We start from the raw sequence: 227,107 nt of genomic DNA, 5'->3' as shown, positions 1-227,107 counted from the left end.
TGACACTCACCGGCCAGCTTGACGATACGCTCCTCGCGATGACGCGGCAGCAGGCTCTGGATCTTCGCCATCATCACGTCCCAGTCCCGCAGCAGGTAGAAGCACACCACCGGGATCAGCACCAGATTGGTCAGCCAGCCGATCAGCGCCAGGCTCGAGGCCGTGGCCTGGGACAGGATCACACTGACGATATCGCCGGTCTGGCCCATGTGTTCGGAGATGGCAGCCTTGATCTTGTCGAATTTCCAGAAACCGTCCGCCAGACCCAGCTTGGCCTGAGTCCAGGGCAATGCCGTGTGTTGCAGCCAGTCGAGGATCTGCGGTGCCAGTTCATAGAGGCGATACAACTGTTTGGCCAGCATCGGCACCAGTACCAGCAGCAGGGCCATGAGGATCAGGGTAAACAGCGCGAAGACCGCGACCACGCTCAGGGTTCGTGAGAGCCCCAGCTTTTCCAGGCGATCAGCCAGCGGATCGCCCATATAGGCGAGCAACAGCGCGATCAGAAACGGCGAGAGGATCGGATGCAACATATAGATGAACAGACATAGCAGCAGCACACCGCCAATCCAGAACCAACGCCGTGTATCAGTCATCAACACCTCTCTAGCAAACAAAACATAACCAACTGAATAAACGCGGTCTTCTGTGGGACCGGCTTTAGCCGGGAAGACAATGTGAGAGCTGACAGAATGTGTTGATTCTGCCTACGCCTTCCCGGCTAAAGCCGGTCCCACATACCCCCCATTACCAACGAAAATGCAATTGCGTCGCCGATGGCGAAACGGGCGCCGGAGCCGCGACACCCGCCCCCGCATCCACAGGAGCCCCGGGTGCAGCCGCCGCAGGAATCTCACCTGCCGGCACTTCCTGCAACTTGGCCAGGCTCAGTTGCGAACGCAACTGATCGACGCTGCCGGTCACTTCATAGCCGACACGGCTGCCGTCCACCGTCTGCAAACGCCCGCCGAACGGTTCAAGCAAGCGATTCAATTGCGCATAACGCTCGAACGTCATGCCCTGTACATCCAGGGTCAGAGCGGTAGAGGCACCGGGCTTGGCCACGTAACGCGGCGCCAGGCGCTGACTGACCGCCAGCATCACCGCATCGGCCAGGGCTTCCTGACTGGCGCCGGTGGCCGTGCCCTGCTCGCGCTGGTCGCCCAGCCACAGGCGCCACTGGGCCTGCCACTGGCCATTTTCTTCATGACCGTGCACCGCCAGCAGTGCATCGGCACCGTAGCGCTCGGACGCTTCCTTCAAGGGTGCAGGGTCAGTACCTTCAAGGTTTTTCGCAGTGCCGACGCCCTGCTCACTCAGGTCCGCCAGAGGCAGGCGCAATGGCAGGCCACGGTGCTGAGCGGCCCGGCGCAACGCTTCAGCGGCCGATTGACCGTCACCGATCAGGTTCGAGCCATCGGTGGCGTCCATCAGCCACCAACCAAGAATGCTCGGCCGATTGCTGCCCCACAGCGACAGCCCGGCCTGACGCAGGGCGCGATCGGTGCTGACCGGATCGAAATCCACCAGCAGCATCTGCGTTGCGCCCGCCTCATAGCCGGTCTGGTTGATGATCTGCTGCGGATTCTTGCGCAACTCGGCCAGGGCCGGGCCTTGCGGTGCCTTGGCATCGCCGGTCAGACGCAAGACCAGAGTTTCCAGCGCCGCCTGGGTGGCGCGGGTGCGCTCATCCGGCGACTGCGCCGTCACAGGCTCGCGCACCTGGTACAAATTGTTCACGGTTTCGGCCAGGCTCGGCAGACTGACCAGGGACAGGCAGCCGACGAATAGAATTTTAGAAAGACGCATGGAAGGTTCCCAAACGGAAAATGCGGAGTGAAAAGACCGCGTAACGAAGCCTAGGACCTCTAATGAGGGCCAATCATTCAACTATCAAAGAAAGGTACACCTTAATTGACCCGCGACGAACGGTGCAGACCGTTGATTCGGCGGTTTATTTTGCAACACATCACCTGCCCGTCGGCCCAAGGATGGCCCGTAGCCCCCAAGCCTGATAAAATCGCGCGCCTTCGCAGACTGGCGATGGTGGTGGCTTACAGACAAGGTCTTGTTCAGACGTGTCCTGCTGGCCCCGCCGCAGCGGTCGATACCCCCCGAATCCCCCCTAAAGGCCTGGATTATGAGCAAGCAACCCTCCCTGAGCTACAAAGACGCCGGTGTAGACATCGACGCCGGTGAAGCATTGGTCGAACGCATCAAGAGCGTCGCCAAGCGCACCAAGCGTCCGGAAGTCATGGGCGGCCTGGGTGGCTTCGGCGCCCTTTGCGAAATCCCGGCCGGTTACAAACAGCCCGTTCTGGTCTCCGGCACCGACGGCGTCGGCACCAAGCTGCGCCTGGCGCTGAACCTGAACAAGCACGACAGCATCGGCATCGACCTGGTCGCCATGTGCGTCAACGACCTGGTGGTCTGTGGCGCCGAGCCGCTGTTCTTCCTCGACTACTACGCCACCGGCAAGCTCAACGTCGATACTGCGGCCCAGGTCGTCACTGGCATCGGCGCCGGCTGCGAACTGGCTGGCTGCTCTCTGGTTGGCGGTGAAACCGCAGAAATGCCGGGCATGTACGAAGGCGAAGACTACGACCTGGCCGGTTTCTGCGTCGGCGTCGTCGAGAAAGCCGACATCATCGACGGCTCGAAAGTCGCCACCGGTGACGCCCTGCTGGCCCTGCCATCGTCCGGCCCGCACTCCAACGGCTACTCGCTGATCCGCAAGATCATCGAAGTGTCCGGTGCCGATATCGAAACCATCCAGCTCGACGGCAAGCCATTGACCGACCTGCTGATGGCGCCGACCCGCATCTACGTCAAGCAACTGCTCAAGCTGATCAAGGAAACCGGCGCGGTCAAGGCCATGGCCCACATCACGGGTGGCGGCCTGCTGGACAACATCCCGCGCGTACTGCCAGCCGGTGCCCAGGCTGTTGTCGACGTCGCCAGCTGGCAGCGTCCGGCGGTGTTCGACTGGTTGCAGGAAAAAGGCAACGTCGACGAGCACGAGATGCATCGCGTCCTCAACTGCGGCGTCGGCATGGTCATCTGTGTCGCTCAGGAACACGTTGAAAGCGCCCTGAAAGTGCTGCGTGACGCAGGCGAGCAGCCTTGGGTCATCGGCCAGATCGGCGTTGCTGCCGAAGGCGCTGCGCAAGTCGAGCTGAAAAACCTCAAGGCGCACTGATGCCTCAGCCGATGTCGACCACCTGCGATGTGGTTGTGCTGCTGTCCGGCAGTGGTGGCAACCTGCAAGCCATGATCGACAGCTTCAAGGGCGATGAGCAGCCTGTTCGTATCTGCGCGGTGATCTCCAACCGCGCCGATGCCTTCGGCCTGCAACGCGCCAGGGACGCCGGGATCCCTACCCACGTCCTGGATCACAAGCAATTCGAGGGCCGCGAGGCCTTCGATGCGGCCCTGATCGAACTGATCGACGGCTTTGCACCGCAGCTGGTGGTGCTGGCCGGCTTCATGCGCATCCTCAGCGGCGACTTCGTGCGCCACTACCAGGGTCGCCTGCTCAATATCCATCCTTCCCTGCTACCGCGTTACAAAGGCTTGCACACTCACCAGCGCGCGCTGGAGGCCGGTGACAGCGAGCACGGCTGCAGCGTGCACTTCGTCACCGAGGAACTCGATGGCGGACCACTGGTCGTACAGGCTGTTATAACGGTAGAGTTGCAAGATACGCCCGATACCCTGGCGCAGCGGGTGCATGTTCAGGAACACCGGATTTACCCGCTGGCAATGCGCTGGTTCGCCGAGGGCCGTTTGAGCCTCGGTGCAGACGGCGCATTATTGGACGGTCAGTTACTCGCGGCCAGTGGCCACTTGATTCGAACCTAGGAGATATTATGCGTCGCGCTTTGCTCTTCGCTTTCGCTCTGTTTGCCTTGCCTGTAGTCAATGCAGCAGACCTTCAGCCCTTCTCCGCCAGCTACACCGCCGACTGGAAACAGCTGCCCATGAGTGGCGGCACTGCCGAGCGCAGCCTGCAAGCCGGCGCCAACGGCATCTGGACCCTGAGCTTCAAGGCGTCGATGATGATCGCCAGCCTGACCGAAGTCAGCACCCTCAAGGACAACAACGGCACTCTGCTGCCCCAGACCTACAACTTCGAACGAGGCGGCCTGGGCAAGACCAAGAAGGTCGACCTGGTATTCGACTGGAGCACCAAGTTCATCACCGGCACCGACCGCAACGATGCGATCAAGGTGCCGCTCAATACCGGCATCCTCGATAAATCCACCTATCAACTGGCCTTGCAGCACGACGTAGCGGCCGGCAAGAAAAGCATGAGCTACCAGGTGATCGACGGCGACGAGATCGACACCTACGACTTCCGCGTCCTTGGCGCCGAGAAAGTCGCGACCAAGGTCGGCTCGGTGGATGCCATCAAGGTTGAGCGCGTGCGCGACCCGACGCAAAACAAACGCATCACCGTGATGTGGTTCGCCAAGGACTGGGACTACCTGCTGGTGCGTCTGCAACAGGTCGAGACCGATGGCAAGGAATACAACATCATGCTTCAGGACGGCACCGTGAACGGCAAGACTGTCAAAGGCAGCTGATTCACCCTGGCGTCAGCGAAACCCGTCCTTGTGACGGGTTTTTTATTGGGATCGCGCTTTCGCGCTGCGAATACGATCCTGTCGGAAATCGCTCTCCAACCTAGATCATCGCAACATGAAAAAACCTTCATCTACCCCTATTCCAGCGCTCTAGCCCAACAAAAACAGGCCCTCCAGCCCTGTCACTCGCCTAGCTGACAGAAACATGAAAAAAACAGCTATTTACGTAGGAGCCTAACTAATTCTATAAAAGAGGCCTGCGACGTCTTGCCGCACCTTCAAAAGCTCTGGAGTTTTCAAGATGACCGTAAAAGTGACTGAACGCGACACTGCACACCTTTCCCACGAAGCCATCGCCAATGGCATTCAGATCTGGGACGTGCATCAGCAGGACATGCTGGTAGGAATGTTCCACGACGAGTCGGAAGCTCAACGCTACAAGATGGAACTCGAAGCGCTGGAAAGCCAACGCAATCAGTAAGACGCAATTTCAGAATTGCATAAAGACAAAACCCGCATTTGGCGGGTTTTGTTTTATCTACGGTTTACCACATCAGATCGTCAGGGATCTTGTAGGCCGCGTACGGATCGTCGCCTTCGACTTTCTCTTCCGTCGCCTCGCTGAGCAGCACGATACGCCGTGGGTCGCGCTCCTGGATCTTCAGGGCGGCTTCACGGGGGATGACTTCGTAGCCGCCGCCGTGATGAACGATCGCCAGCGAGCCATTACTCAATTTGCTGCGCATCAGGCTATTGACCGAGAGGCGCTTGACCTTTTTGTCGTCGACGAAGTTGTAGTAGTCCTCGGTGGTCAGCTTGGGCAGGCGCGACGCTTCGATCAATTGCTTGATCTGTGCGGCCCGGGCCTTCTCTTCGGCCTTTTCCTGCTGCTGGCGATTGAGCTCTTGGTCGCGCTTGGCCTTTTCGGCCATGGCTTGCTGGGCGGCACGCTTTTGCGAGTCGTCGATCTCGATCTGGCCCTTGTGCGCCAGACGCTGTTCTTTCTGTTTGTCTTTGCTGACCTGTTTGGCCTGCTTCTGATTGACCAGACCTGCCTTGAGCAACTGGTCGCGAAGGGAAATGCTCATTGTCATACTCACTTATGCAGGGGCAGCGTCTCAGCCACAGCTGGGCGCATCAAGTTCCTGACGTTTGGCTTCGCCCCACAGGGCATCCATTTCTTCGAGGGTGCAATCTTCAATGGGACGACCGGTGTCGCGCAATGCCTGTTCGATAAATCGAAAGCGCCGCTCGAACTTGCGACTGGCCGCGCGCAGGGCATTTTCCGGGTCGACCTTCAGGTGCCGGGCCAGATTGACCGCCGAAAACAGCAGATCGCCGACTTCTTCGGCAATGGCCTGGGCGTCGTTACTGGCCATGGCTTCCAATACTTCATCCAGCTCTTCACGCACGTTATCCACCACCGGCAATGCCGAGGGCCAGTCAAAACCGACCTGTGCCGCACGCTTTTGCAACTTGGCCGCCCGGGACAGGGCTGGCAATACCGCCGGGACATCATCAAGCAACGACAACTGCTGTGGCACACTGGCCTTCGCCGCACGCTCCTCGGCCTTGATCTGCTCCCAGCGCTGCTTGACCTGCTCTTCACTCAATCGCGGCGTCTCCAGGGGCGCATACAGATCGCCGGTGGGGAATACGTGGGGATGGCGACGGATCAGCTTGCGGGTAATACCATCGACCACGCCGTCGAACTCGAAGCGCCCTTCTTCCCGGGCCAGCTGGCTGTAATACACCACCTGGAATAACAGATCGCCCAACTCGCCCTTCAGATCATCGAAATCACCGCGTTCGATGGCATCGGCGACTTCGTAGGCTTCTTCCAGAGTGTGGGGCACGATGGTCGCGTAATTCTGCTGCACGTCCCACGGGCAACCGTACTGCGGGTCGCGCAGCCGGGCCATGAGGTGCAGGAGGTCGTCGAGTTTATACATGGGGTTCCCGTTGGTCACAGCGGTCAGCGGCAAGCCACAAGCGTCAAGTTGTCCGCGTACAGCGTGCGGCTTGTCGCTTGAAGCTTGCAGCTACGCCTCAAGGCGTTCTATTACGCCGCGTCTCAATGATATTCGGCAACTGCGATATCCGCCCCAGCAAGCGCCCCAGAGCGTCCAGCCCCGGAATCTCGATGGTCAGGGACATCAGCGCGGTGTTGTCTTCCTTGTTCGAACGGGTATTCACCGCCAGCACGTTGATCCGCTCGTTGAGCAGGACCTGAGAGACGTCACGCAGCAGGCCGGAACGGTCGTAGGCGCGGATGATGATATCCACCGGATAAGTGAGCACCGGCACCGGCCCCCAACTGACCTGGATGATCCGCTCAGGCTCACGACCGCCCAGCTGCAGCACCGAGGCGCAGTCCTGGCGGTGGATGCTGACGCCGCGGCCCTGGGTGATATAGCCGACGATGGCATCCCCCGGCAGCGGCTGGCAGCAACCGGCCATCTGGGTCATCAGGTTGCCCACGCCCTGGATCTGGATGTCGCCGCGTTTGCCGGGTTTGTAGCCGGTGGCCTTGCGCGGGATCAGTTCCAGCTGTTCGTTGCCGCGTTCCGGCTCGACCAGTTGCTGGGCCAGGTTGACCAATTGCGCCAGACGCAGGTCGCCGGCACCGAGGGCGGCGAACATGTCCTCGGCGGTCTTCATATTGGCTTTTTCGGCCAGGCGTTCGAAGTCCACCTGCGGCAGAGCCAGGCGTGCCAGTTCGCGTTCGAGCAGGGTACGACCGGCCGCGACGTTCTGGTCGCGGGCCTGCAGCTTGAACCAGTGGACAATCTTGGCCCGGGCCCGGGACGTGGTGATATAGCCCAGGTTCGAGTTCAGCCAGTCACGGCTCGGCGTGCCTTGCTTGCTGGTGATGATCTCGACCTGCTCACCGGTCTGCAGGCTGTAGTTGAGCGGCACGATGCGCCCGTTGATCTTGGCGCCCCGGCAGTTGTGGCCGATCTCGGTGTGCACGCGATAAGCAAAATCCAGAGGCGTCGCGCCCTTGGGCAGGTCGATGGCGTGACCGTCCGGGGTGAAGACATAGACCCGGTCCGGCTCGATATCGACCCGCAGCTGTTCGGCCAGGCCGCCGATATCGCCCAGTTCTTCGTGCCATTCCAGCACCTGGCGCAACCAGGAGATTTTCTCCTCGTAGTGATTGGAGCTAGGTTTGACGTCAGTGCCTTTATAACGCCAGTGGGCGCAGACGCCCAACTCGGCCTCTTCGTGCATGGCGTGGGTGCGAATCTGCACTTCCAGCACCTTGCCCTCAGGACCAATCACCGCAGTGTGCAGGGAGCGATAGCCGTTTTCCTTGGGGTTGGCGATGTAGTCGTCGAACTCCTTGGGAATGTGCCGCCACAGGGTATGCACGATGCCCAGCGCGGTGTAGCAGTCGCGCATTTCCGGGACCAGCACACGCACCGCACGCACGTCGTAGATTTGGCTGAATTCCAGACCCTTGCGCTGCATCTTGCGCCAGATCGAATAGATATGTTTGGCCCGGCCGCTGATATCGGCCTTGACGCCCGTGGCCAGCAGTTCGTTTTCCAGCTGGCCCATGACCTCGCTGATAAACCGCTCACGGTCCAGGCGCCGCTCATGCAGCAACTTGGCGATCTGCTTGTATTGCTCGGGTTCCAGGTAGCGGAAGGACAGGTCTTCCAGCTCCCACTTGATATGGCCGATGCCCAGGCGGTGGGCCAACGGTGCGTAAATATCGAAGACTTCCCGGGCAACGCGGTTGCGCTTTTCGTCGGCAAGGTTTTTCACCGCACGGATCGCGCAGGTGCGCTCGGCCAGCTTGATCAGCGCCACGCGCACATCGTCGACCATGGCCACCAGCATCTTGCGCAGGTTTTCCACCTGGGCCTGGCTGCCCAGTACCAGGGACTGTCGCGGGCTGAGACTGGCACTGATCGCAGCCATGCGCAGCACGCCGTCGATCAGTTTGGTCACGGTCGGACCGAAACGCTGGGCGACGTCGGGCAGCAGAATCTTGCCCTCACGCACGCCGCGGTAGATGACGGCGGCTACCAGGGAATCCTGATCCAGCTTGAGATCAGCGAGGATTTCGGCAATTTCCAGACCGGTCTGGAAACTGGAGGTACCTTCGGCCCATAGATTGTTCGAGGCGTTGTCCTGCTGCTCGGCTTGCCGGGCAAACTCGCAGGCTTCCTTCAAAGCCTCGCGGTCCAACGCGGTGTCGATGCTGACTATGTGATCGAGCCATGCATCGAGGTTGATACTGCCGTCTGTGTTTATCGGCTGGTGCGCTCTCACCTGTACCATGTCACTTACCTTCCCTACGGCGTGATGAATTACGCCATCAGTCGCTGGTCTTTAAGCGCGAATACCTCTTGCCGGCCCAGCAAGTTCTGGTATTGGCGACCAGTCGGATTAAACGAGACTCCCTGTGCTGGCCAGCTCGACTCCTGGAGCTGGCAATCACTGACTCGCTTCAAATAAAGCCATCGCCTCGACATGGGCCGTCTGAGGAAACATATCGAGTATTCCGGCACGTTTTAATCGGTAGCCCTGCTGGATCAATTCGACCGTGTCGCGAGCCAAAGTTGCAGGGTTGCACGACACATACAGCAACCGCTGCGCTCCCAGCGCCTTGAGCTTGCGAACCACTTCAAAAGCGCCGTCTCGCGGCGGATCCAAGAGTACCGCAGAAAAGCCCTGCGCAGCCCAGCTCGCATCACTCAACGGCTGGGATAGATCGGCCTGGTAAAACGCGACATTGCCCAGACCGTTGTCGGACGCATTGCTCGCCGCCCGTTCCACCATGGTCGCCACACCTTCCACCGCCACCACTTCACGGGCGGTTTTCGCCAGGGGCAAGGCAAAGTTGCCCAGCCCGCAGAATAAATCCAGTACCCGCTCGTCCGCCTTTGGCGCCAGCCATTGCAGGGCCTGTTCGATCATCGCGCTGTTGACCGCCGCGTTGACCTGAATGAAATCGCCGGGGCGATATGCCAGATGCAAATCCCAGGGCTCCAGGCGGTAACCCAGAGTCTGAGCCGGCTCTACCGGTTGCGGCCCGTCTTCTCCGTGCAACCACAGTTGCGCGTCATGCTTCTGACAGAAAGTCTTGAGAATCGTCAGATCGCCGTCGTTCAAAGGAGCCGTGTGACGCACCAATACCGCAATGGCTGAACCACTGAACAGCTCGACATGCCCTAAAACCTGGGGTTTGGCGAAACTGCTGAGCACGTCCGGCAATTGCGTCATCAAGGGTTGCAAGGCCTGTACCAGCACCGGGCAATGCTCGATGGCAACGATGTCTTGACTGGATGCGGCGCGAAAGCCCACGTCCAGGCGCTTGGCCTTGGCATCCCAGCGTACCGCGATGCGCGCACGGCGGCGGTAGGCCAGTTCCGCACCACTCAGGGGCTCGGCCCACTCTTCGGGTTCGACGCTGGCCACCCGCTGCAATTGCTCGGCGAGCATGCGCTGTTTCAGGGCAAGCTGCTCGGCGTGGGGCACATGCTGCACGCTGCAACCGCCGCAGCGACCGAAGTGCGCGCAGGCCGCCGGGCGACGCAGGGTACTGGGTTGCAGGACTCGCTCGGTGCGCGCTTCGACAACTTTGCCATGGGCGCCCAGCACCCGCGCTTCAACTTCCTCACCGGCCAGACTGCCAGCGACAAACCAGGTCTTGCCATCATGGAAGGCGATACCGCGGCCGTCGTTGGCCAGTCGCTCGATGGTCAGCTTCTGCTTTTTACCGGTCGGAACCTGGGGGGCACGGGTGCCGCCAGCAGGTTGGAAGCGCAGGCCTCGCTCATGCTTGGCCATCAGTTGGGCGCATCGTAGACGCCGGTCGACAGATAACGGTCGCCCCGGTCACAAATGATGGCGACCATGACCGCGTTCTCGACTTCCCGGGACAGGCGCAACATGCCCGCCACCGAACCGCCGGAGGACACACCACAGAAAATGCCTTCTTCCCGGGCCAGACGACGCATGACGTCCTCGGCCTCGGCCTGAGCCATGTCGAGGATGCGGTCAACGCGGTCGGCCTGATAGATCTTCGGCAGGTATTCATGGGGCCAGCGGCGGATGCCGGGGATGGCCGAGCCTTCCATCGGTTGCAGACCGACGATCTGGATGGCCGGGTTCTGCTCCTTGAGGTAGCGCGAGGTGCCCATGATGGTCCCCGTGGTGCCCATGGAGCTGATGAAATGGGTGATGGTCCCGTCAGTCTGGCGCCAGATTTCCGGGCCGGTGCCGGTGTAGTGAGCTTCGGGATTGTCGCCGTTGGCGAACTGGTCGAGGACCTTGCCCCGACCTTCGATCTGCATGCGCTCGGCCAGGTCACGAGCACCTTCCATGCCTTCTTCCTTGGACACCAGGATCAGCTCGGCACCATAGGCCGTCATCGCTGCCTTGCGCTCGGCGCTGGAGTTATCCGGCATGATCAGGATCATGCGGTAGCCCTTGATCGCCGCCGCCATGGCCAGGGCGATGCCGGTGTTGCCGGACGTGGCTTCGATCAGGGTGTCGCCGGGATGAATCTGCCCGCGCAACTCGGCACGGGTGATCATCGACAGCGCCGGGCGGTCCTTGACCGAACCGGCAGGGTTATTGCCCTCAAGCTTTACTAGCAAGGTATTGCTGGTATTACCGCCAAGGCGTTGCAGACGCACCAGCGGAGTGTTGCCGATGCAATCGGCGATGGTTGGATACTGCAAAGTCATGGCGTATTCGCGATTCAGACTGCGGGGATTGCCTATCATACCGGCAAACCTCAGCGGCCCATATCACGCAAAGTGCGGGTCTTATCGCGAAAAGCTATAAGCATGCCTGACGAGACCGTTGGAGCGAGGCTTGTCGGACCGCCGCACCGCCGCGAAGGGGCCGGTACATCCGACTCAATTGCTTGATCCGAAAAATGTCTTCGCGGGCAAGCCTCGCTCCAACGCAAGGGGTTTTGGTTCAACCCTGCCGTGCACTCAGGCGCATATTGACCCGCAACCCCTGGCCATTATTCTCGGCCCACATATCCCCGCCCTGGGCCAGCAACGAATGCCGGGCAATGCTCAGGCCCAGACCGAAGCCGCCGTCACCGGGGCGAGAACCATCGAGACGGGTGAAAGGAGCAAAGATTCGCTGCAGATCCTGCTCAGCAACACCACCGCCCTGATCGTCGAGCCAGAAAAACCATTGGTCACCCTCTTGCCGTCCGCCCAGATGCACACCCCCATCAACCGGGGAATGACGGATGGCGTTGCGCAGCAGGTTTTCCAGGGCCTGAGCCAGGGTGTTGAGGTGGCCGCGAACCCAGCAGTCGGCATCCAGATCGCTGCTCAGCCGTGATGGCAACCAGCCGCTTTCGAAGCAGGCGTTCTCGGCGAGGATTTCCCACAGGGCGACGACCTGAATGTCTTCCAGCGGCAAGCGCTCGCGTTCGGTGTCCAGCCACGCCAGTTGCAGGGTGTCGTCCACCAGTCGTTGCATGCCATCCACCTCCCGGCTCAAGCGCTGACGCAACTGGACCAGCTCCTGCTCGGTCTCGCAGGCCACCCGCAGACGGCTCAAGGGTGTGCGCAGCTCGTGGGACAGGTCACGCAACAACTGCTGCTGCACCGCCACGGTACTTTGCAGACGCCGGGTCATATGGTCGAAGGCCCGGCCCAGCTCGCCCAGTTCGTCCTGACGGCGGGTGAGTTGCAGTGGCAGGTGATTGCTCAACTCATCGGCACGGAGGGCGTTGGCCTGTTCGCGCAACTGATTGAGCGGCACGATCAGCAGGCGATACAGCCCGACGCAGAACAACAGGGTCAGCAGGGCCGGGATCAAGCCATTGGTCAGCAGTTGCCAGAGCCAGAGATATTCTCCCGGGGTGAACCGCTCGGGCAGCTCGATCACCAGGCTGCCCTGGCTGGCATCCCTGGGAAACGGCACTTTCAGCCAGGGCACCAGCACCGAGCGCTGACTGGTCGGCCAGTCCAGGCCGCGCAGGAAAGTCAGGCGGTGATTCTGTTCGTCCGTCAGAGGCTGCGTGGCCAGGGACTGCAAATCCGCGCCGATCACCCCGACCCAGCCCGCCTCCCGCTGACGCATTGTCTCAAGCCAGGCATCGACGCCCGCGTTGTGCCCGCTTTCCCAGGCCTGTTCGGCCTCGGCGGCGTAGCCCGTGATCACCTCCCGTGCCTCCTGAGACAGATAGGCATTCTGCAATTGCACATGACGCCCCCACGACCAGCTCAGCCAGATCATCAGCAGGCAAAAGCCCACCAGCAGAAAAGCCAGTTTCCAGAACAACGAGGATTTGCCCGGCAGGCGCAGGCGCGACTCAGACATCGCTATCGGCAGCCGTCAGCACATAGCCCTTGCCCCAGACCGTGCGCAGCTCGCGCTCGACATAGCCAATGGCCTTGAGCTTGCGGCGAATCTGGCTGACGTGCATGTCCAGGCTGCGGTCGTGCTGGGAATAGCCGCGTTGCAGCACCTGTTGATAAAGGAAGGGTTTGCTCAGAACTTCCTCGGCATTGCGCCAGAGAATCTCCAGCAGGCGATATTCGCTGCGGGTCAGCTCGGCAGTTCGCCCGGCGAACATCACATCACAGGCCCGCTCATCGAACGCCAACTCACCCGAGACCACCTCGGCAGACGGTTCGACCGGCAAATGGCGACGCTCCAGCGCCACCCGACGCAACACCGCTTCGATACGCACCTGCAACTCGGCGACGCTGAACGGCTTGGGCAAGTAATCATCGGCACCATTGCGAAAACCACTGATGCGGTCAGCCTCGGCCCCCAGCGCCGACATCATGATCACCGGGATGCTTTGGTCCCGGCGCAATTGCAGCAGCACATCCAGCCCGTTCATGCCGGGCAGCAAGATATCCATCAGCACCAGATCGAACGCCTGCTGCCGGGCCAGTGCCAGGCCATCAAGGCCGTTCTGGCACCAGGTCACCTGGAAGCCACAGCGGTCAAGTTGCTCATGCACGTAGGCACCGAGGACGGGATCGTCTTCGATGGCCAGAATATTGGGCTGAATGCGGCGCTGCGCGATGACTTCGGGATTCATTAGCCTTGGCAACTGATTCTCAGTCCGCGATTATCAGAGAATGCACCTACGCGAGCAAGCAGCATGACCGCACATCCCCGATAACGGCTGCCGGGCATAATCGGCCGCCATCCCCGCCGCGCAAATGGCTACACTGCGCAGACGCGAAAATCAGCGAACATCCCCGGCCGTTGGAGAAAAAGCGTGCTGAACAAGCTCGGAATCAAAGGTCGTGTCCTGCTGCTGACCATACTGCCTGCCAGCCTCATGGCGGCCGTGCTCGGCGGTTACTTCACCTGGATGCAGCTGTCGGACCTCCAGGCGCAGTTGCTGCAACGTGGCGAGATGATTGCCGAAGACCTCGGCCCGCTCTCGGCATCGGCCCTGGACCGCGCCGACAAGGCCATGCTCGCGCGCATTGCCGGGCAGGCTCTGGAGCAAGCCGATGTACGCTCCGTCTCCTTCCTCGATGCCGACCGCACCATGCTCGCCCATGCCGGGCCGAGCATGATCAACCAGGCCCCCATCGGCAACAGCACCCACCTGCTGCAACGCACCGGCAACGACGCGACCCGCTACCTGCTGCCGGTGTTCGGCCGTCAGCGCCATCTGACCGGCGATGTAGTGCCGCAAGAGGCCGACCGCCTGCTCGGCTGGGTCGAACTGGAGCTGTCCCATAACGGCACCCTGCTGCGCGGTTATCGCAGTCTGTTCGCCAGCCTGCTGCTGATCGCCACCGGCCTGGGCCTGACCGCGATCCTTGCCCTGCGCATGAGCCGTACCATCAATACACCGCTGATGCGGATCAAGCAGGCCGTGGCCCAGCTCAAGGACGGCAACCTGGAAACCCGCCTGCCGCCCCTTGGCAGTATCGAGCTGGACGAACTGGCGTCAGGCATCAACCGCATGGCCGCGTCCCTGCAGAACGCTCAGGAAGAACTGCAACACAGCATTGATCAGGCCACCGAAGACGTGCGGCAGAATCTGGAGACCATCGAAATCCAGAACATCGAGCTGGACCTGGCCCGCAAAGAGGCCCTGGAAGCCAGCCGGATCAAGTCCGAATTCCTCGCCAACATGAGCCACGAAATCCGCACACCGCTCAACGGCATCCTCGGTTTCACCCATTTACTGCAAAAAAGCGACCTGACCCCACGCCAGCTCGACTATCTGGGCACCATCGAAAAATCCGCCGACAGCCTGCTGAGCATCATCAACGAGATCCTCGATTTCTCGAAGATCGAAGCCGGCAAACTGGTATTGGACAGCGTGCCCTTCAACCTGCGCGACCTGCTCCAGGACACCCTGACCATCCTCGCCCCGGCGGCCCACGCCAAGCAGCTGGAACTGGTCAGCCTGGTCTATCGCGACACGCCCCTGGCCCTGCTCGGCGATCCACTACGACTCAAGCAGATCCTGACCAACCTGGTCAGCAACGCCATCAAGTTCACCCGCGAAGGCACCATCGTTGCCCGGGCCATGCTTGAGGACGAAACCGAAGAAAACGTACAACTGCGCATCAGCGTGCAGGACACCGGTATCGGCTTGTCCAGCCAGGACGTGCGAGCGCTGTTTCAAGCCTTCAGCCAGGCCGATAACTCGCTGTCACGGCAACCGGGCGGCACGGGTCTGGGCCTGGTGATCTCCAAGCGGCTGATCGAACAGATGGGCGGCGAAATCGGCGTCGACAGCACCCCCGGCAAAGGCTCGGAGTTCTGGATCAGCCTGAATCTGCCCAAGGCCCGGGAAGATGTCGAAGACCTGCCGGCCATCGCCCTGGTCGGTCGCCGGGTCGCCCTGCTGGAAAGTCACCCCCTGACCCGCCAGGCCCTGGAGCACCAACTGGAAGACTGCGGCCTCGAGGTGCTGCAGTTCAACAATATGGAAAACCTGCTCAACGGCGTCACCGCTGCCCACCAGACACCCCAGGTCATCGACCTGGCGGTACTGGGCATCACCGTCCACGAACTGCCTCCGGAGCGTTTGCGCCAGCATGTCTGGGACCTGGAAAACCTCGGCTGCAAGGTCTTGGTGCTGTGCCCGACCACCGAACAGTCGCTGTTCCAGCTGTCGGTGCCGAACATGTACAGCCAGTTGCAGGCCAAGCCCGCCTGCACCCGCAAGATGCGCAGCAGCCTGAGCGACCTGATCAGCCCGCGACCCTTGCGCACCGACGTGATCGAGCCCCTGTCCAGCCGCGCGCCACGCCTGCTGTGCGTGGACGACAACCCGGCCAACCTGTTGCTGGTACAGACCCTGCTGGAAGACATGGGCGCCGAAGTGGTCGCCGTCGACAGCGGTTACGCCGCCCTGCAAGCAGTACAGAGCGAAACCTTCGACCTGGTGCTGATGGACGTGCAGATGCCCGGCATGGACGGACGCCAGGCCACCGAGGCGATTCGCGCCTGGGAGCAGGAACGGCAGAGCACGCCCCTGCCCATCGTTGCCCTCACCGCCCACGCCATGGCCAACGAAAAGCGCGCCCTGCTGCAAAGCGGCATGGACGACTATCTGACCAAGCCCATCAGCGAGCGGCAACTGGCCCAGGTGGTGCTGAAATGGACCGGCCTGGCCCTGCGCACCGTTTCCGTCGAACGCCATGTGGAAAACACCAGCCACAGAGCCAACCTGCATGTACTCGACCATGAAGAAGGCCTGCGCCTGGCTGCAGGCAAGAGCGATCTGGCGGCCGACATGCTGGCCATGCTCCTGGCTTCCCTGGACAGCGACCGCGACGCCATCCGCCATGCCCGGGAAGCCGGCGACATCGCCGCCCTGATCGAGCGCGTCCATCGCCTGCACGGCGCCACCCGCTACTGTGGCGTCCCGCAACTGCGCGCCGCCTGCCAACGCAGCGAAACCCTGCTCAAACAAAACGCCCCGGAAACCCAGGCGGCTCTGGACGAACTGGACAAGGCCATCACCCGACTGGAACAGGAAGCCAGGGTCAGCGCTTGATGGGGGTCACGATATAGACCATCAAGGAAGGTTAGGCTCGGGCTATGTGGGAGCGCGGCTTGTCGGACCGCCGCACCGCCGCGAAGAGGCCGGTACATCCGACACACCTATACCGCCTGAAATACCGCCTTCGCGGGCAAGCCTCGCTCCCACAAGGCCAGCCGCTACAGCATTCGTTCCCAAAGGACCCCGTCATGCGCACCCTCCTCTTCAGCAGCCAGCACTACGACCGTGACAGCTTCCTCGCCGCCCGGGTCCCCAGCGAGCTGGACCTGCATTTCCAGCCGGCGCGCCTGACCCTGGACACCGTAGCCCTGGCCGATGGCTGCCCGGTGGTCTGTGCCTTTATCAACGACGACCTCAGCGCTCCTGTCCTGGAAAAACTGGCCGCCGGTGGCACGCAACTGATTGCCCTGCGCTCGGCCGGTTTCAACCATGTCGATCTGCCTGCCGCCAAACGCCTGGGCCTCAACGTGGTTCGCGTTCCGGCCTACTCGCCCAATGCCGTGGCCGAACACGCGGTGGCGCTGATCATGTCCCTCAACCGCCACTTGCACCGCGCCTACAACCGCACCCGCGACGGCGATTTCACCCTGCATGGTCTGACCGGCTTCGACCTGGTCGGCAAGACGGTCGGCGTAATCGGCACCGGACAGATTGGCGCGGCCTTTGCGCGGATCATGGCCGGTTTCGGCTGCAAGCTGCTGGCCTATGACCCCTACCCCAATCCGACGGTCGAGGCCCTGGGCGCCCGCTACCTGAGCCTGGCGCAGGTGCTGGAACAGGCGCAAATCATCAGCCTGCACTGCCCGCTGACCGAACAGAGCAAGCACCTGATCAATGCTGATTCCCTGGCGCACATGCAGCGTGGCGCCATGCTGATCAATACCGGCCGCGGCTCCCTGGTCGACACGCCGGCGCTGATCGAGTCGTTGAAAAGCGGCCAGCTCGGCTACCTGGGCCTGGATGTCTACGAGGAAGAAGCCCAGCTGTTCTTCGAAGACCGTTCCGACCTGCCCTTGCAGGATGACGTACTGGCGCGGCTGCTGACCTTCCCCAACGTCATCATCACCGCGCACCAGGCCTTCCTCACTCAGGAGGCCCTGGCGGCGATCGCCCAGACTACTCTGGACAACATCCGCGCCTGGCGCCAGGGCACGCCGCAGAACCGGGTCGACGGCTGACAGGCGTCGGTTAATGGCGGGCATGCTAGGATGCGCGCCATTTTGCAGGCTCCTGTCTTTCTGGAAGAACCATGGTCGAACACGATTTCCGCTACAGCATGCTCAACCCCCAGCACACCCTGACGGAGTGCCGGACCCTCGGGCCCGGCCGCTATCAGGTCACCGGCAATGGCGGTTCGATCCATAACGACGACACCCTGCTGGTGACGATCAAGGGCGCCAAGACACTCTTCATGCGCTTGCAGGTCGAGAAAGTCCGTCACCTGATCAACCCGCCGGGGCAATGGGTCGCGGTGGCACGGGGGCCGGTGTTCGACGAACTGGCGATCCATCAGTGGAAGGTCAACTGCGACAGCTGCGGCGCCGAGCTGGACTTCGAGTTCATGGTCGAGAGCAAACTGGGCACCAAGGCGCAGAAACCTGCCGCCATCGCCCGTATAGCCGAGCTGGGCTGGAAAACCCTCGGCGACAAACACCAGTGCAAAAAATGCCAAGGGACTGCCGCATGAAACGCTTTGCCGCATTAGGGATGATGGGTGCTGCACTCTTGGGTGCAGGCTGCGCGACCGAGCCGACGCCAAGCCGTGACCATGGCTACCTGCTGGAGTGGATCGGCGAACGACCGCTGATTGACAGCAGCCACCTGACCATGACCCTCGGCGCCGATGGCCGTGCCTATGGCACCGCTGGCTGCAATCACTGGTTCGCGCCGTACGAGCTCAAGGATCACAGCATCAGCCTGGGCCCCATCGGCAGCACCCGCAAACTCTGCGGCCCGGCGCTGATGGAGCAGGAGCAGCGTTACCTGCAAGCCCTGGGCAAGGTGCAACGCTGGGATATCTCGCCGATCAACCAGCTGCGCCTGTGGCCTGCCGAAGGCAAGCCGTTGCGCTTCTGGCTGGAAGAATGATTAACCTTCGCCGCGCAGAGCCTTGAGCTTCTGCGTAACCCCGGCGGCGGTCTGCTCGCCCAGCAACTGCTCACGCACCTTGCCCTTGTCGTCGATGATATAGGTCACCGGCAAGGCCTCGGACGTAGGCAGGTTGTAGCGCTCGGCCGGGTCCTGGGCGAGCACGGTGAACTGGATGCCCAGGGCCTTGCTGGCGTTCTTCAGGTCATCGCCCTGAACGTTATCGAAGTTCACGCCCAAGACCGTGACCTGCTGATCCTTGAGCTGCTCGGAGAGCTTGTTCAACTCAGGGATTTCCGTACGGCAGGGACCGCACCATTCCGCCCAGTAATTGACCACCAGCCAGTGTTTATCGATACGCTCGCTGGCGACCTTCTGGCCGTTCTGATCGGTGCCCAGATCTGCTCCGCAGCCGCTTAGCAGCAACACGCCCAGCAGCGTAGCCATTGCGGCCAATCGCTTTCCCATATATCCCCCAAAATTCGCTCTGTGGGAGCGAGGCTTGCCCGCGAAGGCAATATTTCCGGCTAAGAAGACTCATCGGATGTACCGACCTCTTCGCGGCGGTGCGGCGGTCCGACAAGCTTCGCTCCAACGGCTTTTACATGTCTGCATCTGCGACCGATCACCGCGACGGGTTCTGGCGCAGACTTGCGGCAGGTAGAATACCCGCCACCTCACGCAAGATGCGACCGCAAATGACCGATCTGACGCTTTATCACAACCCGCGCTGCTCCAAATCACGTGGCGCGCTGGAACTGCTGGAAGCTCGTGGCCTGACCCCGACCATCGTCCGTTATCTGGAAACCCCGCTCGACGCCGCGCAATTGCGTGACCTGCTCGGCAAGCTGGGCATCAGCGCCCGACAACTGTTGCGCACCGGCGAAGAGGAATACAAGACCCTGAACCTGGCCGACGCCAGCACAAGTGAGGAGCAACTGATCGCCGCCATGGCCGCTCATCCGAAGCTGATCGAACGGCCGATTCTGGTCGCAGGGGACAGGGCCGTGATCGGCCGCCCGCCGGAAAATATCCTGGAGTTGTTGCCGTGAGCACACCCTACATTCTGGTCCTGTTCTACAGCCGCAACGGTTCCACCAGCGAAATGGCCCGGCAAATCGCCCGGGGCATCGAGCTGGGCGGTATGGAAGCGCGCCTGCGTACAGTCCCGGCGATTTCCAGCGAATGCGAAGCGGTGGCGCCGAGCATTCCGGAAAGCGGCGCGCTGTATGCCACCCTCGACGACCTGAAGAACTGCTCGGGCCTGGCCCTGGGCAGCCCGACGCGCTTCGGCAACATGGCCGCGCCGCTCAAGTATTTCCTCGATGGCACCAGCAACCTGTGGCTGACCGGCGCTCTGGTCGGCAAACCCGCCAGCGTGTTCACCTCCACCGCCAGCCTGCACGGCGGCCAGGAAACCACCCTGATGTCCATGCTCCTGCCGTTGCTGCACCACGGCATGCTGGTCACCGGCCTGCCCTACAGTGAGTCGGCGCTGATCGAGACCGCTGGCGGCGGCACGCCGTATGGCGCCAGCCACCATGCCGGTGCCGACGGCAAGCGCCCGCTGGATCGCCACGAAGCGCAACTGTGCCGCGCCCTCGGCCAGCGCCTGGCCAAGACTGCGCTGCTGCTGGAGACGCCTCGTGGCTAAGAAGGCCAAGGTCCTGCCGCCCCTGGAATGGCTGGAGCCGCGGGTGCGCATCAGCCGCGTACTGGCCTTGGCCTGCTTTGTCGGCCTGATCGCTCTGCTGTCGGTGTATTACCTGCTGATCGCCGATCTGCATGGCGCACGGCCCTGGGTCATCCTGCTGATCGAACTGGTACCGCTGCTGGTCTTGGCGCCGGGCATGTTCAGCGGCAGCCCGCGCGGGCACTCCTGGACCTGTTTCGTGGTCAATCTGTACTTCATCAAGGGCGCATTGGCCGCCTATGATCCGGGCCGCTCGTTGTTTGGCATCCTGGAAATGCTCGCCAGCCTTGCCGTATTCATCAGCGCATTGCTGTATGTTCGCTGGCGTTTCCAATACAGCCGCAAACAGGCCGGCGAAGGCCAGCAACCGATTCTGGAGCAGTAATGCACGACTACAAATGGCTGAACGAGTATTGCCTGAACCGCTTCGGTTCGGCCAAAGCCCTTGAAGCCCACTTGCCGGACGCCCGCACCCCGCAGCAACTGCGCGCTATCAGCGACGACCGCTATCTGTCGACCATGGCCCTGCGGGTATTCCGCGCCGGCCTCAAGCACAGTCTGGTGGACGCCAAGTGGCCGGCGTTCGAGCAGGTTTTCTTTGGCTTCGATCCGGAAAAGGTCGTGCTCATGGGCGCCGACCACCTGGAGCGGCTGATGCAGGATGCGCGGATCATCCGCCACCTGGGCAAGCTCAAGAGCGTGCCGCGCAATGCCCAGTTCATCCTCGATGTCGCCCACGAACACGGCAGCTTCGGTGCGTTTATCGCCGACTGGCCGATCAGTGACATCACCGGCCTGTGGCAGTATCTGGCCAAGCACGGCAGCCAGATGGGTGGCATGTCGGCGCCGCGCTTCCTGCGTATGGTCGGCAAGGACACCTTTATTGCCAGCAATGACGTGGTCGCCGCCCTCAACGCCCAGAACATCATCGACAAGGTGCCCATCAGCAAGCGCGACCAGGCCATCGTTCAGGACGTGTTCAACCAGTGGCAGGCCGAGAGCGGACGCCCGCTGTGCCAGCTGTCGGCGATGCTGGCCTACACCGTCAACCACTGATTTTTGCAGTGGCCGACACAGATTGACATAAATTCTGACGCACTTCGTATACCATATTCCCCAGTCCCCCTTGCTGAGTCATTCGCGTGCCTTTTCGACTGCCTGACGCCCCCAACCTCGGTGTCGCCCCTTCGGCCTCCGAGGTCATCGCCAAACACCTGCGCGAAGCCATTATTTCCGGGCATTTCGCCGAGGATGAGCCGATTCGCCAGGACGATATCGCCAAAGTCTTCAACGTCAGCAAGATCCCCGTGCGCGAAGCCCTCAAACGCCTGGAGGCCGAGGGCCTGGTGCAGTTCCTGCGTAACAAGGGCGCAGTCGTCACCCGCCTGTCGGAACCGGAACTGGCGCAAATCTTCGAAGTACGCGTGCTGCTGGAGGTCCAGGCGATCCGCCAGGCCGTGCCGAAAATGACGCCCGAGCACATCGCCCGGGCCCGGGCCATCTGTGACGAATTCGTTGGCGACGATAACGTCGGGCGTTGGTCGGAACTGAACTGGGCCTTTCACACCTGCCTCTATGAAGCGGCGCAACGGCCGTTTCAGCTCAACCTGATCCGCTCGATTCACGACAAGGTCGAGCGCTACCTGCGCCTGCAAATGAGCTTCGCCGAAGGCAAACTACGCGCCGATCAGGAACACCGCGAAATCCTTCAGGCCTGTGCCGATCGCGACGTCGACAAAGCCGCCGAACTGATCGAGCACCACATCATCGGTGTTTGTCGGGAGCTTTACGCACACCTGCCCAACGAGTCCATCAGCGAAGCCTGAGGCGCCAACCGGCTGTGCCGATTTCGTCATCGCCCCGAACGAAATCGGTCAAGCCCTGCCCGCGCGGCGGCGTCATTCTGTGAGGGTCTTCAAGCCACGGAGTGACCCCATGCAACGCATCAGCATTCTCGACTCCCATACCGGCGGCGAACCGACTCGCCTGGTCCTCGACGGCTTTCCCGACCTGGGCAAGGGCAGCATGGCCGAGCGCAAGCAGATCCTCGCCGAGCAGTTCGACGACTGGCGCGCCGCTACCGTGCTGGAACCCCGTGGCAGCGATGTGCTGGTCGGCGCCCTGCTCTGCGAACCGGTGGACCCTACCGCCAGCGCCGGGGTGATCTTCTTCAATAACAGCGGCTACCTGGGCATGTGCGGCCACGGCACCATCGGCCTGGTGGTGTCCCTGGCCTACCTGGGCCGCATCGAGACCGGCGTGCATCGCATCGAAACCCCGGTAGGCACGGTGGAAGCGACCCTGCACGAAGACCGCTCGGTGAGTGTGCAGAACGTGCCGTCCTATCGCTATCGCCAGGCCGTGACGCTGAAAGTCCCCGGTATCGGTAGCGTCACCGGCGATATCGCCTGGGGCGGCAACTGGTTCTTCCTGATTGCCGACCATGGCCTGGCGGTGGACAGCAGCAACCTCGACGCCCTCACCGACTACACCTGGGCCGTGCGCCTGGCCCTGGAGGAGCAAGGCATCTTCGGCGAAGACGGCGGTGTGATCGACCATATCGAGTTGTTCGCCGATGACGGCGTGGCCGACAGCCGCAACTTCGTCATGTGCCCCGGCAAAGCCTACGATCGCTCGCCATGCGGCACCGGCACCAGCGCCAAGCTGGCCTGCCTCGCCGCCGACGGCAAGCTCGCGGCCGGCGAGATCTGGCGCCAGGCCAGCGTGATCGGCAGCCAGTTCGAAGGCAGCTACGAATGGCAGGGCGAGCAAGTGATCCCGACCATTCGCGGCCGTGCCCATGTCAGCGCTGAAGCCACCCTGTTGCTCGACGCCGACGATCCGTTCGCCTGGGGCATCCGCCCGTGACTGCGCAGCGGGTCGCCGAGGTCATCGTCATCGGCGGCGGCATCATCGGCGCGGCCTGTGCTGATGAACTGGCTCGCCGGGGTCTCGACGTACTGGTTCTCGATTGTCAGCGCCCGGCTGCCACGGCGGCGGGCATGGGCCACTTGGTGGTGCTGGACGACAACCGTGACGAACTGGCTCTGAGCGAATACTCAGTGCGCACCTGGCGCGAGTGGGCTCCCGAGCTGCCGGACGACTGCGCCATGCGCAATAACGGCACCCTGTGGCTGGCCTGCAATGCCGAAGAAATGGCCGCCGCCGAAGCAAAACACGCAACCCTGCGCGACTACGGCATGGCCTGTGAACTGATCGACGCCCAGGCCCTGGCCGAGGCCGAACCGGCTTTGCGTGCGGGGCTGTATGGCGCCCTCAAGGTCAGTGGCGACGGCATCCTCTACGCACCCAATGCCGCCCGCTGGCTGCTGCAACGCACCGGCAAAGTCCGCCAGCAGCCTGGCCGTGTTGTTGAAGTGCAGGGCAATCGCCTGCGTCTGGACAACGGCCAGTGGCTGCAAGGCGACGCCGTGGTCCTGGCCAATGGCATCTACGCCGCCGAACTGTGCCCGGAACTGCCCTTGCAGGCGAAGAAGGGCCATCTATTGATCACCGACCGCTACCCCGTGCAGATCAGCCACACCCTCGTCGAACTGGGCTACGTCACCAGCGCCCATAACGCCAAGGGGCCATCGGTGGCGTTCAACGTCCAGCAGCGCCCGACTGGCCAGTTATTCGTTGGTTCGTCGCGGCAATTCGACAATCACGACCCCGAAGTCGAAGGCTGGATGCTCGGACGCATGCTGCGCCGCGCCAGTGAGTTTCTCCCGGGACTGGGGCAGATGAACGCCATACGCAGCTGGACCGGTTTGCGCGCTGCCAGCCCCGACGGCCTGCCATTGATCGGTGAGCATCCGCAGCAGCCCGGCCTGTGGCTGGCGGCGGGGCATGAAGGGCTCGGGGTGACGACTGCGCCGGGTACCGCCCGATTACTCGCCGCGCAAATGTTACGCACATCTGCGCCGCTGCCCCTTGAACCCTATGCGCCGCAGCGGTTTATCGAATGATCTTTTTCATGTTGTTGACACGCCGTCCCCCTCCTGTGGGACCGGCTTTAGCCGGGAATACGCCTTCCCGGCTAAAGCCGGTCCCACAGGAGGGAAACCATTCAAGTAGCTGCGCATTGCCAGGTGGAGACCTTCCCCATGCCTGAACTAAGCATCGACGGCCACGCCCTGCGTGTCGCCCAAGGCACTACCCTGGCCGCGGCCCTGGCTCTGGGCGGCACCGGTTGCAGCCGCACTTCGGTCAGCGGCCAGCGCCGTGCGCCGTTGTGTGGCATGGGCATCTGCCAGGAGTGCCGGGTGACGGTAGACGGCCAGCGCCGCCTTGCCTGCCAGACCCTGTGCCGCGACGGCATGCGCGTGGAGACTCAGCCATGAACACCCATGTCGACCTGCTGATCATCGGCGCCGGGCCCGCCGGCATGGCCGCCGCCCTCGCCGCCGCCAATGCCGACGTGAAGATCGCCATCCTCGACGACAACCCGCTGCCCGGCGGACAGATCTGGCGCGACGGCCCCCAGGCCAGCATCCCCGCCAAGGCCCGTGACCTGCGCCAGAACATTCAGGACACGCCGAATATCCAGCTGTACAGCGGCACCAAAGTCATCGCCCGGGCCAAGGCTAAACAGTTATTGGTCGAGGACGCGGAACGCGGCTGGCTGATCAGCTACAGCACATTGATCCTCTGCACGGGCGCTCGCGAACTGCTGCTGCCCTTCCCCGGCTGGACCCTGCCCGGCGTCACCGGCGCGGGCGGTTTGCAGGCGCTGATCAAGGGCGGCCTGCCAGTGCAGGATGAGCGCATTGTCATCTCCGGCAGTGGCCCGCTACTGCTGGCCAGTGCCGCCACGGCCAAAGCCAACGGCGCGCAGATACCGCGCATTGCCGAACAGGCGTCATGGGCTCATGTGATGGGCTTCGCCGCGCGTCTGGGCCAATGGCCGAACAAGGCGCTGCAAGCCTTCGGGCTGTTCGACACGCATTACCGGGCAGGCAGCCATGTTATCGCTGCCCTGGGTCAAGACCGCGTCGAAGGCGTGCGCCTGCAAACGGCAAAAGGCATCGAGGAAGTTGCCTGCGACCGACTGGCCTGTGGCTTCGGTCTGGTGCCGAACGTAGAGCTGGGACGCGCGCTGGGCTACGACGTCCATCAGGGCGCATTGACCGTGGATCAATGGCAGGCCAGCCCTTTGGCCGATCACTATGCCGCAGGCGAATGCACCGGCTTCGGCGGCAGCGAGCTGGCGTTGGTCGAAGGTCGGATCGCTGGTTTTGCTGCCGTCGGCCTGCAATCCCAGGCCCAGGCCTTGTGGCCCGAGCGCAAACGCTGGCAGCGCTTTGCCGATCAGTTACAGAAGTCCTTCGCCCTTGACCCGGCCATCCGCCAACTGGCTAACCCCGACACCCTGGTCTGCCGTTGCGAGGACGTCGCCTTCGCCGCCTTGGCCATGCAGCCAGACTGGAAACAGGCCAAGCTCGCCACCCGCTGCGGCATGGGCGCCTGTCAGGGCAAGATCTGCTCCACCGCCACGCAAACATTGTTCGGCTGGGAACCGCCAATGCCGCGCCCGCCGTTCAGCCCGGCGCGGGTGTCGACCCTGATTAAACTGGAAGAAATCTGATCCCGTGGGACCGGCTTTAGGCGGGAAGAGGCCGGTACATTCAACACATTCCCTGAATGGTCAAAGACGCCTTCCCGGCTAAAGCCGGTCCCACAACGTCGGCGAAGTCTCCTTAAGTACGAAGCGCTCGCCAATTCAAATAATATGGCCCCCATGATCGAACTCCTGAACGCCCCTGCCCCCGACACCCTCGACCAACTGCTCGCGACCCTGACTCAGGTCGCGCCGTTGTTCGATGCCATTCCGGGGCTGGTGTTTTTCATCAAGGACACCCAGGCCCGCTACGCACTGGTCAACCAGGCGCTAGCCCAGCGCTGCGGCTTCAAGCACAAGACGGATATCGTCGGGCATACCGCTGAAGAGGTGTTTCCTGCGCGCTTCGGCCCGTTGTACACCGAGCAGGATCGCCGGGTCCTGGCCGATGGCCGCCAGCTGTCCGATCAGCTGGAGTTGCACCTTTATTACGGCAACCAGCCCGTGTGGTGCCTTACCAACAAACTGGCGCTGCGCAATCAGCAGGGCGCAATCATTGGCCTCGCCGGGATTTCCCGGGATCTGCAAAGTCCACAATCCACCCACCCGGCTTATCAAAAGCTCGGTGCAGTGGATGCCTATATTCGCGAACACTTTGCCCGCCCCATCAGCCTGGCCGAATTGACCGCTATCGCCGGGCTGTCCATCGCCCAACTGGAGCGGCACTGCAAGCGCATCTTTCAGCTCACGCCCCGACAGATGATTCACAAGGCGCGCCTCGGCGAAGCCTCGCGCCTGTTGCTGCATGACCTGTCGATCACCGAGATCGCCCTGCGCTGCGGCTACACGGATCACAGCGCTTTCAGCCGCCAGTTCCGTGCCCTGACCGGGTTCTCGCCGAGCCAGTACCGTGAGTCCCATCGCTGAAACAGCTACCCACCATGGAGCAACCGCCACAACTTTGCTCCCTTTTGTAACATGTCGGTGACGGCCACCCAGGTGTCGCAGCCAACCATCAAACCGCTGCAAGTACCGCCCCAGCAGCCTCTGCGACCAATTAACCCACTGATCAAAAAACAGGCACGGCGGTTGCATAATTAATATCGTATACGAAATTACATATCCGACTTTTCGCTCAGCCCGTTTCATCACTTGCATATCACGAGGCTTCTATGAAAAACCCAGCTGTTGCCGTAGCCCTCTTTGCCGCCATGAGTGCTTCCCTGATCAACACCGCCCAAGCCGACAAGCTCGATGACATCATCGACTCCGGCAAACTGCGCTGCGCGGTTACCCTGGATTTCCCGCCAATGGGTATGCGTGATGAGAAGAATGTCCCGGTCGGGTTCGACGTGGACTACTGCAACGACCTGGCGAAGGTGCTGGGGGTAACGGCCGAAGTGGTGGAAACGCCTTTCCCTGATCGTATCCCGGCGCTGGTTTCAGGCCGTGCCGACGTGATCGTCGCCTCGACCTCCGACACCCTCGAGCGAGCCAAGACCGTGGGCATGACCGTGCCCTACTTCGCTTTCAACATGGTCGTGCTGACCCGCGACGACACCAAGATCAACAGCTACGACGACCTCAAGGGCAAGCCGGTCGGTAACACCAGCGGCACCTTCGAAGCCATCGCCCTGGAAAAAGACGTGAAGAAATGGGGCAACGGCAGCTTCCGCGCCTACCAGACCCAGAACGACACCATCCTCGCCGTCGCCCAGGGCCATATCGACGCCTCGGTCGTGACCAACACCGTCGCCGCCGCTTCGATCAAGTCCGGCAAATACAAAGGCCTGCGTATCGCCGGTAACGCACCCTACGTCATCGACTACGTGGCCCTGGCCGCCAAGCGCAACGAATACGGCCTGATCAACTACCTCAACCTGTTCATCAACCAGCAAGTACGCTCCGGCCGCTACGCTGAGCTGTATGAAAAATGGGTGGGCGCCGGCAAACCTGTCGACCTGACTGTGCCGAACGTTTATCGCTGATAGCGCCTGCGCAGTCTCGTGTGGGACCGGCTTCAGCCGGGAAGAGGCCAGTACAGTCGATAGACCTCTGTCGCCTGTCATATGCCTTCCCGGCTAAAGCCGGTCCCACAGGTAAATGCGGTAGAACAGCAACAGGAACCCAAACATGTCAGATGTTTCGTTAACAGGCCGCTGCCTGGTGGCAGGGTCGGCCCAGGGCGAACTGCTCCATGCCGACGTTGGTCTGAGTTTCTGGGGCGGTGTCGATCCCTTTACCGGGGAAGTCATCGACCGGCATCACCCTCTTAGCGGTTCGATTATCAGCGGGCGGGTGCTGGCCATTCCCAGTGGCCGTGGCTCGTGCACCGGCAGCAGCGTCATGCTGGAACTTATTCTCAACGGCCACGCCCCGGCGGCGCTGGTCCTGGAGCAGATCGACGATATCCTCACCCTCGGCGTATTGATTGCCGAACAGATGTTCGAACACTCGATTCCGGTCATCAGCGTCGGTGTCGAGGGCTTCGCCGCTCTGCGCGGGCTGAGCCATGTACAAGTAGTCGGTGATCAACTGCAGGGTTTCAGCGAACAACCGGTGGCCCTGCCAAGCCGCGCCGAAAAGCGCCTGCCATGGACACCCGACCTGATCCTCAGTAACAACGACCGCGACATGCTCGAAGGTCGCCAGGGCAAGGCCGCGCAAGTGGCCATGGGCATCATCCTGCGCATGGCCGAACTGCAAGGCGCCAAAGAACTGCTGGACATCACTCAGGCGCATATCGACGGCTGCATCTATACCGGCCCGGCCAGCCTGCGTTTCGCCCAGCAACTGGTGGCCTGGGGTGCTCATGTACGAGTGCCCACCACGCTCAATTCGATTTCCGTGGACAAGCGCCGCTGGCGCGAACTGGGTGTCGCCGCCAGCCTCGGCGAGCCCGCCAGCCAACTCGGCGATGCTTATCTGAACATGGGCGCCCAGGTCAGCTTTACCTGCGCGCCGTATCTGCTGGACAGCGCGCCAACGGTGGGCGAACAGATCGTCTGGGCTGAGTCCAACGCCGTGGTCTACGCCAATAGCGTGATCGGCGCCCGTACCTTGAAATACCCCGACTACCTGGATATCTGCATCGCCCTCACCGGCCGCGCGCCCCTGATCGGCTGCCATATCGAGCAGCAGCGCCTGGCACGCCTGCGTATCGAAGTGCCGGCGCTGCAAGACCTGGACGACAGTTTTTACCCGCTGCTCGGCTACCACGTCGGCCTGCTGTGCGGCAGCCAGATCCCAGTGGTCTGCGGCCTGGAACAAGCGGCACCAACACTGGACGATCTCAAGGCGTTCGGCGCCGCCTTCGCCACCACCTCGGCGGCGCCTATGTTTCATATCGCCGGCGTCACCCCGGAAGCGGCCAGCGCCGAGCAGGCATTGGGCGACAAGGCACCTGAGCGCACTTTCCGTATCACCGCCAGCGAGCTGCTGCACAGCTGGCGCGAACTCGACAGCGCGCCAGACCCGCAGGTGGATCTGGTGTCGCTGGGCAATCCGCATTTCTCTTTGAGCGAATGCGCGAGCCTCGCCGCCCTGTGCCAGGGCCAGCGCAAACACCCTGAAGTCGCCGTCGCCGTGACCCTCGGCCGCGCCGTGCTGGAGCAGGCCCGGGCCGCCGGATACGTTGCGACTCTGGAAGACTTCGGCGTGCAGTTCGTCAGCGATACCTGCTGGTGCATGCTCGGCGAGCCGGTGGTGCCGGTCAGCGCGCGCACCCTGATGACCAACTCCGGCAAATACGCCCACTACGCGCCGGGCCTGGTCGGGCGTCAGGTGCATTTCGCCAGCCTTGCCGAGTGCGTCGCCACGGCGTGCAGCGGCCAGGCCAGCGGGCGTCTGCCAGCCTGGCTGAACGCAGAAAGGGAGCCTGCCCATGTTTGATTACAACTTCCACTGGCGCGCCGCTTTCAAGGCCCTGCCGGACATGCTCGATGGCGCCCTGGTCACCTTCGAGACCGCCGCGCTGTCGATGATCCTCGGCGTGCTGATCGCCCTGTGCCTGACCTTCATGCGCATGGGCAAGCAACCGATATTGCGCGGTTTTGCCGCCGCGTGGATTTCCATTGCGCGCAATACGCCGTCGCTGTTTCAGGTCTACATCCTCTATTTCGGCCTTGGCTCATTCGGCCTGCATATCAGTTCATGGGCGGCCTTGCTGGCAGGGATCACCATCAATAACGCCGGTTACCTGGCCGAGAACTTCCGCGGCGGGCTCAAAGCGGTGCCGGACACCCAACTGCGCGCCGCCCGTTCCCTGGGCATGAGTGCACCCAAGGCATACCGGCTGATCGTCATTCCGCAACTGTTGCGGATCGTTTTCTACCCCCTGACCAACCAGATGGTCTGGGCGGTACTGATGACCTCCATGGGCGTGGTGGTCGGTCTGAACAACGACCTCACCGGCGTGACCCAGGACTGGAACGTCAAGACCTTCCGCACCTTTGAATTTTTCGCCATCGCCGCCGTGCTGTATTACCTGATCGCCAAGGCGATCGTGGGACTGGCCCGCCTGCTGTCCTGGCGCCTGTTCCGGTATTGAGGGAGATGACCATGTTCAATACCAGCTTTACCTGGAACGACATGCTGTTCCTGCTCGACGGCACCAAGGTGACGATCCTGCTGACCCTCGTGTCGATGCTGATCGGCACCGTGATCGGTGTTGCCTGCGGCCTGTTCCGCGCCCTGTTGCCGCGCGCCTCGATCCCGCTGGCGTGGCTGCTGGATGTGTTTCGCAGCGTGCCGTTGCTGATCCAGTTCGTACTGTTCAACGCTTTGAAAAGCATTGCCGGGCTGAACTGGAGCGCGTTTAGCGTGGCCTGTGTGGTGCTCGGGTTATACGTCACCGCCTACTGCACAGAGATCGTGCGCAGTGGCGTGTTGTCGGTGCCCATGAGCCTGCGCCGGGCCAGCCGCTCCCTGGGCCTGACCTACTGGCAGGACATTCGCCGCATCGTCATGCCCATGGCCGCCCGCGTCGCATTCCCCGGCTGGGTTAACCTGCTGTTGTCGGTGATGAAAGACACCGCGCTGGTCATGTGGATCGGCATCGTCGAGCTGCTGCGGGCCTCCCAGACCATCGTTACGCGCATTCAAGAACCGTTGCTGGTGTTGTGCATCGCCGGCGCCATTTACTACGTCATGAGCCTGGTGGTTGCCCGTCTCGGCGCCCGGCTGGAAGCAAGGTGGCAGGAAAATGATTGAGATCGACAACGTACACAAATCATTCGGCGAACTGGAAGTGATCAAGGGCGTCAGCCTGTCGGTGAACAAGGGTGAAGTGGTGTCGATCATCGGCGGCTCCGGCTCGGGTAAATCGACCCTGCTGATGTGCATCAACGGCCTGGAATCGATCAAGAGCGGCAGCATCCGCGTCGACGGCACCGAGGTCCATGCACCGGGCACCGATATCAACAAGCTGCGGCAGAAGATCGGCATCGTGTTCCAACAGTGGAACGCCTTTCCGCACCTGACCGTGCTAGAAAACGTGATGCTGGCGCCGCGCACCGTCCTGGGTAAAAGCAAGGCCGAGGCCGAGGCATTGGCGGTCAAGCAACTCACTCATGTCGGCCTGGGCGACAAGCTCAAGGTGTTCCCCGGCAAGCTCTCCGGCGGTCAGCAACAGCGCATGGCCATTGCCCGCGCCCTGGCCATGTCGCCGGATTACATGCTGTTCGACGAAGCCACCTCGGCCCTCGACCCGCAGCTTGTGGGGGAGGTATTGGACACCATGCGCATGCTCGCCGAAGACGGCATGACCATGGTCCTGGTGACCCACGAGATCCGCTTTGCCCGGGACGTGTCCGACCGCGTGGCGTTTTTCCGCAATGGTCTGATTCATGAAATCGGCACGCCGGAACAAGTGATTGGCAATCCGCAGCGGGCGGAGACGGCTGATTTTCTAAAATCCATTAATTGACTGAAACAACAAACACATTCCGATTCAGGTAACAGCGTCATTCAACGGAGAACCATCACTCATGCGTTCATCGAAAGTGATTCACGTGGTCAGTTGCCACGCCGAGGGCGAGGTCGGTGACGTTATCGTCGGCGGCGTCGCGCCACCGCCGGGCGAAACGATCTGGGAGCAGTCGCGCTGGATCGAGAAGGACAACGTGCTGCGCAACTTCATGCTCAATGAACCTCGCGGCGGGGTGTTCCGTCACGTCAATCTGCTGGTGCCGCCGAAGAACCCCAAGGCGCAGATGGGCTGGATCATCATGGAGCCGGCGGACGTGCCGCCCATGTCCGGCTCCAACTCCCTGTGCGTGGCCACGGTGCTGCTCGACAGCGGCATTGTGCCCATGACCGAACCCGAGACACGCCTGATCCTGGAAGCTCCCGGCGGCCTGATCGAAGCCGTGGCCCAGTGTCGCGACGGCAAGGTGCAGAGCGTCGAAGTGCGCAACCATCCGTCCTTCGCCGACAAGCTCAACGCCTGGATCGAAGTGCCGGGCATCGGCTCGATCCAGGTCGATACCGCCTATGGCGGCGACAGCTTCGCCATCGTCGACTCGACCAAACTGGGCTTTGCCCTCACTGCCGATGAAGCCAAGGATCTGGTCGAGACCGGCCTGAAAATCACCCTGGCGGCCAATGAACAACTGGGTTTCAGCCATCCGCTGAACGAAGATTGGAAGCACATTTCCTTCTGCCAGATCGCCGCCCCGCTGCACTACGAAAATGACATCGCCACGGCGGCCAATGCCGTGGTCATCCGCCCCGGCAAGATCGACCGCTCGCCCTGTGGCACTGGCTGCTCGGCGCGCATGGCGGTGCTGCATGCCAAAGGACAACTGGCGGTGGGCGAACGCTTTATCGGCCGCTCGATCATCGGCTCGCAGTTCAACTGCCGGATCGACAGCCTCACCGAAATCGCCGGCCGCCCGGCCATTATCCCGGCACTGTCCGGCCGTGCCTGGATCACCGGTACGCACCAACACATGCTCGACCCAAGCGATCCGTGGCCAGAGGGGTATCAGTTGTCCGATACCTGGCCGGTTGGTTTGCAGCTGGATAAGTGATCTACCCCTTGGAACATGAACACCTGTGGGACCGGCTTTAGCCGGGAAGAGGCCAGTACAGCCGAGGCATCTTCAGGGCCTGTCGGAGCGCCTTCCCGGCTGAAGCCGGTCCCACAGATCCGTACCCGAAACCGGGCATTTATTTGCCCAAACACAAACGTATACGAAATCCCTTATTCGAACTGGAGTAACTCATGAGCAAACACGTTAACTGGAGCGGCGTCTTCCCGGCCGTCACCACCCAATTCAACGCTGACTTCTCCCTCAACCTGGAAGCCACCCACAAGGTCATTTCCAATCTGGTGCGTGATGGCGTGTCGGGCCTGGTGATCTGCGGCACCGTCGGCGAAAACACGTCCCTGAGCGTGGCCGAGAAAATCAGCCTGGTGGAAGTCGCCAAGGACGCCAGCGCCGGTCGCGTGCCCGTGATCTCCGGCATCGCCGAGTTCACCAGCGCCAACGCCAGCGACGTCGCCCGTCAGGTAGCCAAGGCCGGTGCGGACGGCATCATGCTCATGCCTGCCCTGGTCTATTCGGCCAAGCCGTTCGAGACCGCCGCCCACTTCCGCACCGTGGCCGCTGCCACCGACCTGCCGCTGATGGTCTACAACAACCCGCCGATCTACAAAAACGACGTGACCCCGGACATCCTGATTTCCCTGGCCGACTGCGAAAACATCGTCTGCTTCAAGGACTCCTCGGGTAACACCAACCGTTTCGTCGACGTACGCAACGAAGTCGGCGACCGATTCGTGCTGTTCGCCGGCCTCGATGACGTCGTCGTCGAAAGCATCGCCGTGGGCGCGGTGGGCTGGGTGTCGGGCATGTCCAACGCCTTCCCGAAAGAAGGCGAGACCTTGTTCCGCCTGGCCAAGGCTGGTCGCTTCGCCGAAGCCATGGCGATCTACGAATGGTTCATGCCGCTGCTGCACCTGGACGCGCGTCCGGACCTGGTGCAATGCATCAAACTGTGCGAAGCCATCATGGAACGCGGCAGCGCCCTGACCCGCCCACCGCGCCTGGCCCTGCCGGATGCGGATCGTGAATATGTCGAAAAACTGATGCAAAAGGCGCTGGCCAATATGCCGGTATTGCCGGAGGTTGGGTTGTAAGAGATCTGATTGCTCTTGTGGGAGCCGGCTTGCTGGCGATGGGGCAGGCACTGCCCCTGTTGCGAGTGCTTCGCACTCGATCGCCACCAAGGCGGCTCCCACATTCCCATCCACCAAGCCTTTTCCTGCAGAATTACGCCAGTAGCGCCTGCAAATCTTCATACAGCTTCTCGGTGATTTTCACCCCATCCTTGAGGCTCCTTTCCCGCGCGTCATAACGCCGTTGCGACGGCAGCCGCGCGCCCTGGCCCTGAATCCCCTCGAACAAGCTTTCCGCCCGCGCCAGGTGGTGATCCACGGCGTCACCAAGAAAACGCTTGGGATCCAGGGCAATGATCAGCTCACCGTGATACGGCGACGATTTGCTGCCGGCATCGTACTGCTGGGATTCAACACTGGTCAGGTCGCCAATCAACGGCCCGGCAATCAACTCGACCATGGCCGACAACGCGGAGCCCTTGTGCCCGCCAAAGGTCAGCATGGCGCCATTGAGTACGGCGCTGGGGTCGGTGCTCGGCTGGCCGTCGGCGTCGATCCCCCAACCCAGCGGGATTTCCTTGCCCGCGCGTTCATGCAGCTGAATTTCGCCTCGGGCCACGGCACTGGTGGCGAAGTCGAAGATAAAGGGGGATTTGCCCGCACGGGGCCAGCCGAAGGCGATAGGGTTGGTGCCGAACAGCGGCTTGCTGCCGCCTGCCGGAGCGACCCAGGAATGACTCGGCGTAAAAGCCATCGCGACCAATCCGGCTTCGGTGAGTACCTCGATCTCACTCCACAGCGCCGAAAAGTGCACGCAATGATTGATCGCCATGGCGGCGATCCCACTGTTTCGAGCTTTTTGCACCAATACCGGCGTGCCCATCTGGAAAGCACGCTGGGAGAAACCGCCCTTGGCGTCCACCCGGACAATAGCCGGAGCCTGATCAATCAGCTCGGGCTCGGCGTCCGCCACCACTTTACCGTTGCGCAAGGTAGCGATGCAGCCCAGCAGACGCCACAGGCCATGGGACGCACATTCATCGCGCTCCCCCGCCCAGACCACCTCGGCCACCGCCTTTACATGGGGTTCGCTGAAGCCGTTATGGCGCAGAATCGACTCGGCCAGCGTTCTTGTTTCATCCAGTGTCAGAGCAATCACGGCGCAACCCCTTGGCTAAAGGCAAAAGCCAAGGGTGGCCTGTTGTGGCGGGGGTTTCTTGTCGGCAATCGTCTTTTAGGATGACGAATTCGGCATAGCCATGTAGCGCATAGCGAATTGTGGGACCGGCTTTAGCCGGGAAGTGGCCGGTACAGTCGATAGACCTCTATCGCCTGTCATATCGCCTTCCCGGCTAAAGCCGGTCCCACCTGTTTAATCATTCCAACCAGCCGGGAAGACGTTAGATATTCACCACATTGACGAACCGCGACGCCGCGGTCTCGTCGATACGCAGATTGGTGAAGTCGAACAGGTTACGGTCGGCCAGTTGCGACGGTTGCACGTTCTGCAGGGCGCGGAAGATGCTTTCGGTACGGCCCGGAGTCTTGCGCTCCCAGTCCTGAAGCATGTCCTTGACCACCTGGCGTTGCAGGTTTTCCTGGGAGCCGCAGAGGTTGCACGGGATGATCGGGAAGCCCTTCATGTCCGAATAGGCCTGGATGTCTTTCTCATGGCAGTAAGCCAGGGGGCGGATCACCACGTTGCGGCCGTCGTCGGCGCGCAGCTTGGGAGGCATGGCCTTGAGCGAGCCGTTGAAGAACATATTGAGGAAGAAGGTCTCGACGATATCGTCGCGATGATGCCCCAAGGCCATCTTGGTCGCGCCGATTTCATCGGCAAAGGTGTAGAGCGTGCCGCGACGCAGGCGCGAGCACAGCGAGCAGGTGGTCTTGCCTTCCGGGATCAGCTCCTTGACCACCGAGTAAGTGTCCTTCTCGACGATGTGGTACTCGATGCCAAGGGTTTCCAGATAGGCCGGCAGCACATGCTCGGGGAAGCCGGGCTGCTTCTGGTCCATATTCACGGCAACGATGTCGAACTTGACCGGCGCGACCTTCTGCAGGTGCATCAGCACGTCGAGCATGGTGTAGCTGTCCTTGCCGCCGGACAGGCAGACCATGACCTTGTCGCCCTCTTCAATCATGTTGAAATCGCTGACGGCCTCGCCGGCCAGCCGACGCAGGCGTTTTTGCAGTTTGTTCTGATTGACTGAGAGGGTGCCCATGGCGCTGATATCCGCTAGCGGTGACTCGGGAAAAGGCCGGTATTTTACGCATAAACCGTCAGCGAGGATAACCGGGCGTCCAAGGGTATGAACGGTCATTTTATGATCCGCAGGCTATGAGCACGCCCGCTTACATTGCCAAACACTCTAAGCACGCCGGTTTTACGGCGGTCTGACTTCCTATACTCGATAAGGTCGCAACCTTGTCATATAGAACGCAATCGAGGCTGTGGCTGTGCCGTGCAAGGCCAGTGGCTACGCGAGGGCATAGCGCCTAACCGAGATAAAAGGAGTCAACGCCATGATCAATCACGTCTGGGGTCTGTTCACTCACCCCGATCAAGAGTGGCATCAGATCCGCGAAGAGAAGGAAGAAAGCATCGGCCACATGTACCTCACCCACACCCTGATCCTGGCAGCGATTCCGGCGATTTCCGCCTATATCGGCACCACCCAGGTCGGCTGGGTGATCGGTGATCGCGCCCCGGTGATGCTGACCCACGGCAGCGCCATCTGGATGGCGGTCATGTCCTATGTCTCCATGCTTATCGGCGTAGGCGTCATGGGCGGTTTTATCCACTGGATGGCCCGCACTTACGACGCCACCCCCAACATGGCCCGCTGCATTGCCTTCGCCACCTACACCGCCACCCCGCTGTTCATCGGCGGGCTCGCGGCGCTGTATCCGCATATGTGGCTGGGTCTGGTGGTGGGCACGGCGGCCATTTGCTACACGGTCTACCTGCTGTATGTCGGGCTGCCGACCTTCATGAATATCCATGCGGACGAAGGGTTCATGTTTTCCAGTTCCGTACTGGCAGTCGGCCTGGTGGTGCTGGTGGCGATCATGGCCTTTACCGTCGTGCTCTGGGGCATCGGTGTCGGCCCCGAGTACACCAACTAAATACCAGCGGTCGGGCCGCCGCTATCGACGGCGGCCCATTCCGTGTATCGGCTTGAGTTTTCGCAATACGCCCTCACTACGGCATACTTGGCGCCTCTGGAGAGCCAGCAAGCATGCCCGAGCACATCAACGCCCGCGTCGAAAGCTGTTATCAGCAAGCCGAAGCCTTTTTCAAACGCCCCTTCAAACGCCCCGTCGTCAGCCTCAAGCTGCGCGGACAGAAGGCGGGCGTCGCACACCTGCACGAAAACCTGTTGCGCTTCAATCCGCAGCTGTATCGGGAAAACAGCGAAGACTTCCTGCGCCAGACCGTGGCCCACGAAGTCGCGCACCTGGTCGCCCATCAACTGTTCGGCGGCAGCATTCAGCCCCATGGCGAGGAATGGCAACTGATCATGCGCGGCGTCTACGAGCTGCCGCCCAACCGCTGCCATACCTATGAAGTGAAGCGTCGCAGCGTGACCCGCTATATCTACCGCTGCCCCTGCGCCGACAGCGATTTCCCCTTCTCCGCCCAACGTCACCAACTGGTGCGCAAAGGGCGGCGGTATCTGTGCCGACGCTGTCGCGAGACGCTGGTATTCAGCGGGGAAGTGCGGGTGGAATAACCCACGGCCATCTCTGCTTGTTGTGGGACCGGCTTTAGCCGGGAAGGCATTTGACCTGATCACGAAAATGCGCAGGATGTCCCGGCCCTTTCCCGGCTAAAGCCGGTCCCACATGACCTGCGCTCCCCTGAAAACAAAACACCCCGCCAGAGCAGCGCTCTGGCGGGGTGTCGGGTGACGCTTGGGCTAAGGCTTAGGCCTTCTCGGCAACACCCAGGTCGTCTTGAGGACCCAGAGTGGTGATGGGAGTGCCACCAGAGGCCAGCTCGGCAGTCATCTTGTCGCTGTCCAGCTCGCCAACCCACTTTGCCACAACCAGCGTTGCAACCGCGTTACCGACCAGGTTGGTCAAGGCGCGGGCTTCGGACATGAAGCGGTCGATACCCAGGATCAGCGCCAGACCTGCAACCGGCAGGTGGCCGACAGCGGACAGGGTCGCCGCCAGAACGATGAAGCCACTACCGGTCACGCCTGCAGCGCCTTTGGAGGACAGCAGCAGCACCAGCAACAGGGTGATCTGGTGAGTGATGTCCATGTGGGTGTCAGTTGCCTGGGCAATGAACACGGCCGCCATAGTCAGGTAGATCGAAGTACCGTCGAGGTTGAACGAGTAGCCGGTAGGAATGACCAGACCGACAACCGACTTCTTGGCACCCAGACGCTCCATTTTCACCAGCATGCGTGGCAGGGCCGATTCCGACGAGGAAGTACCCAGTACGATCAGCAGCTCTTCACGGATGTAGCGAACCAGACGCAGGACGCTGAAGCCGTGAGCGCGGGCGATGGCACCCAGTACGACCAGCACGAACAGTACGCAGGTGATGTAGAAGCACAGCATCAACTGGCCCAGTTGCACCAGCGAACCGACGCCGTAGGCACCGATGGTGAACGCCATGGCGCCCAGTGCACCCAGTGGCGCGAGCTTCATGATCATGTTGATGATGTTGAACATCACATGGGCGAAGCGATCGATGAAGTCCAGGATCGGCTTGCCATAGGCACCCAGGCGATGCAGGGCAAAACCGAAGATCACCGAGAACATCAGCACTTGCAGGATATCGCCGTTGGCGAAAGCGCCGACGATGGTGTTCGGAATGACGTTCAGGATGAAGCCGATAACGCTTTGATCTTTACCTGCGGTGACGTAGGCAGCGACTTTCGAAGCGTCCAGGGTCGCCACGTCGATGTGCATGCCGTCACCCGGTTGCACGACGTTGACCACAACCAGACCGATCAGCAGGGCCAGGGTGGAAACGATTTCGAAGTAGAGCAGCGCGTAACCGCCGGTCTTGCCCACCGACTTCATGCTCTGCATGCCGGCAATGCCGCTGACGACCGTACAGAAGATGATCGGCGCGATGACCATTTTGATCAGTTTGATGAAGCCGTCACCCAGTGGCTTGAGAGCAACACCGGTCTGCGGATAGAAGTGACCCAGCAGAATGCCGATCACAATGGCAACGATGACCTGGAAATACAAGGATTTGTACAAGGGCTGACGAGTCGTCATGGCAATGATCCTCAAGGGCAGCGTCGTGCATCATCATCTGACGCTCGCGATACCTGTGGCGCTAACCCTCCTGCACTGGAGGGATTTGTTTTGTCGAGCTGCGCTGGGCAGTCCTGGCTCTGTTATCGCAAGGCGCGTGCCAGTTCTCGAAAAAACCCTGTACACCCCTGAATCCGGAGCTGTGCGGCGAAAAAGCCTGAAGAAGCCGCTTGAGCATGTGGCGGTTTTCCGCCTGATCCCGAAAAAAAAGCCCGGACGTTGGCGGGTATCCGCCGCCGCCCGGACCAATGGGGATCATTAAGTGATAGCACAATGAGGGAAAAATGATGGCCCGCAGATCAGGCCGCGAGGAAATGAATGCGAAACGCCGCGCCCCCCAGTTCCGAGTCACCCAGGGTCAGGCGCGCGCCATAGCTTTCGATGATGTCCTTGACCACCGCCAGGCCGATGCCTTGGCCGGGATGCTGGCGATCCAGTCGCTCGCCACGTTCGAGAATGCGTGCCCGCTGGCTCTGGGGTACGCCGGGGCCGTCGTCCTCGATGCAGAGCTCGTCACCCAGGCGCGAAGAACGCTGGGTGACGCGGACTTCGCTGAGGCACAGGCGATAGGCGTTTTCCAGCAAATTGCCGAGCATTTCCAGTAAGGCGCCCTCTTCCATGGCCACCATGCTTTGCTCGGGCAGGTCCAGGCTGACCTTGACCTGCTTGTCGCGGTAGACCTTGTCGAGGGTGTTGCACAGGCTTTCCACCACCGGGCGCAGGGCTACGTGATGACGGACCAGGCCACTCTTGCGCAGGCTGGCACGCTGCAACTGATAACCGATCTGCTGGCTCATGCGCTCGATCTGCGTCTGCAGGACCCGCGCCTGCTCCATATCTTCGGGGCGTTTGGCGATGGTCTCGCTGACACCCTGCAATACCGCCAGGGGCGTCTTCAGGCTGTGGGCCAGGTCGCCCAAGGAATCGCGATAACGTATGCGTTGCTCACGTTCGCTGGACAGCAAGCGGTTCAGCGAGCCGGTCAGGCGCAGCAATTCGCTGGGGTGCTGCTCGCTGAGGCCGTCACGATTGCCCGCCTCCACCTCGTCCAGTTCCTGGCTCAAGCCACGAAGGGCACGCAGGCCCCAGGTCATGCAGAGCCAAAGCAACGCCATCAGCGCCAATAGCGCACCGCCGAAGCCCAGATAGAGTTTGCGGCGCAGATCGGAAATGGTTTCCTGATACTCGCGCACCGGTAGCAGCGAGACGATGCTGAACGCCGCATTGCGCCCACCGAGCAACTGGATCTCGACATCGTTGACGAAAAACTCCTCGCCATTGATATCGCGCAGCTTGCTGAATTCATCGCCCTTGCCGTCATAGCGCGGCACGTAGTTGATATCTTCGGCCTCGGCGGCCCGGGAACGCCAGACCAGGTGTCCCTGGCGATCATAGATGTAGCCGATCAAACGGCTGCCCGGCAGATTGAACTGCTCGCCGGGCAACACCGTCGGCATCAACAGATGATCATCCTCGATGCGCGCCGCCGAAATCAGCGTGGTCACATCCGAGGCCAGGCGTTGTTCAATGGAGCTGCGTAGCGCCAGGCTGAAGGTTCCCTGCAAGGCCGGGAGCAGCATCAGCATGAAGATCACTGCCAGGATCGCGGCAGCCAGCATCAGGCGCAGGCGCAGCGAACGAATCATGTACAGCGCTCGGTAAACAGATAGCCCAGGCCGCGCACCGTATCGATGGGTTTGAAGCCCGACTGGCCTTCGAGCTTGCGTCGCAGCCGCCCGACCAGCACCTCGATCACGTTCGGATCACGCTCGTCATCGTCGGGGTAGAGCTGCTCCATCAGGCGCTCCTTGGGCACCACCTGCTGGTGATGACGCATGAGGTATTCGAGAATCCGGTATTCGTAGGCCGTCAGCGCCAGAGGCTGCTCGTCGAGTGCAGCCTGCTTGCGGTTCAGGTCCAGCAGCAAGGGACCGGCAACGATCGTCGACTGGGTAAACCCGCTGGAACGGCGCAATAGCGCATTGAGCCGCGCTTCCAGTTCTTCGAACTGGAATGGCTTGACCACATAGTCGTCAGCGCCGGCAGCCAGGCCTTCGACCTTGTCCTGCCAATTGCCCCGCGCGGTGAGAATCAGGATGGGGAAGGTCTTGCCATCCGCACGCAGGCGACGAATCAGATCCAGTCCGCCCATGCCCGGCAGGCCCAGATCGATGACTGCCAGATCGTGATTGAATTGCCCGACCTGATACAAGGCTTCATCGGCATTGCCAACGGCCTCGACCACATGGCCGCTTTCCCGCAGTCGGGTTTGTAAGTGATGACGCAATAGCGCCTCATCTTCAACCACCAACAATTTCATGTCGCTCTCCCAGGCAAACAGCGCCCCGCTGCATCAGATTAACAACAAAGCCGGACCTGAGGTTCAGGCCCGGCCACAAGTACTGCAAAAATGATCAGAACAGGAAATTGGCCGCCAGGTAGCTCTGGGCGCTGCTGTTCAAACTCAACGAACCCTGCTTCGGGCCGCCATGGCTGGAAACCTCATGGCCGGCATTGCCCCGCAGATAACGGTAGCCAAGTTCCAGCGAGGTATTTTGCGAAAGGTTATGCATAACACCCGCCTGTGCACCGTAGGCATAGCCCCAGTCAGTGCCACGGCTCATGCCGGAGGATTCATGACTCAACTTGGTCATGCCCAAGGTGCCGCCGCCAAACAACTGAGTGTTACCGCTCCAGCCCACCGGCACGAACATGTCGTAGCTACCCAGCAGGTTTTCGTGGCGCAGCTTGAGGCCGTTGTGGGAGCCGGACACATTGTCGTAAGTGGCGTAGTAACGGTTGGCGTTGGTCTGCTGACCCAGGCGCACGCCCCAGGTGGTGTCCTTGCCGATGATGCCATCGGTGTTGGGGCGATTGAGGTTGTCGTTGAGCGCACGAGAGTGCTGGATCTTGTCGCTGGTATTGCCCAGGGTGACGCTGGCGAAATTGCGAACACTGTCGTTGGCTTGCAACGCGGTGCTGCTACCCAGGAAAGCCAGTGCCAGAAGAGTCTTGTTGAGTGCGTGCATGGTGATGTCCTTATGCGCCAAGCGCGTTGTGAGTACGCAGCAAAGACTATTCGCGCAGCCCTGAACCCACCCTGAACACCCTCTGAACCTGCACTGAACGAATAACCCGGCAAAGCAGTCACATTGACACCATCGCTGAACTACTCTTCGTCATCTACCCCCGATGCAGCATTCGATTTAAGAAGGAGCTGACCATGCGTTTCTGGATCGCAGTAATGATGATGGGCCTGGCAAGTCTGGCCCAGGCCGAAATCAAGACTCAGGTGTTCAACTATCAAAGCGCCGACGGCACGCCACTGGTGGGGTACTACGCCTATGACGACGCCATTATCGGCATCCGCCCTGGCGTCATCGTGGTACACGAATGGTGGGGGCTGAACGACTACGCCAAGAAGCGCGCCCGTGACCTCGCTGCTCTGGGCTACAGCGCTCTGGCCATCGATATGTATGGCGAAGGCAAAAATACCGAGCACCCGGCCGACGCCCTGTCCTTCATGAAAGCCGCCACCGCCAACAGCGCGGCCTCGGCCCAGCGCTTCGAAGCGGGCGTGACCCTGCTCAAGCGCCAGCCGCAAACCAACCCCTATAAAATCGCCGCCATCGGCTACTGCTTCGGCGGCGGCGTGGTCCTGGATGCCGCGCGCCGTGGCGATCCCCTCGCTGGCGTGGTGAGCTTCCATGGCGCGTTGAATCCACGGCCAACCACGATGCCTAACAGCATTAAGGCACCGATCCTGGTCGAGCACGGCAGCAAGGACAGCATGGTCACCCCAGTCGTGGTACAGGCGTTCCGCAGTGAAATGGACAACGCCCAGGCCAGCTACACCATCGACACCTTCGACGGTGCCAAGCACGGTTTCACCAATCCCGACGCCGACCGCCTGAGCCACGGCGAGCATGGCGGCCCGGATATTGGCTATAGCAAGCAGGCTGACGAGATGTCCTGGGCGAATATGAAAACCTTTCTTGCCCAGGTATTTGCCGACCAATAACTGGAGGTCCAGTTATTGGCGAACTCTGTGGGAGCTGATGGGGTGACCACCGTGTGGGAGCGAATTCATTCGCGAAAGCGTAGAGACAGGCGATGAAAATGTATCGGCTGTCCCGGCTCTTTCGCGAATGAATTCGCTCCCACCTTGATTCGTGCTTGCCTGCTATACCTGCCAGGCTTCCCTCCGCCCCCATCCCCCGGCAAAATGCCGTCCATGAACCCATCGACGCCCCTGCCCGCCTGCTGCCCGACCCTCAGCCGCCACTGGCCCCTGCCGCAACCCCTGGCGGATGTGGTGCTGGTCAGCAGCCCGTTCGACCCGCAGCAACTGCAGCCCGGCGACTTCCAGCACTGCGCCATTGCGCCCCCGGCGAGCATTCAGCGCTCGGTGGCCAAGCGCCAGACCGAGTTCCTTGCCGGGCGGCTCTGTGCCCGGGAAGCCATGCGCCAGCTGGATGGCCGCCTGTGCGTGCCGGAACTGGGCGAAGACCGCGCGCCGGTATGGCCAAACGACTTGTGCGGTTCGATCACCCACAGCCAAGGCTGGGCCGCCGCCATCGTCGCCTCGCGCCAGCACTGGCGTGGCCTGGGCCTGGATGCCGAACACCTGCTGAGCCATGAACGCGCCGCGCGTCTGGCCGGGGAGATCCTCACCGCCGATGAGCTAACGCAGATGGCCACTGAGCCTGCCGATCAGCACGCCCTGCGCGTGACCCTGACTTTCTCGATCAAGGAAGCGCTGTTCAAGGCGCTCTACCCGCTGGTGCACAAGCGCTTCTACTTTGAAGATGCACAACTGGTTGAATGGTCCGCCGACGGCCATGCGCGTTTACGCTTGCTGATGGATTTGTCCGGTGAATGGCACCGGGGCAAAGAGTTGGAGGGGCAGTTCAGCGTGCGGGACGGGCAGTTGCTCAGCCTGATCGCCGTAAAATGAGTTCATTTTGTGGGACCGGCTTTAGCCGGGAAGGGGACGGTACACCCGATATACCTTTTGCGTGCGCCCCATCGTTTTCCCGGCTAAAGCCGGTCCCACACAAGCAGATCCCCTCCACCTGATAAAAACCTGACTGATTCACGCCTACCCCTGCCGACTCGGCCACGCCAGACTGAAACACGCCCCGCCCAACGCTTCGCTATCGGCAATCAATGCGCGGCCGCCATGCCAGTTGATAATCCGCCGCACAATCGATAGCCCCAATCCATGCCCGCCCGACGCCCGTGTGCGGCTGTCGTCCAGGCGCATGAACGGCGTGAAAAGCCGCTCCCAGGCGCTTTCGGGAATACCGGGGCCGTCGTCTTCGATATCGATGCGACAACGCTGAGCATCCACCTCAAAGCTGACCAGCACCCGCGATTCAGCATGGCGCATGGCGTTGCTGATCAAATTTTGTAACGCCCGATGCAGATAACGCGGCTCGGCCTCGACCCAGGCGCCGTCACAGTCTTCGGCGACCCGGCATACTCCCCGACTGACCTGCACCGCCGCCCGCAGCGGCGCCAGTTCGGCAATTACCTGATCGATCATCTGCTCCAGATTCACCCGCTGGAAATTCAGGGTCGGCGCGCCCTGCTCCAGGCGCGCATAGATCAGCATCTCGTCGACCAGCTTGTCGAGGTCCTGAATATCGTGATCCATGCCCAACAGATATTTCTGACGCATCTCAGCGGTGGTCGCATCGTTGACCATTTCCAGGCCAAAGCGCAGGCGCGCCACTGGCGTACGCAGTTCATGGGACACCGCCCGCACCAGTTCGCGCTGGATCATCAGCGACCGCTGCAAGTGCTCGGCCATGCCATTGAACGCCGCCGCCAGCCGCCCAACCGAATCGGCACTGGTCTGCGGCACGCGAGTTTGCAAGCTGCCCTGGGCGATCTGGGTCGCGGCGGCCTCCAGTGTCTGCACCCGTCGCTCGAGACGCCGCACCAGCAAATAGACCACCAGACCGATAAAGCACAGGCCGACCAGCGCAATCAGTATCAGCAACTCCGCTGGATACGGGTTGAGCGGATACAGCGGGCCGATTTCCAGCATCCACGGCGTGTTGGCGATGCCGGCGAAGACCCGGATCGAATCGCCGCCCTTGGCCAGGGCCATCACCGTATCGCCCTCGGCAATGCGGCGGCGTTGATCGTCGTCGATATCGGCCTTTTTCAGCGCGACCAGACGTAGATCGAAGCCGAAACCCTTGCTGATGCGCAGCATTTCCAGACGTTGCGGCTGTTCCTGCACGGGAAAGCGCACCAATTCATCAATCAGCAGATAAATAGTCGCCCGGGCCAGTTGCTCGCTGATCTGGCGCACCTCGCCGGTCAGCAGCAATGGCTCCTGCTCGCTGAGCTGGCGATAGACCTTGGCCGCATGAGGGCCAAGCTGCTCAACCACCACCTGGCCGCGGCTGAGGCGGCTGCGGGTGCCACTGCTCAGATGCGCCTGTTCGGGGGCTTGCAGGTCCAGGGGAATGCCCAACAGGCGCTCCCAGATCGCCATGGATCGGCGCCGCTCTATGGCATCCATAGGCCGCAGGTTGTCGGCCATCAGCGTGAACGTGCCGTGGGCAAGCTGTTCGCGGTATTGGTCGCTGCGCACCTGATTGAGCAGATGAAGGGTGAGCACGCCGAGCAGCGCTACGAGTACCAGTACGCCAAGCATGCCGCCATAGATGCGCAAGAAAATCGAATTCATGGCTCAGAGGCTCCGGTTCAGACCGGGCATGTCCTGGGCCGCTTCCGGGACAAACAGATAGCCCTTGCTGCGCACCGTCTTGATCAGGCGTGGATGTTCAGGATCGTCGCCGATCCGGGGGCGAATACGCGAGATTCTGACATCAATGGAGCGATCCTGACCGTCATAGCCGATGCCGCGCAAGGCGGTGAAAATCTCTTCGCGAGAAAGAATCCGCCCGGCATTGCTGACCAATAGCCAGAGCAAATCGAATTCGGCACTGGTCAGTTCGATGCTTTGCTCGCTCAGCCAGGCTTCGCGCAGGGCGTTGTCCACCACCAACGGACCGAACACCAGACGACGTGCCTCGGCAGTCGGCGGTTGCGGGGTTTCGCTGCGGCGCAGCAACGCATGGATGCGTGCCAGCAAGACCCGCGGATGCACCGGTTTACAGACAAAATCGTCGGCGCCAATGTCCAGCCCCTGAATCTGGTCGCTGTCGTCGGTACGCGCGGTGAGCATCAGGATCTGCCCGTCATAGCGCGAACGCACCGAACGACAGATGCTCAAACCGTCTTCGCCCGGCAGCATCAGGTCGAGGATCACCAGATCCGGCTGCTCATCGACAATGCGCTTGGCCGCCAGGGCGCTATTGCCCTCGATGGCCACCTTGAGACCGTTGTTCTCCAGGTAATCGCGGGTCAGCTCGGCCAGACGCTGATCATCCTCGACAATCAGCACCTGCCAGGTTTCGTTTGCCACTAGAGCCATCCTTTAGTTGTTCTTATATGAATGCAGCACACTACAAGCATCGACCCCGTGGGAGCGAGGCTTGCCCGCGAAGAGGCCGGTACATCCGAGACACAATCGAAATTGAGAAATCGTATTCGCGGGCAAGCGCCGCTCCAACAGATCCACTTTCCCCTATCCCGATCCATTTTTTTGTGATCCGCATCCCGCCCCAAAAAGCCCGCCCTGGCCCGACACAAGACTGTAAAAATCCATGACCAACGGTCGACGCCAGTAGTTACGCGGCCTACACGCGAGAGGGACGTTTCACACACAAATTACACACAGTTTTATCCACAGGTCATGCGTTGCAATTGGTGTCCAAAACGCATTATCTTGTAGCCCGCCGCAGAAAAAACCCTACATGTAGGGTTTTGATCAAAAAGCCAAACACATTTCAAATGGAAAACTCAAGGGTTTTTCTTGCGTCTTTGGGGTTGAACCAAACCCCTGTTTTGTGGCCCAACCGCTCGCGCGAACGGCCGACGTTGCTACCCCACACCATCGGGTCGAACGGTACATGTGTTGCAACATAAATATCGCATTCTGTAACAGATTTCCGAGCACCGGGCGCTGACCCGGACTCCTTCGACTTCAAAGCCTTCCTCGAGTCCGTTTTGAAGTCCTTATTGGCCGACGTTTGTCGGCCAAATGCCTCAAGACGGAACGGTGGGCACCCTGACAGTGCCCAAATAAACATAGAGAACGTGGAGACACCCATGCAAACAGACACAACTCGCGAGAATCCGCAGGCCATCGCGCCGCAGACAGGCGACTCCCAGCAGGACCTGTCCGCAACCGCTCCTGGCCAGCTGCGCGTGATCAAGCGTAATGGCACTGTTGTTTCCTACACCGATGACAAGATCACCGTCGCCATTACCAAAGCGTTTCTTGCAGTTGAAGGCGGCACCGCTGCCGCTTCGTCGCGCATCCACGATACCGTTGCCCGCCTGACCGAACAGGTCACCGCGACCTTCAAACGTCGCATGCCGTCGGGCGGCACCATCCATATCGAAGAAATCCAGGATCAGGTAGAACTGGCGCTGATGCGCGCCGGCGAGCAAAAAGTGGCTCGCGACTACGTGATCTACCGTAACGAGCGCTCCAAGGAGCGTGCCGTGCGTGGCTCCGATGCACCGGTCCAGGCACACCCGTCGATCCGCATTACCCGCGCCGACGGCAGCACCGCTCCACTGGACATGGGTCGTCTGAACACCATCGTTACCGAAGCCTGCGAAGGCCTGGCCGAAGTCGATGCCAACCTGATCCAGAACGAAACCCTGAAGAACCTGTACGACGGCGTGGCGATGAAAGACGTCAACACCGCGCTGGTGATGACCGCCCGTACCCTGGTCGAGCGCGAGCCGAACTACTCGTTCGTCACCGCCCGCCTGCTGATGGACACCCTGCGCGCCGAAGGCCTGGGTTTCCTCGGTGTCGCCGAAAGCGCCACCCACCACGAAATGGCCGATCTGTACGCCAAGGCCCTGCCTGCCTACATCGCCAAGGGTATCGAGTTCGAACTGCTGAACCCTGTGCTGGCCTCCTTTGACCTGGAAAAACTGGGCAAGGCGATCAACCATGAGCGCGACCAGCAGTTCACCTACCTGGGTCTGCAGACCCTGTACGACCGCTACTTCATCCACAAGGATGGTATCCGTTTCGAACTGCCGCAGATCTTCTTCATGCGCGTGGCCATGGGCCTGGCGATCGAAGAGAAACAGCGTGAAGACCGCGCCATCGAGTTCTACAACCTGCTGTCGTCCTTCGACTACATGTCGTCGACGCCGACCCTGTTCAACGCCGGCACCCTGCGTCCACAGCTGTCCAGCTGCTACCTGACCACAGTGCCCGATGACCTGTCGGGCATCTACCACGCGATCCACGACAACGCCATGTTGTCCAAATTCGCGGGTGGCCTGGGCAACGACTGGACTCCCGTCCGCGCGCTGGGCTCCTACATCAAGGGTACCAACGGCAAGTCCCAGGGCGTCGTACCTTTCCTGAAAGTGGTCAACGACACCGCCGTAGCCGTCAACCAGGGCGGCAAGCGCAAGGGCGCTGTCTGTGCCTACCTGGAAACCTGGCACATGGACATCGAAGAGTTCATCGAGCTGCGCAAGAACACCGGTGATGACCGTCGTCGTACCCACGACATGAACACCGCCAACTGGATCCCTGACCTGTTCATGAAGCGCGTCTTCGATGACGGCAAGTGGACCCTGTTCTCGCCATCGGAAGTCCCGGACCTGCACGACCTGACCGGCAAGGCCTTCGAAGAGCGCTACGAGTACTACGAAGCGCTGACCGAATACCCAGGCAAGGTCAAACTGTTCAAGACCATCCAGGCCAAAGACCTGTGGCGCAAAATGCTCTCCATGCTCTTTGAAACCGGCCACCCATGGCTGACCTTCAAAGACCCGTGCAACCTGCGCAGCCCGCAACAGCACGTGGGCGTGGTCCACAGCTCGAACCTGTGCACCGAGATCACCCTGAACACCAACAAGGACGAGATCGCGGTCTGCAACCTGGGCTCGATCAACCTGCCGAACCACATCGTCGACGGCAAGCTGGACACCGCCAAGCTCAAGCGCACCGTGGACGTAGCCGTACGCATGCTCGATAACGTTATCGACATCAACTACTACTCCGTGCCGCAGGCGAAGAACTCCAACTTCCGCCACCGTCCGGTCGGCCTGGGTATCATGGGCTTCCAGGATGCGCTGTACCTGCAACACATCCCGTACGGTTCCGACGCAGCCGTCGAGTTCGCCGACAAGTCCATGGAAGCGGTCAGCTACTACGCCATCCAGGCGTCCTGCGACCTGGCCGACGAGCGCGGCGCCTACGAGACGTTCCAGGGTTCGCTGTGGTCCAAAGGCATCCTGCCACTGGACTCGCAACAGATCCTGATCGAACAGCGTGGCCAGAAGTACATCGACGTTGACCTCAACGAATCCCTGGACTGGGCGCCGGTTCGTGCCCGCGTACAGAAAGGCATTCGTAACTCCAACATCATGGCCATCGCACCGACCGCGACCATCGCCAACATCACCGGCGTATCGCAGTCGATCGAACCGACCTACCAGAACCTGTACGTGAAATCGAACCTCTCGGGCGAATTCACCGTGATCAACCCGTACCTGGTCCGCGACCTCAAAGCCCGCGGCCTGTGGGACTCGGTCATGATCAACGACCTCAAGTACTACGACGGTTCGGTACAACAGATCGAGCGCATCCCGCAGGAACTCAAAGAGCTCTACGCGACGGCCTTCGAAGTGGACACCAAGTGGATCGTCGACGCCGCCAGCCGCCGTCAGAAGTGGATCGACCAGGCTCAGTCGCTGAACCTGTACATCGCCGGCGCCTCGGGCAAGAAACTGGACGTGACCTACCGCATGGCCTGGTACCGTGGTCTGAAAACCACTTACTACCTCCGTGCCCTGGCCGCGACCAGCACCGAGAAATCGACCATCAACACCGGCAAGCTCAACGCCGTTTCCAGCGGTGGCCACGGCCCGGACGACTCGGCAATCGCCGCCCCTCGCCCAACCGAAGCCGCCCCGGCCGGTCCGGCGCCAGTGCCTAAAGCCTGCGCCATCGACGAGCCGGACTGCGAAGCCTGCCAATAAGCAACACCCCGGCAACCTCGCTCCCACCGGAGCGAGGCCAGCCCGCGAAAAGGCCCGCAAGGGCCTTCAACCGCAGCCCGATCTGACCTAACCGCTATGCCAACCCCTACCCTCGCAAGCAAAAAAGCCTACTGCGCCAAAACACGCAGATCCAACTACGCAGCCAGCCTGCGCTTTAGCGGCTTTCCCTGCACACCACTGGACGCCGAACGCCCTCTGCCATCGCGCGAACAACTGCTTAACACCTACCGCAACACCCCCGCCTGAGACACCTCCTTCGAGGGAGCCGGCTTGCTGGCGATCGAGTGAGCAACATTTTTGTAGGAGGTTTCGCAGTGCCCCTGACACCGCTCTGTCGCGCAGCAAACACAGAACCGTGGGACCGGCTTTAGCCGGGAAAGCACAGGCAAGATCGATACATCTCTATCGCCTGTCCCACAGTCTTCCCGGCTAAAGCCGGTCCCACGGTCAGTTTTCCGGGCCGCGGCCAGGCTATCAAAGACGAGGCGAAATCGTCTGCCACCCACAACCATTCGTCGCCTGCCAAAACCAATTCCCCCACAAACCCGGTCCAAATAAGACGCCCTTAACCCCACAACCCCCAACCACCGCTGCCCCGACCAAAATTGACCCGAATCAAGCCAATAACCCTTAGCCAAAAACCCTCTCAACAACGATTGCCGCAAAACGCCTGACACTGTATCTTGCGTTTCGAAATGTAAAAAAACACCAGATAAGGGATTTTCGCTCCGTTTTGGCCCATTCACCACGCACCATGAATGACCACCCGAAACACCCGAAAAAAAAGCGAAAATCACACCTCAAACGTCGTCACGGATGAACAAGTGCCGGGCAAAATCTGTATAATCCCGCGCTCGCTCCAGGGTACTCAAATGACCATTGGCACACGCAATGCTGTCTTACCTGAAAGCAACCTCTACTACCCGTTTTGTTCGCCTGTGTGGCCCCGCGCCGCGGCGGCAAATCCGTTGATCGACCTGCAGCCCCACAAGCCAGTCGATCCCGAGTAAATCTCGAAATCCGTTGCCAACGTCAGCGATACGACGCGGGCACTACATCCTTTGAAATTCAGGAGCTTCCACCATGCTGAGCTGGGACGAATTCGATAAAGAAGACGGCGAAGTAGTCGCCAAGGCAACCAACGCCGGTCACGCCAACGAAGCCAACATGGACCGCCTCGACAGCGCCGGTGGCGCCGCGGCCCTGGAAGCTCGCAACATCACCGCCAACGACTCCGCCGCCCTGATCCGCGCGAAAAAAGCCCTGGACGCCCTGGACGTCGCCGAAGGCCTGGCCGAACTCGAAGGCGCCAGCGCCCGTGTCGCGGTCGATGAAAAGCGCATGATCAACTGCCGCGCCGACCTCAACCAGCTCGTACCTTTCAAATACGACTGGGCTTGGCAGAAATACCTCGACGGCTGCGCCAACCACTGGATGCCGCAAGAGGTCAACATGACCGCCGACATCGCCCTGTGGAAAGACCCCGAAGGCCTGACCGACGACGAACGCCGCATCGTCATGCGCAACCTGGGCTTCTTCTCCACCGCCGACTCCCTGGTGGCCAACAACCTGGTCTTGGCCGTGTACCGCCTGATCACCAACCCGGAGTGCCGCCAGTACATCCTGCGCCAGGCCTTCGAAGAAGCGATCCACACCCACGCCTACCAGTACTGCATCGAATCCCTGGCCATGGATGAAGGCGAAATCTTCAACATGTACCACGAGATCCCATCGGTCGCGAAAAAAGCAGCCTGGGGCCTGAAATACACCCGTTCGATCTCCGATCCGAAGTTCGAAACCGGCACCGTCGAAACCGACAAAGAACTGCTGCGCAACCTGATCGCCTACTACTGCGTACTGGAAGGCATCTTCTTCTACTGCGGCTTCACCCAGATCCTCTCCATGGGCCGCCGCAACAAAATGACCGGCGTCGCCGAGCAGTTCCAATACATCCTGCGCGACGAATCCATGCACCTGAACTTCGGCATCGACGTGATCAACCAGATCAAAATCGAAAACCCACACCTGTGGGACGCCGAAATGAAGGAAGAAGCCAGCCAGATGATTCTGCAAGGCACCCAGCTGGAAATCGAATACGCCCGCGACACCATGCCACGCGGCGTACTGGGCATGAACGCCGCGATGATGGAGGACTACCTCAAATTCATCGCCAACCGTCGCCTGTCGCAGATTGGGTTGAAGGAAGAGTATCCAGGCACCACTAACCCGTTCCCATGGATGAGCGAGATCATGGACTTGAAGAAAGAGAAGAATTTCTTTGAGACTCGGGTTATTGAGTATCAGACTGGGGGGGCGTTGAGCTGGGATTGATGATGCCATTAAGCCATGATATAAGAGTCTCTGCATGAAGTAGGGAAGACAAAAAAGCCCTGAGATCAGGGCTTTTTATTATGTGAATAAATTCAGCATTACCAATTACAACGCAAGGGAAGGATCTCCTAGTGTTACCACACAACTTCAAACCACGAGCGCGTCTAATTAGAACGATCGGTGATAAGCTCGTCAGCGGACCGATCGCCGCAATTGTCGAGCTGGTCAAGAATGCACACGACGCGGACTCTGCAACATCGATTATAAAACTAAAATCTAATGGGCAGTCTGAGGCATTGAAGATTGAAGTCCTCGACCAGGGCCACGGAATGACCTATGACACAGTAATTAACTCATGGATGGAGCCCGCGACCGAAAACAAAGTAAAAAAAACCATATCTATCGGCGGCCGGAAGCTTCTTGGCTCTAAAGGCATAGGACGTTTCGCAGCATCAAGACTGGGCGAGTTGATGGTATTATCAACCTCAGCAATTAGTGCGGACGAAACACATGTAGAAGTAACGACAGTCAAAATAGATTGGAAAAAATTTGATCAAGAAAAATATCTTGACCAAATACCTATCAGGGTCCGACGAAGCACTAAAGATCTCGACTACCCCACTGGAACTACTATTCGGATCAGAGAGCTTCGAGATAAATGGGTGGCATCTGAAATCCTAGAACTTTATCGAGAGCTTCGCAGATTAACATCACCATTAGAGACAAAAAAAACAGCTCTTCCATCTCCACTAGGTTTCTCTATATATCTAGATTTATCATCGCTATCTGATAAAAACCTTCCTTTGGCCATCATAGAACCTGCAAAAAAAGGCCAAATAGAAATCGTTCCTGCACCAATTTTAGACAGCGCTGATTATGAAGTGACTGGAAAGTTCGATATAGCGGGGAATTTTTCGGGGGAAATGAGATTTAACGCTCTTGGGGAAAGCTTTTCAGAACCAATAGAGTTGCAGTTTGATATTGAAGATGAATCTGGTTTATCTCCTTGTGGAGAGCTAGATATACGCCTGCTGATATTTGATAGAGAATCATCCTCAATTGAAGCTCTGATATCGCGCGCAAAACTCGAGGGATATGGGAAAAGAGCTGCGCGAAAAATTCTCGATGATATGGCTGGGGTGGGAATTTACCGAGACGATTTCAGAATCAGGCCGTATGGCGATAAAGACCAAGACTGGCTAGGATTGAGCAGCCGCAGAGTCGACAACCCATCAATTAGAATTAGCCCTAATCAGATAGCAGGCTTCATATCAATATCGGATGAAAAAACTAGCAACCTTATAGAACGGAGCAGCCGCGAAGGGCTTGAGACAAATGGCAGCTATAAGCGCTTGCAACAACTAATATTGAATCTGCTAGGATCCACTATAGAACCCATGCGCCGTCGAGTTCGTGAAGGCACAGGAAAGGGTTTACGAAAGCCGCGGCATGATTCGTTTATAGAAGCAGCTGAATTCACCTGGAAAGAAAAAATACTCTCTGAAATCCCAGCAGCCAAACGAGATGCAGCTCGACTAATCATAGAAACTGCGCAAGAAGAACTTAAGAAGAGAGTTATCGAACAGATCGAACACGAGCGTTTTCTAGAAGCAAGAGCCACGCTTGGCAAAATCATCGCAGAAGTCCTACACGAGCTTAGAACTCCTTTAAAATCAATAAGCGGACTACTAAGACACTTAAATTTTGACTGGAAAAAACTTACAACTGTAAAAGCCGAAGAAGAACTCGAATTAAAAGATTCGTACAACTCAAGAATTTACGAAAACACTAAACAATCAAAACGCATGGAAAAGATGCTATCGCATCTTGACCCTCTTGCGACAAAACGGTCAGGCCCAATGACTGTACACGACGTCTTCTCCTCCGTGCTCTCAGCCGTTGAAGTATTGAGATTCAAAGCATTGGAAGATGGCGTGAGCTTACAGATGGAGGGAGAGCCAGGCCATCAATATATGGGTTACGGTGACGAGATCCAAACTGCTCTTATAAACCTGGTTGATAACTCAATTTTCTGGTTAACCAAAAGCAAGCCTCTTAAACCAATGATTAGAGTCACCATACTTAACGACCAGCAGAATATCGTGATCCGTGTCGAGGATAACGGCCCTGGGGTAAAAGACAGCTACAAGGATTCAATTTTTGAACCAGGCTTCACAACAAAAGCTTCAGATGGCCAAGGTTTAGGGCTCGCGATCGCAAGAGAGTCATTAGCTCGAATAGGAGCTACTCTAGAACTTAAAAATATACTACCAGGCTGTACATTTGAAATAACGATCAAGGAAGTCAAAAATGTCTAAACAAGAAATATTTCTACTATTCATAGAAGATGATAGTCAACTACATATAAACTTCAAAAAAGAAACAGAAATGTTTAACGAGAGAGACGCCGATATAACAATCGTACCCACTTGTGTTCTATCGATGGAAGCAGCTATTAGCTCACTCAAAAATTCTCGATATGATATTATCGTAACTGATCTAAAACTGGCTACTGGCACTCCTGATAAAGATGCAGTAACCATTGGCAATGATTTCATAAGACAACTCAAAAACATGTCTCCATGCCCTATTGCTATTTTGACAGGAAAGCCGACCGACGTAGATACAACATCTCTCGATCTAAGTTCCATGGCGAAATTCGTCAAAGATTCAGAAGCAGAGAGTCAAATATTTCAGTGGTTAAAAACAAAGCTTTCACTCGTACGGCTCATGCGTGAGTCATATAAGCTTTTAAATAATGAGCTAGCTCCATTGTTTCACGGTGGGGTAGCGAGCAGAATATCAACTGGTCAAACTTCAATTCCTGCGGACTCAGCCCTCCGCGTGATTTTAGAGAATGTAGCCGACAGCATATTAACTGTTAATAGCACGACAAAGTGTCACCCCCAAGAGAGCTATATCCTACCCGTAACTCGAAACCAAGTTATGACTGGAGACCTTATTAATTACTCCGAACAGGTATGGGTGATTCTCACTCCCGCCTGCGACATTATACGATGCGCTGGAACATATAAAATACTGTTAGCTCGTTGCCGCGGGCACGAAAAATATGGAAAATACTTAGAAAACGCATCAAAAGGTGACTTTTCATCGTTAACATCATTAATAAATCAGTCTAATAATGTAAAGACTCATTTTTTGCCTCCAATCAAGAAAGGATCTGAACCCTATATTGTGGACTTTGAAGATCTTTTGACTGTGGAATACTCCAATCTAACAGCCAAAAACATTATAGCCGCAATCTCTCCAAAATTTCTACCAAACTTAATCCACAGATTTTCCGCTTACTTAGGAAGACCAGGCGCCCCAGACATAGACTCCACACACTGTATGGAGCACTCCCAAGCTTAAACAAAAAGCTCCAATTGGAGCTTTTTTTATGCAGCTGAAGATATATTTTTACTTAAAATAAGTGAGTTAACAATTGACTCCATAACGGGAGAACATACGGCATTCCCCATCAACTTAACTTTCTCTCGCCGTGTTACATCAGGAAAGCGATAATGACTAGGAAACCCCATAGCTTTTCGCAATTCATCAGGTTGAAGCATACGCATCATATGCCCATCCGAAGATGGTCTTACCAAAGCAAAGCGGTCTACAGTGGTGACTGTCCTCAAGGGGGCATCAATGCGTTGCCATCCGCCTCCACCGTCGGTACCATAATAAACGATTAAAAATGGCTTATCTGGCCCTAACTCCGTTATTGCTCTATCGGCACGAGCAAGTGTCTCCTTCGCTCGCTTTGGTGTTCTGAGCGGGGTCATTTTATATACCCCATCTTCAGCCAAAATATCTTGGACAAATTTGGCTTTCGCATTGACTGGCACTATTAACTCTGGGATTTCCTGCAAATCTGCAATCATGAATAATCTACGCCGACGCTGAGCAACCCCAAAGCATGACGCATCAATCACTTGCTCTCGCACATTGTACTTTAGTCGAATCAGCTCATCCATCAGCTCTTTGTATCGTCCCCATGGCTTCATGTGAACAACATTTTCTAAAGTTATCCAGCGAGGCTTCATTACCTCAGCATATCTTATAACTTGAAACGCCGTATCCTTGCTCTCATCCGAACGCGGCTTACTTCCTCTGGCGCAAGTGTGATGTGTGCACTCTGGTGACGAAATCAGCATGTCTATAGGTCCGGTCTTTTTTAGCACTTTTTCCGGCGTCAGTATTCGAAGATCCTCTTGAAATACATGGGCTTCCGGAAAGTTACGGCGAAAAGATTCGACTGCTGGTCCCCAAAGATCTACCCCGCCTACAATTTTGGCCCCTCCCTCACGAGCTCCCAAGCTGCTGCCTCCAGCACCACAGAACATATCAAAAACGCGAATCGGATCCATTTTCAAGCCTTAAATTAATTCTCTAGCCAGGTTACCTGGTTCCGGGCACCATCCCAATATGATGGCACAAGGACACCACGATGACCTCCAATCGGCTTTTCTCTGTTACCGAGCTATCCAGCTCGGATCTCATGATTGATGCGCACTATGCAGGAAGCCGTAATGGAAACTCCAGCGATGATCCTCTCAACAAGCTTCTAAATGTCAGTAATCAGGGTGGATTTCGCATTCGAGGCAAACGGAACGATCCCAACCTGATCGTCCTGCTCTCCAGCATGGAGGACCTTGACTGGCCTGATGAGATAGATCTCTCTACCGGGACCTTCGTCTACTACGGGGACAACAAAAAGCCGGGGCGTAAACTGGACGAAACCAACCGCTACGGCAACAACCTTTTGGAGCTGGTATTCGCTCGACATCACTCAGGTGAACGTAACCTTGTACCTCCGATCCTAATTTTTACGAAAGCGGGGGTCTACAGAGACGTGGTTTTTCGAGGCCTTGCGGTTCCTGGCCAGATAGGCAGCACTCACAACGATGACCTCGTTGCGGTCTGGCATGCCAGCAATGGTCAACGATTTCAGAATTATAAGGCGACCTTTACGATCCTCGACTTGCCCCAAATACCAAGAAAGTGGCTCGCCGACATAATCGAAGGAAAGCCCGCGACTGAGAGCAAGCATGCTCCTTCGGATTGGCTAAAATGGGTCAAATCTGGGCAGTACACCCCTTTAATCGCTAAGCGCTCGCAGCCAATTCGCTCGCGAAAAGAGCAGCTTCCTACGACAAAAGATGACTTAAAAATACTCGCGGCCATCTATGAGTATTTCCAGACAGATCCGTATGGATTCGAAGCATGCGCGGCTCATCTGGTTCGAGTCTGTCTGCCGGACACCGTTGAACTTGACCTGACACGACGTTACCGCGACGGAGGAAGGGATGGAATTGGCAAATTGCGAATAGGTCGAACAGCTTCTGCCGTTTTGGTCGACTTTGCGATTGAAGCTAAATGCTACGCCTTGGCAAACTCTGTAGGGGTTCGCGAGGTATCACGGCTGATATCGCGTCTCAGGCATCGACAATTCGGGGTGCTGATCACGACCTCATGGCTCCACGATCAGGCATACAAAGAAATCGTAGAGGATGGACACCCGGTTATGATTCTCTCAGGAAAAGACATTGTGGATCTTGTCAGACAAACTGGTTTGCAGGATTGCGACGCTGTGGTGAATTGGTTGGTATCGAGCTTTCCCTTGGGCTGACAAACATGTGCGCAGACGTTTTCACTTCCGAGCAACGCTCTGAGGTCATGTCGAAGATCAAGGGCAAAAATACCAAGCCCGAGATGATTGTGCGTTCGTTATGCCACGCCCTAGGCCATCGCTTCCGTCTTCATAGAAAAGACCTTCCTGGAGCACCTGATCTTGTTTTTCCGAAACATCGACTCTGCCTTTTCGTCCATGGATGCTTCTGGCACCAGCACCCCGGATGCAAGTACGCCTACCAGCCAAAATCCAGGCCCGAGTTCTGGCTGCCCAAGCTGCAGAAGAATGCGAGCAGGGATCAAAATGTCATGAGAGATTTACAAAGTCTGGGCTGGAGGGTGTATGTCGTCTGGGAGTGCCGAACCAAAAAGCCCGAACTGCTTGAGGCAGAGATCAAAGCAATGTTCAAAGCTCTTCACCCAGAACCACATTCTCTCGCTTAATCTGCCTGCAGGGTATTTTCAGAAATGTCCTACAAGTCTTCCTCTTGCCCACGCTGCGCTCGGTCCCTACCCTTGCGCCGCGCCTAAGAAACGCTCCCACACAGCGGCCGGACCGCTCCCGATAAAATGCGGCTTTTTTGTACCTGCGGCCTTCGGCTGCGCGTCATAAAATCGTTATGCCGGGAGTGGACTAATACAATACCCGAAAGGGGAATACGTCCGGCCCGTCTCTGTGTGGGGTTTCTTAACTCCCGGCACCTTAGCCCTAAGAACGCTAAATCGCACAGAGGTAACAACGATGTCGAATGTCTCTTCCCCCAGGCCAGCCAGGCCTGAACCCCACACCCCCACCCTCTTCCTCCACCACAACCGCCCCCTACGCACTCTCCTCCTGGAATCGCAAATCTGGTTCTGCGCCCGGGACCTTGGTCGTCTGATGAGTCGCCCCTTGAGTGAGCGCACCACGCGCAAGCTGGACGAGGATCAGCGGCGGACGGTGTTGCTGGCTGATCATGGTGAGGCGGTGGCGGAGTTGATGGTGACGGAGTCGGCGGTGTATGCCTTACTGGCTCAGCACTATCACATTGATAACCGTGGCCTGCGGCGGTGGATCAGTAATGAGGTGGTGGCGTCGATTCGGGATGGTGAGTTGCCGGTGGATTGTGTGCAGCCGAGTTTGAGTTTTCTGCAGTGGCCGGGGTTGTCGGTGAGTCTGTTGCATTGGCAGAGCGAGCCGTGGATTCGGTTGCGGGATATGCCGCGGATGTTGCCCCATGGAGCGGCGCCGACGGAGCAAGGTGTGCGCAAAAGGCGGCTGCCCTGGTGGCGGGCGGCGTGGCAGGTGTTTCGGCTGAGTTGATTGGGCATAGGACAGCATTTGTTGGCGAAGCAATCGGTCGGTGGTGACCGGGCTATTGCTTCGCGAATGAATTCGCTCCCACAGGGTTGTGCTGTGTTCGCCGATTGGCGAAGACATAAAGGCAGGAAGGGTTCATGAGCAGGCGAAGCGATCGGCTATCTGTCGAGGTCAACGGTATGGCTGTGGGAACGCTTGATCGCAGCGAGGAGAAGCAACGCGATTCGGTCTTTTCGTATGGCGCGGTGGTAGCGGCAGAGAACGCCGTTTCCCTGATCATGCCGGTGCGCCCGGAGAGTTACCACTGGGCGTATGGCGTCCATCCGCTGTTCGAGATGCATATCCCCGAGGGCTATCTCAAAGACCATCTGGTGCGGCGTTTCAGCAAGGCGGTGGGTGGCTTTGATGGCTTGGCGTTACTGGACATTGTCGGTCCGCATCAGCTTGGCCGTGTCGGCATTGCCCATTCAGTCGATAGTGAGTCGCCGCCAGGGATCAAGGTCTCGGAATTGCTGGCCTATGACGGTACGCGGGATCTGTTCGATGACCTGATACAGACTTGTGCGCCCTACTCCGGGGTGTCAGGCGTGCAGCCCAAGGTGTTGGTTCGTGACCTTGATAGCGCCGTCCACCTGGGTGCCACGCACCTGGTAAAAGCCTTCAACGAGTCTGACTTTCCTCAACTGGCCGCCAATGAGTTTTTCTGCATGCGGGCAGCCTTGCACTGCGGTCTTGAGGTGCCGGAGTTTCAGCTTGGCCAGCAGGGCAAGTTATTGGTGGTGAAGCGCTTCGATATCGGTGATCGCGCCTACCTCGGGTTTGAGGATATGTGCGTGCTATCCGGCTGGGGCACGGCGAAGAAATACGACGGCAGTTATCAGGGCTGCGCGCGGCTGATCAAGTCTTATGTCACGCCCCACCGTGTCACCCAGGCGCTGGAAGATTTCTTCGTCATGGTGGCGCTCTGTGCCGGTATCCAGAATGGCGACGCTCACCTGAAAAACTTCGGCCTGCTCTATGAGAGCTGTGCCGAAGACGCCGACATTTGGCTCGCCCCCGCTTACGACCTGGTGACGACCACGGTGTACAAGGGCAACGACATTATGGGGCTGTTGCTGGGTGGTTCGAAGGCCTGGCCCAAGCGCCGGATGCTGGTCCAGTTCGGGCGCAGCTCGTGCAACCTGAGTGAGGCTCGCTGCAATGAATTGCTTGGCAGGGTTCATGACGGGATGCGTCGTGGGATGGCTGAGCTTGCGGACTATCGGAGCAGTCATCCGGGGTTTGAGGTGGTGGGGGACAAGATGACTGCGGCTTGGGAAGCGGGGTTGTCGCGCAGTATTGCTGCGGAGTGAGTTGCCTTGGCGGTTGTAGCCCCAAACCTACAGACTTTCGGCCTGAATCCTAATCACTTCGGGACTTTTCCTACTTACTTTCGAAACGGTTTTATCCAGTCTCTGACTGGTTAGGTTGCTCGATTCCTACTCGTTGATCGGTGCAGTCCTTCGTAATCAAAGGGGCGCCTCTTCGCATGGTCGCCTCGTCATCAGAGAGGGCATTCAATGGCTATTGGATATTTCATTGGCTTGGGTGACAAAACCAGTTGTGGAGGAAAGGTTCTCGATGGGCATGACGGCGTTATGTGGAATGACCTGCTGCATGCACGTGAAGGGGACCGAGTTAGCTGTGGCGTGGACGGTAAAACCTATGAGATCCGCGGCGGTGTTTCGTATTACATCAGCCACGGACGGGCCGTGGCCGGTACGCTGGATAGTGTCAGCACTTGCCCCTGTCAGGCCACGCTGATCCCTTCCACGTTTGACTCCAGCTACGTCGGTGAAGAACGCCCCGCGCAATCAACCCGCTGGGCGTCGGCCACATCACCGCTCTACGCCTCGATCACCACGCACTGCGATGAGCGATTTCAGTTGCTTGATCATCGGCGCGTGCCGCTTGGCCAGCTGGATTACGTATTGCTACAAGACGATCAGTGCGTCGCCTTTGGCAAGCTGGACGAGCGAGGCCACAGCGATGCACATGGCAGCGCAATCCCCACCAGCTTGAGTATTGCAATCAGCGCACCGTCGCCCCTGATGGAGTAACCACGATGTCCTTGAACGATTTCCAGCGTACCAACGCCGTCGGCCCGGATACTTTGTTCTCCATGCCGCAGGGCAGTTCGCAGACTTATGCGCCTGCTGATACACCACCCAAGCAGGTCATCGTTGAGCCTCTGGCGCTAACGCGCTTACCTGTGGCAATGCGCACTATGGGATGGGATACGGCGGCGGCCCTGATGCAGAGATGGTTTGAGAGCCCGGCGTGGCAGATGCCGGATGAATGGAAGCAGCCTAAAACTCAACCAGACTCCATGAGTTTGTCGAAAGCACAGTGCGATGAAAGTATCGTAAAAATGGCCTGGGCTATGAAATATGAGCGTTGTCGCAAAGCCGTAGAAGTTGCGGAATCAAGGTTGACTACACCGAATGCAGCGATGCGTTTGAAAAGCCTTTTAAAAAAATCCGGATGGCAAGGACAAAACGCGTTTGAACTAGGATTTTATAACATGTCCGCCCTTCACATGGATGCGTTCTCCCAAGTAAATTTCTCTCAATTCGGGGAGACATGGGATGTGTTGGACGATATGTACGGAGCCCTGGGTAACGCAACATTAAAGATCGGTGTAGCAGGAAAAGCGTACACCGAAGAAAGCTATACAACCAACCCGACCCGCCATTACTTTTATGTTGAACATGTGGGCTTTTACATCCGTGATTATTATGACTTTAATGGACTTCAATATCTGGGCACATGGGCGCAAGACCGCGTACTGACCAAGACCGAAACAGCCGCTGCCTTCAGTCCGGCAGGGCAATTAATTTTACACATGAAGAATGGGCCTTTCGCGGCCGTCACCAACAGCGACTTTCGTGAATATCGTGATAAAACCTCCAAAGGTGGCGACTATATTATTTACTCCGATATCTTATGGAAAAAGGCCGATCACGTTATTGATTTAGGAACATGGGCTTGAAAATCGCCAGTCGAAGAATTTTCTTTGTTGTGGCCTACATCGGTATAGCCGGTAGCCTATGGGCCGCTTCGCAATGGTGGGAGAAGGGTTTGGCTGCAAGGCTGGGGGAAGCTGATATCAGCCCCGGCGGTTGCTATCGGGTCGAAACATTTAAGCCATTTTGGGTATTGCCCAACATCTTTCACCCAAGGGTCCATCCTGATGAATTGGATAAACCAGAATGGTTCCCCTGGTGGGGCTATCCCGGTTTTTTTCGCCTCTATGATCATCGTACAGGCAAGTTAATTTCAGAAACCAGGATCTACGATTTGGAAACAGGTGGTGGAGGTATGACTTGGGGAGCGGGTTCGGGAGAAATATTTGCCGGTATGATCCCCGTCGGCCCTAACGTGGCTGACTGCATAGGTGACAGGCCCTCAAACCGAACGCCAAAGGTATGACATATTTGTCACGTCAAATCGCCTTTGCGGCGACCTACGTTACTATTGCAGGCGGCCTGTGGGTCGCCTCGCAATGGTGGGAAAAATCCTTGGCAACGAACTTAAGCGCTCCAGTTATAAGCCCCGGCGGCTGTTATCGAGTCGAGACGCTAAAACCGTTTTGGGCGTTACCGAGCCTGCTACAACCAGTGCAGGATCCGAACGAAGAGGGATCAACCAAATGGTTTCAGCTGTGGGGTTATCCTGGCTTTTATAAATTATATGATCACCGCAGTGGAAAGTTGATAGGAGTGAGCAGCGTTTACGATTTGCAATATACTAGCGGGCCTCTGTATTGGGGTAGCAAAAGTTTCCCAGAGGTATCAGCAGGCGCTATATATATTGGTCCTAATGTACCTGACTGCATAGGTGACAGACCTATGCCTCGCAACTCAGCAAACTAAACATCGAAGCTATCGAAATCGCTTTTGTTGCCTCCTAAACCCAGATACTTCGCGAGCAAACCTCGCTCCACCGAGTTCAAGTTGCAGGCTAACCCTTCATCCGCGCCCGATACTCTTGCACCATGGCTTTGGTCACATCTTCCTTGAAACACAACGGCGCGGCGCCGCCGGGGCGGTTGTAGGCGCTGCGTTTGCCGCAGCGGCTGCCGTTGCGGGCGGCGTTGTAGGGGCATGGGCAGTTGCCGGAATAGGCGGCGATGGAGTCGTCGATCAGGCGCTGGGCGATGGTGTCGTCGGTGAGGCTGGCTTCCTTGGCGGTGGCCTGGAAGGTGCTGAGCAGTGCCCATAGGGCGATAAAGACGATTCCTGTCTTTTTCATGGCCGTTCCTTAGCGTGATGGATGAATAATCCCACAGGCTTTTTACCATGATATCAGTAGGCCATTAACTACTTTTTTGCCGGGACAGCTGCGCATGCCTGCATGGGCGGCCCGCGAACAAGTTCGCGCCTGCGCGGACGTGGCGGTATGCTTTCGCGCAGTTCATTCAAGGCACTGTTTATGTCGCGCAAAAAGTCGTTACCGCCTTCTTCTCCTGGCACCGCGCCGGTGCATTTTCTTGGCAGTCAGCCGTGGTGGCTCAGTGTGCTGCTGGCCGTTGCTACGGGCTGGTATCTGCATTCGGTGGCCGTAGAGCCGCTGCCCGAGTTTGCCGGAGGGCATTCGGGTGGGCTGGCGGTGAGTGCGATGTTTCAGAAGATGGCGGTGATTGGCCAATACGTGCTGCCACTTATTTTTCTGGCGGGAGCTGCGGGGTCGGTGTTGCGGCGGCGCAAGGCGGTTGTACTGCCGGAGCCTGAGGTTGCGCCGGAGCCTGAGCCCGCTATTGGTGAGGTAGCAGCGCCTGAAGTGGTTGAAGTGCCTGAGGTCGAACCGGTTGTTACGCCGCCGGAGCCTGAAGTGGAGGTCAAGGCGCCGAATTGCCCGCACTGCAAAAAGCCGATGGTGTTGAAGGTTGCCGGTTCCGGGGCCAATGCCGGGGGGAATTTCTGGGGGTGTGCGGATTATCCGAAGTGTCGGGGGATACGGCCGATTTTTGCGCCGATGAAGTAAAGCGAGCGCTTCGCACTTGATCGCCACGGTGCGGCGGTCCGACAAGCCGGCTCCCACAGGATGAGCCACAGAGGCATAATGCCATCTCGTTTTTCCGGGCGTCATTAGAAGAGGAAGTCGGATGCGCAGGTTCAGTCTCAAAACCGCCGTGGTATGCCTGGCGCTGATCGGTGGCCTGTTTGCCGAGGATGCGCTGGCGGCGAGCAAGGCCAAGCATCCGCCGGCCAAGGTCGCGACGCAGCGGGTGTCGATGCTCGGCGGCAAGCTGGTGTTTGCCCTGCCCAAGGCTTACGTGAAAAGCCCGATGCCAGAGATCGACGACAAGGCCAGGGCGGCCGGGGTCACGGGGTCGCTGTACCTGAACAAGCCCGCCCACCGCGTGGTGATCGTCACCGAGACGCCACTGCCCTCCGGCGCCAAGGTCTCGGCCAATGACAAAAAGACCCTGGACACCATCATTGCCGATGCCCTGACGCAGCAAAAAAGCAGCTACCAGAACTTCAAGAAACTCGGCGAGAAGAAGCTCGTGCGCAAAGGCCTGGGCCTGCGGCAGCTGGATATATCCGGGGATGTGGACGGCGGTCGGGTGATCAGCACGACGATTACCGCAGCCTCGGGCACGCGCACGGCGATGGTCAATGTGATTTCCCTGGAGAAGGACGCCAAGGATCATGGCGTGTTGGTGAAGGGGGTTACTGGGGCGAAGTGAGGGGTTGAAGTGAACCCTGTTGCCTGAACTTACGCCATCTCGCGCAACATCCACAGTACTCGAGGGAGCGCGGCTTGTCGGATCGCCGCACCGCCGCGACGGGGCCGATGCATCTACCCCATCATCTGGGCTCGAAGCACAGCATTCGCGGGCAAGCCGGTGGTGCATTGCAGCGGATGGCCTGGCTTGCGTCAATAACCAACCGGGAGAGCGAATAAAAAAGCACCTGCGTGATAGCGTTTTGATACTTAAGTTTACATATCCGCCCTATGTTATTGCCCAATATATATTTTCTCCATAATGGCAAAATGCTTTGCCTGTATGCGAAACTTCGAAATATCAGGCGGCCCACTTGTCTCGGGCTCAACGGCGGGTAACGAGATGAACAAACACGACGGCAAGGGATTGTCATTTGCCAAGCGCATCTATTTACCGCGCAGTATCGGGTTGGGCATTGGTTTTTTCAGTGTCCTGGCTACGCTGTACCCCACGCACCCGTCGGGCTGGGTCTGGGCGCTGATGGTGTTCAACGGTTTTATCTGGCCCCATGTCGCCTATCAATGGGCGCGGCTGTCGCGTCAGCCGTACCAGGCCGAACGCCGCAACCTGATCTACGACTCCCTGGGCGGAGGCTTCTGGGCCGGGGCCATGGGCCTGAGCCCGCTACCGACGGTGACCGTGTTGTCGATGATGGCGATGAATAACATCGCGGCAGGCGGCCAGCGTTTGTTTATGTACGGCAGCCTGGCGCAAGCCTTCGGGGCGTTGGTCGCCATCCTGATCTTTTCGCCGGCCTTCAATCCCGGCAGTACGCCGCTGCAGATCTATGCCTGTCTGCCGATGCTGGTGATTTATCCGATAGCGGTAGGCCTGGTGTCTTATCAAGTGGCGGTGAAATTATCGGCGCACAAACATATCCTCAGCAAACTCAGCCGTACCGACAGCCTCACCGGTTTGCTCAATCACGGTTCATGGAAAGACCTGCTGAATATCGAGTTCGGCAATTGCCAGACGCTGGAACGCAATACCACAATCGCCCTGATCGATATCGATCACTTCAAGAACATTAATGACAGTTACGGTCATATTGTCGGCGATAGCGTTCTCAAATTGATGAGTGATGCGTTGGTCCGCAAGTTACGCGACAGCGATCTGGTTGGCCGTTACGGCGGCGATGAATTTTGCGTGATTCTGCCCAATACCTCGCGCCAACAGGCTTTTGAGATTCTCGAGCGCCTGCGCCTGGCGATGAATGCCCACCATGACGTGCTGCTACCGCAATTGCAGATTGGCCTCAGTGTTGGCGTCGCCAGCTATGGCCCGCACCTGACGGACGCGGCGATGTGGCTGCACGAGGCGGACAAGGCGCTGTACAGCGCCAAAAGCAGCGGCCGGAACCGGGTGGTCGTGGCCACTAGCGAGCCGCAGCAGTTTGCCTGGTCCAATCCGCAGTTGGAGTAATCAGCTCCCCATCACTGAAAGAAATACGGCACGCGGATGACGCGAACGAGCACCCGCGCGTATCGCGGGGGGTTCAGTCGCGCTTGAAGCGGTCGGCAAGAAAGTCGAACAACCCCAGCTGAGTGTTGCGGCCCAAGACTTTGCTGAGGGTGCGCAAGATGTGTTCCATGGTCGGCGTCGAGAAGCTGGCCTTGGCGCCCCACTTACGCGTCGGGTCGCCAGAGAGGTTCGGGTCGACCTTGGGTTTGGTTGCCGGCTGGGCTGCCAGGACCGGTGCCGATCCGTGGTAGTCCTTGAAGCCGGTAAAGCGCGAGAAACGATTACCCAGCGGCGCGGCTTTTTCTCCGTCGGCGGAGAATTTGTTGACCACTGCTTCGAGAAAGTTGAAGTCGGTATGACGGATATGCGCGTACTTGCTGTCGACAGCGTGGCGGATAAAGTCCGGGTCCAGGTGCGAGGTCTTGAACGCCTCGCTGTCCATGATCCGCTTGATGATTGCCTTGTCGGCGTCGGTGTAGTCGTACTTCTTGGTCTGTTCCGGTATCACGGCAATATCGACCATGGACATCTGCTCGCCATTCTTGCTCTTGCGAAACTGACCCAAGACACCGGCCAGTTGGTCGACATAGCCCAGGTCGACATTTTGCTGCTGGGCATACTCATAGACATTGCCCAGCAAATTGCGATCGGTTGTCGTCAGAAACTGCGCGTCCGGGGACTGGCGCGTGGTGTCGTTGAACTCATTGATGACCGTCGGTTCGATCTTGGGATCGAGGCAACGAAACACCCGGCTCAGCAACAGGGTCTTGCCGCTGATGGACGAAGCCTCCCCCAGATAAACGGCGGGTTTGGCCGGGGCATAAGCGCAGGCTGAGGTGGCGGCTTTTTTGGCCTCTGTCGCTGCAGTTGCTGTCGGTTTGTTGGCCTCTGCCTTCTTGGCCGTGTGCTCCTCAGCGAGCTTGAGGGCATTGAACCGGGCCATGGTGTTGATTTGTGATTGTGGGACTCTCATGGTGCCTCCTTGTTTTACCTGAAGCCCTTGTTCCATCCATGGAAGGGCCTTTGCTGAATGCTGGTTGTTCAACCCGCCGCACGGTTGAGGCGCGGCAGATTGGCCAACAGCCATTCGGGCGTGCGCTCCTGCAACAGCAGGCTGATGGGCGCATCCAGTTGCAGGCGGCCATAGAGCGCCTCTTCACGCTGCAGGTGCTCCTGCTGAACCTGGCGATAGTTGTAGGGGTAGATGCTGCGTTCAATTGGCAGGAGGGCATCGAAGTGTTGCAGCAGGCCGTGGAAGACGATGCGCCGCTCCACCGTTTCACGGGTGGTGGCGATCAGTTTGATGAAGTACTCACCGTCGAGCTGACGTAAGGCCTGGCTGGCGGCATAGCGCTCAGCGAGGGTGAAAGGTGCCAGTTCGTCATACACCACCACGCCGAGAAAGGCCCGGCAGCGCTGTTCGAAAGGGTTTTCGGCATAGGACCGACGATGATGGAAACCCAGCACGAAATCCACGGCACGCTCGGCGTGCTCCCTGCGCTCGGGACGCTGCAGTTCCAGCAAATCATTGAGCTGGGGCGCTTGCCGACCCAGCTCAATGATTTGCCGGGCGAACTGTGCAAAAAGGCCCTTGGGGCCCATCAGCCTGGCCTGCTGCTCGCACAAGACCGAGTGCGACAGCGGCGCCTGCCTGGCCGCCAGCTTGCGGAAGTTGCGCACTGCCACGGGATCGACCGCAATGCAGGCCAACGAGGTCGAAGGCTGCGGCAATTGATCCTGTTGAAGTGAAACTGCATTCATCTTGTGACTCCTTTTGGTGAAATACCCAGACACTCCGCATCTGGTAATGAATACGCGGCGGCGCTCAACAGCCAATTGGAAGAGTCGAATATAGCGCCAGCCCGCAATACAGCGTGCTATCGAGAGTATTAGTCTTGCTGCAGCAACATTAAACGGACTACAGCGAGAACACTGCCACACCCTCCATGACAAACAAACCTCCCTTATCTGGAGCGTCGAATATTAGGTGCCATTTATAGTCGAGCGCAATCCGACAGATGTCGGGGATTTTTCAACTTTTCGCAATCGGGCATGACTCACATGCAGCGCCATGAGTTCGGCACGCCTTTTAACTCCGTACTTTTTGAGCAACGCGGAAACATGGTCCCGGGCCGTGTAAATACTCATGTTCAGCTGTTCGGCAATGTCCTTGTTAGGGTAGCCGCGCAGCACCAGGGCCAATACCTGCGCCTGTCGCAAGGGTGCACGCATCTGTTTTCCTCCTGTTCGCGTTGCTCGTTCCTGAGCATGCAGGATGTCTTCCACAGCATTCATCCTGACCACGAAAAGTGCATCGGCCTGAACTTTGTTTTTTTTAGGAAGTTTTGTTCACCGTTACAAATTAAATAACCCTGTGCATCTCCAGGCTCTACAGCAATGCTAAGCGCCGTACAGAAACCTCCTACACACCAAAGAAAAATCCTACACACCAAAGTAATCCTTCCTACTCAATCTTACTTGCACACAGTTAATTTTCCGGCAACTCCAGACGCAAACCATAAGCTCACGCAAACAGCATTACAATCCGCAGTTACAATTAATTACGGCAAGGAATTATTCATGAGTTCAACAGAGAAAAGGACTTCAAGCTTGTAGGAAATAAACTACATAGAGAACGAGCAATAACTCACATGACAGGAGAGAACGGCCAGCTGGATGAATGCGGTTTTTCTGTAGGAGCGGCTTCAGCCGCGAGAGCGTCCTCCCGGCTAAAGCCGGTCCTACAGATGCGGTGCCAGGATGTCACAGCGACGGTTTCTACCGAAAAATCACGCGCTCAACGCGGTGTATGAGCCGCCTCGGCACCCTCAAGTTGCATCCCTCGGCGCAGGCCAAAGAATGCTGCCGTCCCCAGGCCGACCGCGCCCATCACCGCGCAATAGCCAACGCACACCCACGGGCTCCAGGGCATCAGCATGATCAGCAGTAAAGGCGTCGTACTGGCCCACAGCGCATAGGCAATGTTGTAGGTGAAGGAGATCCCGGAGACGCGAATTTTCGCGGGGAACAAGCCGACCATAGCCGACGGCACGACGCCCACAATCCCACAGCCCAAACCTGCGATGGCGTAGGCAATGGTCAAGGGTAGCCACTGGCCGATCAAGCTCGCATAGAGCAGGCCAACGCCCAGGGGCAGCAGCAGGCTGTAGAGGATCACCCCGCGCCAGGCGCCTATGCGGTCGACCAGATGGCCGGCCAGTACGCAGCCGATATTCAGGAAGACAATGCCCACGCTGCTCAGAGCAAAAGTGTTCATCGGGGTCATGCCAAAGCGCTGCTGCATGACCGTCGGCGTGATGACCACCAGTACCACGACGGCCGAGGTCAGCACGCAGGTCAGCAGCGCTGCCGGCAGCAGTGACTGGCGATGCTCACGCAGTACAGCGCGCAGGGGCAGTTCGGCCATGTCCTGACGCTGGGCGTGCAGAGCCATGAATACCGGTGTTTCACTCAGCCAGCGGCGCAGCCAGACACCAATGACGCCGAACACGCCGCCCAACAGGAACGGCAGGCGCCAGGCGTAGTCGAGGATCTCCACCGGGGTGAAGACCTTGGCCAGCCAGGTCGCAGTCAATGCGCCGAGCAGATAACCGAAGGTCAGCCCGGCCTGCAGCACGCCCAGGGCATAGCCGCGATGGCCATCAGGGGCGTGCTCGGCGACAAACACCCAGGCGCTGGGCACTTCGCCGCCCACCGCTGCACCTTGCAGGATGCGCAGGCCCAGCAGAATCAAGGGCGCCCAATAGCCGATCTGCGCATAGGTCGGCATCAGGCCGATCAGCAGGCATGGCAGAGCCATCATCAGGATGCTCAGGCTGAACACCCGTTTGCGCCCCAGGCGGTCAGCAAAGTGCGCCATCAGGATGCCGCCCAGCGGACGCGCCAGGTAGCCGGTGACGAAGATGCCAAAGCTCTGCAGCAGGCGCAGCCACTCGGGCATTTCCGGCGGGAAAAACAGTTGGCTGAGGGTCAGCGCGAAAAACACGAAGATGATGAAATCGTAGATTTCCAGCGCACCACCCAGGGCAGCAAGGCCCAGAGTCTTGTAGTCGGCCCCGGAAAACCGCGGGGGACGTGGGCGAATATCAACCGTCATGACAGCTCCCATACACAATTCAGTTGACGGTAGGGGCCGTGGCCCGGTTACCGGGCGCGAAGAATAGCAAAGCGTGGGAGGATGGTGCGGGTAGCTTACGATTTGCAGGACAAGCGTATATTTGTGGGACCGGCTTTAGCCGGGAAAGGGCCGGTACATTCACCAGATTTTCTGCGTCTGGAGCGCAACCTTCCCGGCTAAAGCCGGTCCCACACATGGCCACTCAAGACCGCATGAAACCATTGGGGCATAGCATGAACAAACTCGAACTGTTCCATCTGGCAGAGCAAGGCACCGTCGACGAACTCAACCTGCTCTCCCTGGAGTCAGGTATCTATCTGCTGGAAATACGCACGGCCAGCCATACTTCGATGCTGCGCAGTGATCAGGACAAGGTGTTGCACCTGCGCTCCGTGGAGCATGCACGGACGTTTCTGGAGGGTTTGCCCCGGACACCGTTTTTCCTGGTCCATGCTTCGCCCTACAACGAAATGTGCGGCCTGGACGATGCGCCGCAGCAACCTCTGCGAATCCCGGTTTCCCTGCAAGCCTGGCGCTGACGTATTCGGCCCGGAGAATATCCGGCGGCCACGGAACTTAACCTGTCAAAAACCGCACTGAGTCTCAATGCCCGCCTCAGCATCGAGACTGACCGTGATGACTCCTTCGCGCCGCAACAGCGTTGCCCTTGATGCCCTGAACTTCTTCCTCGCAGATGTGCGTGACGGCCTGGGGCCGTATCTGGCCATCTATCTGCTGGCCGTTCAGCATTGGGACCCTGCCAGCATCGGTGGCGTGATGACCGTTGCAGGACTGGTCGCGCTGCTGACCCAGACGCCAGCCGGTGCCCTGATCGACCGGACCCGGGCCAAGCGCGCCGTCGTGATCATTGGCGCATTACTGGTGACAGGCAGCTGTGTCATCCTGCCATTTATTCAGGGTTTTACCTGGGTAGCCCTGACCCAGGCGCTCGGCGCGGCGGCAGCGTCAGTATTTGCCCCGGCCATCGCCGCAATCTCCCTGGGCATGACCGGCGCCAAGGCCTTTACCCGCCGCACCGGGCGCAACGAAACCTTCAACCATGCAGGCAACGCCTGCGCCGCCCTCCTGGCCGGCGGGTTCGCTTATCTGTTCGGGCCGATTGCGGTGTTCTACCTGATGGCGGCCATGGCCCTGGCCAGTATCCTTGCGGTCTCGAGCCTGTCGGCCGATGCCATCGACCATGAAGCCGCGCGCGGGCTTGAGAAGCAAGCCCAGGGCGAAGCCGTGCACGTTTCCGGCTGGAAAGCCTTGCTGCATCATCGTGCGTTGCTGATCTTCGGCGCGTGCTGTGCGCTTTTTCACCTGGCCAATGCGGCGATGCTGCCCCTGGTCAGTCAGAAACTGTCGCAGATAGACCTGAGCCTGGCGACGCCCCTGACTTCCGCCTGCATCGTTGCCGCCCAGGTGGTGATGATCCCCGCAGCCCTGCTGGTCGGCGCCCGTGCCGATCTCTGGGGACGCAAACCGCTGCTGCTGGCAGGATTCGCTATTCTGCCGGTGCGCGGCGTGCTCTATACCTTGTCGAGCGACCCTTACTGGCTGGTCGCCGTGCAGATGCTCGATGGCGTCGGCGCCGGGCTGTTTGGCGCGTTGTTCCCCCTGGTGGTCAAAGATCTGACTCAGGGCACCGGGCGTTTCAACGTCAGCCTCGGCGCCCTGACCACTATGTTCGGCGTGGGCGCCGCGCTAAGCAGTAGCCTGGCGGGAATCGTGGTTCAGCAGGCCGGGTACAACGCGGCCTTCCTCACCCTGGCCGCTGTTGCCGCCCTGGCCCTGGCCCTGCTGATGCTGGCCATGCCGGAAACCCTGCGCTCGCCTGCACCAGAACGCGAGTCTCAGAACGTGGTACGCAGCCCCACCTGAACACTGCGACCTTCAGTCATTTGGTTGTGCCTGTTCTGGCCTCTTCGCGGGCAAGCCTCGCTCCAACGGATCTCCTGCGCGATAACGCGATTTTCGTGGGAGCCGCCTTGCTGGCGATCGAGTGCGAAGCGCTCGCAATATATAAGACGCAATCGCCACCAAGGCGGCTCCCACAAAGGAAATACATCCATGGCGATTCCCCGGATAAACCTATGGATGATGGCGCGCAATTCGCTCAGCCCCCACGCTGCCGCCATTCGTCCCTCGGATTGTTCATATGCGTGCTCACCTCAAACTGGCCCTCGTAGTGATCCTTACCGGCATCGGCGCCGGCCTGGGCGGGATGTTGCTGGCCCTGCTGCTGCATCTGATTCAGCACCTGGCCTACGGTTACGGGCAGGATGCGCTGAGCAGTCATGAGAGTTTCCTGCTGGGGGTCAGCAGTGCCTCAGTGCAGCGGCGGGTTGCGGTCATGGCCTTGTGCGGGGTGATCGGCGGGCTCGGCTGGTGGGCGGTATATCGCTGGGGCCAGCCATTGGTCAGCATCAAGCAGGCTGTCGGGGAGAAGGCGCCGCTGATGCCGGTCAAGACCACCCTCGCCCACGCCTTGTTGCAAATCATCACCGTGGCCCTGGGCTCGCCCTTGGGTCGCGAGGTTGCGCCGCGCGAAGTCGGCGCACTGGTGGCCAGTACCTTGTCGCAATGGGCGCACCTGCCCGTTGCAACTCATCGCCTTCTGGTCGCGTGCGGGGCCGGTGCTGGCTTGGCGGCGGTGTACAACGTACCGCTGGGGGGCGCGGTGTTCGTGCTGGAAGTACTGGTCGGCAGTTTCTCCTGGCCCGCCGCCTTGATGGCTTTGACAACTTCAGCCATCGGCGCCGCCATTGGCTGGCTGGGCTTGGGCGCCGAGTCGCAATACGTATTGCCGAAGCTGCCACTGAGCGCCAGCCTGATCGCCTTCGCGCTGATCTGTGGGCCGCTGTTCGGCATCGCCGCCCAAGGCTTTGTGCGCCTGACCGGCCACGCCCGTCAGCATGCTGCCCGTGGCTGGCAGTTGCCGGTACTGGCGCTGCTCAACTTTACGTTGATCGGCTGCGTGGCGATTTACCTGCCGCAGATCCTCGGCAACGGCAAAGGCCCGGCGCAACTGGGTTTCGACAGCGAACTGGGGATCGGTCTGGCAGCGCTGCTGCTGATGGTCAAACTGCTGATCACTTCCAGCACGTTGCGCGCCGGGGCCGAGGGCGGCTTGCTGACGCCGGGCCTGGCGATTGGCGCACTGCTGGCGATTCTGTTGGGTGGCTTGTGGAGTCTGGCCTGGCCAGGTATTCCCTTGGGCGCTTTCGCGTTGATCGGCGCGGCGGCGTTTCTCGCTTCATCCATGAGCATGCCCATCACGGCAATCGTGCTGATCGCCGAATTCACCCGCATCGACCATGACTTACTCGTACCGATCATCCTCGCCGTGGTCGGCTCGGTGTGCGCCAGTCGCCTGTGCGAGAAAATTAAATCCGTGCCACCTCGAATTCCGGCAATACCCTGACATAGACTGCCTGAACCATCACAAGGATCAGGCTCATGACATTCTCGTTGCTGTTGGCTGTACTGATGTCGGGATTTATCTATGGCATCTCGCCAGGGCCTGGGGTCCTCGCGGTGCTGGGTATTGGCGCGGCCAACGGGCGCAAGGCCGGGGCGGCATTTCTCAGCGGCCATTTGCTCGGTGATGTGATCTGGTGCAGCACGGCCCTGGCGGCGATCATCGGTGCCAAGGTGATCGGCAGCACGGCCTTCGATGTACTGGGCGTATTGAGCGGCCTGTTTCTGTTCTGGCTCGGTTTCAAGGCGATCACCGCCAAGCGCAATAGCGACGGCCAGCCCCAGGCCACGGCACGCCAGCCGTTCTGGCACGGTATCATGTTCGGCCTGACCAATCCCAAGGCTTACCCGGTGGCTGTAGCGACCTTTACCGCGCTGATCTCCAGCCGCGCCGAGCTGTTGAACTGGTCGATGCTGCCGCTGCTGATTCTGCTCAGCACCCTGGGCGGGATCATCGCCTATTCGATCATCATCACCCTGGTCGGCACCCGCCACGTACGCACCCTGTATCAGCGTCATGAACTGACCATCACCCGCATCTGCGGCCTGATGTTCATTGGCTTCGCAATCAATGCCCTGATGCATGCGGTGCCGAGCCTGATCCCGCGCAAGCCCTGATCAGTCTACTGACGTGGCCTGCTGCTCAAGCCACGTCAGGAACTCTCTGACCGGCGATTGCCGTTCGCGTCCCGGCACGCAGACGGCAAAGTAACGCGGCCCCGGCAAGCGCACGTCGGGGCGATAGGGTACGAGCACGCCCTTGGCCAGACTGTCGGCCACCAGCACGCTGCTCGCCAGCACCAGGCCCTGCCCGGCAATCGCCGCGTTCAAGGCGAAATGCTCATCCTCGTAATGACGCAATACCGCCCGCGACAGCCAGTCGCCGTGCCCCGCCGCCGCGCACCAGGTCTGCCAGTCCAGAGCAAAGCCGCCGGGAATCTCCCAACGCAGGTCGATCAGTTCAAGGCGCTCGACAGCCGCCGGATCGGCCAGGCCGGGTGCGGCATAGGCGGCGAAATCCTCGCTCATCAGCGGTCTGTGCAGCAGCGCCGGGTCTTCCCGGGAAACAGTGCGGATGGCCAGGTCGATGCTGGAATCACGCAGCAATTCCACCACTTCATTGGCGGTTTCGACCCGCACGTTGAACGCCGGCCACTGCCGGTAGAAATCTCCCAGCCGGGGAATCAGCCAGGACGCCGCCAGTCCCGGCGTGGTGGTAAGAATCAGGGTGTGTGAATCCGCGCGCGGGCGCAGGGCTTCGAGGCTGCGGCTGATATCGAGCAGGGCCGCGTGGGCGTCGTGGTACAGGCGCTCGCCCTCGGCGGTGAGCTGCACGCCCTTGCCGCTGCGGGTGAACAACAGAGTGCCGAGCCAGGCTTCCAGGGCCTTGATTTGATGGGAGACCGCCGCCGGCGTAACCGCCAGCTCGTCGGCGGCGCTCTTGAAGCTGGCCGAACGCGCCGCCGCTTCGAAGGTGCGCAGGGCGGTCAAAGGAAGTTTGCTGAACACGGGCAGCCTCGCCACAAGTGAATTGAATTGAGCGAGGCTGAATTTATCTCATTTTGCGCCCGCAGGATTTGCCATTAACGTGCAAGCCCTGACCAAGGAGACCCGCCATGCAAGGCCCCGCCCGTAAAGTGCTGCAAGCTGTGCTCTATGAGGGCGTCGCGGTAGCGTTCATTACCCCGATCCTCGACCTGCTATATGACCAGGGCATGGTCTATTCAGGGCTGCTGTCGATTTTGATGTCGGCCAGCGCCCTGGCCTGGAACATGATCTTCAACGCCCTGTTCGAACGCTGGGAAGCCCGCCAGCCACAACGCCAGCGCACCCTGAGCCGACGCCTGCTGCACTCCCTTGGCTTCGAGGGCGGCCTGACCCTGATGCTGTTGCCGCTGATTGCCTGGTGGCTGAGCATTTCCTGGTGGGCGGCCCTGGCCACCAACCTGGGGTTGTTCGGGTTTTTCTTTGTGTATTCCCTGGTGTTTCAGTGGGTGTTTGACCGGGTGTTCGATGTGCCGGAATCGGCGATGGAGCAGCGGTGTACATAAACCGTAGGCCACCTTTGTGGGACCGGCTTCTGCCGGGAATACGCCTTCCCGGCTAAAGCCGGTCCCACAATCACAAGCATCACAACGCCGCCCCCAGCGCCTTGCCATGGGCGTCCAGCGCCAGATGTGGTGTTTTTGCAGAATCCGTTATCACAGAGAAACAATGTGGGACCGGCTTTAGCCGGGAAGGCGTCATTGCTGAACAAGCAAATGTGGCGGAAGTACTGGCCCCTTCCCGGCTAAAGCCGGTCCCACAAACCTCACCCATTCAGGCAATCACCACACTACAACCCCACCTTCAACAACTCGCCATTGTCATCATCGGTCAGCACATAAAGAAACCCGTCCGGCCCCTGGCGTACATCGCGGATGCGTTGTTTCAGTTCGCCGAGCAAACGCTCTTCGTGAACGATCCTGTCGCCATCGAATTGCAGCCGGATCAGGGTTTCTGCCGCCAGGGCACCGATAAACAGGTTGTGATCCCAGGCCGGAAAGCGTTGGCTGTCGTAAAAGGTCATGCCGCTGATTGCCGGTGATTTTTCCCACACGTGAAACGGCTTGATCGTCCCCTCAACAAACTGGCCCTTGGCCTCTTTGATCGGCTCGCCGGAATAGTCGATGCCGTGGGTCGCCAATGGCCAGCCGTAGTTGCCGCGACGTTCGATGATATTGACCTCGTCACCACCCTTGGGCCCGTGTTCGTGGGTCCACAGGGTGCCGGTCCAGGGGTTGAGCACCGCGCCCTGTTGGTTGCGATGGCCGAAGCTCCAGATCTCCGGGCGTACGTTTTTCTGATTCACAAAGGGATTGTCCGGCGGCACCTGGCCGTCGGGGTAGATGCGTACGATCTTGCCCTGCAATTTGTCCAGATCCTGAGCGGTGGCCTTGTCGTTGTTCTCACCCAGGGCGATGAACAGGTAGCCGTCGCGGTCGAAGACCATACGCGAGCCAAAGTGATTACCCACCGACAGCTTGGGCTGCTGGCGAAAGATCACGGTGAAGTTTTCCAGATGAGTCATGTCCGCCGACAAACGCCCGCGCCCGGCTGCGGTGCCAGCATGCTCGCCGCTTTCGTCACCTTCGGCGTAGGTCAGGTAAACCAGCCGGTCTTTTGAGAAATCCGGCGACAGCACCACATCAAGCAAGCCGCCCTGCCGCTTGGCCCAGACCTCGGGCACCCCGGAAATCGGCTTGGAAACCTTGCCGTCCTCGCTGATTACCCGTAAGTCGCCGGGGCGTTCAGTGACCAGCATGCCCTGCTTGTTGGGCAGGAACGCCAGCGCCCATGGATGCTTCAGGCCAGTAGCGATGGATTCGACGCTGATGCTGCCCAACTCGCTCGGATAGTGCTGCACTTCGGCAGCCGCAACGCTCAATGGCAGGGACAGACAGGCAACCGCACACAGGGTTGCGGACAGGGTTCGATAGAACATGGACAGTTCCTTATGTCTCAATTGGTGGGCTTGCGTTCGCCGCTAGTGCCCGAATTGCCTGCGGGGGTGTTCTGACGGGCAGGACGCGACGGCACTGAATAGCCATTGCCGACGCCGCCGTTTTGCAGGGTCGGCGGACGCGGACTGGGTGCGGTGCTGGGGCCGCGCACCGGTGGCGTGCTGGATTCGCTGCCTTGGCGGCTGTTGGGGTTCGGGTTATTGCTGGGGTTGTCGTAGGTACTGTTAGGCAGGTTCTGGGCACCAACGCCGCAGCTCAGGCCCAGGGCGAGCACAGAGCCGAGGCCGCAGGCACGCAGTATTCGGGTAAGACGATTCATCACGGTCTCTCCGCAAATAGAAAGGTAGACCTAGCTTGGAGGGCCATTGTGTGACGAGGTTCGCTTTTAACTGACGGTTGTTTTTGTAACAAGAATGATCAGCCTCCCGACGAGCTGCACAAATCTTCCAGACAAATCCTGCGTTGATAGGTAACGTCGTCCGACGAACGTCATTGTTATCGGAGCGGCGGCATGGCCACCCAGAACTGGATCACTCTCAAGCAGGACGCCGAATCCGGCATCGAGACGATCCGCGCGCATTTCGAGGGCCATGCCTACGATCCGCACTGGCATGACAGCTATCTGGTGGGCCTGACCGAACAGGGCGTGCAGCAGTTTCACTGCCGCCACGTCCGCCATCAAAGTACGCCCGGTGGCGTGTTCCTGCTTGAGCCGGGGGAAATCCACGATGGCGACGCGCCCATGTCCGAAGGTTTCACCTATCGCACCCTGTACCTGGAGCCGCATTGGCTGGAACGGGAACTGCGCGCCCTGTTCGAACAAGCCCCCGAGCATTGCGAGCTGAGTTTTGCCGCGACCCTGGCCCGCGACCCGCGCCTGGCCGAGTGCACCGCCCAGGCCTTCAATGCCCTGCACAGCGAAGACCTGCGCATCGTGCGCCAGACCACGCTGGACAACCTGCTCGGCAGCCTGACCCAGCACCTGCGCTGGCGTAAGCGCATCAACCCGGACCCGCGCCTGCCCCTGGTGGCGCAGCGGGCCAGGGATTACCTGCACAGCCATCTGCATCAGGACATCGGCCTGGATGACCTGGCCCTGGCCACGGGCGTTGACCGTTTTCGCCTGACCCGCGCTTTCAAAGCAGCCTTTGGCCTGGCACCCCACGCTTATCTGATCCAGCTGCGTCTGGCCCGGGCGCGGCGCTTGCTCGCCCTCGGCCAAACCCCGGGCGACGTCGCCGCCTCCCTCGGTTTTTCCGATCAGAGCCACCTGGGCCGCTGGTTTCAGCGCGCCTATCGGATGAGCCCGGCGGACTACCGCAAGCGCTGCTCAAATCTTCCAGACTGAAACGCCCGGCAAGGCGATGATCGATCCACGATCCATTGCTGCCGAGCCGTACCATGTCTTCGATCCTGCCGTTCCTGCTGTTCGCCTTCGTCGCCTCCATTACCCCTGGCCCGACCAATATCCTGGTCCTGACCAACAGCTCGCGCCACGGCCTGTGGGCCACCACCCCTATCGTGCTTGGCGCCTGTGCCGGGGCCGCCGCGCTGGTCTTGGTGGTGGGCATGGGCTTGGGCGATGTGTTGATTCGGCATCAGACATTGCAGACGGTGATGTCCTGGGCCGGGATCGCCTGGCTGAGCTGGATGGCCTGGCAGATCTTCCGCACCCCGGCCGAGGCCATCGACCCCAATCAGACCGACAAGAAGGGCCCTGATCTTGGCCTGTTCGGCGCGGCCAGCCTGCAACTGATCAACCCCAAGACCTGGATGATGGCCCTGGCCGTGACCAGCGTGTTCGCCGGGCACGATGCCGACCGCACCTTGCGCGTGCTGTACCTGTCGCTGGCGTTCTTTGCGGTGGCGATTCCGTGCATGACCGCCTGGGCCTTTGCCGGAGTGGGCGCAGCAACCTTCATTCGCTCGGCCAAGAGCATGCAGCGGTTCAACCGGGTGATGGCCCTGCTGTTGCTGGCCTCGACCTGGATGACGTTGTTGGTTTGATCTTTTTCTGTGGGACCGGCTTTAGCCGGGAAGAGGCCAGAACACCTGTCAGAGATACAGGGTCCTGAGCAAGCCTTCCCGGCTGAAGCCGGTCCCACATGGATCCTGTATTTACAGTGACAACTGAATCAAGCCGGCTCCCACAAAATCCCATTCCAATTCTCGGTCCAGATAAAACTCAGGGCCAAGTGACGATAAAGCTCGTCCCCTTTTCGGCAGTCGACACCACCTGCACATCACCCCCATGCGCCTTGGCGATTTCCCGCACGATGAATAGCCCAAGGCCCACGCTGCGCGCCTCGTCGTTGTCGCCGACGCCGCGCACCATTGGCTCGAACAGGCGGTCTTGCAGCGGCTCGGGAATAGCCTCGCCGGTGTTGTGTACCGACAACGTGAAGCCGTTGTCATCGATGGTCGACGTCACCCTTACTACGCCGTCCTTCGCGCCATAGGCGATGGCGTTGCCGACCAGATTGCCCAGTAACTGAAACAGCCGGTCACTGTCGGCAATGCACGGCCCCAGACCGCTGGCGGCGTGGACGATCTGGCGGTCGGCGAAGGTCATGCGCAGTTCGTCCAGGCACTGACTGACCATGGCATGCAGGTCGATGGACTGGAGATTGACCGAAATACCGCTGCCGACCCGGGCCTGGGTGAAGTCCAGCAGATCGGTGATCATGCGATGGGCGCGCTCCGCCGACTTGGTGATATGGCCCAGCAGCTTCTTCTGCTGCGGCCCCAGCTTGTCTTCATCAAGCAGCCCCGTGGCCATGCGGATGGCGGTCAGCGGGTTGCGCAGGTCGTGACTGACGATACCGACCATCTGCTCCGCGAACGATGCCCGCACCTGCGCCTCGGCATGAGCCACGCGCAGACGGGTCTGGGCCATGGACAACTCTTTCTGCGCGACAAGCTGCTCGGCCAGGGCTTCTTCGGCCTGCTTGCGCGCCACCATCAGCTCGCGCTCGTACTTGTCGCGGTCTTCGGCAACGAACAGTGACAGCTCATGGAACACACCACTGACATGCTCACGGCGCAGCACATTGAGGATCATCGCAATGCTATGCCCTTCGCGGTGGCGCAGGTCCAGCTTGACCTCGGCCACCGAGCCCTGGATCAACAGCAGCGGCGCCCAGTGGGTCTGGTGGAAAATCTTGCCGCCCATGGTCAGCAGATCCTGAATGCGCCGCCCGAGCAAGGCCTCGCGCTCCATGCCCAGCCAGGTGCAGAAGGTCTGGTTGACGCGCTTGATCTCGCCGCTGGGCAAGGTCAGCAGCAGACCGCAGGACGCATGCTCGAACAGGCTTTCGCTGTCCGGCAGATCCGCAACTTCAGACATCACGCGGCTCTGCATGGAGAGTGTCGAGAAACCCGCTCATCGCCGCAATGCAGGCTTGCGGCGCACTCATGTGCGGGCAATGGCCGACGTTGTCGATCAGGCGCAGCGTGCTGCCCGCCAGGGTCTGGTGCAGGTAGTCGCCGACCTGCACGGGAGCGATCAGGTCGTCGCTGCTTTGCAGGATCAACGCCTTGCTGTGGAAATGCGCCAGGTCGCCACGGTTGTCGGAGAGGAAGGTAACCCGAGCGAACTGCTTGGCGATCTGCGGATCGGTGCGGCAAAAACTGTTGGTCAGCTCCTCACTCAGCTCCGGCTGCCCAGGTGCGCCCATGATCATCGGGGCCATGGCACTGGACCAGCCCAGATAATTATTCGACAGGGTGTCGAGCAGGGAGTCGATATCGGCGCGGCTGAAGCCACCCTGATAGTCGCCATCATCGAGATAGCACGGCGACGGGCCGACCATTACATGACCGGCAAAACGCCCCGGCATCCGTCGCTCGGCCAGCACGCCGATCATGCTGCTCACCGAATGACCAACGTAGACCACCGGGCCTACGCCTGCGAACTGGTCGACGATCTCCAGCAGGTCAGTGGCGTAGCCATCCAGCGAGTCGTACTTTTGCACGGTATAGGCCGACAAATCAGACAGGCCATTACCGACCAGGTCGAACAGCACCAGCTTGCAGCGCTCGGCAAAATGCGGCGCGATGAACCGCCACATATGCTGGTCACAACCAAAACCGTGGGCAAATACCAGGGTCAGCGGGCCGTTGCCGGAAACCTGAACGTTGTTACGCAGTTGAACCGACATCCGTGCTCCCACACAGGTATCCCGTCCGGCAGCGTGGCGCAGGCGAGAATCAAGACAAACAGCGAGATTAGCATCGTTCAGGCGGCAAAGCCCTCACAGGTCATCGGGGGCTTGCACGTTAACCACTGTTGCCCCTCAAAATACGCATCGCCCTTGGACACTCCGGGACTCCTGGCAATGACTCAGATTTACGACGCACGCGGCAACCTCTACGCAGTCATCACCCCTTCAGCCCTGCGCGAGCTGGGCATCGCTCTGCCTGAAGACCCTGCCCAGGCCGCTGCCAGCCGCAAACAGTGGGCGCAAGCGGCCATCGACGCACTGTGCCTGTGGCCGGATAACCGCCCGCCTGCCGGGGCCAAGGCCCATCGCTCGGACGGTTTGTTGATCGGACCGTTTCAGACTCAGGCGCCGTATGACGTGTTGATCGTCAACACCGACGGCACCCTGGCCGAGCGCAGCGGCAATGGTCTGACGATCTTTTCGCAGTTCCTCAAGGACAGCGGCGTGTTGCAGGAAAAAGCCTTTGCCCTGCGCGTGCATCACAGCAATGCCGAGCTGCCGAACCCGCTGCAGACGCTGGCCGAAAGCGCCCGGGTCGAGGGCATCAACGGTTTCTGGCTGGACCTGGGCACACCGTCGTTCGGCCCACAAGCGGTAGGCGCTCAGAGCGTCGGCAGCGCCATCCTCAATGATCGCCAGGTCAGTCGGGTGACGCCGCTGGTGCAGCTCGACCAGGCCTGGAATCACAGCCTGTTCGTGCGTATCGGCAATCCGCACTGCGTCACCCTGGTAGGCAATGCCGGGGCTCTGCCGTCGTTCGCCGCCCTGCATGACGAACCGCTGCACACTGAACTGACGCGCATCGCCTTTGCCGCCGGAGAGCTGGGTGCAGGTGATCCCTGCCCGGCCGGAGTCAATCTGCAATGGGCCTGCGCCGTGGCTTCGGATCAGATCCTGGCCCGGGTCTTCGAGCGCGGCGAAGGCCCTACGGCGTCCTCGGGCACCAGTGCCAGTGCGGTAGCCAGTGCCTGCTGGCAAGCCGGTTGGGTTCAGGGTGGGCGAATCAAGGTGACCATGCCCGGCGGCACGGCGCCGATACGCTTGATCGAGCAGGATGGCGAGTTGCATCAGGTGTTGCTGTTTGGCGTGGCGGCACTGCAAAAAACCTGACAGTTCAATACGACGCTGCAATTGCACTAATAACGGCGCACATCCGCTGGATCCTTGGAGCCGGGCTTGCCCGCGAATGCCTCGACGCGATGTGCCGGACATTTCGCGTCGCCTGATTCGCGGGCAAGCCTCGCTCCCACAGGGATCAATGCGATCAGATAAATCGGCTACTCACCAATATCCTCATTCCACAACTCAGGCTTGGCGGCGATAAAGCCGCGCATGAGGTCGATGCAGGTCTGGTTGTGCACCACATCAACCTGTACACCACGCCCACGCAGCAGTTCTTCCTCGCCCATGAACGTCTCGTTCTCGCCGACGATCACTTTGCGAATGCCGTAGAGCAGGATCGCGCCGCTGCACATCGCGCAGGGCGACAGGGTGGTGTAGAGGGTGGCTTCGCGGTAGATGCGGGCTGGCTGGCGGCCGGCGTTTTCCAGGGCGTCCATTTCCCCGTGCTTGATGGCGCTGCCTTCCTGCACCCGGCGGTTGTGGCCGCGGCCGATGATTTTGCCGTCGTGGACGATCACCGAGCCAATGGGAATGCCGCCTTCGTCCAGCCCCTTCTGAGCTTCGTCAATCGCTGCCTGCATGAATGGGTCCATGGTGCTGCCTCCTGTCAATCAACGCGTAGCTACCTGAAAGTGTGGGACCGGCTTTAGCCGGGAAAGCAATCTGACAGGCGATAGAGATGTATCGATCCTGTCGACGGCTTCCCGGCTAAAGCCGGTCCCACCCGAGGCGAATATAACCGCGTTTACAGCGCCTTGCTCACCTTGTCAGCGACATCGCCTGGCAGCCATTGCTTCCAGATTTCCGGGTGATTCTTGAGGAAGGCCTGGGCCACGGCCTTGGGTTCTTCACGTTTTTCGCTCATGTCCGCCAGGGTGCTGTTGAGCAGGTCGATGGGGAAATCGACTTTCTGGAAGAAGGTCACCAGTTCAGGATACTGCTTGTGGAACGGCTCCGACACGCCAATGGCCAGCTTCGGCGTCAGGGAGCGGGTACCGCGCGGGTTGGGGTTGCTGGCATCGGCCAGGGTTTTCCAGGCTTCAGCGTCGAACGGCGGCTCTTCCAGCTTGATCAGCTTGAAACGCCCCAGCAACGGGGTCGGTGCCCAATAGTAGAACAGCACCGGCTTGCCACGACGGATCGACGAGCTGATCTCGGCATCCAGCGCCGCACCGGAGCCGGTGCGGAAGTTGACGTAGCTGTCATTCAGGCCATAGGCCTTGAGTTTCTGCGTGTTGACGATTTCCGAAGTCCAGCCGGACGGGCTGTTGAGGAAGCGGCCCTTGTCCGGGGATTCGGCATCCTTGAACACGTCTTTGTACTTGGGCAGGTCGGCCACCGACTTGAGGTCCGGCGCCAACGGCTTAATGCCTTTGGCCGGGTCGCCCTTGATCACGAATTCCGGCACCCACCAGCCTTCGCTGGCGCCCTTGACGATATCACCCAGGCCGAACACCTTGCCCTCGGCCTCGGCCTTGACCCAGGCAGGACTGCGCCCGGCCCATTCTTCACCAATCACCTGAATGTCGTTCTTGGCCAGGGCCGCTTCCAGGCTGACAGTGCTGCCCGGCAGCGTATCGGTGGAGTAGCCGTAGCCTTTCTCGACGATAGTGCGCAGCACTTCGGTGATCAGGCTGCCGCTCTCCCAAGTGATGTCACCGAAGTGGATCGGTGCCGGTTTGTCCGCCGCGTGGGCCGACTGGGCAAGCATGCCCAGGGCCAGCAGCGAGCCGCCCACTAGTTGTTTGATCTTGTTCATGGTCACCTCGGGGTCATCTCAGGGGTTAATCGACGCCAGCCCCAAGGCTTGCGCTTCGCGTTCATAGTCCAGTAACACTTCGTAGTCGGCCTCGCTGGCAGGCAGAATCTGCTCGATGGCCAGTATTGCTGCGACTTCCGGCAACGCCAGAAGTGCCGAATTCATGGCCAGACGAATCGATTCAGGGTCGCGATCCAATGCGGTGATATAGGGCAGGCAGGGGCTCAGGGCGCTCTGGGTCAAGATGCGCAGGCCCGTGACCTCTTCACTGTGATCACGGGTCAGGTAGTCGTAGGTCACGCTGTCGATGGCCGCCAGATCGCCCTGCCGGGCCTTGAGCAGCCTCATGCTGTCACGATGGCCGCCACTGAACGACACTTCGCCAAAGAAGCGCCCGCCCTGCTGCAACGGCGCCAGACGCTGGCGCAGCAGGTTCATGCCGGAATTGGAGTCAGCGCTGTTGAGCAGGCCATGGCTGCCGAAGAACTCGGCCAGAGTCGAGCGCGGGTCGTCCTGATGAACCAGCAGCAGGCTGCAATGGTTGCCCTCGCGGCTGTGGGGCAGGCGATAAATCGGACGACCGACGACCCGCACCTTGCCTTGCAGGCGGGTCATCAGCGGGTAGCCGCAGGTCTGGGCCAGCAGCAGCTGCGGGGACAGCCAGAGTTGAGGCAGATCCAGACCGGCAGCGCTCAAGCGTTCTGCGTCCAGTCGCTCGAGTATCTCCTGCAACCACACCTCCTGGGCCTCGCGCACTCGCGGTGGTGCGACGTACATCAGTAGCTCGGCAAGGCCATGGGTCATGGGTGTTCTCTATGCAAGGCTGACGAATCAGGCATGGGGATGCTGTGGGCTGTCGATGGGTGTGAGGCTGTGGCGCCGAAAGAGTTCACCATAGCCGCGCACCAGAAAACCACCACTGCGCGCCAGCCATTGCTCACGCCGCGCCCGATAGACCCGAGGCAGGAAGTACCAACCCAGCCCCGGCAGGTCGTGATGCACAAGATGCAGGTTGAGATTGAGGAACAGCCAGCTCCACGGCCACGCCGCTTCGTTGAGCACCGAGCGCTGTTCCGGGTGCTCGCTGGGACGGTGTTCGTAATAGGAGCGGACCATGGACACCGCCAACGCGGGCAACGTGATCAGCGCCACGTAATGCCAGATCGGCAGGATGCTGTAGTGGGTGATAAAGGCGAACATCAGCAGGGTGAAAAAGCCATGGGTCAGCCACATCAGCCAGGCCTGGCGCTGGCCGGTACGCAGACGCGGGAGTTCGTCACGGGCCAGGGCGATCAGGGCCAGGGGCGCACCAAGCAGAAGACGCCCCGGCAGGGTCTTGTCGAGCCAGCGCACTATGCGTGTCCAGGGCGTCACGCGCTGCCAGTGCTGCTGGCTGAGATAGCGGCTTTCCGGGTCAATGCCCGGCAGGGTCAGGTCTTCGTCGCGATGGTGCAGCAGGTGGCTGTCGCGATAGAGGGTGTAGGGATACCAGAGGGCAAATGGCGCGTAGCCGAGGATCTTGTTCAGCCAGTTCAACCGCGTCGGATGGCCATGCAGCAGCTCGTGCTGCACCGACAGCCAGAGCACCACCAGGGGGATCATCAACAGCGTTGTCGGCCACAGGCCCAGTTTCGGGCTCAACAGCATCACAGCGAACCAGCCGCCAAACACGCTCAGCCACAGCAGCCAGGTCGGCCATTCGGTAGTGCCGGTAAAGCTATGACGCAGACTCAGTAATTCTTCGCGGTGGGCTTCGTCGAGATAGTTTGGCATCGCATCTTCCATTTCATGGCGAATACCTGGATGTGCAACTTGACCCGAATTTCTTGCAGATCATTTGGCTATATCCTTGGGCGCTATTGTTCTATGCAAGAACGCAGCCCATTTCCCGGCCCTGTATGATGCGGTCCTGCTCCCCTGACATGAGGTCGATGTGCGCAAGGACTATCTGGCGTTTTTCCTCTCTTTGTTTCTCTCCCGGCTGGCTGATCAGATCCTGCTGTTCATCGTGCCGCTGATCGTGTTCCAGACCACCCAGAGCGCCTCGTGGGCCGGATTGGCGTTCTTTGTCGAATCCCTGCCCCGTTTTCTCGCATTTCCGTTCTGCGGCGCCCTGTGCGACCGCTTCTCGCCGACACGCATCCTGCATATCAGCCAGCTGTGCCGGGCCCTGGCCTGCGCATTGGCGTTGGGTTTGGTGCTGCTGTTTGGCGGGATTGTCTGGATCGTGCTGCTATCGGCAATCTGCGGGGTACTGACCACCCAAGGGATCATGGCCCGGGAAGTCCTGCTGCCGCATATCTTCAAGCAGTACAGCTACACCAAGACCCTGTCCTACTCGCAGATCGCAGATCAGACCGGCCTGGTACTGGGGCCGCTGCTGGCGGCGCTGTTTCTGCATGCCATGGCCTGGCAGTGGGTGCTGCTGGCGATTGCCGTGCTGTTTCTGCTCGCGGACCTGGCCATGAGCGTCTGGCAGCGCCATAGCGCCATTGTTCTGCAGAGCTTCGAGCAGCATGGCGATATCTGGCTGCAACCGCTGCGCATTGCCTTCGGCCATATCCGTGCGCTGAGCGAGCTGCGCAAGATCATCAGCCTGGCCGTGGGCGTGAACCTGCTGGTGGGCGTCACCCTCGCCACGTCGGCGGCCATGCTGATCGGCCAGTACACACGCCCCGAAGGCGACTATGCCGCGCTGCAAGCCGCCGGGGCCGTCACCACTATCGTCATCCTGCTGGTGTTGGCGCGAGTGACCCTGCCAGGGCGTTTGCTCGGTGGCCTGGCATACGTCGTCATCTGTCTCGGCGCGCTGATTACTGCGCTGAGCCCGACTGCAGGCGGCTATGTAGCGGGTTTCCTGCTGATCGTCGGCTTCGACAAGATGTTCAATATCTACATTCGCAGCACGCGCCAACGGGTCATTCCGGTGCGGGACTTCGGCAAGACCGTGGGCGTCATCACCTTGTTGAATAACCTGTCGCAACCCCTGGCCGGGTTGTTGGTGGCGCTTCTGGCCGCCCCCTTGGGCACCCAAAGCGTAATCCTGTTGCTGGCCGGGGCCAGTGTGCTCATCGGTGCGCTGACCCTTTGGGCGTTCCGCACAGTAGAGATGAAACCGGCATGAACGAGGCCATCACCTTCGCCATCCTGCCCGGCACCCTGCTGCCCCTGGCTGACAAGTTCTACCGCAGCCATCGCTCACCCATGCGCGCGACCAAGGGCGCGACCCTGTGGGTGGCGAAACAGCAGGAGATCATCGGCGCCCTGAATCTGACTGCGGTGGCCGAGGGGCACTGGCTGACCGGCCTGTTCGTCGCGCCACAATGGCGCGGGCAGGCGGTAGCCGGGCGTTTGCTGGCGCAGGTTTTACAGGCACGAACGGGGCCTGTGTGGCTGTTCTGCCACCCGGAACTGGCGGAGTTTTATCAGCGGGCGGGGTTTGTGGAGTGCGGTGATTTGCCTGGAGTGTTGGCGGACCGATTGCGGCGGTATGGGCGGACAAAGCCTTTGATCGCCATGCGCGCAACCTGAGCAAGAGCATATTTTCAGTGGGACCGGCTTCAGCCGGGAAGACGCCAGTACATTCAATACATATCTGTGACTTCAATATCGCTTTCCCGGCTAAAGCCGGTCCCACGAAAAATGTGCAGGCCGCACTAGCGATCTTTAGTCATCCGCATTCGGATCAAGATCGGGAAACATCACTTCAGTGAAGCCGAACTTGCTGTAGTCGGTGATTCGCGACGGGTACAGCCGACCAATCAAATGATCGCATTCATGCTGCACGACACGGGCATGAAAACCATGGGCGACACGCACGATAGGCTGGCCGTCCGGATCGAGGCCTTCGTAGCGAATGCTCTGATAACGATCCACCGCGCCGCGCAGGCCCGGCACCGACAGGCAACCTTCCCAGCCCTCTTCCATCAACGGGCTCAGGGGTGTGATCAGCGGGTTGAGCAGGATGGTGCGCGGCACGGCTTCGGCGTCGGGATAGCGTTCGCTGTGGGCGAAACCGAAGATCACCAGTTGCAGGTCGATACCGATCTGCGGCGCGGCCAGACCGACGCCGCCAACGCTTTCCATGGTTTCGAACATATCGGCAATCAGTTGCTGCAATTGCGGTGAACCGATCATCTCGGCGGGCACCGGCGGGGCAATACGCAGCAGGCGCGGATCACCCATTTTCAGAATTTCGTAAATCATGGCAAGGCCTTGTGAGTTCGACGCGATGTCCTATCGTGCCACAGCATCCGTCAATGTGGCTGCACCGGAGCGGTCTGGTGACCGAGGCCGGATACATGCTGCTTTTCGTGGGAGTCGTTCTCGCCCGCGACTTTCTCGCCGGGGTCTTTGCCTTCGCTGGACATGTGCTCGATCACCGCATTCATCTCCGCCCCCAGCAGCAGCACCGCCGCCGAAATGTAGAAATACAGCAGCAGCACGATAATCGCGCCGATGCTGCCGTACATGGCGTTGTAGTCGGCGAACGTTTTGACGTAATAACCAAAGCCCAATGACGCAATGATCCACACCACCACCGCCAGTACCGAACCGGGGGTGATAAAACGAAACTCCTGCTTAACGTCGGGCATGACGTAGTAGATCAACGCCACCGCCACCATCATCAGGATGATGATCAGCGGCCAGCGCAGGATGGTCCACAGGGTGACGATGAATTCTTCCATGCCGATCTGCGAAGCCAGCCAGCTCATGACCTGCGGCCCGGTGACCATCAATCCGGCGGCGGCCAGCAGCATAATGGCGATGCCCACGGTATAGATCACTGACAGCGGAATACGCTTCCACACCGGGCGCCCTTCGACCACGTCATAGGCCGCGTTCATCGCGCTCATCATCAGACGCACGCCGGCCGAGGCGGTCCACAGCGCGATGAAGATACCCACAGACAGCAGACCGCCCTTGGACTGTTGCAACTGGTCGATGACCGGGTTGACCTGATCCAGCGCCTGAGGCGGCAGCACCAGAGAAGACTGCATGCGCAGCCAGGAAAAGAAGTCCGGCAGATGCAGGAAACCGATCAGGGCAATCAGGAACAGCAGGAAGGGAAACAACGAAAACAGCATCTGATAGGCCAGCGCCGATGCATAAGTAGACATTTCGTCGTCGAGAAACTCTTTCACGGTACGGACCAGGACCTTGCTCATGGGCAAGCGCTTCATCTGCGGGAAAATCATGGTCTCTCCTTACACGACATCACTCAAACATCCGGTTAACCAGGGGCATGGCGTTCTACAGTAGCTCAGTGGACTTGACGACCGATAAAAGGTTTCAGTCTTTATCCCCATAGAAACAAAAACGGCCATCACTTGATGGCCGCTTTGTCTACACGTCAGACGTTACATCGAGCCGTGTGATCAAGCCCGATCGACGGTTTTTTTCACCGCGTCTTTGGCTTTGCCCACCGCTTGCTGGGCTTCGCCTTTGCGTTCCTGGACTTTGCCTTTGGTTTGCAGTTGTGCGTTATCGGTAGCCTTGCCGACGCCTTGCTTCACTTTGCCGACTGCTTCGTTGGCCATACCTTTTGCTTTATCGCTTGTGCTGCTCATGTGATGTCTCCTGGGTCTAAGGACCGCAATGAAAATCAGATGTCATAACCTCGACATATAGGTTGACCGGGCCTTTTTGCCGAGAGTTTCAATTATTTTCTCAATGGTGGGTGCCGCTCGTCGGGGCATTTCCAGCAGATTGGCACTAACATTTCGTCATTCCCTGCAACTTTGGCTTTGCGTTTACGCGGCCAGCCTTGAGAATGCGCAACGCTGTCGCGCTGAATGAACCGATCCACAGGACTTATATGAAACTCGAAAAAAAGCAGGCCATCGCCCGTCGTAACCAGCAACTGGGCGGCGCCGTGCTCGGGGTCAACAACACCCATTTCGCCGTGCTCAACAAAAACCGCAATATCTGGTGGTTCGACCTGCCCATCACCCGCCTGCAAGTGGGCCAGTACGAGTGGATGCACCTGCTGCTGCACACGCCGGAAAGCGACGAACTGCTGCACCTGAAAATCACCACGGTGTTCATGCGTGATCATCTGGAAGGCGTGGTGGTACGCAATGCTGGCAAGCGCAAGTCTACGGTCAGCCTGGAACTGAGCGCAGACAAGGACTCGTTCCTCAAGGACATGCGCCCCAATGGCGCCAACCTGAGTTTTGCGACCTTCCTGCAGAAATAAACGCGGGCGCGCCGCTACAACACCCTGCGCGCCACCCAATAGCCGACACTGGCCGCCACCGCCGAGGCAAAGCTGCCCCAGAGCATGTCGACGATCGCCATCTGCGCCGGCCAGCCTTGCAGGGTGGCCCAGTTGCTCAGGTCATAGGTGCCATAGGCCACCAGCCCCAGCAACACGCCACGACTGGCCGCATGCCCCAGGCGATGACGGCGCAGCGCAGGCAGCACGACAAACGCCACCAGCCCCCAGGCATACAACAGATAGAAGACCAGCGCCGGGCCCCACACGGGTTTGTCGAGCATCAACGGCCCGAGCCAGGCCCTGTAGGTGGGCGCCATCAGCACACCGAGCCAGACAGCATCCAGAACCAGGAACGCCAGTAGCGTGCTGATATAAGCGGTGAGGGTTTGTTTCATGGGGAGAGCCCTGTGGATGCCAAGTCTCTATGACCTGCAACAGGGGAGAAAGGGTTCAGCCTTTCATCCGAAGACGCAGAATTCATGTAGGACCGGCTTTAGCCGGGAAGAGGCGGGAACATCCGATACATTTCCTTGCTCAGAAATTCCGCCTTCCCGACTGAAGCCGGTCCCACAGATCTACATCATCAGACCAACTCAATCCGATCGGCATGAATGACGATCAAACCCTGCTTGTACAGGCCGCCAATGGCTTTCTTGAAGTTGCCCTTGCTGACGCCAAAGAGGTTACTGATCACTTGCGGATCGCTCTTGTCGCTGACCGGCAGCGAGCCGTTGTTGTCGCGCAGCTTGCCGAGGATCTTGTCGTTAAGACTGTCGGCCGCCTGGGCGCCGACCGGTTGCAGGCTCAGGCTGATATTGCCGTCGGCGCGGACTTCCTTGATGAAACCCTTTTCCTGCTTGCCCGCACGCAAGAACTTGAACACTTCGTTCTTGTGAATCAGCCCCCAGTGCTTGTTGTTGATGATCGCCTTGAAGCCCATATCGGTGGCTTCAGCGACCAGCAGGTCGACCTCTTCACCCACCTTGTAGTTGGCCGGAGTCTTGTCCAGGTAGCGATCAAGCCGCGCCGTGGCGGTGATGCGGCGGGTGTGTTTGTCCAGATAGACATGCACCACACAGTAGTCACCAGCCTGCAGGGTGCGCTTCTCTTCGGAATACGGCAGCAGCAGGTCCTTGGGCAGGCCCCAGTCGAGGAACACGCCAATGCTGTTGACCTCGACCACTTTCAGGCTGGCGAACTCACCGACCTGGACCTTGGGCTTTTCCGTGGTGGCGATCAGTTTGTCGTCGCTGTCCAGATAGATGAAGACGTTGAGCCAGTCTTCGTCCTCGCTGGGAATATCCTTGGGGATATAGCGATTGGGCAGCAGGATTTCGCCGTCCTGGGCGCCGTCCAGATACAACCCGAAGTTAGTGTGCTTGACCACTTGCAAGCTGTTGTAGCGCCCGACTAAAGCCATTTCCAAATACCCTCATAACGAGGGCGGCATTCTACCCGAGTTTGCCCGTGACGGTGGCCGGGCATGTCCAACGAATGACGCCATTCGTCAATCGCCCAGGGTTTGAAGGGATATTTACCAAGCAATTATGGGGTCAATCCTATACACTGGCAGGCCGTATCAATTTTTATAGGTCTATGACTGCCATGCGTATCAAAGCATCCCACTCCAAGCCGAAACCTGCTCCAGCCGTTGAGACGAGCGATTCGATCAACGCCCAGATCGCAGCTTTCCTGAAGTCCGGCGGTGAGATCCAGCAGATCGAAAAAGGCGTCAGCGGCCAGACCTTCGCACCATCGCGCCAGATCACTCTGGGCAAAAAGTAAGCGTCGCCCCGCAACATCGGTCGATCATCCAGCGCTTTGACCTTCAAAGCGCTCGACCTCTCCTGAACCACCCGCCTCCCCCCTTGTCCTACCCCCGCTAGCGCCACACCTGCTAGGCTCGTTGAAGAGCGACATGACCTTGGGCATGATGTGCCCGAAAGCCAGCCCTATCGCGGAATCCACAATGAAGAACTGGATGCTTCTCGGCGCAATGATCTACCTGGGTGGCTGTGCCTCCCACGGTTGCAATGACTCTTTCAATGAAAGCCACCTGAGCGACGGCAAGTGCCGGGCAGACCATCTGCTGTATCAGAACGACATGCTCCAGGCCAAGCTGCTGCTCAGCGAGAACGATCGCAAGCATGACGAGCTGACCATGGCCCTGCTGCAACGGGCGGCGAAACAGGATGCGTCCGGTGAAGCCGAATTCTACGAAGCGGTGTTGTTGATTCGTCAGCACGGCGACCAACAGAAGATTGTTGACCTGCTGCAGGACGCCGCTGATCGCAAACACCCCTTGGCCATCGCCCTGCTCACTCAACAATTGAGCCTGACCGATCAGAAAAAATCGGCCCGTTATCGCGCCGAATATGACCAGCTGGACGTGGCCAAGAGCGGTTATCCGTCCTTCGAACAGGCGGTGGAAGTACTCAACGAGTTGATCGCGCCTGCGTCGTAACGTCACCCGAAGTTCAATCAATGTGCCGCGGATCGACCAACGGTCCGCCATGCAGCGCTAACGCCGTTATGCTTGCGAGGCTCTGATTCGCGGTTTTCAGCCGCAACCCCCGATTTTTTTACGTGATGTCTGCCGATCACACTCCTTTGCTACCCCAGGAGTGAGCCATGCTCAAGACCCTCTTGCCCTTCGGCCTGTTATTGGCCGGTCAGTACGCCTCTGCTCAGACCCTTGAACGGGAACTGGGCGCGTTCGATCTGAAACTCGCCACCACACCCACCCGCAGCATGGCCCAAGGGCTGATCAGCCCCAGCGGTAGCGGGTCGTTCCACGGTGGCCTGGACCTGACTCACGAAAGCGGTTTCTACTTCGGCCAATACGCGCCAAGCATGGGTGCCACCTCCAGCACGGCCCTCGAAGTGGATTCCTATATGGGCTTCAAGAAACCCTTCGACAAGACCCTGGGTTACGAAGTCGGCATGATCCGCTACAGCTACCCCGACACCAGTCAGCTCGATACCCACGAGCTGTACGCCGGTCTGCGCCTGAGCCAGAGCCGCATTGGCGCCGCGTTCAGCAACGATGTCGGCCGTCGCGACAGCACCCTGTTCGTCGACTTCGGCGCCATCGAAGAACTCGGGCTCGGGGTGCGTGTGCAATACGCCAACCACCAGTTCGACCGCCCCCAGGAAGTCACTGACGGCGGCATGATCAGCGCGTTCAACGACTGGTCACTGAAGCTGTCCAGGCCCTGGCTGGGCATCGACATGAACCTGATCTACAGTGGCTCGAGCCTGACCGGCAGCGATTGCAGCGTCTACAGCGGGCATAACCCGCAATGCGAAGGGATGGTCACGCTCAAGGCGGTGCGCTCATTTTTCTAGACCTGCCGACTCAATCATCGGTGGGAGCGAATTTATTCGCGAATCGGTGGGTCAGACGATGGTGAGCTTAATGTGCCGACGCCTTCGCGGATAAATCCGCTCCTACGAATGTGGTGAGGTCCTCAAAGGGACGCTGCTATCCTCCAAGGCCGACGCAAGCCATTCGAGGAGTAGACATGCGTGCCCTGCTAAAAGCCTTCATGGTGTCGTTGCTGGCTTTGTCGTTGCTGTCCTGCACGCGCATGGATCTGGCGTATCGCAATCTGGACCTGATCATCCCCTGGTCGCTCAATGACTACCTGGGCCTCAACTCGGCCCAGAAAGACTGGCTCAACACCCGCCTCAAACAGCACCTGAGCTGGCATTGCAGCACGCAGTTGCCAGGCTACCTCGGTTGGCTCGATCGCCTGCAGCAGATGGTCGAAACCCGTCAGGTGACCCAGGCCGAGCTGCAATTGCGCACCAACGAAGCCAAGGACGCCATCAGCCAGATCTCCAGGCAGATCACCCCGTCCGCCGTGGAACTGCTGGCGCAACTGGATGACAAGCAGGTCCAGGAGATGCAGGACGCTTTCGCCAAGGACATGCGCAAGCATCAGAAGGAATTCCTCGAAGAACCCCTGACTACTCAGATCGACGAACGCGCCGAGCGCATGGAAAAGCGTATTACCCCCTGGCTCGGCAAGCTCAGCCCGGTACAGCTGGCCCGAGTGAAGAGCTGGTCGCAGTCACTGGGCGAGCAGAACCGTGACTGGCTGGATAACCGTGCTCATTGGCAGGCGCTGTTCGTCAAAACCGTGCAAGAGCGCCGCTCGGCGGACTTCGCCGAACGCATCGGCAAGCTGCTGCAAGACCGCCACACCTTCTGGACTCCGCAATACCGCGTCGCCTACGAGCGCACCGAACAGGCGACCATCGCCCTGCTGGTCGACGTCGTCGCCGCCAACACTGAGGAACAGCAGCAACGCCTGCTGAAGAAGATCGCCGATATGCGCGAAGACTTCACCAACCTGCACTGCCTGAAAACCGCCCTGGGCGGCAGCTGAACTGAACTTTTCCCAGTGCCAATAGCCCCACCTTTATATCCACCAGGAAGGTGAGGTTATTATGAAAACGCTACTGGGATTGACCGCTGCCCTGACCCTGTTCTGCAGCCTGCCGGCCTGGGCCGAGTGCAGCGCCGAAGACGCCGTGCAGAAACGCGGCGAGCTGGCGCAGGAAATGAAAAAGGACACGCAGCAAGATCCGGCCAAGGCCAGGGAGATCAACAAGGAGATGAAAGGCATGGACCTGAAGACCGACGCGAAGGACACAGCACCCGATCCTTGCGAACGGGTTGATCAGCGGATCAAGGAAGTGGATAAGGCCACTCAAAAGACCGAGTGAACCATGTGGGACCGGCTTCAGCCGGGAAGAGGCTGATACATCCAGTACATTTCCTGGATCAGAAATAACGCCTTCCCGGCTAAAGCCGGTCCCACAGGGATCAATTCGTAGCGTCGTTACTCAGCCGCCGGCGCCGGGGTCTTGCGCTTCTTCAGCGGTGCCAGGCCGTCCTGGCTTACCAGGGCGTCAGGCTTGGGCCGGTTGGCGCTCTTGCGGCGAGTCGGGGCCTTGGCCACGGCTTTTTTCTTGTCGCTCTTGGCATCGGTTTTCTTTTTCTTCACGCCCACAGCCTTGCCGGACGCCTTGACCTTCTTCGGTCCGCCGTAGGTGCCTTTGACTTCCTTGATCACCCGGCGCTCGAACTTCTGCTTGAGATAGCGCTCGATGCTCGACATCAGATTCCAGTCGCCATGGCAGATCAGCGAGATCGCCAGACCTTCAGCCCCGGCACGACCGGTACGGCCGACGCGGTGCACATAGTCATCGCCACTGCGCGGCATGTCGAAGTTGATGACCATATCCAGGCCATCGACGTCCAGGCCACGGGCCGCCACATCGGTGGCCACCAGGATCTTCACGCCACCCTGCTTGAGGCGGTCGATAGCGGCCTTGCGGTCCTTCTGGTCCTTGTCGCCGTGCAGCACGAACGCCTTGTATTCCTGGGCAACCAGACGGCCGTACAAGCGGTCGGCCATGGCCTTGGTATTGGTGAAGATAATGGCCTTCTGATAGGTCTCGTTGGCCAGCAGCCAGTTGAGCACCTGTTCCTTGTGCACGTTATGGTCGGCGGTGATGATCTGCTGACGCGTGCCCGAGGCCAGCTCGCTGACGCTGTTGAGTTGCAGATGCTGTGGATCCTTGAGCACCTTGGCGATCATGTCGCGCAGGCCGGCACCGCCGGTGGTGGCGGAGAACAGCATGGTTTGCTCGCGGTTCGGGCATTCGCCGACCAGACGTTCGACGTCTTCGGAGAAGCCCATGTCGAGCATGCGGTCGGCTTCGTCCAGCACCAGCACTTCGACCTTTTTCAGATCCAGGTTGCCCGCATTGAGCTGCTCCAGCAGGCGACCCGGCGTGCCGATCAGCACATCCGGCACCTTGCGCAGCATGGCGGCCTGGACCTTGAAGTCTTCGCCGCCAGTAATCAGCCCGGACTTGATGAAGGTGAACTGGGAGAAACGCTCGAATTCCTTGAGGGTCTGCTGCGCCAGCTCGCGAGTCGGCAGCAGGATCACCGCGCGAATGTCGACGCGCACCTGGGCCGGGCCCATCAGTCGGTTGAGGATCGGCAGGACGAATGCAGCGGTCTTGCCGCTACCGGTTTGCGCCGTCACCCGCAGGTCACGCCCTTGCAGGGCCAATGGAATGGCCGCCGCCTGCACAGGCGTAGGCTCGACAAATTTCAGCTCGGCCACAGCTTTAAGCAGACGTTCATGCAGGGCGAATTGGGAAAACACGGGTGCTACCTCGATGAAATACAAAAATACAGTCGTATAGCGTAACGGTTTCCGGCGCCGGGGCCGAATTTCTTTACGTCAATGGGCGAATTTTGCTCAGAAACGAGTCTGATTGTGGGACCGGCTTTAGCCGGGATGGCGCATTCCCGGCTAAAGCCGGTCCCACAAATGTCATCCAGGGACCAGCAGATCAGGCCACCTTCGCCAGCTTGGCGATGGCCTGGTTGATGCCTTTTTCCACGAAGTCGCCACCCATGTTCAGGCCTTCCGCGTGGATAAAGCTGACATCGTGAATCCCGATGAAACCCAGCACCTGGCGCAGGTAGGGTTCCTGATGATCCAGGCTGCTACCGGCGTATATCCCGCCACGGGCGGTCAGGACAAAGGCGCGCTTGCCGACCAGCAGGCCCTGGGGACCGGTTTCGCCATACTTGAAGGTCACGCCGGCACGCAGCACATGGTCGAACCAGGCTTTGAGGGTGCTGGGGATGGCGAAGTTGTACATGGGTGCAGCCAAGACCAAGACATCGGCGGCGACCAGTTCTTCGGTCAGCACATTGGAGCGCTCAAGGGCAGCCTGTTCAGCCGGCGTGCGTTGTTCGTCGGGCTTCATCCAGCCACCGAGCAGGGTCGAATCCAGATGAGGCACCGGCTCGCTGGCCAGGTCGCGCACCGTGATCTGATCGGCAGGATGCGCCGCTTGCCATTGGCTGATGAACTGGCGGGTCAGTTGACGGGAAACCGAATCTTGCTGACGGGCGCTGCTTTCAATGATCAGTACGCGGGACATGGATGTTGCCTCCATCGAAGGGTGTCTTGAGTCGATGGAGTAAAGCTTAAACAGGGATATATCGATTAAAAAGCTGAAAAATCTGCTTCAATAGATCGAATAATTTGTTTTATAAGAGTAGGCGCACTAATCTTGCGGGATCAACTTCCTTGTGGGACCGGCTTCAGCCGGGAAGGCATTCTTCCTGGTCACAGAAATGCTATGGCTGTACCGGCCACTTCCCGGCTGAAGCCGGTCCCACAGAAATTCGCCGGACCATTGTGTTGCGGTTATTTCGGCTCGCAACTCACATCAATGCGCAGTTTGATGATGCTGCGATTGAATTTGGCCGAGACGTCGGTGCTGCTCTTGGCAGCGACTGTCACGTGGCGGTTGCGCGGCGATTCCGGGCCGTTGCGAAACACCAGACTGCATTGCGCGTCGACGCTACCGTAGTTGTTCAGGGTAATGGAACCGGTGTCGTAGAAAGTGTCATGGCTGGTGTAGTCGACCTCGACGCCCTTGACCTGTTTCGTCACATCGATGGGATAGGCCCAGGCACTCAGGGGCAGCAGCGCCAGCAGCACACAACAGATTCTTTTCATTGGGCAGTCTCTTTGTTTTTTTAAGGCTGCCAGAGTAGTCCAAACAGCCACTATGGAGCCATAGATGAAAGCCCCCCGCGTGACCCTCGATCAATGGCGCACCCTGCAGGCCGTGGTCGATCATGGCGGCTTCGCCCAGGCCGCCGAAATCCTCCATCGCTCGCAGTCATCGGTGAGCTACACCGTGGCGCGCATGCAGGATCAGCTCGGCGTGCCGTTACTGCGCATCGATGGGCGCAAGGCCGTGCTCACCGAAGCCGGTGAAGTGCTGCTGCGCCGCTCGCGGCAACTGGTCAAGTCGGCCAGCCAGCTGGAAGACCTGGCTCATCACATGGAGCAAGGCTGGGAGGCTGAAGTGCGCCTGGTGGTGGACGCCGCCTACCCCAACGCCCGTCTGGTCCGCGCGCTGACCGCCTTCATGCCGCAAAGCCGCGGCTGCCGGGTGCGTCTGCGCGAAGAAGTGTTATCCGGGGTCGAGGAAGTGCTGCTCGAAGGCGTTGCGGACCTGGCCATCAGCGGCTTCAGCATTCCCGGCTATCTGGGCACGGAAATGAGTTCGGTGGAATTCGTCGCGGTAGCTCACCCGGAACACCCGCTGCATCAATTGCACCGCGAGCTGAATTTCCAGGATCTGGAAAGCCAGCTGCAAGTGGTGATCCGCGACTCCGGCCGACAGCAGCCGCGAGACGTCGGCTGGCTCGGCGCCGAGCAGCGCTGGACCGTCGGCAGCCTGGCCACCGCCGCCACCTTTATCAGCAGCGGCCTGGGCTTTGGCTGGCTGCCTCGGCACATGATCGAGCGGGAAATCTGCGAAGGCGTGCTCAAGCCCCTGCCGATGGACAAGGGCGGCAGCCGTAATCCGCAGTTCTACCTCTATTCGAGCAAGGACAAACCCCTGGGCCCGGCGACGCAGATTCTTATCGAATTGATCCGCAATTTCGACACCGCGCCGCTGAGTGCACCTTTTGCGGCGCCGCAGCAGGCCTGATCGACCGACGCATACTTACGCCAGACAAGGACGCTGCCATGGCTTTTTTCGAACATGAAGACTGTTCACTGCACTACGAGGAATACGGCCAGGGCGACCCGCTGCTGCTGGTCCATGGCCTGGGCTCCAGCAGCCGTGACTGGGAGCACCAGGTCCCGGCGTTTGCCGCCCACTATCGGGTGATCGTGGTCGATGTGCGTGGCCATGGCCGCTCCGACAAGCCGCGTGAGCGCTACAGCATGGCCGGGTTCGCCCGGGATATCGAAGCCCTGATCGAGCATCTGGGCCTGGGGCCGGTGCATCTGCTGGGGCTGTCCATGGGCGGCATGATCGGCTTCCAGCTGGCGGTGGATAAGCCGCAATTGCTGCGCAGCCTGTGCATCGTCAACAGCGCCCCCGAGGTCAAGGTGCGCTCGCTCAATGATGTCTGGCAATACGGTAAGCGCTGGGTTTTATCCCGGGTGCTGAGCATGGGCACTTTGGGCAAGGCCATCGGCCAGAACCTGTTCCCCCGTCCTGAACAGGCCGACCTGCGCCGCAAGGCCGCCGAACGCTGGGCGCAGAACGACAAACGCGCCTATCTGGCCAGCTTCGACGCCATCATCGGCTGGGGCGTGCAAGAGCGTCTTGGACGCATCAGTTGCCCGACACTGATCATCAGCGCCGACCGCGACTACACCCCGGTCGCGCTGAAACAGGCCTATGTGAAACTCATCCCCGATGCACGCCTGGTGGTCATCGAAAACTCCCGGCACGCCACGCCGCTGGATCAGCCTGAGGTGTTTAATCGCACGGTGCTGGAGTTTATTGAACACGTACATGGCGACTGAATAAATCACCTGTGGGACCGGCTTTAGCCGGGAAGGCGCATTCCCGGCTAAAGCCGGTCCCACGAGTGCAGGAGCTGGCATTCGCTCGAACACTGGGCAAAAAATCCCAAACGTGGTTACCTTGCCCGCGCAAGCGCAACCCGCGCTCCGTGAATGGGTTGCAGTCGAATACATCACTCAGGATCAACCGAACATGTTGAAGAAAATCGCCCTTGCTGCCTGCTCCATGCTGTTCGCCGCCCAGCTGTTGGCGGCCGATGTGAAGCCGACCCACGTCGTGCTGACTACCAGTTTCGGCGAAGTCGAACTGGAGCTGGCCGATGCCAAGGCGCCGATCAGCACCAAGAACTTCCTCGGCTACGTCGACAGCGGCTTCTACAACAACACCATCTTCCACCGCGTCATCCCCGGCTTCATGGCCCAGGGCGGCGGTTTCACGGCGCAGATGATGCAGAAGCAGACTAAGGACCCGATCAAGAACGAAGCCGACAACGGCCTGCATAACGTGCGTGGCACCGTCGCCATGGCCCGCACTTCCGTTGTGGACTCGGCTACCAGCCAGTTCTTCATCAACGTCGCCGACAATGCCATGCTCGACCACGGTACTCGTGACTATGGCTATGCGGTGTTCGGCAAGGTCGTGCGCGGCATGGATGTCGTCGACCAGATCGTCAACGTTCAGGCCGGCAACAAAGGCGGCATGCAGAACGTGCCGCTGGACCCTATTCTGATCAAATCGGCCAAGCGCCTGCCTTAACCGGCCAGGGCCCCATGAAATCGGCTTGAACACAAAGCGCTTTCATGGGGTCACACCCGGTGAGTTTTAATCGTCAGGAGAGCCCCCTAGTCGTGGGCGTCATTACCCATGTTTTATCGCCGTTTTGAAAAGCTGATCGACATCTTCCGTGACGCGCCCACCGCCGCGCCCCCCAAGCAAGTCCTGTCTTTCTATATTTATTATCTGCGTCAGGTCTGGCCCAGTTTCGTCGCGCTATTGATCGTCGGCCTGATCGGCGCGTTGATCGAAGTGGCGCTGTTCAGCTACCTGAGCCGCATCATCGACCTGACCCAGAACACCCCGGCCAAGGATTTTTTCAGCCTGCACGGCAGCGAGCTGATCTGGATGACTGTGGTCGCCCTGCTGCTGCGGCCAATCTTCGTCGGCCTGCACGACCTGCTGGTGCACCAGACCATCAGCCCCGGCATGACCAGCATGATTCGCTGGCAGAACCATAACTACGTGCTCAAACAGAGCCTGAATTTCTTCCAGAACGACTTCGCCGGGCGCATCGCCCAGCGCATCATGCAGACCGGCAACTCCCTGCGCGATTCCGCCGTGGCGGCGGTGGACGCGCTCTGGCATGTGCTGATCTACGCCATCAGCTCCCTGGTGCTGTTCGCCGAAGCCGACTGGCGCCTGATGATCCCGCTGCTGTGCTGGATCGGCGCCTATATCCTGTCGCTGTGCTACTTCGTGCCACGGGTCAAGGAGCGCTCGGTGGTGTCGTCGGATGCCCGCTCCAAGCTCATGGGCCGCATCGTCGACGGCTACACCAATATCACCACCCTCAAGCTGTTCGCTCACACCAACTACGAGCAGCAGTACGCCCGTGAGGCGATCAGCGAGTCCAACGAAAAAACCCAGTTGGCCGGGCGTGTAGTCACGGCCATGGATACCGTGATCACCAGCATGAACGGCCTGCTGATTGTCAGCAGCACGGGCCTGGCCCTTTGGCTGTGGTCGCAGTCGCTGATTTCCGTGGGGGCGATTGCACTGGCGACGGGCCTGGCGATTCGTATCGTCAACATGTCCGGCTGGATCATGTGGGTGGTCAACGGTATTTTCGAGAATATCGGCATGGTCCAGGACGGCCTGGAAACCATCTCCCAGCCGGTCAGCGTCACCGATCGACAGACCGCGCCGCGCCTGTTGGTGGACAAGGGCGGGGTGAAATTCGATAACGTCGAGTTCCATTACCCGAACAAGTCCGGCAAGGGCAGCAGCGTGATCCAGAAGCTCAATCTGGAAATCAAGCCGGGTGAGAAGATCGGCCTGATCGGGCCTTCCGGTGCGGGTAAATCCACCCTGGTCAACCTGCTCCTGCGTATGTACGACGTGCAGGGCGGTAGCATTCTGATCGATAACCAGGATATTTCCCACGTCACTCAGGAAAGCCTGCGCGAACGCATCGGCATGATCACCCAGGACACCTCATTGTTGCACCGCTCGATCCGCGACAACCTGCTGTATGGCCGCCCCGAAGCCACTGACGCACAGCTCTGGGACGCCGTGCACAAGGCCCGTGCCGATGAGTTCATCCCGCTGTTGTCCGACGCCGAAGGCCGTACCGGCTTCGACGCCCAGGTCGGCGAGCGCGGTGTCAAGCTGTCCGGCGGCCAGCGCCAGCGCATCGCCATTGCCCGTGTGCTGCTCAAGGATGCGCCGATCCTGATCATGGACGAAGCCACGTCAGCCCTGGACTCGGAAGTCGAAGCAGCGATTCAGGAAAGCCTGGAAACCCTGATGCAAGGCAAGACCGTCATCGCCATCGCCCACCGCCTGTCGACCATTGCGCGCATGGATCGCCTGGTGGTGCTGGAGAACGGCCAGATCGCCGAGATGGGTACACATACCGAGCTATTGGCCCATGGCGGGCTCTATGCGCGGTTATGGCAGCACCAGACGGGTGGGTTTGTCGGGATTGATTGATCAGTGATTGTGGGACCGGCTTCAGCCGGGAAGGCGTTGGTAAAACAGACAGAGATATGTCGACTGTGCCTACCTCTTCCCGGCTAAAGCCGGTCCCACTGTCCAGAGTTTGCCTGGAGCCTGACGAAGGTCAGATCACTCCTGCCGATACGGCAACGCCGTGCGCGCATCCTCGGCGTAGGCCAACACCCCGACCCGCTCCTGCTCAAGAAACTCGCTGACCGCATTTTTCAGCCCCGGGTGGGACAGGTAATGCCAGGAGTGGGTAATCACCGGCTCAAAGCCGCGAATCAGCTTGTGCTCGCCCTGGGCGCCGGCATCGAAGCGCTTGAGGCCGTGGGCAATGGCGAAGTCCATGCCCTGATAGAAACAGGTCTCGAAGTGCAAACGGTCAAACTCAGCCAGACAGCCCCAATAGCGCCCGTAGAAACTGTCGCCGCCGATCAGGCTGAAGGCCATGGCCACCGGGCGTGAACCCTGGCGGGCGAGGACCACGCGAATGGCGTCGGGCATGCGTTCGGCCACAAGGCTGAAGAATTCCCGGGTCAGGTAAGGCGATTGCCCACGAACCTCGTAGGTATTGGAATAGCAGGCGTAGACAAAATCCCACAACGCCTCGCTGAGTTGATGACCTTCCAACCACTCGAACTCGATTCCCTGCCCCGCCACTTGTTCGCGTTCCTTGCGCATCTGTTTGCGCTTGCGTGAGCTGAGAGCGTCGAGGAAGTCCTGGAAATCCCGATAGTCGCGGTTGCGCCAGTGAAACTGGCAGCCGTAGCGCTGCATCCAGGCAGGTTCTGCGGCCAACAGGCTGTCGGCAAACGCATCGGTGAAATTGACGTGCACGCTCGACAGCTGCTCGCTCTCGGCATACTCCGGCACTATCGCCAACAGCCCCCGCCCGGCCTCGGGCGTCGCCGCGAGAATCCGCGCCCCGCCCACCGGACTGAACGGCACCGCAGACAGCAGTTTCGGGTAATAGGCAATCCCGGCGCGGCGACAAGCGTCGGCCCAGGCATGGTCGAACACATACTCGCCGTAGGAATGCCATTTGCGATAGGCCGGCATGGCCGCGATCAGCCGCTCATCTTCCACCAGCAGCAGATGTTCGGCACGCCAGCCGGAGCGCGGGCCGAGGCTGCCGCTGTCTTCCAGGGCACTGAGAAAGGCGTGGCGCAGGAAAGGCTGGTCATCCGGCAGGAGGGCATCCCATTGCGAAGGCGCGATCCTGCTCAGGCTGTCGGTGGTCTGTACGGGCATGCGGGGCTCCCCAGAAGCTGCGGACGTGCCCGCGAGTATCCCTTATTGCCGGTGATTGTTCACGGTCAGCCAGCGCATCTTCATGGAGTTTGTCTCGGCGATGCTCGTATAGCCCCTCAAACGGCGGTGCCGAGGTGGCCTGTACCTGAATCAGCGACTCGGCATCTGACGAGCCCGTGCCAGACAGTCGCTGGTTGAGCCGCAAGAAAAATTCCGGGCTTTTGTCGTAGCGGATGAAGCGCCGAAAATAGTCCTGATAACACCGATCAAGCAGCTTGGTTGTCAGCCGTTCGGCAAACCGGCCAACGCACGGATATTCCCTGAGCGGATGCTCGGGCTCGGCGGGCATATAGACCAGACAGGGATGATTATCGGCGCACGCGCGGTCCTGCTGCACCAAAAGAACGCCGTGCAACAGGCTGCCGGAAAAGGCGTAGGTGTCGAGCATATGCAACTGCCGGTAGCGCACGCCATAGTCATCCCAGCGCGGCGCCCGCTCAGGTTTGAGCATATCCATCAGCATGGCATGGGCCGCTTCGCCGATATGGCCTTTCATCAGGGCGATATGCGCCAGCGTATCGACGATATCGCGTTCGCAGTTCATCCAGGTCCTGGCGAACGGTTGCCCCGACACGGGCGCTATCGAAGGGTTGAACACCTCCGCCGCCAGCATGCGCAGGGAAAACAGGCTGCACCGATAGCTGTCACGCAGGCGTTTACGCAAAGGCTCGGGGGCGACCAGATACCAGCGTGGCAGCGGGTGCTCCAGCCATTGCGCATCGGGCCCGGCCATGCCGAAGAACTCGGCAGCGGGATTGGCTGACGCGCAGAGGGACGGCAAGACGGTCGCGACCATCTGCGTGGATGTCTCTGACATAGGGGACCTCGAATACTTGATGAGAAGCATTCAAGGTACTGCCTCGACAACTCGCAGGTGATATAGCCGGTTATAGAGCCTTAAGGATTGGATCCATTCAGTCCGTAGGAAGCGCCTTCACTCAGCGCTTGCGCAGGATCACGCTGCCAATGGAATAACCGGCGCCGAACGAGCTGAGCACACCCAGCGAACCTTTTGGCAGGTCATCCTGATAGGTGTGGAAGGCAATCACGGAACCTGCCGAACTGGTGTTGGCATAGGTATCGAGGATCACCGGCGCCTCTTCCACGCTGGCTTCGCGGCCCAGCAGTTTCTTGACGATCAGGTGGTTCATGCTCAGGTTGGCCTGGTGCAGCCAGAAGCGCTGTACGTCGCTGACATTGAGGCCGGTTTCCTCGAGGTGCTTGCCCACCAGTTCGGCAACCATCGGGCAGACCTCGCGAAATACCTTGCGGCCTTCCTGCACGAACAGTTTGTCCGGCGCGCCGACGCCCTCTTCCGCCGCGCGGTTGAGGAAGCCGAAGTTATTGCGGATGCTGTTGGAGAACTGGGTCAGCAGCTTGGTGCCGAGGATGTCGAACTGGTAAGGCGAGGTCGCCAGGTCAGCACGCTCGACGACCACAGCCGTGGCCGCGTCGCCGAAGATGAAGTGGCTGTCGCGGTCACGAAAATTCAGGTGCCCGGTGCAGATTTCCGGGCTGATCACCAACACCGCACGGGCCTGGCCCAACTGCACGCTGTTGCTGGCGGCCTGGATGCCGAAGGTCGCCGAGGAACAGGCCACGTTCATGTCGAAACCGAAACCCTGCACGCCCAGCGCAGCCTGGATTTCGATGGAGATGGCCGGGTAAGCCCGTTGCAGGTTGGAGCAGGCGACGATCACGCCGTCGATATCGGCAGCAGTCTTGCCCGCGCGTTGCAGCGCCTGTTCGGCAGCGGCAGCGCCCATCTGGCAAAGGATCGACCATTCGTCGTTGGCGCGCTCCGGCAGACGCGGCTTCATGCGCTGCGGATCGAGAATACCGTCCTTGTCCATGACGAAACGGCTCTTGATACCCGAGGCCTTTTCGATGAACGCGGCGCTGGATTCAGTCAGCGCCTGAACCTCGCCGCTTTCGATGGCGGCGGCGTTGTCACTGTTGAACTGGGCAACGTAAGTGTTGAAAGACTGCACCAGCTCTTCGTTGGAAATGCTGTTGGCCGGGGTATACAGCCCGGTGCCGCTGATGACGACGTTGTGCACGGTCGTTCCTCTCTTGTTTGATCAATGCAGGTAACGACCTGCCCAGGTACGGCACGCAAAATGGAACATACGTACCAACACAAAATTCAAGACCCGCGAATGCGCGGTATTTAAGCGGCGAAGTGTGCCATAACGGCGGGGGTTTGGCGCTATCGCTCAGTAAACATTGAGCTACTGTGGGACCGGCTTCAGCCGGGAAGTCAATGGAGCAGGCACAGTAGATGTATCGGATGTACCGGCCCCTTCCCGGCTAAAGCCGGTCCCACAGATAACTTGGCGGTGCTTAACCCTCGACCACGCTCCACTGCTTGCTCAAACGCTTGTCGGACACCGGCATTTTCGTCCCCAGTTGCTGGGCGAACAGCGATACGCGGTATTCCTCCAGCCACCACCGATAGGTGATCAGTTCCGGGTCGCGCTTGCCTTCCTGGGCATGTTTGCCGGCGCGTGCCTGGTATTGCGCCCACAGGCCGCTCAGCTCGATGCTCCAGACGCGGTCCTTCTGCACCTGGCCCGGCAATTTTTCCAGGCGCAGTTCGACGGCCTTGAGGTAGCGCGGCAGTTCCTTGAACCACTGCGCCGGGGTCTCGCGCACGAAGCCCGGATAGACCAGATTGCCCAGTTGCGCCTTGATATCGTTGAGGGCCACGGCCTGTTGCAGGTCGATCTTGCCCTTGAAGCGCTTCTGCAGGCCATGCCAGAGCTTGAGGGTTTCCAGGGTAAGACGGGCCAGGCGCTCGGCGTGCTCGGTCCAGTGGCTGCGCTTGCGCTCAGCCAGGGACAGCAGCCCGGCACCGTCGCGCGGCAGGTTGTCTTCGCCTTCAAGAATGCAGCTGTCGAGGCTGGCCAGAAGAATATCTTCGATCAGCGCATCGACCCGGCCCAGCTCGCGATGCAGCAGGGCCAGTTCGGTCTGGCCGGGCAATTTGCCGCGCAGGAACTTGGCAGGCTCGGCCAGCTGCTGCAGTAACAGTCGCTGCAAGGCCCGGCGGTGCTGGTATTCGGCCTCGGCCTGGGTCGAGAAGCGCCCTTCCTTGACCGTACCGCCCTCTTCCACCAGCGCCGGGTACACCGTCATCGACAGCCCGGCGATATTCTGCTGGGTCTTCTCGGCCACGGCGGCGAAGACCTTGGCCTCCACCGGCTGCTGGCTTTTCGCCGTTTGCGGCACCGCCAATGCGGCCTGACTGGCCTCGGCAAAGCGCGCGGTCAATTCGTCAAGATCACGCCCTTCGCCGAGGAACTTACCCTCGCCGTCGACGATTTCCAGGTTCATCTTCAGGTGGCTTTCCACCTGCTGCGCCGCTTCGGCCCAGGCTTCGTCGCTGACCCGCGCACCGGTCATGCGCAGCAATTCCCGGCCTAAGGCCTGGGGCAACGAGCCTTCGCCGAAGGTGATGCGTTGCAGCGCCGCCTTGATAAAGTCCGGCACCGGCACGAAGTTCTTGCGGATCGCCTTGGGCAGGTTGCGCACCAGGGCAATGCACTTGGTTTCCAGCAGGCCCGGCACCAGCCATTCCAGACGCTCGGCAGGCAACGACAGCAACAGAGGCGCCGGCACCCGCAGGGTCACGCCATCGCGAGGATGGTTCGGCTCAAAATGGTAAGTCAGGGCCAGGGCCAGTTCGCCCAGGCGCAGGGTGTCCGGGTAATGGGCGGCGGTGACTTCGTTGGCCTCCCGGGCCAGCACGTCTTCCTCGCGCATGATCAGCAGCTGCGGGTCTTTCTGACTGCCCATCTTGTACCAGCTGTCGAAGGTCGCGGTCTGATGGATCTCGGCAGGAATCCGCGCCTCGTAGAACGCGTACAGGGTGTCTTCGTCGGCGAGGATATCGCGGCGGCGGGCCTTGGCTTCCAGTTCGTCGAGCTGTTCGAGCAGGCGGGTATTGGCCGCCAGACACTTGGCCCGGGACTGGATCTCGCCGCGCACCAGGGCCTCGCGGATAAACAGCTCGCGGGACACCACCGGATCGATCGGGCCGAAATGCACCGGACGCCGCCCGACCACGATCAGGCCGAACAGGGTGATCTGCTCATAGGCCACGACCTGGCCGCGCTTCTTCTCCCAGTGCGGCTCGAAGTGGTTCTTCTTGATCAGGTGCCCGGCCAGCGGCTCGATCCAGTCGGAGTCGATCTTGGCCACCATGCGCGCGTAGAGCTTGGTGGTCTCGACCAGTTCGGCCGCCATCAGCCATTGCGGACGCTTCTTGCCCAGGCCCGAGGACGGGTGGATCCAGAAGCGCCGCTGACGGGCACCCAGGTAGTCACCGTCTTCGGTCTTCTGGCCAATCTGGCTGAGCAGCCCGGACAACACCGCCTTGTGGAACTTGCCGTAGTCGGCCGGTTCCTTGTTCAGGGTCAGTTGCAGGTCACGGCAGATCAGGCTCAGTTGGCGATGGGAATCACGCCACTCGCGCAGGCGCAGATAGTTGAGGAAGTTCTTGCGGCACCAGTTGCGTAGCGGGCTGGCCGTGAGGTTCTGCCGCTGCTCTTCGAAGCCGCGCCACAGATTGACCAACCCGGCGAAGTCGGAGTCGGCGTCCTTCCACTGGGCGTGGGCCTGATCAGCGGCCTGCTGGCGCTCCGGCGGACGCTCGCGCACGTCCTGCACGGACATGGCACTGGCCACGATCAGCACTTCCTGGAGGCTGCCCTGCTTGGCCGCTTCCAACAGCATGCGGCCCATGCGCGGGTCCACCGGCAGGCGCGCCAACTGGCGGCCCAACGGCGTCAGCTGGTTCTCGCGGTTGACCGCCGACAGCTCCTGCAACAGGTTGAAACCGTCGCTGATGGCCTTGCCATCCGGCGGCTCGATAAACGGGAACGCGGTGATCTCGCCCAGGCGCAGGTGCAGCATCTGCAGGATCACCGCCGCCAGGTTGGTCCGCAGGATTTCCGGATCGGTAAAGGCCGGGCGACTGTTGAAGTCTTCTTCGCTGTACAGACGCACGCACAGCCCCGGCTCGACCCGCCCGCAACGGCCCTTGCGCTGGTTGGCGCTGGCCTGGGACACGGCTTCGATGGGCAGGCGCTGGACCTTGGCCCGATAGCTGTAGCGGCTGATACGCGCGGTACCGGTGTCGATCACATAACGAATGCCCGGCACGGTCAGGGAGGTCTCCGCGACGTTGGTCGCCAGCACCACTCGACGCCCCGGATGGGACTGGAAAATCCGCTGCTGTTCGGCCGGCGACAGGCGCGCGTAGAGCGGCAGGATCTCTGTGTGCTTGAGCTGGGCCTTGCGCAGCAGCTCCGCCGCGTCACGGATTTCCCGCTCGCCGGGGAGAAACACCAGCACGTCGCCAGGGCTCTTGCGCTCGCTGCGCTCGAAGGCGGCCAGTTCGTCGAGGGTGGCAAGAATCGCCTGATCGACGGTCAGATCGTCCTCGACGCTGTTGCCCTCCTCGTCCTGTTCGCTGGTCAGGGGCCGATACCAGGTGTCCACCGGGAAGGTGCGCCCGGAGACTTCGATGATCGGCGCCTTGTCGAAATGCTCGGAGAAACGCTCAAGGTCGATGGTCGCCGAGGTGATGATCACTTTCAGGTCCGGACGCCGTGGCAGCAGGGTTTTCAGGTAGCCGAGCAGGAAGTCGATGTTCAGGCTGCGTTCGTGAGCTTCGTCGACGATGATGGTGTCGTAGCGCTCGAGAAAACGGTCGTGCTGGGTTTCCGCCAGCAGGATGCCGTCGGTCATCAGCTTGATCAGGGTATTGCTGTCGCTCTGGTCCTCGAAGCGCACCTGATAGCCGACCAGCGCACCCAAGGGCGTGCCCAGCTCCTCGGCGACCCGGCTGGCAACGCTGCGCGCGGCGATCCGGCGTGGCTGGGTATGGCCGATCAGGCCGTGCTGGCCGCGACCGATTTCCAGGCAGATCTTCGGCAACTGGGTGGTCTTGCCCGAGCCCGTCTCGCCGGCAATGATCAGCACCTGATGCTTGAGCAGCGCGTCCTTGATTTCATCGCGCTTGGCGGCAATCGGCAGATTGTCGTCATAACGAATCACCGGCAGGCTGGCCCGCCGCGCCGCAACCTGGGCACACGACGCCTGCACCCGCTGCGCCCACTGAGCAAGGCGAGCCTCGTCGGGCTTCTTGCGCAGATCATGCAACTGGCGGCGCAGACGATGCCGCTCGCTGATCATCGCGTGGTCGAGGTTCTTCAGGAGTTGGTCGATAGAGGGCGATTCGTCGGTCATCTGGCGCGCAGGGTCTTCTTGGAATGCAAAGGCGGGGATTGTCGCAGATTGGGGCGGGTCGTGGCATCGCGAAATAGATTCGTGGGAGCGAGGCTTGCCCGCGAAGACGGTATTTCTGGCTGTGGAGATGCGTGGGAAGTACCGGCCTCATCGCGGGCAAGCCTCGCTCCCACAGTTCTGCGCGCGACAAAAAAGCCCCGCACAAGGCGGGGCTTTGGCTTACTTCTTCAAACCCAGCTTCTTCAGCTCTTCATCGCGCAACTCGCGTCGCAGGATCTTGCCGACGTTGGTGGTCGGCAGAGAATCGCGGAACTCGATGCTGCGCGGCACTTTGTAGGCGGTGAGGTTGGCGCGCATATGGTCCTTGACCTGATCCTTGGTCAGGGTCAGGCCCGGCTTGACCACCACGAACACCTTGATCGCTTCGCCCGACTTCTCGTCCGGTACGCCGATGGCCGCGCATTGCAGCACGCCCGGCAAGGTGGCGAGGACGTCTTCGAGTTCGTTGGGGTACACGTTAAAGCCGGAGATCAGGATCATGTCCTTCTTGCGGTCAACGATGCGCATGAAGCCATCGGGCTGGATCAGGGCGATGTCACCGGTCTTGAGCCAGCCGTCGGCATCAAGGATTTCGTCCGTGGCTTCTGGACGCTGCCAGTAGCCTTTCATGACTTGCGGGCCCTTGATGCACAGTTCACCGATTTCGCCCAGGGCCAGTTCGTTGCCGGCGTCATCGATCACTTTGCACAGGGTCGACGGCACCGGAATGCCGATGGTGCCCATCTGGTTGGTTTCCATCGGGTTGACCGTGGCGACCGGGCTGGTTTCGGTCATGCCGTAGCCTTCGCAAATACCGCAACCGGTTACCTGCTTCCAACGTTCGGCCGCCGCCTGTTGCAGGGCCATGCCGCCCGACAGGGTGACCTTCAGTGCAGAAAAGTCGAGGTTGCGGAAGTTGGCGTCATTGCACAGCGCAACGAACAGGGTGTTGAGGCCGACGAAGCCGCTGAACTTCCACTTCGACAGCTCCTTGACCATGGACGGCAGGTCACGGGGGTTGCTGATAAGGATGTTGTGGTTGCCCATCAGCATCATCGACATGCAGTGAAAGGTGAAGGCATAGATGTGATAAAGCGGCAGCGGCGTGATGAGGATCTCGCAGCCTTCGTGCAGGTTGGAGCCCATCAGCGCCTTGCTTTGCAGCATGTTGGCGAGCAGGTTGCGATGGGTCAGCATCGCGCCCTTGGCCACGCCCGTGGTGCCGCCGGTGTATTGCAGGACAGCGACGTCGCCACTGCCCGGATTGGCTTCCTTGACGGCCTTGCCACGACCCTTGGCCAGAACGTCATTAAACTTGACGGCCTGGGGCAGGTGATAGGCCGGGACCATCTTCTTCACGTACTTGATGACGCTGTTGATCAGCAGGCGCTTGAGCGGCGGCAACAGGTCAGCCACTTCGGTGACGATGACATGCTTGACCTGGGTCTTGGGCACCACCTTCTCGGCCAGGTGCGCCATGTTCGCCAGGCAGACCAGGGCCTTGGCCCCGGAATCGTTGAACTGGTGTTCCATTTCCCGCGCGGTGTACAACGGGTTGGTGTTGACTACAATCAGCCCGGCACGGATGGCACCAAAGACCGCGACCGGATATTGCAGGACGTTGGGCAACTGCACGGCAATGCGGTCGCCGGGTTGCAGGTCGGTGTGCTGCTGGAGCCAGGCGGCAAAGGCGCCGGACAGCTCGTACATTTCACCGTAGGTGAGGGTCTTGCCCAGGTTGCTGAAGGCAGGCTTGCTGGCGAAACGCTCGCAAGACAATTTCAACACCGACTGAATGTTTGGGTACTCGTCAGGGTTGATCTCGGCAGCGATACCGGACGGGTACTTGTCCTTCCAGAAATTTCCGATCATGGAAGCCGACTCCTCAGCGACAGCGAATTCTTCACACTGCTGGATGCAGTGATTTTTTTGTGTTTTTGGAATTGCTTTTTGCAGAGAGACCGGTCAAAAAGCGGGCCGAGAGTAGCAGCTTTGCCAAGGGTCGCATAGAGCCAAAATCGGCCTGCGTAGTTATGAAATGACTATTAAATATTATCTAGTCATTTTTAGAGTAAAAATTCTATTCTGAAATTTATGACGTCTGTGGGAGCGAGGCTTGCCCGCGAAGACGGTGTTTCTGGCTGTGAAGATGTATTGGAAGTACCGGCCTCTTCGCGGGCAAGCCTCGCTCCCACAGCACGAGGCTACCGTTACTATTTACGCAATATCGCGCAACTCCCGCCGCAGGATCTTGCCCACCGGCGTCATTGGCAACGACTCGCGCAACACGATGTGCTTGGGCACTTTATAAGCCGTGAAGTTCTCCTTGCAGTAGGCTTTGAGCTCATCGACGCTGACGCCTTGCGCCCGCGGCACCACGAACAGTTTGACCGCCTCCCCGGAGCGCTCGTCCGGTACGCCGATGGCGGCGCAACTGGCCACGCAGGGGTGGGCCATGACCACGTCCTCGATCTCGTTGGGATAGACATTGAAGCCGGAGACAATGATCAGGTCCTTCTTGCGGTCAACGATGCGCACAAAACCGTCGGCATCGATCACGGCGATATCCCCGGTCTTCAGCCAGCCATCCGCATCCAGCGCTTCAGCCGAAGCCTCCGGGCGCTGCCAGTAGCCCATCATCACTTGCGGGCCCTTGATGCACAGCTCGCCGCGCTCGCCCAAGGGTTGCTCGATACCGTCGTCATCGACCACTTTCATTGCCGTGCCAGGCACCGGAATGCCCACCGTACCCAGGCGCGCCTTGTCGCCATAGGGGTTGGTACTGGCCACCGGCGAGGTTTCGGTCAGGCCATAGCCTTCGACCACCCGACAGCCGGTGATTTCTTCCCAACGCTCGGCCGTGGCCTTGACCAGGGCGGTGCCGCCGGAGTTGGTCAGCTTGAGGCTGGAGAAATCCACGGTCTTGAAATCCGGGTGATTCATCAGCGCAACGAACAGGGTGTTGAGCCCGATCATGGCCGAGAAGCGCCACTTCTTCAGTTCCTTGACAAAGCCGCCGATGTCCCGCGGGTTGGTGATCAGGATGTTGTGATTGCCACTGACCATCATGCACATGCAGTTCGCGGTGAAGGCATAGATATGGTAGAGCGGCAGCGGCGCCACCATGATCTCCTTGCCCTCCTGAAACATCGCCGCACCGTCAGGACCGTGCTGCAGCATGCAGGCATAGACCTGCTGCATATTGGCCACCAGGTTGCCATGGCTGAGCATGGCGCCCTTGGCCAGGCCGGTGGTGCCGCCGGTGTATTGCAGCACGGCGATATCACCGAGGCTGGCCGCAACCGGTTTGTGCTGCTGTTGGCTGCCCAGGTGCAGGGCGCGCTTGAAACCTATGGCCTGGGGCAGGTCATAGTCCGGCACCATCTTCTTGACCTTGTCGACCACGGTATTGATCAGCCAGCCCTTGGCGGCAGACTGCATGTCGCCCATTTTCACTTCGATCAGGTACTGGATCTCGGTATCGGGCAGCACTTCCTGGACCAGCTTGCCGAACAGGTTGAGGTAGACCAGCGCACGAGCCCCGGAATCCTTGAACTGATGGCGCATCTCGCGGGCGGTATACAGCGGATTGGTGTTAACCACGATCAACCCGGCGCGCAACGCGCCGAACACGGCAATCGGGTATTGCAGCAGGTTGGGCATCTGCACAGCGATGCGATCGCCCGGCTTGAGCTCAGTGTGTTGCTGCAAGTAACTGGCGAAGGCGGCGGACTGGCGCTCCAGCTCGGCGTAGGTCAGGGTCACACCCATATTGCTGAAGGCGGGCCGGTCAGCGAACTTCTTGCAGGAACGCTCGAACACTTCGATAACGGATTTGTAGGCTTGTAGATCCACCTCAGGGAGTACACCAGCGGGGCGTTTGTCATTCCAGAAATCAGGTTGCATTGTTTTTGTCCTCTTACCTGAGAGTATCTGGCCCGCCAGAGTCTGAACGCTAAGCGGGTCTTGCCCGACGTTAGCAGGGAACACAGGTAAGGCAAATAGCAGGCATAGTGTCATCAGCGGCGTGAATCTAAGAGCTGATCAGGATGCAATTAGCCATCAGCTCTACACTTGTCATACACGCCACCTCCGGCACTGGGACGTCTACATGAAACACGAAGTTTTCTGGCTCGATGCAAGTGATCACAGCCGCCTGTTCGTCAATGCCTGGCTGCCCGATCTGACGCCACGGGCAGTGGTCATGCTGTCCCACGGCATGGCTGAACACAGCGGCCGTTATGCCCGGCTCGGCGCGGTGCTCTGTGCTGCCGGAATAGCCCTGTATGCCCACGATCAGCGCGGCCACGGCAAGACCGCAGCCCAGGGCGTGCTCGGGCATTTCGCCCATGAGGACGGCTGGAGCAAGGTCGTGGACGACCTGGCCAGCCTGAGCCAGTCGATCAGCCAGCGCCACCCGGACCTGCCGGTGTTTCTGCTCGGTCACAGCATGGGCAGCTATGTCGCCCAGGCCTATGTGATGTACCACGGCGCCAGTTTGCAGGGGGCGATTCTCAGCGGCTCGAACTATCAGCCGGTCTCGCTGTACCGCAGCGCCCGGCAGATTGCCCGCCTGGAGCTCTGGCGCCAGGGGCCGACCGGGCGCAGTGCGCTGATCGACTGGCTGTCGTTCGGCAACTTCAACAAGGCTTTCAAGCCCAACCGCACCCGCTTCGACTGGCTCAGCCGCGACGCGCAGCAGGTTGATCTGTATGTCAGCGACCCGTTGTGCGGCTTTCGTTGCACCAACCAATTCTGGGTCGATCTGCTCGGCGGCCTGCAACAGATCAGCAAGCCCTCCAACCTCAAGCAGATAGATGGCAGCCTGCCTTTACTGATCATTGGCGGCGAATGTGATCCGGTGAGCCAGGGCAAGCGTCTCAAGGATCTTGCCGCTGCCCTGGGCGAGGCAGGTCATCAGTCCGTGCAGTTGAAGATCTATCCACAGGCGCGGCATGAACTGTTCAATGAGAGTAATCGCGACGAGGTCACCCGTGATGTCATCGACTGGCTCGATCACACGCTGGAACAACCACGGCCACGTCGGTCAGAATAGTCATATGTAGTTACACATTTCCCTTATTCAGGATCACCCATGACCGAAGTCACCAACACGCCGTACGAAGCCCTGGAAGTCGGCCAGACCGCCAGCTTCAGCAAAACCGTCGAAGAGCGCGATATCCAGTTGTTCGCCGCCATGTCCGGCGACCACAACCCGGTTCACCTGGACGCCGAATATGCGTCCAAGACCATGTTCAAGGAGCGCATCGCCCACGGTATGTTCAGCGGCGCCCTGATCAGCGCGGCGGTGGCGTGTGAATTGCCTGGGCCGGGCACTATCTACATCGGCCAGCAAATGAGCTTCCAGAAGCCCGTAAAACTGGGCGACACCCTGACCGTGCGCCTGGAAATCCTGGAAAAACTGCCGAAATTCCGCGTACGCATCGCCACCCGCGTGTTCAACCAGAACGACGAGTTGGTAGTCGATGGCGAAGCCGAGATCCTTGCGCCACGCAAGCAGCAGACCGTGACCCTGACGACCTTGCCTGAGATCAGTATTGGCTGAATCTGCCCAAACCTGTGGGAGCGTGGCTTGCCCGCGAAAAACGATAACGCGGTGCACCAGGATAATTGAGGTGATGCTTTCGCGGGCAAGCCTCGCTCCCACAGCAAGCACCTGAATTTCAGGCAAAAAAAGGGCGACCGAAGTCGCCCAAAATGCCTTGCGTGCTCTTGTTATAGAAAGACTCAATCCGGCTTGCGCTTGTGCGAGTCCTTCCAGATAAAAATGCCCAGGCCTGCGAAAAACACCACCATCAGGCCGACGGTAACCACTCCGGCGACAACCACATTGTCGAGAAACATAACCGCGCCTCCTTCCCTGTCCGTGCGTTCGATGGAGCTAGATTACCCAGCGATGGGCGCAAGGAAATTGACCCACGTCAATGCCGCCACGGGCTCGGGCTACGAGCGCATGGCGAACTGACGTGGGTCAACGGAAATGGGGTGCAGGCAGAGATTTCAGCGCTTTTTAGGCTTGTTTTTCGGCTTTTTCTTGCCTTTCATCGGCATGGCCTGCTCGAAGGCGTTGCGCACTTCGTTCAAGCGCTTGTCGTTCAGATCGTGTACCCGCTTGGCGCGCTCGGCACTCAGGTCGATCAGTTTCTCGTCTTCGCTCATGGTTTACAGTTCTCGAACAGCGGGACCAGAGGCAATAATGCGCAATCGCATCGGCCATGACCAGTGGCCCGGCTTTCTTTAATAGAGCCTCTTTAATAGAGCCTCTTTCATCAAGACGCTTTCAACAGGACGACGCTCTTGGACCCACTGCACACCGATCTCCCGCCCCTGCTGAGTCTGCGCGCCTTCGAGGCGGTGGCCCGACACCTGAGTTTCATCAAGGCCGGGCAGGAACTGTCGGTGACCCAGAGCGCCCTGAGCCATCAGGTGCAGAAGCTTGAGCAGCATCTGGACTGCCGTCTGTTCATTCGCCGCACCCGTGCCATCGCTCTGACCGAGGCGGGCGAGTCGTATTACCCGCAGGTGCGCCAGGCCCTGGAAACCATCGCCACCGCCACTCGCGCATTGCGCAGCCACAACGCCCAGCCGCGCACCCTGCGCATCGGCCTGCTCGCGTCCTTCGCCACCCTGTGGCTGGCGCCGCGCCTGTCCGGCTTTCTGCTGGCCAATCCGGATATACAGGTGGAACTGCTACCGTCCTGGCAACTGGCGGATGTCGCCGGGGACGAAGTGGAACTGGCGATTCGCTATGGCAAAGGCGGCTGGGCCAACGTCAACGCCGAGCTATTGATGAGCGAGCGCCTGGCCCCGGTGTGCAGCCCGGCCTTCAAGGCGCAGTGGCTGGCGGGTCAAAAAAGCCGCAAACACCCGGACCTGAACCCCGGCCCCCTGCTCACCTCGCAATCGGCCATTGCCGCCCACAGCCAATTCGAATGGCTGGACTGGGCGAAGAAGTACCGCCTGGATATCAGCACCGTGCCAAGCCTGATGCTGCATGACTACAACATCGTGGTCGAAGCCGCCGTCTCCGGCCAGGGCATTGCCATGGGGCGCCAGCGCCTGATCAGCCGGCGCTTGCAGGACGGCTCCCTGGTCGAACTGCTCGACGATATGCCCTACGAAAGCAACATTGGTTACTGGCTGGTCAGCCAGAGCGCGCCCATGAGCGACGCGGCCCGGCGCTTCGCGGATTGGCTGATTCGGGAGTGCTTTGAACATGGATGAGAAGTTTAGATACGTCGGCTGAAATCTATCCGTTTGTCGTCCCGACAGCGGCCTTCCATTGTGGGCCTACCCCTCATTGGAGCGCCCTGTCATGACCCGTCTGTCCGCACGCCTGCAACACCTCGACCTGCAACTGCCCGCGCCAAGCAGTCCGGTCGCCAATTACGTCAGCACCGTGCGCAGCCAGAACATGCTGTATATCTCCGGGCAGATTCCCATGCTCGACGGCGCGCCCGCCTATCAGGGCCGCCTGGGCGAATCGGTCAGCGAAGAAGATGGCATTGCCGCTGCAGAACTGGCGGCACTGGGCCTGCTCGCGCATCTGGCCGACGCTATCGATGATGACTTGTCGAAACTGCTGCGCATCGTCCGCCTGGGCGTATTCGTCGCCTGCATGCCTGACTTCCAGCGTCAGGGCGTAGTCGCCAACGGCGCCTCTAACCTGTTGGTCAATGCCCTCGGCGAAGCTGGCCGCCATGTGCGCACCGCAGTCGGTGTCGCCGCCCTGCCCCAGGGTGTGGCCGTGGAAGTGGACGCGGTCTTTGAGTTGCGGCCATGAGCAGCATCAGCGAGGAGGAAGTCCGCAGCCTGCGCACCGCCACGCCCGGTTGCGCGCGGGTCATTCACTTCAACCACTCCGGCGGGTCCTTGCCCAGCCAGACCACTCTCGATGCAATCATCGGCCAATTGCAGCGCGAAGCCCTGAGCGGGCCGATGGAGGCCGCAGCTCAGGGCGCAGCGCTACAGGAAAGCGCCCGGCAACGCGCGGCGCAACTGATCAATGCGGCCACTGCCTCAGTGGCATTCATTAGCAGCGGCTCGGCGGCATGGGGCATGGCCTTTGCCGGTTTAGCGCCGTGGTGCGCGGGTGATCGCATTCTGGTCGGACGGCAGGAATGGGGCGGCAACCTGGCCTGCATGGCCCAAGCGGTGGCGGCGGGCGCGAGTGTCGAGGTGATTCCGTGCGATGCATCAGGCGCGGTCTCGATGGATGCTCTGGAAGCGATGATCGACGAGCGGGTGCGGCTGATCTCCCTGACCTGGCTGCCCGCCAACGGTGGCCTGATCAACCCGGCGGCGGCCATCGGTGCGGTTGCGCGGCGTCACGGCATTGCCTATTTCATCGATGCAGGGCAAGCGCTGGGGCAGATCGAGGTTGATGTCCAGGCACTGAACTGCGATGTGCTCAAGGGTGCCTGCCGCAAGTATCTGCGCGGGCCACGGGGCACCGCGCTGCTGTATATCCGCGAGGGTTTTATCGAGCGCCTGCAACCGCCGTTTCTCGATGTACTGTCGGCACCGCAGAACGGCGAGCACTTCCACCCGCGCAGTGATGCCCGGCGCTTCGAGACCAGCGAGGTATCCCTGGCACTGATGGCCGGGCTTGATAATGCCTTGGGTGAGGCTCTGCACCTGGGTATCCCGCGCATCCGCCAGCGCATCGCGCACCTGGCCGCCGTCGCCCGCGAGCAACTGGCGCAGATTGACGGCCTGACCCTGCACGATCTTGGCGAGCCCGGCCAGCAATCAGGCCTGATCGCCCTGAACCTGCAAGGCCGGGACGCCAACGCCCTCAAGGAGCGCCTCGCCGGGCACGGCATCAATATCGGCGCCAATGGCGTGGCTTATACGCCGCTAGACATGCAGACGCGGGGGCTGGCGTCTATTGCCAGGGTGTCGGTGAGTTATTTGAATACAGAAGAGGAGATTGCTGAGTTGGTGCGGGTGCTGCGCGGCTGAATGCGTTGTTTATAGGTGGGACCGGCTTTAGCCGGGAAGGCGCATTCCCGGCTAAAGCCGGTCCCACAGGAAAATACCAATCCAGAGGAATTCAAACCTCGACATCCACCCACATCCCCTGGCGCGGCTCGTTATCGATCAGCGGCACCACGGGCACGGTGTTATCGGCGTTCAGCGAGTGCCCCGGCAATGCCAAGTGCTCAACCACAGGCTCGCCGTTTTCTTCCTGCTGTTTCTGTCTCTGCTGGCGTTGCTGTTCCTCATAGAGATACAGCGCCTCGCGCTCGGCTTCGTCCTTGCGCAGGTCGATGGTCACCTCGGCCGAGCTGGGCTGCACCGGGGCGACCGGAGGGATCTCGGGTACTTGTCGGGCGGGGTCCAGTTGCGAGGTAATGGGCACCGCACTCAACGGAAGCGTCGGTTGCAACATGATTTCGATCTCCTATTGAGTAGCTGTCGGCCAATAATTTGCCGACTTGAGGCCGTTAGTTAGAAAGATCCGACTATGTTTTAACCAACAAGTGCCCTGAAGCGGCCCAATTGTCGGCGCGCGCCGACGAATGCACGGTTTTTCTCAATGCGCCTTTGGCCTGGAGGGCTGCATCCGTTAACATAGTCGGCTTTTTAAGGCGGAGACAGGCAGCATGGCGCAGCAGTATCAACCGGGGCAACGCTGGATTAGTGACAGCGAAGCCGAGCTGGGTTTGGGCACCGTTCTGGCACAGGACGGCCGCTTGTTGACCGTGCTCTATCCGGCCACTGGCGACACGCGCCAGTACGCGCTGCGCAACGCGCCGCTGACGCGGGTGCGTTTCTCGCCGGGCGATGTGATCACGCACTTCGAGAACTGGAAGATGACCGTGCGCGAAGTCGACGATGTCGACGGTCTGCTGGTCTATCACGGCCTCAACGCGCAAAACCAGCCGGTGACCCTGCCGGAGACGCAACTGTCGAACTTCATCCAGTTCCGTCTGGCCACTGATCGCCTGTTCGCCGGGCAGATCGACCCCCTGGCCTGGTTCTCGCTGCGCTACAACACCCTGGAACACACCAGCCGCCAGCTGCAATCGTCGCTGTGGGGCCTGGGTGGCGTGCGCGCCCAACCCATCGCCCACCAGTTGCACATTGCCCGTGAAGTCGCTGACCGCATCGCGCCACGGGTCCTGCTGGCCGACGAAGTGGGTCTGGGCAAGACCATTGAAGCCGGCCTGGTGATCCATCGCCAACTGCTGTCAGGCCGCGCCAATCGCGTACTGATCCTGGTTCCGGAGAACCTGCAGCATCAGTGGCTGGTGGAAATGCGTCGGCGCTTCAACCTGCAGGTGGCTTTGTTCGACGCCGAGCGCTTTATCGAGAGCGATGCCAGCAACCCGTTCGAAGACACCCAGCTTGCACTGGTTGCGCTGGAATGGCTGGTCGACGACGAGAAGGCCCAGGACGCGCTGTTTGCTGCGGGTTGGGACCTGTTGGTCGTGGACGAGGCTCATCACCTGGTCTGGCATGAAGATCAGGTCAGCCCGGAATACGCCCTGGTCGAACAGCTTGCCGAGGTCATCCCCGGCGTGCTGCTGCTGACCGCAACCCCTGAACAACTGGGCCAGGACAGCCATTTTGCTCGTCTGCGCCTGCTTGACCCCAATCGTTTCCACGACCTGAAGGCTTTCCGCGCCGAGAGCGAGAACTATCGCCCGGTGGCCGAAGCCGTGCAGGAACTGCTGGATCAGGGTCGCCTGTCGCCCAAGGCACACAAGACCATTCAAAGCTTCCTCGGCAGCGAGGGCGAAGCCCTGCTCACCGCGATCAATGATGGCGACAAGGAGGCCGGCCCGCGCCTGATTCGCGAGCTGCTCGACCGCCACGGCACCGGTCGCGTGCTGTTCCGCAACACCCGCGCCGCAGTGCAGGGTTTCCCGGAGCGCAAGCTGCATCCGTACCCGCTGCCCTGCCCTGCCGAATACCTCGAGTTGCCGGTAGGCGAACATGCCGACCTGTATCCGGAAGTCAGCTTCCAGGCTCAGCCCGATGTCGAGGAAGACCAGCGCTGGTGGCGCTTCGACCCACGCGTCGACTGGCTGATCGACACGCTGAAGATGCTCAAGCGGGTCAAGGTCCTGGTGATCTGTGCCCACGCCGAAACCGCCATGGACCTGGAAGACGCCCTGCGCGTGCGCTCCGGCATCCCGGCCACGGTGTTCCATGAAGGCATGAACATCCTCGAGCGTGACCGCGCCGCCGCCTACTTCGCCGACGAAGAGTTCGGCGCCCAGGTGCTGATCTGCTCGGAAATCGGCAGTGAAGGTCGCAACTTCCAGTTCTCGCACCATCTGGTGCTGTTCGACCTGCCGGCGCACCCGGACCTGCTCGAGCAGCGCATCGGCCGTCTGGACCGGATCGGTCAGAAGCACATCATCGAACTGCATGTACCGTACCTGGAAACCAGCCCGCAAGAGCGTCTGTTCCAGTGGTACCACCAGGCGCTGAACGCCTTCCTTAATACCTGCCCGACCGGCAACGCCCTGCAGCATCAGTTCGGCCCGCGCCTGCTGCCGCTGCTTGAAGATGGCGATGACGACGACTGGCAAGCCCTGGTCGAAGAAGCCCGCAGCGAGCGCGAGCGTCTGGAAAGCGAACTGCACACCGGTCGCGACCGCCTGCTGGAACTCAATTCCGGTGGTGCCGGGGAAGGCGAAGCCCTGGTCGAGGCGATTCTTGAGCAGGACGATCAGTTCACCCTGCCGATCTACATGGAAACCCTGTTCGACGCCTTCGGCATCGACAGCGAAGACCATTCGGAAAACGCCCTGATCCTCAAGCCGAGCGAGAAGATGCTCGACGCCAGTTTCCCTCTGGGCGACGACGAAGGCGTGACCATCACCTACGACCGCAACCAGGCTCTGACCCGCGAAGACATGCAGTTCATCACCTGGGAGCACCCGATGGTCCAGGGCGGCATGGATCTGGTGCTGTCCGGCTCCATGGGCAACACCGCCGTGGCGCTGATCAAGAACAAGGCGCTCAAGCCCGGCACCGTGCTACTGGAACTGCTCTACGTCAGCGAAGTGGTTGCCCCGCGCGCCCTGCAACTGGGTCGCTACCTGCCACCGGCGGCCCTGCGTTGCCTGCTCGACGCCAATGGCAACGACCTGTCGTCCCGGGTCTCGTTCGCGACCTTGAACGATCAGCTGGAAAGCGTGCCACGGGCCAGCGCCAACAAGTTCATCCAGGCCCAGCGTGATGTGCTGACGCCGAAGATCAACGCCGGCGAAGCCAAAATCGCGCCCAAGCATGCCGAGCGCGTGGCCGAAGCGCAACGTCGCCTGGCCGCCGATACCGAAGAAGAACTGGCGCGCCTGACCGCCTTGCAAGCGGTCAACCCGACTGTGCGTGACAGCGAGCTGAGCGCCCTGCGCAGCCAACGCGAGCAAGGCCTGGCCATGCTGGAAAAAGCCGCGTTGCGCCTGGAAGCGATTCGCGTGTTGGTCGCAGGCTGACTGAAACTGTGATCAACCCTGTGGGACCGGCTTTAGCCGGGAAAGGGCCAGTACAAGCGATAAATATATATCGACTGTACCGGCCTCTTCCCGGCTAAAGCCGGTCCCACAGAGCTCGGTTAATCCCCCGCCAACACAACGCCTGCTGCGTCCACAGCAACCGGCGCATCCGCCACCATCCCCGCCTTCATCCGCTCGGCATCGCGACTGAAACACCGCGAAGCCTGAAGCAGAAACAGCAGACACAGAAATATCGCCACCGGAATCAGGTACATGGCGTCGTGCAGGCCCACCGCCTTGAACGCCTCGGTCATCTGCTCGGCACCGGCAGCCGCCATCGCCGCATGGGCGAAGTGATCCGACAGTAAGCCGACCACCACTGGCCCCAATCCACCACCCAACAGATACAGCCCGGCAAAGAACAGCGCCATGGCCGTGGCCCGCAGGCGCGGCTGTACCACGTCCTGAATGGCGGTATAGACGCAGGTGTAGAAGTTGTAGGAGAACAGCCAGCCGATGCTGAACACGCCGACGAATATGCCGATTTCGATACGCCCGGCATGCAGGGCATAGCCGGTGGTCAGGGTGGCGATGAGCATGCTGAACGCGGCTAGCAGCAGACGGCCGTTGGCCCAGCGCTGATGCACCTTGTCCGCGACCCAGCCGCCCAGGGTCAGGCCGACGAGCCCGGTCACCCCGACAATCAGCCCCGTAGACATGGCCGCGTTCTGCAACGACAGCTGAAAGTAGCGTTGCAACATCGGCACCATGAACGAGTTGGTTGCATAGGTGGCGAAGTTGAAAGCCAGGCCGGCCAGCACCAGCCAGCCAAAAGTCGGCACCGACAGCACTTTGCGGATCGGCCGGTCGATCTTCTCCACCGACATCTGCACGCTCTCCGCCGCACCACGCTTGGGCTCGCGAATGAAGAACATGAACACCGCCAGCACCAGGCCCGGCACCGCCGCAATAAAGAACGGCGCACGCCAGCTGTCGAACGCCTTGACCATGGCGCCAATGGTGAAATAGGCCAGCAGCAGGCCCAGCGGCAAGCCGAGCATAAAGATGCCCATGGCCCGGGAACGCTTGTGCGCCGGGAACAGATCGCCGATCAGCGAGTTGGCTGCGGGTGCATAGCTGGCTTCACCGACACCCACGCCCATGCGCACGATGAGGAAGCTCCAAAAGCTGGTCATCAAGCCGTTGATCGCCGTCAGCCCGCTCCATATCGCCAGGCCCCAGCCCATCAGGGCGCGGCGGGAACCGTTGTCGGCGATACGCCCAAGCGGCAACCCGGCGATGGCATACACCAGAGTAAAGGCCGTGCCGATGATGCCGAGCTGAAAATCGCTGAGGTGCCACTCCATGCGAATCGGCTCAATGATGATGGCCGGGATGGTGCGGTCGAAGAAGTTGAACAGATTGGCGAGAAACAACAGAAACAGCACGCGCCAGGCGTTGTCTGCCTGATTTGCTTGACCCGCGATAGGACTGGGCATGGCAAGGCTCTCTTTTTTATTGTTGTTGCGCAGCCTAGGAGCCTCTGGCCGGATTGTCTGTAAACATTCGTAAAGCCATGGAGCAGGTATCAGGTCGGGCAATAAATAGGACAGTGCGGTATAGGCGGCATGGGAATAAACAGTTTGGCTGACATTCCAAAATCGTTGGATGCAATGGGCCATAAGGCCTGGCGTGGCCTGTTCTGCTCCTATACTCCAGCACATCGCCATCAGTCAGGAGACTGAGGCACCCTGGTATTGAACAAGTGGGGGCGCTATGGAGTGGCTCGGTTTCCATTTTTTTGCCGGGCTCGCGGCAGATAGTTCACTATTATCCGCCCAACACGACCCACTGCTGGTCACCCTGGCCTTTCTGGTCGCCTGCGCCACAAGCTACGCAACGCTGGATATCGCTGAACGCCTGAAACATATCGAAAAACCCCGCTCGCGGGATCGTTGGGGCGGTTTCGGTGCCTTGTGCCTGGCCGGTGGTGTGTGGACCGTGCACGTCATCAGCATGCGCGCGCTGCATGTGCCGCTGAAAATGGGCTTTGATATTCCCAGCACCCTGGTGTCCATGCTTTTGGCGTTATTCGCCGGCTTGTTGAGCATGCAGGCCTTGGGCAGGGAGATCCTCAGGCCCTGGCAATACCTGGCTTACGCAGTGGCCATAGGGGTGAGCCTCAGCGCCATGCACTACGCCGGACTGCTGGGTCAGCAATCCGTGGCCGTGGCTTATTTCGAGCCGCATCTGTTCGGCCTGTCGGTAGCCATTGCCGTTGGCACCGGGCTGTTGATCATTCTACTGGCGCGCTATCTCAGCGACGGCAGCAATCTGATCCACCAACTACTCAAGTTCGCCGCCAGTTTGCTGCTCAGCGCGGAAATTATCGGTGCCAACCTGCTGGGTAACTGGTCGCGCAATCTCACCGTGCCAATCGATGCAGTCCTGCTGCCCGACAACCCCGAGCGCAACCTGCAGATCAGCGTAACCCTGGCGCTGATCGCCCTGTTGCTGATCGCCGCGACCATCAGCGCTGCCATCGCCGACAAGAAGCTGCAAGGCAAGGAACACGATCTGCGGCGGGTCAACGCGCTGCTTAGCCAGCTCGATCAGGCACGCATGTCCTTGCAGCAGGTCGCCCATTTCGACCCGTTGACCAATCTGATCAACCGCCGCGGCTTCAACCAGTTGTTTGCCGAACGACTGATGGAGCATGCCCATGAGGGCGGCATGCTGGCGGTGATGTTCCTCGACATTGACCACTTCAAGCGCATCAACGACAGCCTCGGCCACGATGCCGGTGACGAGCTGCTCAAGGTGGTGGCCGAGCGCATTCGCTGCGCCACGCGCATTCAGGACGTGGTCTCGCGTTTTGGCGGCGACGAGTTCTGCATCCTGATCAGCCTGCCCGATCACCATGAAGAAGCCCGACACCTGGCCGAGCGCATTCTGCAAAAGACCAAGGAGCCCATTGAGCTGGCCGGACGGCGCATGGTCATGACCACCAGCATCGGCATCAGCGTGTTCCCCCGTGATGGCAAAACCTGCGACGAACTGCTGAAAAACGCCGACCTGGCGCTGTATCAGTCCAAGGGCCACGGGCGCAATCGGTTCAACTTCTTCAGCCCTAACCTGCGGACCAAGGCCAGCCTGGAACTGTTGCTGGAGGAGGAACTGCGCAGCGCCTTGCGCGAAGAAAGCGAGCTGCAAGTGTATTACCAGCCCATCGTTGACCTGCGCACCGGCCAGGTGGCCAAGCTTGAAGCGCTGGTGCGCTGGCAACATCCGCAACACGGCCTGCTGACGCCCGAGCGCTTCATCGGTATCGCCGAAGCCAACGGCCTGATCGCCGACCTGGACAGTTGGGTACTGCAACGCGCCTGCAGGGATCTGAGCGAGTTGCGCAGCCCCGGCTTCGACCACCTGATCATCGCCGTCAACTGCTCGGCCCTCAACCTGGCCCGGGAAGAACTGCATAATGAGATCGAGGACGCTTTGCGTCGCAATGGCGTGCTGCCACGACGCCTGGAACTGGAGGTGACCGAAAACGCCCTGATGGGCAATATCAGCAACACCATCCAGCTGTTGAAACGGATTCGTGCTCTGGGCGTATCGCTGTCCATTGACGACTTCGGCACCGGCTACTCATCCCTGGCCTATCTCAAGCGCCTGCCCCTGGACACGGTGAAGATCGACCGCTCGTTCATCATCGACATTCCGCAATCACCCCAGGACATGGAGATCGTCCAGGCGATCATCGTCATGGCTCACACCCTGCACCTCAAAGTCGTTACCGAAGGGGTGGAAAGCCCGGCACAACTGGACTTCCTCAGCCGCTACGGCTGCGATTACGTGCAAGGCTATCTGTTCAGCAAACCCATGCCGCTGGAGCAGTTGCGCCCCCTGGTGCAGGAGCTCAACCAACGCAAACCGGCCATCGTCGAAACACTGCCGCAAGAGGCGTCAGCCGACGAAAACAGTGACGTAAATCATGTTTCTTCCCCTTGGTCAAATCGCAAGCACACCATTCATCGGGTAAAAGATTAAAGATTGTCGGCACCGGGCCGATCCTTCAACCGACAAAGGGGAAAAAGCCTTAGTCATGACTAGGGCAAAGCCCTATCGCCCAAGCAAAAAGCGCACTGTAAAGTCGTAATTTCTTTTTCTGTGATGGCGCGGTGACATGCACTGGAACCGCCATCCTTCCAGGTATATGGCGCACGATGACCAATAAAAACACAGCAGCTGATTCGGCCTCCGAAACCCAGGTCGGCGTCACGACAGAAAAGGCCGTGGCCCCGCAAGCCTACTATCGTGCGCAACCCCTTCCCATGCAGCAGTACATCCCGGCCCAGCCTTACATGTACTTCACCGAGACCGATACAGACCGCATCCTCGATAACCTTGATGGCCTGCGCGATATCGTGTTCCCACCGTCGCCGGCGCACATCGAAGACGACCAGATGCGCCGTGACCAGCAATTCCCTTCGGTATGCCTGATCGGCCTCGGCCGTTGCGGCTCGAACATTGCGTTGGACGTCGCCGAACTGGTGTACAACGCGCGCAAGTTCTACCTGAATCAGTTCAACAACGAAGACCGCCTGGCCGCCGACAAGAGCTACAGCCCGGCCAACTGGATTCGCAACAACCTGCGCCTGGTACAGAGCAAGGCCGCCAAGCCGGTGTTCCTGGTCGAGCCCCTGGTGATGCTGGGCGACCTGGACAAGGACATTGCCGGGCGCATCCGCTTCTCACGCAAGGGTGAGAAAAGCGGGTTCATCAACGACTACAGCAAAATGAAGATCATGGACCTGTCCGAGGTGCATGCCGGGGGCGCGGGTAACGCGCCGATCCTGGGCCAGTACCTGGCCAAGATCATCCTCAACAAGGACACCCAGAACTTCTCCAGCGCCGACTGGAAGCTGATCCACTCGTACCTGATCGACTCCTGTGGCATCAAGGCCAACCAGTCGCGCCTGTACTTCTACATTTTCAGCGCCGGTGGTGGTACCGGTTCGGGCATGGCCTCGGAGTTCGGCCTGGCCCAGCAATACTCGTACATGAACAAAACGTTCGACACCAAGCCGGCCAGCGAGAACGACAGCAAGCGCGGTCGCTCGTTTGTTTTCGAACCGATCTTCACCAGCGGCATTTGCGTGCTGCCGAATATTTCCGACCATCGCAGCGAAATGTCGGAAGCCCTGCACATCAACGCCGGTCGCTTGCTCTGCAAGTATCTGGCTGAAGAATGGGACTTCTCCTACAACTTCGAAAACGAGGACAGCAGCGAAGCCAGCGTCATGGGCCGTATCCGCCCATGGAACGCCATGATGCTGATCTCCAACGACATCATGCGTTACGCCGAACAGAGCGATGACAGCGGTATCGAGAATATCGACGTCAACGCCATGGAGCGTCACGCCAACCAGTACATCTCGCAGCAGATCTTCAACATTCTGACCGCCCAGGCAGTCACCACTGACTACGATCAGAACTACTTCCGGCGTGCCGGCATCGACATTGGCGAAACCATTCGCCTGGATGCCAACGACCTGTTCATGAGCCTGGCCGGACCGGTAGCCTGTGCCTACGCAGAATCCGTGGTTCCGGAGCAACCAGTGCCGGGTTCGGACAAGTTCAAGGTGTTCGAGAAAGAGCCGCCGCGCCTGAATATCGACGACCTGTTCTTCCGCTCCATCGACCTGCCGCACTTCAACAAGGTCACCCAGGCCATCGAAGGCATCAGCCTGCTGCCGATCGAGTCCAAGCGCTACCGCGCCGCCCTGGATCAGTACAAGACCTCCGGCTACGACGCGGCGGCCCTGCACGACCTGCACTTCTTCAAGAACTGCTCGTCGGTGGTCTCCATCGTCTCGCTGCCCAAGGACTACAAGCTGTCCTACATGGACCTGAACCGGCTCAAGACCCATCTCAACAGCCTGTTCCCCAACACCACGCTCAAGCGTTACGCACTGGTAATCGGCGCCTCGGCCAACCTGTCGCTGACCACCCTGATCGCCAAGAGCCCGTGCCTGTCGGACGATTTCCTGACGTTGATCGTGGCCTTTATCAAGCGCTGCTTTGCCCGCAATGAGTTCCGCTTCGACGACACTCTGGACAATGCGATCCTGGACTTCATCGTCAGCGACGAGTTCGACGAAGGTCGCGTTGACGAGTTGCTTAACGAATACGAGAACCCGGCCAAGATCCTCGATACCAACTGGTATGCGATCAAACCGATGTATGAGAAGAAGTATCGCGAGCTGATTGAAGACAAATCCAAGTTCGTCTCGATCAACGATATCCGCATTTCCCGCGACAGCGTGAAGAAGGCGGTGAAGTACCTGCGCGAGATCTATCGCCACCGCATCGGCAAGACCCGGGTCATTTCGCTCAATAACCACACGGGTAAGACGGCGTATTGATCGCGCTTCTTGCGAATGGCTCTTGTGGGACCGCGCTTTAGCCGGGAAAGATCTTTGGCCTTGCCAACGCTTTCCCGGTTAAAACCGGTCCCACAGTCATAACCAGATCACGCTTGGGTATGGGGTTTTTCTCTACGACAGACAACCGACAGTTACCGGCCTACTCACTCTATCGGCCATAAAGCACCAAAAAAGAGCAATCTTTCAACCCTTCGCCCTATCCTGGACCAACACCCAAGGTGCCACTACTACTGCCCAGAGCGGCGGATTGCGCTCCAGCAGGTCCACAGCCCTCGACTCAGCCACCTTGCCGACCTCACCACTGGCCATCCACGCAGCGACCTTATCCGCCTCGTTTTGCGCGATGGCGTGCGCTACGGCGACCAGATCCAGGGAGGCGTCGACCCACAACAGGGCACCCTTGGCAAAGAATGGTTGCAATTCTGTCCAGGTGATGGAGGCGGTCTCACCGAGCAGTTTGGCATAGAGGGTGCTAGGTTCTTCAGTCATGGGTTTCACCAAAAAGAAAATCGGCGCAATGATAGCGCCGCGTTTTCTTCAGACAAACCCAGATTCACCTGAATGATTGCAGGGAAGTTCAGACAGGCAGGGAGATTTGAGGACTGAGTTCACCGATCGATCGACTTGATTCTGTAACTTTCTTTCAATTAAGCGACATCGATAGGTTTGCCCCCCGCAGCCAGCTTTCCAAGCGCTGGATCGGCACTCTAAACTGTGCCGGTACAGTTGCAGGTGGGGACAAGCCTGGATTACTCAATCCGGTCCTGCAGCTTTTTGGCCGTCAGGATTATAAAAACTACAACGCAAGAGTGGAGCATCATGACTAAGGGTTCTAAGCAGATTTCCAAGTTGTTTGCCGCACTGGTTCTGGCGGGGGTTGCCAGCCATTCGTTCGCAGCAGACACCATCAAGATCGGCATCGCCGGCCCTAAGACCGGCGCAGTTGCCCAGTACGGCGACATGCAGTTCAGCGGCGCGAAAATGGCCATCGAGCAAATCAACGCCAAAGGCGGCGTGGATGGCAAGAAACTCGAAGCCGTTGAATACGACGATGCCTGCGATCCTAAACAAGCAGTCGCCATCGCCAACAAAGTCGTCAACGACGGCGTCAAGTTCGTGATCGGCCACCTGTGCTCCAGCTCCACCCAGCCAGCGTCCGACATCTACGAAGACGAAGGCATCCTGATGATGACCCCGGCTGCCACCAGCCCGGAAATCACCGCGCGTGGCTACAAGCTGGTGTTCCGCACCATCGGTCTGGACAGCGCTCAGGGCCCGGCTGCCGGCAACTACATTGCCAAACAGGTCAAGCCTAAAGTCGTCGCGGTTATCCACGACAAACAGCAGTACGGTGAAGGTATCGCCACTGCCGTTAAACAGACTCTGGAAAAAGACGGCGTGAAAGTCGCCCTGTTCGAAGGCATCAACGCCGGCGACAAGGACTTCTCCTCGCTGATCGCGAAAATGAAGCAAGCCAACGTTGACTTCGTTTACTACGGCGGCTACCACCCGGAGCTGGGCCTGATCCTGCGTCAAGCCCAGGAAAAAGGCCTGAAAGCTGGCTTCATGGGTCCGGAAGGCGTGGGTAACGCTTCCATCTCGCAGATTGCCCAGGACGCTTCCGAAGGCCTGCTGGTAACCCTGCCAGCCTCGTTCGACCAGGATCCGGCCAACAAGGCCCTGGTAGAAGCTTTCAAAGCGAAGAAAGAAGATCCGAGCGGTCCGTTCGTGTTCCCTTCCTACGCCGCGGTTGAAGTGATTGCCGACTCCATCAAGGGCAGCAAAAGCGAAGATCCGAAGAAAGTCGCTGAATACCTGCGCGCCAACACCTTCAAGACGCCAACCGGCGACTTGTCCTTTGATGAAAAGGGTGACCTGAAGAACTTCAAGTTCGTGGTCTACACCTGGCACAAAGATGGCACCAAGACTGAAGCGCCTGTGAAGTAATCACACGCCTCGCGTTTAACCCAGAGCCCACTGCAACCGCAGTGGGCTTTGTTTTACGAGGCTGGCGGGTTTCACAAGAATCCATGAGCCTTTGAACATCTTGAAACCGTTACCAGTGATTCACTGGGCTCGTGTCAAACGTGGACACAGATCACGGCACGCGAGCAGAAACGACTTCACCAGTGAAACACCGAGCAGGTTTTTAGGAGCGCTGTAATGCCCGAGATAGACATCTATCACTTTTTCCAACAACTGGTTAACGGATTGACCATCGGCAGTACCTATGCCTTGATCGCCATTGGCTACACCATGGTCTACGGCATCATCGGCATGATCAACTTCGCCCACGGCGAGGTGTACATGATCGGTTCCTACGTGGCGTTCATCGCCCTGGCGGGGCTGAGCATGATGGGCCTCGATAATCTGCCGCTACTGATTACCGCTGCTTTTGTCGCCAGTATCGTGGTGACCAGCGCCTACGGTTATGCCATCGAACGTGTGGCCTACCGTCCGCTGCGGGGCAGCAACCGTCTGATCCCCCTGATTTCTGCCATCGGCATGTCGATATTCCTGCAGAACAGCGTCTTGCTGGCGCAGGACTCCAAGGACAAGTCGATTCCCAACCTGATTCCCGGCAACTTCGTGTTCGGCCCAGGCAGTACCCATGAAGTGGTGATCTCCTACATGCAGATCCTGATCTTCATCGTTACCCTGGTCGCCATGCTCGGCCTGACCTGGTTCATCTCCCGCTCCCGCCTGGGCCGCGCCTGTCGCGCCTGTGCCGAAGACATCAAGATGGCCAACCTGCTGGGGATCAACACCAACAACATCATTGCCCTGACCTTCGTCATCGGCGCTGCCCTGGCTGCCGTGGCGGCCGTATTGCTGAGCATGCAATACGGAGTCATCAACCCCAACGCCGGCTTCCTCGTCGGCATCAAAGCCTTCACCGCCGCAGTATTGGGCGGTATCGGCAGTATTCCGGGGGCGATGCTTGGCGGTCTGGTACTGGGTGTAGCCGAAGCTTTCGGCGCCGACGTGTTCGGCGACCAGTACAAGGACGTGGTCTCGTTTGGCCTGCTCGTATTAGTGTTGTTGTTCCGGCCGACCGGCCTGCTTGGCCGCCCGGAGGTTGAAAAAGTATGACCAAGAAACTCAAATCGGCGTTTTTCAGCGCCCTGCTGGTGCTGGCCGTGGCGTACCCGATCTTCGGCCTGAAGCTTGAGATCGTCGGCGTCAAACTGGCTGTTCTCGGTGCCAGCCAGACGACCATGAGCATCATCTTCGCCTGTGCGGCCGCGATGTTCATTCGCGTGCTGTTCCACGATGAAATCAGCGGCCTGTGGCGCAACAAAAGCAGCGGCCCGCTGATTCCGGCCAAGGCCAGCAACTTCCTGACCCTGCCGAGCACTCAGCGCTGGATCATCCTGGCACTGGTCATGGTCGCCCTGGTCTGGCCGTTCTTCGGCTCCCGTGGTGCGGTCGATATCGCTACCCTGGTACTGATCTACGTGATGCTCGGCCTGGGCCTGAACATCGTGGTCGGCCTGGCGGGCCTGCTGGACCTGGGTTATGTCGGCTTCTATGCCGTTGGCGCCTACAGCTACGCCCTGCTCTCGCACTACTATGGCCTGGGTTTCTGGATCTGCCTGCCCATCGCCGGTCTGATGGCGGCGCTGTTCGGCTTCCTGCTGGGCTTCCCGGTGCTGCGCCTGCGTGGTGACTACCTGGCCATCGTGACCCTGGGTTTCGGTGAAATCATCCGCCTGCTGCTGCGTAACATGACCGACCTCACCGGTGGCCCCAACGGCATCAGCAACATCGAGAAACCGACCCTGTTCGGCCTGTCGTTCGAGCGCAAGGCTGCCGAAGGGATGCGTACCTTCCACGAGTTCTTCGGTCTCGAATACAACTCGATCAACAAGGTGATCTTCCTTTACCTGGTCGCCCTGCTGCTGGCTCTGGCCGCGCTGTTCGTAATCAATCGCCTGCTGCGCATGCCAATCGGCCGAGCCTGGGAAGCGCTGCGCGAGGACGAAATCGCCTGCCGTGCCCTGGGCCTGAATCCGACCGTGATCAAGCTGTCGGCCTTCACCCTGGGTGCTGCATTCGCCGGTTTCGCCGGTAGCTTCTTCGCCGCCCGCCAGGGCCTGGTGACACCGGAATCCTTCACCTTCATCGAGTCGGCGATCATCCTCGCCATCGTCGTGCTGGGTGGCATGGGCTCGCAACTGGGCGTCATCCTGGCTGCCGTGGTGATGATCCTGCTGCCTGAATTGATGCGTGATTTCAGTGAATACCGCATGTTGATGTTCGGCGCCCTGATGGTGCTGATGATGATCTGGCGTCCTCAAGGTCTGCTGCCTATGCAACGCCCCCACATGGAGCTGCGCAAATGAGCCGCCCACTTCTGCAAGCCTCGGGCTTGAGCATGCGCTTCGGCGGCCTGCTGGCCGTCAACGGTGTCGGTCTGACCGTCAACGAGAAACAGGTTGTGTCGATGATCGGCCCCAACGGCGCCGGCAAGACCACCGTATTCAACTGCCTCACCGGTTTCTACAAGCCGACGGCGGGCACCATCCTGCTCGACGGAGAACCGATCCAGGGCCTGGCCGGGCACGAAATTGCCCGTAAAGGCGTGGTCCGGACATTCCAGAACGTGCGTCTGTTCAAAGAAATGACCGCCGTGGAAAACCTGCTGGTCGCCCAGCACCGGCACCTGAACACCAACTTCCTGGCGGGTCTGTTCAAGACTCCGGCGTTTCGTCGCAGCGAGCGCGAGGCCATGGACTACGCCGAGCACTGGCTCGAAGCGGTCAACCTCAAGGAGTTCGCCAACCGTCCGGCCGGCACCCTGGCCTACGGTCAGCAACGCCGCCTGGAAATCGCCCGCTGCATGATGACGCGCCCGCGCATCCTCATGCTCGACGAACCGGCAGCCGGCTTGAACCCACGGGAAACCGAGGACCTCAAGGCGCTGATCGGCGTGTTGCGCAACGAGCACAACGCGACCGTTCTGCTGATCGAGCACGATATGAAACTGGTCATGAGCATTTCCGACCATATCGTCGTGATCAACCAGGGCACCCCCCTGGCCGACGGCACGCCGGAACAGATCCGTGACAATCCTGAAGTGATCAAAGCCTACTTGGGGGAAGCGTAAATGCTGCAGTTCGAAAACGTTTCCACCTTCTATGGCAAGATCCAGGCGCTGCACAGCGTCAACGTTGATGTCCGCCAGGGTGAGATCGTCACCCTGATCGGTGCCAACGGCGCTGGCAAGTCGACCCTGCTGATGACCCTCTGTGGTTCGCCAAGGGCGCACAGCGGCAGCATTCGCTACATGGGCGAAGAGCTCGTGGGGCAGGAATCGTCAGTGATCATGCGCAAGAGCATCGCAGTTGTGCCGGAAGGCCGCCGGGTGTTCGCTCGCCTGACCGTGGAAGAAAACCTGGCAATGGGTGGTTTTTTCACGGAAAAGGGTGATTATCAGGAACAAATGGACAAAGTCCTGCAACTGTTCCCTCGCCTCAAGGAACGCTTCACGCAACGCGGCGGTACGATGTCCGGCGGCGAACAGCAGATGCTTGCCATTGGCAGGGCGCTGATGAGCAAGCCCAAGCTGTTGCTGCTGGACGAGCCCTCGCTGGGCTTGGCGCCGATCATCATTCAGCAGATCTTCGAGATTGTCGAACAGCTGCGTCGTGATGGAGTGACGGTGTTCCTTGTAGAGCAAAACGCCAATCAGGCCCTGAAAATCGCCGATCGCGCCTACGTCCTGGAAAACGGTCGCGTGGTCATGCAAGGCACCGGGGAAGAACTGTTGGTGGACCCGAAAGTACGCGACGCCTATCTGGGCGGTTGAAGCGTAGGGGGGAATGGCGCCTTGATGGCGTCAGTGGAAAAACGGCCTACGGGCCGTTTTTTTTGCCTGAATTTTCGAGTCTCTCGAGCGCTGCGCCGCTGCGCTCAAACCATCGACACAGATAGTCGATCAATACCTGCATACGCTTGGGCAGTTCGTTTTCGTAAGGGTGTACCAGGAACAGCGGCGTGACACTGGTGTGATAGTCGCGCAGCAACCAGTGCAGGCGCCCATCGTTGATTTCGCGGTGGACCATATAGGACGGCAGACGCGCAATACCGGCGCCAACCAGTGCCGCCTTCTTCAGCAAACCATAGTGATTACTGGCAAACGTGCCACTGACCTGCACCCGGGTCAGCTCGTGTTGCTGATGGTAAAGCCATTGATGACGGCCGCTGTAATGGCTGTTGAGCAGGCAACGATGGCCGACCAGGTCCTGTGGCGTCTGCGGCCAGCCATGGGCATCCAGATAGGCCGTGCTGGCACACGTCAGTTCCTGCATCGCCAGCAATGGCCGCGATACCAGGCGCTCATCACTGGCCACATGAGAGCGGATGGCCATGTCGAACCCATCACGGCGCAGATCATGGAAATTGTTGCTCAACTCCAGTTCGATACTGACTTGCGGATATTCCTCAGCGAACTCACTCAACAGGCCATCGAAGAAGGTTTCGCCCAACGAGACCGGCACCGTCAGACGCACCTGCCCGACCATCTCATCACGCATCAGGGCAACGATATCCCGCGCCCGCTCAAGGTTGGCCAGCAATGACTGCGCTTGCGGCAGCAACGCCGCGCCCGCTGCAGTCAGGTTCAGGCTGCGGGTACTGCGGTGCAGCAGCAACACCGAATAAATCTGCTCCAGATGACTGATGCGCTTGGACAGGCTGCCCTTGCTGCATCCCAGCCGGGCCGCAGCAGCAGTGAAACTGCCGGACTCGATCAGCACTGCAAAGGCTGCCAGGTCCTCGATCTCGCTCATGGATTGTTTCCTATGGTGAACCAAAGGTTATCTATTAGCACCTTTATCGACGATAAAAAAGCCGCCTAAACTCCTCCCACGTTCTTTCTTTGCACAGGAGCACAACATGAAGATTCTATTGATTGGCGCCAGCGGCACCGTCGGTTCAGCAGTGGCCGAAGAACTAGCCAAACGTCATGAAGTGGTGCGCATCGGCCGTACCAGCGGCGATCTGCATGTAGATATCAGCAAGCCTGAGTCGATCCGACAACTGTTCGAGCAGACCGGCAAATTCGACGCCCTGGTCTGCGCGGCTGGCAGCGTGACCTTCAAGGCTCTGGGCGAAATGAACAGCACTGACTTCGACCTCGGCTTGCAGGACAAACTGATGGGCCAGGTCAATCTGCTGCTGATCGGTCGCGAGTTTGCCAACGACGGCGCCTCGTTCACCTTCACCACCGGTGTACTGGCCCACGACCCAATACGCACTGGGACCTCGGCCAGCCTGGTCAACGGGGCTATTGACGCCTTTGTTCGCGCGGCGGCTATCGAACTGCCACGAGGCCTGCGCATCAACTCCATCAGCCCGACCGTACTGGTCGAAGCCATGGACAGTTACGCGCCGTATTTCCGTGGATTCAAGCCTGTGCCTGCGGCGGAAGTCGCTCTGGCCTACGCCAAGAGTGTCGAAGGGCTACAGACGGGCCAGACCTATCGCGTTGGTTAACCGCCCTTCGCAGGACCGGCCTCAGCCGGTCCTACAGCCCCACACCGCGCCACAATCCCGGTTTACCCCTTGTGATGCCACGACAGCCTGAGTAACGTGGCGGCACTTGTCTGGAGACCGCCACATGTTTGCTGCCCGTTCCGTCCTGTTGTTCGCCCTGCTGCCGCTGTTCGCCGGCTGCCAGATGCTGGCCAGTTCATCCTCTTCCGATACCCCGACCGTTTCCAAAGCCGGCATGCTGCGCATGCAAGGCGCGTTGAGCGGTGAAGGTGGCAAACTGATCTTCCAGCCTTGCGGTGAGCAGCGCCGCTATGTGGTGGAAGACAGCGGCAATACGGGTGTACTGCAGGAAGGCGCGAGCCTGGCCAACAGCCAGAACACTCTGTTCGCCGACCTGCGCGGCAACTTCACCGCCAGCAAGGCCGCCGGCACTGATGGCCAGTTGAGTCTCTATCAGCTGTATCGCGTGGAGCGTGCCGACCCGGCCGCCTGCGCCGACCCGAATTTCAAATTCCTGACCCTGCACGTCAATGGCAATGCGCCTAAGTGGACCATCAGCGTCAGTAACAAGGGCATGGTCCTGGAGCGTCCGGGCAAAGCACCCCTGGCCCTGCCTTACGTTGAAGAGCAACTGCCTGAAGGCCGCTTCAGCGTCAGCAGCGAAGCCAACGAGCAACGCATCGAGTTATGGGTCGCGCCGCAGCGTTGCGTCGATAGCGCCGACGGATCGGTACAGCACCTGACCGCCGAGTTGCGCATCAACAGCCAGGTCATGCGTGGTTGCGGCTATTACGGTGGCATGCGCAACGATTGAGCGCAGTGTCTTTCGAGCGGTCCGGCCAATGGCAGGGCCGCTTGCAGCACGCGGCAATCCTGATCATGGCTTGCCCGGCCCAAGACCCTTATAATCGCCGGTTCTCGTAGTGCTGTCAGGCTTCACCTGCGGCCTGAAACCTGGACACCCTTCATGTTACGAATCACCGAACTCAAGCTGCCGATCGATCATCCGGACGAAGATCTGCGCCCTGCCCTCGTGCAACGCCTGGGGATCGACAGCGCCGACCTGCTGGACTTCACCCTGTTCAAGCGCAGCTACGACGCGCGCAAGAAGTCCTCCGAGCTGTGCTTCATCTACACCATCGATTTCACGGTGCGCGACGAAGCTGCGGTGCTGAAGCGCCTGGACAACGATCGCAATGTCGGGCCGGCACCGGACACTTCCTACAAAGTCGTCGGCCATGCACCTGCAGACCTTAGCGAACGCCCGCTGGTCGTGGGCTTCGGTCCCTGCGGCATTTTCGCCGGCCTGTTGCTGGCCCAGATGGGCTTCAAGCCGATCATCCTCGAGCGCGGCAAGGAAGTTCGCCAGCGCACCAAGGACACCTGGGGCCTGTGGCGCAAAAACGTGCTCAACCCGGAATCCAACGTGCAGTTCGGCGAAGGCGGTGCCGGGACCTTCTCCGACGGCAAGCTCTACAGCCAGATCAAGGATCCGCAATTCCACGGCCGCAAAGTCCTGCACGAATTCGTCAAGGCCGGTGCGCCGCAAGAGATCCTCTACGTCAGCAAACCGCATATCGGCACCTTCCGCCTGACCGGCGTGGTAGCGGACATGCGCGAGCAGATCATTGCCTTGGGCGGTGAAGTGCGCTTCGAGCAACGGGTTACCGACGTGCAGATCGAAGACGGCCAGATGCTTGGCGTGGTGTTGGACAGCGGTGAACGCATCGAGTCCCGCCACGTAATCATGGCTTTGGGCCATAGCGCCCGTGACACCTTCCGCATGCTGCACAGCCATGGCGTTTACATGGAGGCCAAGCCGTTCTCGGTGGGTTTCCGTATCGAACACCCGCAATCGCTGATCGACCAGGCGCGTCTGGGCAAATACGCCGGGCACCCGAAGCTTGGCGCAGCCGACTACAAACTGGTCCATCACGCCAAAAACGGTCGCTCGGTCTACAGCTTCTGCATGTGCCCCGGCGGCACGGTGGTCGCGGCGACTTCCGAGGTCAACCGCGTCGTCACCAATGGCATGAGCCAGTATTCGCGTAACGAGCGTAATGCCAACTCCGGCATCGTCGTCGGCATTACCCCGCAAGACTATCCGGGCGGCCCGCTGGCCGGGATCGAATTGCAGGAGCGTCTGGAGTCCCATGCCTACCTGCTCGGCGGTAGCACCTACGAAGCGCCGGCACAGCTCGTTGGCGATTTCATTGCGGGCAAGGTATCGCCTGCCTTGGGCAGCGTCGAACCGTCCTACAAGCCTGGTGTGAAACTGGTGGACCTGGCCGACGCCCTGCCCTCCTACGCCATCGAAGCCCTGCGCGAAGCCTTGCCTGCGTTCGGCAAGCAGATCAAGGGCTTCGACCTGCACGACGCCGTGCTGACCGGCATCGAAACCCGCACCTCCTCGCCGCTGCGTATCACCCGCGGTGCCGATATGCAGAGCCTTAACGTCAAGGGCCTGTTCCCGGCCGGCGAAGGCGCCGGTTATGCCGGCGGGATTCTGTCCGCCGGGGTCGACGGCATTCGCATTGCTGAAGCGCTGGCACGCAGCATGTTGGGCATAGAAGGCTGAAACCGAAGCGTCGAAGGCGGGTGAATCGCAATGATCCCCCGCCTTTAGCCCTTTATTTTTCGAGAAAAAAAGAAACGTCCTACAATAAAAAAGGACAATTCTTGCAATATCAAGTTACATAGCTGACAGACACGCCTCCCGGACAAGTCCGCCCGCCTACTTAGAACAAAAAAGAATATAACTTTTGTTTTATAAACCTGATTCACAGGTTAGGGTGTCCGACCTTTTGCATGAATATGGAGCGCACATCTTGCCTCTGCGTAGCACGTTCACCCGTTTTTTCCAGCTCGAGGCCGCCAGTGGCCTGCTGCTGATCGCCGCTGCCGTCCTGGCTCTGATCATCAATAACTCACCACTGTCCGGCTGGTACAACGCCTTTCTGGAAATTCCGGTGGTGGCCCAGTTCGGCGCGGTGAAAATCGCCAAGCCGCTGTTGCTGTGGATCAACGATGGCCTGATGGCCCTGTTCTTCCTGATCATCGGTCTTGAGGTCAAGCGCGAAGTCCTGGAAGGCCATCTGTCGAAGCTCTCGCAGATCATCCTGCCGGGCGCGGCGGCCATCGGCGGCATGGTGATTCCAGCCCTGGTATTTACCGCACTGAACCACGACAGCCCGTCGGCCATGACCGGCTGGGCAATTCCCATGGCTACCGACATTGCCTTCGCCCTAGGCGTGTTGGCCCTGCTCGGCAAGCGTGTGCCGGTGTCGCTAAAACTGTTCCTGATGACCCTTGCGATCATTGACGACCTGGGGGCGATCATCGTTATCGCGGTGTTCTATTCCAGCGATCTGTCGGGCCTGGCACTGGCACTGGCTGGCGCCTCGATCATCGCCCTGATCGCCATGAATCGCCTGGGCGTGGTCAAGCTGGCGCCATATCTACTGATTGGCCTGGTGCTGTGGGTCTGCGTGCTCAAGAGCGGTGTACACGCGACCCTAGCCGGCGTAATCCTGGCGTTCTGCATTCCCCTGCGCACCCGTAACGAGGAAGCCTCACCGGCACACACCCTGGAGCACTCCCTGCACCCCTGGGTGGCCTACGGCATCCTGCCGCTGTTTGCGTTTGCCAATGCCGGGGTGTCACTCAAGGGCGTGACTCTGGATAACTTTATCCACCCGGTACCCTTCGGGATCGCCTTGGGCCTGTTGCTAGGCAAGACCGTCGGGGTCTTTGGCCTGACCTGGCTGGCCGTTAAATGTCGCATAGCCACACTGCCGATTGGTGCAGGCTGGGGGCAAGTGTTTGGTGTTGCCATCCTTTGCGGTATTGGTTTCACCATGAGCCTGTTCGTCGGCTCCCTGGCTTATGTGCCGGGTGTCAGCGAATTTGCAGGGGAAGACCGCATGGGAATTTTGACGGGGTCGATTCTGTCGGCGTTCATCGGTTATGCCGTGATGGCGTTTTTTAGCCGCAAGAGTGGTTGATCAGTTCCTACAGAAAACGCGCAAAAAAATCCCGGCCTCTCGACCGGGATTTTTTATTGACTGGCCAACACTCAATGAGTGACGCGGCTGGTACCGTTGAGGCTCATGATACGTACGCGCTCGCCGACCCGGAAAATCTCGTTTTCCTGAACTTGCTGCACATAGGCACGCATGCTGCCATCGTCTTCACGCACCGTGATCTCGACGCCCTGGGTACGGGTCAGACCTTCTTCAGTCATCGAACCCAACAGGCCGCCGGCCACTGCGCCGACTACCGCCATGACGATACTGCCACGACCACCGCCAATGGCGCTGCCGCCGACACCGCCGACAATCGCACCGGCACCGGCACCGATTGGCGTCTTGGTGCCTTCGATCTTCACTGGGCGCAACGACTCGATAGTGCCCAAGCGAACGGTTTGCACAGCTCGCGCTTCATCGCGGGAATACGAATCGCCGGTCAGACTCGAAGTACAGCCGCTGAGTGTCATCACCATTGCAGCGAATGAAGCAGCCAGCAAAGCAGACTTGCGCATATAGATACCTCCAGGGTGAACAGACCTCCATTAGACTCCGCGTCCCGGACCCTGTCACGCCCCTCTATCTTTAATTAATGTTTATTCAGCCACAGGACAGCGGTTACGGGGCAAGGCGCTCACGCAGCCAACTGTCGCCCTGTAAACGATAGTTCAAACGGTCATGCAGGCGGCTCGGGCGGCCTTGCCAGAACTCGATACGTTCTGGCAACAGACGGTAGCCACCCCAGTGTTCCGGGCAGTGTGGCTGGCTGTCGCTGAAACGGGCCTGGGTGTCCTTGAGCAGGTTTTCCAGCTCTTCGCGATCGGTAATCACCTGGCTCTGGGGCGAGGCCCAGGCGCCGAGGCGACTGCCCAGCGGGCGGACCTGATAGTAGGCATCCGACTCTTCAGGCGACACCTTGACCACCCGCCCTTCGATACGCACCTGACGTTCCAGCGTCGGCCAGAAGAACGTCATGGCAGCGAAAGGATTGGCAATCAGTTGTTCACCCTTGGCGCTGTCGTAGTTGGTGAAAAACGTAAAACCCTGCGCATCCAGCCCCTTGAGCAGTAGCACCCGGCAGTGCGGGCGCCCGTCCCGGTCGACCGTGGCCAACGTCATGGCGTTGGCTTCCACCGGCTTTTGCTCGGTTTGCACCGCTTCGGCGAACCAACGATGAAACAGCGCGAAAGGCTCATCGGGAGCCTGGGCTTCGGCCAGACCGTCGCGAGCATAATCACGGCGCATATCGGCCAGGGGTTGGGTCATGACGTCCTATCCTTCGTTAAAAGTATCCGTGGTCAGTTGCTGCTGGCCTGATCGCCGGTCGTCTTCTTTGCCGCCTTGGCAGGAGCAGCCTTGGCTGGCGCGGCTTTCTTGGTCGGCGCAGCCTTCTTGGTTGCAGGCGCCTTGGCGGTGGACGGTGCGGCTTTCTTGTCGGTCGCAGCCTTGGCCGGTGCTTTTACCGCAGGCTTGGCGGCCGCCGGAGCAACTGCGGCAGGCGCGGCCTGGGTGCTTTGTACTGCGGCCAGGGTTGGAGCCTGGGGAATCTCGTACTTGGCCATCAGCACCGACATAGTGTTCTGCGGCGTCATGAATATCTCAATGCGACGGTTCAGCGCACGGCCCTGGACACTGTCGTTGGCCGCACGAGGCATTGCCGAGCCCATACCGCGCAGACTCAAGCGGTTACGCTCCAGGCCGCTAAGGCGGAAGATCGCCGCCACGGACTGGGCACGCTGCTGGCTGATCTGCTGATTGAGGTCGGCGCCGCCGACGGCATCGCCGTGGCCCAGAACCAATACTGCAGTTTTCGGATCGCCTTCGACCAGCTTGGCCAGACGAGTAATCGGGCCCAGAGTTACCGGTAGCAACAAGGCCGGACGGTTCGGGTTGAAGGAGCTGTCGATGGGAGCGGTGATTACCAGCAAGTCTTCACGGCGCTCGAGTTCGAAGGGACTGTCCTTGATCGCTACCCGCAGACGCGGTTCGTAGTCATCGAGCCAGGCCTTGGTCACCTTGGGGTCGATGACCACTGCCGTGGCCTTGGGCTGATCGGCCTGCTTGGCGGCGTCGCTACCAAATGGCCACCACCACTTAGTGTCGCTGTCGGCCTTGGCCACCGCTGGCGCAGAGGGCTTGGCGGCAACAGTCGGCTGAGCCGGAGTTTCGGCCTTGGCAGCGGCGCCGTCCGAACCAAACGGCCAGTACCAGTGCTTCACGTCCGCCGCATCAGCCTTGTCTGCCGATGTGGCGACTTGCTGGGCCGTGGCAGGCTTGGTGTCGGAGCTGCCAAACGACCACCAGCTGTGGCTGCTGTCGTCGGCGACGTCCTTCTGAGGAGTTTGCGCACACCCCGCAGCAGTGGCGAGGCAAAGGGCGATGGCAAGGCTTTTATTGAGTGACATGGGGTGACCCGTAAAAAATGGTAAGCAAACAGGGAAACGGCAGTGAATCCGTATAACACGCATAAACAGACTCTTGGAAAGGGAAACCGTCACACGGTTCCTGTAACAGGGCATTAACTGACAATCGGTATGAAACAAGTACTTATGATGAATACTTATTGCAAACACTCACCCAGAATCCGCGCCAGCTTTTGCGCCCGTGGATCCATCAATACGTAGGGGCCGAGGGTGTTGGTGACGAAGCCAAAAGCGACCTCACGCTCAGGGTCGGCAAAGCCGATGGAGCCGCCTGCACCAGGATGACCGAAGGCTTTGGGCCCCAGGCCATAGGTGGCGTTGGCGACGTCCGGCTGATCGAGCATGCAACCCAGGCCGAAGCGGGTCTGGGTCAACAGAGTCCGGTCATGGCCCTGGCTGTGGGTGCGGGTCAGTTCGTTGAGCAAATCCGCTTCAAGCAGGCTGCCTTCAAGCAGGCCGGTATAAAAACCAGCAAGGCTGCGGGCATTGCCATGGCCATTGGCGGCCGGTTGCTGCATCCGCCGCCATTCAGGCTTGTTGGTGCTGGTCATGATCGACGGCGGATTGGTAAAGGCCCGGGCGGTCATGGAGTTCGGTTCGCGCAGGGTGGTTTGCAACAGGCGCTGAGCGGCCTCGTCACCGACATTGCCCTTGCCGCGAGCGATATGAGCGACCCGATAAAACTCTTCATCGGCCAGCCCGACATGGAAATCCAGGTCCAGCGGCCGGGCAATCCGCGCAGCAATCGACTCCCCCGGCCCACGGCCATCGGCGCGGCGTATCATTTCCCCGACCAGCCAGCCGTAAGTAATCGCGGCATAGCCATGGCCCTGACCCGGCGTCCACCACGGCGTCTCGGCAGCCAGGGCGGCAGTCATGGCGTTCCAGTCATACAGGGCTTCGGCAGGCAGCGTCTCGTGCAGAGCTGGCAGACCGGCCTGATGGCACAGCAGATGGCGCAGGGTGATGCCTTGCTTGCCCGCCGTCGCGAACTCCGGCCATAGCTTGGCGACCGGTTCGTCGAGGTGCAGCTTGCCCTCGCCGACCAGCTGCAGGGCAGCCACGGCGGTAAAGGTCTTGGTGCACGAGAACAGGTTGGCGATGGTATCGCTGTGCCAGACCTCGGCGCCGTCCTTGTCGGCAGTGCCCGCCCACAGATCGACGACGGTTTGCCCGCTAATCTGAATGCACAACGCCAGCCCGCGCTCTTGAGGGTCATCAAAAAGCGCGGCGAACGCTTCGCGAACGGCTTCGAATTGCAGCTCGAAATGACCTTGGATCTGCATTCGTGGGATCTCCTGATGGCAGGTGCACAAAAATTGGCGAGCATTGTTCCAGTGATAGGGCGCTTTGGGAACACACCAGGCTCAGGAGATCTCGCGGCGGAACGGCGGCAGCGCATTGAGAATCGCCTTGCCGTAGCGCTGGGTGACCAAACGCCGGTCCAGCAGCGTGATGGTGCCGCGATCCTCTTCGGTGCGCAGCAATCGACCGCAGGCCTGAACCAGACGCAACGAGGCGTCGGGCACGGCTATTTCCATGAACGGATTGCCGCCACGAGCTTCGATCCACTCGGCCAGAGCCGCTTCCACAGGATCGTCCGGTACGGCAAAAGGAATTTTGGCGATCACTACGTGCTCGCAATAGGCACCGGGCAAGTCCACGCCTTCGGCGAAACTGGCCAGGCCGAACAGCACGCTGGAATCACCGCCATCGACCCGGGCCTTGTGCTTGTTGAGGGTTTCCTGCTTGGACAGGTTGCCCTGAATGAACACTTGCTTGCGCCAGTCCCGCTCCAGGCCGTCAAACACGTCCTGCATCTGTTTGCGCGAAGAGAACAGCACCAGCGTGCCCCGTGAGCCTTCAACCAGAGTCGGTAGCTCACGAATGATCGCGGCGGTATGGGCGGCCGCGTCGCGAGGATCGGCTTTGAGGTCCGGCACCCGCAGCACACCGGCATCGGCGTGATGGAACGGGCTCGGCACCACTGCTGTCACCGCGCCCTTGGGCAGCCCGGCACGCATGCGATAGCGGTCGAACTTGCCCAAGGCGGTCAGGGTTGCCGAGGTCACCAAGGCGCCGTAGGCGACGTTCCAGAGGTTACGCCGCAGCATTTCGGCAGCGAGGATGGGGCTTGCATTGACCTCGATATCGAACAGCGAACCGCTGTCGGCCAGGGTCAGCCAACGCGCCATGGGCGGGCTGTCCTCCGGGTCCTCGGCGGTAAAGGCCGTCCACAACTCCCAGTTACCGTGGGCTCGCGCCAACAGGCTGCCGAACAATGGATACCACTCTTCGGCCTGATGGCTGGCGATGCCGATATTGACCTCGCCATCCATGCCTTCCTTGAGCAGGTCGGCCAGGCGGGTGAACAGGTCGTCGAGGCGGGCAAAACCCTTTTTCAGCTCGATACCCATCTCACGGATATGTTCGGGCACCACCCCGCCGATAAAGCGATGGCGCGGCCGCTCGCGGCCTTCCATGTCTTCACCGGCGCGGAAATCCGCCAATTGCTCGCAGGCACTGAACATGAACTGTTGCTGGCCCTTGATTTCCCGGGCCAGCTCCGGCACCTGTTCGATCAACTTGCCCAGGTCGCCCGGCAGCGGGTGCTGAGCAAGCAGTTTGGTCAGGTTCTTGGCAGTCTGCTCCAGCCAGTCGGCGGTAGAGCGCAGACGGGTGTAATGGGCGAAGTGGCCGATGGCCTTGTCCGGCAGGTGATGGCCTTCGTCGAAGACGTACAGGGTGTCCCGTGGATCAGGCAGCACCGCTCCGCCGCCCAGCGCAAGATCGGCCAGGACCATGTCATGGTTGGTGACGATCACATCGACTTTGCCCATGCCTTCGCGGGCCTTATAGAAGGCGCACTGCTGAAAATTCGGACAGTGCCGATTGGTGCACTGGCTGTGGTCTGTGGTCAGGCGCGCCCAGTCCTGGTCTTCCAGAGCCTGGGGCCAGCTGTCGCGGTCGCCGTCCCATTTATTGCCGGCGAGCTTTTCGATCATGCTGGTAAACAGTTTCTGGCTGGCCTCATCGACCTCGATCTTGAAGCCTTCTTCCTCGAACAGCTGCGCCGTAGCGTTGGCCGAGTCGCCTTCCTGCAAGAGCATGTCGAGCTTGGACAGGCACATGTAGCGCCCTCGCCCTTTGGCCAGGGCGAAGGTGAAATTCATGCCGCTGTTGCGCATCAGCTCGGGCAGATCCTTGTAGACGATCTGCTCCTGCAGGGCGACAGTGGCGGTGGCGATGACCAGGCGCTTGCCCGCCGCCTTGGCCGTGGGAATGGTGGCAATGGCATAGGCCACGGTCTTACCGGTACCGGTGCCCGCTTCCACCGCGACCACGGCCGGGTCGCCCGAGCGCCGCCCTTCTTCATCGGTCTCGATATCGCCCAGCACCTTGGCGACCTCCGCGATCATCAAACGCTGGCCATAACGGGGCTTGAGGCTCTTGGCTTCGAGGAAACGCGAATAGGCGCCCTGAATCTGGGACTTGAGTTCGGTACTGATCATGGGCTTGAGGCGCTACAAATATGCTGGATAAATTCTCAGTAGTTCTGAGAGGTCGCTATCATACCTCGCTAAATCCTTCCGCGCAGAACGGAGTACCTGATGACACCCTTTTCCCTCGTCTACACCCTGCATGTCCTGGCCGCCCTGACCTGGGTCGGCGGCATGTTTTTCGCCTGGATGGTCCTGCGCCCCGCGGCCGTCGCTGCTCTGGACGGCCCGCCACGGCTTAAATTATGGCTGAATGTGTTCCCGCGCTTTTTCGTCTGGGTCTGGCTGGCCGTGGTGATTTTGCCGATCAGCGGTATCGGCATGATCCAACTGCAATTCACCGGCTTCGAAACCGCACCACGCTATGTGCAGGTGATGATCGGCCTGTACGTCGTGATGGTCGCCCTGTTCATCCGCATCCAGGGCCTGCAACTGCCGGAACTGCGTCGCGCAGTGGAAGCAGAGCAATGGGCCGACGGCGCGGCGGCGCTGGGGCGGATTCGGCGGCTGGTGGGCAGTAACCTGATTATCGGGTTGGTAGTGGTGGCGATTGCGGCGGCGCGACCGATGTTTTAAGCCTATTGCACGCATTGCAACCGACCGTAGGAACAGCTTTAGTCGCGAGGGCGCCTTCGCGGCTAAAGCCGCTCCTACGGTGGTTTGCGGGGTTAGCTGCTGGGTCTGTCAGAAATAGCAAAGTAAAATGTAATCATGGCCAAGGCTGTGAGCATCATGTAGATGGACGCGACCTTCATCTGCCAGCGAAGCTTCTTAGGTATCCGCTTGTCAGTGTCCTTCGGAATCTGGCCTCGCTTATAGAGAAAGCCTGGCATTAGCACTATCTGCATAATGTGAAAGAACCTCAATTGCCGACCGAAGTATCCATTTCCGCAAACTGATCTATTCCACTCAACAGACTTAATCCCTTCGAGATACCCCTCAAGCCTATCCAGGCTCCGGTAGTAAAAAAATAATATAACGCCCACGTTCAACCATATATTTATGCCAATGATCAGTGCCCACCATCCAGAATGAATGCTCATTCAGAGGGCCTCCATTCGTAGACCAGCTCCCCTATCTCCGCCCCAACCAGACTACCCCCCCACATGCCATCCAGCCGCGCCGAAAATGATGCCACAACCTATAACCCCCAATTATTTACTCCTACAGCAACAATTAAAATTACCCCAGTGGAATTAGCTACTCCTATGTGACTAGCGCCAGCCAAGAAGGCGATTTCCTGGCTAGAGCAGGCACCACAGTGTTAGCTACCGTATTTCCCTACAAGTACAAGGTATAGCGCGCCCATCCCCAGGACAGTAATCGCCATATGCACATAAACAATCTTCAATTGCAGGCGAAGCTTCTTGGGTATTCGTTTATCTGCATCTTTGAAGCTATAGCCACGCTTATGGCATAGATTCGGTAGAAATATTATGGCCATTATATTACTGAGCCTCATCTGACAGCCAATGTATCCTCCTCCCCAGACTGATCTATTCCATTCGACAGATTTAGCTCCCGCCAGATAATTCTCCAGCTGCTCTAATCGGCGACGGTGAAAAAAAATCATGGCCCCGACATTTACCCAAATATTGATAGTAATGAAAATAGCTATCCAAAATTCTTCATCCGTCATCACTCTGGACTCCATTCATAGAGCTTTTCACCCACCATTTCACCAACGTATTCGCCACCCTTTCCACCGGCGAGCCCACCCGCAATACCGGCGATGATGCCACAAGCCAAACCACCCCACCCACCTGTAGGCACTGCGATAGCAACACATAACGGCTTAGCGCCTGCAACTGCCAACCCGCCTCCAATCAGGCCGCTTCCTACTCCTAATACCAACTTCCCTCCCGCCACATAATGCGTCTTGACGCACTTATCCTCCCGCCCAACCGAACAAGCCTCGCTTATTTCCAAAGTACTGGCCGTTGCATTCAACACAATACCCACATGAGCCCCGTATTTAAGCAACTTTGCCGTCCTGGCAATGTTACTCATACGTCGGGTGTAATCGCGCAGTTCACCGGTATGCAGATAACTCTTGGTGGAAATCCCCAGCATCTTCTTGATCGAGCCACGGTTGTGCATGCCCGTACCCCAGCGGGCGATGCCCTTGAGCTGACCGTCCAGTTTGTTGAACAGCACCTGGCGTTGGTTGATAAATTCCTGTCGGGCGATGGGCGTGCCCCGTTGCAGCGACAGTTTGTGCAGTTTTTCTATATCGGCCAGGGTCTGTTCTACGGCCTTGAGATGACTGCTCCAACTCCCGGAGACGGCGCCAAGGCCCAGCGAGCCGTAGCCGAGCATAGGCTGCAATACATCGTAATGTTTGAGCATCAGGCCGTCAGAGCCTAGAGAGTTGTGGTGGACCTGATGGCTGACGTGCTGCGCCATGCGCATCAGTTCGGCCTCCTCGATGGTGCAGGATTTAGTGGTGCTGTCGGGCACTATGACCATCTGCCCCGGAATCACCACCTGATTGCGAATATGCACATTCAGCGTATTGAATTTATCGCCAGCGCCCAAACGGGACTTGATAGCGCTGTCGCCCTGCATTTGGTCATTGATAAATGCGTAAGCCTTGCTCATCTCTTGAACTCCCTGTAACTGGAAGTGCGAGAATATTGAAACTGAATAGAGATGAGCTACAACGCAATCGATATTTACGAATTTCCAGAAGCAACCTACAAGCCTTGGTTAACTTTTCCTACAGCGACAATTGAAAATTTACTTAAGCTAACAAAAACACGGCTCAACGACAGACCTTTTCTGTATCTTTAGTATGAACTTTCCTAGAAGATCTGTAGCTCTTGCATGAGGTAACTTCGCTCTTTAGGCTGCTTCGGTCGCTGAGTAATCAGCGATCGGGTTTAGCAGCCTCTTTTTTCCGTTACTTACGTGCAAGGCCTACTACATGGTGACTTTGCGCGGGGCACTTTCGAGTGCGCCGGGTAATGGTAACGGCAACCGGTCTGCTAACCCACGTCAAAGTCGCCACCCTGATATTTGTTTAGCAGCGAACGTGCGGTGGCCTATCCATAAGGTCGTTACCATGATTAATGCTACAACCGAAAAACCCCAGTTCTCACTGGAAAAATCCTGCTGCATGCCTCGGACCTGCTGCGCTATCTGGCGGCCATCGCCTATGAAACCGCCGATAACTCCAGCGGCTCGCAGCGGGACCTGGTGTTTTCGATGCTGTGTCTGATCGAGCAGATCAAGAGCGAGGTGGACCGCTCACGGGCCCATGTCGAGACCTGCTGAACAAGTTGAATCTGTGGGGCCGGCTTTAGCCGGAAAGGCGCATTCCCGGCTAAAGCCGATCCCATAAGATATTGACAGTCTTACAAATGCTGCACCATCACCGAACCCGCGGAACCTTTACCGCCCGGTTGCCCGGCGTCGCCCGTGCGACCAGCCTTGCCGCCGTCGGCGCGGTAAACCAGGCAGCCTTTCGAGGCGCCGCCCTGGCCGCCCTTGCCGCCGACACCCGGCGCGCCACCGTTACCGCCGTCGACCTGCACCTTGATGCGCTCAGCGGTAAACTCCAGCGGCACCTCCAGCCTTACCTGACCACCCGCAGCACCGTCACGGCCGTCACCGCCCTTGTCACCGTCGGAGCCCCTGCCCGCCTGGCCCCAGGTGCAACCCGGCGCCTTGCCGTTGCCACCGTCCAGGCCACTGTAGCCAGGCGCACCGGTGCCGCCACGGGCGTCCACTGCGAGAATATCGGCCTTGAGGTGCTCCAGACGCAGCGTCAGGTTGCGCCCTGGCAACGCCGGTTTCTCGAAGCTGCCCGCCGCGCCCCGGGCACTGATCTGGCTGCCACTGCCCAGCTCACCTTGCTTGACCGCCAGCTTGAACGGCGTCGGGCCGGGCACAATGGTGATGCGTGCCTCACGGCCCAACTTCAATTCGCCGACATTCATTTCGGTGACGGCGGCCGGGATCCATAAGGTTGCACCATCGGCGACTTCCAGACGATCCAGTTGCAGGACGCTGTTATTGCCGGGCAGGCGCATGAAGGAATTAGGCTGGACATTGATGGACTGGGCCATCGCCAGGGGGCTGCACAGCGCAGCGAGCAGACAGAGACTACGCATGGCTGACCTCACGGGACGAACGGGAAAAGGATTGCAGATGGAACATGCCGAAGCAGAGGATTTGCAGCCGATCGCGCCAGGGATGCGCTCGTCCACGCAGATCGCCGTTGAAAAACAGCACCTCAAGCACATGCATCAGCAGCATCAGGCCGCCAGCCAGCTTGAGCAGTATCTCGAAAGGGCTTGGCAGTTGCACCGCCAGGCTCACCAACACCACCAGCCAGAAGGCCAGCGTCAACACTTTCCCCATGCCCCAAAACAGCTTCATTACATGCCCCTGGTTATAGTTTTTCTGCGAACGCTTCCTATTGGGAACGCACAGTAACGGCTAGGGGGAAGAATATGCCAGCGCGGGGGTGAAATTTCATGTAGCCGGGAAGTAAACCGCCAGGCGGTTTCAGAAAAGAACGGGCCCGGCAGTATGCCGGGCCCGTCTGTTTACAGCGAGGGATCAACGGTTGATCTTGATTTCCACACGACGGTTCTGTGCACGGCCATCAGCGGTTTTGTTATCCGCTACCGGGCGGCTTTCGCCGAAGCCTTCAACGGAAACGAACTCGCTGCGCGGGATGCCGGAGCTGACCAAGTAATCAGTCACCGAGGCAGCGCGTTTCTGCGACAGTTTTTTGTTGTAGGCATCGCTGCCGACGCTGTCGGTATGGCCGCTGACGTGCAGTTGCGCGGTCGACGCTTCGCGTTTCAGGCGAGTGGCGATGACGTCGAGTTTTTTCTTGTCAGCTGCGGTCAGCTTGGCCGAGTCGAACTCGAACAGCACGTCGCGGATGACAATCACTTCCTCGCGGGACGAGGTGACCGGCTCAACCGGCACTGGCGCCGCTACAGGCGGTGGTGGCGGCGGGCAGCCATCGGCATCAACGACTACGCCTTTAGGCGTGTTCGGGCACTTGTCGCGGCTGTTCGGTACACCGTCGCCATCATCATCGCCATCACCATGCACCCAGCAATAGGCACCGGCCATGACACCCACCGCACCACCCAGGCTCGCTGCAACCGCAGCAGTCTGGAAGGCACCGACGGCGGCGCCACCCAATGCGCCGCCAGCCGCGCAAATGGGCCAATCAGTCTTTTGCAAGCCAGCGCAACCCGTAAGGACGCTGGTAACGAGAAGCAGAGGTAACGCCGTGCGCAACATTCTCATATGTTTTTCTCCTAATAGTCGGCCCACCGCCGCTCAAGGATTAAAGACGGCACTTGGCCATAACGCCAGCTTTATCCCGTGTTTCCGGGAGATTGCACTCATTTTTATACTTTTCGTCACCCAGCTCTGGAAAACGCTGAACGATTCAATTCGCCAGCAGTCAACGGCGCCGTAAAAAGCGCTTTCCAGAAATCAGGTGCAGTGAGACTAGGCCACGATCCCGGAGCGAGCTAGTCTTGCCATTCCAGATGAGGATTTTTGATGACCGAAGGTTTTTCCACCCGCACTCCCCAACAGGCCATGGCGGCCCTGCTTGACCGCTATGCTCCCGAACGCCTGCTGCTGGTGGGCAGCCAGGCGTTCCCGGCGCTGCAGGCGTTTCGCGAGGCACACCCCAACAGCCATGTGTTCCAGGCCATGCCCGGCCCCCTGTCGGCGGAGCTTGCCGGGCAACGTTTCGACCTGGCCCTGGTGGTGGACTGCCTGGAGCACATTCCCAAGCGCATCGGCCTGGAACTGCTCGGCGGCATCCGCAACCTCAACGCCAGCCGCATTGCCGTACTGGCCGACCTGCACGCCTGCGGCTGGCAAGACACCGACTTCTACTCCCTGGCCCTGCAAGTCAGCGAACGCTTCGCCCGGGACGAACAGGTCCTGTCCCTGTACACCTACGACCTGCGCGAATACAAGCAAGTCCCCGACTGGTTGAACGCGAAGTTCTGGGCCAACCCGGAGAATTTTGGCAAGTATTGGTGGTAAATCATGAGTAGCACTATTTGTCCCTGCGGCAGCGGGGATCTGTTGCTGGCCTGTTGCGGCCATTTCCATGCCGGGCAGCCGGCACCCTGCGCCGAGAAGCTGATGCGTTCGCGTTACAGCGCCTATGTGCTGGGCCTGATCGATTATCTGGTGGCAACAACCCTGCCCGCGCAGCAGGCCGGGCTGAACCGCGAGTCCATCAGCCAGTGGAGTGCCCAGAGCACCTGGCTGGGCCTTGAGGTAGAAAGCGCCGAGGTGTTCGGCGGCAAGCCCGAGCACGGTTTCGTCACCTTTACCGCGCGCTGGCACGACAACGACGGCGAACACAGTCATCGCGAGCGTTCGTCGTTCGTGCAGAATCAGGGCCGTTGGTACTTTATCGACCCGACCGTGCCGCTCAAGGCCGGGCGCAATGACGCTTGCCCATGCGGCAGTGAGCAGAAATTCAAGAAGTGCTGCGCTGGCTTCGTCTGACCAGACGTTCAGCGCAGCTGCAGATGGGAGGTGTCCGGCGCCGGCGCCTCCGCTGCTTTCTTTGCCTGACCCATGTCGCTGCCGGTCGGGGCCAGACTCAGTTGTGACAAGTCCAGCTTCAGCGGCGCTGCGGGCGGTTTGGGGTCTTGCATATTGGCGCCGACCTCAGCGATGGCCAGGTCAGGCGCATCGACGTCGACAAAGGCGGCCATGTAGACGTCACGCGGCTTGACCTGCAAGCGCCCCGGCTTGACCACAGGCCCAGGCCTGACCGGCAGGTAGCCGCGCTCATCCGGCGGCGGCGCCAGTTCGACCTCCTCCATCGGCAGTTCCATGTCGACCACCTCGACCAGAGCCCCGGCGCGCTCCAGGGTCGAGCGGTATTTCTCGGCGGCGGCTTTGTCGAGGTTGTTCTTGAGTACCAGGCGCCGCCCGGAGAACAACAGCGCCAGGCGCTGGGCATCGGCCTGGAACAATTTGCCCAGGTTGGCCTGCACCCGTTCAAGCTGGGCACCGGCAACGATCTGGCCGCTGAAGACGATTTCGTAGAGAGTCATGGGGGCACACTCGAGTTGCACATAGGCACGAGTATGGCGCAGGCTCGATTCCTGCAACAACCGCCAGCAACCCATTGCCGGTTCCCGGAGCCAGTTCATGTTTTCTCAGGTGCGTCTGTTCAAATCCATCGGCCTCGCGCTGTTGCTTGCCAATCTGACCGGCTGCGCCAGTTGGTTCAGCCAGTACGAAGAGCCGCAAGTGCATCTGCTCAAGGTTCAGGTGGTCAAGGCACACCTGCTGGAACAAAGCTTCAAGCTGCACTTTCGCATCGACAACCCCAACGACCGGGGCATGTGGGTGCGCGGGTTGAGCTACAAGATCCTGCTCAATGACGTGCAACTGGCCGAGGGCGATTACTCGGACCGCTTCCGCGTAGCGCCTCGCACCAGCAAGTATTTCGTCATTCCGATCAAGACCAACCTGTGGCAGCACCTCAAGTACCTGGCCAAATTGCTGGAAAAACCGCGCAACCCGATCCACTACCGCCTCGAAGGCAAGCTCAAGACCGGATTATTCTTCGGCCGCAGCGTGCGTATTGAGCGCGATGGCGAGATAATCCCCGGAGATTTGATTCCGGAGATTCCCAAATGAACCAACAACCCCATGTACATGGCCCCGATTGCAACCATGATCACGACCATCACGACCACGATCACGGCCATGTGCACGGTCCAAACTGCGGCCATGCCCATCAGGAGCCGGTGCGCAACGCGCTGAAAGACGTTGGCCGCAATGATCCCTGCCCATGTGGCAGCGATAAGAAATTCAAGAAGTGCCACGGCGCGTAACGCTTGGGGCATAAGCAACGGCCTCCGCCACTGGAGGCCGTTTTCATTTGTATCGCCGACTCCCGGTGGTCGCAGAAAAATCCTCAAATAAACTCCCCTTCCCCGCTTGCGTGGCGCCTGCCTGCTCACTAACGTAGCGCCTTTGCCCTTTATCCGCCGCTACCCCCTCAGGAGCTTCGTCATGGCCTCGCCATCCCTATCCCATTTTCTCCCCCGGTTCGGCTATGCCGCTGCCGTGGCAGGCTTGCTGAGTGTGTCGGGCTGTCAACTCGACGGCCATGGCAGCGACAGCGTGCCGCCCACTACCGGGGTCGTGGCGATCAAGGGCCTGGCGCAGAACGTCTCGGTGCGACGCAATAACCTGGGCATGCCGCTGATCGAGAGCAGCACCTTCCACGACGCGCTGTTCACCCTCGGTTATCTGCATGCCAGCGACCGCATCAGCCAGATGGTCGCCATGCGCCTGCTGGCCCAGGGCCGTCTTGCCGAGCTGGAAGGCCCGGCAGCACTGGATGTGGACCGTCTGATGCGCTCGGTGAACCTGCGTAAAAGCGCGGGCGACCTATACAACGGCTCTTCGCCGCGCCTCAAGCGCTTCTTCGAGGTCTATGCCCGGGGCGTCAATGCCTACCTGTTCCGCTATCGCGACAAGCTGCCAGCCGATCTGGCCGATGCCGGCTACATCCCGGAATACTGGAAGCCGGAAGACTCGGCGCTGATCTTCAGCCTGCTGGATTTCAGCACCTCGGCCAACCTGCAGCAGGAGCTGGCCTCGCTGCAACTGGCGCAAAAAGTCGGCCTCGACAAGCTGGCCTGGCTGATGCCGACCTATCCCGACGAGGAAGTGCCCCAGGCCGAAGCCGACAAGCTCAAGGGCGTCAACCTCAGCCAGGTGCAGGGCCTGGGTGACCTGAACAAGGCCGCCCTGCAACTCTCTGACCTGAACATGCTAAGCGTCGCCGCGTCGAATAACTGGGCGATCAGCCCACAACGCAGCCGCACCGGCAAAAGCCTGCTGGCCAGCGACATGAACCTGCCCGCCGGACTGCCTTCGGCCTGGAACTTCGTCGAGATCCGCGCACCGAAATACCAGGCCGCAGGTGCCACCATCGCCGGTCTGCCACTGCTGCTGAGCGGCTTCAACGGCAAGCTGGCCTGGGGCATGACGGCGGTCAAGGGTGACAATCAGGACCTGTTCCTGGAGCAGATCAAGCGCGAAAACAATCGCCTGATGTACCTGGCCAATGGCAAATGGCAACCCGCCGTGGCCCATGAAGAAACCTTCTTCGTCAAAGGTGGCCGCCCGGTTCGCGAAGCCTTCTACGAAACCCGCCATGGTGCGCTGCTCAACAGCGCCATTGGCGAGCGCAGCAGTCCGACCCAGGTCGTTGCCCTGAACAACGGCCTGGGCCTGGCCCTGCAAGTGCCGGACTTGAAAGACGACAAGAGCCTGGACGCCTATTTCGACCTGTCCCGGGCGCCGACTGTCGAGCGCGCGTTCGACAAGAGTCGCGAGATCCGCTCCATCGCTTTGAATATGGTGTTTGCCGACGCGTCCAATACCGGCTGGCAAGTCACCGGCCGCTACCCGAACCGCCGCGATGGCCTCGGCCTGCTGCCGTCACCGGGCTGGGACGGTCGCTACGACTGGGACGGTTTTGCCGATCCGATGCTGCATCCGTATGACCAGGATCCGCAGCAAGGCTGGATCGCCACCGCCAACCAGCGCACCGTGCCCAAGGGCTACGGCATGCAGTTGTCCAACTCGTGGTTCGCCCCGGAGCGCGCCGAACGCATCGCCGAACTGGCAGGCAGCGGCAAGCAGGACAGCCGCAGCCTGATCGCCATGCAGTACGACCAGACGACGACCTTCGCCGCCAAGCTGAAGAAGATGTTCGAAGCCCCCGGCATGGCCAAGCCTCTGCAACAGGCCATCGATGCCCTGCCGGAAGCCGAACGCGGCAAGGCCCGGGAAGCCTACTTGAGGTTGATGGCCTTCGACGGCAAGCTCAGTGCGACCTCGGCTGATGCGGCGCTGTACGAACTGTTCCTGCAGGAAAGCAGCAAGCAGATTTTCCTCGACGATCTGGGCCCGGAAAGCAGCCCGACCTGGAAAGCCTTGGTGGCAGGCGCCAACCTTGCTTATTCGGCTCAGGCCGACCACCTGCTCGGGCGTGAAGACAGTCCGTTCTGGGACGACCTGAAAACCCCGCAGAAAGAAGACAAACCGGCAATCCTGGCACGCAGCCTGGCCGCCGCCATCACTGCCGGGGACAGCCAGCTCGGCAGCGATCACAAGGCCTGGCAATGGGGCAAACTGCACCGCTATAACTGGACGGCGCAAGGCAATCAGTTGGCCAAGGCCCTGGGCGAGAGCAGCAACAGCAGCCTGAATCGCGGGCCGTTCCCGGCGGGCGGCGACCAGAGCACCCTGAACACCTCGGCCTACAGCTGGGGCCAGGACTTCGATGCCCGTTCGGTGCCTGCGTTGCGCATCATCGTTGACTTCGGCCTGAATGAGCCGCTGATGGGCCAAAGCGGTGCAGGCCAGTCCGGCAACCCGGCCAGTCCCAATTACGCCAACGGCATCGAGCCCTGGCTCAAGGCCCAGTACATGTCAATTCCACTGCAACCGCAGAACCTGGAGCAGGCGTTTGGCAAACAGCGGTTGACCCTGACACCGGGGAAATAGCTGAATTCATGGCTTTTTATGTGGGACCGGCTTTAGCCGGGAAGGCGCAGGTGTGACCGATGGATGTCTGTCGCCTATCACCTTGTCTTCCCGGCTAAAGCCGGTCCCACATTCGCTCCAGCGCACCGTCCCAACGTTACCCCACGGCCCAAAGCGGGCTGCGCTGGTAACGCGTCAGTAACATAAAGCCGCACTTCGCCAATCCCGCCCAGACAATCCAAGCGAATCGTTCTTTGCCCTCTATTGGTGCGCCATGTATTCTGCGCCCCTTTTTGGCCCTTCTACGTGTTGCGTCGATAGTGGCTTTCTGCTGTTTAGTGCGACGAAATTCCGCCTAAGTCAGCATTGCGACAACTGCTTACATTTAAAACGCACGTTCGCCTGTTTGGTTCGGAACTTGCTATCGTCTCTCGGTCTGGCCCTGCCGGTAGCAGGCCTCGCGTGATCCTAACGCTCAATTTGGTTTTAAGGACTGAACGATGAAAAAAGCATGGCTGACTCTCTCTGCATTGGCTATCTGCCTCGCCGCAGGCAATGCAATGGCCAAGGAATACAAGGAGCTGCGCTTCGGTGTTGACCCGTCTTACGCGCCTTTCGAGTCGAAAGCGGCTGACGGTAGCCTGGTTGGCTTCGACATCGACCTGGGCAATGCCATCTGTGCCGAGCTGAAGGTCAAGTGCAAATGGGTTGAAAGCGATTTCGACGGCATGATCCCTGGCCTGAAGGCCAACAAGTTTGACGGCGTCATCTCGTCGATGACCGTGACCGAAGCCCGCCAGAAAGTCATCGACTTCTCCAGCGAGCTGTTCTCCGGCCCGACTTCCCTGGTGTTCAAAAAGGGTGCAGGTTTCAGCACGCCGGAAAGCCTGAAAGGCAAAACCGTTGGCTATGAGCAAGGCACTATCCAGGAAGCCTACGCCAAGGCCGTACTGGACAAGGCTGGCGTCACCACCAAGGCCTACGCCAACCAGGACCAGGTTTATGCTGACCTGACCTCCGGTCGTCTGGACGCTTCGGTACAAGACATGCTGCAAGCTGAACTGGGCTTCCTGAAATCGCCAGCCGGCGCTGGCTACGAAGTCAGCAAGCCAATCGACGATCCACTGCTGCCAGCCAAGACTGCGGTCGGCATCTCCAAAGGCAACAAGGACCTCAAAGCCCTGTTGGACAAAGGCATCAAAGCTCTGCATGACGACGGCAAATACGCCGAAATTCAGAAGAAGCACTTTGGCGACCTGAATCTGTATAGCGGTAAGTAACACCCGGACGCCCATCGGTACGGCGATGCTCCACTGCCGTCCTCGATGGGCGTTTTGTTTTATTGACCGCAAAGGCGAGATCCATGCTCGAAGCGCTTATGCAAAACCTGGGACTGTCGGCATTCAGCTTGAAAGGCTTCGGCCCGCTGTTGCTCGCAGGCACCTGGATGACCATCAAATTATCGGTACTGTCGTTGATCGTGAGCATCGTGCTCGGCCTGATCGGCGCCAGTGCCAAGCTGTCCGGCTCGGTATTGCTGCGCGCACCGGCCCAGCTCTACACCACCCTGATCCGCGGTGTGCCGGATCTGGTACTGATGCTGCTGATTTTCTATAGCCTGCAAACCTGGCTCAGCGGCATCACCGACGCCCTGGAATGGGACTACATCGAGATCGACCCGTTTGCGGCCGGGGTCATTACCCTGGGCTTCATCTACGGCGCCTATTTCACCGAGACCTTCCGTGGCGCGATCCTCGCGGTGCCGCGTGGTCAGGTCGAAGCCGCCACTGCGTATGGCCTCAAGCGCGGCCAGCGCTTTCGCTACGTTGTCTTCCCGCAGATGATGCGTTTCGCTCTGCCGGGTATCGGCAATAACTGGCAAGTGCTGCTCAAGGCCACCGCCCTGGTGTCGATCATCGGCCTGGCCGACCTGGTCAAGGCGTCCCAGGACGCCGGCAAGAGCACCTACCAGCTGTTTTACTTCCTGGTCCTGGCAGCCCTGATCTACCTGCTGATCACCAGTGCCTCGAACTTCGCCCTGCGCTGGGCTGAACGGCGCTACTCCGCAGGCAGCCGGGAGGCGCAACGATGATCGAACTACTCCAGGAATACTGGCGGCCCTTCCTTTATAGCGACGGCCAGCACATCACCGGCCTGGCCATGACCCTGTGGCTGCTCAGCGCGTCCATCGCCATCGGCTTCCTCGTGTCCATTCCGTTGTCGATTGCCCGCGTGTCCAGCAACCGCCTGGTACGCTGGCCGGTGCAGTTCTACACCTACCTGTTCCGTGGCACGCCGCTGTATATCCAGTTGCTGATCTGCTACACCGGCATCTACAGCATCGCCGCCGTGCGTGCCCAGCCGCTGCTCGATGCGTTCTTTCGCGATGCCATGAACTGCACCATCCTGGCCTTCGCCCTGAACACTTGCGCCTACACCACCGAGATCTTCGCCGGTGCCATCCGCAACATGTCCCACGGCGAAGTCGAAGCGGCCAAGGCTTATGGCCTGACCGGCTGGCGGCTCTACACCTACGTGATCATGCCGTCGGCCCTGCGTCGTTCGCTGCCTTATTACAGCAACGAAGTGATCCTGATGCTGCATTCGACCACCGTGGCCTTCACCGCCACCGTGCCGGACATCCTCAAGGTGGCCCGTGATGCCAACTCGGCGACCTTCATGACCTTCCAGTCGTTCGGCATCGCCGCGCTGATCTACCTGACCGTCACGTTCATTCTGGTCGGCCTGTTCCGCCTCGCCGAACGCCGCTGGCTGGCCTTCATCGGCCCGTCTCACTAGGACCTGCCTGAATGCGTCATCTGACACATGATCTGCTCGCCCCCGTGCCCGGCACCGCGCGGCAGATCCACAGCTTTCACTACGGCCCGCAAGACGGCGCCTGCAAGATCTACATCCAGGCCTCGCTGCATGCCGACGAACTGCCCGGCATGCTGGTGGCCTGGTATCTGAAACAGCGCCTGGCCGAGCTGGAAAACGCCGGGCGCCTGCTCGGCGAGATCGTGGTCGTGCCCGTGGCCAACCCCATCGGCCTGGAACAGGTGCTGATGGACATTCCCCTGGGCCGCTACGAGATGGAAAGCGGGCAGAACTTCAACCGTCTGTTTGTGGACTTGAGCCTGCAGGTTGGTGATGACATCGAAGACCGCCTCAACGACGACCCGGCGCACAATATCGCCCTGGTCCGCCAGAGTTTGCGCGCCGCCCTTGAAGCCCAGGTGGCCGCCACCCAGTTGCAATCCCAGCGCCTGACCCTGCAACGCCTGGCCTGCGACGCCGACATGGTGCTGGACCTGCACTGCGACTTCGAATCCGTCGAACACCTGTACACCACGCCCGAAGCCTGGAAAAAGGTCGAGCCGCTGTCGCGCTATCTCGGTGCCCAGGCCAGCCTGTTGGCGACTGACTCCGGCGGCCAGTCCTTTGACGAGTGCTTCACGCTGGTCTGGTGGCAATTGCAGGAACGCTTCGGTCACCGCTTCAGCCTGCCTATGGGCAGTTTTTCGGTGACTCTGGAGCTGCGCGGCCAGGGTGACGTCAATCACTCCCTGGCCAGCCGCGACTGTCAGGCGCTGATCAACTACCTGATTCACTTTGGCGCCATCAGCGGCGATATCAGCATCCCGCCGCAACTGCTCTACCCGGCCACGCCACTGGCCGCCGTCGAACCGGTTGCAACTCCGGTCGGCGGCCTGCTGGTGTTCTGCACCCAGCCCGGCGAGTACGTCGAGGCCGGACAACTGATCGCGGAAGTCATCGACCCCATCGGCGATGGCGTTACCCCCATCCATACGCTCAACGCAGGCCTGCTCTACGCCCGCTCGCTGCGACGCATGGCGACGGCCGGAATGGTCATCGCCCACGTTGCAGGCACCGAGGCCTACCGCAGCGGCTACCTGCTTTCTCCTTAAGGACTGCCTGTCATGTACAAACTGACCATCGATGGCCTGCATAAAAGCTATGGCGATCACCAAGTACTCAAAGGCGTCTCGCTCAAGGCCAGCAGCGGCGACGTCATCTGCCTGATCGGCGCCAGCGGCTCGGGCAAGAGCACCTTTCTGCGCTGCATCAACTTTCTCGAACAGCCCAACGACGGCGCCATGAGTCTGGATGGCGAGCAGATCCGCATGGTCAGCGACAAGGGCGGCATGCGTGTCGCCGACCCGGACGAGCTGCAACGCATCCGTACACGCCTGGCCATGGTGTTCCAGCACTTCAACCTGTGGGCGCACATGACCGTGTTGGAAAACATCACTATGGCGCCACGCCGGGTGCTGGGTGTATCCAAACAGGAAGCCGAGGCCCGGGCGCACAAGTATCTGGAGAAAGTCGGCCTGCCCCCCAGGGTCGCCGAGCAATACCCGGCGTTCCTCTCCGGCGGCCAGCAACAGCGCGTGGCGATAGCCCGGGCGCTGGCGATGGAACCGGAAATCATGCTGTTCGACGAACCAACCTCGGCGCTGGATCCGGAATTGGTCGGCGAGGTGCTCAAGGTGATCCAGGGCCTGGCCGAAGAAGGCCGCACCATGATCCTGGTGACCCACGAAATGGGCTTTGCCCGCAAGGTCGCTAATCAGGTGATCTTCCTGCACCAGGGCCAGATCGAAGAAGCCGGTCATCCGGATCAGGTGCTGAATACGCCGAAGAGCGAGCGGTTGCAGCAATTCTTGAGCGGCAACCTCAAATAGGCCCGCAGATACCGGAGATTCTGTAGGAGTGGCTTTAGCCGCGAGGACGCCCTCCCGGCTAAAGCCGGTCCTACGGAACGTACACCGACTATCCAACAAAACTATTCCCGCCAACCCGCTGTCTCTGACTTATCCCCTTTCAGAGCACAGCGCCGGGCATGGGCAAACCTCACGACTTCGCGCAGCAATGGTTTTCAGCCACGGGCTGGAAGCCTTTTGCGTTCCAGAAAGAGGTATGGACCGCCGTCAGGCGCGGCCAGTCCGGTTTGCTCCATGCCAGCACTGGCGCCGGGAAAACCTACGCCGTGTGGTTCGCTGCACTGAATCGCTTCGCCCAGCCCGCGCCTCTTACGGCGGACGACAAGCCGCGTAAGCGTAAATCCGTCGCCGCCCCTTTGCAGGTACTGTGGATCACGCCCATGCGCGCTCTGGCTGCCGATACCGCAAGGGCTCTGGAAGCGCCACTGCTCGATCTGCAGATTCCCTGGAGTGTCGGCCTGCGTACCGGCGACACCAGCAGCAGCGAGCGCGCCAGGCAAGGCCGACGCCTGCCCTCGGCACTGATCACTACCCCGGAAAGCCTGACCTTGCTGCTGACCCGCGCCGATGCAGCAAACCTGTTTTCGACGCTGAAAATGGTCGTGGTCGATGAATGGCATGAGCTGATCGGCAACAAGCGTGGCGTGCAGTTGCAACTGGCCCTGGCCCGCTTGCGCCGCTTCACCCCCAATCTGATTGTCTGGGGCATATCAGCAACCTTGGGTAACCAGCGTCACGCCCAGCAGGTGCTGGTGGGTGACAGCGGCATCAGCGTACAAGGCAAGCTGAACAAACAGCTGATCGTCGATACCCTGCTGCCGCCCACCATCGACCGCTTCCCTTGGGCCGGGCATATGGGCCTGCGCATGCTGCCCCAGGTGCTGGCCGAAGTCGACAGCAGTACCAGTTGCCTGCTGTTCACCAACACCCGCGCGCAATCGGAAATCTGGTACCAAGCCCTGCTCCATGCCCGCCCCGACTGGGCCGGGCTGATCGCCCTGCATCACGGCTCGCTATCTCGCGAGGTACGCGACTGGGTCGAGCGGGCGCTTAAACAGGGCCATCTGAAAGCCGTGGTCTGCACATCGAGCCTCGACCTGGGGGTGGATTTTCTGCCCGTCGAACGCGTGCTGCAAATCGGCTCGCCCAAGGGCATCGCCCGGCTGATGCAACGCGCGGGTCGCTCTGGTCATGCGCCCGGTCGGCCGTCGCGCGTGACCCTGGTGCCGACCCACAGCCTTGAACTGGTGGAAGCTGCCGCCGCTCATGACGCCGTGGCATCGCGCATGATCGAAGGCCGGGAATCGCCGCACAAACCATTGGATGTATTGGTCCAGCATGTCGTGAGCATGGCCCTGGGCGGCGGCTTCCGCCCCGATGAGCTGCGCGAAGAAGTGCGCAGCGCCTGGGCCTATCACGACCTGACGGACGAAGAATGGCAATGGGCCTTGGCATTTGTCCGTCATGGCGGCCATTCCCTGACCGCCTATCCGGACTACCGCCGCGTCGAGCCTGACGCAGACGGCATCTGGCGCGTGCCGGACGCTCATCTGGCGCGGCGCCATCGCATGAGCATCGGCACCATCGTCAGCGATGCCAGCATCACCGTGAAGTATTGGAAAAAAGGCGGCGGGGGTGGCTCTCTGGGCACCGTGGAAGAAGGCTTCATTGCCAGGCTCAAGCCAGGCGACGGATTTCTCTTCAGCGGGCGCCTGCTGGAGCTGGTGCGGGTGGAGAACATGACCGCCTACGTGCAGCGCGCGACGCGCAAAAAGGCCGCCGTGCCACGCTGGAATGGCGGGCGCATGCCACTGTCGAGTGAGCTTGCCGAGGCCGTGGTGGAAAAATTCGACGCCGCCGCACAGGGCGAGTTTCGCAGCCCGGAAATGCAAGCGGTCAAACCGCTGCTGCAAGTGCAGCAACAATGGTCGGCACTGCCGCAGCGCAACACCCTGCTGGCCGAAACCCTTAAGTCACGGGAAGGCTGGCACCTGTTCCTTTACCCCTTCGCCGGGCGCCATGTGCACCTGGGTCTGGCCAGCCTGCTGGCCTGGCGTCTGAGCAAGCAACGACCGCTGACTTTCTCCATTGCCGTCAACGATTACGGCTTCGAGCTGCTGAGCGCCAGCGCTGTGGACTGGGCCGAACAACTGAACGCCGGGCCATTCAGCCCGGAGCATTTGCTGGAGGACATTCTCGCCAGCCTCAACGCCGGTGAGCTGGCATTACGCCGCTTCCGCGAAATCGCCCGCATCGCCGGTCTGGTGTTTTCCGGCTATCCCGGCGCGCCGAAGAGCAACCGACAGTTGCAGGCCTCCAGTGGGCTGTTTTTCGAGGTATTCCGCCAGTACGACCCGAGTAATCTGCTGCTGTCCCAGGCCGAACAAGAGGTGTTGCGCCAGGAACTGGATCTGAAGCGCCTGGAGCACTCGCTGCAACACATTAACCAGTGTCGCCTGGACCTGCATGCCATCAAGCGCCCCACGCCCATGGCCTTCCCGCTCCTGGTTGAGCGCATGCGTGAAAGCCTGACCACCGAGAAACTGGCCGACCGCATCGCGCGCATGGTCGGCGACCTGGAAAAAGCCGCAGGACCGGAGGCCACGCAATGAAACCTTACCTGCCAGTGACCCTGGCCGGGGCAGAGCTGTGGCTGCTGGCGGACAAGGCGATCTACTACCCCGAACACCGCGCCCTACTGATTGCCGACATACATCTGGGCAAGGCGGCCGCCTATCGCAAACTGGGGCAACCCGCGCCCCATGGCACCACCCAGGGCAATCTGCAGCGCCTGGACCGGCTGTTGGCGGCCTATCCCTGTGACTGGCTAATCTTTCTTGGCGATTTCCTCCATGCACCGGAATCTCACACGGCGGCGACTCTCGCGGCCATTGGGCAGTGGCGCGAACAGCACCCTGCCTTGCCCATGACTTTGATTCGCGGCAACCACGACCAACGTGCGGGCGACCCTCCTGCGTCGCTGAATATCGACGTCATCAGCGGACCGTTGCTGCTCGGCCCCTTTGCCCTGCAACATGAACCCGACCTACACCCGACCCGACACGTACTGGCCGGGCATGTCCATCCTGTTTTCCGTCTGCATGGCCTGGGTCGACAGAGCCTGCGCCTGCCGTGTTTTTATCTGAATGAGCGGGTCAGCCTGTTGCCTGCGTTCGGTGAGTTCACTGGGGGATTTCAGGTAAAACGACAGGGCACAGGCAAAATTTACCTGACGGGTGATGGCGGGGTGTGGGCGGTGAGTTCCTGAATCAGTTCGGGATCATAAGGCTGCGGACCATGTGGGACCGGCTTTAGCCGGGAATATGCCTTCCCGGCTAAAGCCGGTCCCACAGAAAATCAATCGCCGTCAGGCCACAGGCACCGGAGGCAGCTCGTCAGGCCCGGTTGGCTCGCCCGGTTCTTCAGGCTGCGGATAGTCATTGGGGGTATCGGGGTTGGGCTGGCCGGGAATACCGCCACCCACCATGTTGAACTGCGGATGCGCCAACAGCGACCAAGCCAGAAGTCCGATCTCATTGGCTTGAGGGGTGGCGACAGGTTTGATGTTTGTCTTCATGGGCACTCCAGGGCTGAGCCCCACCTGCTCCTGCAAGTGGAAGCGATTCAACCTGTAGAGTGCCGTTTTCAAGACTAATTCACTTTCGAGATGACCAACGGCAGATCAGGTGCGTGGCAGGGTGACGCCGCGCTGGCCCTGGTACTTGCCGCCGCGGTCCTTGTAGGACACTTCGCATTCTTCGTCGGACTCAAGGAAGAGCATCTGCGCCACGCCTTCGTTGGCATAGATCTTCGCCGGCAGTGTGGTGGTGTTGGAGAATTCCAGGGTCACATGACCTTCCCACTCCGGTTCCAGCGGCGTGACGTTGACAATGATGCCGCAGCGAGCGTAGGTGCTCTTGCCCAGGCAGATGGTCAGGACATTGCGCGGAATGCGGAAATATTCGACGGTGCGGGCCAGGGCGAAGGAGTTCGGCGGGATGATGCAGACATCACTCTTGATATCGACGAAGCTTTTTTCATCGAAATTCTTCGGATCGACGGTCGCCGAATTGATGTTGGTGAACACCTTGAATTCATCGGCGCAACGCACGTCGTAGCCGTAGCTGGACACACCGAAGGAGATCACCCGATCGGCGCCTTCGCCGCGCACCTGGCGCTCCACGAAAGGCTCGATCATGCCGTGTTCCTGCGCCATGCGGCGAATCCACTTGTCCGATTTGATGCTCATGGCGGTGTCCTGAATAGCGAGGTGAAAAAAGATGTCCGGCATCTTACCGGGCCTGCGCGTCGGGTTCAAAGACTGTGGAGCGGCGGCGCACGGCCCGTTCACCGGGATTGGAAATAATCGCTCACAGACCATTGGCACGTCCCGGAAAAAGGGTTAAGGTGGCGCCACTGTGTTGCTTGTGTCACTGAGAATCTCTACACGATGTTGAATTTCGATCCAACCATCTCCATGAATTTTCCAGCTCTTTGCACTCAGTCTCGGCCAGGGCTCTTCCTGAGTCGCAGTTAACTTTGTCCAAGGAGATTTACTATGTCCAATCGCCAAACTGGTACCGTTAAGTGGTTCAACGATGAAAAAGGCTTCGGCTTCATCACTCCACAATCCGGTGACGACCTGTTCGTGCACTTCAAAGCTATCCAATCCGACGGCTTCAAAAGCCTGAAAGAAGGCCAACAGGTTTCTTTCATCGCTACCCGCGGTCAGAAAGGCATGCAAGCTGAAGAAGTTCAAGTTATCTAACTTGTCCTTATTCGCTTAAAGAAAACCCCGCCAAAAGCGGGGTTTTTTTATGCCTGTGAAAAACCGAGTGCCCCGTAGGACTGGCTTTAGCCGGGAAGGCGCCTCGCGGCTAAAGCCAGTCCTACGGGGGGGTCGTGTCAGTCGTCGCTAACCGAAATACTTGGCATCGCCTGGCTGGCCGCTTCCTGCAACACCAATCGCGCGCCCACCTGACGAGCCAGTTCCTGATAGACCATGGCAATCTGGCTTTCCGGCTCGGCAATCACCGTCGGCTTGCCACCATCGGCCTGCTCGCGGATCAGCATCGACAGCGGCAGCGAAGCCAGCAGATCGACGCCATACTGCGATGCCAGCTTCTCGCCGCCGCCCTCACCGAACAGATGCTCGGCATGGCCGCACTTCGAGCAGATATGCACCGCCATGTTCTCGACCACGCCAAGCACCGGGATATTGACCTTGCGGAACATCTCCACGCCCTTCTTGGCATCCAGCAGCGCCAGATCCTGAGGCGTAGTCACGATGACCGAACCGGCCACCGGCACTTTCTGCGCCAGGGTCAACTGGATATCACCGGTGCCCGGCGGCATGTCGATGACCAGATAGTCCAGGTCATTCCAGGCGGTCTGAGTGACCAGTTGCAGCAAAGCACCCGACACCATCGGCCCGCGCCAGACCATCGGCGTGTTGTCGTCGGTCAGGAAGGCCATGGACATCACTTCAATGCCATGGGCTTCGATCGGCACGAACCACTTCTGATCCTTGATCTTCGGTCGCGTACCTTCGGCAATGCCGAACATCACGCCTTGGCTCGGACCATAGATATCGGCATCGAGAATACCGACCCGCGCGCCTTCGCGAGACAGGGCCAGCGCCAGGTTGGCCGCCGTGGTCGACTTGCCCACACCGCCCTTGCCGGACGCCACGGCGATGATGTTCTTGACGTTGCTCAGGCTCGGCACTTGGCCCTGGGCCTTGTGCGCGGCGATCACGCTGTTGATCTCGACCCTGGCCGAGGACACACCGTCCAGGCCCTCGATGGCGATCTGCAGCATCTGCGCCCAGCCATTCTTGAACAACGCGGCGGCATAACCCAGTTCCAGGCGCACCTGGACCTGCCCGCCATTGATCTCAATGGCCCGTACGCAACCGGCGCTGACCGGGTCCTGGTTCAGATAAGGGTCGGTGTATTGACGAAGGACGGCTTCCACCGCGGCGCGACTGACTGCGCTCATGGGTAACTCCCAAAGAAATGACTGAGTAAAACAGGCGGCTATCCTACCCCTTCTCTCGAACCGCGACATGATTTCGCCGCACATCAAGGCACATTCCCACGTCAGCGCGGGGTGAAAAAAAATGCTCAGACCTTTATAGTGGCCGACCTCCGTTTCACTTCAAGTAGCCGAGCCCCATGTCCGAGCCACGCAAGATTCTCGTCACCAGCGCCCTGCCCTATGCCAATGGTTCCATTCACCTTGGCCACATGCTCGAGTACATCCAGACCGACATGTGGGTGCGCTTCCAGAAGCATCGCGGCAACCAGTGCGTGTATGTCTGCGCAGACGATGCCCATGGCTCGGCAATCATGCTGCGCGCGGAAAAGGAAGGCATTACCCCGGAGCAGCTTATCGCCAACGTCAAGGCTGAACACAGCGCAGACTTTGCCGACTTCCTGGTGGATTTCGACAATTTCCATTCGACCCACTCGGATGAAAACCGCGAGCTGTCGAGCCTGATCTACACGCGCCTGCGCGATGCCGGGCATATCGCCACCCGTTCGGTGACCCAGTATTTCGACCCGGAAAAGAAAATGTTCCTGGCCGACCGCTTCATCAAGGGCACTTGCCCGAAGTGCGGCACCGAAGACCAGTACGGCGACAACTGCGAGAAGTGCGGCGCCACCTATGCACCGACCGATCTGAAGGATCCGAAGTCGGCCATCTCCGGCGCCACGCCGGTGCTCAAGGACTCCAAGCACTTCTTCTTCGACCTGCCCGCCTTCGACGCCATGCTCAAGAGCTGGACCCGCAGCGGCACCCTGCAGGACGCCGTGGCCAACAAGCTCTCCGAGTGGCTGGACACCGGCCTGCAACAGTGGGACATCTCCCGCGACGCGCCGTATTTCGGCTTCGAGATCCCGGATGAGCCGGGCAAGTATTTCTATGTCTGGCTGGACGCGCCGATCGGCTACATGGCCAGCTTCAAGAACCTCTGCGCACGCCGCCCCGAACTGGACTTCGACGCCTTCTGGGCCCCGGACTCCACGGGCGAGCTGTACCACTTCATCGGCAAGGACATCGTCAACTTCCACGCCCTGTTCTGGCCGGCCATGCTCGAAGGCGCCGGTTTCCGCAAGCCGACCGGCATCAACGTGCACGGCTACCTGACCGTCAACGGCCAGAAGATGTCCAAGTCCCGCGGCACGTTCATCAAGGCCCGCACCTACCTGGAACATCTGTCGCCGGAATACCTGCGTTACTACTACGCGGCCAAGCTGGGCCGTGGCGTCGACGATCTGGACCTGAACCTCGAAGACTTCGTGCAGAAGGTCAATTCGGACCTGATCGGCAAGGTAGTCAATATTGCCAGCCGTTGCGCCGGCTTTATCCACAAGGGTAATGCAGGCGTGCTGGTGGCCGGCAATGCCGCGCCGGAACTGACCGAGGCCTTCCTCGCTGCCGCGCCCGGCATAGCCGAAGCCTACGAAGGCCGTGACTTTGCCCGCGCCATGCGCGAGATCATGGGCCTGGCCGACCGCGCCAACGCCTATATCGCCGAGAAAGCACCTTGGGCGCTGGCCAAGCAGGAAGGCAAACAGGACGAAGTGCAGGCCGTCTGTGCCCTGGGCGTCAACCTGTTCCGCCAGCTGGTGATTTTCCTCAAGCCTGTACTGCCGCAACTGGCCGCCGATGCCGAGCAGTTCCTCAACGTCGCGCCACTGACCTGGGACGACCACCTGACCCTGCTGAGCAATCATCAGCTCAATCCGTTCCAGGCCCTGATGACCCGTATCGATCCTGTCAAGGTCGAGGCCATGACTGCAGCTTCGAAAGAAGACCTGACGGCCCAGGCCACCGACACCGCGCCCAAAGGCAACGGTGAATTGGCCAAGGATCCGCTGTCGGCAGAAATCGACTTCGACGCCTTCGCCGCCATCGACCTGCGTGTGGCCCTGATCGTCAAGGCCGAGCACGTGGACGGTGCCGACAAGCTGCTGCGTCTGACCCTGGATATCGGCGACGAGCAACGCAACGTGTTCTCCGGAATCAAGAGCGCCTACCCGAACCCGGCGGAACTGGAAGGTCGCCTGACCATGATGATCGCCAACCTCAAGCCACGGAAAATGCGCTTCGGCATCTCCGAAGGCATGGTGATGGCGGCTGGCCCTGGCGGTGAAGAAATCTACCTGCTCAGCCCGGACAGCGGCGCCAAGCCGGGTCAACGGATCAAGTAAGACAAATCAGGCGCGATATGGGAGCCGGCTTGCCGGCTCTTATCAACGGCCGCGCAACTATCCTGATTGGAATACGACTTTTGTAGGCGCTGCCGAAGGCTGCGAAAGCGGTGCATCCGACAGACCCAATCGCAGCCTTCGGCAGCTCCTACAGGCCCGTGTTGCTGCCCGACAGCCCCAAGGCCTGAAAGATCATGACGGGTGAACCCATGAGCCTGATCCAGCGTATCGATGCGCTGCTGCCGCAAACCCAGTGCGGCAAATGCGGCCATCCCGGCTGCAAGCCTTACGCACGAGGGATTGCCGAAGGCGAAGCCATCAACAAATGCCCACCCGGCGGCGACGAGACCATCGCAGCCTTGGCAGAGCTGTTACGTGTTCCTCTGCTGTCACTGGATAGCGAACGCGGCTCGGCGCCTGCCCAGGTGGCGTTTATTCGCGAGGCCGAGTGCATTGGCTGCACCAAATGCATCCAGGCCTGCCCGGTAGACGCCATCGTCGGCGCCGCCAAACTGATGCATACGGTGATAAGCGATGAATGCACGGGCTGCGACCTGTGTGTAGCCCCCTGCCCGGTCGATTGCATCGATATGCTGCCACTGGTCCCCAACGGTATTACGCCGATTGTCGGCGGCCTGGCCTTCGATAGCGAACAACGCCAGACACGGGCGGTTAAACGCGATCGCGCCCGCAAACGCTTTGAATTGCGTAACGCTCGCCTGCATCGGGAAGAGCAACAGCGCCTTGCCGAACGCAAAGCCCGCATGGCCCAGGCCACGACGGCCATCCCGAGCGCAGTAGCATCAGGCGCGCTCCCTGCCGCCGCCCAGGACGAAGCCCTGAAAAAGGCACGCATTGCCGTGGCCATGAGTCGCGCCCAGTTGCACAAGGCACTGAAAGCCTTCAGACACCCACCCATTGCAGAGCAGGCTGTCCAACTGCGAACAATGGGGCAAGCATTCGAACAGGCCGAACAGGAACTGGAGCGCCTGCTTATTCAGAACAGCGCTGTAGCCGTGCCAACGGTCACGGCACCGAAAGTGGACGATGGCAACCTCAAGCGCGCCAAGATCCAGCTGGCCATGGCCCGGGCCGCCCTGAACAAGGCTCGCACCAACCAGGCCCCGCAGGAACAGTTACAGGCGCTGAGCGCAGAAGTTAAACGGGCCGAACAGGCGTTACAGGACGCCGGTCAGCCCCCTATCAAGGAAATGTCGTCGTCATGAACGCTGTGAAACGCCTTGAGATTTTTCGTCGGCTGCACGAAGACAATCCGGATCCCAAGACCGAACTGGCCTACACCACGCCGTTCGAGCTGTTGATATCGGTCATCCTTTCAGCCCAGGCCACCGATGTCAGCGTTAACAAAGCCATGGCAAAGCTGTATCCCGTTGCCAATACCCCCGAAGCGATTTATGCGCTGGGTGTGGACGGCCTGTCCGAGTACATCAAGACGATCGGCCTGTATAACAGCAAGGCCAAGAATGTGATCGAGACCTGCCGCCTTTTGATCGAGCAGCACAACAGCCAGGTCCCGGAAACCCGGGAGGCGCTCGAGGCATTGCCCGGCGTAGGTCGCAAGACCGCCAACGTCGTGCTCAATACCGCATTCCGCCAGATCGCCATGGCCGTCGACACGCATATTTTCAGAGTCAGCAACCGAACCGGCATCGCGCCGGGCAAGAACGTCGTTGAAGTTGAAAAGCAACTGATGAAGTTCGTGCCCAAACCGTATCTGCTCGACGCACACCATTGGCTGATCCTGCACGGCCGTTATGTCTGTCAGGCACGCAAGCCACGCTGCGGTAGTTGCAGGATCGAAGACCTGTGCGAATACAAGCTCAAGACCTCGGATGATTGACTGATAGAGAGTTTTAGTGTCAATCGATTGAAAAAAACTTTTTTACCCGTCTCGGGATTCTCGCTATAAGGTGCGCCAATGACAGCCTAAGCCTGGAGTCAAGTGATGAGTACTGACAAAGAGCAGTTAGACGTAGACGACGATTTCATTGCTGTTGAAGTGGACGATAGTGAACAGCCTCCCGTCGAGCAGGCCAAGACCAATCTGAGCAAGCGCCGCACCATCGACAACCTGCTTGAAGAACGCCGCCTGCAAAAGCAATTGGCCGATTACGATTTCGATTTCTGACCTCCTGTCCTGCCCTGAATCCCAACGGTTAAGCCCCTACTCAGCAAGGGGCTTTGACGCAGTTGCAAATAGACGAGTCAAATCAGCCAATACCTCGTTTATTACCCTCCCAATATTTACCGAACGGGCGCGAGTCAGACCAGCCCATTGCGCTGCGCAAGTTCAATGAGATCAACCAGCGAATGAGCATTGAGCTTGAGTAGCAGACGCGTCTTGTAAGTACTGACGGTTTTATTGCTCAAGAACATGCTGTCAGCAATTTCCTTGTTGGTCCTGCCCCTGGCGAGTTGCTGCAGCACCATCATTTCCCGCCCGGACAGACGATCGACCATATCCGCCTCGCTAGCGTTCCCCATGCTGGAACGCACGGTGTGCAGGGCCTGATTGGGGAAATAGCTGTAGCCCGACAGTACCGCTTTGATGGCGCTGAGCAATTCGGTCAGGTCCTGCTGCTTGCACACATAGCCTGCCGCTCCTGCCTGCATGCAGCGCATGGAGAAATGCCCCGGCGATTGGGACGTCAGGATCAGAACCTTGAATGACAGGGTCATGGCGGACAAACGGGAAATGACTTCCAGACCATCGAGTTTGGGGATGCCGATGTCCAGAATTACGATATCCGGCAAATGCTCACGCGCCAGTTGCAGTGCGTCCACTCCATTGTCTGTCTCCGCGATGACCTCATAACCATGACGCTCCATCAGCATGCGTACGGCAAGGCGAATGACGGGATGATCGTCCACGATCAGCACTTTATTCATGGGCAGTCCAAATTTTGCTATTAGAATTTTCAGAGTCAGCACAATAGCCTAGTCGTTTACTGCTTTGCATGACGCACCCCCCTACGGACTAACACCCAAAGACCATTCCCACTTCCAGAACAGACTTTTCCTACAAAATTAAGCAAAACAGATAGTGCCTCCATAGCCTTCACGAAAGATCCTCCCTGAAACGACACAAAGCATTACGAAGTCGATAGCACATGATGGCAAACCACAACCTGATGAAAAGAATTATTACAATAAGCACTCGCACCTATCAAATACCCCTTTGGACTAATCAATACACCTATACCGGGCCAATGAATATGAGCCTTTGTGGACACCATCGATCACCCCAACCGCTATAACATAGCTCATGGCCACTACCCTTGATCACTCTCGAGAATTTTCGTACCGATTGACTTTCCTGAGCAGGGTCAGCGGGCATTTACGGAGCAGCAGGCAACTCATCCACCCAGAATAACCTCGAGAACAGGAAAGCATTCGAACGAAGGTTCAGAATTTATTGCGAACACTGATCGCTTGCCCTTTCGAGACCAAAAAATTACACACCCTGCTACGTTTTTTTATATACACATATATATTTTGGGAAAAAAGCTACAGGATTTTCAGACAATTCCTTCCGCAAAGTCACTCTATAAAACTGTCGATAACGCTTTCTTTATAGCCCCTTTCAGCATCCAGCCCCAACAACAGTCTTATTAATTTTTACCCGACAAACACTTCACAATACGCTAACCTTTTATACGTATATAGCTCATTCGACAAACAGCTAATACTATATCGCTGCTGATTTCCATCCCTCACCCAACAAAGAGGAAAGGGACTACACAACTAACAGACGTCAAAAACAAACATGTAAGACAGCCACCCTCTCGACAACAAAATTCATGTAAAGTGATTTTTTTCACTTGCAAATCCCATTACCTGTCGTTACTTTTTCAAAAAAGAAGCCACTTTTTACTCCCGTAAAAACCAAGGGGATCAAATAGCGCGCCTTCAAATAATGGGCACTTGATATGTGATCCCCTCAACTATGTTGCACTAGATGGAATCTGCGCATCGAGCGAACAGAAAGGATTCGAGCGACATGAACATGACCATTCAAAGATATTGACTCTTCGACTACTTGAAGAGCACGTACTCACTCTTTTTGGATTGGTCATGTGTATAACCATGCTCAAAAAGGGATATGCCATGAACAATAAGTTTTCTCATTCGACGTCCTATGCTCCACACACTCTGGATCTGACTGCTGCGGTAGAGCAGTTCGTTGCCAAGGGAGGTGTCATCGATGTAATACCCGACACAGAGTCTGTCGACTCATCATCTGAGCCAGGCATCGCCTGCGCAGCACTTTGCCCTGCTGAGCCGGACAGGCAAGCCAAGGCCGAGCAGCTAAAGGGGCTCGTAGCCAAGGGAGCGGGCGTATGTGCATTGCAATATTCATTGAAAATGAACAAGAAAGAAATTCGACAACTTGCCGTTGAGCACGGAGTGAAGATCGCCTTCAGCCGTCCCATACTGGAGATCAAACGAGAGGCGCGGCAAGATCCGTCGGAAATAGATGATGTCGTTGCAGGGCATGCCATGCACTTTTCCAGCCTCGGCTATACAGCTCAGGAGATTGCTCAAATGCTCGGACTGAATCTGCGACAAGTATGGAATATCGGCAAGGCTTACCGAATAGAGTTCAAACATTCAAACGAGGACCCCGACCTCGCCTGAATAAACATCCACGTTTGCTGGCTACAGGTGCCGGTAGAAGCCCGACCACTCTGCCATCCAGGCTATCGACTTACTACCGGACCTCGCCGCACTGAACGCAATGAATAACCCTTTTGTCTATTGCAAAAATCTCACACTTTGATTAAACGAGCCATCTCCTGACAACTGAAAGGACGCTGAGATGAAATACCCAACCCGTCTTATTAACCCAATCACGATCATTGCCATTTTTTCCGCGCTGTCCGAAGCCTCGGCAACCAGCGTGCTGCCTTACTTGAGCGAACAGGATCGAAAGATATACAGCTGGTTTTTAATCGCCTTTCCATCTGCCCTGGTGGTGATGTTTTTCCTGACACTTAATTTCAATCCCAAGGTTTTTTATGCACCGACCGAGCGCAAGGAGGGCGGTTATAAACGAGAGAAAAACCAAGAGAGTGCCGTGAAGCCTGCAAAATGAAATACATTCCCTCCATTCTCCCATGTCCTCCTGCCCGCGTATTTTTTCGATACAGGTTAATGCGTAGGAAAACCAATGAAACATCTTAGGGAACCATAACTATGAACCAAAGAAAAGCCATCAAAAACCGTAGGAAAACGAGGAAAGGCCTCGAGATATCTACCTGCGTAGCCGTGGGCCATTTTATTCCACGCGCAGAACCGGGCATTTGCCCATCCAAGCTTTAGACGGCTGCAGTTCACCGCAAAAACAGGCTTGAAGCATCTCCCTACAAAAGCGACTAATGTTCAGCTCATCGCTACCACAATGCGATCAGGGATACGAACTGAAACGGCCCCGTTAGCAACAATGCTTTCGGTCCCCATTAACTTGAAATTATTTGTCACCCGGAGTTTCCATGTCATTACTCAAAGAGTTTCGCGACACTGAAAACGCGCTGAACCAACAATTGAAAAGAATGGAGAAACTGAAAAAAAATGCAGCACTGATAAAAGACCTCGAGTTTGAACAGAAACTTGAGGCGCTCATGAAACGCTACAGCAAGAAAATGGAGGACTTGCTGGCTTTTCTGCAACCGACATCACCCCTTGCGGGCAATCAGGCTCAGGAACAGCGGGCGCCGTATGGGGCCACGTCGAAAAAAACCAACAGCACTATCAAGAAAGCACAACGTTGAATGCAACAGGCAACACAGCCAAGCGTATGAACCCGGTACATACATATTCCAGGGGCAGCCCCATATGGGGCTGCCTCTTGCGCAAAACCGCTCTTAGAACAGCTTGCGGCCTTTGTTGGCCGCGATACGCATACGCAGGGCGTTGAGCTTGATGAAGCCCGCCGCGTCGGCCTGGTTGTATGCACCGCCGTCTTCTTCGAAGGTCGCGATGTTGGCGTCGAACAACGACTCGTCGGACTTGCGGCCGGTGACGATGACATTGCCCTTGTACAGCTTCAGGCGCACAACACCGTTCACATGGGCCTGGGACGCATCGATCATCTGTTGCAGCATCAGACGCTCAGGGCTCCACCAGTAGCCGGTGTAGATCAGGCTGGCGTACTTGGGCATCAACTCATCCTTGAGGTGAGCGACTTCGCGGTCCAGGGTGATCGATTCGATGGCACGGTGGGCGCGCAGCATGATGGTGCCGCCAGGCGTCTCGTAGCAGCCGCGGGACTTCATGCCGACATAACGGTTCTCGACGATGTCCAGACGGCCAATGCCGTGCTCGCCGCCGATACGATTAAGGGTCGCCAGCACAGTCGCTGGAGTCATCTCAACGCCGTCCAGAGCAACGATGTCGCCGTTGCGGTAGGTCAGTTCCAGATACTGCGGTGCGTCAGGCGCGTTTTCCGGGGAAACGGTCCAACGCCACATGTCTTCTTCGTGCTCGGTCCAGGTGTCTTCCAGCACGCCACCTTCGTAGGAGATGTGCAGCAGGTTGGCGTCCATGGAATACGGGGATTTTTTCTTGCCGTGACGCTCGATCGGGATCGCGTGCTTCTCGGCGTAGTCCATCAGCTTCTCGCGCGACAGCAGGTCCCACTCGCGCCAAGGGGCGATCACTTTCACGCCTGGCTTGAGGGCGTAGGCGCCCAGTTCGAAACGAACCTGGTCGTTACCTTTGCCGGTAGCGCCGTGGGAAATGGCGTCAGCGCCGGTTTCGTTGGCGATTTCGATCAGGCGTTTGGCGATCAACGGACGGGCGATGGAGGTACCCAGCAGGTACTCGCCTTCATAGACAGTGTTGGCGCGGAACATCGGGAACACGAAATCACGCACGAATTCTTCGCGCAGGTCGTCGATGTAGATTTCTTTTACGCCCATGGCCTGAGCCTTGGCGCGTGCCGGCTCGACTTCTTCGCCCTGACCCAGGTCAGCGGTAAAGGTCACCACTTCGCAGTTATAGGTATCCTGCAGCCACTTGAGGATTACCGAAGTATCCAGGCCACCGGAATACGCCAGAACTACCTTGTTTACGTCCGCCATGCCATCACTCCACCGGGTTGTACGGAAAACCGGTGATTCTACCGTCGAAACGGTTGAAGTTATAGAGGCGCGACAGCTTGTGACGACCAAGCGACAGAATCTTTCGCTTGTGCGACCCCGTCAAGAGATCTTGGCTGCGCTGGTCGAACTGGCCACGGGCACAGGCGCAGCCTTTTGGTCGGCAGGGGCCCGATCCAGGTGCACATTCACCCGACGGTTGCGCGCACGGTTGGTGTTGTTAGTATTCGGCGCCAACGGATAGGCCTCGCCGTGGAAGCGGACGTTGATCTGCTCCTCGGGAATGCCCTGAGCCTTGAGGTATTCCATCACCGCCAGCGCGCGCCGACGAGACAGGTCACGGTTGGTCAGACGATTGCCGCTGTTATCGGAGTGGCCATCGAGATCGACGTGATTGACCGTCGAATCGGCCTTCATAAAGGCTACGATGGTATCCAGCCGACGCTTGGCATTGGCATCCAACTCGATACCACCGCCGGGAAAGCCGACTTCCGTCTGCTTGACCTGTTCGAAGTTCATCGGCAACAGCTTGGCCACACACAACTGGTAATCGGTATAGGCCTGGCTGAACTTGACCGGCAGCAGGCGCACTTCCATCAGGCCACTGCCTTGGCTGGAATAGTGACGGATGACCGGGCTGCGCCCGTCCATCAAGCCGCTGATCAGTTGCCCGGCCTGGCCCTGGGAGCTGTTGAACGGCACATCGCCGTTAACCACCCGCACCGAACCCAGGTTGATATCGCCACGACCCGGCTGCCAGGGCGAGGCCGCCGCGATCAGGGTCGCAGACCCCCGACCGAGCATGTTGCCCGGCGCATTCAGACGAAAGGTCGCCTGCTCCCCCGCACGGCGCACGAACTCGCCCGCACCGAAACCGGTGATGGGTTGGCTCAAGCGACACTCGAACTTGTCGCCTTCGACCTTCCACTCGATGCTTTCCAGACGTGTCTGGAAGGTAAGCGCCATGGCCGGAAGGCTGGCGAACATGCTGAGCAAGGCTAAATATCGCTGGCGCACGGGAGGCTCCATTTCAAAAAGTGTCGCGTAACAAAAATTTACTTCTATGTGCAGCTATCGGTACGTTCCTGCAAAACTTGATAGCGAGTGCCTGATACAGTCTTTTCCGGTAGCATTCCCAGCCAGTTTGACCCGCCTGGAATCCCCAATGTCCGACCTCCTGACCCTTTTGCGTCCCGACGACTGGCACATTCACCTCCGAGATGGAGCTGTCTTGCCGCACACCGTTGCTGACGTTGCGCGCACTTTTGGCCGCGCAATCATCATGCCGAACCTGGTGCCCCCCGTACGTAACGCCCAGGAAGCCGACGCCTATCGCCAGCGCATCCTGGCCGCACGTCCGGCAGGCAGCCGCTTCGAGCCGCTGATGGTGCTTTACCTGACCGACCTGACCCAGCCCGAGGATATCCGTGCGGCCAAGGCCACCGGTTTCGTCCACGCCGCCAAGCTGTACCCGGCGGGCGCCACCACCAACTCGGATTCGGGCGTCACCAGCATCGACAAGATCTTTGCCGTGCTCGAGACCATGGCCGAAGTTGGCATGCCTCTGTTGGTACACGGTGAAGTGACCCGCAGTGACATCGACGTCTTTGACCGGGAAAAAATGTTCATCGACGAGCATATGCGCCGTGTCGTCGAGCGTTTCCCGACCCTGAAGGTCGTGTTCGAACACATCACCACCGGCGATGCCGTGCAGTTCGTCAACGAGGCTTCGGCCAACGTCGGCGCAACCATCACCGCGCATCACCTGCTGTATAACCGCAACCACATGCTGGTGGGCGGAATTCGGCCACATTTCTATTGCTTGCCGATCCTGAAACGCAACACGCATCAAAGCGCCCTGCTCGATGCCGCGACCAGCGGCAGCAGCAAGTTCTTCCTCGGCACTGACTCGGCACCCCACGCCCAGCACGCCAAGGAAGCCGCCTGTGGTTGCGCGGGCTGCTATACCGCCTATGCCGCCATCGAGATGTATGCCGAAGCGTTTGAACAGCGCAATGCGCTGGACAAACTGGAAGGTTTTGCCAGCCTCAACGGCCCGGCCTTCTATGGTGTAGCACCGAACACGGACAGCATCACGCTGATCCGCGAAGAATGGACAGCCCCTGCCAGCCTGCCGTTTGGCGAGCTGTCCGTCATCCCGCTGCGCGCCGGTGAAAAACTGCGCTGGCGCCTGCTGGAGAAACAACAGTGAGTGAAGACCATTACGACGATGAGCAAGACGGCCACGGTGGTGGCGGCGTGGGTTCGCGCCATCCGATGGCAGCGCGCTTTCGCGGCTACCTGCCGGTCGTCATCGACGTAGAGACCGGTGGCTTCAATTCGGCCACCGATGCCCTGCTGGAAATCGCCGCCGTGACCATCGGCATGGACGAGAAAGGCTTCGTGTTCCCCGAACACACCTATTTCTTCCGCGTCGAGCCTTTCGAAGGCGCCAACATCGAAGCAGCGGCCCTGGAGTTCACCGGGATCAAGCTCGACCATCCACTGCGCATGGCCGTCAGCGAAGAAACCGCGCTGAATGACATCTTCCGTGGTGTACGCAAGGCGCTGAAGGCCAATGGCTGCAAACGCGCCGTGCTGGTCGGCCACAACGCCAGCTTCGACCTGGGCTTCCTCAACGCCGCTGTAGCGCGCCTGGATATGAAACGCAACCCGTTTCATCCGTTTTCCAGCTTCGACACCGCGACCCTGGCCGGGCTTGCCTACGGGCAGACGGTACTGGCCAAGGCCTGCCAGGCCGCCGGCATCGACTTCGACGGACGCGAAGCCCACTCGGCCCGCTACGACACCGAGAAGACCGCCGAGCTGTTCTGCGGCATCGTCAATCGCTGGAAGGAAATGGGCGGCTGGGAAGACTTCGACGACTGAAGCGGCCCTGGCTGACGCAACACAAAGACCGGCCCTTATCAGGCCGGTTTTTTTCTGCCTGAAATTCCAAGCCCATGATCTGAAACGCACTTTTTAAGGAGCTGCCGAAGGCAGCGAATGGATTTGTCTGGCACACCGCTTTTGCAGCCTTCGACAGCGCCTACGAGCCCGCGCTCGCGCCTTATAACCCTATATAAATAAGGGTTTACCATTCATCGCCAGTTACGGGATTGATTCCAAAGTAACTTTGACAAGCATTCTCATTAACATTAAGATCCAGACCATATCGAGTCATAACCAACCACGGTTTCCTTATATGTACGTTTGCCTCTGCCAAGGTGTTACTGACGGACAAATCCGCGATGCAATCCTCGAAGGTTGCTGCAGCTACAAGGAAGTGCGCCAAACGCTGGGAGTCGCCAGCAAATGTGGGAAATGTGCCTGCCTTGCGAAGGAAGTGGTACGTGAAACCCTGACCCAGTTGCAGACCGCCCAGGTTTCACTGGCTTATCCGGCAGAATTTTCAGCTGCCTGAAATACGTATTTGTAAAGAACCGGACTCTGTGTCCGGTTTTTTTATGTCTGTAATTCAAGTGCTTAGCTACAAGATGCGGAACTCAAACATTCTTATTCCTATTTATTTTCACTTATTATTCAAACACTTAGGTTTGACAGACGTATAAGTGCGGCTCAAACTTGCGGTCTATATACCTCTCCACGGCAGGACCTCGAACATGAAAGGCGACATTACAGTCATCCAGCATCTCAACAAGATCCTCGGAAACGAGCTGGTCGCGATCAACCAATACTTCCTGCATGCACGCATGTACGAGGACTGGGGTCTGAAAAAGCTGGGTGCCCACGAGTACCACGAATCCATCGACGAGATGAAACACGCTGACAAGCTGATCAAGCGCATCCTGTTCCTGGAAGGCCTGCCTAACCTGCAGGACCTGGGCAAGATCCTGATCGGCGAGCACACCAAGGAAATGCTGGAGTGCGACCTGAAGATCGAGCAAAAAGGCCTGGCTGATCTCAAAGCCGCCATTGCTCACTTCGAAGTGGTCGGTGACTTCGGCAGCCGCGAGCTGCTGGAAGACATCCTCGAATCCGAAGAAGAACACATCGACTGGCTGGAAACCCAGCTGGGGCTGATCGACAAGGTCGGCATCGAGAACTATCTGCAATCGCAGATGGGTGATGACTAAGCGGTAAATCAGATCGGGTCGTAGGAGCGGCTTTAGCCGCGAGAGCCGCAAGAACACCCTCCCGGCTAAAGCCGGTCCTACATAAATGTCGAACACAAAAAAGCCCTGCATATGCAGGGCTTTTTTGTGGCTGGCACTTCACAACAAGTGCCCGTCGGGACGGGCACTTACTTGAAAATTACGCCTCGGACTTGTTCTCGGCCGACGCAGCAGCGGCGTTCTTGATCAGCGTCTGCAACTCACCGTTGGCTTGCATCTCGGTGATGATGTCACTGCCGCCGACCAGCTCGCCTGCTACCCACAGCTGTGGGAAGGTTGGCCAGTTGGCGTATTTCGGCAGGTTGGCGCGGATTTCAGGATTTTGCAGGATATCGACATAAGCGAATTTCTCGCCGCATGCCATGACAGCCTGGGAAGCCTTGGCCGAAAAGCCGCATTGCGGGGCATTCGGCGCGCCTTTCATGTAAAGCAGAATGGTGTTGTTAGCAATCTGCTCTTTGATTGTTTCGATGATATCCATGGAGCACCTCGGCTTAACTGTCCGACTCAGTTGTCGACACGGTGACGCATTGTAACGGATTGCCTACGCTAACGCTCGGTCTTGGCGTTAGAGAATGACGGTCATCATGCCGCAGCCACCTGCACAGGTACGCCGTTGAGCACGGCATTGCCGGACAGAGCGTCCATAGACCGCTCGTCGGTCAGGTCGTTGGCGCTGGCCCCAGGCTGGCTTTGCGCGATCTCCATGCGCACGCCAGCGCGCCCGTGACCCCAGCCGTGAGGCAGGCTGACCACTCCAGGCATCATGTCCAGGCTCTCCACTACTTCCACCTCGATCACCCCGACCCGCGAGGTCACGCTGACCTGCTGCCCGTTGACCAGACCACGTCGGGCCAGATCCGCAGGATGCATCAGCAACTGATGCCGTGGCTTGCCTTTGACCAGTCGATGGTAGTTATGCATCCACGAATTATTGCTGCGTACATGGCGACGCCCTATCAGCAGCAACTCATCGGCATCGGGCAACGGCACCGCCGCAAACCGCGCCAGATCAGCCAGGATCACCTCAGGCGCTGCCTGGATGCGTTTGTTGGCCGTCTTGAGGCGGGACGCCAGATTTGGCTGCAACGCCCCCAGATCGAGGCCGTGGGGATGATTGGCGAGGGTTTCCAGGGAAAGCTTCCAGTCAGAAGCTTCTCCATACAAGCCGCTGCGCAGGCCATAGTCGATCATCTGCGCCGGCGGCATGGTCGCTTTCAGCTCACGTCCGGTTTTGGCGGCGAATGCCTTGGCCAGGCCGACAAAGATTTCCCAGTCATGCAGCGCGCCCTCGGGCTTTTCCAGGATCGCCCGGTTGAAACGGGTGACATTGCGCACAGCAAAGGTGTTGAACGTGGTGTCGTAGTGATCGTTTTCCAGTGCCGAGGTGGACGGCAGGATCAGGTCCGCGTGCCGAGTGGTCTCGTTGATGTACAGATCGATGCTGAGCATGAACTCAAGGCCATCCAGGGCCTGATCCAGGCGTCGGCCGTTGGGCGTGGATAACACCGGGTTGCCAGCTACCGTAACCAGCGCCCGCACCTGCCCTTCGCCTTCGACGAGCATTTCCTCGGCAAGCGCCGAAACCGGCAGCTCGCCGGCATATTCAGGCAAGCCAGACACCCGGCTCTGCCAGAGATTGAAGTGGCCGCCAGACGTCGATGCCACCAGATCCACCGCCGGTTGCGTGCACAAGGCACCGCCCACTCGATCCAGATTGCCGGTGACCAGATTGATCAACTGCACCAGCCAGTGGCAAAGCGTACCGAACGCCTGAGTGGAAATGCCCATGCGCCCGTAGCACACCCCTTTGTCGGCGGCGGCAAAGTCCCTGGCCAATTGGCGAATCTGCTCGGCAGGCACACCGCAGCGCGGGCTCATGGCCTCGGCGTGCAGACCGGAGATGGCCTGGCGCACCTCGGCCAGGCCGTCCACCGGCAGATGGGTAGCGCGGGTCAGTCCTTCTTCGAACAGGGTATTGAGCAGGCCCAGCAACAGCGCGGCATCACCACCTGGGCGGACGAACATATGCTGGTCGGCAATGGCCGCAGTCTCGCTGCGCCGCGGATCGACCACTACCACTTTGCCGCCGCGCCCCTGAATCGCCTTGAGACGCTTCTCGACGTCCGGCACGGTCATGATGCTGCCGTTGGAGGCCAGAGGATTACCACCGAGGATCAGCATGAAATCGGTGTGGTCGATGTCGGCGATCGGCAGCAGCAAGCCGTGGCCGTACATCAAAAAGCTGCTCAGGTGATGTGGGAGCTGGTCCACTGAAGTCGCAGAAAAGCGATTGCGGGTCTTGAGCTGACCGAGAAAATAATTGCTGTGAGTCATCAGCCCGTAGTTGTGCACGCTAGGGTTGCCCTGATACACCGCCACGGCGTTCTGCCCATGGCGCTGCTGGATATCGGCCAGGCGCTCGGCGACCAGGTCGAAGGCCTCCTGCCAGCCGATTGCCTGCCATTGATCGCCGATTCGACGCATGGGCTGGCGCAGGCGGTCAGGATCGTTCTGGATATCTTGCAGGGCCACGGCCTTGGGGCAGATGTGCCCACGGCTGAAGCTGTCCAGCGAGTCGCCCTTGATCGAGGTGATCCGGGTGCCTTCATCCGGCAGCATAGTGGTTTCGATGGTGAGGCCGCAGATGGCTTCGCACAGGTGGCATGCACGGTGGTGCAGAGTCTTGGTCATCGCCAGCCTCATATTCTTGTCAGCGCGTTCGGAGTGAGCGCGTACAAAAACTATGAAGTCTGGGATGCGAGTGCGCCAGAGACGTTCGTCTTGTGAATCGACAAGCATCAGGCGGGCATATGAAGCCCGCTGATCAACCGCCGATAGGGGTGATGGTTTTGCGTTGCAGCTGGATTTCGTGAACGGTTTCGATCTGCTCCTGGGCGACGTGCACACCAGTAAGCTCGCCGATCAGGCGCCAATGTTCGTCCAGACCGGAGCTGATGGTCGCCATACGATCGATCATGCGACGGCCCGCCGCACGGGTGACTTCATCTTCACTGCGCAGCAGTTCGAAGGACATGGAAGTCATGGACGCCGTTAAGTGTGTCAGCGTTCGAGCCGTGAGCCCGAGCAGCTCTGTAAGTTGACGTTCTTTTGAATCCATTCCTCAATCCCCCGAGGTTAGTCTTGCCTAGTTATAACCCAGCCTCGTTGCTAATGAAACGGGCGACTTTCATGACGCGTGAAGCACGTCGCATCTGGACCGCTGCAAAGCAGGTGAACTGTTACAGGATTGGCATCAATTGCCAAGCGACCAAGGGGCAGTGTACAAATGCTGCCTGCTGACGGGGCAATGATATCAATTTGCCTTTATCGCAATAACTCCCCGCGACGCCCTTTTGCGAAATCGCTCAGGTGTCGTTCAGGATAGGCAAAAAGCCCTGAAGTAAGCAGGCTATTGGTAAGAGGCGACATTTTTTTATACCATCGCGCCTTTCCTATTTCGTCGCCCCGTGCGGCTTTCGCCGCAGGTCCCGCCCGTTTTCCCGATAAAAAACCGGCTTTTTGGATCTGCGCTCTGTTGCAAAAAGGTAGTCAATGATGAACGCAAGGCACTTTCTCTCGATGATGGATTACACGCAGGAAGAGCTTGTGCGCGTGATTCGTCGCGGCATGGAGCTAAAGGACCTGCGCAATCGCAGCGTGCTTTTCGAGCCGCTGAAAAATCGGGTGCTGGGCATGATCTTCGAGAAATCTTCGACTCGTACCCGTGTTTCCTTTGAAGCAGGCATGATCCAACTGGGTGGTCAGGCCATCTTTTTGTCCCCTCGCGACACCCAACTAGGCCGCGGCGAGCCGATTGCAGACGCTGCCAAGGTCATGTCGCGCATGGTTGATGCGGTGATGATTCGTACGTTCGAACACAGCACCCTGACCGAGTTTGCGGCCAATTCCCGCGTACCGGTGATCAACGGCTTGTCCAACGACCTGCACCCGTGCCAGCTGCTGGCCGACATGCAAACCTTCCTTGAGCATCGCGGTTCGATTCAGGGCAAGACCGTGGCCTGGATCGGTGACGGCTACAACATGTGCAACAGCTATATAGAAGCGGCCATTCAGTTCGACTTCCAGTTGCGCATCGCCTGCCCCGAAGGCTACGAGCCAAGCGCACAATTCCTCACATTGGGCGGTGATCGCGTCACCGTTGTGCGCGACCCGCGTGAAGCGGTGGCCGGCGCACATCTGGTGACCACTGACGTCTGGACCTCCATGGGCCAGGAAGAAGAGTCGGCCAAACGCATTGCCCTGTTCAAACCCTTCCAGGTCACCCGCGAACTGCTCGACCTGGCCGCTGCCGATGTGCTGTTCATGCATTGCCTGCCAGCCCATCGCGGCGAGGAAATCAGCGAAGACCTGCTCGACGACCCGCGCTCCGTGGCCTGGGATCAGGCAGAAAACCGCTTGCATGCACAAAAGGCCCTGCTGGAAATGCTCGTCGCGCCGTCCTATCAGCCCGCATGAGCGAGTCCCATCTGCTCGACCTGACTGAACTGGCCTGCGGCTATGAAGGTCAGGCCGTGGTGCAGGACCTCAACCTGCACCTCAAGGCCGGTGATATCGGTTGCCTGCTCGGTTCTTCCGGTTGCGGCAAGACCACCACGCTGCGTGCGATCGCCGGTTTCGAGCCGGTGCACAGCGGGCAGATCACCCTGGCCGGGGAAGTCATCTCGCGCCCTGGCTTTACTCTGGCTCCGGAGAAACGCCGGATCGGCATGGTCTTTCAGGACTACGCTCTGTTCCCGCACCTGAGCGTGGCCGAGAACGTCGCCTTCGGCATTCGCAAGCACCCGCAACAGGCGCGCGTCACCGAAGAAATGCTCGAACTGGTCAACCTCGGCGCTCTCGGGCAGCGCATGCCCCATGAGCTGTCCGGCGGCCAGCAACAGCGCGTGGCCCTGGCTCGGGCTTTGGCGCCTGAGCCACAGTTGCTGCTGCTCGATGAACCCTTCTCCAACCTTGACGGTGAGCTGCGTCGGCGCCTGAGTCAGGAAGTGCGGGAGATTCTCAAGTCCCGTGGCACCAGCGCCATTCTGGTCACCCATGATCAGGACGAAGCCTTCGCGGTCAGCGATCAGGTCGGCGTATTCAGACAGGGACGACTAGAGCAATGGGATACGCCCCACGACCTCTATCATTTCCCGCTGACACCTTTCGTCGCCAGCTTTGTCGGACAGGGCTATTTCATTCGCGGCCGGCAGATCGATGCAACCTCGGTGCAGACCGGGCTGGGCATCCTCGGCATCCAAAGCCTCCGCGCGGCCTCCCCTGGCTCATCGGTGGACGTCCTGCTGCGTCCCGACGATATCGCCTACGCGCCGGACAGCCTGCTCAAGGCCAGAGTCACGCGTCGTACCTTCCAGGGCGCCACGACGCTCTATCGCCTGCAACTGCCCGACGGTGGGCAGCTCGAAGCGCTGTTTTCCAGCTATGCCGATCATCGTGAAGGCGAAGAGGTCGGCATCAGCGTCGCCAACCGGCACCTGCTGACATTCGCCGCGGCCTGAGCCTCAAGGCCGCCCGACCGGCGCGAACACACCTTGGGTATGTTCCGCCAGCACTGCAGCGGCCAGTTCCACCTCCAGCCCACGCCGTCCGGCACTGACATGAATGGTTGCAAACGACTGCGCGCTTTCGTCGATAAAGGTGCGCAGACGCTTTTTTTGCCCCAGCGGGCTGATACCGCCCAACAGATAGCCGGTAGAACGCTGCGCGGCGACCGGATCGGCCATTTCGACTTTCTTGGCCTTGGCCGCCTGAGCCAGCGCCTTGAGATCGAGGCTGCCCGCCACCGGCACCACGGCCACCAGTAACTCACCCTTCTCGGTACAGGCCAGCAGCGTCTTGAACACCTGGGCCGGCTCAAGGCCGAGTTTCTCCGCCGCTTCCAGGCCGTAAGAAGCGGCCTTGGGATCGTGTTCGTAACTGTGAATGCGGTGCTCGGCACGCATTTTTTTCAGCAAATCCAGGGCGGGGGTCATGCAACACTCCAAGACGGGACACTAACCCGCCATGTTAACTCTCGTGTTGTTGCGTCGGAAACGGCGTTTCCTATATTAAGAAGCCTCCAGAACAGCAAGAACCGATGAACTGTTCACTTTCGACCTTTGACAGGGTTCTTTCTTGTCTATATTTTTTCGTTTACGAATATAGTGCTTATTGCACAGTGCCAAATGCCTCACCTCATTTCCCAAGGCAATCGACATGAACGATAACCAGAACAAAAACTACATCATTGCCCTCGATCAAGGGACCACCAGCTCTCGCGCCATTATTTTCGACCGCGACGCCAATGTGGTGAGCACGGCCCAGAGCGAGTTCGTCCAGCATTATCCGCAGCCGGGCTGGGTCGAGCATGACCCGATGGAGATCTTCGCCACCCAGACCGCCTGCATGACCAAGGCCCTGGCCCAGGCCGACCTGCATCACAATCAGATCGCCGCCATTGGTATCACCAACCAGCGCGAAACCACTGTGGTCTGGGAAAAGGACACCGGTCGCCCGCTGTACAACGCCATCGTCTGGCAATGCCGGCGCAGCACGGAAATCTGCGAGCAGCTCAAGCGCGATGGCATGGAGCCGTACATTCAAGAAACCACCGGTCTGGTCACCGACCCGTATTTCTCCGGCACCAAGCTCAAGTGGATTCTCGATCATGTCGAAGGCAGCCGCGAACGCGCGCGCAATGGCGAACTGCTGTTCGGTACAGTGGATAGCTGGCTGATCTGGAAATTCACTGGCGGCAAGGTGCATGTCACCGACTACACCAACGCCTCGCGGACCATGCTGTTCAACATTCACACCCTGGAATGGGACCAGCGCATGCTCGATGCCCTGGATATCCCCCGGGAAATGCTGCCCGAAGTGAAGTCCTCCTCCGAGGTTTACGGCCACAGCAAGAGCGGCATTGCCATCGCCGGTATCGCTGGCGACCAACAGGCCGCGCTGTTCGGTCAGATGTGCGTCGAACCGGGCCAGGCGAAGAACACCTACGGCACCGGCTGCTTCCTACTGATGAACACCGGCAAGAAAGCGGTCAAGTCCAAGCACGGCATGCTCACCACCATCGGCTGCGGCCCTCGTGGCGAAGTGGCCTACGCCCTGGAAGGCGCAGTATTCAACGGCGGCTCCACCGTGCAGTGGCTGCGTGACGAGCTGAAGATCATCAATGACGCACTCGACACCGAGTACTTCGCCAGCAAGGTCAAGAGCAGCAACGGCGTCTACCTGGTGCCCGCCTTCACCGGCCTCGGCGCACCCTACTGGGACCCGTATGCCCGCGGCGCGCTGTTCGGCCTGACCCGCGGGGTCAAGGTCGATCACATCATCCGTGCCGCCCTGGAATCCATCGCCTACCAGACCCGCGACGTCCTCGACGCCATGCAGCAGGACTCCGGCGAGCGCCTCAAAGCCCTGCGAGTGGACGGCGGCGCAGTCGCCAACAACTTCCTCATGCAATTCCAGGCCGACATCCTCGGCACCCGCGTCGAACGTCCGCAGATGCGCGAAACCACAGCGTTGGGCGCCGCCTTCCTGGCCGGTCTGGCCATTGGCTTCTGGAGCAGCCTGGACGAACTGCGCGACAAGGCGGTCATCGAGCGCGAATTCACGCCGCAATGCGCAGATGAAGAGAAGGAAAAGCTCTACGCCGGCTGGAAGAAAGCCGTCGAACGTACCCGCGACTGGGCGCCTCACGAAAACGAGGAGTGATTGGCAAATGACAGGCGGCCCGTCACTGCGGCATCATGAGGCGATACGGCCGCCTGTAAGGAACTCCCAAAATAATGAATCTGCCTCCCCGCCAACAGCAGATCCTCGAACTGGTACGTGAACGCGGCTACGTGAGCATCGAAGAGATGGCTACGTTGTTCGTCGTGACCCCGCAGACCATTCGCCGCGACATCAACCAACTGGCGGAAATGAACCTGCTCAGGCGCTACCACGGTGGCGCCGCCTACGACTCCAGCATCGAAAACACCGCCTACGCCATGCGCGCGGACCAGATGCGCGACGAGAAGCAGCGCATTGCCGAAGCCATTGCCGCGCAGATTCCGGATCATGCTTCGCTGTTCATCAATATCGGCACCACCACCGAATCCATCGCCCGCGCCCTGCTCAACCACAACAACCTGAAAATCATCACCAACAACCTCCATGTGGCCTCGATCCTCAGCGCCAAGGACGATTTCGAAGTGCTGCTCGCCGGGGGCAACGTGCGCCGTGATGGCGGTGTGGTGGGTCAGGCCAGTGTCGACTTCATCAACCAGTTCAAGGTGGATTTCGCTCTGGTCGGCATCAGTGGCATTGACGAAGACGGCAGCCTGCTGGACTTCGACTACCAGGAAGTGCGCGTATCCCAGGCGATCATCGCCAACGCCCGTCAAGTCATCCTCGCCGCCGACTCCAGCAAGTTCGGGCGCAACGCCATGGTCCGCCTGGGCTCGATCAGCCTGATCGACTGCCTGGTGACCGATCAGGCGCCGGTGCCAGCCTTGGTGCAGTTGCTGACGCAGAACAAGATTCGCCTGGAAGTCGTCTGATTTCCGATTGGAATGAAATCTTGTAGGAGCGAGGCTTGCCCGCGAAGAGGCCAGTACATCTGCCAGATTTTACGGGTCTGGTGTATAGCCTTCGCGGGCAAGCCTCGCTCCCACAGATCTGCGGCACGCCTCCAAAAATGTCCTACAATGTTCGCAATTGTTCTTTTCTCATCTTTTTGATCAGTATTTTCAATCGATCCTGACTGGCTGTTACCCGACTATTGCGCTAATATTTTCGAAATTGAACATAAATGTTCGAATTCGTTATTCGCGAACACCGTCAGGAGGCCCCATGCCCCACACTCATTTGCCCACTCCGCCCTTGTCCGAGGTCTATGACATCGCCGTCATCGGTGGCGGCATCAATGGTGTCGGGATTGCCGCAGACGCCTCCGGGCGCGGTCTGTCGGTGTTCCTTTGCGAAAAGGACGACTTGGCCAGCCACACGTCCTCGGCCAGCAGCAAGCTGATCCACGGTGGCCTGCGCTACCTCGAACATTACGAATTCCGCCTGGTGCGTGAAGCCTTGGCCGAACGCGAAGTGCTGCTGGAAAAGGCTCCGCATATCGTCAAGCCGATGCGCTTTGTCCTGCCGCACCGTCCGCACCTGCGTCCAGCCTGGATGATCCGTGCCGGCCTGTTCCTTTATGACCACCTGGGCAAGCGAGAAAAGCTCCCGGCCTCGCGCAGCCTGCGTTTCGATGCCAACAGTCCACTGAAACCGCAGATCACTCGCGGCTTCGAATACTCCGACTGCTGGGTCGACGATGCCCGCCTGGTCGTGCTCAATGCCATGGCGGCCCGGGAAAACGGCGCGCACATTCATACCCAGACCCGCTGCCTTAACGCCCGTCGCAGCAAGGGCCTGTGGCATCTGCACATGGAACGTGCCGACGGCAGCCTGTTCTCGATTCGCGCCAAGGCCCTGGTCAACGCGGCCGGGCCATGGGTCGCCAAGTTCATTCGCGACGACCTCAAGCTGGACTCGCCTTACGGCATCCGCCTGATCCAGGGCAGCCACCTGATCGTCGACAAACTCTATGAAGGCGACAACGCGTTCATCCTGCAAAACGAAGATCAGCGCATCGTGTTCGCCATTCCGTACATGGAGCGCTTCACCATCGTCGGCACCACCGACCGTGAATACCAGGGCGACCCGAGCAAGGTGGAAATCACCGACGGCGAAATGGACTACATGCTCAAAGTAGCCAATGACCACTTCAAGAAACAGCTGACCCGGGACGACGTGCTGCGCACTTACTCCGGCGTGCGGCCGCTGTGCAACGACGAATCGGACAACCCGTCGGCAATTACCCGCGACTACACCCTGTCGCTGTCAGGCAGTAGTGAAGAAGCACCGATTCTTTCGGTGTTCGGCGGCAAGCTGACCACTTATCGCAAGCTGGCAGAATCGGCCATGGCTCAACTGGCGCCGTTCTTCCCGCAGATGAAACCGAGCTGGACTGCCAAGGCCAGCCTGCCCGGCGGCGAGCAGATGACGACACCTGCCGCCCTGAGCGCCGAGCTGAGCCAACGTTACAGCTGGCTGCCAGCCACAATCGCCAAACGCTGGGCCATTACCTACGGCAGTCGCAGCTGGCGCCTGCTCGAAGGCACCACCGGCCTGAGCGATCTGGGAGAACACCTCGGTGGCGGCCTGTACACCCGGGAAGTCGATTACCTGTGCGATGTGGAATGGGCCAGCAGCGCCCAGGACATCCTCTGGCGGCGGACCAAGCTGGGCCTGTTCACCACGGCTGAAGAACAGGCCGGGGTGCAGCAGTACCTGGATACCCACGTGCGTAATAAAGGCGATACAGCGGCCGCTTAAGCTAAAGAGCACACAAAACCTGTGGGAGCAGGCTTGCCTGCGAAGGCTGCCATACGCCGAAAATGTGTCGATTTCATTGGCCCTTTCGCAGGCAAGACTGCTCCCACAGGTAGCGATTGACCTGACCTCACCCAATCGGAATTCCGAACACCCTTCTCCCGCTTCATTCGGCATCCCGGACGCCGCCCCCCTCCCCTTCCTCGTAATAAATAATTAATCCCTTATAAATCATCTATATAGACCCTATTCACAGGTCTGGCACGGCTCATGCTCTACAGCTAAGTAGTCGACCGCTTCGACCGTAGCGTGTGCCCCCCATTGGGTTGCCGTTGAAGCCTTCGCTGAACAGGCGGACCACTCAATTACCGGTCCCATAAAAAAAACAAAGTCGAGGATTAACCGATGCGCATCGTTCCCCATATCCTGGGCGCAGCAATCGCTGCCGCTCTGATCAGCACCCCAGTATTCGCTGCCGAGCTCACCGGCACCCTGAAGAAAATCAAAGAGTCCGGCACCATCACCCTGGGCCACCGCGATTCCTCGATTCCGTTTTCCTACATCGCTGACGCCAGCGGCGTGCCTCAGGGCTACTCCCACGACATCCAGCTGAAAATCGTTGAAGCCATCAAGAAAGACCTGGACCTGCCTGACCTGAAGGTCAAGTACAACCTGGTCACCTCCCAGACCCGTATCCCGCTGGTACAGAACGGCACCGTCGACGTTGAGTGTGGTTCCACCACCAACAACGCCGAACGCGCCCAGCAAGTGGATTTCTCCATCGGTATCTTCGAAATCGGCACTCGTCTGCTGACCAAGGCTGACTCGTCCTACAAGGACTTCGATGACCTGAAAGGCAAGAACGTCGTGACCACCGCCGGCACCACGTCCGAGCGCATCCTCAAGGCGATGAACGCTGACAAGCAGATGGGCATGAACGTCATCTCCGCCAAAGATCACGGCGAGTCCTTCCAGATGCTGGAATCGGGCCGTGCCGTTGCCTTCATGATGGACGACGCCCTGCTCGCCGGAGAAATGGCCAAGGCCAAGAAGCCGACCGACTGGCATGTGACCGGCACTGCCCAGTCCAACGAAATCTACGGCTGCATGGTGCGCAAGGACGATCCTGCGTTCAAGAAAGCCGTGGATGACGCCATCGTCACTACCTTCAAGTCGGGCGAGATCAACAAGATCTACGACAAGTGGTTCACCCAGCCAATCCCGCCAAAAGGCCTGAACCTGATGTTCCCGATGAGCGACGAGCTCAAGGCCCTGATCGCCAACCCGAACGACAAGCCGGCACCGGACAAGAAAGCCTGAGGCTTGCCACAACCGTGACGGCCTGACCGCCGCCGGGGCACTACCTGCCCCGGCAGCGCTTACCACTCAAGTGGCGCCAACGTTGTCATGCCCGGCCGGAAGCCTGGGCAAGTTTGGCGAACGCAACAGCCCGAAGGGATTCGAGCGAACGGGTGCATGCATTTCGATCGATCAGAGGGGAGACCCTGATGAATTACAACTGGGACTGGGGCGTGTTCTTCAAGTCCACTGGCGTTGGCAGCGAAACCTACCTTGACTGGTATGTGTCGGGCCTTGGCTGGACTATCGCCATTTCCATCGTCGCCTGGCTCGTCGCACTGACGCTGGGCTCGATACTCGGTGTCATGCGCACGGTGCCCAATCGCTGGGTGTCGGGCATTGCTACCGTCTATGTAGAAATCTTCCGTAATGTGCCGCTGCTGGTACAGCTGTTCATCTGGTACTTCCTGGTACCGGACCTGCTGCCCGAGCACATTCAGGAGTGGTACAAACAGGACCTCAACCCGACGACCTCAGCCTTCCTGAGCGTGGTCGTGTGCCTTGGCCTGTTCACCGCCGCCCGCGTCTGCGAGCAGGTGCGTACCGGTATCCAGGCGCTGCCACGCGGCCAGGAAGCCGCTGCCCGCGCCATGGGTTTCAAACTGCCGCAGATCTACTGGAACGTGCTGTTGCCCCAGGCGTACCGGATCATCATTCCGCCGCTTACCTCTGAATTCCTCAACGTGTTCAAGAACTCGTCCGTGGCTTCGTTGATCGGCCTGATGGAATTGCTGGCCCAGACCAAACAGACCGCCGAGTTTTCCGCGAACCTGTTCGAAGCCTTCACCCTGGCGACCCTGATCTACTTCACCCTGAACATGAGCCTGATGCTGCTCATGCGCCTGGTCGAGAAGAAAGTTGCCGTGCCCGGACTGATCTCCGTGGGAGGTAAATAATGGACTTCAGTGGAATCGTTCCGGCCATCCCGGGCCTGTGGAACGGCATGGTCATGACCCTGCAACTGATGGTCATGGGCGTCGTCGGCGGTATCGTCATCGGTACCCTGCTGGCGTTGATGCGGTTGTCGTCGAACAAGCTGCTGGCCAATATCGCCGGTGCCTACGTCAACTACTTCCGTTCGATCCCGTTGCTGCTGGTCATCACCTGGTTCTACCTGGCGGTGCCGTTCGTGCTGCGCTGGATCACCGGGCAGGACACGCCGATTGGTGCGTTCACCTCCTGCGTCGTGGCCTTCATGATGTTCGAGGCGGCGTATTTCTGCGAAATCGTCCGTGCCGGTGTGCAGTCGATCTCCCGTGGCCAGATGGGCGCCGCCCAGGCCCTGGGCATGACCTACGGCCAGATGATGCGCCTGATCATCCTGCCCCAGGCCTTCCGCAAGATGACCCCGCTGCTGCTGCAGCAAAGCATCATCCTGTTCCAGGACACCTCCCTGGTGTACACGGTCGGGCTGGTGGACTTCCTCAATTCCGCGCGCTCCAGTGGCGACATCATTGGTCGTTCCAATGAGTTCCTGATCATCGCGGGTCTTGTGTATTTCACGATCAGCTTTGCCGCCTCGGTGCTGGTGAAGCGTCTGCAAAAAAGGTTCGCCGTATGATTTCCATCAAGAACGTAAACAAGTGGTACGGGGATTTTCAGGTGCTGACCGATTGCAGCACCGATGTCGCCAAGGGTGAAGTGGTCGTGGTCTGCGGGCCGTCCGGCTCGGGTAAATCGACCCTGATCAAGTGCGTCAACGCCCTGGAACCTTTCCAGAAGGGTGACATTGTGGTCGACGGCACGTCCATCGCCGACCCGAAGACCAACCTGCCGAAACTGCGCTCACGCGTCGGCATGGTGTTCCAGCACTTCGAACTGTTCCCGCACCTGACCATTGTAGAAAACCTGACCATCGCGCAGATCAAGGTGCTGGGCCGCAGCAAGGCCGAAGCCACCGAGAAAGGCCTGAAACTGCTCGACCGCGTCGGCCTGTCGGCCCATGCCCACAAGCATCCCGGCCAACTGTCCGGCGGTCAGCAGCAGCGCGTCGCTATTGCCCGTGCCCTGGCGATGGACCCGGTAGTCATGCTGTTCGACGAACCGACCTCGGCTCTGGACCCGGAAATGGTCAATGAAGTACTCGATGTCATGGTCCAGCTGGCCCATGAAGGCATGACCATGATGTGCGTGACCCACGAAATGGGCTTCGCCCGCAAAGTGGCCAACCGCGTGATCTTCATGGACAAGGGCCAGATCGTCGAAGACTGCGCCAAGGAAGAGTTCTTCGGTGACGTCAGCGCACGTTCCGAACGCGCCCAGCAGTTCCTGGCCAAGATCCTGCAACACTGATTGAAGCTGCACCAACATTGTGGGACCGGCTTCAGCCGGGAAAGCGGTCGGGCTGCCGATGCATCTCTGTCGCCAGTACCGATGCTTTCCCGGCTGAAGCCGGTCCCACAAGACTCAATACGCATAGTTTTGTAAGACACCGGCTCGAAAGAGCCTGCCACCCCGGTGGTCCGTGCAAGGCATTGCACGGGCCGCTGTTCGGGCCAGGATGACTGTGATGAAATGCGACCCTCCTCTCTATCGCGCCACGCCGCCATCACTCGCCGTGAAACCCCGACTGATACGCCACCTGTTTCTGCCGCCGCTGATCCTCCTGCTGATGGTCGCACTGGGTTATGCCGCCTATCTGGTCAGCGAGCGCAACGGCATCAAGGCCTTGAGCGAAAACGGCGAACGCCAGCTCGAGCTGCATGCCCGTACCCTTGAAAGTGAAATCAACAAATACACCTACCTGCCCAGCGTCCTGGAGCTGGAATCCAGCGTCTCGATGCTGCTCAAGGACCCGACGCCCGAACTGCGCCGCGAAGTCAACGATTACCTTGAAGGCCTGAACCGGCGCAGCCGCAGCCGGGCCATCTACGTGCTGGACACCACCGGCAGGGTACTGGCCACCAGCAACTGGCGCGATGCCGACAGTTATCTGGGTGAAGACCTGTCGTTCCGCGCCTACTTTCAGGACGCCGTGCGCGGCCTGCCCGGTCGTTTCTACGGCATCGGCAGCACCACCGGCGAGCCCGGTTACTACCTGGCCCATGGCCTGGAAGAGCACGGCAAAATCATCGGCGTCGCGGTGATCAAGGTGCGCCTCGAAGCCCTGGAAGAACGCTGGCAACGGGCGCGTCTGGAAGCCTTCGTCAGTGACGAAAACGGCATCATCATCCTCTCCAGCGATCCGGCGCGAAAACTCAAATCGGTGCGCCCGCTGACCCCGGAGATCAAGGAACGCCTGGCGCGCAGCCTGCAATACTACTGGTGGCCACTGAACGAACTGGTGCCACTGGAGCGGGAGGCACTGGCCGAAGGCGCGGAGAAACTGACCTTCCCGGCCAACACCAGCGTTGATACCGAACACACCAGGGTCAGCTACCTGGCTCAGACCCGTCAGTTGAGCGACACGCCCTGGCACCTGACCCTGCTCACCCCCCTTGAAGACCTGCGCCGCGAGGCCGGCAGCCAGGGCATGCTGGTGGCCGTGGCCTGCGCGTTGGTGGCGTTTTTGCTGATTGCCTGGAACGAGCGGCGCAAGGTGCTCTCTACCCGCCTTGCCGCCAGGGAAGCCCTGCAGGCCGCCAACAATGAGCTAGAGCGCAAGATCGCCGAGCGTACCGCCGACCTGCGCGCCAGCAACGAACGCCTCAAGGGGCAGATCCGCGAACGGCGCCAGGCCGAAGACACCTTGCGCCGCGCCCAGGACGAACTGGTCCAGGCCGGCAAGCTGGCAGCCATCGGCCAGATGTCCACCAGCATCGCCCACGAACTCAATCAACCTTTGGCGGCATTGCGGACCCTGTCCGGCAACACCGTACGCTTCATCGAACGCGGCGCCCTGGATACCGCCAGCACCAACCTGCGCACGATCAACGATCTGGTCGACCGCATGGGCCGCATCACCGCCAGCCTGCGCGCCTTCGCCCGGCGCGGCGATGGCAAGGACCATGGCCAGGCCATGCCGGGCAAGGCCGTGGAAGCGGCGCTGGGTCTGCTCGCCGGACGCCTGGAAAGCTTTGGTCTGACCCTGCATCAGGACTTTTCCGACCTTGCCTTGCGCATCGACCAGACGCGCCTGGAGCAGATTCTCGTCAACCTGATCGGCAATGCCCTGGATGCCATGCAGGCCCAACCGCTGCCGGAACTGTGGCTCGAAGGCGCCATCGTCGACGGCCGCTATCGCCTGCAAGTACGCGACAATGGCCATGGCATCGACGCCGAAGCGCGCAAGCACCTGTTCGAACCCTTCTTTACCACCAAGCCCGGCGAGCAAGGCCTGGGCCTGGGCCTGACCCTGTCCGCCAGCCTCGCTGCGGCGGCCGGTGGCAGCCTGAGCGCCGAACACCCGGCCAGCGGCGGCACGGCGTTCGTGCTGTGCCTGCCACTGGTCCAAGCCATATCCGAGCCGCAGACTGGCGAACCGACATGAGTGCAATCCTATGAGCCAATACGGCGACCTAACCGTCCTCATCGTCGAAGACGACCCCCATGTCCTGCTCGGCTGCCAACAGGCCCTGGCCCTGGAAGATATCCACAGCGAAGGCGTGGGCAGCGCCGAAGAGGCCCTGAGCCGCATCGGCGAAAACTTCGCCGGCATCGTCATCAGTGATATCCGCCTGCCGGGCGTCGACGGCCTGGAACTGCTGACCCGGCTCAAGGCCCTGGACCGCAGCCTGCCGGTGGTACTGATCACCGGCCACGGCGATATCTCCATGGCGGTCAATGCCATGCGCGACGGCGCCTACGACTTCATGGAAAAGCCCTTCTCCCCCGAGCGCCTGGTGGACGTCACCCGCCGCGCTCTGGAACAACGCGGGCTGGCCCGGGAAGTCTTTGCCCTGCGCAGACAACTGGCCGAGCGCGATTCCCTGGAAGGCAAAATCATCGGCCGCTCCCCGGCCATGCAGAACCTGCGCGCCCTGATCGCCAACGTCGCCGACACCTCGGCCAACGTGCTGATCGAAGGGGAAACCGGTACCGGCAAGGAACTGGTCGCCCGTTGCCTGCATGACTTCAGCCGCCGCCACACCCAACAGTTCGTCGCCCTCAATTGCGGCGGCCTGCCGGAGAACCTGTTCGAATCGGAAATCTTCGGCCACGAAGCCAACGCCTTTACCGGCGCAGGCAAGCGACGCATCGGCAAGATCGAACACGCGCACAACGGCACGCTGTTCCTCGATGAAGTGGAAAGCATGCCGATCAACCTGCAGATCAAGCTGCTGCGGGTCTTGCAGGAACGCACCCTGGAGCGCCTGGGGTCGAACCAGAGCGTGGCCGTGGACTGCCGGGTAATCGCCGCGACCAAGTCCGATCTCGACCAGTTGAGCCGCGCCAGCCAGTTCCGCAGCGACCTGTACTACCGGCTCAATGTCGTGACGCTGGAACTGCCGCCGCTGCGCGAGCGCCGCGAAGACATCCTGCAACTGTTCGAACACTTCCTGCAGCTGTCGTCCCTGCGCTTCGACCGCGAGCCACAGCCCTTGGACTCACAGACCATGTCAGCCCTGATGGGCCACGACTGGCCGGGCAACGTACGTGAACTGCGCAACGTCGCCGAACGCTACGCCCTGGGCCTGCCCGCCTTCAAGAAAAGCGGCAGCCAAAACGAAAGCCACAGTCTGGGCTTTGCCGAAGCCGTGGAAGCCTTCGAACGCAACCTGCTCGGCGACGCCCTGCAACGCAGCGGCGGCAACCTCAGCCAGGCCAGTCAGGAACTGGGGATGGCCAAGACCACCCTGTTTGACAAGGTCAAGAAGTATGGGCTGGGTTGAAGGGCAGCTGTGAGCTACGAGCTGCAAGAAAAAACACCACTTAATCGCTTTTAGCTCGAAGCTCGAAGCTCGAAGCTCGCAACTAGAGGCTGCCTCTCTTGGATCTGATTTTAAAGGCACTGCTCGGCGGCGCCGTCGTCGTCATCCTGGCCATGCTGGCCAAGACCAAAAACTACTACATCGCAGGGCTGGTGCCACTGTTCCCCACCTTCGCCCTGATCGCCCACTACATTGTCGGCAAGGGCCGCTCACTGGAAGACCTGAAGACCACCATCGTCTTCGGCATGTGGTCGATCATCCCCTACTTCGTTTACCTCGCCGCCCTGTACCTGCTGGTCGATCGCCTGCGTCTGGAGATCTCCCTGGCCCTGGCGGCTCTCGCCTGGCTGATCGCCGCGACGCTGTTGGTGACCATTTGGGTTCGGCTGCATTAACCGTCAACGTTGTTGGAGCGATGCTTGCCCGCGAAGAGAACGACGCGGTTTGCCAGACACCCAGCGTTTTTATCTTCGCGGGCAAGCCTCGCTCCAACGAACAGCTCTCGGCCTGAATACAAAGGCTGGCCCACCCCTTGCATTCACCCCTCCCAGGCCCGCCCGGCCGGCTTTCATATTCAATAAAGCCGGTGTCTGAGCGGGATTGGTACAGGTGAATCCGACCTTTGAATATTCTCGATCTCGACCACAGTCTGACCGCCCAGGCGCCGATCGCGCAGCGTCTGGCCGATGGCCGCGCCACGCGCATCGACTTGCTGGAACTGGGCCCGAAACTGCGCCTGTGGTCCACGGAAAAAAACTACCGACGCTTCGCCCAGCGCCTGCAACAACGCGCCCGGCCCGTGGGCAAGCGGCCGGAAATCTACTTTGTCGGCTCCGGTGACTATCACCATCTGACGCCGGCGTTCCTCACCGACCTGCCGGAACCGGTGACCCTGATCCACTTCGACAATCACCCCGACTGGGTTCAGTTGGCGCCCCGTCGTCATTGCGGCTCCTGGGTCAACCGCGCGCTGAAGATGCCGAATATCAAGCGCATCGTCACCCTCGGCCCGTGCAGCGACGACCTGCATAACCCGCAGTTGCGCGGCGGCAATCTCGGTGCCTTGAAGCGCGGCGACTTGCAGCTGTTTCCCTGGCAGCACGCGCCGTCGAAAGTCTGGGGGTATATCGGCGACGGTCCCGGCCATCAGCAGCGCGACAACCACCTGCACTGGAAGAACCTCGCCGAACAGGACTGGCCGCGCTTTCTCGCCAGGTTGATCGACAGCCTGCCCACCGAGGCCATCTGGATCACCATCGACAAGGACGTGCTGGCCAGCGAAGACGCCGCCACCAACTGGGATCAGGGCGGTATGCGTCTGTCCCACCTCTTGCAGGCGTTGTGCCTGCTGGCGGCGCGCAAGCGGGTCATTGGCGTCGATGTCTGCGGCGAGTTCGCCAAACCGGCCTACAGCAACCCGCTCAAGCGCTGGGAAGCCAAGTCCGATCAGCCCCCGGCCGAACGCTGGAGCGAGCTGGATATCCTGCGCAACGCCTATACCAACGGCGCCTTGATCGACCTGTTCGAAGAGGTGTTTGCATGACCCCGTCCATCATTCTGCTGATCGCTTTTTCCATCCTCCTCGACGTGATCGGCCAACTGGCCTTCAAGCTCGGCCTGGATCGCCTGCCCGAGCAGGACGGCGGCTTTCGCCTGCGCGGTTTCTGGCTGCAACTGATGGCCGCGCCGCTGCTGTGGGCGGGTATCGCGGCCTACATCGTCGAGTTTCTGGTTTGGCTGGAAGTGTTATCCGTCGCCCCGCTCAGCGTGGCGTTTCCGGCGGCCAGCCTGAGTTACTGCGGCGTAGTCCTGGCCGGGCGCCTGGTCCTCGGCGAAGCCGTCAGCCGCCGCCGCTGGCTGGGCACGCTGGTCATTACCGGCGGCGTCATGCTGGTCATCGCCACTGGAGGCTGAACGCAATGAACGAAGAATCCATCATGAGCCCTTCCACCACCCATAACTGGCTGGCCAAGCGCAGCACCAGTGTTGCCCTGTGGGCCATGCTGATCACCAGCGAAAGCACTGCACAGATCGCCATGAAGCTGGGCGGCGATGACCTGACCAACATGAGCTTCGGCCTGAACTGGCTGATCACCGCCCTGACTACCCCGGCGGTATTGGTCGCGGTGGGCTGCTACGCGGCGTCGTTCCTGATCTGGATGCTGATCCTGCGCAGCACCCACCTGAGCGTGGCCTTCCCCCTCAGTTCACTGGTGTTCGTCGGCGTGCTGCTCGGCTCCTGGCTGGGCCTTGGCGAGCACATCAGCTGGCTGCACTGGGTAGGGGTGTGGATCATCATTGGCGGGATTGCGTTGTTGGCAGAGGGGGATAACGGATAGCCGCAGTAGCTTTTGTGGGAGCGAGGCTTGCCCGCGAATTGGTTAGTACGTCCGAAAGATCGTCTGAGTCAGAAACATAGCTTTCGCGGGCAAGCCTCGCTCCCACAGAACGAGGCTTGCCGCTGGATTACCTGCGCAACAAAAACCCCAACCCATGAGACACCGGCATCACCTTCACCCCCGCCTCGCGCTGCTGCTCGCGGATCTGCCGATGAAACGCCTTGACCCGGGTCCAGTGCATTTTCGGCCGGTAGTGGTGTTCGGCGTGGTAGCCGTTGTTCATCCAGATCAGGTTGTACAGCACGCTGTATGAACTCACGCCCCAGGCAATCGGCAGTTCGGGGTTGCCACCCAGGTGTTCGTAATAGCCATTGAGCGACGACAGCGACTGGCCCAGATACCAGAACGGCAACAGCAGCAGGACCGCCTGCCAGTCATAGAACGCCAGGCCGATGTAGAAGGCGATGGTCAGGTAGATTTCCACTTTGACCCAGCGCGCATCGGCCGGGCGCTTGCGCTGCATTTCCTCGTAGAACGCCTTGGGATCGTCGCGGAACATGCTGAGGAACACGTAACTCCAGAGTGCTTCCGGCTGGCCGTCACGGCCATGCTTGTAGATCGACAGCGGGTCGATGGTTTCGCCCCGAGCGTCGGGCAGATCAGAGTTGCCGCGGTGATGGCGGTTGTGGATATCGCGGTACAGGGTCTGGGAAAAGCCGATGGTCACCGACAGCAGCAGGTCAAACGCGCGGTTCATCCACGGCGCTGTGAAGTAGGCATTGTGAATCTGGTTGTGGGAAATGCTGTTGATGCTCCACGACAGGCTCACGGCATACAGCAGCGCCAGGGGCACGAGGGCCCACCACGACAGGCTGTGGAAGGCCGCAACCAGCCAGACCACGAAAGCAAAATGCGCCAGGCCCATGGCAATCGGGATCAGGTCCCAGAGCGAATGGGCGAGCCAGCGGTAAACGGGACGAGCCATGAAAAACCACCTCGAAATGATGAGTCTTTCAGGGCCATTGCAAACGTCAGACCAATCTTCAGAAGTGGTAGGCGAGCGCCGCATCCACCTCGCCCTGATCGGCACTGCCGCGCTGTTTGACGATACTGCTGTCGGCCGCAGAATCAGTCAGGTGAACCCAACTGACACTGGTCAGCAGCGACCAATTCCCCACCAGTGGAAAAGCCGCGCTCTGGCTCAGGGTAATGTCCTGCAGACCGCCGCTGGCGCGGTAAGGACGAATGCCCGAGGCCGCCGACTCCTGCTGGCTGACGCCGAAAAAGGTCCGGGTCTGCTCGGCATTGGCGTAATGCGCGGTGACTGTCGTACCGCCAAAAATACCCATGTTCTGCGGGCCCAACGGGTAATCCGCCTCGCTGCCAAGCTGCGCCAGCATGCCGCCCTGACCACTGGCGCCACCGAAGGTATGGCCCGTGCGGGCAAAGGCGCGCAGGCCTTCGAACGGGCTGTACTCGACAAAGCCACCGACCTCACCCATCCCCGGCACATTGCGCAGGCCACGCAGCTGATCGTCGCCATCGCGGCCCGGCACGTAGTTGACGAACGGCCCGGCGCTCCAGCCGTCGAGCTTGAGGGCGTTCCACGACAGGCCGTCTTCGGAGTCCAGGTCAATGCTGCCCAGGCTCAGGTCCAGATAGGGAATCGGCTTGAACTCGTAATGGCTGGCCGTGGGGTCGTAGGGCCGATAGGCATAGCCCGCGCCCGCCATGCCCTTGAGGCCGCCCAGGCCGAGGTTGTCGAGGGTGTCCGAGACCTCGTCGGCATGGGCGAAAGCGCTGAAAAACAAGGCGCATAGCAATGGCAGCGCGTGTTTGAACGGCGGCATGGACAAGACCTCGGGCAGTTGAACATGACGGCATCAATCACCACCCGCCCCGTCCTGCGCAAGCACTGATGTTGTTTGTAGCGAGCTACAAAAATTGTAGCTTCGCCGCCTCCTTTTCCCCTTCAACCTCGGCAAGGGCCCAGCCCTGCTGGCTTTCGGCCCTTTGGCACAGTCCCTGCTCTACCCCTTCCGACAGCGCAATGAGCGCCTTAATCAACATAGGCAAATGCAGATGATGCACTGGCATATCGTGTGTGATTTCGACGGTACCATCACCCGGACCGACGTGATCGACAGCATCCTGGAAAGGTTCGCTGATCCGAGCTGGGAAGCTATCGAAGAAGAATGGTTGTCCGGCCAGATCGGCTCCCGTGAATGTCTCAGCCGCCAACTGGCGCTGGTCAAGGCATACCCGGCGCAATTGCTCGAACACTTCGACAGCGTGGAAATCGACCCGGCGTTCTCAGCCTTCGTCGATCTGGTCATGGGCCGTGGCGCCAGCCTGGCAGTGGTCAGTGACGGTCTCGAGCAAGGCATCGCGCGCATCCTTTCGCGCAACGACTGCCCGCTGCTGCCGATCATCGCCAACGGCCTGCGCCAGGTCGATCAGGACAGCTGGCGCATCGTCTTCCCCTACGCCAGCGACGCCTGCCGCGCAGCCTCGGGCAACTGCAAATGCAAGTCCACCCCGCAGGGCAAACGCGTGCTGGTGATCGGTGACGGCAAGTCCGATATGTGCGTCGCTTCGACCGCCGACTTCGTCTTCGCCAAGAACAGCCTGGCCGATTATTGCGAGCGCAATGGCATCCCCCACGTCCGCTTCGACTCCTTCGCCGAACTACCCGCGCTGCTGGCCCTGTTGCCGCAGAGCATCACCCCAGCGGTCACTCGTCTCCCTCTTGAACAGCAGGAACTCTTCCACCATGTCTGATATCCGCATCGCGACCCCCGAAGACCAGATTCTTCTGGAAAAAGAAGCCAAGTACTGCTCCTTCGGCGACACCGTCCACTACATCGATCCGCCGCGCATCTTCAGCCGTTGCGAAGGCTCGTATGTCTACGACACCAGCGACCAGGCCTACCTCGACCTGCAAATGTGGTACTCGGCGGTCAACTTCGGCTACGCCAACCCGCGTCTGAACAATGCGCTGAAACAACAGATCGACACCCTGCCGCAGATTGCCAGCCAATACCTGCACAAAGGCAAGATCGAGCTGTCGGAACACATCGCAGTGGATGCCAAGAAGAAGTTCGGCCTCGACGGTCGCGTGCACTTCAACGTCGGCGGTTCCCAGTCCATCGAGGACTCTTTGAAAGTCGTGCGTAACGCCAGCAACGGCAAGAGCCTGATGTTCGCTTTCGAAGGCGGCTACCACGGCCGCACCCTCGGTGCTTCGTCGATCACTTCCAGCTACCGCTACCGCCGCCGCTACGGCCACTTCGGCGAGCGCGCGCAATTCATCCCGTTCCCGTACCACTTCCGCGGCCCCAAAGGCATGACCAAGGAAGAATACGGCAGCTACTGCGTCAAGCAATTCGCCCGTCTGTTCGAGACTGAATACAACGGCGTGTGGGACCCGAAAGTCGGCCAGAGCGAATACGCCGCCTTCTACGTCGAGCCGATCCAGGGCACCGGCGGCTATGTGATTCCGCCGATGAACTTCTACAGCGAGCTCAAGCAGGTCCTCGACCAGCACGGCATCCTGATGGTGGTCGATGAAATCCAGATGGGCTTCTATCGCACCGGCAAGCTGTGGTCCATCGAACACTTCGACGTCAAACCCGACGTGATCGTGTTCGGCAAGGCGCTGACCAACGGCCTCAACCCGCTGGGCGGCATCTGGGCGCGTGAAGAGCTGATCAACCCGAAGATCTTCCCGCCAGGCTCGACCCACTCCACCTTCGCTTCCAACCCGCTGGGCACTGCCGTGGGCCTGGAAATGTTCAAGATGACTTCCGAGATCGACTACGGCGCGATGGTCATGGAGAAGGGCAAATACTTCCTGGCCGGCCTGCAGGACCTGCAGAAGCGCTACCCGATCATCGGCGACGTCGACGGCCTGGGCCTGGCCCTGCGCTGCGAAATCTGCGGTCCGGACGGCTTCACCCCGGACAAGGCGACCCTGGACTTCATGGTCGACGAAGGCATGAAGGGCGACATCGAAATCGACGGCAAGCGCTTGGGCCTGATCCTCGACGTGGGCGGCTACTACAAGAACGTCATCACCCTGGCCCCGTCGCTGGAAATCAGCTATGCCGAAATCGACCTGGGCCTGGCCCTGCTCGACCGCCTGCTGCACCGGGCCATGAAACGATGAACGACGCCGCGATCGACATGGGCGAAGGCGATGCCGGTTTCGTGCTTGGCGATGGTCGCGTCGCGGTGCTGTTGATCCACGGCCTTACGGGCACCCCGACGGAGTTGCGTCGGGTGGCCCAGGGCCTGGCAGACCGGGGTTGCACGGTATACGTGCCAACCCTGGCCGGGCACTGCGGCAACAACGACGACCTGCAACGCACGGTCTGGACCGATTGGTACGAAAGCGCCCGCCGCGCTTTCGTCGGTATCCGCGCGCGTCACGAGCAGGTCTTCGTCGGCGGGCTGTCCATGGGCGCGGTGATGTCCATGCACATGGCCGCCGAGCATCCGGGGCAGATCGCCGGGCTGCTGCTGTATTCCACCACCTTGCGCTACGACGGCTGGAACATGCCGTTCGCCGCCAAGTTCACCCATATTTTCATGGCGATTCCGTTTGGCGTGCATATCTGCCGCTTCAACGAAAAACCGCCCTATGGCATCAAGAACCCGCGCCTGCGGGCCATCGTCGAACGGCAGATGAAAGACGGCGAAAGCAGCAATGCCGGGCTGTTGACCATGTCCGGGGTCAGCGTGCGCGAACTGCATCGGCTGATTGCGGTGGTCAAGCGACGCATGCCGACGATCACCACGCCGACCCTGGTGCTGCACTCCAGTGAAGACGACATCACCAGCCGCTGGAACGCCGACTACATCGAACGGCGCATTGGCGGCCCGGTGGTCAAGGTGCTGCTGGATAACTGCTATCACATGATCACGGTCGATTTGCAGTACCGCGAAGTAGTGGCCCTGAGCGCCAGTTTCATCGAGACCCGCACCGCTGCCACCAGTCGCGAGGCCCAGGCGACGCCTTTCCATGAACAGCGACAACTGGCCTGACTACTAATGATCACTGCTCAAGCATTCGCCAGCATCCAGGACATCGACCGCGAACAATGGAACGATTGCTTCCCTGGCTCCCTGGAAGACTGGGACTACTACCTGGCAGTGGAAAAAGCCGGTATTGCCGAGTTTCGCTGGCGCTATCTGGCGCTGTTTGAAGGACCGTTACTGCTCGCGGTGGCCCCGGCCTTTATCACCCACTACAGCCTCGACACCACCATGCAGGGCGCGGGCAAGCGCCTGACCGAAAAGCTCCAGAGCCTGTGGCCCGGCGCCTTACAGGTGTCGCTGTACTGCATCGGTTCACCCGTGGCCGAGCAATGCAATGCCGGTACTGCCAGCAGCGTGCCTGCGCATCAGCGTCGACATCTGCTCAGCGAACTGCTGCGACTGGCGCGTCGGGACGCCGACAGCTTTGGCATCGGCCTGCTGGCGGTCAAGGATGCGCCCATTGCCGACGAGCACTGGGTACAGACCTGCCGTGACGCCGGGCTGCAATCGATGCCCAGCCTGCCCAGTTCAACCTTGCCGGTGCAGTTCGGCTCCATCGAGGCGTACCTTGGCTCCCTGGGCAAATCCACGCGCAAGGACCTGCGCCGGATCCTGCGCGGGCCGGCGCCGCGTATCGAGTGGCGACACAACATCGACGACGTGCTGGCGGACATCATGCGCCTGTACGAAGCCACCCTGGCCCGCAGCGACCTGCAATTCGAACGCCTGGGGCCAGACTATTTCACCGGCATCCTGCAACAGCTCGAAGAGCGCGCGGTCTGTGTGCTGTACTGGGTCGATGAACAACTGGTGGCCTTCAACCTGATGTTGCTGGACGAACGGCGCCTGATCGACAAGTTCTTCGCCCATGACCCGCAGCACACCCGCGGACATAACCTGTACGCACGCAGTTGGCTGGCCAATGTCGACTACTGTATCCAGCATCGCATTCCCGTTTACGAAGCCGGCCAGGCCGGTTACGCCAACAAGATCCGTTACGGTTGCCGATTTGAGGGCAATATGCTGTTCTTCCGTCATCGCAACTGGCTGCTCAACAACCTGCTCAAGCTGGTCAAACTGATCATCCGCCCCGACCGACACGATCCCGCCATGGCGGCGGCAATAAGCGAACATTGATGACTCAGACTGAGAACCAGACCCGGACCAACGAAACATTTTTCTCCCTGTCGCGCTGGAGCGTGCAACGCAAGCTGGTCCTGGCGTTCTGGCTCGTCAGCGTCATTCCGACGATGATCGCCGCAGAACTGGCGGCGACCACCCTGTCGCAGATTTTCGAAAGCAACGTGCGCATCTGGCTGCAGGAGTCGACGCGCATCGTCGAAGATGAGATCAGCGAGATCCTTCGCGACAACGCCCGGGTCGCGCAGTTGTTCCTGACCTACACCCACCCGGTGGTGCACATGGGCAGCAAGCACGACCGGATGATCGCCGACACGGCCCAAGCCATGGGCATCGATGTGGTTGCGCTGATCCGCACCAGCGATCACAAAGTGATCTATTCCACAGCGCCCGACGATGTGGTCGCGCAGATCAGCCTGGCGCCCAATGCCGTGCTGCAGACCCTGCAGAACGGCGGCACCCAGGTCGGCGCCGTCGTTTCCACCTTCCACACCACCGAGGATGGCATCGATTACGAGCTGCTGATCACCACTTACCTGGACGACAGTTTTCTCACCAGTGTGGCCGACGTGCACTCTCTGGACCTGCGCCTGTACTTGAGCAACAAGGTCGGTTTCGGCGAAGTGTTCTCGACCCAGCGTTTCGAGGATCACCCGGCCTTGGTGCCGCACAAGATCGAGCAGATCCTGCGCGACACCAAAGCCGCCAGCGAACAGTCCACCTCGCGCTACAGCGGCCTGTATTCGCCGATCTTCAATGACAGCGGCGAGATGCAGGGCGTGGTGTTCAGCGGCCTGTTACGCCATTCGAGCCTGGTCGGGCTGGTCAACCAGACCAACCTGTTCGTGCTGATCCTGCTGGTCGGTTCGGCCTTGTCCCTGAGTGTCGGCTGGCTGATTTCCCGGCGCCTGACCCTGCCCCTGCGCGGTCTGTCGGCTGGCGTGCGCGCGGTCACCGCCGGTGACTATCACCAACAGGTGGAAGTCATCGGCAGCGATGAACTGGCCGAACTGAGCGTGACCTTCAACCACATGACCGAACGCCTGCGCGAGCTGCAACATCTGGAATCCCAGCTGCGCCGCCGCGACCGCCTGCACACCCTGGGTGAAGTGGCCATGGGCCTGGCCCACGAGATCCGCAACCCGCTGGGCATCATCAAGACCGCCACGCAACTGCTGCACCGCCGCGCCAGCCTGCCGGAAACCGATATGCGCCATCTGGAATACGTGATCAGCGAAGTCACCCGGATCAACGATCTGATCACCGACTTCCTCGACTTCGCCCGCCCCAGTGCGCCCATTCGCTCGACACAACTGGCGCGCCCGCTGCTCGAGGATCTGCTGGGTTTCTGTGCGCCTGAGCTGCAGACCCACCATGTCGAAGCCAGCATCGTCGAACAGGATCGCAACGCGATGATCTATGTCGATGGCCGCCAGCTGACTCAGGCCTGCCTGAATCTGGTGCTCAACGCCATCGACGCCATGCCCGGCGGCGGGCACTTGATCCTCAGCATCGCCAGCGAAGCGCCCTATACCGTGATCAGCGTCACCGATACCGGTCAGGGCATAGAAGCCGATATGCTGGAACGCATCTTCACGCCTTTTGTCACTACCAAGGCCTCGGGCACCGGCCTGGGCCTGGCCAAGGTCTACTCGATCATGGAAAACCACGGCGGGCGCATCGAATGCGTCAGCGAACCCGGCGCCGGGGCGACGTTCAATCTGTACCTGCCCAACCATGAACACAGCGATGAAGGAAAGCCCTCATGAGTCATAACGTGCTGGTGGTGGACGACGAGCCCAAGCTCTGCGACCTGCTGGCCTCGGCCCTGAGCCAGAACGGCATCCAGGTGTTCACCGCAGGCAACGGCCTGCACGCGCTGACCGTATTGGAGCGCGAAGAGATCGACCTGGTTATCAGCGACTGGCGCATGCCCGGCATGGACGGCCCGCAATTGCTGGCGGAAATCAAAGTGCGCTTCCCGCACTTGCCAGTGATCGTGATGACCGCCTACAGCACGGTGAAAAACGCCGTGCAGTCGATGCGCAACGGTGCCTTCGACTACATCAGCAAGCCCTTCGATATCGACGAGCTGGATATCACCGTCAGCAAGGCCCTGCAGTTTCGCGACATCCTGCGCGACAACCAGCGCCTGCGCGCCGAACTCGACGAGCATCAACAGATCGACAGCCTGGTCGGCGAAAGCCCAGCCTTTCGTCGCGTTTTGCAGGCGGTGGATTCGGTACGGGAAAGCAGCGCCACCATCCTGCTCACCGGCGAAAGCGGCACCGGTAAGGAAATGGTCGCCCGGGCCATCCATAAGCATGGCAACCGCGCCGACAAACCCTTCGTTGCGGTGAACTGCGCGGCCATCCCCGAAGGCCTGCTGGAAAGCGAAATGTTCGGCCACCGCAAGGGCGCCTTTACCGGCGCCGTGGCCGACCGCATCGGGCGCTTCCAGCAAGCGGACAAGGGCACGCTGTTTCTCGATGAGGTCGGCGACATGCCCCTGGCCTTGCAGGCCAAGATTCTGCGCGCCTTGCAGGAACGGGTGATCGAACCGGTAGGCGACCCCCGCGAGCGCAAGGTCGATGTGCGGGTGATCGCCGCAACCAACAAAGACCTGCTCGAAGCCGTGGCGAAAAAGGAATTTCGTGAGGATTTGTACTACCGCCTCAACGTCTTCCCGATTCCCCTGCCCGCCCTGCGCGAGCGGGTCGAAGACATCGCCCCCCTGGCCCGGCATTTCGCCCATATCCTCGGCGCCACGGCGGGCAAGCGCATTACCGGCTTCAGCGCCGACGCCCTGCTGACCATGACCAGCTACCCTTGGCCGGGCAATATCCGCGAGCTGCAGAACTGCGTCGAACGCGCCACCATCGTCGCTGCCAGCCACACCATCGAAGAGCAGGATTTGCCGGGCTATCTGTTCGGCGCCAGGCCCGTCAGCAACAGCGCCGCCGCGATCCTCAGCGACGGCCCCGGCATCCCCAAGGACCTCGACGCCGCATTGGCAGAAGTGGAAAAAGCCTACATCCTCGCCGCCCTGCAAGAAACCAACGGCGTCCAGGCCGCCGCCGCACAACTGATCGGCATCTCCGAGCGCAGCCTGTGGTATCGGCTGAAGAAGCTGGAGATACATGTGGACAAGATTGCGCGCTGAGGTTGATATCGCGTGGGAGCAAGGCTTGCCCGCGAAGGCTATTTTTCAGCCGCAGATAATGTATCGGATTAACCGGTCTCTTCGCGGGCAAGCTTGCTCCCAGAGAGTTTCATTGCAATTTGAATTCTGCGGTGCAATTCGGGCGTGGTTTTGCGACCCGATAGTAAAACCTTCGCCTCACCACTATCGCCAATCGATCTAACCCCGACCGACTAACGGAACCGCCTCAAATCTTTCCCCATATCCGCTGACTAAACTGATAACAGACCCTCAATCTCCGTCAGCCACACCATGTCATCCGCCCTGCACCGCCATACCCCAACCCTTACCGTCATCGACCCACGCGGGCCGGCAGTGCGGGATGTCGCATGGCATCGCAACGATGCAGCCACTGCTGCTGAACCACGCATCACTCACCATCGCTTCGATTCCGCCGGGCGCCCGGTGCAGCATCAGGACCCGCGCTTTTTCGCTCAGGGCGAGGCCGGGCGCAACAACCTGAGCGCGGTTTTCAGCCTGTCAGGTCGGGTACTGGCCAGTGACAGTGTGGATGCCGGTTGGCGCGTCGAATTGGTTGGCGAAGATGGCTTGCGTCAGGACAGTTGGGATAGCAGGGGTTGCCACGCCGAGGTGGAGTACGACGCCTTGCGGCGGCCAACGGCGATTTTTGAAAATGAAGGCTGTGTAGAGCGCTTCAGCTACGGGGCTGCGGATGCCGACGCAGATCACAACCTCTGCAACCGCTGCCTGCGCCATGACGATCCGGCGGGCACCCGGCATTTTCTCTCTTATGACCTCAACGGATTGATGCAGCAGGAACGCCAGCACTTCCTGATCGCACTGGATACGCCGAACTGGCCCGACAATATGCCCGCACACGATGCGCTGCTGGAGCCCGGCGAGGGACTGACCACCCAACGGCGCTACCTGGCCAGCGGCGAGCTGTTCGAACAGATCGATGCAAAGGGCAATTGCCTGCAACAGCACTACAGCGTTGCCGGGCGCCTGGCCCGCAGTGAGCTGCAACCTGCCGGACTCTCAACAGTGCATACGCTGGTGAGCGAAATACGCTACAACGCCTTTGCCCAGGTTGAGCGTCAGTCGGCAGGCAACGGCCTGGTGACCCTCACGGAGTACGATCCAGCCAGTGGTTACTTAATGCGCTTACAGTGCCATCGGCAGGCAACAAAGTTGCAGGACCTGCGCTATGACTACGACCCGGTGGGCAATGTCATCCGTCATGAAGACCGGAGTATCGACACCCTCTATCACGCCAATCGTCGCATTGAGCCAATCAATACCTACGACTACGACACCTTATATCAACTGATCCAGGCCACCGGCCGTGAACGCCTGGGCGCCGGAAACGGTCCGGACTTGCCCGAGCTTATCGACCATCCCGTTGACCCAGGCTTGATCGGTGCGTACACCCGGCACTATGACTACGACAGCGCTGGCAATCTGCTGTTGATGCAACACAGCGGCCAGAATAACCAGCAACACAGCCTGCGTATGGAAGTGTCAGATATATCTAACAAAGCCCTGCCCTGGCGTGAAGGCCTGGATAGCGAACAGATCGAAAACGCCTTCGACGCCAATGGCAATGTCCGGGAACTGCAAACCGGGCAGCCGCTGGAGTGGGATGCGCGCAATCAGTTGCAGCGCGTGGTGACGGTAAAGCGCACTCAGGGCAATGACGACAGCGAGCGCTATGTGTACGGCGGCGGAGGTCAGCGCCAACGCAAATACACCACGCAACTGGCCCACGGCGTCAATCATGTCGCCGAGACCCGTTACCTGCCGGGGATCGAGTTGCATACCGACAGCGCAACGGGCCATAGCTGGCAAATGATCACTATCGAAGCAGGCCGCAACAATATCCGCCTGCTGCACTGGGACGACTCTCCGCCTGAGGGCATGCCCAACGATCAACTGTATTACACCTTCGATAATCACCTGGGCTCGATCACCCTGGAAACCGATGCCGCTGGCTTGCTGTGCAGCCGCGAAGAGTATTTTCCCTTTGGCGCCACTGCGCTGCTGGCCGCGCGTAATGCTCTGGAAGTGTCGTTCAAGACCCGGCGCTACAGCGGTAAGGAACGTGATGCAACTGGGCTGTATTACTACGGCCTGCGTTATCTGGCGCCGTGGCTGCACCGCTGGCTCAACCCCGACCCTGCGGGGGCGGTGGATGGGCTGAATCTGTTTGGGTTTGTCGGCAATAACCCGGTGACGCGGGTGGACCTGGATGGGCAGGTGGGGTCGGATCTGGAGCCGGAGGATATTGATCCTGAAGACGTTAGGTCGTTTGTGCTGGACGCGCTCTCCGGCAGATTCAACCCGGATACAGCCAATGCAGTGCAAAGTATGCAGACAGTGATTCCTGAAGATCTGCTGTTCCCGTCACCCGCGCCGTCTCCCACTCCATCTGTTGCGTCCATCTCCAGCAGCGTTCGTTTTCCTGACGATTTAGATGAACTGGATTTACCGGAACCAGAAGCCCTGACAGGGCCTCTGCCAGGCTTTTCTTATCAGATAGGCTTGGATCCTCGCCAATATCATGTACCTGCGACAGCAAGCACGACTCAGCCCGGCGCGATGCTACCGCCCAGCTCATTTATTTGTGACCAGCCAGGATGCAAGGAAAGCTTTGTGCACAAGAGCAGTTGGACGAAACACAGGAAAACGCACCCTGGAGCCATACCCTATAAGTGCTCGTTCACTGGTTGCGGCAAAGTTTTTTCAGATCCAAGCAACTTTAACAGGCACAAGAGAACTCACACTGGGGAAAAACGTTATGCCTGCGAGGTCCCAGGATGCGGCCAAAGCTTTACAGACTCGACTACTTTAACCAGACACAAGAGAACGCATACCGGAGAAAGGCCCTTTGAGTGTCTGGTGACGGGCTGTGGACAAAGCTTTAAAACGTCGTCTGTGTTGACAGAACACAGCAGAACCCACACCGGACAACGTTCCTATGCGTGCAACGTACCTGGGTGCGGGAAACTGTTTACCCAAAGTAGCAGTTTGGGCCTGCACAAGAGAACGCATACCGGAGAACGCCGATTTGCGTGCGATGTACCTGGATGCGGAAAACGTTATACACAATCGACCAGCTTGGCTCGTCACAAGAGACAACACACCTAATCGGCTACTTTTTTGGCAGACTTGCTCGGCGAACGTTGGCGCTGAAAATCTGACTGTGGAAGCCACCTAGCGAATCAGCCACCGATGCCATTGCGAGCGCTTCGCACTTGATCGCCACGGTGCGGCGATCCGACAAGCCGGCTCCCACATCAATGCTCATTCCTATCTGAGCTCTGCGTGGCATTTTTGCTGTCATTTTCACCACCGATAGCAAGACGCCTCTCTTTCTCTTGAGTGAAATTTCCTAGAAAATCCCGAGCCCTTGTTTCGATGAATTCAGCTCTCTACCCTTGCGCGGTCGCTGCAAAATCAGCGATCAGATTTGGTAGATCTGATGTTCACAAGCACGGGATGTCTCCTTCTGCGAGACGCGTTCCGCGGCCATTTTTTGGTGGCCGTGCGCATGTCGCCTTCGGGCGAGCCGGGTGCTTGTGACCGGATCTACCAACCTGCGTACGGCCGCCACCCATCGTTGGTAGCGAGAGGTGTCGGCTCCCGGAAATCCACAAGAGTTTTACCCATGGACAAAATCATCCCCGATCCACCCCGCCTCATTGCCCACCCTTCACTGACTCAGCAACAAGCCCTGAACCACGCGTCCGACATGCTGCGTAGCGTGCAGATCGCCGCCGATGAATTCGGTGAAAGCCTCGATGGCAGTGCCCGGCAGAAAATGTTCAGCATCCTGCACCAGATCGAAGTGATTGCTGCGATGGTTGATCATTCGCTGACGGTGTAACACCGTCCCAGCAATGGAATGCAAACCTGTGGGACCGGCTTCAGCCGGGAAGACACCAGTACATTCAACACCTGGCTGTGACCCACCCTCTTCCCCGCTGCAGCCGGTCCCACATCAAATTGCATCAGGGCCGGGATGTCGTCACCAACGCCAACACCTCATCACTCCCCGGCGCCGTCGCAGGCCCGCGCCGGGTCACGGCAATGGCGGCGGCGGCGTTGGCGCGCAAGGCGGCTTGTTCAGCGGAGCAACCGGCCGCCAGGCTCGCCAGCAACACACCGGCATGGGCATCGCCCGCGCCATTGGTGTCCACCGCCGTCACCGGGAACCCTCGAACCTGTCGGGTCTGGCCCTGCTGGCGCAACCAGCAGCCTTGCGGGCCATCGCGCAACACAATCAATGCACTTTCCGGCAGCCAGGCACTCAGACGGTCCAGTGCCGTGGCGATATCGGCACAGCCGCTGAAGCGCAGTGCTTCTTCACGATTGCTGCTCCACAGGCTGATCAAGGGCAATAGCGCCTGAATCTGCGCACTGTCAGGCGAATTGACCAGCGGCCCCGGATCGAACGCCACACAGGTGCCCTCGGGCAAGGCTTTGAGCCACTGCAACAGACTCTCGACCTTGCCTTCATGCAACAGACTGTAGCCACTGACGTACACGTAGTCCTCGGCCCGCACCGTGACACCGTGCAGATCCGCCACGGACAGCCCGCCTTCGGCGCCGACATAGGAAATGAACGAACGCTCGGCGGACGGCTCGATCAGCGCCACGGACAAGCCGGTGTCCTGCCCGGTATCAACAGCGGCGGTGACTTCGATGCCTTCGGCACTCAGGGCCTGGCGCGCCAGGTCGCCAAAACGCCCCGTGCCATGGCGGCCCAGGTAGACCACCGGCATGCCATTACGAGCGGCAGCGGCCATCACGTTGAAACCGCCACCGACTTCGAAACGTGCCGAGCTGGCCAACACGTCGCCGCCCGAGCTGGGCAGGTGGTCCAGGTCCATGACCAGGTCAACCACGACCTGTCCGGTATGCAGCAATCTAGCGGGCATGTTGAATCTCTTCGGCAAACGCCCGGCGATCGCGAGCGCCGCCGAGCATGGCATAAACCCCACCGGCCACCAGGAAGGTCACGATCCAGCCCAGGCCGTTATGGCCCAGCCAGGAGTCGGACAGGATCCCGCGAAACAGCACATTGTCGGCGGTGGTAGCGACGGTGGTGAAGCTGAAACCCAAGACGATCGCCAGGGCCCAGGCACCCAGCGCGCGCCATTCGACGCCGCCCTTGTACCAGTAGGCACTGCCGGGCGAGACATTCATCAGGTCCTTGGGCGAGTAGTAATGGCGATGAATCAGGTCCACCACGAAGATCCCGACCCAGGCGGTGATCGGCACGGCCAGCATCGAGATAAAGGTAATGAACGGACCGTAGAAACTGTCGGCGATCAGCATGAAGTAAATCGAACCGGCGAAGATCGCCACGATATCGACGATCACCGCGTGCACGCGCTTAATCTTCAGCCCAAGGGTAAGGGTGGTCAGGCCGGCCGAGTACACCGACAGGTTGTTCGACAGCAGCAGGCCACCAAAAGCGGTGATCAGGTACGGCACGGCCATCCAGGTCGGCAGCAGCTCGCGAATGGCGATGATCGGGTCGGTGGCCGAGGCCAAGTCGTTGTTGCCCACCGACAGCAGGCCACCGAGGGTGATCAGCAGAATCAACGGAATGCCCGCGCCGAACGCCGCCGACGCCACCAGGCGTGTGGCCTTGACGCTGCGGTGCTGGTAGCGCGACATGTCGGCCCCGGCGTTGGCCCAGCCGATACCGGTGCCTGCGGCCATGGTGCCGACGCCGATGATCATGGCGCTGAGCGGCGCCGGAGTGGCATTGAAGACCGCTGTCCAGTCGATATGGGCGATGAGGAAGCCGCCGACAATTACGTTCAGCGCGCCGAAAATATAGGTCGCCCATTTCTGGATGACCAACAGCGTCGCATGGCCCAGGCCCGAGACGGTCAGAGTCAGCAATACGAAGATGGCGATGAACACCAGGGTCAGGCCCGGCGCACTCTTGGCCTCGACCGGGGTATGGAACAGGATCGAGCACAGTGACAGCAACACGAAGGCGGCCGTGGTGGTGTTGACCGTCTCCCAGCCCAGGCGCGACATCAGCGAGACGATGGTCGGGCCGATATTGCCGCGTACACCGAAGATCGCCCGGGACAGGGTCAGGCTCGGTGCCCGGCCACGGCGGCCGGCGATGGAAATCACCCCGACCACGGCAAACGAGCCTGCCGCGCCGAGGATGGCGACGATGATCGCCTGCCAGATCGACAGCCCGCGAAAGGCCACCAGTGTGGCGCCCAACGGCAAACCGAGAATGCTGATATTGGCAGCAAACCAGACCCAGAACAGTTGCAGCGGATGGCCGTTGCACTCGTTTTCCGGGACCGGTTCGATGCCGCGTGTTTCCAGTTGTCCTGCGCTTTGAAGCGAATGGGATGAACTCATGACAAAGGCTCCTGATGCCAATTGTTTTGGTTGTGGGCAGTGCGGAATCCAGTTTCTACGTCCCTGTCATGGGTGGCCGCAGAGGCAGCCGGACGCCTCGCGCCGAACGTTTGGAGTACGGCGACAGCGTTCTTGCCATGAAGACACTCAGCGTGAGCGCAGCGTGATCAACCCTTCGACCAGAGGCTCCAGCTCCAGCGTGTTGACCTTGCGAATCTGTATCAGCAGGCTGGTCGGCCAGACGGCCAGCCCCATGCAGGCACCGAGCATGGCGCCGAGAATCGCCGCGATGGTGTCGGTATCGCCACCCAGGCTTGCGGCCATGCACAGCGCATCGAAGGCCGCCAGACGACCTGCCGCGACCTGACTGGCCAGGGCGAACGCCGCGACCACCGATTCCTGGGAGGCCACCGAAGTGCCGATGACCTCGTAGATCAACTCCGGCAAGGCCGTCGGCGTACAGTCAGCACACAGGCTGCGCGCCCACTGAATACGCGCGCCGATCTGCCCGCCGGCGATCCAGTAGCCGTGTTCGGCACCGGCCTGGGCGGCGTGAATGCCCATGTCCAGAGCCTGTCCGAGATTGATGCCATTGATCCCCGCCGAGATCACGGCCGCCACCGCCGCCGCGCTGGAAATCCCCAGGTTGGTGTTATGGGTGACCTGGCAGGCCTGTACCACCGCCGCGATAAACCGCGCCGGGTCGGCGATATCGGCCGCGATACCCACTGGCGTAATGCGCATGGCCGCACCGTTGGTGGTGCCGAAGCGCCCGGCCTCTTCAGGGCTGTGCCCGGCCAGAATCATCTCAATGGCGCGCTTGGTCGACGGTCCCAGCAGATCCTGGGAGCCCTTGGCCTGCATCACCGCCTCCCAGTCGATCAGTCTCTGGGCCAATGCCGCAGGAGCGATATGACCCTGACCGGCAATCAACTGTTCGCCGACCAGAATCGCCTGTTCGGTATCGTCAGTAATGGAACCAGCGGGCATGTTCGGTGCAATCGGTTGATCGGCATCGGCGGCCATCAGCGTGTTGATGGCGCCGAACCGCTGCTTGATCTGGGCGCGGCTGAGCGATTGCGTCGGCATGCCCAGAGCATCACCCAGGGCCAGGCCATAAAACGCCGCTAGGGCGCGATCACGAATATCGACGGACATCAGGAAGCACTCCCAAACGCCAGGTGCAGGCGGAAGTGCAGCGGGTCGAGGAGACTTTCCACATGTTCCATGAAACGTTCCTGACGGTCATAGGTGGTGCGCAAGGCCTTGAGAAACACCGTGCCCGGCTCGCGTCCCAACAACAGCGCATCGTCAGTGGTCAAAGGTTCAGCGCCGATCCATTGATCGCCGCGGTCACCGATAAAACCGTGGGCGGCCAGGGTGATGGTCAGGGAGTCGTCGATCAGCCCGCTGGCGGGCAGGTTCTCAAGCCCGGCAATGGCCGGGATCAGGGCGCGTTCAAGGGAAACCACCACGCCATCAGCGGCGGTACGGCGGCGGTCGAGGGCGATGAAGCGGCTGGTGCCGAAGCGGCTGGCCATGTCCGGGCGCTCGACCGCAACCAGACGCAGGATCTCGGTACTGATCCGCGCCCCACTGTCGGCCAGGGCCTGAGCCCAGCCACTGCGTTGATCAAGGCTGATGCCGTCATAGGTCACAATCGAACCGACACCCGATTGGGTGGCGATGTAATTGCGCCGTTTCAGTTCGGACAGGGCTTCACGCAACGTGCCACGGCTGACATCGAATTCCAGAGCCAACTGATGTTCACCGGGCAGCAGATTGCCCGACTCCAGTTGGCCCGTTTCGATGCGCCGTGCCAGTTCATCCACCACGCGCTGTTTTTTATCAAATCGAACATGTCTAATCATGTACAAATTGATAACCCAAGCTTTTCACGGGTGCAAGGGATTTTTTAGGACCACGGACAAAAGGAGGGACAATGTGATCAGGATTGATTACCCGACTGCTCACTCAGAATCTGCCGGATAGCCCCGACAAATACGTCCACCGGCTGCCCGCCGGACACCGCGTACTGGTCGTTGAAGACAATGGTCGGCACCGAATTTATGCCGCGGGCGATCCACAGCTGTTCAGCGGTGCGTACTTCGAGGGTGTATTCGTCAGAGGCGAGAATGGCCTCGGCACGCACCCGGTCCAGGCCGACTTTCTGGGCGACATCGGCCAACAGGCGATGGCTGGACGGGTCGGCGTGTTCGCTGAAGTAAGCCGCAAACAGCGCCTCTTTCAATGCTTTTTGCTTGCCCTGAATCTCAGCCCAATGCAACAGACGATGGGCATCGAAGGTGTTGTAAATACGCTTGTCGCCGTCCTTGAAGGCGAAGCCCAGCTCGGCGCCGCGATCACGGATGTGTTCGCGATTGGCCTTGGACTGCTCCGGGGTCGAGCCGTACTTTTCGAAGATGTGCTCGGCCAGGTCCTGGCCTTCGGCGGGCATGTTCGGGTTGAGTTCGAAGGGCTGGAAATGGATCTCGGCCTGCACTTCATCGCCCAGTTGCTCTAGGGCCTGGTTCAACGCGCGCAGGCCAATCACACACCAGGGGCAGGACACATCGGCGACAAAATCGATTTTCAGGGGAGTGCTCATGGCGACCCTCACTCAGGCAAGTAAAGGTCCACGATACCCCAGTGATACAGAGTTACAACTGTGCCACGGGCCTTCCGTCGTTATGTTGAGCCCGCAAATAGGGCAGTACAGCGGCCAGTAATGGCGCCTTAAAGGCCTCCTGAAAGCGATGGGCCAGGCCCGGAATCAGCTTCAGCTGGCTGCCTTGCAGGTGGGCGGCGACATGAATACCGTGCATGACCGGCAGCAACGGATCAGCCGTGCCATGCACCACCAGGGCCGGTACGCGCAGGCGATCCAGCAGCGCAACACGGCTGGGCTCGGCGAGAATCGCCATAATCTGGCGCTTGACCCCTTCCGGGTTAAAGGCGCGGTCGTAGGAAATCGCCGCCTGATGCAACAGCACCTGACGATCATCCTTCACCTCCGGGCTGCCCAGCGCCGCGAGCAGATCCGCCTGCTGCTCAATGGCCGCCTCACGGCTCGGCGCGCCCCGCCGCGCCAACAGTTGCAGCAACGCCGGGCTCGGCATCGGCAGGCCGGCGGCGCCGGAGCTGGTCATGATCAGGGTCAGGCTCTCGACCCGCTTGGGCGCCAGGTCGGCCAGGTGCTGGGCGATCATGCCGCCCATGCTGGCACCGAGCACATGAAATTGCTCGATGTTCAGGCTGTCCATCAGGCCCAGGGCGTCTTCAGCCATATCCGTCAGGGAGTACGGCGCATCCACCGGCAGGCCGAGTTTGAAGCGCAGCACTTCGAAGGTCAGGTTGGCGCTGGCCGGGGGCTGCACCCAGGTGCTGAGGCCGACATCGCGGTTGTCATAGCGAATCACCCGAAAACCCTGCTGGCACAGGGCAACCACCACTTCATCCGGCCAATGGATCAGTTGCCCGCCCAGGCCCATGACCAGCAGCAACGTCGGGTCCGTGGCGCGACCAATGCTTTGGTAAGCAATGTGCACATCTTTGAGGTTGGCAACTTGGGTTGGAACGTTGACATCGCATCGAGCGGCCGCAAAAGACGGCAGGCCGCACAAAAGTGCGGCCAGGAAAATAAGTACACGCATGGATTACACCAAAAAACAAAATCCCCAGTAGGAAGCGAGTTTGATGATGTTTTGCCTGGCGCGCTGCCACAGTTGCGTGACAGTTTGATGAAGCGGGATCAGCGGTAGCCCGTTGGTTGGGATTTGCTGTGGGAGCAGGCTTGCCTGCGAAAGCAATGTGCAGCGCTGCGCAGAGTTCTCAGCCATTGAAGATGGTGACCTCACGGGCTTCTTCGCAAGCAAGCTTGCTCCCACAAAAGGGTCATTTCAAATCAGACGCCAGCCACAGATTATCGCCAAAGCGCTCCTGAGCCCGCTGCAACAACGCCAGCTCACAAGGACCCGCGAACGACAGCACCTTATAGGTCGGCAGGCGATCCAGCACCGCAGGCAGGGTCTGTGGGGCGCTGACCAGATCAATATGCAGCCCGGCCACCGGCAGGCTTACCGTCACACCGAGGTTGTCGGTCAGGCCGCCACCGGTCACAGCCAGCAGCTTTTGCAACGGCGAGTATTGCAGGATGTGATAGGCCCGCTCGAAGGCGTTTTTCCATTCCTGCGCCAGCTCCAGAGCGAGGATCGGCTCGTCGATCTGCACCCACTCCACACCTTCAGCAGCGAGGCGACCGAGGACCTCACCGTACAGCGGCAGCAGTTGCTCCAGCAGGTCGAGCTTGTCGAAGCCTTCTTCCTTGACCTTGCCCAACCACAAGTAAGTCAGCGGGCCGATGATCGCCGGGCGGATTTTCTGCCCAAGGGCCAAAGCCTGGCCGACTTCGTCGAACAGCGGCTGTTGCCATTGCAGGGTGAAGGGTTGCTCGCGGGAAAACTCGGGAATCTGCCCGGCCCAGGCGAACGCATCGCCCCAATTGGCTGCAGATTGCGGGTTGGCGCCAGTCTGGGAAGTGGCAGGCGTGAGGGCCAAGGTCATGATGAAAACTCCCGGTAAAAGATGGCGCAATTATCGACAGCCGGACACACATGAGACAAACTCATTGTATTCGTGTTGATCTTCAATATTTTTCATGGAGCGCCGACGGTGCTGGAAATTCGTCACCTCAAGACCCTGCACGCCCTGCGTGAAGCCGACAGTCTGGTGGAAGCCGCCGAGCGCCTGCACCTCACGCAATCGGCCCTGTCCCACCAGTTCAAAGAGCTGGAAGAGCGCCTGGGCATGCAGTTGTTCGTGCGTAAAACCAAGCCGGTGCGCTTCACCAGTGCCGGGCTGCGCCTGCTGCAGCTGGCCGATCTGATGCTGCCGCAACTGCGCGGCGCCGAACGGGACATCGCCCGCCTGGCCGGTGGCGTGGCCGGGCGCCTGCATATGGCGATCGAATGCCACAGCTGCTTCCAGTGGCTGATGCCGACCATCGACCAGTTCCGCGATGCCTGGCCGGAAGTCGAGCTGGACCTGGCCTCGGGCTTCGCCTTCGCCCCCCTGCCTGCTCTGGCCCGTGGCGACCTGGACCTGGTGGTGACCTCCGATCCGCTGGAACTGCCGGGCATCAGCTACGTGCCGCTGTTCACGTACGAAGCCATGCTGGCGGTTGCCAATCAGCATCCACTGGCCAGCAGGCCGTACATCGTGCCTCAAGACCTGAGCAGCGAAACCCTGATCACCTACCCGGTGGAGCGGGACCGTCTGGATATCTTCACGCGCTTCCTGGAACCGGCCGATATCGAACCGGCCAACGTGCGCACCTCGGAACTGACGGTGATGATGATGCAACTGGTGGCCAGCGGCCGCGGTGTCTGCGGCATGCCGCACTGGGCGCTGCATGAGTACAGCTCACGCGGCTATGTGAAGGGCAAACGCCTGGGCGAAAAGGGCCTGTTTGCGACGCTTTATGCGGCGATCCGCACCGATATGCTCGATGCGCCGTACATGCGCGACTTCCTGCTGACGGCCAAGGACACCTCGTTCTCGACCCTGGATGGGGTGAGTGCGGTGAGATAACCCAACCTGTGGGACCGGCTTCAGCCGGGAAGGCGATATTGTAGACGATAGAAACGTATCGACCCCGCCTACGTCTTCCCGGCTAAAGCCGGTCCCACACATTTCGTCACGCTACGGTCAGGCGTCAACAGCCGACCGCTGGCGATACAACGGCAAAATAAAATCTGCCGTCAACGGCGCCAACACCTGCTGCGACAAAGCATCAGGCCCGATCCAGATCACTTCCTCGATCTCCGCCGCAGGCGATACCGGGGCATCGGTGCGCACTTCGAACAACTGACAACACACTTCAAACCCCGGCTCATTGGCCGCCGGGGCGCTGAATTCACCGAGGAACAGCGCCTGTTGCGGGTCGATGCGCAAGCCCAGTTCTTCTTCCAGTTCGCGGACCAGAGCCCGTTCAGCGGTCTCGCCTGCGTCGATCTTGCCGCCGGGCTGCATGAACGCCTGAGTGCCACGCTTGCGCACCAGCAGCGTGCGCTGGTCCGGGCCGATCAACAGGGCGGCAGCGATGTTGATCCGCTTCACAGGAAAATTTCCGTCTTCAATTGTCGGGCTTCTTCGGCACGTTCCAGGGCCAGGTTGATCAAGCGCTCAATCAGCGCCGGATAGCTCAGGCCTGTCGCCTGCCACAACTTGGGATACATGCTGATCGAGGTGAAACCGGGGATGGTGTTGACCTCGTTGATGATGATCGCGGCAGCGTCGGTGACGAAGAAGTCCACCCGCGCCAACCCTGCGCACTCAAGAATCCGGTAGGCGTGCAAGGCCACTTCACGAACCTGTTCACTCACCTGCGGCGCCAGTTGTGCCGGAATGGCGATACGCGCCTGACCGTCGTTGAGGTACTTGGTGTCGTAGGCGTAGAACTCGTCGTTGGCGATGACTTCACCGCACACGCTGACTTCGGCCTGGTGGTTGCCCAGCACCGCGCATTCCACTTCCCGGCCAACGATGCCCTGCTCGATCAGCACCTTGTGATCAAACTCGAACGCCAGGGCCAGGGCGGTATTGAAACCCGCCTCGTCATTGACCTTGCTCACACCGACAGATGACCCCTGGCTCGCCGGTTTGACGAACAGCGGCAGGCCCAGGCGCTCGGCCAGGGTGGCGAATACCGGCACCTGACCGCGACGCACCACTTCGAAAGGTGCCACGGCAATCCCGGCATCGCGCAGCAGGCGCTTGGTCACGTCCTTGTCCATGCAGGCCGCCGAGCCCAGTACATCAGGGCCGACAAAGGGAATGGCGAGCAAACGCAACAGGCCCTGAATCGAGCCATCTTCGCCGAACGCGCCGTGAATCAGCGGAAATACCACATCAATGCGCGGCAGTTCATGGGCCGACTCGACCTCGACAAACTGCCCGCCGTGACTGCCCGGCAACAACGCCAACAGGCGCCCGGAGGTGCTCAGGCGAATCCTCGCAGGATCGGTGGGGTTGACCAGGTAATCGGCTTCCTCGAAACGCAGCCAGCGGCCGCCCTTGTCGATGCCGATCAGGGTTAATTCGTACAGGTTGCGATCAATCGCATTGATGACGTTGCGTGCCGATTGCAACGACACTTCATGCTCGCAAGATTGCCCACCGAAGACGATGGCGACTGACTTTTTCAAAGCGACCACTCCTGTTTTTCAGGTCGCAGAGTCAAAAGCAATTTGCCCGGTTAGTCCAGTGGCAGGCGCCGCCAATTGTCGAAATGGCCGGGAAAAGCCGGGTAAAAAAAATCCACGCTGCGAACGGACCGGGGTTCGTTCACAGCGTGGAGTCTGCAGCGCATCATTCAGCGGCCGGGCTATCTTTTTTCGCGCCGCCGGAGCCAAAGGTGGCGAAGCGTTTGTTGAAGCCGGCGATACGGCCTTCAGTGGTGGTCTTGCGCTGCTGCCCGGTGTACATCGGGTGGGAAGCGCTGGACACATCGAGAGCGACGTAAGGGTAGGGAGTGCCATCGGTGTGGGCGTGGGTGCGGTCCGTGTCGACCGTCGAACCGATCAGGAAAAACACATCGGCGGCGGTGTCATGGAACAGCACGGTGCGGTACGCGGGATGGATATCAGCTTTCATGGTGCCTCCGGGGCTTCGTGTAATTTCGATAGTTATAACATTACACTTTTACTGATCCGGATGACAATCGATCTCATTGATTTGGCACATTCTGCAAGTTGATCGGTCGATCAGAAATAAAAACGGTCCGGCAATGACAGGTGGGACCGGCTTTAGCCGGGAAGAGGCCGATGAAGCTCGATACATCTTCATCGCCTTGAACATCGCCTTCCCGGCTAAAGCCGGTCCCACAGAATCATTTCAATTCAAAGCCTGCGTCACTGCACAATCACGTCGCTTCCTGAAAATCCATTTCCGGCGGTTGGCGACTGAAACCGCCAGTCAGCCAGGCCAGGTAGACCACGCCCACCGCCAGCCAGCTCAGGCCGAGGATGATCGCCAGCTTGTCGAGGCTGATCATCAGCCACAGGTCGGCAATCAGGCCGATCAGCGGGAATACCAGGAACAGCACCAACTCGCGCAGGCCGCGTTTCTCGCCGCCGATCCAGTAGTGGAAGATCACCGACAGGTTGACCATGCTGAAGGCCAGGAAAGCACCGAAGTTGATGAAGGAGGTCGAGGTAGTGACGTCCAGCTTCAATGCCAGCAAGGCCACCACGGCGCACAACAGGATGCTGTTGACCGGCGTACCGAAACGCTCGCTCAAACCGGCGAAAAAGCTTTTCGGCAACACGCCATCGCGGCCCATTGCATAGAGCAGGCGCGAGCCGCTGGCCTGGGCCGACAGCCCCGAGGCGAACTGGCCGACGATCAGGCCGATGAGGAAGATGCTGACGAACACATCGCCGCCGATATTGCGGGCGATTTCATAGGCGGCTGAGTCGACGTTCTCAAACACGAACGACGGATGGGCCAACTGCACAAAGTACGACACGCCGACGAAAATCAGGCCACCGATCAGGGTGATCAGCATGATCGCCCTGGGAATGGTCTTGCGCGGGTCGCGGGTTTCTTCGGTCAGGGTGCTGACGGCATCGAAGCCAAGGAACGAATAGCAGGCAATCGCCGCGCCGCTCATGATCATCGGCATCTGCATGTCGCCGCTGACGAAAGGCGCCAGGGTCCACAGCGGCTTGCTGACGTCACCGCCGATGTAATGGATGCACAGTGCAACGAAAGCGATCAGCACGAGGAACTGCACGATCATCAGCAGCGCATTGATGGTATTGGCCAGTTTCAGGCCGACGATATTAATCACGCTGGTAACAACGATAAAAGCCAGGACCCACACCGGCTGCGGAACCGACGGGAAGGCCGAACCCAGGTACGCCGCGCCGATCAGCCAGATGGCCATGGGCAGGAACAGGTAGTCGAGCAGCACCGCCCAACCAGCGACGAAGCCCAGTTTGGGACTGATGGCCTTGCGCACATAGCTGTAGGCCGAACCCGCTACGGGGAAGGCCGAGGCCATGTGTCCGTAACTCAAGGCGGTGAAGAACATCGCGACCAGCGCCGCCAGATACGCCGCAGGCACCATGCCAGCGGTGGACTGGGCGAGGATGCCGAATGTCCCGAGAACAATGATGGGTGTCATGTAGGCGATGCCAAACAGCACCACCGACCCTAGTGAAAGGGTCCGTTTCAAATGAGCCATG

219 protein-coding genes and 1 pseudogene (1 of these 220 only partly in view) are annotated in these 227,107 nt (G+C 59.8%); 133 read left to right on the top strand and 87 right to left on the bottom strand.

The window, feature by feature from the left end; all coding sequences use genetic code 11:
- Positions 1-596 carry the 5' portion of an AI-2E family transporter gene (locus AC1Z24_RS07460; RefSeq protein ID WP_483745130.1) on the bottom strand. 478 nt of this gene lie to the left of the window's left edge, so the window shows 596 of its 1,074 coding nt (coding positions 1-596); it begins with the start codon at positions 594-596; its stop codon lies beyond the left edge, outside the window.
- 151 nt (positions 597-747) lie between these two features.
- On the bottom strand, positions 748-1,809 hold the full coding sequence (locus tag AC1Z24_RS07455) for a DUF2066 domain-containing protein (RefSeq protein ID WP_483745129.1): 1,062 nt from the start codon (positions 1,807-1,809) through the stop codon (positions 748-750).
- 331 nt (positions 1,810-2,140) lie between these two features.
- Between AC1Z24_RS07455 and purM the strand changes: the two genes are divergently transcribed.
- From purM to AC1Z24_RS07435, 4 genes are all read left to right on the top strand, one after another.
- Positions 2,141-3,199 carry a phosphoribosylformylglycinamidine cyclo-ligase gene (gene purM / locus AC1Z24_RS07450; RefSeq protein ID WP_413303678.1) on the top strand — a complete coding sequence of 353 codons (1,059 nt, stop codon included), beginning with the start codon at positions 2,141-2,143 and terminating at the stop codon, positions 3,197-3,199.
- Between the two features lie 11 nt (positions 3,200-3,210).
- Positions 3,211-3,861, top strand: coding sequence for a phosphoribosylglycinamide formyltransferase (purN, locus tag AC1Z24_RS07445; RefSeq protein WP_483746557.1), 651 nt, complete (start codon positions 3,211-3,213; stop codon positions 3,859-3,861).
- An 8-nt stretch (positions 3,862-3,869) separates the two neighbouring features.
- A complete protein-coding gene (locus AC1Z24_RS07440) occupies positions 3,870-4,586 on the top strand; it encodes a DUF3108 domain-containing protein (protein WP_483745128.1) in 717 nt (238 codons plus the stop codon).
- A gap of 301 nt (positions 4,587-4,887) precedes the next feature.
- Positions 4,888-5,067, top strand: a complete 180-nt coding sequence (locus AC1Z24_RS07435) for a hypothetical protein (protein WP_259099271.1) — start codon at positions 4,888-4,890, stop codon at positions 5,065-5,067.
- Between the two features lie 64 nt (positions 5,068-5,131).
- Here AC1Z24_RS07435 and AC1Z24_RS07430 read toward each other — a convergent pair whose 3' ends face one another.
- The 7 genes from AC1Z24_RS07430 to AC1Z24_RS07400 form a co-directional block, all read right to left on the bottom strand.
- A complete protein-coding gene (locus AC1Z24_RS07430; RefSeq protein ID WP_483745127.1) occupies positions 5,132-5,674 on the bottom strand; it encodes a DUF2058 domain-containing protein in 543 nt (180 codons plus the stop codon).
- A 30-nt stretch (positions 5,675-5,704) separates the two neighbouring features.
- Positions 5,705-6,538, bottom strand: a complete 834-nt coding sequence (gene mazG / locus AC1Z24_RS07425; RefSeq protein ID WP_483745126.1) for a nucleoside triphosphate pyrophosphohydrolase — start codon at positions 6,536-6,538, stop codon at positions 5,705-5,707.
- A gap of 97 nt (positions 6,539-6,635) precedes the next feature.
- Complete coding sequence (gene relA / locus AC1Z24_RS07420) at positions 6,636-8,879, bottom strand: GTP diphosphokinase (RefSeq protein ID WP_259099262.1); 2,244 nt, start codon at positions 8,877-8,879, stop codon at positions 6,636-6,638.
- 156 nt (positions 8,880-9,035) lie between these two features.
- Positions 9,036-10,391 carry a 23S rRNA (uracil(1939)-C(5))-methyltransferase RlmD gene (rlmD, locus tag AC1Z24_RS07415; RefSeq protein ID WP_483745125.1) on the bottom strand — a complete coding sequence of 452 codons (1,356 nt, stop codon included), beginning with the start codon at positions 10,389-10,391 and terminating at the stop codon, positions 9,036-9,038.
- A complete protein-coding gene (cysM, locus tag AC1Z24_RS07410; protein WP_483746556.1) occupies positions 10,391-11,293 on the bottom strand; it encodes a cysteine synthase CysM in 903 nt (300 codons plus the stop codon). Before cysM ends, rlmD begins: the two co-directional genes overlap by 1 nt.
- A gap of 238 nt (positions 11,294-11,531) precedes the next feature.
- Entirely contained in the window at positions 11,532-12,899 is a 1,368-nt protein-coding gene (locus AC1Z24_RS07405) for a histidine kinase sensor domain-containing protein (RefSeq protein WP_483745124.1), read from the bottom strand.
- Positions 12,892-13,632, bottom strand: a complete 741-nt coding sequence (locus AC1Z24_RS07400; protein WP_483745123.1) for a response regulator transcription factor — start codon at positions 13,630-13,632, stop codon at positions 12,892-12,894. The genes AC1Z24_RS07405 and AC1Z24_RS07400 overlap by 8 nt, the downstream gene beginning before the upstream one ends.
- Before the next feature lie 183 nt (positions 13,633-13,815).
- On the opposite strand from AC1Z24_RS07400, the gene AC1Z24_RS07395 reads away from it, so the two are divergent.
- From AC1Z24_RS07395 to AC1Z24_RS07380, 4 genes are all read left to right on the top strand, one after another.
- Complete coding sequence (locus AC1Z24_RS07395) at positions 13,816-16,569, top strand: response regulator (protein ID WP_483745122.1); 2,754 nt, start codon at positions 13,816-13,818, stop codon at positions 16,567-16,569.
- Between the two features lie 194 nt (positions 16,570-16,763).
- A complete protein-coding gene (locus tag AC1Z24_RS07390) occupies positions 16,764-17,753 on the top strand; it encodes a 2-hydroxyacid dehydrogenase (protein ID WP_483745121.1) in 990 nt (329 codons plus the stop codon).
- Between the two features lie 71 nt (positions 17,754-17,824).
- Complete coding sequence (locus AC1Z24_RS07385; RefSeq protein ID WP_259099247.1) at positions 17,825-18,262, top strand: hypothetical protein; 438 nt, start codon at positions 17,825-17,827, stop codon at positions 18,260-18,262.
- The gene (locus tag AC1Z24_RS07380; protein WP_483745120.1) at positions 18,259-18,663 is read left to right on the top strand and encodes an META domain-containing protein; all 405 of its coding nucleotides are present in this window, start codon (positions 18,259-18,261) and stop codon (positions 18,661-18,663) included. The genes AC1Z24_RS07385 and AC1Z24_RS07380 overlap by 4 nt, the downstream gene beginning before the upstream one ends.
- Here the strand turns inward: AC1Z24_RS07380 and AC1Z24_RS07375 are convergent, their stop codons facing one another.
- The gene (locus AC1Z24_RS07375) at positions 18,664-19,131 is read right to left on the bottom strand and encodes a TlpA disulfide reductase family protein (RefSeq protein ID WP_483745119.1); all 468 of its coding nucleotides are present in this window, start codon (positions 19,129-19,131) and stop codon (positions 18,664-18,666) included.
- A gap of 230 nt (positions 19,132-19,361) precedes the next feature.
- Between AC1Z24_RS07375 and arsC the strand changes: the two genes are divergently transcribed.
- The 17 genes from arsC to AC1Z24_RS07290 all read left to right on the top strand — a co-directional run bounded on the left by arsC (position 19,362) and on the right by AC1Z24_RS07290 (position 34,059).
- Positions 19,362-19,715 carry an arsenate reductase (glutaredoxin) gene (gene arsC, locus AC1Z24_RS07370; RefSeq protein WP_483745118.1) on the top strand — a complete coding sequence of 118 codons (354 nt, stop codon included), beginning with the start codon at positions 19,362-19,364 and terminating at the stop codon, positions 19,713-19,715.
- Positions 19,712-20,317: an NAD(P)H:quinone oxidoreductase gene (wrbA, locus tag AC1Z24_RS07365; RefSeq protein ID WP_483745117.1), complete on the top strand. Its 606-nt coding sequence runs from the start codon at positions 19,712-19,714 to the stop codon at positions 20,315-20,317. Before arsC ends, wrbA begins: the two co-directional genes overlap by 4 nt.
- Positions 20,310-20,741 (top strand): DUF2069 domain-containing protein, encoded by a 432-nt coding sequence (locus AC1Z24_RS07360; RefSeq protein ID WP_483745116.1) that lies wholly within the window; start codon positions 20,310-20,312, stop codon positions 20,739-20,741. Before wrbA ends, AC1Z24_RS07360 begins: the two co-directional genes overlap by 8 nt.
- Positions 20,741-21,412, top strand: a complete 672-nt coding sequence (locus AC1Z24_RS07355; protein ID WP_483745115.1) for a DNA-3-methyladenine glycosylase I — start codon at positions 20,741-20,743, stop codon at positions 21,410-21,412. Before AC1Z24_RS07360 ends, AC1Z24_RS07355 begins: the two co-directional genes overlap by 1 nt.
- A gap of 98 nt (positions 21,413-21,510) precedes the next feature.
- Positions 21,511-22,182, top strand: coding sequence for a GntR family transcriptional regulator (locus tag AC1Z24_RS07350; RefSeq protein WP_483746555.1), 672 nt, complete (start codon positions 21,511-21,513; stop codon positions 22,180-22,182).
- Between the two features lie 109 nt (positions 22,183-22,291).
- Positions 22,292-23,224 carry a 4-hydroxyproline epimerase gene (locus tag AC1Z24_RS07345; RefSeq protein WP_483745114.1) on the top strand — a complete coding sequence of 311 codons (933 nt, stop codon included), beginning with the start codon at positions 22,292-22,294 and terminating at the stop codon, positions 23,222-23,224.
- Entirely contained in the window at positions 23,221-24,324 is a 1,104-nt protein-coding gene (locus tag AC1Z24_RS07340) for an NAD(P)/FAD-dependent oxidoreductase (protein WP_483745113.1), read from the top strand. The genes AC1Z24_RS07345 and AC1Z24_RS07340 overlap by 4 nt, the downstream gene beginning before the upstream one ends.
- Before the next feature lie 138 nt (positions 24,325-24,462).
- A complete protein-coding gene (locus AC1Z24_RS07335) occupies positions 24,463-24,699 on the top strand; it encodes a (2Fe-2S)-binding protein (RefSeq protein ID WP_483745112.1) in 237 nt (78 codons plus the stop codon).
- The gene (locus tag AC1Z24_RS07330) at positions 24,696-25,943 is read left to right on the top strand and encodes an FAD-dependent oxidoreductase (protein WP_483745111.1); all 1,248 of its coding nucleotides are present in this window, start codon (positions 24,696-24,698) and stop codon (positions 25,941-25,943) included. Before AC1Z24_RS07335 ends, AC1Z24_RS07330 begins: the two co-directional genes overlap by 4 nt.
- 153 nt (positions 25,944-26,096) lie before the next feature.
- Entirely contained in the window at positions 26,097-26,843 is a 747-nt protein-coding gene (locus tag AC1Z24_RS07325) for an AraC family transcriptional regulator (protein WP_483745110.1), read from the top strand.
- A 245-nt stretch (positions 26,844-27,088) separates the two neighbouring features.
- Positions 27,089-27,904 (top strand): ABC transporter substrate-binding protein, encoded by an 816-nt coding sequence (locus tag AC1Z24_RS07320; RefSeq protein WP_483745109.1) that lies wholly within the window; start codon positions 27,089-27,091, stop codon positions 27,902-27,904.
- Between the two features lie 145 nt (positions 27,905-28,049).
- Positions 28,050-29,807 (top strand): cis-3-hydroxy-L-proline dehydratase, encoded by a 1,758-nt coding sequence (gene lhpI / locus AC1Z24_RS07315; RefSeq protein WP_483745108.1) that lies wholly within the window; start codon positions 28,050-28,052, stop codon positions 29,805-29,807.
- Positions 29,800-30,465 (top strand): amino acid ABC transporter permease, encoded by a 666-nt coding sequence (locus AC1Z24_RS07310; protein WP_259099218.1) that lies wholly within the window; start codon positions 29,800-29,802, stop codon positions 30,463-30,465. Before lhpI ends, AC1Z24_RS07310 begins: the two co-directional genes overlap by 8 nt.
- 11 nt (positions 30,466-30,476) lie before the next feature.
- Complete coding sequence (locus tag AC1Z24_RS07305; protein WP_483745107.1) at positions 30,477-31,127, top strand: amino acid ABC transporter permease; 651 nt, start codon at positions 30,477-30,479, stop codon at positions 31,125-31,127.
- Positions 31,120-31,842, top strand: a complete 723-nt coding sequence (locus tag AC1Z24_RS07300) for an amino acid ABC transporter ATP-binding protein (protein WP_483745106.1) — start codon at positions 31,120-31,122, stop codon at positions 31,840-31,842. Before AC1Z24_RS07305 ends, AC1Z24_RS07300 begins: the two co-directional genes overlap by 8 nt.
- Before the next feature lie 61 nt (positions 31,843-31,903).
- Positions 31,904-32,947 carry a trans-3-hydroxy-L-proline dehydratase gene (locus AC1Z24_RS07295; RefSeq protein WP_483745105.1) on the top strand — a complete coding sequence of 348 codons (1,044 nt, stop codon included), beginning with the start codon at positions 31,904-31,906 and terminating at the stop codon, positions 32,945-32,947.
- A gap of 194 nt (positions 32,948-33,141) precedes the next feature.
- Positions 33,142-34,059, top strand: a complete 918-nt coding sequence (locus AC1Z24_RS07290; RefSeq protein ID WP_483745104.1) for a dihydrodipicolinate synthase family protein — start codon at positions 33,142-33,144, stop codon at positions 34,057-34,059.
- 133 nt (positions 34,060-34,192) lie between these two features.
- Here the strand turns inward: AC1Z24_RS07290 and AC1Z24_RS07285 are convergent, their stop codons facing one another.
- Together AC1Z24_RS07285 and ttcA are read right to left on the bottom strand one after the other, a co-directional pair.
- Complete coding sequence (locus AC1Z24_RS07285; protein ID WP_483745103.1) at positions 34,193-35,197, bottom strand: Ldh family oxidoreductase; 1,005 nt, start codon at positions 35,195-35,197, stop codon at positions 34,193-34,195.
- Between the two features lie 241 nt (positions 35,198-35,438).
- A complete protein-coding gene (ttcA, locus tag AC1Z24_RS07280) occupies positions 35,439-36,263 on the bottom strand; it encodes a tRNA 2-thiocytidine(32) synthetase TtcA (protein ID WP_259099207.1) in 825 nt (274 codons plus the stop codon).
- A 301-nt stretch (positions 36,264-36,564) separates the two neighbouring features.
- Between ttcA and AC1Z24_RS07275 the strand changes: the two genes are divergently transcribed.
- Complete coding sequence (locus tag AC1Z24_RS07275; protein ID WP_483745102.1) at positions 36,565-37,167, top strand: Yip1 family protein; 603 nt, start codon at positions 36,565-36,567, stop codon at positions 37,165-37,167.
- Between the two features lie 113 nt (positions 37,168-37,280).
- Positions 37,281-37,775 (top strand): SprT family zinc-dependent metalloprotease, encoded by a 495-nt coding sequence (locus AC1Z24_RS07270; RefSeq protein ID WP_483745101.1) that lies wholly within the window; start codon positions 37,281-37,283, stop codon positions 37,773-37,775.
- A gap of 193 nt (positions 37,776-37,968) precedes the next feature.
- On the opposite strand, the gene AC1Z24_RS07265 is transcribed toward AC1Z24_RS07270, so the two are convergent.
- Complete coding sequence (locus AC1Z24_RS07265; protein WP_483745100.1) at positions 37,969-39,285, bottom strand: dicarboxylate/amino acid:cation symporter; 1,317 nt, start codon at positions 39,283-39,285, stop codon at positions 37,969-37,971.
- On the opposite strand from AC1Z24_RS07265, the gene AC1Z24_RS07260 reads away from it, so the two are divergent.
- The gene (locus AC1Z24_RS07260; protein ID WP_483745099.1) at positions 39,284-39,586 is read left to right on the top strand and encodes a hypothetical protein; all 303 of its coding nucleotides are present in this window, start codon (positions 39,284-39,286) and stop codon (positions 39,584-39,586) included. The genes AC1Z24_RS07265 and AC1Z24_RS07260 overlap by 2 nt on opposite strands.
- Before the next feature lie 37 nt (positions 39,587-39,623).
- Here the strand turns inward: AC1Z24_RS07260 and AC1Z24_RS07255 are convergent, their stop codons facing one another.
- From AC1Z24_RS07255 to AC1Z24_RS07245, 3 genes are all read right to left on the bottom strand, one after another.
- Positions 39,624-40,970, bottom strand: a complete 1,347-nt coding sequence (locus AC1Z24_RS07255; RefSeq protein WP_483745098.1) for an ATP-binding protein — start codon at positions 40,968-40,970, stop codon at positions 39,624-39,626.
- Positions 40,967-41,644 carry a response regulator gene (locus AC1Z24_RS07250; protein WP_259099199.1) on the bottom strand — a complete coding sequence of 226 codons (678 nt, stop codon included), beginning with the start codon at positions 41,642-41,644 and terminating at the stop codon, positions 40,967-40,969. Before AC1Z24_RS07250 ends, AC1Z24_RS07255 begins: the two co-directional genes overlap by 4 nt.
- Before the next feature lie 94 nt (positions 41,645-41,738).
- A complete protein-coding gene (locus AC1Z24_RS07245) occupies positions 41,739-42,353 on the bottom strand; it encodes an outer membrane protein (protein ID WP_483745097.1) in 615 nt (204 codons plus the stop codon).
- 194 nt (positions 42,354-42,547) lie between these two features.
- On the opposite strand from AC1Z24_RS07245, the gene AC1Z24_RS07240 reads away from it, so the two are divergent.
- Positions 42,548-43,345 (top strand): dienelactone hydrolase family protein, encoded by a 798-nt coding sequence (locus tag AC1Z24_RS07240; RefSeq protein WP_483745096.1) that lies wholly within the window; start codon positions 42,548-42,550, stop codon positions 43,343-43,345.
- Between the two features lie 213 nt (positions 43,346-43,558).
- Positions 43,559-44,281, top strand: a complete 723-nt coding sequence (locus AC1Z24_RS07235) for a 4'-phosphopantetheinyl transferase family protein (protein ID WP_483745095.1) — start codon at positions 43,559-43,561, stop codon at positions 44,279-44,281.
- Positions 44,282-44,425: 144 nt separating this feature from the next.
- On the opposite strand, the gene AC1Z24_RS07230 is transcribed toward AC1Z24_RS07235, so the two are convergent.
- Both AC1Z24_RS07230 and AC1Z24_RS07225 read right to left on the bottom strand, forming a co-directional pair.
- On the bottom strand, positions 44,426-46,030 hold the full coding sequence (locus AC1Z24_RS07230) for an ATP-binding protein (protein ID WP_483745094.1): 1,605 nt from the start codon (positions 46,028-46,030) through the stop codon (positions 44,426-44,428).
- Positions 46,031-46,033: 3 nt separating this feature from the next.
- Positions 46,034-46,771 carry a response regulator gene (locus AC1Z24_RS07225; RefSeq protein WP_483745093.1) on the bottom strand — a complete coding sequence of 246 codons (738 nt, stop codon included), beginning with the start codon at positions 46,769-46,771 and terminating at the stop codon, positions 46,034-46,036.
- Between the two features lie 746 nt (positions 46,772-47,517).
- Between AC1Z24_RS07225 and AC1Z24_RS07220 the strand changes: the two genes are divergently transcribed.
- The 5 genes from AC1Z24_RS07220 to AC1Z24_RS07200 all read left to right on the top strand — a co-directional run bounded on the left by AC1Z24_RS07220 (position 47,518) and on the right by AC1Z24_RS07200 (position 56,154).
- Positions 47,518-50,430, top strand: a complete 2,913-nt coding sequence (locus tag AC1Z24_RS07220; protein WP_259099188.1) for a ribonucleoside-diphosphate reductase subunit alpha — start codon at positions 47,518-47,520, stop codon at positions 50,428-50,430.
- 96 nt (positions 50,431-50,526) lie between these two features.
- Positions 50,527-50,697, top strand: a complete 171-nt coding sequence (locus AC1Z24_RS07215) for a YhfG family protein (protein WP_483745092.1) — start codon at positions 50,527-50,529, stop codon at positions 50,695-50,697.
- 837 nt (positions 50,698-51,534) lie between these two features.
- On the top strand, positions 51,535-52,782 hold the full coding sequence (locus AC1Z24_RS07210) for a ribonucleotide-diphosphate reductase subunit beta (RefSeq protein ID WP_259099185.1): 1,248 nt from the start codon (positions 51,535-51,537) through the stop codon (positions 52,780-52,782).
- A 131-nt stretch (positions 52,783-52,913) separates the two neighbouring features.
- Positions 52,914-55,100 (top strand): sensor histidine kinase, encoded by a 2,187-nt coding sequence (locus AC1Z24_RS07205; RefSeq protein WP_483745091.1) that lies wholly within the window; start codon positions 52,914-52,916, stop codon positions 55,098-55,100.
- On the top strand, positions 55,093-56,154 hold the full coding sequence (locus AC1Z24_RS07200) for a response regulator (RefSeq protein WP_483745090.1): 1,062 nt from the start codon (positions 55,093-55,095) through the stop codon (positions 56,152-56,154). Before AC1Z24_RS07205 ends, AC1Z24_RS07200 begins: the two co-directional genes overlap by 8 nt.
- Before the next feature lie 26 nt (positions 56,155-56,180).
- Here AC1Z24_RS07200 and AC1Z24_RS07195 read toward each other — a convergent pair whose 3' ends face one another.
- Positions 56,181-57,155 (bottom strand): DNA cytosine methyltransferase, encoded by a 975-nt coding sequence (locus AC1Z24_RS07195; protein WP_483745089.1) that lies wholly within the window; start codon positions 57,153-57,155, stop codon positions 56,181-56,183.
- Between the two features lie 80 nt (positions 57,156-57,235).
- Between AC1Z24_RS07195 and AC1Z24_RS07190 the strand changes: the two genes are divergently transcribed.
- From AC1Z24_RS07190 to AC1Z24_RS07155, 8 genes are all read left to right on the top strand, one after another.
- Positions 57,236-58,417 (top strand): restriction endonuclease, encoded by a 1,182-nt coding sequence (locus tag AC1Z24_RS07190; protein ID WP_483745088.1) that lies wholly within the window; start codon positions 57,236-57,238, stop codon positions 58,415-58,417.
- Positions 58,418-58,422: 5 nt separating this feature from the next.
- Entirely contained in the window at positions 58,423-58,863 is a 441-nt protein-coding gene (locus AC1Z24_RS07185) for a very short patch repair endonuclease (protein ID WP_483745087.1), read from the top strand.
- A 298-nt stretch (positions 58,864-59,161) separates the two neighbouring features.
- Positions 59,162-59,722, top strand: coding sequence for a BRO-N domain-containing protein (locus AC1Z24_RS07180; RefSeq protein WP_483745086.1), 561 nt, complete (start codon positions 59,162-59,164; stop codon positions 59,720-59,722).
- Positions 59,723-59,856: 134 nt separating this feature from the next.
- Complete coding sequence (locus AC1Z24_RS07175; RefSeq protein ID WP_483745085.1) at positions 59,857-61,071, top strand: type II toxin-antitoxin system HipA family toxin; 1,215 nt, start codon at positions 59,857-59,859, stop codon at positions 61,069-61,071.
- 207 nt (positions 61,072-61,278) lie between these two features.
- The gene (locus tag AC1Z24_RS07170) at positions 61,279-61,818 is read left to right on the top strand and encodes a PAAR domain-containing protein (protein WP_483745084.1); all 540 of its coding nucleotides are present in this window, start codon (positions 61,279-61,281) and stop codon (positions 61,816-61,818) included.
- A 5-nt stretch (positions 61,819-61,823) separates the two neighbouring features.
- Complete coding sequence (locus tag AC1Z24_RS07165) at positions 61,824-62,750, top strand: DUF6402 family protein (protein WP_259099165.1); 927 nt, start codon at positions 61,824-61,826, stop codon at positions 62,748-62,750.
- Positions 62,747-63,190 (top strand): hypothetical protein, encoded by a 444-nt coding sequence (locus tag AC1Z24_RS07160; RefSeq protein WP_483745083.1) that lies wholly within the window; start codon positions 62,747-62,749, stop codon positions 63,188-63,190. Before AC1Z24_RS07165 ends, AC1Z24_RS07160 begins: the two co-directional genes overlap by 4 nt.
- Entirely contained in the window at positions 63,187-63,633 is a 447-nt protein-coding gene (locus AC1Z24_RS07155; RefSeq protein WP_483745082.1) for a hypothetical protein, read from the top strand. Before AC1Z24_RS07160 ends, AC1Z24_RS07155 begins: the two co-directional genes overlap by 4 nt.
- Positions 63,634-63,721: 88 nt before the next feature.
- Here the strand turns inward: AC1Z24_RS07155 and AC1Z24_RS07150 are convergent, their stop codons facing one another.
- A complete protein-coding gene (locus tag AC1Z24_RS07150) occupies positions 63,722-64,012 on the bottom strand; it encodes a hypothetical protein (protein ID WP_483745081.1) in 291 nt (96 codons plus the stop codon).
- A 366-nt stretch (positions 64,013-64,378) separates the two neighbouring features.
- On the opposite strand from AC1Z24_RS07150, the gene AC1Z24_RS07145 reads away from it, so the two are divergent.
- From AC1Z24_RS07145 to AC1Z24_RS07135, 3 genes are all read left to right on the top strand, one after another.
- A complete protein-coding gene (locus tag AC1Z24_RS07145; protein WP_483746554.1) occupies positions 64,379-64,744 on the top strand; it encodes a topoisomerase DNA-binding C4 zinc finger domain-containing protein in 366 nt (121 codons plus the stop codon).
- Between the two features lie 121 nt (positions 64,745-64,865).
- Positions 64,866-65,453, top strand: a complete 588-nt coding sequence (locus AC1Z24_RS07140) for a DcrB/PsbP domain-containing protein (protein ID WP_483745080.1) — start codon at positions 64,866-64,868, stop codon at positions 65,451-65,453.
- A 381-nt stretch (positions 65,454-65,834) separates the two neighbouring features.
- On the top strand, positions 65,835-66,914 hold the full coding sequence (locus AC1Z24_RS07135) for a diguanylate cyclase (protein WP_483745079.1): 1,080 nt from the start codon (positions 65,835-65,837) through the stop codon (positions 66,912-66,914).
- A 73-nt stretch (positions 66,915-66,987) separates the two neighbouring features.
- Here the strand turns inward: AC1Z24_RS07135 and AC1Z24_RS07130 are convergent, their stop codons facing one another.
- From AC1Z24_RS07130 to AC1Z24_RS07115, 4 genes are all read right to left on the bottom strand, one after another.
- The gene (locus AC1Z24_RS07130; protein ID WP_483745078.1) at positions 66,988-67,926 is read right to left on the bottom strand and encodes a hypothetical protein; all 939 of its coding nucleotides are present in this window, start codon (positions 67,924-67,926) and stop codon (positions 66,988-66,990) included.
- Positions 67,927-67,994: 68 nt separating this feature from the next.
- Positions 67,995-68,714, bottom strand: coding sequence for a hypothetical protein (locus AC1Z24_RS07125; RefSeq protein WP_259099130.1), 720 nt, complete (start codon positions 68,712-68,714; stop codon positions 67,995-67,997).
- Positions 68,715-68,936: 222 nt separating this feature from the next.
- On the bottom strand, positions 68,937-69,185 hold the full coding sequence (locus AC1Z24_RS07120; RefSeq protein ID WP_483746553.1) for a response regulator transcription factor: 249 nt from the start codon (positions 69,183-69,185) through the stop codon (positions 68,937-68,939).
- 565 nt (positions 69,186-69,750) lie between these two features.
- Positions 69,751-71,070, bottom strand: coding sequence for an MFS transporter (locus AC1Z24_RS07115; RefSeq protein WP_483745077.1), 1,320 nt, complete (start codon positions 71,068-71,070; stop codon positions 69,751-69,753).
- Between the two features lie 254 nt (positions 71,071-71,324).
- On the opposite strand from AC1Z24_RS07115, the gene AC1Z24_RS07110 reads away from it, so the two are divergent.
- The 4 genes from AC1Z24_RS07110 (at position 71,325) to AC1Z24_RS07095 (ending at position 75,192) form a co-directional block, all read left to right on the top strand.
- A complete protein-coding gene (locus AC1Z24_RS07110; RefSeq protein WP_483745076.1) occupies positions 71,325-71,630 on the top strand; it encodes a DUF6482 family protein in 306 nt (101 codons plus the stop codon).
- Positions 71,631-71,727: 97 nt separating this feature from the next.
- On the top strand, positions 71,728-72,975 hold the full coding sequence (locus AC1Z24_RS07105) for an MFS transporter (protein WP_483746552.1): 1,248 nt from the start codon (positions 71,728-71,730) through the stop codon (positions 72,973-72,975).
- Positions 72,976-73,252: 277 nt separating this feature from the next.
- A complete protein-coding gene (locus AC1Z24_RS07100; protein ID WP_483745075.1) occupies positions 73,253-74,518 on the top strand; it encodes a chloride channel protein in 1,266 nt (421 codons plus the stop codon).
- A gap of 35 nt (positions 74,519-74,553) precedes the next feature.
- A complete protein-coding gene (locus tag AC1Z24_RS07095) occupies positions 74,554-75,192 on the top strand; it encodes a LysE family translocator (RefSeq protein ID WP_259099120.1) in 639 nt (212 codons plus the stop codon).
- Here the strand turns inward: AC1Z24_RS07095 and AC1Z24_RS07090 are convergent, their stop codons facing one another.
- The gene (locus AC1Z24_RS07090; protein ID WP_483745074.1) at positions 75,193-76,083 is read right to left on the bottom strand and encodes a LysR substrate-binding domain-containing protein; all 891 of its coding nucleotides are present in this window, start codon (positions 76,081-76,083) and stop codon (positions 75,193-75,195) included.
- 107 nt (positions 76,084-76,190) lie between these two features.
- On the opposite strand from AC1Z24_RS07090, the gene AC1Z24_RS07085 reads away from it, so the two are divergent.
- A complete protein-coding gene (locus AC1Z24_RS07085; protein WP_483745073.1) occupies positions 76,191-76,625 on the top strand; it encodes a PACE efflux transporter in 435 nt (144 codons plus the stop codon).
- 284 nt (positions 76,626-76,909) lie between these two features.
- Here AC1Z24_RS07085 and AC1Z24_RS07080 read toward each other — a convergent pair whose 3' ends face one another.
- Entirely contained in the window at positions 76,910-78,058 is a 1,149-nt protein-coding gene (locus AC1Z24_RS07080; RefSeq protein WP_483745072.1) for a PQQ-dependent sugar dehydrogenase, read from the bottom strand.
- A 17-nt stretch (positions 78,059-78,075) separates the two neighbouring features.
- Positions 78,076-78,396, bottom strand: a complete 321-nt coding sequence (locus AC1Z24_RS07075) for a hypothetical protein (protein ID WP_483745071.1) — start codon at positions 78,394-78,396, stop codon at positions 78,076-78,078.
- Between the two features lie 192 nt (positions 78,397-78,588).
- On the opposite strand from AC1Z24_RS07075, the gene AC1Z24_RS07070 reads away from it, so the two are divergent.
- Together AC1Z24_RS07070 and AC1Z24_RS07065 are read left to right on the top strand one after the other, a co-directional pair.
- Positions 78,589-79,425: an AraC family transcriptional regulator gene (locus AC1Z24_RS07070; protein WP_483745070.1), complete on the top strand. Its 837-nt coding sequence runs from the start codon at positions 78,589-78,591 to the stop codon at positions 79,423-79,425.
- A 53-nt stretch (positions 79,426-79,478) separates the two neighbouring features.
- Entirely contained in the window at positions 79,479-80,084 is a 606-nt protein-coding gene (locus AC1Z24_RS07065) for a LysE family translocator (protein ID WP_483745069.1), read from the top strand.
- A 178-nt stretch (positions 80,085-80,262) separates the two neighbouring features.
- Here AC1Z24_RS07065 and AC1Z24_RS07060 read toward each other — a convergent pair whose 3' ends face one another.
- Both AC1Z24_RS07060 and AC1Z24_RS07055 read right to left on the bottom strand, forming a co-directional pair.
- Positions 80,263-81,426 carry a PAS domain-containing sensor histidine kinase gene (locus AC1Z24_RS07060; RefSeq protein ID WP_483745068.1) on the bottom strand — a complete coding sequence of 388 codons (1,164 nt, stop codon included), beginning with the start codon at positions 81,424-81,426 and terminating at the stop codon, positions 80,263-80,265.
- On the bottom strand, positions 81,416-82,237 hold the full coding sequence (locus tag AC1Z24_RS07055; RefSeq protein ID WP_483745067.1) for an alpha/beta fold hydrolase: 822 nt from the start codon (positions 82,235-82,237) through the stop codon (positions 81,416-81,418). The genes AC1Z24_RS07060 and AC1Z24_RS07055 overlap by 11 nt, the downstream gene beginning before the upstream one ends.
- 177 nt (positions 82,238-82,414) lie before the next feature.
- On the opposite strand from AC1Z24_RS07055, the gene AC1Z24_RS07050 reads away from it, so the two are divergent.
- Positions 82,415-83,410, top strand: coding sequence for a diaminopimelate epimerase (locus tag AC1Z24_RS07050; protein ID WP_483745066.1), 996 nt, complete (start codon positions 82,415-82,417; stop codon positions 83,408-83,410).
- Positions 83,411-83,577: 167 nt separating this feature from the next.
- Here the strand turns inward: AC1Z24_RS07050 and AC1Z24_RS07045 are convergent, their stop codons facing one another.
- From AC1Z24_RS07045 to AC1Z24_RS07030, 4 genes are all read right to left on the bottom strand, one after another.
- On the bottom strand, positions 83,578-84,015 hold the full coding sequence (locus AC1Z24_RS07045; RefSeq protein WP_259099091.1) for a nucleoside deaminase: 438 nt from the start codon (positions 84,013-84,015) through the stop codon (positions 83,578-83,580).
- 152 nt (positions 84,016-84,167) lie between these two features.
- Positions 84,168-85,181: an ABC transporter substrate-binding protein gene (locus AC1Z24_RS07040; protein WP_483745065.1), complete on the bottom strand. Its 1,014-nt coding sequence runs from the start codon at positions 85,179-85,181 to the stop codon at positions 84,168-84,170.
- An 18-nt stretch (positions 85,182-85,199) separates the two neighbouring features.
- Positions 85,200-85,985: a phosphate/phosphite/phosphonate ABC transporter substrate-binding protein gene (locus tag AC1Z24_RS07035; protein WP_483745064.1), complete on the bottom strand. Its 786-nt coding sequence runs from the start codon at positions 85,983-85,985 to the stop codon at positions 85,200-85,202.
- 27 nt (positions 85,986-86,012) lie between these two features.
- Positions 86,013-86,954, bottom strand: coding sequence for a fatty acid desaturase (locus AC1Z24_RS07030; protein WP_483745063.1), 942 nt, complete (start codon positions 86,952-86,954; stop codon positions 86,013-86,015).
- A gap of 160 nt (positions 86,955-87,114) precedes the next feature.
- Here AC1Z24_RS07030 and AC1Z24_RS07025 point away from each other — a divergent pair, with 160 nt between their 5' ends.
- Positions 87,115-88,305 (top strand): MFS transporter, encoded by a 1,191-nt coding sequence (locus AC1Z24_RS07025; protein WP_483745062.1) that lies wholly within the window; start codon positions 87,115-87,117, stop codon positions 88,303-88,305.
- Positions 88,302-88,712 (top strand): GNAT family N-acetyltransferase, encoded by a 411-nt coding sequence (locus tag AC1Z24_RS07020; RefSeq protein WP_483745061.1) that lies wholly within the window; start codon positions 88,302-88,304, stop codon positions 88,710-88,712. Before AC1Z24_RS07025 ends, AC1Z24_RS07020 begins: the two co-directional genes overlap by 4 nt.
- Positions 88,713-88,847: 135 nt before the next feature.
- Here the strand turns inward: AC1Z24_RS07020 and def are convergent, their stop codons facing one another.
- The 3 genes from def to AC1Z24_RS07005 form a co-directional block, all read right to left on the bottom strand.
- On the bottom strand, positions 88,848-89,387 hold the full coding sequence (gene def / locus AC1Z24_RS07015) for a peptide deformylase (RefSeq protein ID WP_483745060.1): 540 nt from the start codon (positions 89,385-89,387) through the stop codon (positions 88,848-88,850).
- Positions 89,388-89,437: 50 nt separating this feature from the next.
- Complete coding sequence (locus AC1Z24_RS07010; RefSeq protein WP_483745059.1) at positions 89,438-90,379, bottom strand: YihY/virulence factor BrkB family protein; 942 nt, start codon at positions 90,377-90,379, stop codon at positions 89,438-89,440.
- 180 nt (positions 90,380-90,559) lie between these two features.
- A complete protein-coding gene (locus AC1Z24_RS07005; protein ID WP_259099077.1) occupies positions 90,560-90,751 on the bottom strand; it encodes a CsbD family protein in 192 nt (63 codons plus the stop codon).
- Positions 90,752-90,999: 248 nt separating this feature from the next.
- Here AC1Z24_RS07005 and AC1Z24_RS07000 point away from each other — a divergent pair, with 248 nt between their 5' ends.
- Positions 91,000-91,380, top strand: coding sequence for a hypothetical protein (locus tag AC1Z24_RS07000; RefSeq protein WP_483745058.1), 381 nt, complete (start codon positions 91,000-91,002; stop codon positions 91,378-91,380).
- A 14-nt stretch (positions 91,381-91,394) separates the two neighbouring features.
- Here AC1Z24_RS07000 and AC1Z24_RS06995 read toward each other — a convergent pair whose 3' ends face one another.
- A complete protein-coding gene (locus tag AC1Z24_RS06995; RefSeq protein ID WP_483745057.1) occupies positions 91,395-91,796 on the bottom strand; it encodes a DUF2177 family protein in 402 nt (133 codons plus the stop codon).
- Positions 91,797-91,984: 188 nt separating this feature from the next.
- Positions 91,985-92,821 (bottom strand): CvfB family protein, encoded by an 837-nt coding sequence (locus AC1Z24_RS06990; protein ID WP_483745056.1) that lies wholly within the window; start codon positions 92,819-92,821, stop codon positions 91,985-91,987.
- Between the two features lie 176 nt (positions 92,822-92,997).
- On the opposite strand from AC1Z24_RS06990, the gene AC1Z24_RS06985 reads away from it, so the two are divergent.
- From AC1Z24_RS06985 to AC1Z24_RS06965, 5 genes are all read left to right on the top strand, one after another.
- On the top strand, positions 92,998-93,186 hold the full coding sequence (locus tag AC1Z24_RS06985) for a hypothetical protein (protein ID WP_259099868.1): 189 nt from the start codon (positions 92,998-93,000) through the stop codon (positions 93,184-93,186).
- A gap of 184 nt (positions 93,187-93,370) precedes the next feature.
- Positions 93,371-93,865, top strand: coding sequence for a hypothetical protein (locus AC1Z24_RS06980; RefSeq protein WP_483745055.1), 495 nt, complete (start codon positions 93,371-93,373; stop codon positions 93,863-93,865).
- A gap of 167 nt (positions 93,866-94,032) precedes the next feature.
- Complete coding sequence (locus tag AC1Z24_RS06975; RefSeq protein WP_483745054.1) at positions 94,033-94,749, top strand: TorF family putative porin; 717 nt, start codon at positions 94,033-94,035, stop codon at positions 94,747-94,749.
- 176 nt (positions 94,750-94,925) lie between these two features.
- Entirely contained in the window at positions 94,926-95,795 is an 870-nt protein-coding gene (locus AC1Z24_RS06970) for a DUF6279 family lipoprotein (protein ID WP_483745053.1), read from the top strand.
- A 61-nt stretch (positions 95,796-95,856) separates the two neighbouring features.
- Positions 95,857-96,135, top strand: a complete 279-nt coding sequence (locus tag AC1Z24_RS06965) for a hypothetical protein (protein WP_483745052.1) — start codon at positions 95,857-95,859, stop codon at positions 96,133-96,135.
- A 116-nt stretch (positions 96,136-96,251) separates the two neighbouring features.
- On the opposite strand, the gene AC1Z24_RS06960 is transcribed toward AC1Z24_RS06965, so the two are convergent.
- The 3 genes from AC1Z24_RS06960 to AC1Z24_RS06950 all read right to left on the bottom strand — a co-directional run bounded on the left by AC1Z24_RS06960 (position 96,252) and on the right by AC1Z24_RS06950 (position 98,966).
- Complete coding sequence (locus AC1Z24_RS06960) at positions 96,252-97,592, bottom strand: DEAD/DEAH box helicase (RefSeq protein ID WP_259099058.1); 1,341 nt, start codon at positions 97,590-97,592, stop codon at positions 96,252-96,254.
- Positions 97,593-97,782: 190 nt separating this feature from the next.
- Positions 97,783-98,382, bottom strand: a complete 600-nt coding sequence (locus AC1Z24_RS06955) for an FMN-dependent NADH-azoreductase (protein ID WP_483745051.1) — start codon at positions 98,380-98,382, stop codon at positions 97,783-97,785.
- 269 nt (positions 98,383-98,651) lie between these two features.
- A complete protein-coding gene (locus AC1Z24_RS06950; RefSeq protein ID WP_259099055.1) occupies positions 98,652-98,966 on the bottom strand; it encodes a 3-phosphoglycerate kinase in 315 nt (104 codons plus the stop codon).
- Positions 98,967-99,030: 64 nt separating this feature from the next.
- On the opposite strand from AC1Z24_RS06950, the gene AC1Z24_RS06945 reads away from it, so the two are divergent.
- The 4 genes from AC1Z24_RS06945 to AC1Z24_RS06930 all read left to right on the top strand — a co-directional run bounded on the left by AC1Z24_RS06945 (position 99,031) and on the right by AC1Z24_RS06930 (position 103,494).
- The gene (locus AC1Z24_RS06945) at positions 99,031-99,954 is read left to right on the top strand and encodes a LysR family transcriptional regulator (RefSeq protein WP_259099052.1); all 924 of its coding nucleotides are present in this window, start codon (positions 99,031-99,033) and stop codon (positions 99,952-99,954) included.
- 38 nt (positions 99,955-99,992) lie between these two features.
- The gene (locus tag AC1Z24_RS06940) at positions 99,993-100,784 is read left to right on the top strand and encodes an alpha/beta fold hydrolase (RefSeq protein ID WP_483745050.1); all 792 of its coding nucleotides are present in this window, start codon (positions 99,993-99,995) and stop codon (positions 100,782-100,784) included.
- 193 nt (positions 100,785-100,977) lie between these two features.
- Complete coding sequence (locus AC1Z24_RS06935; RefSeq protein WP_483745049.1) at positions 100,978-101,541, top strand: peptidylprolyl isomerase; 564 nt, start codon at positions 100,978-100,980, stop codon at positions 101,539-101,541.
- A gap of 108 nt (positions 101,542-101,649) precedes the next feature.
- On the top strand, positions 101,650-103,494 hold the full coding sequence (locus AC1Z24_RS06930) for an ABC transporter ATP-binding protein (protein ID WP_483745048.1): 1,845 nt from the start codon (positions 101,650-101,652) through the stop codon (positions 103,492-103,494).
- Positions 103,495-103,629: 135 nt separating this feature from the next.
- Here the strand turns inward: AC1Z24_RS06930 and AC1Z24_RS06925 are convergent, their stop codons facing one another.
- The 6 genes from AC1Z24_RS06925 to fadD2 all read right to left on the bottom strand — a co-directional run bounded on the left by AC1Z24_RS06925 (position 103,630) and on the right by fadD2 (position 115,014).
- Positions 103,630-104,754 carry a GNAT family N-acetyltransferase gene (locus AC1Z24_RS06925; RefSeq protein WP_483745047.1) on the bottom strand — a complete coding sequence of 375 codons (1,125 nt, stop codon included), beginning with the start codon at positions 104,752-104,754 and terminating at the stop codon, positions 103,630-103,632.
- On the bottom strand, positions 104,684-105,631 hold the full coding sequence (locus tag AC1Z24_RS06920; RefSeq protein WP_483745046.1) for a dermonecrotic toxin domain-containing protein: 948 nt from the start codon (positions 105,629-105,631) through the stop codon (positions 104,684-104,686). The genes AC1Z24_RS06925 and AC1Z24_RS06920 overlap by 71 nt, the downstream gene beginning before the upstream one ends.
- Positions 105,632-105,752: 121 nt before the next feature.
- Positions 105,753-106,874, bottom strand: a complete 1,122-nt coding sequence (locus AC1Z24_RS06915; protein ID WP_259099040.1) for a beta-ketoacyl-ACP synthase III — start codon at positions 106,872-106,874, stop codon at positions 105,753-105,755.
- 283 nt (positions 106,875-107,157) lie between these two features.
- The gene (gene hrpA / locus AC1Z24_RS06910) at positions 107,158-111,069 is read right to left on the bottom strand and encodes an ATP-dependent RNA helicase HrpA (RefSeq protein ID WP_483745045.1); all 3,912 of its coding nucleotides are present in this window, start codon (positions 111,067-111,069) and stop codon (positions 107,158-107,160) included.
- Positions 111,070-111,288: 219 nt separating this feature from the next.
- Positions 111,289-112,980, bottom strand: a complete 1,692-nt coding sequence (gene fadD1, locus AC1Z24_RS06905) for a long-chain-fatty-acid--CoA ligase FadD1 (RefSeq protein ID WP_483745044.1) — start codon at positions 112,978-112,980, stop codon at positions 111,289-111,291.
- A gap of 345 nt (positions 112,981-113,325) precedes the next feature.
- Positions 113,326-115,014: a long-chain-fatty-acid--CoA ligase FadD2 gene (fadD2, locus tag AC1Z24_RS06900; protein WP_483745043.1), complete on the bottom strand. Its 1,689-nt coding sequence runs from the start codon at positions 115,012-115,014 to the stop codon at positions 113,326-113,328.
- Between the two features lie 205 nt (positions 115,015-115,219).
- Between fadD2 and AC1Z24_RS06895 the strand changes: the two genes are divergently transcribed.
- Positions 115,220-116,164 carry a lysophospholipase gene (locus AC1Z24_RS06895; RefSeq protein WP_483745042.1) on the top strand — a complete coding sequence of 315 codons (945 nt, stop codon included), beginning with the start codon at positions 115,220-115,222 and terminating at the stop codon, positions 116,162-116,164.
- Positions 116,165-116,203: 39 nt separating this feature from the next.
- The gene (locus AC1Z24_RS06890; RefSeq protein ID WP_259099031.1) at positions 116,204-116,674 is read left to right on the top strand and encodes a MaoC family dehydratase; all 471 of its coding nucleotides are present in this window, start codon (positions 116,204-116,206) and stop codon (positions 116,672-116,674) included.
- 182 nt (positions 116,675-116,856) lie between these two features.
- Here AC1Z24_RS06890 and ccoM read toward each other — a convergent pair whose 3' ends face one another.
- Both ccoM and AC1Z24_RS06880 read right to left on the bottom strand, forming a co-directional pair.
- The gene (gene ccoM / locus AC1Z24_RS06885) at positions 116,857-116,973 is read right to left on the bottom strand and encodes a cytochrome c oxidase subunit CcoM (RefSeq protein WP_310504105.1); all 117 of its coding nucleotides are present in this window, start codon (positions 116,971-116,973) and stop codon (positions 116,857-116,859) included.
- 156 nt (positions 116,974-117,129) lie between these two features.
- The gene (locus AC1Z24_RS06880; protein ID WP_259099029.1) at positions 117,130-117,288 is read right to left on the bottom strand and encodes a hypothetical protein; all 159 of its coding nucleotides are present in this window, start codon (positions 117,286-117,288) and stop codon (positions 117,130-117,132) included.
- A gap of 138 nt (positions 117,289-117,426) precedes the next feature.
- Here AC1Z24_RS06880 and AC1Z24_RS06875 point away from each other — a divergent pair, with 138 nt between their 5' ends.
- The 3 genes from AC1Z24_RS06875 to AC1Z24_RS06865 all read left to right on the top strand — a co-directional run bounded on the left by AC1Z24_RS06875 (position 117,427) and on the right by AC1Z24_RS06865 (position 120,093).
- Positions 117,427-118,353 carry a LysR substrate-binding domain-containing protein gene (locus AC1Z24_RS06875; RefSeq protein ID WP_483745041.1) on the top strand — a complete coding sequence of 309 codons (927 nt, stop codon included), beginning with the start codon at positions 117,427-117,429 and terminating at the stop codon, positions 118,351-118,353.
- A gap of 91 nt (positions 118,354-118,444) precedes the next feature.
- Entirely contained in the window at positions 118,445-118,912 is a 468-nt protein-coding gene (locus tag AC1Z24_RS06870; protein WP_483745040.1) for a RidA family protein, read from the top strand.
- Complete coding sequence (locus tag AC1Z24_RS06865) at positions 118,909-120,093, top strand: aminotransferase class V-fold PLP-dependent enzyme (RefSeq protein ID WP_483745039.1); 1,185 nt, start codon at positions 118,909-118,911, stop codon at positions 120,091-120,093. Before AC1Z24_RS06870 ends, AC1Z24_RS06865 begins: the two co-directional genes overlap by 4 nt.
- Before the next feature lie 91 nt (positions 120,094-120,184).
- Here AC1Z24_RS06865 and AC1Z24_RS06860 read toward each other — a convergent pair whose 3' ends face one another.
- Positions 120,185-120,523 (bottom strand): aspartate-semialdehyde dehydrogenase, encoded by a 339-nt coding sequence (locus AC1Z24_RS06860; RefSeq protein ID WP_259099017.1) that lies wholly within the window; start codon positions 120,521-120,523, stop codon positions 120,185-120,187.
- Between the two features lie 214 nt (positions 120,524-120,737).
- Between AC1Z24_RS06860 and rapA the strand changes: the two genes are divergently transcribed.
- A complete protein-coding gene (gene rapA, locus AC1Z24_RS06855) occupies positions 120,738-123,584 on the top strand; it encodes an RNA polymerase-associated protein RapA (protein ID WP_483745038.1) in 2,847 nt (948 codons plus the stop codon).
- 119 nt (positions 123,585-123,703) lie between these two features.
- On the opposite strand, the gene AC1Z24_RS06850 is transcribed toward rapA, so the two are convergent.
- Positions 123,704-125,083, bottom strand: a complete 1,380-nt coding sequence (locus AC1Z24_RS06850) for a spinster family MFS transporter (protein ID WP_483745037.1) — start codon at positions 125,081-125,083, stop codon at positions 123,704-123,706.
- Between the two features lie 277 nt (positions 125,084-125,360).
- Between AC1Z24_RS06850 and AC1Z24_RS06845 the strand changes: the two genes are divergently transcribed.
- Positions 125,361-127,634, top strand: a complete 2,274-nt coding sequence (locus tag AC1Z24_RS06845) for a putative bifunctional diguanylate cyclase/phosphodiesterase (protein WP_483745036.1) — start codon at positions 125,361-125,363, stop codon at positions 127,632-127,634.
- A 284-nt stretch (positions 127,635-127,918) separates the two neighbouring features.
- Entirely contained in the window at positions 127,919-130,012 is a 2,094-nt protein-coding gene (locus tag AC1Z24_RS06840) for a hypothetical protein (RefSeq protein ID WP_483746551.1), read from the top strand.
- A gap of 204 nt (positions 130,013-130,216) precedes the next feature.
- Here the strand turns inward: AC1Z24_RS06840 and AC1Z24_RS06835 are convergent, their stop codons facing one another.
- Entirely contained in the window at positions 130,217-130,522 is a 306-nt protein-coding gene (locus AC1Z24_RS06835; protein ID WP_483745035.1) for a DUF2288 domain-containing protein, read from the bottom strand.
- A 330-nt stretch (positions 130,523-130,852) separates the two neighbouring features.
- Between AC1Z24_RS06835 and AC1Z24_RS06830 the strand changes: the two genes are divergently transcribed.
- The 5 genes from AC1Z24_RS06830 to AC1Z24_RS06810 all read left to right on the top strand — a co-directional run bounded on the left by AC1Z24_RS06830 (position 130,853) and on the right by AC1Z24_RS06810 (position 135,845).
- Positions 130,853-131,980, top strand: coding sequence for a branched-chain amino acid ABC transporter substrate-binding protein (locus AC1Z24_RS06830; protein WP_259099004.1), 1,128 nt, complete (start codon positions 130,853-130,855; stop codon positions 131,978-131,980).
- Between the two features lie 216 nt (positions 131,981-132,196).
- On the top strand, positions 132,197-133,126 hold the full coding sequence (livH, locus tag AC1Z24_RS06825; RefSeq protein ID WP_259099002.1) for a high-affinity branched-chain amino acid ABC transporter permease LivH: 930 nt from the start codon (positions 132,197-132,199) through the stop codon (positions 133,124-133,126).
- On the top strand, positions 133,123-134,379 hold the full coding sequence (locus tag AC1Z24_RS06820; protein ID WP_259099001.1) for a high-affinity branched-chain amino acid ABC transporter permease LivM: 1,257 nt from the start codon (positions 133,123-133,125) through the stop codon (positions 134,377-134,379). Before livH ends, AC1Z24_RS06820 begins: the two co-directional genes overlap by 4 nt.
- Complete coding sequence (livG, locus tag AC1Z24_RS06815) at positions 134,376-135,143, top strand: high-affinity branched-chain amino acid ABC transporter ATP-binding protein LivG (RefSeq protein WP_483745034.1); 768 nt, start codon at positions 134,376-134,378, stop codon at positions 135,141-135,143. Before AC1Z24_RS06820 ends, livG begins: the two co-directional genes overlap by 4 nt.
- The gene (locus tag AC1Z24_RS06810) at positions 135,144-135,845 is read left to right on the top strand and encodes an ABC transporter ATP-binding protein (protein WP_259098998.1); all 702 of its coding nucleotides are present in this window, start codon (positions 135,144-135,146) and stop codon (positions 135,843-135,845) included. It begins immediately after the preceding gene.
- Between the two features lie 46 nt (positions 135,846-135,891).
- Here the strand turns inward: AC1Z24_RS06810 and AC1Z24_RS06805 are convergent, their stop codons facing one another.
- Positions 135,892-136,827 (bottom strand): LysR family transcriptional regulator, encoded by a 936-nt coding sequence (locus AC1Z24_RS06805; RefSeq protein WP_483745033.1) that lies wholly within the window; start codon positions 136,825-136,827, stop codon positions 135,892-135,894.
- 106 nt (positions 136,828-136,933) lie between these two features.
- Between AC1Z24_RS06805 and AC1Z24_RS06800 the strand changes: the two genes are divergently transcribed.
- The 4 genes from AC1Z24_RS06800 to nhaA all read left to right on the top strand — a co-directional run bounded on the left by AC1Z24_RS06800 (position 136,934) and on the right by nhaA (position 141,537).
- Positions 136,934-137,533 (top strand): short chain dehydrogenase, encoded by a 600-nt coding sequence (locus AC1Z24_RS06800; RefSeq protein ID WP_483745032.1) that lies wholly within the window; start codon positions 136,934-136,936, stop codon positions 137,531-137,533.
- 124 nt (positions 137,534-137,657) lie between these two features.
- Positions 137,658-138,347 carry a COG3650 family protein gene (locus AC1Z24_RS06795; protein ID WP_483745031.1) on the top strand — a complete coding sequence of 230 codons (690 nt, stop codon included), beginning with the start codon at positions 137,658-137,660 and terminating at the stop codon, positions 138,345-138,347.
- A 153-nt stretch (positions 138,348-138,500) separates the two neighbouring features.
- A complete protein-coding gene (locus AC1Z24_RS06790; RefSeq protein WP_483745030.1) occupies positions 138,501-140,111 on the top strand; it encodes an NAD(P)/FAD-dependent oxidoreductase in 1,611 nt (536 codons plus the stop codon).
- Between the two features lie 250 nt (positions 140,112-140,361).
- Positions 140,362-141,537, top strand: a complete 1,176-nt coding sequence (gene nhaA / locus AC1Z24_RS06785) for a Na+/H+ antiporter NhaA (protein WP_483745029.1) — start codon at positions 140,362-140,364, stop codon at positions 141,535-141,537.
- Positions 141,538-141,608: 71 nt separating this feature from the next.
- Here nhaA and AC1Z24_RS06780 read toward each other — a convergent pair whose 3' ends face one another.
- The 5 genes from AC1Z24_RS06780 to dinG all read right to left on the bottom strand — a co-directional run bounded on the left by AC1Z24_RS06780 (position 141,609) and on the right by dinG (position 147,493).
- Positions 141,609-142,073 carry an outer membrane lipoprotein gene (locus AC1Z24_RS06780; RefSeq protein ID WP_483745028.1) on the bottom strand — a complete coding sequence of 155 codons (465 nt, stop codon included), beginning with the start codon at positions 142,071-142,073 and terminating at the stop codon, positions 141,609-141,611.
- Positions 142,074-142,176: 103 nt separating this feature from the next.
- On the bottom strand, positions 142,177-142,824 hold the full coding sequence (gene pdxH, locus AC1Z24_RS06775; protein ID WP_483745027.1) for a pyridoxamine 5'-phosphate oxidase: 648 nt from the start codon (positions 142,822-142,824) through the stop codon (positions 142,177-142,179).
- Between the two features lie 32 nt (positions 142,825-142,856).
- The gene (locus AC1Z24_RS06770) at positions 142,857-143,963 is read right to left on the bottom strand and encodes an OmpA family protein (RefSeq protein ID WP_483745026.1); all 1,107 of its coding nucleotides are present in this window, start codon (positions 143,961-143,963) and stop codon (positions 142,857-142,859) included.
- Between the two features lie 155 nt (positions 143,964-144,118).
- Positions 144,119-145,267: a serine hydrolase domain-containing protein gene (locus tag AC1Z24_RS06765; protein WP_483745025.1), complete on the bottom strand. Its 1,149-nt coding sequence runs from the start codon at positions 145,265-145,267 to the stop codon at positions 144,119-144,121.
- Positions 145,268-145,348: 81 nt separating this feature from the next.
- Positions 145,349-147,493, bottom strand: a complete 2,145-nt coding sequence (gene dinG / locus AC1Z24_RS06760) for an ATP-dependent DNA helicase DinG (RefSeq protein WP_259098979.1) — start codon at positions 147,491-147,493, stop codon at positions 145,349-145,351.
- A 99-nt stretch (positions 147,494-147,592) separates the two neighbouring features.
- On the opposite strand from dinG, the gene AC1Z24_RS06755 reads away from it, so the two are divergent.
- Positions 147,593-148,057, top strand: coding sequence for a CopD family protein (locus AC1Z24_RS06755; protein WP_483745024.1), 465 nt, complete (start codon positions 147,593-147,595; stop codon positions 148,055-148,057).
- Between the two features lie 688 nt (positions 148,058-148,745).
- Here AC1Z24_RS06755 and AC1Z24_RS06750 read toward each other — a convergent pair.
- Both AC1Z24_RS06750 and AC1Z24_RS06745 read right to left on the bottom strand, forming a co-directional pair.
- On the bottom strand, positions 148,746-149,120 hold the full coding sequence (locus tag AC1Z24_RS06750; protein ID WP_483745023.1) for a hypothetical protein: 375 nt from the start codon (positions 149,118-149,120) through the stop codon (positions 148,746-148,748).
- Positions 149,120-150,082, bottom strand: a complete 963-nt coding sequence (locus AC1Z24_RS06745; RefSeq protein WP_483745022.1) for a hypothetical protein — start codon at positions 150,080-150,082, stop codon at positions 149,120-149,122. Before AC1Z24_RS06745 ends, AC1Z24_RS06750 begins: the two co-directional genes overlap by 1 nt.
- Positions 150,083-150,589: 507 nt before the next feature.
- Between AC1Z24_RS06745 and AC1Z24_RS06740 the strand changes: the two genes are divergently transcribed.
- On the top strand, positions 150,590-150,757 hold the full coding sequence (locus AC1Z24_RS06740) for a DUF6124 family protein (protein ID WP_483746550.1): 168 nt from the start codon (positions 150,590-150,592) through the stop codon (positions 150,755-150,757).
- Positions 150,758-150,837: 80 nt separating this feature from the next.
- Here the strand turns inward: AC1Z24_RS06740 and AC1Z24_RS06735 are convergent, their stop codons facing one another.
- The 3 genes from AC1Z24_RS06735 to AC1Z24_RS06725 form a co-directional block, all read right to left on the bottom strand.
- Entirely contained in the window at positions 150,838-151,596 is a 759-nt protein-coding gene (locus AC1Z24_RS06735; protein ID WP_483745021.1) for a collagen-like protein, read from the bottom strand.
- A complete protein-coding gene (locus tag AC1Z24_RS06730; RefSeq protein ID WP_259098968.1) occupies positions 151,589-151,864 on the bottom strand; it encodes a DUF1145 domain-containing protein in 276 nt (91 codons plus the stop codon). The genes AC1Z24_RS06735 and AC1Z24_RS06730 overlap by 8 nt, the downstream gene beginning before the upstream one ends.
- Positions 151,865-152,047: 183 nt before the next feature.
- The gene (locus AC1Z24_RS06725; protein WP_259098965.1) at positions 152,048-152,755 is read right to left on the bottom strand and encodes a PA1041 family peptidoglycan-binding anchor lipoprotein; all 708 of its coding nucleotides are present in this window, start codon (positions 152,753-152,755) and stop codon (positions 152,048-152,050) included.
- A gap of 261 nt (positions 152,756-153,016) precedes the next feature.
- On the opposite strand from AC1Z24_RS06725, the gene AC1Z24_RS06720 reads away from it, so the two are divergent.
- Both AC1Z24_RS06720 and AC1Z24_RS06715 read left to right on the top strand, forming a co-directional pair.
- Positions 153,017-153,514, top strand: a complete 498-nt coding sequence (locus AC1Z24_RS06720) for a DUF6231 family protein (RefSeq protein ID WP_259098962.1) — start codon at positions 153,017-153,019, stop codon at positions 153,512-153,514.
- Between the two features lie 3 nt (positions 153,515-153,517).
- Entirely contained in the window at positions 153,518-153,988 is a 471-nt protein-coding gene (locus AC1Z24_RS06715; protein ID WP_483745020.1) for a YchJ family protein, read from the top strand.
- Between the two features lie 8 nt (positions 153,989-153,996).
- Here AC1Z24_RS06715 and AC1Z24_RS06710 read toward each other — a convergent pair whose 3' ends face one another.
- Positions 153,997-154,545 carry a hypothetical protein gene (locus tag AC1Z24_RS06710; protein WP_483746549.1) on the bottom strand — a complete coding sequence of 183 codons (549 nt, stop codon included), beginning with the start codon at positions 154,543-154,545 and terminating at the stop codon, positions 153,997-153,999.
- Between the two features lie 97 nt (positions 154,546-154,642).
- Here AC1Z24_RS06710 and AC1Z24_RS06705 point away from each other — a divergent pair, with 97 nt between their 5' ends.
- From AC1Z24_RS06705 to pdeM, 10 genes are all read left to right on the top strand, one after another.
- The gene (locus tag AC1Z24_RS06705) at positions 154,643-155,137 is read left to right on the top strand and encodes an LEA/WHy family protein (protein WP_483745019.1); all 495 of its coding nucleotides are present in this window, start codon (positions 154,643-154,645) and stop codon (positions 155,135-155,137) included.
- The gene (locus AC1Z24_RS06700; RefSeq protein WP_413302055.1) at positions 155,134-155,334 is read left to right on the top strand and encodes an SEC-C metal-binding domain-containing protein; all 201 of its coding nucleotides are present in this window, start codon (positions 155,134-155,136) and stop codon (positions 155,332-155,334) included. The genes AC1Z24_RS06705 and AC1Z24_RS06700 overlap by 4 nt, the downstream gene beginning before the upstream one ends.
- Before the next feature lie 181 nt (positions 155,335-155,515).
- The gene (locus AC1Z24_RS06695; protein WP_483745018.1) at positions 155,516-158,026 is read left to right on the top strand and encodes a penicillin acylase family protein; all 2,511 of its coding nucleotides are present in this window, start codon (positions 155,516-155,518) and stop codon (positions 158,024-158,026) included.
- A 479-nt stretch (positions 158,027-158,505) separates the two neighbouring features.
- Positions 158,506-159,285: a transporter substrate-binding domain-containing protein gene (locus AC1Z24_RS06690; RefSeq protein ID WP_259098953.1), complete on the top strand. Its 780-nt coding sequence runs from the start codon at positions 158,506-158,508 to the stop codon at positions 159,283-159,285.
- Positions 159,286-159,368: 83 nt separating this feature from the next.
- Positions 159,369-160,097, top strand: a complete 729-nt coding sequence (locus AC1Z24_RS06685; protein ID WP_259098951.1) for an ABC transporter permease — start codon at positions 159,369-159,371, stop codon at positions 160,095-160,097.
- The gene (locus AC1Z24_RS06680; RefSeq protein ID WP_483745017.1) at positions 160,094-160,804 is read left to right on the top strand and encodes an ABC transporter permease; all 711 of its coding nucleotides are present in this window, start codon (positions 160,094-160,096) and stop codon (positions 160,802-160,804) included. The genes AC1Z24_RS06685 and AC1Z24_RS06680 overlap by 4 nt, the downstream gene beginning before the upstream one ends.
- 11 nt (positions 160,805-160,815) lie before the next feature.
- Positions 160,816-161,934: a succinylglutamate desuccinylase/aspartoacylase family protein gene (locus tag AC1Z24_RS06675; protein ID WP_483745016.1), complete on the top strand. Its 1,119-nt coding sequence runs from the start codon at positions 160,816-160,818 to the stop codon at positions 161,932-161,934.
- A 12-nt stretch (positions 161,935-161,946) separates the two neighbouring features.
- Positions 161,947-162,711 carry an ABC transporter ATP-binding protein gene (locus tag AC1Z24_RS06670; protein ID WP_483745015.1) on the top strand — a complete coding sequence of 255 codons (765 nt, stop codon included), beginning with the start codon at positions 161,947-161,949 and terminating at the stop codon, positions 162,709-162,711.
- Between the two features lie 158 nt (positions 162,712-162,869).
- Positions 162,870-165,362 carry a ligase-associated DNA damage response DEXH box helicase gene (locus AC1Z24_RS06665; RefSeq protein WP_483745014.1) on the top strand — a complete coding sequence of 831 codons (2,493 nt, stop codon included), beginning with the start codon at positions 162,870-162,872 and terminating at the stop codon, positions 165,360-165,362.
- The gene (pdeM, locus tag AC1Z24_RS06660) at positions 165,359-166,018 is read left to right on the top strand and encodes a ligase-associated DNA damage response endonuclease PdeM (protein ID WP_483745013.1); all 660 of its coding nucleotides are present in this window, start codon (positions 165,359-165,361) and stop codon (positions 166,016-166,018) included. Before AC1Z24_RS06665 ends, pdeM begins: the two co-directional genes overlap by 4 nt.
- A gap of 99 nt (positions 166,019-166,117) precedes the next feature.
- Here pdeM and AC1Z24_RS06655 read toward each other — a convergent pair whose 3' ends face one another.
- Positions 166,118-166,327, bottom strand: a complete 210-nt coding sequence (locus AC1Z24_RS06655) for a hypothetical protein (protein ID WP_259098940.1) — start codon at positions 166,325-166,327, stop codon at positions 166,118-166,120.
- A 105-nt stretch (positions 166,328-166,432) separates the two neighbouring features.
- Positions 166,433-166,999, bottom strand: a complete 567-nt coding sequence (dcd, locus tag AC1Z24_RS06650; RefSeq protein WP_002554836.1) for a dCTP deaminase — start codon at positions 166,997-166,999, stop codon at positions 166,433-166,435.
- A 309-nt stretch (positions 167,000-167,308) separates the two neighbouring features.
- On the opposite strand from dcd, the gene AC1Z24_RS06645 reads away from it, so the two are divergent.
- Positions 167,309-167,518, top strand: coding sequence for a cold-shock protein (locus tag AC1Z24_RS06645; protein ID WP_002554837.1), 210 nt, complete (start codon positions 167,309-167,311; stop codon positions 167,516-167,518).
- A gap of 137 nt (positions 167,519-167,655) precedes the next feature.
- Here the strand turns inward: AC1Z24_RS06645 and apbC are convergent, their stop codons facing one another.
- The gene (gene apbC, locus AC1Z24_RS06640) at positions 167,656-168,750 is read right to left on the bottom strand and encodes an iron-sulfur cluster carrier protein ApbC (RefSeq protein ID WP_483745012.1); all 1,095 of its coding nucleotides are present in this window, start codon (positions 168,748-168,750) and stop codon (positions 167,656-167,658) included.
- Between the two features lie 176 nt (positions 168,751-168,926).
- On the opposite strand from apbC, the gene metG reads away from it, so the two are divergent.
- The 4 genes from metG to AC1Z24_RS06620 all read left to right on the top strand — a co-directional run bounded on the left by metG (position 168,927) and on the right by AC1Z24_RS06620 (position 173,118).
- Positions 168,927-170,969 (top strand): methionine--tRNA ligase, encoded by a 2,043-nt coding sequence (gene metG / locus AC1Z24_RS06635; protein ID WP_483745011.1) that lies wholly within the window; start codon positions 168,927-168,929, stop codon positions 170,967-170,969.
- A gap of 209 nt (positions 170,970-171,178) precedes the next feature.
- Entirely contained in the window at positions 171,179-172,195 is a 1,017-nt protein-coding gene (gene rsxB, locus AC1Z24_RS06630) for an electron transport complex subunit RsxB (RefSeq protein ID WP_483746548.1), read from the top strand.
- Complete coding sequence (gene nth / locus AC1Z24_RS06625; RefSeq protein WP_483745010.1) at positions 172,192-172,830, top strand: endonuclease III; 639 nt, start codon at positions 172,192-172,194, stop codon at positions 172,828-172,830. Before rsxB ends, nth begins: the two co-directional genes overlap by 4 nt.
- Positions 172,831-172,935: 105 nt before the next feature.
- A complete protein-coding gene (locus AC1Z24_RS06620; RefSeq protein ID WP_483745009.1) occupies positions 172,936-173,118 on the top strand; it encodes a PA3496 family putative envelope integrity protein in 183 nt (60 codons plus the stop codon).
- A gap of 134 nt (positions 173,119-173,252) precedes the next feature.
- On the opposite strand, the gene AC1Z24_RS06615 is transcribed toward AC1Z24_RS06620, so the two are convergent.
- Positions 173,253-173,879 carry a response regulator transcription factor gene (locus tag AC1Z24_RS06615; RefSeq protein ID WP_259098725.1) on the bottom strand — a complete coding sequence of 209 codons (627 nt, stop codon included), beginning with the start codon at positions 173,877-173,879 and terminating at the stop codon, positions 173,253-173,255.
- Positions 173,880-175,064: 1,185 nt separating this feature from the next.
- On the opposite strand from AC1Z24_RS06615, the gene AC1Z24_RS06610 reads away from it, so the two are divergent.
- The 3 genes from AC1Z24_RS06610 to AC1Z24_RS06600 all read left to right on the top strand — a co-directional run bounded on the left by AC1Z24_RS06610 (position 175,065) and on the right by AC1Z24_RS06600 (position 176,761).
- A complete protein-coding gene (locus AC1Z24_RS06610; protein ID WP_483745008.1) occupies positions 175,065-175,628 on the top strand; it encodes a hypothetical protein in 564 nt (187 codons plus the stop codon).
- A gap of 181 nt (positions 175,629-175,809) precedes the next feature.
- A complete protein-coding gene (locus AC1Z24_RS06605) occupies positions 175,810-176,085 on the top strand; it encodes a hypothetical protein (RefSeq protein ID WP_483745007.1) in 276 nt (91 codons plus the stop codon).
- 397 nt (positions 176,086-176,482) lie between these two features.
- A complete protein-coding gene (locus AC1Z24_RS06600) occupies positions 176,483-176,761 on the top strand; it encodes a hypothetical protein (protein WP_483745006.1) in 279 nt (92 codons plus the stop codon).
- A gap of 93 nt (positions 176,762-176,854) precedes the next feature.
- Here AC1Z24_RS06600 and AC1Z24_RS06595 read toward each other — a convergent pair whose 3' ends face one another.
- Positions 176,855-178,072 (bottom strand): argininosuccinate synthase, encoded by a 1,218-nt coding sequence (locus AC1Z24_RS06595; RefSeq protein WP_259098719.1) that lies wholly within the window; start codon positions 178,070-178,072, stop codon positions 176,855-176,857.
- A 120-nt stretch (positions 178,073-178,192) separates the two neighbouring features.
- Positions 178,193-179,107 carry a flagellar protein MotY gene (locus tag AC1Z24_RS06590; RefSeq protein WP_483745005.1) on the bottom strand — a complete coding sequence of 305 codons (915 nt, stop codon included), beginning with the start codon at positions 179,105-179,107 and terminating at the stop codon, positions 178,193-178,195.
- 148 nt (positions 179,108-179,255) lie between these two features.
- On the opposite strand from AC1Z24_RS06590, the gene pyrC reads away from it, so the two are divergent.
- The 4 genes from pyrC to bfr all read left to right on the top strand — a co-directional run bounded on the left by pyrC (position 179,256) and on the right by bfr (position 182,187).
- Complete coding sequence (gene pyrC, locus AC1Z24_RS06585) at positions 179,256-180,302, top strand: dihydroorotase (RefSeq protein WP_259098717.1); 1,047 nt, start codon at positions 179,256-179,258, stop codon at positions 180,300-180,302.
- Positions 180,299-180,979 (top strand): ribonuclease T, encoded by a 681-nt coding sequence (gene rnt / locus AC1Z24_RS06580; RefSeq protein WP_259098715.1) that lies wholly within the window; start codon positions 180,299-180,301, stop codon positions 180,977-180,979. Before pyrC ends, rnt begins: the two co-directional genes overlap by 4 nt.
- Before the next feature lie 316 nt (positions 180,980-181,295).
- Positions 181,296-181,514: a bacterioferritin-associated ferredoxin gene (locus AC1Z24_RS06575; RefSeq protein ID WP_259098714.1), complete on the top strand. Its 219-nt coding sequence runs from the start codon at positions 181,296-181,298 to the stop codon at positions 181,512-181,514.
- Between the two features lie 199 nt (positions 181,515-181,713).
- A complete protein-coding gene (gene bfr / locus AC1Z24_RS06570; RefSeq protein WP_259098712.1) occupies positions 181,714-182,187 on the top strand; it encodes a bacterioferritin in 474 nt (157 codons plus the stop codon).
- Positions 182,188-182,365: 178 nt separating this feature from the next.
- Here the strand turns inward: bfr and grxD are convergent, their stop codons facing one another.
- The 3 genes from grxD to AC1Z24_RS06555 all read right to left on the bottom strand — a co-directional run bounded on the left by grxD (position 182,366) and on the right by AC1Z24_RS06555 (position 185,347).
- Positions 182,366-182,707 (bottom strand): Grx4 family monothiol glutaredoxin, encoded by a 342-nt coding sequence (grxD, locus tag AC1Z24_RS06565; protein WP_413302117.1) that lies wholly within the window; start codon positions 182,705-182,707, stop codon positions 182,366-182,368.
- Positions 182,708-182,811: 104 nt separating this feature from the next.
- Entirely contained in the window at positions 182,812-184,920 is a 2,109-nt protein-coding gene (locus AC1Z24_RS06560; protein WP_483745004.1) for a molybdopterin oxidoreductase family protein, read from the bottom strand.
- 133 nt (positions 184,921-185,053) lie between these two features.
- Complete coding sequence (locus AC1Z24_RS06555; RefSeq protein ID WP_259098708.1) at positions 185,054-185,347, bottom strand: hypothetical protein; 294 nt, start codon at positions 185,345-185,347, stop codon at positions 185,054-185,056.
- A gap of 437 nt (positions 185,348-185,784) precedes the next feature.
- Between AC1Z24_RS06555 and argF the strand changes: the two genes are divergently transcribed.
- Entirely contained in the window at positions 185,785-186,705 is a 921-nt protein-coding gene (gene argF / locus AC1Z24_RS06550; RefSeq protein ID WP_483745003.1) for an ornithine carbamoyltransferase, read from the top strand.
- The gene (locus tag AC1Z24_RS06545) at positions 186,702-187,748 is read left to right on the top strand and encodes an ABC transporter ATP-binding protein (protein ID WP_483745002.1); all 1,047 of its coding nucleotides are present in this window, start codon (positions 186,702-186,704) and stop codon (positions 187,746-187,748) included. The genes argF and AC1Z24_RS06545 overlap by 4 nt, the downstream gene beginning before the upstream one ends.
- Before the next feature lie 3 nt (positions 187,749-187,751).
- Here the strand turns inward: AC1Z24_RS06545 and ybaK are convergent, their stop codons facing one another.
- Positions 187,752-188,222 (bottom strand): Cys-tRNA(Pro) deacylase, encoded by a 471-nt coding sequence (gene ybaK, locus AC1Z24_RS06540; protein WP_483745001.1) that lies wholly within the window; start codon positions 188,220-188,222, stop codon positions 187,752-187,754.
- A 223-nt stretch (positions 188,223-188,445) separates the two neighbouring features.
- Between ybaK and glpK the strand changes: the two genes are divergently transcribed.
- From glpK to AC1Z24_RS06475, 13 genes are all read left to right on the top strand, one after another.
- Positions 188,446-189,951, top strand: a complete 1,506-nt coding sequence (gene glpK / locus AC1Z24_RS06535) for a glycerol kinase GlpK (protein WP_259098701.1) — start codon at positions 188,446-188,448, stop codon at positions 189,949-189,951.
- A gap of 74 nt (positions 189,952-190,025) precedes the next feature.
- Positions 190,026-190,781, top strand: coding sequence for a DeoR/GlpR family transcriptional regulator (locus AC1Z24_RS06530; protein WP_259098699.1), 756 nt, complete (start codon positions 190,026-190,028; stop codon positions 190,779-190,781).
- Between the two features lie 292 nt (positions 190,782-191,073).
- On the top strand, positions 191,074-192,612 hold the full coding sequence (glpD, locus tag AC1Z24_RS06525; protein WP_483745000.1) for a glycerol-3-phosphate dehydrogenase: 1,539 nt from the start codon (positions 191,074-191,076) through the stop codon (positions 192,610-192,612).
- A 402-nt stretch (positions 192,613-193,014) separates the two neighbouring features.
- A complete protein-coding gene (locus AC1Z24_RS06520) occupies positions 193,015-193,929 on the top strand; it encodes a glutamate/aspartate ABC transporter substrate-binding protein (RefSeq protein WP_483744999.1) in 915 nt (304 codons plus the stop codon).
- Between the two features lie 188 nt (positions 193,930-194,117).
- Positions 194,118-194,864, top strand: coding sequence for an amino acid ABC transporter permease (locus AC1Z24_RS06515; protein ID WP_413302139.1), 747 nt, complete (start codon positions 194,118-194,120; stop codon positions 194,862-194,864).
- The gene (locus AC1Z24_RS06510) at positions 194,861-195,529 is read left to right on the top strand and encodes an amino acid ABC transporter permease (RefSeq protein WP_259099860.1); all 669 of its coding nucleotides are present in this window, start codon (positions 194,861-194,863) and stop codon (positions 195,527-195,529) included. Before AC1Z24_RS06515 ends, AC1Z24_RS06510 begins: the two co-directional genes overlap by 4 nt.
- Positions 195,526-196,260, top strand: coding sequence for an amino acid ABC transporter ATP-binding protein (locus AC1Z24_RS06505; protein WP_483744998.1), 735 nt, complete (start codon positions 195,526-195,528; stop codon positions 196,258-196,260). Before AC1Z24_RS06510 ends, AC1Z24_RS06505 begins: the two co-directional genes overlap by 4 nt.
- 217 nt (positions 196,261-196,477) lie before the next feature.
- Positions 196,478-198,397: a two-component sensor histidine kinase AauS gene (gene aauS / locus AC1Z24_RS06500; RefSeq protein ID WP_259098689.1), complete on the top strand. Its 1,920-nt coding sequence runs from the start codon at positions 196,478-196,480 to the stop codon at positions 198,395-198,397.
- Between the two features lie 64 nt (positions 198,398-198,461).
- A complete protein-coding gene (gene aauR, locus AC1Z24_RS06495; RefSeq protein ID WP_483746547.1) occupies positions 198,462-199,739 on the top strand; it encodes a two-component response regulator AauR in 1,278 nt (425 codons plus the stop codon).
- Between the two features lie 107 nt (positions 199,740-199,846).
- Complete coding sequence (locus AC1Z24_RS06490) at positions 199,847-200,173, top strand: GlpM family protein (protein ID WP_483746546.1); 327 nt, start codon at positions 199,847-199,849, stop codon at positions 200,171-200,173.
- Between the two features lie 227 nt (positions 200,174-200,400).
- Positions 200,401-201,321 carry an arginase family protein gene (locus tag AC1Z24_RS06485; RefSeq protein WP_483744997.1) on the top strand — a complete coding sequence of 307 codons (921 nt, stop codon included), beginning with the start codon at positions 200,401-200,403 and terminating at the stop codon, positions 201,319-201,321.
- Positions 201,318-201,692, top strand: coding sequence for a DMT family transporter (locus tag AC1Z24_RS06480; protein WP_483744996.1), 375 nt, complete (start codon positions 201,318-201,320; stop codon positions 201,690-201,692). The genes AC1Z24_RS06485 and AC1Z24_RS06480 overlap by 4 nt, the downstream gene beginning before the upstream one ends.
- A 23-nt stretch (positions 201,693-201,715) precedes the next feature.
- On the top strand, positions 201,716-202,117 hold the full coding sequence (locus tag AC1Z24_RS06475) for a DMT family transporter (protein ID WP_483746545.1): 402 nt from the start codon (positions 201,716-201,718) through the stop codon (positions 202,115-202,117).
- Between the two features lie 127 nt (positions 202,118-202,244).
- Here AC1Z24_RS06475 and AC1Z24_RS06470 read toward each other — a convergent pair whose 3' ends face one another.
- Both AC1Z24_RS06470 and AC1Z24_RS06465 read right to left on the bottom strand, forming a co-directional pair.
- Complete coding sequence (locus AC1Z24_RS06470; protein ID WP_483744995.1) at positions 202,245-203,102, bottom strand: fatty acid desaturase family protein; 858 nt, start codon at positions 203,100-203,102, stop codon at positions 202,245-202,247.
- Positions 203,103-203,160: 58 nt separating this feature from the next.
- Positions 203,161-203,967: a MipA/OmpV family protein gene (locus AC1Z24_RS06465; protein WP_483744994.1), complete on the bottom strand. Its 807-nt coding sequence runs from the start codon at positions 203,965-203,967 to the stop codon at positions 203,161-203,163.
- A 232-nt stretch (positions 203,968-204,199) separates the two neighbouring features.
- Here AC1Z24_RS06465 and AC1Z24_RS06460 point away from each other — a divergent pair, with 232 nt between their 5' ends.
- From AC1Z24_RS06460 to AC1Z24_RS06425, 8 genes are all read left to right on the top strand, one after another.
- Positions 204,200-204,898: an HAD-IB family phosphatase gene (locus AC1Z24_RS06460; protein ID WP_483744993.1), complete on the top strand. Its 699-nt coding sequence runs from the start codon at positions 204,200-204,202 to the stop codon at positions 204,896-204,898.
- On the top strand, positions 204,891-206,285 hold the full coding sequence (locus AC1Z24_RS06455) for an aspartate aminotransferase family protein (RefSeq protein WP_259098678.1): 1,395 nt from the start codon (positions 204,891-204,893) through the stop codon (positions 206,283-206,285). The genes AC1Z24_RS06460 and AC1Z24_RS06455 overlap by 8 nt, the downstream gene beginning before the upstream one ends.
- The gene (locus AC1Z24_RS06450) at positions 206,282-207,163 is read left to right on the top strand and encodes an alpha/beta hydrolase (protein WP_483744992.1); all 882 of its coding nucleotides are present in this window, start codon (positions 206,282-206,284) and stop codon (positions 207,161-207,163) included. The genes AC1Z24_RS06455 and AC1Z24_RS06450 overlap by 4 nt, the downstream gene beginning before the upstream one ends.
- 6 nt (positions 207,164-207,169) lie before the next feature.
- The gene (locus AC1Z24_RS06445; protein ID WP_483744991.1) at positions 207,170-208,294 is read left to right on the top strand and encodes a GNAT family N-acetyltransferase; all 1,125 of its coding nucleotides are present in this window, start codon (positions 207,170-207,172) and stop codon (positions 208,292-208,294) included.
- On the top strand, positions 208,294-210,066 hold the full coding sequence (locus AC1Z24_RS06440) for a sensor histidine kinase (RefSeq protein ID WP_483744990.1): 1,773 nt from the start codon (positions 208,294-208,296) through the stop codon (positions 210,064-210,066). Before AC1Z24_RS06445 ends, AC1Z24_RS06440 begins: the two co-directional genes overlap by 1 nt.
- Complete coding sequence (locus tag AC1Z24_RS06435; protein WP_483744989.1) at positions 210,063-211,460, top strand: sigma-54-dependent transcriptional regulator; 1,398 nt, start codon at positions 210,063-210,065, stop codon at positions 211,458-211,460. Before AC1Z24_RS06440 ends, AC1Z24_RS06435 begins: the two co-directional genes overlap by 4 nt.
- Positions 211,461-211,751: 291 nt before the next feature.
- A complete protein-coding gene (locus AC1Z24_RS06430) occupies positions 211,752-214,607 on the top strand; it encodes a C2H2-type zinc finger protein (protein WP_483744988.1) in 2,856 nt (951 codons plus the stop codon).
- A 520-nt stretch (positions 214,608-215,127) separates the two neighbouring features.
- A complete protein-coding gene (locus AC1Z24_RS06425; protein WP_483744987.1) occupies positions 215,128-215,346 on the top strand; it encodes a DUF6124 family protein in 219 nt (72 codons plus the stop codon).
- Positions 215,347-215,470: 124 nt separating this feature from the next.
- Here AC1Z24_RS06425 and AC1Z24_RS06420 read toward each other — a convergent pair whose 3' ends face one another.
- The 7 genes and pseudogenes from AC1Z24_RS06420 to AC1Z24_RS06390 form a co-directional block, all read right to left on the bottom strand.
- Positions 215,471-216,400 carry a PfkB family carbohydrate kinase gene (locus tag AC1Z24_RS06420; protein ID WP_483744986.1) on the bottom strand — a complete coding sequence of 310 codons (930 nt, stop codon included), beginning with the start codon at positions 216,398-216,400 and terminating at the stop codon, positions 215,471-215,473.
- Entirely contained in the window at positions 216,390-217,859 is a 1,470-nt protein-coding gene (locus tag AC1Z24_RS06415; RefSeq protein ID WP_483744985.1) for a purine-cytosine permease family protein, read from the bottom strand. The genes AC1Z24_RS06420 and AC1Z24_RS06415 overlap by 11 nt, the downstream gene beginning before the upstream one ends.
- Before the next feature lie 147 nt (positions 217,860-218,006).
- On the bottom strand, positions 218,007-219,017 hold the full coding sequence (locus AC1Z24_RS06410) for an ADP-ribosylglycohydrolase family protein (protein WP_483744984.1): 1,011 nt from the start codon (positions 219,015-219,017) through the stop codon (positions 218,007-218,009).
- On the bottom strand, positions 219,017-219,730 hold the full coding sequence (locus tag AC1Z24_RS06405; protein WP_483744983.1) for a GntR family transcriptional regulator: 714 nt from the start codon (positions 219,728-219,730) through the stop codon (positions 219,017-219,019). The genes AC1Z24_RS06410 and AC1Z24_RS06405 overlap by 1 nt, the downstream gene beginning before the upstream one ends.
- Before the next feature lie 77 nt (positions 219,731-219,807).
- The gene (locus AC1Z24_RS06400; RefSeq protein ID WP_483744982.1) at positions 219,808-220,467 is read right to left on the bottom strand and encodes a DsbA family oxidoreductase; all 660 of its coding nucleotides are present in this window, start codon (positions 220,465-220,467) and stop codon (positions 219,808-219,810) included.
- A 52-nt stretch (positions 220,468-220,519) separates the two neighbouring features.
- Complete coding sequence (locus AC1Z24_RS06395) at positions 220,520-221,512, bottom strand: alpha/beta fold hydrolase (protein WP_483744981.1); 993 nt, start codon at positions 221,510-221,512, stop codon at positions 220,520-220,522.
- Between the two features lie 253 nt (positions 221,513-221,765).
- Positions 221,766-222,329: pseudogene (locus AC1Z24_RS06390) on the bottom strand (uroporphyrinogen decarboxylase/cobalamine-independent methonine synthase family protein); the annotation flags it as partial.
- A 201-nt stretch (positions 222,330-222,530) separates the two neighbouring features.
- Between AC1Z24_RS06390 and metR the strand changes: the two are divergent.
- Positions 222,531-223,448 (top strand): transcriptional regulator MetR, encoded by a 918-nt coding sequence (metR, locus tag AC1Z24_RS06385; protein WP_483744980.1) that lies wholly within the window; start codon positions 222,531-222,533, stop codon positions 223,446-223,448.
- A 117-nt stretch (positions 223,449-223,565) separates the two neighbouring features.
- Here the strand turns inward: metR and AC1Z24_RS06380 are convergent, their stop codons facing one another.
- From AC1Z24_RS06380 to AC1Z24_RS06365, 4 genes are all read right to left on the bottom strand, one after another.
- Positions 223,566-223,976 carry an NUDIX hydrolase gene (locus AC1Z24_RS06380; protein WP_483744979.1) on the bottom strand — a complete coding sequence of 137 codons (411 nt, stop codon included), beginning with the start codon at positions 223,974-223,976 and terminating at the stop codon, positions 223,566-223,568.
- Positions 223,973-225,064 carry a D-alanine--D-alanine ligase gene (ddlA, locus tag AC1Z24_RS06375; RefSeq protein WP_483744978.1) on the bottom strand — a complete coding sequence of 364 codons (1,092 nt, stop codon included), beginning with the start codon at positions 225,062-225,064 and terminating at the stop codon, positions 223,973-223,975. Before ddlA ends, AC1Z24_RS06380 begins: the two co-directional genes overlap by 4 nt.
- Positions 225,065-225,227: 163 nt before the next feature.
- Positions 225,228-225,512, bottom strand: coding sequence for a type B 50S ribosomal protein L31 (locus AC1Z24_RS06370; protein WP_483744977.1), 285 nt, complete (start codon positions 225,510-225,512; stop codon positions 225,228-225,230).
- A 268-nt stretch (positions 225,513-225,780) separates the two neighbouring features.
- Positions 225,781-227,106, bottom strand: coding sequence for an APC family permease (locus AC1Z24_RS06365; protein WP_483744976.1), 1,326 nt, complete (start codon positions 227,104-227,106; stop codon positions 225,781-225,783).
- Position 227,107: the final 1 nt, after the last annotated feature.

Source organism: Pseudomonas sp. JL23 (assembly GCF_056933585.1).
The sequence above is the reverse complement of the archived record's forward strand: the minus strand, read 5'-3'. Positions and strand labels throughout refer to the sequence as shown.

Coding starts and splice junctions, on each gene's coding strand:
- AC1Z24_RS07455 (WP_483745129.1), bottom strand. CDS start 1,809: ATGCGTCTTTCTAAAATTCTATTCGTCGGCTGCCTGTCCCTGGTCAGT.
- purM (WP_413303678.1), top strand. CDS start 2,141: ATGAGCAAGCAACCCTCCCTGAGCTACAAAGACGCCGGTGTAGACATC.
- purN (WP_483746557.1), top strand. CDS start 3,211: ATGTCGACCACCTGCGATGTGGTTGTGCTGCTGTCCGGCAGTGGTGGC.
- AC1Z24_RS07440 (WP_483745128.1), top strand. CDS start 3,870: ATGCGTCGCGCTTTGCTCTTCGCTTTCGCTCTGTTTGCCTTGCCTGTA.
- AC1Z24_RS07435 (WP_259099271.1), top strand. CDS start 4,888: ATGACCGTAAAAGTGACTGAACGCGACACTGCACACCTTTCCCACGAA.
- AC1Z24_RS07430 (WP_483745127.1), bottom strand. CDS start 5,674: ATGAGCATTTCCCTTCGCGACCAGTTGCTCAAGGCAGGTCTGGTCAAT.
- mazG (WP_483745126.1), bottom strand. CDS start 6,538: ATGTATAAACTCGACGACCTCCTGCACCTCATGGCCCGGCTGCGCGAC.
- relA (WP_259099262.1), bottom strand. CDS start 8,879: ATGGTACAGGTGAGAGCGCACCAGCCGATAAACACAGACGGCAGTATC.
- rlmD (WP_483745125.1), bottom strand. CDS start 10,391: ATGGCCAAGCATGAGCGAGGCCTGCGCTTCCAACCTGCTGGCGGCACC.
- cysM (WP_483746556.1), bottom strand. CDS start 11,293: ATGACTTTGCAGTATCCAACCATCGCCGATTGCATCGGCAACACTCCG.
- AC1Z24_RS07405 (WP_483745124.1), bottom strand. CDS start 12,899: ATGTCTGAGTCGCGCCTGCGCCTGCCGGGCAAATCCTCGTTGTTCTGG.
- AC1Z24_RS07400 (WP_483745123.1), bottom strand. CDS start 13,632: ATGAATCCCGAAGTCATCGCGCAGCGCCGCATTCAGCCCAATATTCTG.
- AC1Z24_RS07390 (WP_483745121.1), top strand. CDS start 16,764: ATGCGCACCCTCCTCTTCAGCAGCCAGCACTACGACCGTGACAGCTTC.
- AC1Z24_RS07385 (WP_259099247.1), top strand. CDS start 17,825: ATGGTCGAACACGATTTCCGCTACAGCATGCTCAACCCCCAGCACACC.
- AC1Z24_RS07380 (WP_483745120.1), top strand. CDS start 18,259: ATGAAACGCTTTGCCGCATTAGGGATGATGGGTGCTGCACTCTTGGGT.
- AC1Z24_RS07375 (WP_483745119.1), bottom strand. CDS start 19,131: ATGGGAAAGCGATTGGCCGCAATGGCTACGCTGCTGGGCGTGTTGCTG.
- arsC (WP_483745118.1), top strand. CDS start 19,362: ATGACCGATCTGACGCTTTATCACAACCCGCGCTGCTCCAAATCACGT.
- AC1Z24_RS07355 (WP_483745115.1), top strand. CDS start 20,741: ATGCACGACTACAAATGGCTGAACGAGTATTGCCTGAACCGCTTCGGT.
- AC1Z24_RS07345 (WP_483745114.1), top strand. CDS start 22,292: ATGCAACGCATCAGCATTCTCGACTCCCATACCGGCGGCGAACCGACT.
- AC1Z24_RS07335 (WP_483745112.1), top strand. CDS start 24,463: ATGCCTGAACTAAGCATCGACGGCCACGCCCTGCGTGTCGCCCAAGGC.
- AC1Z24_RS07330 (WP_483745111.1), top strand. CDS start 24,696: ATGAACACCCATGTCGACCTGCTGATCATCGGCGCCGGGCCCGCCGGC.
- AC1Z24_RS07325 (WP_483745110.1), top strand. CDS start 26,097: ATGATCGAACTCCTGAACGCCCCTGCCCCCGACACCCTCGACCAACTG.
- AC1Z24_RS07320 (WP_483745109.1), top strand. CDS start 27,089: ATGAAAAACCCAGCTGTTGCCGTAGCCCTCTTTGCCGCCATGAGTGCT.
- lhpI (WP_483745108.1), top strand. CDS start 28,050: ATGTCAGATGTTTCGTTAACAGGCCGCTGCCTGGTGGCAGGGTCGGCC.
- AC1Z24_RS07310 (WP_259099218.1), top strand. CDS start 29,800: ATGTTTGATTACAACTTCCACTGGCGCGCCGCTTTCAAGGCCCTGCCG.
- AC1Z24_RS07305 (WP_483745107.1), top strand. CDS start 30,477: ATGTTCAATACCAGCTTTACCTGGAACGACATGCTGTTCCTGCTCGAC.
- AC1Z24_RS07300 (WP_483745106.1), top strand. CDS start 31,120: ATGATTGAGATCGACAACGTACACAAATCATTCGGCGAACTGGAAGTG.
- AC1Z24_RS07295 (WP_483745105.1), top strand. CDS start 31,904: ATGCGTTCATCGAAAGTGATTCACGTGGTCAGTTGCCACGCCGAGGGC.
- AC1Z24_RS07290 (WP_483745104.1), top strand. CDS start 33,142: ATGAGCAAACACGTTAACTGGAGCGGCGTCTTCCCGGCCGTCACCACC.
- ttcA (WP_259099207.1), bottom strand. CDS start 36,263: ATGGGCACCCTCTCAGTCAATCAGAACAAACTGCAAAAACGCCTGCGT.
- AC1Z24_RS07275 (WP_483745102.1), top strand. CDS start 36,565: ATGATCAATCACGTCTGGGGTCTGTTCACTCACCCCGATCAAGAGTGG.
- AC1Z24_RS07270 (WP_483745101.1), top strand. CDS start 37,281: ATGCCCGAGCACATCAACGCCCGCGTCGAAAGCTGTTATCAGCAAGCC.
- AC1Z24_RS07260 (WP_483745099.1), top strand. CDS start 39,284: ATGGCAATGATCCTCAAGGGCAGCGTCGTGCATCATCATCTGACGCTC.
- AC1Z24_RS07265 (WP_483745100.1), bottom strand. CDS start 39,285: ATGACGACTCGTCAGCCCTTGTACAAATCCTTGTATTTCCAGGTCATC.
- AC1Z24_RS07255 (WP_483745098.1), bottom strand. CDS start 40,970: ATGATTCGTTCGCTGCGCCTGCGCCTGATGCTGGCTGCCGCGATCCTG.
- AC1Z24_RS07250 (WP_259099199.1), bottom strand. CDS start 41,644: ATGAAATTGTTGGTGGTTGAAGATGAGGCGCTATTGCGTCATCACTTA.
- AC1Z24_RS07245 (WP_483745097.1), bottom strand. CDS start 42,353: ATGCACGCACTCAACAAGACTCTTCTGGCACTGGCTTTCCTGGGTAGC.
- AC1Z24_RS07240 (WP_483745096.1), top strand. CDS start 42,548: ATGCGTTTCTGGATCGCAGTAATGATGATGGGCCTGGCAAGTCTGGCC.
- AC1Z24_RS07235 (WP_483745095.1), top strand. CDS start 43,559: ATGAACCCATCGACGCCCCTGCCCGCCTGCTGCCCGACCCTCAGCCGC.
- AC1Z24_RS07230 (WP_483745094.1), bottom strand. CDS start 46,030: ATGAATTCGATTTTCTTGCGCATCTATGGCGGCATGCTTGGCGTACTG.
- AC1Z24_RS07220 (WP_259099188.1), top strand. CDS start 47,518: ATGCAAACAGACACAACTCGCGAGAATCCGCAGGCCATCGCGCCGCAG.
- AC1Z24_RS07215 (WP_483745092.1), top strand. CDS start 50,527: ATGCCAACCCCTACCCTCGCAAGCAAAAAAGCCTACTGCGCCAAAACA.
- AC1Z24_RS07210 (WP_259099185.1), top strand. CDS start 51,535: ATGCTGAGCTGGGACGAATTCGATAAAGAAGACGGCGAAGTAGTCGCC.
- AC1Z24_RS07200 (WP_483745090.1), top strand. CDS start 55,093: ATGTCTAAACAAGAAATATTTCTACTATTCATAGAAGATGATAGTCAA.
- AC1Z24_RS07195 (WP_483745089.1), bottom strand. CDS start 57,155: ATGGATCCGATTCGCGTTTTTGATATGTTCTGTGGTGCTGGAGGCAGC.
- AC1Z24_RS07190 (WP_483745088.1), top strand. CDS start 57,236: ATGACCTCCAATCGGCTTTTCTCTGTTACCGAGCTATCCAGCTCGGAT.
- AC1Z24_RS07185 (WP_483745087.1), top strand. CDS start 58,423: ATGTGCGCAGACGTTTTCACTTCCGAGCAACGCTCTGAGGTCATGTCG.
- AC1Z24_RS07180 (WP_483745086.1), top strand. CDS start 59,162: ATGTCGAATGTCTCTTCCCCCAGGCCAGCCAGGCCTGAACCCCACACC.
- AC1Z24_RS07175 (WP_483745085.1), top strand. CDS start 59,857: ATGAGCAGGCGAAGCGATCGGCTATCTGTCGAGGTCAACGGTATGGCT.
- AC1Z24_RS07170 (WP_483745084.1), top strand. CDS start 61,279: ATGGCTATTGGATATTTCATTGGCTTGGGTGACAAAACCAGTTGTGGA.
- AC1Z24_RS07165 (WP_259099165.1), top strand. CDS start 61,824: ATGTCCTTGAACGATTTCCAGCGTACCAACGCCGTCGGCCCGGATACT.
- AC1Z24_RS07155 (WP_483745082.1), top strand. CDS start 63,187: ATGACATATTTGTCACGTCAAATCGCCTTTGCGGCGACCTACGTTACT.
- AC1Z24_RS07150 (WP_483745081.1), bottom strand. CDS start 64,012: ATGAAAAAGACAGGAATCGTCTTTATCGCCCTATGGGCACTGCTCAGC.
- AC1Z24_RS07145 (WP_483746554.1), top strand. CDS start 64,379: ATGTTTCAGAAGATGGCGGTGATTGGCCAATACGTGCTGCCACTTATT.
- AC1Z24_RS07140 (WP_483745080.1), top strand. CDS start 64,866: ATGCGCAGGTTCAGTCTCAAAACCGCCGTGGTATGCCTGGCGCTGATC.
- AC1Z24_RS07135 (WP_483745079.1), top strand. CDS start 65,835: ATGAACAAACACGACGGCAAGGGATTGTCATTTGCCAAGCGCATCTAT.
- AC1Z24_RS07130 (WP_483745078.1), bottom strand. CDS start 67,926: ATGAGAGTCCCACAATCACAAATCAACACCATGGCCCGGTTCAATGCC.
- AC1Z24_RS07125 (WP_259099130.1), bottom strand. CDS start 68,714: ATGAATGCAGTTTCACTTCAACAGGATCAATTGCCGCAGCCTTCGACC.
- AC1Z24_RS07120 (WP_483746553.1), bottom strand. CDS start 69,185: ATGCGTGCACCCTTGCGACAGGCGCAGGTATTGGCCCTGGTGCTGCGC.
- AC1Z24_RS07115 (WP_483745077.1), bottom strand. CDS start 71,070: ATGACGGTTGATATTCGCCCACGTCCCCCGCGGTTTTCCGGGGCCGAC.
- AC1Z24_RS07110 (WP_483745076.1), top strand. CDS start 71,325: ATGAACAAACTCGAACTGTTCCATCTGGCAGAGCAAGGCACCGTCGAC.
- AC1Z24_RS07105 (WP_483746552.1), top strand. CDS start 71,728: ATGACTCCTTCGCGCCGCAACAGCGTTGCCCTTGATGCCCTGAACTTC.
- AC1Z24_RS07100 (WP_483745075.1), top strand. CDS start 73,253: ATGCGTGCTCACCTCAAACTGGCCCTCGTAGTGATCCTTACCGGCATC.
- AC1Z24_RS07095 (WP_259099120.1), top strand. CDS start 74,554: ATGACATTCTCGTTGCTGTTGGCTGTACTGATGTCGGGATTTATCTAT.
- AC1Z24_RS07085 (WP_483745073.1), top strand. CDS start 76,191: ATGCAAGGCCCCGCCCGTAAAGTGCTGCAAGCTGTGCTCTATGAGGGC.
- AC1Z24_RS07080 (WP_483745072.1), bottom strand. CDS start 78,058: ATGTTCTATCGAACCCTGTCCGCAACCCTGTGTGCGGTTGCCTGTCTG.
- AC1Z24_RS07075 (WP_483745071.1), bottom strand. CDS start 78,396: ATGAATCGTCTTACCCGAATACTGCGTGCCTGCGGCCTCGGCTCTGTG.
- AC1Z24_RS07070 (WP_483745070.1), top strand. CDS start 78,589: ATGGCCACCCAGAACTGGATCACTCTCAAGCAGGACGCCGAATCCGGC.
- AC1Z24_RS07065 (WP_483745069.1), top strand. CDS start 79,479: ATGTCTTCGATCCTGCCGTTCCTGCTGTTCGCCTTCGTCGCCTCCATT.
- AC1Z24_RS07055 (WP_483745067.1), bottom strand. CDS start 82,237: ATGTCGGTTCAACTGCGTAACAACGTTCAGGTTTCCGGCAACGGCCCG.
- AC1Z24_RS07050 (WP_483745066.1), top strand. CDS start 82,415: ATGACTCAGATTTACGACGCACGCGGCAACCTCTACGCAGTCATCACC.
- AC1Z24_RS07045 (WP_259099091.1), bottom strand. CDS start 84,015: ATGGACCCATTCATGCAGGCAGCGATTGACGAAGCTCAGAAGGGGCTG.
- AC1Z24_RS07040 (WP_483745065.1), bottom strand. CDS start 85,181: ATGAACAAGATCAAACAACTAGTGGGCGGCTCGCTGCTGGCCCTGGGC.
- AC1Z24_RS07035 (WP_483745064.1), bottom strand. CDS start 85,985: ATGACCCATGGCCTTGCCGAGCTACTGATGTACGTCGCACCACCGCGA.
- AC1Z24_RS07030 (WP_483745063.1), bottom strand. CDS start 86,954: ATGCCAAACTATCTCGACGAAGCCCACCGCGAAGAATTACTGAGTCTG.
- AC1Z24_RS07020 (WP_483745061.1), top strand. CDS start 88,302: ATGAACGAGGCCATCACCTTCGCCATCCTGCCCGGCACCCTGCTGCCC.
- def (WP_483745060.1), bottom strand. CDS start 89,387: ATGATTTACGAAATTCTGAAAATGGGTGATCCGCGCCTGCTGCGTATT.
- AC1Z24_RS07010 (WP_483745059.1), bottom strand. CDS start 90,379: ATGATTTTCCCGCAGATGAAGCGCTTGCCCATGAGCAAGGTCCTGGTC.
- AC1Z24_RS07005 (WP_259099077.1), bottom strand. CDS start 90,751: ATGAGCAGCACAAGCGATAAAGCAAAAGGTATGGCCAACGAAGCAGTC.
- AC1Z24_RS07000 (WP_483745058.1), top strand. CDS start 91,000: ATGAAACTCGAAAAAAAGCAGGCCATCGCCCGTCGTAACCAGCAACTG.
- AC1Z24_RS06995 (WP_483745057.1), bottom strand. CDS start 91,796: ATGAAACAAACCCTCACCGCTTATATCAGCACGCTACTGGCGTTCCTG.
- AC1Z24_RS06990 (WP_483745056.1), bottom strand. CDS start 92,821: ATGGCTTTAGTCGGGCGCTACAACAGCTTGCAAGTGGTCAAGCACACT.
- AC1Z24_RS06985 (WP_259099868.1), top strand. CDS start 92,998: ATGACTGCCATGCGTATCAAAGCATCCCACTCCAAGCCGAAACCTGCT.
- AC1Z24_RS06980 (WP_483745055.1), top strand. CDS start 93,371: ATGAAGAACTGGATGCTTCTCGGCGCAATGATCTACCTGGGTGGCTGT.
- AC1Z24_RS06975 (WP_483745054.1), top strand. CDS start 94,033: ATGCTCAAGACCCTCTTGCCCTTCGGCCTGTTATTGGCCGGTCAGTAC.
- AC1Z24_RS06970 (WP_483745053.1), top strand. CDS start 94,926: ATGCGTGCCCTGCTAAAAGCCTTCATGGTGTCGTTGCTGGCTTTGTCG.
- AC1Z24_RS06965 (WP_483745052.1), top strand. CDS start 95,857: ATGAAAACGCTACTGGGATTGACCGCTGCCCTGACCCTGTTCTGCAGC.
- AC1Z24_RS06955 (WP_483745051.1), bottom strand. CDS start 98,382: ATGTCCCGCGTACTGATCATTGAAAGCAGCGCCCGTCAGCAAGATTCG.
- AC1Z24_RS06950 (WP_259099055.1), bottom strand. CDS start 98,966: ATGAAAAGAATCTGTTGTGTGCTGCTGGCGCTGCTGCCCCTGAGTGCC.
- AC1Z24_RS06945 (WP_259099052.1), top strand. CDS start 99,031: ATGAAAGCCCCCCGCGTGACCCTCGATCAATGGCGCACCCTGCAGGCC.
- AC1Z24_RS06940 (WP_483745050.1), top strand. CDS start 99,993: ATGGCTTTTTTCGAACATGAAGACTGTTCACTGCACTACGAGGAATAC.
- AC1Z24_RS06935 (WP_483745049.1), top strand. CDS start 100,978: ATGTTGAAGAAAATCGCCCTTGCTGCCTGCTCCATGCTGTTCGCCGCC.
- AC1Z24_RS06930 (WP_483745048.1), top strand. CDS start 101,650: ATGTTTTATCGCCGTTTTGAAAAGCTGATCGACATCTTCCGTGACGCG.
- AC1Z24_RS06925 (WP_483745047.1), bottom strand. CDS start 104,754: ATGCCCGTACAGACCACCGACAGCCTGAGCAGGATCGCGCCTTCGCAA.
- AC1Z24_RS06920 (WP_483745046.1), bottom strand. CDS start 105,631: ATGTCAGAGACATCCACGCAGATGGTCGCGACCGTCTTGCCGTCCCTC.
- hrpA (WP_483745045.1), bottom strand. CDS start 111,069: ATGACCGACGAATCGCCCTCTATCGACCAACTCCTGAAGAACCTCGAC.
- fadD1 (WP_483745044.1), bottom strand. CDS start 112,980: ATGATCGGAAATTTCTGGAAGGACAAGTACCCGTCCGGTATCGCTGCC.
- fadD2 (WP_483745043.1), bottom strand. CDS start 115,014: ATGCAACCTGATTTCTGGAATGACAAACGCCCCGCTGGTGTACTCCCT.
- AC1Z24_RS06895 (WP_483745042.1), top strand. CDS start 115,220: ATGAAACACGAAGTTTTCTGGCTCGATGCAAGTGATCACAGCCGCCTG.
- AC1Z24_RS06890 (WP_259099031.1), top strand. CDS start 116,204: ATGACCGAAGTCACCAACACGCCGTACGAAGCCCTGGAAGTCGGCCAG.
- ccoM (WP_310504105.1), bottom strand. CDS start 116,973: ATGTTTCTCGACAATGTGGTTGTCGCCGGAGTGGTTACCGTCGGCCTG.
- AC1Z24_RS06880 (WP_259099029.1), bottom strand. CDS start 117,288: ATGAGCGAAGACGAGAAACTGATCGACCTGAGTGCCGAGCGCGCCAAG.
- AC1Z24_RS06870 (WP_483745040.1), top strand. CDS start 118,445: ATGACCCGTCTGTCCGCACGCCTGCAACACCTCGACCTGCAACTGCCC.
- AC1Z24_RS06865 (WP_483745039.1), top strand. CDS start 118,909: ATGAGCAGCATCAGCGAGGAGGAAGTCCGCAGCCTGCGCACCGCCACG.
- AC1Z24_RS06860 (WP_259099017.1), bottom strand. CDS start 120,523: ATGTTGCAACCGACGCTTCCGTTGAGTGCGGTGCCCATTACCTCGCAA.
- rapA (WP_483745038.1), top strand. CDS start 120,738: ATGGCGCAGCAGTATCAACCGGGGCAACGCTGGATTAGTGACAGCGAA.
- AC1Z24_RS06850 (WP_483745037.1), bottom strand. CDS start 125,083: ATGCCCAGTCCTATCGCGGGTCAAGCAAATCAGGCAGACAACGCCTGG.
- AC1Z24_RS06845 (WP_483745036.1), top strand. CDS start 125,361: ATGGAGTGGCTCGGTTTCCATTTTTTTGCCGGGCTCGCGGCAGATAGT.
- AC1Z24_RS06840 (WP_483746551.1), top strand. CDS start 127,919: ATGCAGCAGTACATCCCGGCCCAGCCTTACATGTACTTCACCGAGACC.
- AC1Z24_RS06835 (WP_483745035.1), bottom strand. CDS start 130,522: ATGACTGAAGAACCTAGCACCCTCTATGCCAAACTGCTCGGTGAGACC.
- AC1Z24_RS06830 (WP_259099004.1), top strand. CDS start 130,853: ATGACTAAGGGTTCTAAGCAGATTTCCAAGTTGTTTGCCGCACTGGTT.
- livH (WP_259099002.1), top strand. CDS start 132,197: ATGCCCGAGATAGACATCTATCACTTTTTCCAACAACTGGTTAACGGA.
- AC1Z24_RS06820 (WP_259099001.1), top strand. CDS start 133,123: ATGACCAAGAAACTCAAATCGGCGTTTTTCAGCGCCCTGCTGGTGCTG.
- livG (WP_483745034.1), top strand. CDS start 134,376: ATGAGCCGCCCACTTCTGCAAGCCTCGGGCTTGAGCATGCGCTTCGGC.
- AC1Z24_RS06810 (WP_259098998.1), top strand. CDS start 135,144: ATGCTGCAGTTCGAAAACGTTTCCACCTTCTATGGCAAGATCCAGGCG.
- AC1Z24_RS06805 (WP_483745033.1), bottom strand. CDS start 136,827: ATGAGCGAGATCGAGGACCTGGCAGCCTTTGCAGTGCTGATCGAGTCC.
- AC1Z24_RS06800 (WP_483745032.1), top strand. CDS start 136,934: ATGAAGATTCTATTGATTGGCGCCAGCGGCACCGTCGGTTCAGCAGTG.
- AC1Z24_RS06795 (WP_483745031.1), top strand. CDS start 137,658: ATGTTTGCTGCCCGTTCCGTCCTGTTGTTCGCCCTGCTGCCGCTGTTC.
- AC1Z24_RS06790 (WP_483745030.1), top strand. CDS start 138,501: ATGTTACGAATCACCGAACTCAAGCTGCCGATCGATCATCCGGACGAA.
- AC1Z24_RS06780 (WP_483745028.1), bottom strand. CDS start 142,073: ATGCGCAAGTCTGCTTTGCTGGCTGCTTCATTCGCTGCAATGGTGATG.
- pdxH (WP_483745027.1), bottom strand. CDS start 142,824: ATGACCCAACCCCTGGCCGATATGCGCCGTGATTATGCTCGCGACGGT.
- AC1Z24_RS06770 (WP_483745026.1), bottom strand. CDS start 143,963: ATGTCACTCAATAAAAGCCTTGCCATCGCCCTTTGCCTCGCCACTGCT.
- AC1Z24_RS06765 (WP_483745025.1), bottom strand. CDS start 145,267: ATGCAGATCCAAGGTCATTTCGAGCTGCAATTCGAAGCCGTTCGCGAA.
- dinG (WP_259098979.1), bottom strand. CDS start 147,493: ATGATCAGTACCGAACTCAAGTCCCAGATTCAGGGCGCCTATTCGCGT.
- AC1Z24_RS06755 (WP_483745024.1), top strand. CDS start 147,593: ATGACACCCTTTTCCCTCGTCTACACCCTGCATGTCCTGGCCGCCCTG.
- AC1Z24_RS06750 (WP_483745023.1), bottom strand. CDS start 149,120: ATGACGGATGAAGAATTTTGGATAGCTATTTTCATTACTATCAATATT.
- AC1Z24_RS06745 (WP_483745022.1), bottom strand. CDS start 150,082: ATGAGCAAGGCTTACGCATTTATCAATGACCAAATGCAGGGCGACAGC.
- AC1Z24_RS06735 (WP_483745021.1), bottom strand. CDS start 151,596: ATGCGTAGTCTCTGTCTGCTCGCTGCGCTGTGCAGCCCCCTGGCGATG.
- AC1Z24_RS06730 (WP_259098968.1), bottom strand. CDS start 151,864: ATGAAGCTGTTTTGGGGCATGGGGAAAGTGTTGACGCTGGCCTTCTGG.
- AC1Z24_RS06725 (WP_259098965.1), bottom strand. CDS start 152,755: ATGAGAATGTTGCGCACGGCGTTACCTCTGCTTCTCGTTACCAGCGTC.
- AC1Z24_RS06720 (WP_259098962.1), top strand. CDS start 153,017: ATGACCGAAGGTTTTTCCACCCGCACTCCCCAACAGGCCATGGCGGCC.
- AC1Z24_RS06715 (WP_483745020.1), top strand. CDS start 153,518: ATGAGTAGCACTATTTGTCCCTGCGGCAGCGGGGATCTGTTGCTGGCC.
- AC1Z24_RS06710 (WP_483746549.1), bottom strand. CDS start 154,545: ATGACTCTCTACGAAATCGTCTTCAGCGGCCAGATCGTTGCCGGTGCC.
- AC1Z24_RS06705 (WP_483745019.1), top strand. CDS start 154,643: ATGTTTTCTCAGGTGCGTCTGTTCAAATCCATCGGCCTCGCGCTGTTG.
- AC1Z24_RS06700 (WP_413302055.1), top strand. CDS start 155,134: ATGAACCAACAACCCCATGTACATGGCCCCGATTGCAACCATGATCAC.
- AC1Z24_RS06695 (WP_483745018.1), top strand. CDS start 155,516: ATGGCCTCGCCATCCCTATCCCATTTTCTCCCCCGGTTCGGCTATGCC.
- AC1Z24_RS06690 (WP_259098953.1), top strand. CDS start 158,506: ATGAAAAAAGCATGGCTGACTCTCTCTGCATTGGCTATCTGCCTCGCC.
- AC1Z24_RS06685 (WP_259098951.1), top strand. CDS start 159,369: ATGCTCGAAGCGCTTATGCAAAACCTGGGACTGTCGGCATTCAGCTTG.
- AC1Z24_RS06680 (WP_483745017.1), top strand. CDS start 160,094: ATGATCGAACTACTCCAGGAATACTGGCGGCCCTTCCTTTATAGCGAC.
- AC1Z24_RS06675 (WP_483745016.1), top strand. CDS start 160,816: ATGCGTCATCTGACACATGATCTGCTCGCCCCCGTGCCCGGCACCGCG.
- AC1Z24_RS06670 (WP_483745015.1), top strand. CDS start 161,947: ATGTACAAACTGACCATCGATGGCCTGCATAAAAGCTATGGCGATCAC.
- AC1Z24_RS06665 (WP_483745014.1), top strand. CDS start 162,870: ATGGGCAAACCTCACGACTTCGCGCAGCAATGGTTTTCAGCCACGGGC.
- pdeM (WP_483745013.1), top strand. CDS start 165,359: ATGAAACCTTACCTGCCAGTGACCCTGGCCGGGGCAGAGCTGTGGCTG.
- AC1Z24_RS06655 (WP_259098940.1), bottom strand. CDS start 166,327: ATGAAGACAAACATCAAACCTGTCGCCACCCCTCAAGCCAATGAGATC.
- dcd (WP_002554836.1), bottom strand. CDS start 166,999: ATGAGCATCAAATCGGACAAGTGGATTCGCCGCATGGCGCAGGAACAC.
- AC1Z24_RS06645 (WP_002554837.1), top strand. CDS start 167,309: ATGTCCAATCGCCAAACTGGTACCGTTAAGTGGTTCAACGATGAAAAA.
- apbC (WP_483745012.1), bottom strand. CDS start 168,750: ATGAGCGCAGTCAGTCGCGCCGCGGTGGAAGCCGTCCTTCGTCAATAC.
- metG (WP_483745011.1), top strand. CDS start 168,927: ATGTCCGAGCCACGCAAGATTCTCGTCACCAGCGCCCTGCCCTATGCC.
- rsxB (WP_483746548.1), top strand. CDS start 171,179: ATGAGCCTGATCCAGCGTATCGATGCGCTGCTGCCGCAAACCCAGTGC.
- nth (WP_483745010.1), top strand. CDS start 172,192: ATGAACGCTGTGAAACGCCTTGAGATTTTTCGTCGGCTGCACGAAGAC.
- AC1Z24_RS06620 (WP_483745009.1), top strand. CDS start 172,936: ATGAGTACTGACAAAGAGCAGTTAGACGTAGACGACGATTTCATTGCT.
- AC1Z24_RS06615 (WP_259098725.1), bottom strand. CDS start 173,879: ATGAATAAAGTGCTGATCGTGGACGATCATCCCGTCATTCGCCTTGCC.
- AC1Z24_RS06610 (WP_483745008.1), top strand. CDS start 175,065: ATGTGTATAACCATGCTCAAAAAGGGATATGCCATGAACAATAAGTTT.
- AC1Z24_RS06605 (WP_483745007.1), top strand. CDS start 175,810: ATGAAATACCCAACCCGTCTTATTAACCCAATCACGATCATTGCCATT.
- AC1Z24_RS06600 (WP_483745006.1), top strand. CDS start 176,483: ATGTCATTACTCAAAGAGTTTCGCGACACTGAAAACGCGCTGAACCAA.
- AC1Z24_RS06595 (WP_259098719.1), bottom strand. CDS start 178,072: ATGGCGGACGTAAACAAGGTAGTTCTGGCGTATTCCGGTGGCCTGGAT.
- pyrC (WP_259098717.1), top strand. CDS start 179,256: ATGTCCGACCTCCTGACCCTTTTGCGTCCCGACGACTGGCACATTCAC.
- AC1Z24_RS06575 (WP_259098714.1), top strand. CDS start 181,296: ATGTACGTTTGCCTCTGCCAAGGTGTTACTGACGGACAAATCCGCGAT.
- bfr (WP_259098712.1), top strand. CDS start 181,714: ATGAAAGGCGACATTACAGTCATCCAGCATCTCAACAAGATCCTCGGA.
- grxD (WP_413302117.1), bottom strand. CDS start 182,707: ATGGATATCATCGAAACAATCAAAGAGCAGATTGCTAACAACACCATT.
- AC1Z24_RS06560 (WP_483745004.1), bottom strand. CDS start 184,920: ATGACCAAGACTCTGCACCACCGTGCATGCCACCTGTGCGAAGCCATC.
- AC1Z24_RS06555 (WP_259098708.1), bottom strand. CDS start 185,347: ATGGATTCAAAAGAACGTCAACTTACAGAGCTGCTCGGGCTCACGGCT.
- argF (WP_483745003.1), top strand. CDS start 185,785: ATGAACGCAAGGCACTTTCTCTCGATGATGGATTACACGCAGGAAGAG.
- AC1Z24_RS06545 (WP_483745002.1), top strand. CDS start 186,702: ATGAGCGAGTCCCATCTGCTCGACCTGACTGAACTGGCCTGCGGCTAT.
- ybaK (WP_483745001.1), bottom strand. CDS start 188,222: ATGACCCCCGCCCTGGATTTGCTGAAAAAAATGCGTGCCGAGCACCGC.
- glpK (WP_259098701.1), top strand. CDS start 188,446: ATGAACGATAACCAGAACAAAAACTACATCATTGCCCTCGATCAAGGG.
- AC1Z24_RS06530 (WP_259098699.1), top strand. CDS start 190,026: ATGAATCTGCCTCCCCGCCAACAGCAGATCCTCGAACTGGTACGTGAA.
- glpD (WP_483745000.1), top strand. CDS start 191,074: ATGCCCCACACTCATTTGCCCACTCCGCCCTTGTCCGAGGTCTATGAC.
- AC1Z24_RS06520 (WP_483744999.1), top strand. CDS start 193,015: ATGCGCATCGTTCCCCATATCCTGGGCGCAGCAATCGCTGCCGCTCTG.
- AC1Z24_RS06515 (WP_413302139.1), top strand. CDS start 194,118: ATGAATTACAACTGGGACTGGGGCGTGTTCTTCAAGTCCACTGGCGTT.
- AC1Z24_RS06505 (WP_483744998.1), top strand. CDS start 195,526: ATGATTTCCATCAAGAACGTAAACAAGTGGTACGGGGATTTTCAGGTG.
- aauS (WP_259098689.1), top strand. CDS start 196,478: ATGAAATGCGACCCTCCTCTCTATCGCGCCACGCCGCCATCACTCGCC.
- AC1Z24_RS06480 (WP_483744996.1), top strand. CDS start 201,318: ATGACCCCGTCCATCATTCTGCTGATCGCTTTTTCCATCCTCCTCGAC.
- AC1Z24_RS06475 (WP_483746545.1), top strand. CDS start 201,716: ATGAGCCCTTCCACCACCCATAACTGGCTGGCCAAGCGCAGCACCAGT.
- AC1Z24_RS06470 (WP_483744995.1), bottom strand. CDS start 203,102: ATGGCTCGTCCCGTTTACCGCTGGCTCGCCCATTCGCTCTGGGACCTG.
- AC1Z24_RS06465 (WP_483744994.1), bottom strand. CDS start 203,967: ATGCCGCCGTTCAAACACGCGCTGCCATTGCTATGCGCCTTGTTTTTC.
- AC1Z24_RS06460 (WP_483744993.1), top strand. CDS start 204,200: ATGATGCACTGGCATATCGTGTGTGATTTCGACGGTACCATCACCCGG.
- AC1Z24_RS06455 (WP_259098678.1), top strand. CDS start 204,891: ATGTCTGATATCCGCATCGCGACCCCCGAAGACCAGATTCTTCTGGAA.
- AC1Z24_RS06450 (WP_483744992.1), top strand. CDS start 206,282: ATGAACGACGCCGCGATCGACATGGGCGAAGGCGATGCCGGTTTCGTG.
- AC1Z24_RS06445 (WP_483744991.1), top strand. CDS start 207,170: ATGATCACTGCTCAAGCATTCGCCAGCATCCAGGACATCGACCGCGAA.
- AC1Z24_RS06440 (WP_483744990.1), top strand. CDS start 208,294: ATGACTCAGACTGAGAACCAGACCCGGACCAACGAAACATTTTTCTCC.
- AC1Z24_RS06435 (WP_483744989.1), top strand. CDS start 210,063: ATGAGTCATAACGTGCTGGTGGTGGACGACGAGCCCAAGCTCTGCGAC.
- AC1Z24_RS06430 (WP_483744988.1), top strand. CDS start 211,752: ATGTCATCCGCCCTGCACCGCCATACCCCAACCCTTACCGTCATCGAC.
- AC1Z24_RS06425 (WP_483744987.1), top strand. CDS start 215,128: ATGGACAAAATCATCCCCGATCCACCCCGCCTCATTGCCCACCCTTCA.
- AC1Z24_RS06420 (WP_483744986.1), bottom strand. CDS start 216,400: ATGCCCGCTAGATTGCTGCATACCGGACAGGTCGTGGTTGACCTGGTC.
- AC1Z24_RS06415 (WP_483744985.1), bottom strand. CDS start 217,859: ATGAGTTCATCCCATTCGCTTCAAAGCGCAGGACAACTGGAAACACGC.
- AC1Z24_RS06410 (WP_483744984.1), bottom strand. CDS start 219,017: ATGTCCGTCGATATTCGTGATCGCGCCCTAGCGGCGTTTTATGGCCTG.
- AC1Z24_RS06405 (WP_483744983.1), bottom strand. CDS start 219,730: ATGATTAGACATGTTCGATTTGATAAAAAACAGCGCGTGGTGGATGAA.
- AC1Z24_RS06400 (WP_483744982.1), bottom strand. CDS start 220,467: ATGAGCACTCCCCTGAAAATCGATTTTGTCGCCGATGTGTCCTGCCCC.
- AC1Z24_RS06395 (WP_483744981.1), bottom strand. CDS start 221,512: ATGCGTGTACTTATTTTCCTGGCCGCACTTTTGTGCGGCCTGCCGTCT.
- AC1Z24_RS06370 (WP_483744977.1), bottom strand. CDS start 225,512: ATGAAAGCTGATATCCATCCCGCGTACCGCACCGTGCTGTTCCATGAC.
- AC1Z24_RS06365 (WP_483744976.1), bottom strand. CDS start 227,106: ATGGCTCATTTGAAACGGACCCTTTCACTAGGGTCGGTGGTGCTGTTT.